Annotated in this window: 201 protein-coding genes, 3 tRNA genes and 1 other RNA gene (2 of these 205 running past the window's edge); 123 read left to right on the top strand and 82 right to left on the bottom strand. The window is 66.5% G+C overall.

Going from position 1 to position 227,462, the window contains the following annotated elements; all coding sequences use genetic code 11:
- The 3 genes in view from exbB to ACZK2G_RS17855 are tightly spaced (at most 9 nt apart) and all read left to right on the top strand, a layout consistent with a single transcriptional unit that may run on beyond the window.
- Positions 1–601, top strand: the 3' portion of a protein-coding gene (gene exbB / locus ACZK2G_RS17865; RefSeq protein WP_295376903.1) for a tonB-system energizer ExbB. It extends 128 nt beyond the left edge of the window; the window shows 601 of its 729 coding nt (coding positions 129–729); its start codon lies beyond the left edge, outside the window; its stop codon occupies positions 599–601.
- Positions 602–610: 9 nt separating this feature from the next.
- On the top strand, positions 611–1,036 hold the full coding sequence (exbD, locus tag ACZK2G_RS17860) for a TonB system transport protein ExbD (RefSeq protein ID WP_046983035.1): 426 nt from the start codon (positions 611–613) through the stop codon (positions 1,034–1,036).
- Complete coding sequence (locus ACZK2G_RS17855; protein WP_478474009.1) at positions 1,033–1,752, top strand: energy transducer TonB; 720 nt, start codon at positions 1,033–1,035, stop codon at positions 1,750–1,752. The genes exbD and ACZK2G_RS17855 overlap by 4 nt, the downstream gene beginning before the upstream one ends.
- An 85-nt stretch (positions 1,753–1,837) precedes the next feature.
- Here ACZK2G_RS17855 and ACZK2G_RS17850 read toward each other — a convergent pair whose 3' ends face one another.
- Complete coding sequence (locus ACZK2G_RS17850) at positions 1,838–3,865, bottom strand: sodium-translocating pyrophosphatase (protein WP_046983032.1); 2,028 nt, start codon at positions 3,863–3,865, stop codon at positions 1,838–1,840.
- Between the two features lie 342 nt (positions 3,866–4,207).
- Here ACZK2G_RS17850 and ACZK2G_RS17845 point away from each other — a divergent pair, with 342 nt between their 5' ends.
- Entirely contained in the window at positions 4,208–4,711 is a 504-nt protein-coding gene (locus ACZK2G_RS17845) for a hypothetical protein (protein WP_046983031.1), read from the top strand.
- A 72-nt stretch (positions 4,712–4,783) separates the two neighbouring features.
- Here ACZK2G_RS17845 and ACZK2G_RS17840 read toward each other — a convergent pair whose 3' ends face one another.
- Both ACZK2G_RS17840 and ACZK2G_RS17835 read right to left on the bottom strand, forming a co-directional pair.
- Positions 4,784–5,173: a DUF488 domain-containing protein gene (locus tag ACZK2G_RS17840; RefSeq protein WP_478474008.1), complete on the bottom strand. Its 390-nt coding sequence runs from the start codon at positions 5,171–5,173 to the stop codon at positions 4,784–4,786.
- A 118-nt stretch (positions 5,174–5,291) separates the two neighbouring features.
- Positions 5,292–6,548 (bottom strand): 6-phosphofructokinase, encoded by a 1,257-nt coding sequence (locus tag ACZK2G_RS17835; protein WP_046983029.1) that lies wholly within the window; start codon positions 6,546–6,548, stop codon positions 5,292–5,294.
- A gap of 136 nt (positions 6,549–6,684) precedes the next feature.
- Between ACZK2G_RS17835 and ACZK2G_RS17830 the strand changes: the two genes are divergently transcribed.
- The 3 genes from ACZK2G_RS17830 to ACZK2G_RS17820 all read left to right on the top strand — a co-directional run bounded on the left by ACZK2G_RS17830 (position 6,685) and on the right by ACZK2G_RS17820 (position 9,516).
- Positions 6,685–7,248, top strand: coding sequence for an adenylate kinase (locus ACZK2G_RS17830; RefSeq protein WP_012512023.1), 564 nt, complete (start codon positions 6,685–6,687; stop codon positions 7,246–7,248).
- 328 nt (positions 7,249–7,576) lie between these two features.
- Positions 7,577–8,941, top strand: a complete 1,365-nt coding sequence (gene mpl / locus ACZK2G_RS17825; RefSeq protein ID WP_478474007.1) for a UDP-N-acetylmuramate:L-alanyl-gamma-D-glutamyl-meso-diaminopimelate ligase — start codon at positions 7,577–7,579, stop codon at positions 8,939–8,941.
- Positions 8,938–9,516: an LON peptidase substrate-binding domain-containing protein gene (locus tag ACZK2G_RS17820; protein WP_006389956.1), complete on the top strand. Its 579-nt coding sequence runs from the start codon at positions 8,938–8,940 to the stop codon at positions 9,514–9,516. Before mpl ends, ACZK2G_RS17820 begins: the two co-directional genes overlap by 4 nt.
- 72 nt (positions 9,517–9,588) lie before the next feature.
- Here the strand turns inward: ACZK2G_RS17820 and ACZK2G_RS17815 are convergent, their stop codons facing one another.
- Entirely contained in the window at positions 9,589–11,583 is a 1,995-nt protein-coding gene (locus ACZK2G_RS17815; RefSeq protein ID WP_136639598.1) for a bifunctional DedA family/phosphatase PAP2 family protein, read from the bottom strand.
- 85 nt (positions 11,584–11,668) lie between these two features.
- On the opposite strand from ACZK2G_RS17815, the gene ACZK2G_RS17810 reads away from it, so the two are divergent.
- Positions 11,669–12,331 (top strand): serine/threonine-protein kinase, encoded by a 663-nt coding sequence (locus ACZK2G_RS17810; RefSeq protein ID WP_006389922.1) that lies wholly within the window; start codon positions 11,669–11,671, stop codon positions 12,329–12,331.
- The gene (locus ACZK2G_RS17805) at positions 12,328–12,834 is read left to right on the top strand and encodes a DUF2867 domain-containing protein (RefSeq protein WP_049444402.1); all 507 of its coding nucleotides are present in this window, start codon (positions 12,328–12,330) and stop codon (positions 12,832–12,834) included. The genes ACZK2G_RS17810 and ACZK2G_RS17805 overlap by 4 nt, the downstream gene beginning before the upstream one ends.
- 63 nt (positions 12,835–12,897) lie before the next feature.
- On the opposite strand, the gene ACZK2G_RS17800 is transcribed toward ACZK2G_RS17805, so the two are convergent.
- Positions 12,898–13,581: a hypothetical protein gene (locus ACZK2G_RS17800; RefSeq protein WP_478474005.1), complete on the bottom strand. Its 684-nt coding sequence runs from the start codon at positions 13,579–13,581 to the stop codon at positions 12,898–12,900.
- Between the two features lie 108 nt (positions 13,582–13,689).
- On the opposite strand from ACZK2G_RS17800, the gene ACZK2G_RS17795 reads away from it, so the two are divergent.
- From ACZK2G_RS17795 to ACZK2G_RS17785, 3 genes are all read left to right on the top strand, one after another.
- Complete coding sequence (locus ACZK2G_RS17795; protein WP_046983024.1) at positions 13,690–14,508, top strand: SDR family oxidoreductase; 819 nt, start codon at positions 13,690–13,692, stop codon at positions 14,506–14,508.
- Positions 14,509–14,587: 79 nt separating this feature from the next.
- Entirely contained in the window at positions 14,588–15,580 is a 993-nt protein-coding gene (locus ACZK2G_RS17790; RefSeq protein WP_478474004.1) for a YiiG family protein, read from the top strand.
- A gap of 178 nt (positions 15,581–15,758) precedes the next feature.
- A complete protein-coding gene (locus tag ACZK2G_RS17785) occupies positions 15,759–16,688 on the top strand; it encodes a YiiG family protein (RefSeq protein ID WP_211195217.1) in 930 nt (309 codons plus the stop codon).
- 65 nt (positions 16,689–16,753) lie between these two features.
- On the opposite strand, the gene ACZK2G_RS17780 is transcribed toward ACZK2G_RS17785, so the two are convergent.
- Positions 16,754–17,626: an ion transporter gene (locus ACZK2G_RS17780; protein WP_046983021.1), complete on the bottom strand. Its 873-nt coding sequence runs from the start codon at positions 17,624–17,626 to the stop codon at positions 16,754–16,756.
- A 63-nt stretch (positions 17,627–17,689) separates the two neighbouring features.
- Between ACZK2G_RS17780 and ACZK2G_RS17775 the strand changes: the two genes are divergently transcribed.
- The gene (locus tag ACZK2G_RS17775; RefSeq protein ID WP_006467246.1) at positions 17,690–18,916 is read left to right on the top strand and encodes an acetylornithine transaminase; all 1,227 of its coding nucleotides are present in this window, start codon (positions 17,690–17,692) and stop codon (positions 18,914–18,916) included.
- A 51-nt stretch (positions 18,917–18,967) separates the two neighbouring features.
- Here the strand turns inward: ACZK2G_RS17775 and ACZK2G_RS17770 are convergent, their stop codons facing one another.
- Positions 18,968–19,579, bottom strand: a complete 612-nt coding sequence (locus ACZK2G_RS17770) for an HAD-IA family hydrolase (RefSeq protein WP_478474002.1) — start codon at positions 19,577–19,579, stop codon at positions 18,968–18,970.
- Positions 19,580–19,702: 123 nt separating this feature from the next.
- On the opposite strand from ACZK2G_RS17770, the gene azu reads away from it, so the two are divergent.
- Positions 19,703–20,152, top strand: coding sequence for an azurin (gene azu, locus ACZK2G_RS17765; protein ID WP_478474000.1), 450 nt, complete (start codon positions 19,703–19,705; stop codon positions 20,150–20,152).
- Positions 20,153–20,293: 141 nt separating this feature from the next.
- On the opposite strand, the gene hemL is transcribed toward azu, so the two are convergent.
- Positions 20,294–21,583: a glutamate-1-semialdehyde 2,1-aminomutase gene (gene hemL / locus ACZK2G_RS17760; RefSeq protein WP_046983017.1), complete on the bottom strand. Its 1,290-nt coding sequence runs from the start codon at positions 21,581–21,583 to the stop codon at positions 20,294–20,296.
- Between the two features lie 16 nt (positions 21,584–21,599).
- A complete protein-coding gene (thiE, locus tag ACZK2G_RS17755) occupies positions 21,600–22,226 on the bottom strand; it encodes a thiamine phosphate synthase (RefSeq protein ID WP_046983016.1) in 627 nt (208 codons plus the stop codon).
- A gap of 34 nt (positions 22,227–22,260) precedes the next feature.
- Between thiE and ACZK2G_RS17750 the strand changes: the two genes are divergently transcribed.
- On the top strand, positions 22,261–22,485 hold the full coding sequence (locus ACZK2G_RS17750; RefSeq protein WP_014038358.1) for a rubredoxin: 225 nt from the start codon (positions 22,261–22,263) through the stop codon (positions 22,483–22,485).
- A 71-nt stretch (positions 22,486–22,556) separates the two neighbouring features.
- On the opposite strand, the gene ACZK2G_RS17745 is transcribed toward ACZK2G_RS17750, so the two are convergent.
- The 8 genes from ACZK2G_RS17745 to ACZK2G_RS17710 all read right to left on the bottom strand — a co-directional run bounded on the left by ACZK2G_RS17745 (position 22,557) and on the right by ACZK2G_RS17710 (position 26,785).
- Positions 22,557–23,402, bottom strand: coding sequence for a SirB1 family protein (locus ACZK2G_RS17745; protein WP_010484022.1), 846 nt, complete (start codon positions 23,400–23,402; stop codon positions 22,557–22,559).
- A gap of 298 nt (positions 23,403–23,700) precedes the next feature.
- Complete coding sequence (locus tag ACZK2G_RS17740) at positions 23,701–24,144, bottom strand: DUF192 domain-containing protein (RefSeq protein ID WP_046988280.1); 444 nt, start codon at positions 24,142–24,144, stop codon at positions 23,701–23,703.
- Between the two features lie 20 nt (positions 24,145–24,164).
- Positions 24,165–24,812, bottom strand: a complete 648-nt coding sequence (gene rpiA, locus ACZK2G_RS17735; RefSeq protein WP_046988281.1) for a ribose-5-phosphate isomerase RpiA — start codon at positions 24,810–24,812, stop codon at positions 24,165–24,167.
- Between the two features lie 22 nt (positions 24,813–24,834).
- On the bottom strand, positions 24,835–25,314 hold the full coding sequence (locus tag ACZK2G_RS17730; RefSeq protein WP_012512007.1) for an EVE domain-containing protein: 480 nt from the start codon (positions 25,312–25,314) through the stop codon (positions 24,835–24,837).
- Entirely contained in the window at positions 25,311–25,904 is a 594-nt protein-coding gene (locus tag ACZK2G_RS17725) for a 5-formyltetrahydrofolate cyclo-ligase (protein ID WP_046988282.1), read from the bottom strand. Before ACZK2G_RS17725 ends, ACZK2G_RS17730 begins: the two co-directional genes overlap by 4 nt.
- Positions 25,905–25,987: 83 nt before the next feature.
- Positions 25,988–26,173, bottom strand: a non-coding RNA gene (gene ssrS / locus ACZK2G_RS17720) — 6S RNA.
- 97 nt (positions 26,174–26,270) lie between these two features.
- Positions 26,271–26,567, bottom strand: a complete 297-nt coding sequence (locus ACZK2G_RS17715) for a cell division protein ZapA (protein ID WP_006467013.1) — start codon at positions 26,565–26,567, stop codon at positions 26,271–26,273.
- Positions 26,564–26,785: a TIGR02449 family protein gene (locus tag ACZK2G_RS17710; RefSeq protein ID WP_005410898.1), complete on the bottom strand. Its 222-nt coding sequence runs from the start codon at positions 26,783–26,785 to the stop codon at positions 26,564–26,566. The genes ACZK2G_RS17715 and ACZK2G_RS17710 overlap by 4 nt, the downstream gene beginning before the upstream one ends.
- A gap of 154 nt (positions 26,786–26,939) precedes the next feature.
- On the opposite strand from ACZK2G_RS17710, the gene ACZK2G_RS17705 reads away from it, so the two are divergent.
- Positions 26,940–27,488, top strand: a complete 549-nt coding sequence (locus ACZK2G_RS17705; RefSeq protein ID WP_478473998.1) for a UPF0149 family protein — start codon at positions 26,940–26,942, stop codon at positions 27,486–27,488.
- Positions 27,489–27,493: 5 nt separating this feature from the next.
- On the top strand, positions 27,494–28,816 hold the full coding sequence (locus ACZK2G_RS17700; protein ID WP_478475598.1) for an aminopeptidase P N-terminal domain-containing protein: 1,323 nt from the start codon (positions 27,494–27,496) through the stop codon (positions 28,814–28,816).
- A 496-nt stretch (positions 28,817–29,312) separates the two neighbouring features.
- Here the strand turns inward: ACZK2G_RS17700 and pepQ are convergent, their stop codons facing one another.
- The 7 genes from pepQ to rph form a co-directional block, all read right to left on the bottom strand.
- Positions 29,313–30,644, bottom strand: a complete 1,332-nt coding sequence (gene pepQ / locus ACZK2G_RS17695; RefSeq protein WP_478473996.1) for a Xaa-Pro dipeptidase — start codon at positions 30,642–30,644, stop codon at positions 29,313–29,315.
- Between the two features lie 75 nt (positions 30,645–30,719).
- Positions 30,720–31,094, bottom strand: coding sequence for a PilZ domain-containing protein (locus ACZK2G_RS17690; protein WP_046986667.1), 375 nt, complete (start codon positions 31,092–31,094; stop codon positions 30,720–30,722).
- Positions 31,091–33,373, bottom strand: a complete 2,283-nt coding sequence (locus ACZK2G_RS17685; protein ID WP_046986668.1) for a DUF1631 family protein — start codon at positions 33,371–33,373, stop codon at positions 31,091–31,093. The genes ACZK2G_RS17690 and ACZK2G_RS17685 overlap by 4 nt, the downstream gene beginning before the upstream one ends.
- A gap of 202 nt (positions 33,374–33,575) precedes the next feature.
- A complete protein-coding gene (gene hemW, locus ACZK2G_RS17680) occupies positions 33,576–34,802 on the bottom strand; it encodes a radical SAM family heme chaperone HemW (protein WP_046986669.1) in 1,227 nt (408 codons plus the stop codon).
- Positions 34,803–34,858: 56 nt separating this feature from the next.
- Positions 34,859–35,455 (bottom strand): RdgB/HAM1 family non-canonical purine NTP pyrophosphatase, encoded by a 597-nt coding sequence (gene rdgB / locus ACZK2G_RS17675; protein ID WP_136640010.1) that lies wholly within the window; start codon positions 35,453–35,455, stop codon positions 34,859–34,861.
- Complete coding sequence (locus ACZK2G_RS17670) at positions 35,452–35,841, bottom strand: VOC family protein (RefSeq protein WP_046986671.1); 390 nt, start codon at positions 35,839–35,841, stop codon at positions 35,452–35,454. Before ACZK2G_RS17670 ends, rdgB begins: the two co-directional genes overlap by 4 nt.
- Positions 35,838–36,563, bottom strand: a complete 726-nt coding sequence (gene rph / locus ACZK2G_RS17665; RefSeq protein ID WP_012512000.1) for a ribonuclease PH — start codon at positions 36,561–36,563, stop codon at positions 35,838–35,840. The genes ACZK2G_RS17670 and rph overlap by 4 nt, the downstream gene beginning before the upstream one ends.
- A gap of 124 nt (positions 36,564–36,687) precedes the next feature.
- On the opposite strand from rph, the gene ACZK2G_RS17660 reads away from it, so the two are divergent.
- A complete protein-coding gene (locus tag ACZK2G_RS17660) occupies positions 36,688–37,548 on the top strand; it encodes a YicC/YloC family endoribonuclease (protein WP_046986673.1) in 861 nt (286 codons plus the stop codon).
- A 57-nt stretch (positions 37,549–37,605) separates the two neighbouring features.
- Here ACZK2G_RS17660 and selD read toward each other — a convergent pair whose 3' ends face one another.
- From selD to fdnG, 8 genes are all read right to left on the bottom strand, one after another.
- Positions 37,606–38,685, bottom strand: coding sequence for a selenide, water dikinase SelD (gene selD, locus ACZK2G_RS17655; RefSeq protein WP_478473993.1), 1,080 nt, complete (start codon positions 38,683–38,685; stop codon positions 37,606–37,608).
- Positions 38,686–38,711: 26 nt separating this feature from the next.
- A tRNA-Sec gene (locus ACZK2G_RS17650) sits at positions 38,712–38,807 on the bottom strand.
- A gap of 24 nt (positions 38,808–38,831) precedes the next feature.
- On the bottom strand, positions 38,832–40,763 hold the full coding sequence (gene selB / locus ACZK2G_RS17645) for a selenocysteine-specific translation elongation factor (protein WP_478473991.1): 1,932 nt from the start codon (positions 40,761–40,763) through the stop codon (positions 38,832–38,834).
- Entirely contained in the window at positions 40,760–42,184 is a 1,425-nt protein-coding gene (gene selA / locus ACZK2G_RS17640) for an L-seryl-tRNA(Sec) selenium transferase (protein ID WP_478473989.1), read from the bottom strand. The genes selB and selA overlap by 4 nt, the downstream gene beginning before the upstream one ends.
- 3 nt (positions 42,185–42,187) lie before the next feature.
- The gene (fdhE, locus tag ACZK2G_RS17635; protein WP_478473988.1) at positions 42,188–43,171 is read right to left on the bottom strand and encodes a formate dehydrogenase accessory protein FdhE; all 984 of its coding nucleotides are present in this window, start codon (positions 43,169–43,171) and stop codon (positions 42,188–42,190) included.
- Positions 43,172–43,564: 393 nt separating this feature from the next.
- Positions 43,565–44,212, bottom strand: a complete 648-nt coding sequence (locus ACZK2G_RS17630) for a formate dehydrogenase subunit gamma (RefSeq protein ID WP_046987320.1) — start codon at positions 44,210–44,212, stop codon at positions 43,565–43,567.
- Positions 44,209–45,126 (bottom strand): formate dehydrogenase subunit beta, encoded by a 918-nt coding sequence (gene fdxH, locus ACZK2G_RS17625; RefSeq protein WP_006389637.1) that lies wholly within the window; start codon positions 45,124–45,126, stop codon positions 44,209–44,211. The genes ACZK2G_RS17630 and fdxH overlap by 4 nt, the downstream gene beginning before the upstream one ends.
- Before the next feature lie 10 nt (positions 45,127–45,136).
- Positions 45,137–48,205 (bottom strand): formate dehydrogenase-N subunit alpha, encoded by a 3,069-nt coding sequence (gene fdnG, locus ACZK2G_RS17620; protein ID WP_136639496.1) that lies wholly within the window; start codon positions 48,203–48,205, stop codon positions 45,137–45,139.
- Positions 48,206–48,496: 291 nt separating this feature from the next.
- Here fdnG and gmk point away from each other — a divergent pair, with 291 nt between their 5' ends.
- The 9 genes from gmk (at position 48,497) to ACZK2G_RS17575 (ending at position 59,294) form a co-directional block, all read left to right on the top strand.
- Positions 48,497–49,162, top strand: coding sequence for a guanylate kinase (gmk, locus tag ACZK2G_RS17615; protein WP_005410878.1), 666 nt, complete (start codon positions 48,497–48,499; stop codon positions 49,160–49,162).
- Positions 49,163–49,272: 110 nt separating this feature from the next.
- Positions 49,273–49,572, top strand: a complete 300-nt coding sequence (rpoZ, locus tag ACZK2G_RS17610; protein ID WP_005410877.1) for a DNA-directed RNA polymerase subunit omega — start codon at positions 49,273–49,275, stop codon at positions 49,570–49,572.
- A gap of 106 nt (positions 49,573–49,678) precedes the next feature.
- Positions 49,679–51,841, top strand: a complete 2,163-nt coding sequence (locus ACZK2G_RS17605; protein WP_046987317.1) for a RelA/SpoT family protein — start codon at positions 49,679–49,681, stop codon at positions 51,839–51,841.
- Positions 51,842–52,101: 260 nt separating this feature from the next.
- Positions 52,102–52,488 carry a RidA family protein gene (locus tag ACZK2G_RS17600; RefSeq protein WP_012511991.1) on the top strand — a complete coding sequence of 129 codons (387 nt, stop codon included), beginning with the start codon at positions 52,102–52,104 and terminating at the stop codon, positions 52,486–52,488.
- Between the two features lie 7 nt (positions 52,489–52,495).
- Positions 52,496–54,607, top strand: a complete 2,112-nt coding sequence (gene recG, locus ACZK2G_RS17595) for an ATP-dependent DNA helicase RecG (RefSeq protein ID WP_426355269.1) — start codon at positions 52,496–52,498, stop codon at positions 54,605–54,607.
- 453 nt (positions 54,608–55,060) lie between these two features.
- Entirely contained in the window at positions 55,061–55,999 is a 939-nt protein-coding gene (locus ACZK2G_RS17590; RefSeq protein ID WP_428709409.1) for a nucleoside hydrolase, read from the top strand.
- An 87-nt stretch (positions 56,000–56,086) separates the two neighbouring features.
- Positions 56,087–56,329: a type B 50S ribosomal protein L31 gene (locus ACZK2G_RS17585; protein ID WP_006389217.1), complete on the top strand. Its 243-nt coding sequence runs from the start codon at positions 56,087–56,089 to the stop codon at positions 56,327–56,329.
- Between the two features lie 296 nt (positions 56,330–56,625).
- Positions 56,626–57,903, top strand: coding sequence for a citrate synthase (locus ACZK2G_RS17580; RefSeq protein WP_478473985.1), 1,278 nt, complete (start codon positions 56,626–56,628; stop codon positions 57,901–57,903).
- A gap of 290 nt (positions 57,904–58,193) precedes the next feature.
- On the top strand, positions 58,194–59,294 hold the full coding sequence (locus tag ACZK2G_RS17575) for a hypothetical protein (RefSeq protein WP_208044041.1): 1,101 nt from the start codon (positions 58,194–58,196) through the stop codon (positions 59,292–59,294).
- Positions 59,295–59,531: 237 nt separating this feature from the next.
- Here ACZK2G_RS17575 and ACZK2G_RS17570 read toward each other — a convergent pair whose 3' ends face one another.
- On the bottom strand, positions 59,532–60,305 hold the full coding sequence (locus ACZK2G_RS17570; RefSeq protein ID WP_478473984.1) for an AraC family transcriptional regulator: 774 nt from the start codon (positions 60,303–60,305) through the stop codon (positions 59,532–59,534).
- 93 nt (positions 60,306–60,398) lie between these two features.
- On the opposite strand from ACZK2G_RS17570, the gene ACZK2G_RS17565 reads away from it, so the two are divergent.
- The 8 genes from ACZK2G_RS17565 (at position 60,399) to ACZK2G_RS17530 (ending at position 72,754) form a co-directional block, all read left to right on the top strand.
- The gene (locus ACZK2G_RS17565; RefSeq protein ID WP_046984296.1) at positions 60,399–61,166 is read left to right on the top strand and encodes an alpha/beta fold hydrolase; all 768 of its coding nucleotides are present in this window, start codon (positions 60,399–60,401) and stop codon (positions 61,164–61,166) included.
- A gap of 109 nt (positions 61,167–61,275) precedes the next feature.
- Positions 61,276–61,641: a NirD/YgiW/YdeI family stress tolerance protein gene (locus ACZK2G_RS17560; protein ID WP_223496396.1), complete on the top strand. Its 366-nt coding sequence runs from the start codon at positions 61,276–61,278 to the stop codon at positions 61,639–61,641.
- 276 nt (positions 61,642–61,917) lie between these two features.
- Positions 61,918–62,424: a CS1 type fimbrial major subunit gene (locus tag ACZK2G_RS17555; RefSeq protein ID WP_046984294.1), complete on the top strand. Its 507-nt coding sequence runs from the start codon at positions 61,918–61,920 to the stop codon at positions 62,422–62,424.
- 49 nt (positions 62,425–62,473) lie between these two features.
- Entirely contained in the window at positions 62,474–65,197 is a 2,724-nt protein-coding gene (locus ACZK2G_RS17550; RefSeq protein WP_478473982.1) for a TcfC E-set like domain-containing protein, read from the top strand.
- 20 nt (positions 65,198–65,217) lie between these two features.
- Positions 65,218–66,321 (top strand): CblD like pilus biogenesis initiator family protein, encoded by a 1,104-nt coding sequence (locus ACZK2G_RS17545; RefSeq protein ID WP_478475597.1) that lies wholly within the window; start codon positions 65,218–65,220, stop codon positions 66,319–66,321.
- Positions 66,322–66,340: 19 nt separating this feature from the next.
- Positions 66,341–67,039: a pilus assembly protein gene (locus ACZK2G_RS17540; RefSeq protein ID WP_478473980.1), complete on the top strand. Its 699-nt coding sequence runs from the start codon at positions 66,341–66,343 to the stop codon at positions 67,037–67,039.
- 66 nt (positions 67,040–67,105) lie between these two features.
- Positions 67,106–71,935, top strand: coding sequence for an ESPR-type extended signal peptide-containing protein (locus tag ACZK2G_RS17535; RefSeq protein WP_478473978.1), 4,830 nt, complete (start codon positions 67,106–67,108; stop codon positions 71,933–71,935).
- Positions 71,936–72,004: 69 nt separating this feature from the next.
- The gene (locus ACZK2G_RS17530; RefSeq protein ID WP_046984299.1) at positions 72,005–72,754 is read left to right on the top strand and encodes a hypothetical protein; all 750 of its coding nucleotides are present in this window, start codon (positions 72,005–72,007) and stop codon (positions 72,752–72,754) included.
- A 144-nt stretch (positions 72,755–72,898) separates the two neighbouring features.
- Here ACZK2G_RS17530 and ACZK2G_RS17525 read toward each other — a convergent pair whose 3' ends face one another.
- Together ACZK2G_RS17525 and ACZK2G_RS17520 are read right to left on the bottom strand one after the other, a co-directional pair.
- Positions 72,899–73,543, bottom strand: coding sequence for a hypothetical protein (locus ACZK2G_RS17525; protein WP_046984289.1), 645 nt, complete (start codon positions 73,541–73,543; stop codon positions 72,899–72,901).
- A gap of 245 nt (positions 73,544–73,788) precedes the next feature.
- Complete coding sequence (locus ACZK2G_RS17520) at positions 73,789–76,212, bottom strand: penicillin-binding protein 1A (protein ID WP_478473977.1); 2,424 nt, start codon at positions 76,210–76,212, stop codon at positions 73,789–73,791.
- Positions 76,213–76,431: 219 nt separating this feature from the next.
- Here ACZK2G_RS17520 and ACZK2G_RS17515 point away from each other — a divergent pair, with 219 nt between their 5' ends.
- The 14 genes from ACZK2G_RS17515 (at position 76,432) to ACZK2G_RS17450 (ending at position 92,861) form a co-directional block, all read left to right on the top strand.
- Entirely contained in the window at positions 76,432–77,490 is a 1,059-nt protein-coding gene (locus tag ACZK2G_RS17515; RefSeq protein ID WP_046984287.1) for a pilus assembly protein PilM, read from the top strand.
- Positions 77,490–78,362 carry a PilN domain-containing protein gene (locus tag ACZK2G_RS17510; RefSeq protein ID WP_337302861.1) on the top strand — a complete coding sequence of 291 codons (873 nt, stop codon included), beginning with the start codon at positions 77,490–77,492 and terminating at the stop codon, positions 78,360–78,362. Before ACZK2G_RS17515 ends, ACZK2G_RS17510 begins: the two co-directional genes overlap by 1 nt.
- Positions 78,359–79,015, top strand: a complete 657-nt coding sequence (locus ACZK2G_RS17505; RefSeq protein ID WP_046984285.1) for a type IV pilus inner membrane component PilO — start codon at positions 78,359–78,361, stop codon at positions 79,013–79,015. The genes ACZK2G_RS17510 and ACZK2G_RS17505 overlap by 4 nt, the downstream gene beginning before the upstream one ends.
- Positions 79,016–79,041: 26 nt before the next feature.
- On the top strand, positions 79,042–79,545 hold the full coding sequence (locus tag ACZK2G_RS17500) for a pilus assembly protein PilP (protein WP_046984284.1): 504 nt from the start codon (positions 79,042–79,044) through the stop codon (positions 79,543–79,545).
- A gap of 21 nt (positions 79,546–79,566) precedes the next feature.
- A complete protein-coding gene (locus tag ACZK2G_RS17495; RefSeq protein WP_478473975.1) occupies positions 79,567–81,528 on the top strand; it encodes a type IV pilus secretin PilQ in 1,962 nt (653 codons plus the stop codon).
- 189 nt (positions 81,529–81,717) lie between these two features.
- The gene (locus tag ACZK2G_RS17490) at positions 81,718–82,743 is read left to right on the top strand and encodes an AAA family ATPase (RefSeq protein ID WP_136639484.1); all 1,026 of its coding nucleotides are present in this window, start codon (positions 81,718–81,720) and stop codon (positions 82,741–82,743) included.
- An 8-nt stretch (positions 82,744–82,751) separates the two neighbouring features.
- On the top strand, positions 82,752–83,681 hold the full coding sequence (locus tag ACZK2G_RS17485; RefSeq protein WP_136639483.1) for a DUF58 domain-containing protein: 930 nt from the start codon (positions 82,752–82,754) through the stop codon (positions 83,679–83,681).
- Positions 83,678–84,127: a DUF4381 family protein gene (locus ACZK2G_RS17480; protein WP_136639482.1), complete on the top strand. Its 450-nt coding sequence runs from the start codon at positions 83,678–83,680 to the stop codon at positions 84,125–84,127. The genes ACZK2G_RS17485 and ACZK2G_RS17480 overlap by 4 nt, the downstream gene beginning before the upstream one ends.
- Positions 84,124–85,128 carry a vWA domain-containing protein gene (locus tag ACZK2G_RS17475; RefSeq protein WP_337302858.1) on the top strand — a complete coding sequence of 335 codons (1,005 nt, stop codon included), beginning with the start codon at positions 84,124–84,126 and terminating at the stop codon, positions 85,126–85,128. Before ACZK2G_RS17480 ends, ACZK2G_RS17475 begins: the two co-directional genes overlap by 4 nt.
- Complete coding sequence (locus tag ACZK2G_RS17470; protein ID WP_478473973.1) at positions 85,125–86,960, top strand: tetratricopeptide repeat protein; 1,836 nt, start codon at positions 85,125–85,127, stop codon at positions 86,958–86,960. The genes ACZK2G_RS17475 and ACZK2G_RS17470 overlap by 4 nt, the downstream gene beginning before the upstream one ends.
- Positions 86,957–88,672: a BatD family protein gene (locus ACZK2G_RS17465; RefSeq protein ID WP_478473971.1), complete on the top strand. Its 1,716-nt coding sequence runs from the start codon at positions 86,957–86,959 to the stop codon at positions 88,670–88,672. Before ACZK2G_RS17470 ends, ACZK2G_RS17465 begins: the two co-directional genes overlap by 4 nt.
- A 57-nt stretch (positions 88,673–88,729) precedes the next feature.
- Positions 88,730–90,049, top strand: coding sequence for a dicarboxylate/amino acid:cation symporter (locus ACZK2G_RS17460; RefSeq protein WP_046984276.1), 1,320 nt, complete (start codon positions 88,730–88,732; stop codon positions 90,047–90,049).
- Between the two features lie 214 nt (positions 90,050–90,263).
- Positions 90,264–92,261, top strand: a complete 1,998-nt coding sequence (tkt, locus tag ACZK2G_RS17455) for a transketolase (RefSeq protein WP_337302855.1) — start codon at positions 90,264–90,266, stop codon at positions 92,259–92,261.
- Between the two features lie 294 nt (positions 92,262–92,555).
- Positions 92,556–92,861: a HigA family addiction module antitoxin gene (locus tag ACZK2G_RS17450; protein WP_046984273.1), complete on the top strand. Its 306-nt coding sequence runs from the start codon at positions 92,556–92,558 to the stop codon at positions 92,859–92,861.
- An 84-nt stretch (positions 92,862–92,945) separates the two neighbouring features.
- Here the strand turns inward: ACZK2G_RS17450 and ACZK2G_RS17445 are convergent, their stop codons facing one another.
- Both ACZK2G_RS17445 and ACZK2G_RS17440 read right to left on the bottom strand, forming a co-directional pair.
- Positions 92,946–94,898, bottom strand: coding sequence for an acetyl-CoA hydrolase/transferase C-terminal domain-containing protein (locus ACZK2G_RS17445; protein WP_478473969.1), 1,953 nt, complete (start codon positions 94,896–94,898; stop codon positions 92,946–92,948).
- Between the two features lie 34 nt (positions 94,899–94,932).
- Positions 94,933–95,490 (bottom strand): flavin reductase family protein, encoded by a 558-nt coding sequence (locus tag ACZK2G_RS17440; RefSeq protein ID WP_478473968.1) that lies wholly within the window; start codon positions 95,488–95,490, stop codon positions 94,933–94,935.
- A 118-nt stretch (positions 95,491–95,608) separates the two neighbouring features.
- On the opposite strand from ACZK2G_RS17440, the gene ACZK2G_RS17435 reads away from it, so the two are divergent.
- Genes ACZK2G_RS17435 through ACZK2G_RS17425 form a run of 3 tightly spaced genes read left to right on the top strand, consistent with a single transcriptional unit; the run spans position 95,609 to position 97,768 of the window.
- A complete protein-coding gene (locus tag ACZK2G_RS17435; RefSeq protein WP_046984270.1) occupies positions 95,609–95,974 on the top strand; it encodes a BlaI/MecI/CopY family transcriptional regulator in 366 nt (121 codons plus the stop codon).
- Positions 95,967–97,208 carry a M56 family metallopeptidase gene (locus ACZK2G_RS17430; RefSeq protein WP_046984269.1) on the top strand — a complete coding sequence of 414 codons (1,242 nt, stop codon included), beginning with the start codon at positions 95,967–95,969 and terminating at the stop codon, positions 97,206–97,208. The genes ACZK2G_RS17435 and ACZK2G_RS17430 overlap by 8 nt, the downstream gene beginning before the upstream one ends.
- A complete protein-coding gene (locus ACZK2G_RS17425) occupies positions 97,205–97,768 on the top strand; it encodes a hypothetical protein (protein ID WP_046984268.1) in 564 nt (187 codons plus the stop codon). Before ACZK2G_RS17430 ends, ACZK2G_RS17425 begins: the two co-directional genes overlap by 4 nt.
- Before the next feature lie 65 nt (positions 97,769–97,833).
- On the opposite strand, the gene ACZK2G_RS17420 is transcribed toward ACZK2G_RS17425, so the two are convergent.
- The 3 genes from ACZK2G_RS17420 to ACZK2G_RS17410 form a co-directional block, all read right to left on the bottom strand.
- The gene (locus tag ACZK2G_RS17420; protein ID WP_478473965.1) at positions 97,834–98,634 is read right to left on the bottom strand and encodes an MBL fold metallo-hydrolase; all 801 of its coding nucleotides are present in this window, start codon (positions 98,632–98,634) and stop codon (positions 97,834–97,836) included.
- Between the two features lie 11 nt (positions 98,635–98,645).
- On the bottom strand, positions 98,646–99,464 hold the full coding sequence (locus tag ACZK2G_RS17415; protein WP_136639475.1) for a S1/P1 nuclease: 819 nt from the start codon (positions 99,462–99,464) through the stop codon (positions 98,646–98,648).
- 479 nt (positions 99,465–99,943) lie between these two features.
- Positions 99,944–100,573, bottom strand: coding sequence for an OmpW/AlkL family protein (locus tag ACZK2G_RS17410; protein ID WP_046984265.1), 630 nt, complete (start codon positions 100,571–100,573; stop codon positions 99,944–99,946).
- A 193-nt stretch (positions 100,574–100,766) separates the two neighbouring features.
- Between ACZK2G_RS17410 and gap the strand changes: the two genes are divergently transcribed.
- The 8 genes from gap to ACZK2G_RS17370 all read left to right on the top strand — a co-directional run bounded on the left by gap (position 100,767) and on the right by ACZK2G_RS17370 (position 112,613).
- Positions 100,767–101,771: a type I glyceraldehyde-3-phosphate dehydrogenase gene (gene gap / locus ACZK2G_RS17405; RefSeq protein ID WP_046984264.1), complete on the top strand. Its 1,005-nt coding sequence runs from the start codon at positions 100,767–100,769 to the stop codon at positions 101,769–101,771.
- A 125-nt stretch (positions 101,772–101,896) separates the two neighbouring features.
- Entirely contained in the window at positions 101,897–104,569 is a 2,673-nt protein-coding gene (locus ACZK2G_RS17400) for a DUF2339 domain-containing protein (protein WP_478473964.1), read from the top strand.
- On the top strand, positions 104,566–105,942 hold the full coding sequence (locus ACZK2G_RS17395) for a DUF3999 domain-containing protein (protein ID WP_478473963.1): 1,377 nt from the start codon (positions 104,566–104,568) through the stop codon (positions 105,940–105,942). The genes ACZK2G_RS17400 and ACZK2G_RS17395 overlap by 4 nt, the downstream gene beginning before the upstream one ends.
- A gap of 720 nt (positions 105,943–106,662) precedes the next feature.
- The gene (locus tag ACZK2G_RS17390) at positions 106,663–107,838 is read left to right on the top strand and encodes a phosphoglycerate kinase (RefSeq protein WP_136639347.1); all 1,176 of its coding nucleotides are present in this window, start codon (positions 106,663–106,665) and stop codon (positions 107,836–107,838) included.
- Positions 107,835–108,488: an HAD hydrolase-like protein gene (locus ACZK2G_RS17385; protein ID WP_478473962.1), complete on the top strand. Its 654-nt coding sequence runs from the start codon at positions 107,835–107,837 to the stop codon at positions 108,486–108,488. The genes ACZK2G_RS17390 and ACZK2G_RS17385 overlap by 4 nt, the downstream gene beginning before the upstream one ends.
- Before the next feature lie 214 nt (positions 108,489–108,702).
- Positions 108,703–110,169 (top strand): pyruvate kinase, encoded by a 1,467-nt coding sequence (gene pyk, locus ACZK2G_RS17380; protein ID WP_006388586.1) that lies wholly within the window; start codon positions 108,703–108,705, stop codon positions 110,167–110,169.
- A 164-nt stretch (positions 110,170–110,333) separates the two neighbouring features.
- Positions 110,334–111,338: a class I fructose-bisphosphate aldolase gene (locus ACZK2G_RS17375; protein ID WP_006388532.1), complete on the top strand. Its 1,005-nt coding sequence runs from the start codon at positions 110,334–110,336 to the stop codon at positions 111,336–111,338.
- A 129-nt stretch (positions 111,339–111,467) separates the two neighbouring features.
- Positions 111,468–112,613 carry an iron-sulfur cluster assembly protein gene (locus ACZK2G_RS17370; protein WP_136639345.1) on the top strand — a complete coding sequence of 382 codons (1,146 nt, stop codon included), beginning with the start codon at positions 111,468–111,470 and terminating at the stop codon, positions 112,611–112,613.
- A 117-nt stretch (positions 112,614–112,730) separates the two neighbouring features.
- Here the strand turns inward: ACZK2G_RS17370 and ACZK2G_RS17365 are convergent, their stop codons facing one another.
- Both ACZK2G_RS17365 and cysK read right to left on the bottom strand, forming a co-directional pair.
- Positions 112,731–113,330, bottom strand: coding sequence for an O-acetyl-ADP-ribose deacetylase (locus ACZK2G_RS17365; RefSeq protein WP_478473959.1), 600 nt, complete (start codon positions 113,328–113,330; stop codon positions 112,731–112,733).
- A gap of 275 nt (positions 113,331–113,605) precedes the next feature.
- A complete protein-coding gene (cysK, locus tag ACZK2G_RS17360) occupies positions 113,606–114,565 on the bottom strand; it encodes a cysteine synthase A (RefSeq protein ID WP_478473958.1) in 960 nt (319 codons plus the stop codon).
- A gap of 207 nt (positions 114,566–114,772) precedes the next feature.
- On the opposite strand from cysK, the gene ACZK2G_RS17355 reads away from it, so the two are divergent.
- From ACZK2G_RS17355 to ACZK2G_RS17320, 8 genes are all read left to right on the top strand, one after another.
- Positions 114,773–115,756, top strand: coding sequence for a LysR family transcriptional regulator (locus ACZK2G_RS17355; RefSeq protein WP_012511956.1), 984 nt, complete (start codon positions 114,773–114,775; stop codon positions 115,754–115,756).
- 608 nt (positions 115,757–116,364) lie between these two features.
- Positions 116,365–116,796: a DUF2946 domain-containing protein gene (locus tag ACZK2G_RS17350; protein ID WP_046985477.1), complete on the top strand. Its 432-nt coding sequence runs from the start codon at positions 116,365–116,367 to the stop codon at positions 116,794–116,796.
- Positions 116,797–116,868: 72 nt separating this feature from the next.
- Positions 116,869–118,932, top strand: coding sequence for a TonB-dependent copper receptor (locus ACZK2G_RS17345; protein ID WP_478473955.1), 2,064 nt, complete (start codon positions 116,869–116,871; stop codon positions 118,930–118,932).
- A 304-nt stretch (positions 118,933–119,236) separates the two neighbouring features.
- Positions 119,237–120,343: an efflux RND transporter periplasmic adaptor subunit gene (locus tag ACZK2G_RS17340; RefSeq protein ID WP_046985475.1), complete on the top strand. Its 1,107-nt coding sequence runs from the start codon at positions 119,237–119,239 to the stop codon at positions 120,341–120,343.
- Complete coding sequence (locus ACZK2G_RS17335) at positions 120,340–123,465, top strand: efflux RND transporter permease subunit (RefSeq protein WP_046985474.1); 3,126 nt, start codon at positions 120,340–120,342, stop codon at positions 123,463–123,465. Before ACZK2G_RS17340 ends, ACZK2G_RS17335 begins: the two co-directional genes overlap by 4 nt.
- Before the next feature lie 16 nt (positions 123,466–123,481).
- The gene (locus tag ACZK2G_RS17330; RefSeq protein WP_478475596.1) at positions 123,482–124,054 is read left to right on the top strand and encodes a GNAT family N-acetyltransferase; all 573 of its coding nucleotides are present in this window, start codon (positions 123,482–123,484) and stop codon (positions 124,052–124,054) included.
- Positions 124,055–124,243: 189 nt separating this feature from the next.
- The gene (locus ACZK2G_RS17325; RefSeq protein ID WP_478473952.1) at positions 124,244–125,761 is read left to right on the top strand and encodes an alanine/glycine:cation symporter family protein; all 1,518 of its coding nucleotides are present in this window, start codon (positions 124,244–124,246) and stop codon (positions 125,759–125,761) included.
- The gene (locus ACZK2G_RS17320) at positions 125,754–126,590 is read left to right on the top strand and encodes a TrmH family RNA methyltransferase (protein ID WP_136639341.1); all 837 of its coding nucleotides are present in this window, start codon (positions 125,754–125,756) and stop codon (positions 126,588–126,590) included. Before ACZK2G_RS17325 ends, ACZK2G_RS17320 begins: the two co-directional genes overlap by 8 nt.
- 146 nt (positions 126,591–126,736) lie before the next feature.
- On the opposite strand, the gene ACZK2G_RS17315 is transcribed toward ACZK2G_RS17320, so the two are convergent.
- From ACZK2G_RS17315 to ACZK2G_RS17300, 4 genes are all read right to left on the bottom strand, one after another.
- A complete protein-coding gene (locus tag ACZK2G_RS17315; protein ID WP_478473950.1) occupies positions 126,737–128,158 on the bottom strand; it encodes a M28 family peptidase in 1,422 nt (473 codons plus the stop codon).
- A 225-nt stretch (positions 128,159–128,383) separates the two neighbouring features.
- On the bottom strand, positions 128,384–128,788 hold the full coding sequence (mscL, locus tag ACZK2G_RS17310; RefSeq protein ID WP_046985469.1) for a large-conductance mechanosensitive channel protein MscL: 405 nt from the start codon (positions 128,786–128,788) through the stop codon (positions 128,384–128,386).
- A 55-nt stretch (positions 128,789–128,843) separates the two neighbouring features.
- Complete coding sequence (locus tag ACZK2G_RS17305) at positions 128,844–129,560, bottom strand: fumarylacetoacetate hydrolase family protein (protein WP_006387611.1); 717 nt, start codon at positions 129,558–129,560, stop codon at positions 128,844–128,846.
- A 75-nt stretch (positions 129,561–129,635) separates the two neighbouring features.
- Positions 129,636–129,917 carry a hypothetical protein gene (locus ACZK2G_RS17300; protein WP_046985468.1) on the bottom strand — a complete coding sequence of 94 codons (282 nt, stop codon included), beginning with the start codon at positions 129,915–129,917 and terminating at the stop codon, positions 129,636–129,638.
- 178 nt (positions 129,918–130,095) lie between these two features.
- Here ACZK2G_RS17300 and ACZK2G_RS17295 point away from each other — a divergent pair, with 178 nt between their 5' ends.
- Positions 130,096–130,431, top strand: coding sequence for a Rieske (2Fe-2S) protein (locus ACZK2G_RS17295; RefSeq protein ID WP_478473948.1), 336 nt, complete (start codon positions 130,096–130,098; stop codon positions 130,429–130,431).
- 376 nt (positions 130,432–130,807) lie between these two features.
- Here the strand turns inward: ACZK2G_RS17295 and ACZK2G_RS17290 are convergent, their stop codons facing one another.
- The 4 genes from ACZK2G_RS17290 to thiS all read right to left on the bottom strand — a co-directional run bounded on the left by ACZK2G_RS17290 (position 130,808) and on the right by thiS (position 134,557).
- Positions 130,808–132,655: an SLC13 family permease gene (locus ACZK2G_RS17290; RefSeq protein WP_046985466.1), complete on the bottom strand. Its 1,848-nt coding sequence runs from the start codon at positions 132,653–132,655 to the stop codon at positions 130,808–130,810.
- A 27-nt stretch (positions 132,656–132,682) separates the two neighbouring features.
- Positions 132,683–133,417 carry a tRNA (guanosine(46)-N7)-methyltransferase TrmB gene (gene trmB, locus ACZK2G_RS17285; RefSeq protein WP_046985465.1) on the bottom strand — a complete coding sequence of 245 codons (735 nt, stop codon included), beginning with the start codon at positions 133,415–133,417 and terminating at the stop codon, positions 132,683–132,685.
- On the bottom strand, positions 133,417–134,211 hold the full coding sequence (locus tag ACZK2G_RS17280) for a thiazole synthase (RefSeq protein ID WP_006387459.1): 795 nt from the start codon (positions 134,209–134,211) through the stop codon (positions 133,417–133,419). Before ACZK2G_RS17280 ends, trmB begins: the two co-directional genes overlap by 1 nt.
- A 145-nt stretch (positions 134,212–134,356) precedes the next feature.
- Complete coding sequence (gene thiS, locus ACZK2G_RS17275; RefSeq protein ID WP_046985464.1) at positions 134,357–134,557, bottom strand: sulfur carrier protein ThiS; 201 nt, start codon at positions 134,555–134,557, stop codon at positions 134,357–134,359.
- 207 nt (positions 134,558–134,764) lie between these two features.
- Here thiS and ACZK2G_RS17270 point away from each other — a divergent pair, with 207 nt between their 5' ends.
- Together ACZK2G_RS17270 and ACZK2G_RS17265 are read left to right on the top strand one after the other, a co-directional pair.
- Entirely contained in the window at positions 134,765–136,600 is a 1,836-nt protein-coding gene (locus ACZK2G_RS17270; protein WP_046985463.1) for an autotransporter domain-containing esterase, read from the top strand.
- Positions 136,601–136,721: 121 nt separating this feature from the next.
- A tRNA-Gly gene (locus tag ACZK2G_RS17265) sits at positions 136,722–136,795 on the top strand.
- A gap of 136 nt (positions 136,796–136,931) precedes the next feature.
- Here ACZK2G_RS17265 and ACZK2G_RS17260 read toward each other — a convergent pair.
- On the bottom strand, positions 136,932–137,669 hold the full coding sequence (locus ACZK2G_RS17260) for a hypothetical protein (RefSeq protein WP_046985478.1): 738 nt from the start codon (positions 137,667–137,669) through the stop codon (positions 136,932–136,934).
- A 287-nt stretch (positions 137,670–137,956) separates the two neighbouring features.
- Between ACZK2G_RS17260 and ACZK2G_RS17255 the strand changes: the two genes are divergently transcribed.
- The gene (locus ACZK2G_RS17255; protein ID WP_478473946.1) at positions 137,957–138,361 is read left to right on the top strand and encodes a DUF805 domain-containing protein; all 405 of its coding nucleotides are present in this window, start codon (positions 137,957–137,959) and stop codon (positions 138,359–138,361) included.
- A gap of 39 nt (positions 138,362–138,400) precedes the next feature.
- Positions 138,401–139,582 carry a hypothetical protein gene (locus ACZK2G_RS17250; protein WP_478473944.1) on the top strand — a complete coding sequence of 394 codons (1,182 nt, stop codon included), beginning with the start codon at positions 138,401–138,403 and terminating at the stop codon, positions 139,580–139,582.
- An 80-nt stretch (positions 139,583–139,662) separates the two neighbouring features.
- Here ACZK2G_RS17250 and ACZK2G_RS17245 read toward each other — a convergent pair whose 3' ends face one another.
- On the bottom strand, positions 139,663–140,085 hold the full coding sequence (locus ACZK2G_RS17245) for an acyl-CoA thioesterase (protein ID WP_046985460.1): 423 nt from the start codon (positions 140,083–140,085) through the stop codon (positions 139,663–139,665).
- Positions 140,086–140,164: 79 nt separating this feature from the next.
- Positions 140,165–140,530, bottom strand: a complete 366-nt coding sequence (locus ACZK2G_RS17240) for a hypothetical protein (protein ID WP_248298490.1) — start codon at positions 140,528–140,530, stop codon at positions 140,165–140,167.
- A gap of 166 nt (positions 140,531–140,696) precedes the next feature.
- Between ACZK2G_RS17240 and rimK the strand changes: the two genes are divergently transcribed.
- From rimK to ACZK2G_RS17210, 6 genes are all read left to right on the top strand, one after another.
- Positions 140,697–141,575, top strand: a complete 879-nt coding sequence (gene rimK, locus ACZK2G_RS17235) for a 30S ribosomal protein S6--L-glutamate ligase (protein WP_006387331.1) — start codon at positions 140,697–140,699, stop codon at positions 141,573–141,575.
- 246 nt (positions 141,576–141,821) lie between these two features.
- Positions 141,822–142,298, top strand: coding sequence for a hypothetical protein (locus tag ACZK2G_RS17230; protein WP_478473943.1), 477 nt, complete (start codon positions 141,822–141,824; stop codon positions 142,296–142,298).
- A gap of 94 nt (positions 142,299–142,392) precedes the next feature.
- Positions 142,393–142,863 carry a hypothetical protein gene (locus ACZK2G_RS17225; protein WP_295381758.1) on the top strand — a complete coding sequence of 157 codons (471 nt, stop codon included), beginning with the start codon at positions 142,393–142,395 and terminating at the stop codon, positions 142,861–142,863.
- 102 nt (positions 142,864–142,965) lie between these two features.
- Positions 142,966–143,427: a hypothetical protein gene (locus ACZK2G_RS17220; protein WP_478473941.1), complete on the top strand. Its 462-nt coding sequence runs from the start codon at positions 142,966–142,968 to the stop codon at positions 143,425–143,427.
- A gap of 166 nt (positions 143,428–143,593) precedes the next feature.
- A complete protein-coding gene (locus ACZK2G_RS17215) occupies positions 143,594–144,271 on the top strand; it encodes a response regulator transcription factor (RefSeq protein ID WP_005410804.1) in 678 nt (225 codons plus the stop codon).
- 4 nt (positions 144,272–144,275) lie between these two features.
- Positions 144,276–145,604 carry a sensor histidine kinase gene (locus ACZK2G_RS17210; protein ID WP_478473939.1) on the top strand — a complete coding sequence of 443 codons (1,329 nt, stop codon included), beginning with the start codon at positions 144,276–144,278 and terminating at the stop codon, positions 145,602–145,604.
- A gap of 200 nt (positions 145,605–145,804) precedes the next feature.
- Here ACZK2G_RS17210 and coaE read toward each other — a convergent pair whose 3' ends face one another.
- From coaE to ACZK2G_RS17195, 3 genes are read right to left on the bottom strand one after another with little or no spacing between them, the layout of a single operon-like run.
- Positions 145,805–146,416: a dephospho-CoA kinase gene (gene coaE, locus ACZK2G_RS17205; RefSeq protein ID WP_295381764.1), complete on the bottom strand. Its 612-nt coding sequence runs from the start codon at positions 146,414–146,416 to the stop codon at positions 145,805–145,807.
- A gap of 11 nt (positions 146,417–146,427) precedes the next feature.
- Entirely contained in the window at positions 146,428–147,291 is an 864-nt protein-coding gene (locus ACZK2G_RS17200; RefSeq protein ID WP_032128827.1) for a prepilin peptidase, read from the bottom strand.
- Between the two features lie 7 nt (positions 147,292–147,298).
- Complete coding sequence (locus tag ACZK2G_RS17195) at positions 147,299–148,558, bottom strand: type II secretion system F family protein (RefSeq protein ID WP_253078779.1); 1,260 nt, start codon at positions 148,556–148,558, stop codon at positions 147,299–147,301.
- 352 nt (positions 148,559–148,910) lie between these two features.
- Here ACZK2G_RS17195 and ACZK2G_RS17190 point away from each other — a divergent pair, with 352 nt between their 5' ends.
- The 3 genes from ACZK2G_RS17190 to pilB all read left to right on the top strand — a co-directional run bounded on the left by ACZK2G_RS17190 (position 148,911) and on the right by pilB (position 151,848).
- Entirely contained in the window at positions 148,911–149,333 is a 423-nt protein-coding gene (locus ACZK2G_RS17190) for a pilin (RefSeq protein ID WP_478473938.1), read from the top strand.
- Between the two features lie 152 nt (positions 149,334–149,485).
- Entirely contained in the window at positions 149,486–149,893 is a 408-nt protein-coding gene (locus ACZK2G_RS17185; protein ID WP_478473937.1) for a pilin, read from the top strand.
- A gap of 221 nt (positions 149,894–150,114) precedes the next feature.
- A complete protein-coding gene (gene pilB / locus ACZK2G_RS17180; RefSeq protein WP_478473936.1) occupies positions 150,115–151,848 on the top strand; it encodes a type IV-A pilus assembly ATPase PilB in 1,734 nt (577 codons plus the stop codon).
- An 83-nt stretch (positions 151,849–151,931) separates the two neighbouring features.
- Here the strand turns inward: pilB and ACZK2G_RS17175 are convergent, their stop codons facing one another.
- Positions 151,932–153,305 (bottom strand): sigma-54-dependent transcriptional regulator, encoded by a 1,374-nt coding sequence (locus ACZK2G_RS17175; protein ID WP_153676049.1) that lies wholly within the window; start codon positions 153,303–153,305, stop codon positions 151,932–151,934.
- A 60-nt stretch (positions 153,306–153,365) separates the two neighbouring features.
- Positions 153,366–154,979: a sensor histidine kinase gene (locus tag ACZK2G_RS17170; RefSeq protein WP_478473934.1), complete on the bottom strand. Its 1,614-nt coding sequence runs from the start codon at positions 154,977–154,979 to the stop codon at positions 153,366–153,368.
- A 376-nt stretch (positions 154,980–155,355) separates the two neighbouring features.
- On the opposite strand from ACZK2G_RS17170, the gene sucC reads away from it, so the two are divergent.
- The 3 genes from sucC (at position 155,356) to ACZK2G_RS17155 (ending at position 159,236) form a co-directional block, all read left to right on the top strand.
- Positions 155,356–156,525 (top strand): ADP-forming succinate--CoA ligase subunit beta, encoded by a 1,170-nt coding sequence (sucC, locus tag ACZK2G_RS17165; RefSeq protein ID WP_004154430.1) that lies wholly within the window; start codon positions 155,356–155,358, stop codon positions 156,523–156,525.
- A 20-nt stretch (positions 156,526–156,545) separates the two neighbouring features.
- Positions 156,546–157,421: a succinate--CoA ligase subunit alpha gene (gene sucD / locus ACZK2G_RS17160; protein WP_005410793.1), complete on the top strand. Its 876-nt coding sequence runs from the start codon at positions 156,546–156,548 to the stop codon at positions 157,419–157,421.
- Between the two features lie 180 nt (positions 157,422–157,601).
- Complete coding sequence (locus ACZK2G_RS17155; protein WP_046985446.1) at positions 157,602–159,236, top strand: NAD+ synthase; 1,635 nt, start codon at positions 157,602–157,604, stop codon at positions 159,234–159,236.
- A gap of 92 nt (positions 159,237–159,328) precedes the next feature.
- Here ACZK2G_RS17155 and ACZK2G_RS17150 read toward each other — a convergent pair whose 3' ends face one another.
- Positions 159,329–160,531, bottom strand: coding sequence for an alpha/beta hydrolase family protein (locus tag ACZK2G_RS17150; protein WP_046985445.1), 1,203 nt, complete (start codon positions 160,529–160,531; stop codon positions 159,329–159,331).
- Between the two features lie 210 nt (positions 160,532–160,741).
- Positions 160,742–161,629: an outer membrane protein assembly factor BamD gene (locus ACZK2G_RS17145; protein ID WP_046985444.1), complete on the bottom strand. Its 888-nt coding sequence runs from the start codon at positions 161,627–161,629 to the stop codon at positions 160,742–160,744.
- Positions 161,630–161,742: 113 nt separating this feature from the next.
- On the opposite strand from ACZK2G_RS17145, the gene rluD reads away from it, so the two are divergent.
- The 4 genes from rluD to ACZK2G_RS17125 are packed head-to-tail and all read left to right on the top strand — an operon-like array spanning position 161,743 to position 164,441.
- Positions 161,743–162,732 (top strand): 23S rRNA pseudouridine(1911/1915/1917) synthase RluD, encoded by a 990-nt coding sequence (gene rluD / locus ACZK2G_RS17140; RefSeq protein ID WP_080103094.1) that lies wholly within the window; start codon positions 161,743–161,745, stop codon positions 162,730–162,732.
- Positions 162,732–163,502 (top strand): peptidoglycan editing factor PgeF, encoded by a 771-nt coding sequence (gene pgeF / locus ACZK2G_RS17135; protein ID WP_136639329.1) that lies wholly within the window; start codon positions 162,732–162,734, stop codon positions 163,500–163,502. The genes rluD and pgeF overlap by 1 nt, the downstream gene beginning before the upstream one ends.
- A 2-nt stretch (positions 163,503–163,504) precedes the next feature.
- A complete protein-coding gene (locus tag ACZK2G_RS17130) occupies positions 163,505–164,029 on the top strand; it encodes a DUF4166 domain-containing protein (RefSeq protein ID WP_169050352.1) in 525 nt (174 codons plus the stop codon).
- Entirely contained in the window at positions 164,004–164,441 is a 438-nt protein-coding gene (locus ACZK2G_RS17125) for a thiol-disulfide oxidoreductase DCC family protein (protein WP_478473931.1), read from the top strand. Before ACZK2G_RS17130 ends, ACZK2G_RS17125 begins: the two co-directional genes overlap by 26 nt.
- Before the next feature lie 72 nt (positions 164,442–164,513).
- Here the strand turns inward: ACZK2G_RS17125 and otsA are convergent, their stop codons facing one another.
- The 4 genes from otsA to ACZK2G_RS17105 form a co-directional block, all read right to left on the bottom strand.
- Positions 164,514–165,878 (bottom strand): alpha,alpha-trehalose-phosphate synthase (UDP-forming), encoded by a 1,365-nt coding sequence (gene otsA / locus ACZK2G_RS17120; RefSeq protein ID WP_478473929.1) that lies wholly within the window; start codon positions 165,876–165,878, stop codon positions 164,514–164,516.
- Positions 165,875–167,656 (bottom strand): glycoside hydrolase family 15 protein, encoded by a 1,782-nt coding sequence (locus ACZK2G_RS17115; RefSeq protein WP_006386902.1) that lies wholly within the window; start codon positions 167,654–167,656, stop codon positions 165,875–165,877. The genes otsA and ACZK2G_RS17115 overlap by 4 nt, the downstream gene beginning before the upstream one ends.
- A 41-nt stretch (positions 167,657–167,697) precedes the next feature.
- Positions 167,698–168,456 (bottom strand): trehalose-phosphatase, encoded by a 759-nt coding sequence (gene otsB / locus ACZK2G_RS17110; protein WP_065723853.1) that lies wholly within the window; start codon positions 168,454–168,456, stop codon positions 167,698–167,700.
- A gap of 189 nt (positions 168,457–168,645) precedes the next feature.
- Positions 168,646–171,078 carry a TonB-dependent receptor plug domain-containing protein gene (locus ACZK2G_RS17105; protein WP_478473927.1) on the bottom strand — a complete coding sequence of 811 codons (2,433 nt, stop codon included), beginning with the start codon at positions 171,076–171,078 and terminating at the stop codon, positions 168,646–168,648.
- A 214-nt stretch (positions 171,079–171,292) separates the two neighbouring features.
- On the opposite strand from ACZK2G_RS17105, the gene ACZK2G_RS17100 reads away from it, so the two are divergent.
- From ACZK2G_RS17100 to ACZK2G_RS17085, 4 genes are all read left to right on the top strand, one after another.
- Positions 171,293–171,775 (top strand): DUF3574 domain-containing protein, encoded by a 483-nt coding sequence (locus ACZK2G_RS17100; RefSeq protein ID WP_253078786.1) that lies wholly within the window; start codon positions 171,293–171,295, stop codon positions 171,773–171,775.
- Positions 171,776–171,811: 36 nt separating this feature from the next.
- Positions 171,812–172,669: an XAC2610-related protein gene (locus tag ACZK2G_RS17095; protein ID WP_136639323.1), complete on the top strand. Its 858-nt coding sequence runs from the start codon at positions 171,812–171,814 to the stop codon at positions 172,667–172,669.
- A gap of 109 nt (positions 172,670–172,778) precedes the next feature.
- Positions 172,779–174,497: a thiamine pyrophosphate-dependent enzyme gene (locus ACZK2G_RS17090; protein ID WP_136639322.1), complete on the top strand. Its 1,719-nt coding sequence runs from the start codon at positions 172,779–172,781 to the stop codon at positions 174,495–174,497.
- A gap of 656 nt (positions 174,498–175,153) precedes the next feature.
- Positions 175,154–176,758, top strand: coding sequence for a SulP family inorganic anion transporter (locus tag ACZK2G_RS17085; RefSeq protein WP_136639810.1), 1,605 nt, complete (start codon positions 175,154–175,156; stop codon positions 176,756–176,758).
- Positions 176,759–176,837: 79 nt separating this feature from the next.
- On the opposite strand, the gene ACZK2G_RS17080 is transcribed toward ACZK2G_RS17085, so the two are convergent.
- Complete coding sequence (locus tag ACZK2G_RS17080; RefSeq protein WP_478473924.1) at positions 176,838–177,548, bottom strand: glutathione S-transferase; 711 nt, start codon at positions 177,546–177,548, stop codon at positions 176,838–176,840.
- Between the two features lie 170 nt (positions 177,549–177,718).
- Here ACZK2G_RS17080 and ACZK2G_RS17075 point away from each other — a divergent pair, with 170 nt between their 5' ends.
- Both ACZK2G_RS17075 and clpB read left to right on the top strand, forming a co-directional pair.
- Positions 177,719–178,543: a DUF3014 domain-containing protein gene (locus ACZK2G_RS17075; RefSeq protein ID WP_426355358.1), complete on the top strand. Its 825-nt coding sequence runs from the start codon at positions 177,719–177,721 to the stop codon at positions 178,541–178,543.
- Positions 178,544–178,724: 181 nt separating this feature from the next.
- Positions 178,725–181,310: an ATP-dependent chaperone ClpB gene (gene clpB / locus ACZK2G_RS17070; protein WP_478473923.1), complete on the top strand. Its 2,586-nt coding sequence runs from the start codon at positions 178,725–178,727 to the stop codon at positions 181,308–181,310.
- Between the two features lie 72 nt (positions 181,311–181,382).
- Here the strand turns inward: clpB and ACZK2G_RS17065 are convergent, their stop codons facing one another.
- The 3 genes from ACZK2G_RS17065 to ACZK2G_RS17055 form a co-directional block, all read right to left on the bottom strand.
- Positions 181,383–182,183, bottom strand: a complete 801-nt coding sequence (locus ACZK2G_RS17065) for a MipA/OmpV family protein (RefSeq protein WP_253078793.1) — start codon at positions 182,181–182,183, stop codon at positions 181,383–181,385.
- A 140-nt stretch (positions 182,184–182,323) separates the two neighbouring features.
- On the bottom strand, positions 182,324–183,613 hold the full coding sequence (locus ACZK2G_RS17060; RefSeq protein WP_478473922.1) for an ATP-binding protein: 1,290 nt from the start codon (positions 183,611–183,613) through the stop codon (positions 182,324–182,326).
- Positions 183,610–184,347 carry a winged helix-turn-helix domain-containing protein gene (locus ACZK2G_RS17055; RefSeq protein WP_046984072.1) on the bottom strand — a complete coding sequence of 246 codons (738 nt, stop codon included), beginning with the start codon at positions 184,345–184,347 and terminating at the stop codon, positions 183,610–183,612. Before ACZK2G_RS17055 ends, ACZK2G_RS17060 begins: the two co-directional genes overlap by 4 nt.
- A 181-nt stretch (positions 184,348–184,528) precedes the next feature.
- Between ACZK2G_RS17055 and ACZK2G_RS17050 the strand changes: the two genes are divergently transcribed.
- Positions 184,529–185,815, top strand: coding sequence for an O-acetylhomoserine aminocarboxypropyltransferase/cysteine synthase family protein (locus ACZK2G_RS17050; RefSeq protein ID WP_046984073.1), 1,287 nt, complete (start codon positions 184,529–184,531; stop codon positions 185,813–185,815).
- A gap of 307 nt (positions 185,816–186,122) precedes the next feature.
- Here ACZK2G_RS17050 and ybaL read toward each other — a convergent pair whose 3' ends face one another.
- Positions 186,123–187,823, bottom strand: a complete 1,701-nt coding sequence (gene ybaL, locus ACZK2G_RS17045; RefSeq protein ID WP_006386675.1) for a YbaL family putative K(+) efflux transporter — start codon at positions 187,821–187,823, stop codon at positions 186,123–186,125.
- Positions 187,824–187,975: 152 nt separating this feature from the next.
- On the bottom strand, positions 187,976–190,363 hold the full coding sequence (locus tag ACZK2G_RS17040; protein ID WP_337302826.1) for a TonB-dependent receptor plug domain-containing protein: 2,388 nt from the start codon (positions 190,361–190,363) through the stop codon (positions 187,976–187,978).
- 336 nt (positions 190,364–190,699) lie between these two features.
- On the opposite strand from ACZK2G_RS17040, the gene ACZK2G_RS17035 reads away from it, so the two are divergent.
- Positions 190,700–192,565, top strand: coding sequence for an ABC-F family ATP-binding cassette domain-containing protein (locus tag ACZK2G_RS17035; RefSeq protein ID WP_295380452.1), 1,866 nt, complete (start codon positions 190,700–190,702; stop codon positions 192,563–192,565).
- Between the two features lie 75 nt (positions 192,566–192,640).
- Here the strand turns inward: ACZK2G_RS17035 and ampR are convergent, their stop codons facing one another.
- Positions 192,641–193,507 carry a LysR family transcriptional regulator AmpR gene (gene ampR, locus ACZK2G_RS17030; RefSeq protein ID WP_478473920.1) on the bottom strand — a complete coding sequence of 289 codons (867 nt, stop codon included), beginning with the start codon at positions 193,505–193,507 and terminating at the stop codon, positions 192,641–192,643.
- Between the two features lie 177 nt (positions 193,508–193,684).
- Between ampR and blaL2 the strand changes: the two genes are divergently transcribed.
- From blaL2 to ACZK2G_RS17015, 3 genes are all read left to right on the top strand, one after another.
- Entirely contained in the window at positions 193,685–194,596 is a 912-nt protein-coding gene (gene blaL2, locus ACZK2G_RS17025) for a L2 family extended-spectrum class A beta-lactamase (protein ID WP_046987511.1), read from the top strand.
- An 85-nt stretch (positions 194,597–194,681) separates the two neighbouring features.
- On the top strand, positions 194,682–195,896 hold the full coding sequence (locus ACZK2G_RS17020; RefSeq protein ID WP_012511906.1) for a cation:proton antiporter: 1,215 nt from the start codon (positions 194,682–194,684) through the stop codon (positions 195,894–195,896).
- A 53-nt stretch (positions 195,897–195,949) separates the two neighbouring features.
- Entirely contained in the window at positions 195,950–196,591 is a 642-nt protein-coding gene (locus ACZK2G_RS17015; RefSeq protein WP_046987510.1) for a hypothetical protein, read from the top strand.
- A 95-nt stretch (positions 196,592–196,686) separates the two neighbouring features.
- Here the strand turns inward: ACZK2G_RS17015 and ACZK2G_RS17010 are convergent, their stop codons facing one another.
- Positions 196,687–197,433 carry a DUF3011 domain-containing protein gene (locus tag ACZK2G_RS17010; RefSeq protein ID WP_478473917.1) on the bottom strand — a complete coding sequence of 249 codons (747 nt, stop codon included), beginning with the start codon at positions 197,431–197,433 and terminating at the stop codon, positions 196,687–196,689.
- 159 nt (positions 197,434–197,592) lie between these two features.
- Between ACZK2G_RS17010 and aspS the strand changes: the two genes are divergently transcribed.
- The 18 genes from aspS (at position 197,593) to queC (ending at position 213,969) form a co-directional block, all read left to right on the top strand.
- On the top strand, positions 197,593–199,344 hold the full coding sequence (gene aspS / locus ACZK2G_RS17005; RefSeq protein ID WP_478473915.1) for an aspartate--tRNA ligase: 1,752 nt from the start codon (positions 197,593–197,595) through the stop codon (positions 199,342–199,344).
- 16 nt (positions 199,345–199,360) lie between these two features.
- A complete protein-coding gene (locus ACZK2G_RS17000; RefSeq protein ID WP_253078802.1) occupies positions 199,361–199,693 on the top strand; it encodes a DNA primase in 333 nt (110 codons plus the stop codon).
- A gap of 32 nt (positions 199,694–199,725) precedes the next feature.
- A complete protein-coding gene (locus tag ACZK2G_RS16995) occupies positions 199,726–200,247 on the top strand; it encodes a GNAT family N-acetyltransferase (RefSeq protein WP_136639860.1) in 522 nt (173 codons plus the stop codon).
- A 75-nt stretch (positions 200,248–200,322) separates the two neighbouring features.
- Positions 200,323–200,955 (top strand): esterase/lipase family protein, encoded by a 633-nt coding sequence (locus ACZK2G_RS16990; RefSeq protein WP_012511900.1) that lies wholly within the window; start codon positions 200,323–200,325, stop codon positions 200,953–200,955.
- A gap of 162 nt (positions 200,956–201,117) precedes the next feature.
- Positions 201,118–201,849: a YebC/PmpR family DNA-binding transcriptional regulator gene (locus tag ACZK2G_RS16985; protein WP_006386270.1), complete on the top strand. Its 732-nt coding sequence runs from the start codon at positions 201,118–201,120 to the stop codon at positions 201,847–201,849.
- 129 nt (positions 201,850–201,978) lie between these two features.
- Complete coding sequence (gene ruvC / locus ACZK2G_RS16980) at positions 201,979–202,500, top strand: crossover junction endodeoxyribonuclease RuvC (RefSeq protein ID WP_006386268.1); 522 nt, start codon at positions 201,979–201,981, stop codon at positions 202,498–202,500.
- 13 nt (positions 202,501–202,513) lie between these two features.
- Positions 202,514–203,107, top strand: coding sequence for a Holliday junction branch migration protein RuvA (ruvA, locus tag ACZK2G_RS16975; RefSeq protein WP_005410756.1), 594 nt, complete (start codon positions 202,514–202,516; stop codon positions 203,105–203,107).
- A 49-nt stretch (positions 203,108–203,156) separates the two neighbouring features.
- Positions 203,157–205,076, top strand: a complete 1,920-nt coding sequence (locus ACZK2G_RS16970) for a potassium transporter Kup (protein ID WP_012511897.1) — start codon at positions 203,157–203,159, stop codon at positions 205,074–205,076.
- Between the two features lie 473 nt (positions 205,077–205,549).
- Positions 205,550–206,590, top strand: coding sequence for a Holliday junction branch migration DNA helicase RuvB (gene ruvB / locus ACZK2G_RS16965; protein WP_046983214.1), 1,041 nt, complete (start codon positions 205,550–205,552; stop codon positions 206,588–206,590).
- Positions 206,580–207,011, top strand: coding sequence for a tol-pal system-associated acyl-CoA thioesterase (ybgC, locus tag ACZK2G_RS16960; RefSeq protein WP_006386170.1), 432 nt, complete (start codon positions 206,580–206,582; stop codon positions 207,009–207,011). Before ruvB ends, ybgC begins: the two co-directional genes overlap by 11 nt.
- A gap of 10 nt (positions 207,012–207,021) precedes the next feature.
- Complete coding sequence (gene tolQ, locus ACZK2G_RS16955; protein WP_046983215.1) at positions 207,022–207,801, top strand: protein TolQ; 780 nt, start codon at positions 207,022–207,024, stop codon at positions 207,799–207,801.
- 24 nt (positions 207,802–207,825) lie between these two features.
- The gene (tolR, locus tag ACZK2G_RS16950; protein WP_006386166.1) at positions 207,826–208,254 is read left to right on the top strand and encodes a protein TolR; all 429 of its coding nucleotides are present in this window, start codon (positions 207,826–207,828) and stop codon (positions 208,252–208,254) included.
- A complete protein-coding gene (tolA, locus tag ACZK2G_RS16945) occupies positions 208,244–209,299 on the top strand; it encodes a cell envelope integrity protein TolA (RefSeq protein ID WP_136639862.1) in 1,056 nt (351 codons plus the stop codon). Before tolR ends, tolA begins: the two co-directional genes overlap by 11 nt.
- A 295-nt stretch (positions 209,300–209,594) precedes the next feature.
- Entirely contained in the window at positions 209,595–210,914 is a 1,320-nt protein-coding gene (gene tolB / locus ACZK2G_RS16940) for a Tol-Pal system beta propeller repeat protein TolB (RefSeq protein ID WP_006386162.1), read from the top strand.
- A gap of 64 nt (positions 210,915–210,978) precedes the next feature.
- On the top strand, positions 210,979–211,497 hold the full coding sequence (pal, locus tag ACZK2G_RS16935) for a peptidoglycan-associated lipoprotein Pal (RefSeq protein ID WP_006386160.1): 519 nt from the start codon (positions 210,979–210,981) through the stop codon (positions 211,495–211,497).
- Positions 211,498–211,500: 3 nt separating this feature from the next.
- The gene (gene ybgF, locus ACZK2G_RS16930; RefSeq protein WP_046983217.1) at positions 211,501–212,319 is read left to right on the top strand and encodes a tol-pal system protein YbgF; all 819 of its coding nucleotides are present in this window, start codon (positions 211,501–211,503) and stop codon (positions 212,317–212,319) included.
- Between the two features lie 205 nt (positions 212,320–212,524).
- Positions 212,525–213,226: a 7-carboxy-7-deazaguanine synthase QueE gene (queE, locus tag ACZK2G_RS16925; protein WP_046983218.1), complete on the top strand. Its 702-nt coding sequence runs from the start codon at positions 212,525–212,527 to the stop codon at positions 213,224–213,226.
- A gap of 77 nt (positions 213,227–213,303) precedes the next feature.
- On the top strand, positions 213,304–213,969 hold the full coding sequence (queC, locus tag ACZK2G_RS16920; RefSeq protein ID WP_049422913.1) for a 7-cyano-7-deazaguanine synthase QueC: 666 nt from the start codon (positions 213,304–213,306) through the stop codon (positions 213,967–213,969).
- A 75-nt stretch (positions 213,970–214,044) separates the two neighbouring features.
- Here queC and ACZK2G_RS16915 read toward each other — a convergent pair whose 3' ends face one another.
- On the bottom strand, positions 214,045–215,001 hold the full coding sequence (locus tag ACZK2G_RS16915) for a DUF2268 domain-containing putative Zn-dependent protease (RefSeq protein WP_478473913.1): 957 nt from the start codon (positions 214,999–215,001) through the stop codon (positions 214,045–214,047).
- Positions 215,002–215,179: 178 nt separating this feature from the next.
- Here ACZK2G_RS16915 and ACZK2G_RS16910 point away from each other — a divergent pair.
- Positions 215,180–215,255: transfer RNA gene (locus ACZK2G_RS16910), tRNA-Lys, on the top strand.
- Positions 215,256–215,330: 75 nt separating this feature from the next.
- On the opposite strand, the gene ACZK2G_RS16905 is transcribed toward ACZK2G_RS16910, so the two are convergent.
- Complete coding sequence (locus tag ACZK2G_RS16905) at positions 215,331–215,648, bottom strand: hypothetical protein (RefSeq protein ID WP_046983221.1); 318 nt, start codon at positions 215,646–215,648, stop codon at positions 215,331–215,333.
- Positions 215,649–215,846: 198 nt separating this feature from the next.
- On the opposite strand from ACZK2G_RS16905, the gene ACZK2G_RS16900 reads away from it, so the two are divergent.
- Entirely contained in the window at positions 215,847–216,698 is an 852-nt protein-coding gene (locus ACZK2G_RS16900) for an alpha/beta hydrolase (RefSeq protein WP_337302822.1), read from the top strand.
- Between the two features lie 84 nt (positions 216,699–216,782).
- Positions 216,783–217,721: an alpha/beta hydrolase gene (locus ACZK2G_RS16895; RefSeq protein ID WP_136639866.1), complete on the top strand. Its 939-nt coding sequence runs from the start codon at positions 216,783–216,785 to the stop codon at positions 217,719–217,721.
- Positions 217,722–217,758: 37 nt separating this feature from the next.
- Here ACZK2G_RS16895 and ACZK2G_RS16890 read toward each other — a convergent pair whose 3' ends face one another.
- Together ACZK2G_RS16890 and ACZK2G_RS16885 are read right to left on the bottom strand one after the other, a co-directional pair.
- On the bottom strand, positions 217,759–218,184 hold the full coding sequence (locus tag ACZK2G_RS16890) for a response regulator (protein WP_046983224.1): 426 nt from the start codon (positions 218,182–218,184) through the stop codon (positions 217,759–217,761).
- 94 nt (positions 218,185–218,278) lie between these two features.
- Positions 218,279–219,046, bottom strand: coding sequence for a CPBP family glutamic-type intramembrane protease (locus tag ACZK2G_RS16885; protein ID WP_478473910.1), 768 nt, complete (start codon positions 219,044–219,046; stop codon positions 218,279–218,281).
- Between the two features lie 149 nt (positions 219,047–219,195).
- On the opposite strand from ACZK2G_RS16885, the gene ACZK2G_RS16880 reads away from it, so the two are divergent.
- Positions 219,196–219,513, top strand: a complete 318-nt coding sequence (locus ACZK2G_RS16880) for a TFIIB-type zinc ribbon-containing protein (RefSeq protein ID WP_136639868.1) — start codon at positions 219,196–219,198, stop codon at positions 219,511–219,513.
- A gap of 6 nt (positions 219,514–219,519) precedes the next feature.
- Here ACZK2G_RS16880 and ACZK2G_RS16875 read toward each other — a convergent pair whose 3' ends face one another.
- The 6 genes from ACZK2G_RS16875 to ACZK2G_RS16850 form a co-directional block, all read right to left on the bottom strand.
- Positions 219,520–220,032, bottom strand: a complete 513-nt coding sequence (locus tag ACZK2G_RS16875) for a GNAT family N-acetyltransferase (RefSeq protein ID WP_478473909.1) — start codon at positions 220,030–220,032, stop codon at positions 219,520–219,522.
- A gap of 81 nt (positions 220,033–220,113) precedes the next feature.
- Complete coding sequence (locus ACZK2G_RS16870; RefSeq protein WP_478473907.1) at positions 220,114–221,139, bottom strand: copper resistance protein B; 1,026 nt, start codon at positions 221,137–221,139, stop codon at positions 220,114–220,116.
- The gene (locus ACZK2G_RS16865; RefSeq protein ID WP_478473906.1) at positions 221,136–222,938 is read right to left on the bottom strand and encodes a copper resistance system multicopper oxidase; all 1,803 of its coding nucleotides are present in this window, start codon (positions 222,936–222,938) and stop codon (positions 221,136–221,138) included. Before ACZK2G_RS16865 ends, ACZK2G_RS16870 begins: the two co-directional genes overlap by 4 nt.
- A 75-nt stretch (positions 222,939–223,013) precedes the next feature.
- Positions 223,014–223,397 (bottom strand): CopL family metal-binding regulatory protein, encoded by a 384-nt coding sequence (locus ACZK2G_RS16860; RefSeq protein ID WP_046983229.1) that lies wholly within the window; start codon positions 223,395–223,397, stop codon positions 223,014–223,016.
- A gap of 224 nt (positions 223,398–223,621) precedes the next feature.
- Positions 223,622–225,427 (bottom strand): DNA helicase RecQ, encoded by a 1,806-nt coding sequence (gene recQ / locus ACZK2G_RS16855; RefSeq protein ID WP_136639872.1) that lies wholly within the window; start codon positions 225,425–225,427, stop codon positions 223,622–223,624.
- 558 nt (positions 225,428–225,985) lie between these two features.
- Positions 225,986–226,534, bottom strand: coding sequence for a Dps family protein (locus ACZK2G_RS16850; protein WP_025879374.1), 549 nt, complete (start codon positions 226,532–226,534; stop codon positions 225,986–225,988).
- A gap of 86 nt (positions 226,535–226,620) precedes the next feature.
- On the opposite strand from ACZK2G_RS16850, the gene hrpA reads away from it, so the two are divergent.
- A protein-coding gene (gene hrpA, locus ACZK2G_RS16845) for an ATP-dependent RNA helicase HrpA (RefSeq protein WP_478473905.1) crosses the window boundary here: on the top strand, positions 226,621–227,462 show its start. Its footprint extends 3,241 nt past the window's final position; the window shows 842 of its 4,083 coding nt (coding positions 1–842); its start codon is at positions 226,621–226,623; the stop codon falls past the right edge of the window.

The raw sequence follows: 227,462 nt of genomic DNA, 5'->3' as shown, positions 1-227,462 counted from the left end.
CGTCCTGTTGGCCAAGGGCTGGGAGCTGGCCCGTCAGGCACGGCAGCTGCGGGCGGCGCGCGCGCTGTTGCTGCAGGCGCCCAGCCTGCCCAGCGAAAGCGCAGATGCCAACGCGCAGCAGGGCATCGCGCTGGCGATGCTGGACGCCGCCCGCACCGAGCTGCACCTGTCGCAGGATCTGGAAGGCCGCGATGGCATCAAGGAACGCATTGCCTCGCGCCTGGATCGGATCGAGCTGGAGGCCGCGCGCATGCAGCGACGCGGTATCGGTGTACTGGCCAGCATCGGCGCGGTGGCGCCGTTCGTCGGCCTGTTCGGCACGGTGTGGGGCATCATGAACAGTTTCATCGGCATCGCGCACAGCAACACCACCAACCTGGCGGTGGTTGCACCCGGTATTGCCGAGGCCTTGCTGGCGACCGCGCTGGGCCTGGTCGCAGCGATTCCCGCAGTACTGGTCTACAACCATTTCAGCCGCGTGCTGGCCGGCCTGCGTGGCCTGCTCGGCGATCTGTCGGCGGCGGTGCAGCAGCTGGTGTCGCGTGACCTCGATCGTGCCGTTCCGCGTAACGCAGCGGCGCCGCTGCGTGCCGTGCACTGAGGCGCGACGATGGCGATCAGGACCGCGTCCGACCGTGACGACGCGCCGGAAGAAGCGCACGAGATCAACGTCACGCCCTTCATCGACGTGATGCTGGTGCTGCTGATCATTTTCATGGTGGCTGCACCGCTGGCCACCGTATCGGTTCCGGTGCAGCTGCCGGCCAGCAGCGCCAGTGCCACGCCGCTGGAACAGGCGCCGGTGTATGTGACCGTGCAGGCTGATCTGTCGCTGCGCGTTGGCGAACAGGCCGTCGCGCGCGACGGGCTGGCGGCCGCATTGCAGGTGGCCACTCACAGTGACACCGAGCAGCGCATCTTCCTGCGCGCCGATACCCGTGTGCCCTACGGCGAACTGATGGCGACGCTGGATGCATTGCGTGCGGCGGGTTACCTGAAGGTGGCGCTGGTCGGCCTGGAGCAGGGCACGCGATGAGTGGACTGCGGCGCTGGGCGACCAGCCTGGCGATCGTGCTGCTGGTGCATGCGCTGTTGATCGGCGCGGCCTGCTGGTGGGCGGCGCGCGCGCCAGCGCTGACGGCTGCGGCTCCGCCTGCGGCGCTGATGCTGGAGCTGGCGCCGATGGCGCAGGCACCGCCGGCGCCGCCGCGCGAGGTCGCCACCGGGCCACTGCAGCAGCAACAGCAGCGGCAGGCGCCGAAACCGGCCCTGCGTGAGCTGCCGAAGGCGCCGGTGCAGCCGCAGGGCGACCTGCCACCGGCGCGTACACCGGAGCCGACGCCGTCGCCGGACAGCGCTGACGCCAACGTCGCGCAGACCAGCGCACCGCCGCAGGTGGCGGCCGACGCGGCCGCACGCTACACCGCACCGCAGACCACGGCCGGCGAACGCAGTCGCGCCGAGGCAACCTGGGAAGGGCGCCTGCTAGGGCATCTGCAGAAGCACCGGCGCTATCCGCGCCAGGCCGAGCGGCTGCGCCAGCAGGGCGTGGTCTATGTGCGCTTCGCAGTGGGCCGCGATGGCACGGTTTCCAGCCTGAAGCTGGGCCGCAGCAGCGGCTTCGAACTGCTCGACCAGGAGACGCTGGACACCGTGCGGCGCGCCAGCCCGGTGCCGGTGCCGCCGGCCGAAGTGGCCGGCGACCCGGTGGAAGTGATGGTGCCGGTGTCGTTCTTCCTGCGCGGGCGGTGACCTTGTAGAGCCGATCCGATGCTCGGCTGTTCTCCGATCCCGCGAGCCCGTTGAGCCGAGCATGGGCTCGGCTCTACAGGGGGCCTTACAGCAGCGGCACCAGCAGCAGCGCCACGATGTTGATGATCTTGATCAGCGGGTTGATCGCCGGGCCGGCGGTGTCCTTGTACGGGTCACCCACGGTATCGCCGGTCACCGCGGCCTTGTGCGCTTCGCTGCCCTTGCCGCCGAAGTGGCCATCCTCGATGTACTTCTTGGCATTGTCCCAGGCACCACCGCCGGTGGTCATCGAAATGGCCACGAACAGGCCGGTCACGATCGTGCCGATCAGCAACCCGCCCAGCGCACGTGGCCCCAGCAGCAGGCCGATCACCACCGGTACCGCGACGGGCAACAGCGAGGGCACAATCATTTCGCGGATCGCCGAGCGGGTCAGCATGTCCACCGCACGGTCGTACTGCGGCTTGGCAGTACCCTGCATGATGCCGGGGATCTCGCGGAACTGGCGCCGCACTTCCTCCACCACCGCGCCGGCGGCGCGCCCAACGGCTTCCATCGCCATCGCACCGAACAGATAGGGAATCAGACCGCCGATCAGCAGGCCGATGATCACCGTGTGATCGCTGAGGTCGAAGCGGAACTCCTGGCCGGGATTGGCTGCCTGCAGGTTGTGGGTGTAGTCGGCGAACAGCACCAGCGCGGCCAGTGCCGCCGAGCCGATGGCATAGCCCTTGGTCACCGCCTTGGTGGTGTTGCCCACTGCATCCAGCGGATCGGTGATGTCGCGGATTTCCGAGGGCAGCTCGGCCATCTCGGCGATGCCACCGGCGTTGTCGGTGATTGGCCCGTAAGCATCGAGGGCGACGATCATGCCGGCCATCGACAGCATTGCAGTGGCAGCGATGGCGATGCCGTACAGGCCACCCAGCGCGAACGCACCCCAGATGGCCGCGCACACCGCGATTACCGGCAGCGCGGTGGACTTCATCGAGATGCCGAGGCCGGCGATGATGTTGGTGCCGTGGCCGGTGGTCGATGCCTGTGCCACGTGCTGCACCGGCTTGTACTGGGTGCCGGTGTAGTACTCGGTGATCCACACGATCAGCCCGGTCAGGACCAGGCCGATCAGCGCGCAGCCATACAGCGCGATGGGGCCGTGTACGTTGTCGGCCATCAGCCCGGTGGTGATCGGGTAGAACGCGATGGCCGCCAGCACGCCGGACACGATCACGCCCTTGTACAACGCGCCCATGATGGAACCGCCCGGCTTCACCTTGACGAACAGCGCACCGATGATCGAGGCGATGATCGATACGCCGCCCAGCACCAGCGGATACAGCACGGCATTGGCACCGGCTTCGGCCAGCATCAGGCTGCCCAGCAGCATGGTGGCGATGACGGTGACCGCATAGGTTTCGAACAGGTCCGCTGCCATGCCAGCGCAGTCGCCGACGTTGTCACCAACGTTGTCGGCGATCACCGCCGGGTTGCGCGGGTCATCCTCGGGAATCCCGGCTTCGACCTTGCCGACCAGGTCGGCGCCGACGTCCGCGCCCTTGGTGAAGATGCCGCCACCCAGGCGCGCGAAGATCGAGATCAGCGACGAGCCGAACGCCAGCCCGACCAGAGCATGCAGCGCTTGGTCCATCTGCAGGCCCATGCGCAGCAGCAGCGCGTAATAGCCGGCCACGCCCAGCAGGCCCAGCCCGACTACCAGCATGCCGGTGATCGCACCGCCGCGGAAGGCGACGTCCATCGCCGCGCTGATGCCGTGTCGTGCGGCCTCGGCAGTGCGCACGTTGGCACGCACCGAGACGTTCATGCCGATATAGCCGGCTGCACCGGACAGCACCGCACCGACCGCGAAGCCGATTGCGGTGTACCAGCTGAGGAAGATGCCGACCAGCACGAACAGCACCACGCCGGCGATGCCGATGGTCAGGTATTGGCGGTTGAGGTAAGCGCGTGCGCCTTCCTGGATCGCGTTGGCGATCGCGATCATGCGCTCATTGCCGGTGGGTTGGCGCAGGATCCAGCGCGCCGAGACGATTCCGTACAGGATCGCGAGAATGGCGCAGCCCAGCGCCAATGACAGCCCATGACGTTCCAGCATTAGACCCCTCCGCAGAATGGATGGACAAGCATCCAGTGGCGATGAACGGCACCACGAGGGGGACGACGGGCTGCAGCCTGGAACCAACCCGTACCGACCTTGGTGGTCGTCCGACGTATGGCGGTGTTCAGCATTCCCTGGTGCCCGCAGTATGCGTGCACCGGCCCCGGGATGGTAGCGCCGGGCCGCGCCTCATGGCCCGCGGCCGCCATCACGACGAACGCATCGCCATGCGCGGGGAACCCGCCGCCGGGACGTGGACTGATTCATGAACCCACGAGCCTTTGCACCCCGTTAAGCCTCCCTCTGCAAGCCTGCGCACAGTCCTGAAGGAGATCCCGCATGCGCCTGTCCCTGTTGATGCTTGCCGTCCTGGCCCCGGCGATGCCCGCGCTGGCTGCCGAAACCCCCGAACTGCAGCGTGCCGTCGGTGCGCCACAGGTGGTGGGCGCGGTGCACACGCTGCGGCAGATCCCCGAGGCCTGCGCGCGCCTGGAAGGTGCATTCACCGGCCAGGCTGCCGAGCCATATCGCTTCGCGCCGGTGCGGACCAGCGAGCAGTGCCAGCCGCGCGCACGCTTCGTCGACTACGCCAAGGCGCAGCCGAGCGCGGACAAGGGCTGGAAGCTCAATGATGTGATCCGCGTACCCAATGCCGCATGCCCGGCGCAGCAGGCGGTAGTGCGGGTGTGGCGCCTGCCGGTGAACAGCACCCAGGCATTGGATGGGCAGGGCCAGTCGCGCATCTATCTGGAAGAGGCGAAGAAGCAGGCCGCTGCCGGCAAGATCCCGCAGGTGACGATGTTCGCCGCGCAGCTGCAGATGGAGGGCAAGGCCTGCAATTGAAATTGCGTGGGCGGTGTACCCACGCGGTCATCCACGGGTAGTGCCGGCCGCTGGCCGGCAACCCTGCAATCATCACTCCGCCAGCGTCGCCCCGCGCGCCACCAGTAGCTCGCGCAGCGCCGTGCGGTGGCAATGCGCCTCGTCCTCGCAGTAGCACCCCACGCTGATGTCGCTGTGCTGCGACATCGCGGCCAGCAGGTCCAGCGCGCGCGCCGCATCGGGTGCCTTCATCTCGGCCTTGTAGTGGCGGAAGAACGCATTCCAGTCGGCCTCCGTCTTCGCCTCATGCGCCTGCTTCACCAGTTCCGCGCTGGGCGACAGGGTCGGGAACCACACGTCGTACCAGTCCTGCCGGGCGAACTCACTGCGCGGCACGCCACGTGGCGGCCGTCGCACCGTGCCGATGCGGAGCCCCTCACCGGGCGCACGCGGTGTACCCAGTCGAACAACACGCAATGCCATGGCAGGCCTCCATAAAAAGGGGACGGAGGGGATTAAGTCGTATCCGACCCACGGCTGACGCTGTTGGAGATGACGGAGAGGCAGATGCGACTTAATCCCCTCCGTCCCCTTTTTCGACTCAGCCCTCGAAGGCCGGCAGCTTCTGCTTCACCGCCACGTTTTTCAGCGCCACGTATTTCGGCAGGCCATCGGTGCCATACGGCAGCGGCGCTTCGCCCTTGATCAGCGGCGACAGGTAGGCGCGTGCCTTGGCGGTGATACCGAAGCCATCGCGGCGGATGAAGCCGGCGGGCATCTTCTTTTCATGGTTGGCGATCTTCGACAACGGCGCCGCTTCGATCTTCCAGCGATACGGCGCATCACTGCTGCGCACGATCACCGGCATCACACCGTTCTGGCCCTTCAGTGCCAGCTGCACCGCGGCCTTGCCCACTGCCTGCGCTTGCTCCCAGTCGGTCTTGCTGGCCAGGTGGCGGGCCGAGCGCTGCAGGTAATCGGGCAGCGCCCAATGTACCTTCAGGCCCAATTGGTCCTTGACCCGGCCAGCCAGATGCGCGGCCACGCCGCCCAGCTGCGAGTGCCCGAACGAATCCTTGCCGCCACCGGCGTCGGCGACGAAGCGGCCATCGGCGGTAGCGATGCCTTCCGAGGCCACCACCACGCAGTAGCCGACGCGGTCGACCACGGCCTTGACCTTGGCCAGGAACACCGCCTCGTCATAGGCGCGTTCGGGCAGCAGGATGATGTGCGGTGCTTCGTCATCGCCGTTGCCGGCCAGGCCAGCGGCCGCAGCCAGCCACCCAGCGTGGCGGCCCATTGCCTCGTAGATGAAGACGCGGGTGGAGGTCTCGGCCATCGCCGCCACGTCCAGCGCCGCTTCGCGCACCGACACGGCGGTGTACTTGGCCGCTGAGCCGAAGCCGGGGCAGGTGTCGGTCACCGCCAGGTCGTTGTCGATGGTCTTGGGCACACCGATGCAGGTCAGGTCGTAGCCAGAGGCCTTGGCCAGCTGCGAGACCTTCAGCGCGGTATCGGCCGAGTCGTTGCCACCGTTGTAGAGGAACCAGCGCACGTCGTGTGCGCGCAGCACCTCCAGCAGGCGGTCGTAGCGGGCGCGGTCGGCGTCCAGCGATTTCAGCTTGACCCGGCATGAGCCGAAGGCGCCGCCCGGGGTATGGGCCAGCGCGCGGATGGCCGCGGCGCTCTCCTTGCTGGTGTCGATCAGCTCCTCGCGCAGGGCGCCGAGGATGCCGTTGCGGGCGGCCAGGACCTTGATGCCCTTGGCCCGGGCCTGCTCGATCACCGCTGCGGCAGTGGCATTGATGACCGCGGTGACACCGCCGGACTGGGCATAAAGGAGAGTACCGTTGCGCATGCTTCTACCTGCTCGGGGGAGGGGACATTGCAGGGACATTACCCGTATGCGGTAAAGTGGCGCTATTGCGGTGCAGCGATACCGGACCGTCCGGGACGCGAACCTTCTTAATTTTCAACACGTTGGAGTCAGGTCAATGCGATTGGTTCTGTTGGGACCGCCCGGTTCGGGCAAGGGGACACAGGCGACGCGCCTGAAGGAAAAGCTGGGTATCGCCCACATTTCGACCGGTGACATGCTGCGCGCGGAAATCGCTGCCGGCTCCGAGCTGGGCAAGCAGGCCAAGGCGGTGATGGACGCCGGCAACCTGGTCTCGGACGACATCCTGCTGGGCATGCTGGAGTCGCGCCTGACCCAGGCCGATGTCGCCAAGGGCTTCATCCTGGATGGCTACCCGCGCAATGTGGCCCAGGCCAATGCGATGGACGGCCTGCTGGCCAAGATCGGCCAGCCGCTGGACGCGGTGGTGCAGCTGGACGTGGCCACCGAGCTGCTGGTCGACCGCATCGCCGGTCGTGCCAAGGAGCAGGGCCGCGCCGATGACAGTCCGGAAGCGGTGCGTCAGCGCCTGCAGGTCTACAACGACCAGACCGCCCCGGTGGTCGACTTCTACGCTGCCCGTGGCACCCTGGCCCGCGTCGACGGCGTCGGTGAGCTGGACGAGATCGAAGCCCGCATCCTGGCGGCGATCAAGGGTTGAACCGGCCGGGCCGGCACCTTGCCGGCCCCCGGGCGCAAAAAAACACAGGCCTGGTCCGCGAGGATCAGGCCTGTGTCGTTTCATAGGCGCCAGCAGAGGGCTTGCTCAGGGCCCCGCAGCATGAGCTCCCTTGGGGATGGCCTCTTGGGGAGTAGGACCGGTTCGGGTACTGCGGCTGGCAGTTCGAATTGTGTCCGGGTTCACAGAACATCGCTATCGGGATTTCCCTGACAGAAGATTGGAGTTTTCTCACATCCTGTGTAGGACTTGTCTTACCCCCGGTCGGACATTGGCCCTATACAGCCGTCATCAGTCACAATCCTCGGTCATGAGCAGCGTACATATCCTTGCAATCGCCGGCACCTTCATGGGCGGCGTGGCCGCCCTGGCGCGGGAACTGGGCCATACGGTCAGCGGCAGTGACCAGGCCATCTACCCGCCGATGTCGACCCAGCTCGAGCAGCTGGGCATCACCCTGGACCAGGGCTACCGCGCCGACAGCGTGCCGGCCGGCACCGGCCAGGTGGTGATCGGCAACGCGCTGTCGCGCGGCAACGCGGCCGTGGAGGCCGTGCTTGATGCCGGCCAGCGCTACATTTCCGGGGCGCAGTGGCTGTCCGAGCAGGTCCTGCCAGGGCGCGATACCCTGGCCGTCGCCGGCACCCACGGCAAGACCACCACCACCACCATCCTCACCTGGCTGCTGGAAAGCGCCGGCCGCTCGCCGGGTTTCCTGATCGGCGGCGTGGCCGAGGACTTCGGCGTTTCGGCCCGGCTGGGCCAGGGCCGCGAGTTCGTGGTCGAGGCCGATGAATACGACACCGCCTTCTTCGACAAGCGCAGCAAGTTCGTGCACTACCGGCCGCTGGTGGCCATTCTCAACAACCTCGAATACGACCACGCCGACATCTTTCCGGACGTGGCGGCGATCCAGCGCCAGTTCCACCACCTGGTGCGCACGGTGCCGGCTCGCGGCCGCTTGATCGTCAACGGCGAGGACCAGCACCTGGCCGAAGTACTGGCCATGGGCTGCTGGACCCCGGTGGAGCGTTTTGGTTTCGATCCCTCGCTGGAATGGCACGCCGAACTGCTGGCCGCCGATGGCAGCGCGTTCCGCGTGCACCATCGCGGGCAGGCACTGGGTGATGTGCAGTGGTCATTGCTGGGCCGCCACAACGTGCTCAACGGCCTGGCCGCACTGGCTGCCGCGCATGCGGTGGGCGTGGCCCCGGCCGAGGTGATTCCGGCGCTGGCGCACTTCCGCAGCGTCAAGCGCCGCATGGAAGTGATCGGCAGCCACGATGGCATCACCGTCTACGATGATTTCGCCCATCACCCGACTGCGATCGCCACCACGCTGGAAGGCCTGCGTGCCAAGGTCGGCGATGCGCGCATCGTGGTCGCGATGGAGCCGCGCAGCAACTCGATGCGGCTGGGCGCGCATGCGCAGGCGCTGGCCCCGTCGCTGGCGCTTGCCGATGAAGTGGTGTTCCTGCATCGTCCTGAGCTAGCGTGGGACGCGGCGGCAGTGATCGCCGCCGTGCGTGGTGAAGCGCATGCGGTGCCGGATACCGACGCACTGCTGGCGCAGCTGCAGTCCAGCGTGCGCAGCGATGACCACGTGGTGTTCATGTCCAACGGTGGCTTCGACGGCGCGCCGCGTCGCTTCCTCGCCGCCCTGCAGGCCCGATGAGCGCCGACGATTCGCTGCCGCTGTTTCCGCTGCACACCACGCTGGTGCCGGGTGCAGCGGTGGGCCTGCGTGTGTTCGAGCGCCGCTACTTGGATCTGGTCCGCGACAGCGGCCGAAGCGGCGAGGGCTTTGGTGTCTGCCTGATCCTCGATGGCCAGGAAGTGGGGGCACCGGCGACGCCTGCGGCGTATGGCGTGCAGGTACGCATCGAAGACTTCGATGTCGGCGCCGACGGCGTGCTGCAGCTGCGCCTGCGCGGCACCCGCCGCTTCCATGTCGAGCGCACCCGCGTGCGCGACAACGGCCTGGTGGTGGCCGATGTGCATTGGTGCGAGGAAGATCCCGACGACGAACTGAAGCCGCAGCATGCGCTGCTGGCCACGGTGCTGGGGCACATCATCGAGCAGGCGGGCGAGGCCTATGCGCCCGCCAGCCCGGCACTGCTGGACCAGGCCAGCTGGGTCGGCTGGCGGCTGGCCGAACTGCTGCCGCTGAGCGAGCAGCAGCGCCTGCAGCTGCTGCAGATGGATGACCCGCACCAGCGGTTGCAGCAGTTGCTGGGCTGGATGCCGTAACCGGAAACCGCCAACCAAGGTTGGCGACTACCAGGGCGCGGCGGTAGCGCCGGGCCATGCCCGGCGGCTCCATCACGGCGTGGTCTTCAACCGCAGCACCGGCAGCCCGGTTTCGCTGTGCACGTCTTCGCGCTGCGGCAGGTCCTGCACGGCGTCCTTCACCGCGTTCAACGCCGGGTCGACGCCGCGCAGCGGGTGCCACATGCCGATCCACTCGAAGTGGCGCTCGTAGCGCAGGGTCTGCGCGCTGCCCAGCCACAACGGCGTGTTGCCCGGCTGCAGCTGTGCCGGTGCAGGCCACAGGCGCAGCACATAGCGCTCATCCGGCTTCGCGCCCTGGCGCACCATCAGCAGTGCTTCCACGCGGGTGTCCAGCGTTGCCGGCAACACCGGCAGTTCATCTGCACCGGTGTTCTTGTCCAGCATCAGCAGCGCCTGCTGCCAGCCGGCCTGTTCCTGCCGCTTCCAGCCGCGCGCTTCCAGCTGTGCCTGCAGTGGTGCCAGCGGCCCGGCCACCTGCACGTCAAGCGGCCAGCGCTGGTCGTCGTCGAATTCGTTGCGGCGCGCCGGCAGCGTGGACCAGTCGTGCTGCCACCAGGCCTGCGCATCCATCGCCTGCGGGGCCGGCAGGGTCGGCTCGAAGCGTTCCAGCTTCACCGGAATGTGGCGCGGCGCGTACCACATCGCCGCTACCGCGAACACGCCATAGAACAACCAGGCCACCGGCTTTACCCAGAACGAGCGGTTGAAGCGGCGGCGGTAGGCGATGCCCAGCACCAGCAGCCAGAACGTGCCGAACAGCATGCCGCCGATCACATCGCTCAGCCAATGCGCGCCCAGGTACAGGCGCGAGAAGCCGATCAGGCTGACCACGATGCCGGACACCAGGTACGGCCAGACGCGGGTTCGGCCGGGCATCTCGCGGGCGATCAGCACCGCGAAGAAACCGAAGGTGATGGTGGCCATGGTCACCGACACCGACGGGAAGCCGAAACCGCTGCTGGCATCGACCGGGCGCACCACATCCACGGTGGCGCCCAGCAGCATGGTCAGCGCCAGGCCGAAGGCGAGTGCGGCCAGCCAGTGCGCGGCTGCCATCCAGCGCCGGCGCCAGATCAGGTAGCCCATCGCCGCCGCCGTGGCCGGCAGCAGTACCTGCCAGGCGCCCAGCGAAGCCAGTGCTGCCATCGGGTAGTCGGCCAGCGGGTTGCGCAGCGCCAGCATGGCCTGGTGCACCAGCAGGTCGATCGCCAGCGGTTCACCGTGCGCGACCACCACGGTGAGCAGCGCGAACCAGCCCCAGCCCAGCACCAGCAGCATCAACGCCAGCATCGCCAGCGGCACCGATTCACGGCGCTTGGGATCCAGCACGCCGACGGTGTAGCGGCCCAGCGTCGGGTGGCGGTTGGACCAGTCCAGCAGGCGCGCCAGCCAGTTGTCCATGCGCGCGGCCGACCAGCGGTAGCCGTACAGCACGATGGCCCAGACCAGGCTGAGGATCACCGCCAGCAGGCCGACCACCACCACCAGACGCCCGGCCACCGCCGCGACTGCGTCATAGGCTTCGCCAAGAATCCAGCCCGGCGCCAGGAACAGCACCGCCCACGAAATGCTGGCGATGCCGCTGGCCTGCACGTAACGGCTGGCTGGCATCTTCATCATGCCGGCAATGGCTGGCACGAACGGGCGGATCGCGCCGACGTAGCGTGCGATCAGGATGCTCTTGAACGCATTGCGGCGGAACAGGTTCTCGCCGCGGTCGAGTAGCTGCGGGTAGCGGCTGAACGGCCAGACGCCGCGCAGGCGGTCACCCCAGCGGCGGCCGATCCAGTAGCTGATGCCGTCGCCGGCAAAGGCGCCCAGGGCTGCAGCCGCAACCGCGTACGGCCCGGAGATCTGGCCCAGGCCGATGAACACGCCCACCGCGAACAGCAACGGCAGCGCCGGCACGATGGCGCCAAGAATGATGACCGCATCGCAGAAGGCGATGAGGAAGATAACGGCACCCGCCAGCACGGGGTGAGCGGCAATCCACGCGAGCGTGGCGTCGATCCATGAAGAGTCCATTGCCCGATTATAGGGGCGTGAAGGTGACTGGTTCCCAGCCGCTTCGTGACCGTTTGCAACCGGCGCCATCGCCTAGAATGGGCCCATGCCGCATACGCCAGACGCTCCACCGCATGCTTTGAAGGCCGACAGTTTCGGCCAGATCCTTCTTGTGAAAGGGCCCGATGGCCCCTTCGTGCGCCGTGATCTGGGCGCCACACCGCTGTGGCTGCGGCTGCCGGCCTGGTGGCTGGCCCGCCGCGAGGCACGCGCGCTGCAGCACATCCACGGCATGGCCGATGTGCCGCAGCTGCTGGCCTGGAATGGCCGCCACCTGGACCGCAGTTTCATGGCCGGCGATGCCATGTACCAGCGTCCGCCGCGCGGCGATCTGGCCTGGTTCCGCTCGGCGCGTCGGCTGCTGCAGCAGCTGCATCGCAACGGCGTTGCCCACAACGACCTGGCCAAGGAAGCCAACTGGCTGGTCACCGAGGATGGCCGGCCGGCGCTGATCGACTTCCAGCTGGCGGTGATCGGCAACCCGCGCTCGCGCTGGATGCGGCTGCTGGCCCGCGAGGATCTGCGCCACCTGCTCAAGCACAAGCGCATGTACTGCCGCGAGTCGCTCACCCCGGTGGAGAAGCGCGTGCTCAAGCGCACCTCGTGGGTGCGCGAGCTGTGGTTCGCCACCGGCAAGCCGGTCTACCGCTTCGTTACCCGCCGCATCCTGCATTGGGAAGACAATGAAGGGCAGGGGCCCAAGCCGTGAGCCGTGCGCAGGTGGTGACCGGCCCGCCGGGTGCGGGCAGCGTCCTGCGCCCACAGCTGGCTGGCGCCGACTTCGTGCACGCCTGCCAGGCGACGACCCGTCGGGATGGGCGCTCGGCCCTGCAGGCCTACCGCGATATGGCCACGACCATTCCCGGCTGGTTCGACGGGCTGATGGCGCTGCGCAACCACGGCATGCGCCTGCTCGGCATGAAGCATCTGGGGTCGTTGCGTGCGGTGCAGGTTGTTGAGGATCCTCAACCTGGCCAGCGGCTGGGCATCTTCACCCTGCAGTCGATGGATGACGATGCCATCGTGCTGGAAGACGACGACCGCCATCTGCGCGTGCAGCTGGCCCTGCAGTGGCAGGGTGACGTGCTGGAAGTGGCCACCGTGGTGCATACCCATAACGCGTTCGGCCGGGTCTACATGCTGCCGGTGGCGCCGGTACATCGATTGATCGTGCCGCACCTGCTGCAGAAGCAGGTACGCGCCTATCGGTAGCGCAGGGCCATGCCCGGCGGCATTGAGCGTTGTGTCCGCCGGGCATGGCCCGGTGCTACCTGCTTACGGCGTTGCCGGCACCACCTGCTGGCCGATGAAGTTACGCTTGGCGTCGAAGTCGTAGGCGATCTGCAACTGCCCCGCATCCGGGCAGGCGTGGCAGTCGCGCAGCGGCGTGCGGTACAGCAGGCGGATGCCGCCGTTCTCCAGCGGCGAAGCACCGGCCGACTGTGCTGGCGCGAACGGCGTGGCCTGCGGGTTGGTCTTCAGCAGTTCCTGTACGGCAGGATCGGCGCGCAGCGTGTCGTCCAATTGCACGGCATCCACGTCGATGCGCTTGCCACCGGCATCGACCAGTCGCGTGCCCTCATTGGTGTTGGCGCGGAACGGATACTCGACCGTGGCAATGCCCAGTCCTTCGTTCTCGTGCCAGGCGGTCACATAGGCCAGCTCACCGCCGCTGGACAACTGCTCGGCGGCGGTAATGGCATCGGCGCTGGCGCCACCGGCGCGCATCGCATCGCGCAGGCAATCCCGGGTGGCCGCATTCTCGCCCTGGCGGCAGGCGTTGAGATCGCCATCCCAGACCACCGCCTCGCTCCAGCGCATCTTGCCGTCGGCGGCGGCCTTCTCCGCACTGGGCGCGTCACCGGCGGGCGGCTCCTTGCCGGGTTCCGGCGAACGGCCCTGGCAGGCAGTCAGCAGGGCAAGCCCCAGGGCAGGCAGCAACAGGCGGGAACGGCGCATGGCGTGGACCTCGTGCGTTGTCTGGAGGCCCGAGTATCGTCAAGGCCGGGTGAACTCCGCGTCGGCGCGGCATACTAGCGACTCATTGCATACGCTGGAGTGTGGAACGTGGGCAGTCTGCAGGGCAAAACGCTTTTCATCACCGGTGCCTCGCGCGGCATCGGCTTGGCCATCGCACTGCGCGCTGCGCGCGACGGCGCCAATGTGGCCATTGCGGCCAAGTCGTCGGTGCCGAACCCGAAGCTGCCGGGCACCATCCATAGCGCGGCCGAAGCGGTAACGGCGGCTGGTGGCCAGGGTCTGGCCCTGAAGTGCGACATCCGCGAGGAAGAGCAGGTGCAGGCGGCGGTGGCGGCCACGGTCGATACCTTCGGTGGCATCGACATCCTGATCAACAACGCCAGTGCGATCTGGCTGCGTGGCACGCTGGATACGCCAATGAAGCGTTTCGACCTGATGCAGCAGGTCAACTCGCGCGGCAGCTTCCTGTGCGCGCAGGCCTGCCTGCCTTACCTGCTGGAGGCGCCGAACCCGCACATCCTCACCCTCGCACCGCCGCCGAGCCTGGACCCAAAGTGGTGGGCACCACATACCGGCTACACGTTGGCGAAGATGGGCATGAGCTTCGTCACCCTGGGTCTGGCCGCGGAATTCGGTCCGCAGGGCGTGGCGGTGAATGCGCTGTGGCCGCGCACCGTCATCGCCACCGATGCGATCAATATGATTCCGGGCGTGGATGCGGCCGGCTGCCGCACGCCGCAGATCATGGCCGATGCCGCGCATGCGGTGCTGGTGCGCGAAGCGACGGGCTTCCACGGCCAGTTCCTGATCGATGATGAAGTGCTGGCGCAGGCCGGTATCACCGATCTTTCGGGTTACGCGGTGGATCCGTCGCGTCCGTTGTTGCCGGATCTGTTCCTGGATTGACCGCGCGTCGCGGGAAGAGGCCGAGGGCTGCTGCGCTAGAATGCGCGGCTGTAATCGTTTTCAACAGGGATGTGAACACATGTCACGCACTCTTTCCGTTGCGGCGCTGGCCGCTTCGCTGTCGTTGATCCTGACCGCCTGTGGTGGCAAGGTCCCCGCAGCTGCGGGCGGCGCCGCTGCCTCCGGCACGGCGGACGCCAGCGCGGCCCCGTCCGACACACAGCAGCAGTTGACCGCCAAGCTCAACGCCTACATCGGCTGCTTCAACGCGCTGGATTCGAAGACCCACGGCAGCATCCAGTCCTACACGCGCTGGATCAAGGATGTCGACGCTGGCCCGACCGGGCGCGAGACGCACGTGTACGGACCGTTCGAGATCAGCGATTACGACATGAAGCAGTGCGACGCCCCTGTGACCGAGGCGATCGCTGCCAAGCCGGCGCTGGCCGATCTCGATGCGGCTGCAGGCCATTACCAGCGGGCGCTGAAGGCGCTGGTGCCGCTCAGCAAGGACGCGCACGATTACTACGATCGCCAGGACTACGAGGACGACCAGTTCGCCAAGGGCAAGCAGCTGCACGCGCCCTTGATGGTCGCCTTCAAGGATTTCGTGGCTGCCAGCGAAACGTTCAATGCCGAGCTGGAGCGTCAGAACGACGCTGCCCAGCGCGAGCAGCTCAAGGCGCTGGAGCAGGCCGAGGGGCGCACCCGCGAGTACTACCGTCTGGCGATGATGCTGGAAGCCAAGGCCATCATGGATCTGATGAGCGAGGATGATTTCGATCAGGCCAAGGCCCGTGAACGTCTGGATGCCTTCAACCGCATTTCCGATGAAGCGCACGCCAAGGTTGCCGACCAGGAACCGGGCAAGTCGGACTGGGAAGGCTTCGAACGTGGGGCCGAGAATTTCCGGCGCGAAGGCAAGGAGCGGCTGCAGCGCGTCAGCGAGAAGAAGCCTTACACCGATTTCGAACGACGCATGCTTGATTCGCCGTCGATGGCGCCGCGTGGCTCTGCCAACAAGCTGATGCAGGAATACAACACGCTCGTTTTCCAGAGCAACCGCCAGTAACCCGCGCTTCCGTCGTGTCGTTTATGTCGCAATCGAGCAGGTCGATTGCGACATGGCACACCTTGGGGTCCCGAATGGCAGGTGCTTCGGCAGTTGGCTGAGCGGCTGCCCGCGCCATGGCCGACGATGCACGCTGCTTCTGTTTCTGCAAGGAATCGATTTGAACACATCCACGCGCATGCTTCCTCTTCTTCTGCTGGGCACGCTGGCCAGCCTGACGGGCTGCAACAAGGTCGCGGGGCTGGCTGCGGCCGACCCCAGCCTGGCCAAGATCAACGCTTACATCGAGTGCTATAACGGTGTGGAGCAGCCCGTCCATGACGGCTTCCAGACTTACACCAGCTGGATCAAGGATCCCCAAGCCGGCCCTACCGGCAAGGAGGCGCAGCCGCGTTCGCCAGGCAAGGTGCTTTCGCATCGCGTCGAGTATTGCGGCCAGCCGCTGAGCGAAGCACTGGAGAAGGCACCAGCGACGCCCTTGGATGAGCCGGTGCGCCAGTATCAGAAGGCGTTCCAGTCGCTGTATGCGCGGATTGAGAGTGCCGATGGGTACTTCACCCGTGAAGACTATCGTCGCGACGGCGGCGATGGGATGCGTGCCCAGCACGCGCCGTTGATGCAGGCGTACGCGACGTTCTTCAAGGCCAGCGAGACGCTGGATGCAGCACTGGAAAAGAACGAGGAAGAACGCCGGGCTGAACAGCTCAAGCAGATCGAGGCGGACGAAGGCCGTTCGCTGACGTACTACCAGCTGCGCATCGTGGGGGACGGCAAGCGCCTGGCGACGTCGCTGCAGGGAGAGTCGCCGGATCTACAGGGGGCGCGCACGCAGCTGGCCAGCTATCAAGCCTTGGTCAAGGAAATGCAGGACGCAGGGGTGGGCAAGGACAACCCGCTGTGGGCACATGTGCAGCGATCGACCGACGTACTGATCCGCGATGCCGGGCGTCGTGTCGATCGCCTTGCGTCAGGCAAGGCATTCACCGACCGTGAGCGCGAGCAGGAACGCGCATCCAGCGGTCGCGTGGGCTCGGCGCCCGCGGGGACGGAGGCCGCAGTGATGGCCGCCTACAACGATCTGGTGACCACCAGCAACCGCATGCGGTGAGTAACGGCGCACGCATCCATGCGTAACCGCCAAGGGGGAGTGCCGGCCGCTGGCCGGCCTGCGCCTCAATGGTTGAACGCATCCGGCAGCTGGCCACCACACTTGCGGCAATGGCGCGCATCCGGTTCGTGCCCTTCCAGTCCGCAGTCCGGGCAGCCACGCGCATCACGGCGCGCGGCCAGCTCGGCCTCGCGCATGGTGCTGGCCAGTTCGGCGGTGTAGATGCCGGTGGGCACGGCGATGATGCTGTAACCGATCAGGATCAGCACTGACGTGACGAAGCGGCCGAGCACGGTCTGCGGAACGATGTCGCCGAAGCCGACCGTGGCCATCGTCACCACCGCCCAGTACATGCTGGTGGGGATGCTGGTGAAGCCATACTGCGGCCCCTCGATCACGTACATCAGCGCACCTGCGATGATGGTGATGGTGATCACCGTGAACAGGAACACCAGCACCTTGCGCCGGCTGCGCCACAGCGACGTCATCAGGACGCCGCTTTCCTCGATGTAGCGGGTCAGCTTGAGGATGCGGAACACGCGCAGGATGCGCAGCGCGCGCACCACCAGCAGGCTCTGCGCACCGGGAATGAACATCGACAGATAGGCGGGCAGGATCGACAGCAGGTCGATGATGCCCCAGATACTCGTCGCGTAGCGCAGCGGCCGTTTGACCACTGCCAGCCGCAGCAGGTACTCGGCAGTGAAGATGATCGTGAAGCCCCACTCAAGCACGTACAGCCACGTGGACCACTCGGCATGCAGGTGCTGCACGCTGTCGATCATCACCACCAGGATGCTGGCGATGATCGCCACCACCAGGATCAGGTCGAAATTACGCGAGGGACGGGTGTCGTGGCGGTAGATGATGTCGAACCACCGACGGCGCCAGCCGGTCTCGGTGGCAGGGTTCAGCTGGGGGGCGGAAAACGGTCGCATGGGCGCATTGTGCCGCAGGGTTTCCGGCGCGAGAATGGGGATTCCTGAACCCTGCCGACTGCCATGACCGCCGCTACCGATCCGCTGATCTCCCTTTCGCACTATTACCTGCCGGTCTACAAGCCCCGCCAGGTGGTACTGGAGCGGGGCCAGGGCGCCCGCGTGTGGGACAGCCAGGGCCGTGAGTTCATCGACCTGGCCGCCGGCATCGCCGTGTGCGGCCTGGGCCACAACGATCCGGACCTGGTCGCCGCACTGGTCGAGCAGGCCGGCAAGCTGTGGCACACCAGCAACGTGTTCTACAGCGCACCGCCGCTGCACCTGGCCGAGGAACTGGTGAAGGCCAGCCGCTTCGCCGAGCGCGTGTTCCTGTGCAACTCCGGCGCCGAAGCCAACGAAGTGGCGATCAAGATGGTCCGCAAATGGGCCTCCAGCCAGGGCCGCCCGGCCGACAAGCGGGTGATCATCACCTTCCGTGGCAGCTTCCACGGCCGCACCATGGGCGCGGTCACCGCGACTGCGCAGCCGAAGTACCAGGAAGGTTACGAGCCGCTGCCCGGTGGCTTCCGCTACATCGATTTCAACGATGAGGTGCAGCTGGAAACCGCGATGGCCGCCGGCGACGTGGCGGCGGTGATGCTGGAACCGATCCAGGGCGAGGGCGGCGTGATGCCGGCCAAGTCCGGTTTCCTCAAGCGCGTGCGCGAACTGTGCGACCAGCACAACGCACTGCTGGTGCTGGACGAGATCCAGGCCGGCATGGGCCGCACCGGCACGCTGTTCGCGCACTGGCAGGACGACGTGGTGCCGGACATGGTCACCCTGGCCAAGGCGCTGGGCGGTGGCTTCCCGATCGGCGCGATGCTGGCCGGCCCCAAGGTCGCTGAAACCATGCAGTTTGGCGCGCACGGCACCACCTTCGGTGGCAATCCGCTGGCTGCCGCCGTCGCGCGTGTGGCGCTGCGCAAGCTCGCCTCGGCGGAGATCGCCGCCAACGTCAGCCGCCAGTCGAAGGCGCTGCGCGATGGCTTCGCCCGCATCAACGACGAGTTCGGCGTGTTCAGCGACGTGCGTGGCCGGGGCCTGATGCTGGGCGCGGTGCTGAGCAAGGACTTTGCCGGCCAGGCTGGTGCGATCCTCGATCACGCTGCCGAGCAGGGCCTGCTGACCCTGCAGGCAGGCCCGGACGTGCTGCGCTTCGTACCGTCGCTGAACATCACCGACGAAGAAGTGGCCGAAGGCCTCAAGCGCCTGCGCGCAGCGATTGCTGCGTTCATCGCCGCGCGCTGAAGCCAGCGGCGATAACTATAGAGCCGAGCATGGGCTCGGCTCTACATTGGTTCACGCAATCTGGTAACGCTTCAACACCTTGCCCAACCCACGGCCATCGCGCACGGTTTCCGCGTGCAGGCCGGCGGCGCGTGCGCCGCGCACGTTGGCGAACAGATCATCGACGAACAGCGTGTGCGCAGGCGCCACGTCCAGTGCTTCCAGCGTGCGCAGGAACACCGCGGGCGCCGGTTTGCGCAGACCGAAATCCGCGCTGCAGAACACGCGGCCCTGCAGCGCAGGGAACAGTTCCGGTAGCAGGGTGGGCAAGGCCTGCTGCATCAGTGCGCCATTGTTGGTCAGCACCGCCATCGGTAGCTGCAGTGTCTGCAGCCTCTGCAGCCGCTGCAGCACGGCCGGCTGTGGATGGCTGGCGGCCTGTCGCGCAGCGATCCAAGTGTGCATATCGACGGTGCGGCCCAGCTGTCTGCTCAGCTGCGCCAGATAGGTGGGGCCATCCAGTACGCCGCAGTCGTGCTGCGCCTCCAGCCCGCAGTCGTACAGCGCGGCCTGCACGGTTTCCGGCGCGACATCCAGCGCCTCGGCCAAGTGCAGCACGCGCTGCGCGCGCTGGTACTGCACCAGCACGCCATCCACATCCAGCAGCAACAGGTCGATCCGCATTGGCCGAGCATGCCATTGCAGTGAACACGCGGGAAACCCTGGACCAGTCATGCGACAGACGGTCGCAGACGGGGCCGCAGGCGCCTGCCTAGAATGGCGCTTGAATCCGCAGGAGATGCAACGATGAAGGCTTGGATGGTGGCAGTGGGACTGGGCGCGCTGATGCTGGCGCCGTCGGCGATGGCGCGGGTATGTGCGGTCAGCATCGACAGCACTGACCAGATGAGCTTCAGCAGCCGCGAGATCAAGGTGGCGGCCGACTGCACCGCCGTCGACCTGACCCTGCGCCACACCGGCAAGCTGGCCGCTACCGCGATGGGCCACAACTGGGTGCTGACCCGCAGCGCCGACTACCAGCCGGTGGCAATGGCGGGCATGCGCATGGCCTTGGCCGACAGCTACCTGCCGAAGGCCGACAAGCGTGTGCTGGCACACACCAAGGTGATCGGCGGCGGCGAAACCACGCGCGTGCGCTTCTCTACCCAGGGGCTGCAGAAGGGGGGCGACTACACCTTCTTCTGCTCGTTCCCCGGCCACTTCGCGATGATGAAGGGCAAGTTCGTCTTCGGTTGATGCCTTATGTAGAGTCGAGCCATGCTCGACTGCTCCGTGCCAACCAAGGTTGGCACCTACCAGATGCGGCAGTGCCAACCAAGGTTGGCACCTACCAGATGCGGCAGTGCCAACCAAGGTTGGCACCTGCCAGAGCAGGGCTCAGCCCTTGGCGGCCTTGAACGCCACGCGCGCAGCGGCCAGCGTCGCTTCGATCACCGCATCATCGTGCGCGCTGGACAGGAAGCCGGCTTCGTACGCCGACGGTGCGAGGAACACGCCCTGGTCCAGCATCGCGTGGAAGAAGCGGTTGAACGCCGGGATGTCACAGGCGGTGGCCTGCGCATAGGTCTCCACCTTCTCGCTGGTGAAGAACAGGCCGAACATGGCGCCCACGCAGGTGGTGGTCACGGCCACGCCGGCTTCGGCGGCGGCCGCTTCCAGGCCGGCACACAGGCGCGCGGTGCGCTCGGCCAGGTCGGCGTGGAAACCTGGTTGCTGGATCAGCTCCAGCATCGCCAGGCCGGCGGCCATCGCCACCGGGTTGCCGCTCAGCGTACCGGCCTGGTAGATCGGGCCGGCTGGTGCGATCTGCTGCATCAGCTCGCGGCGGCCGCCGTAGGCGCCCACCGGCATGCCGCCGCCGATGATCTTGCCGAAGGTGGTCAGGTCCGGGGTGATGCCGTAATGCGCCTGTGCACCGCCGAGGGCGACGCGGAAGCCGGTCATCACTTCGTCGAAGATCAGCAGCGTGCCGTGCTTCGTGCACAGTTCGCGCAGGTGCTGCAGGTAGCCGTCGCGCGGCGGGATGCAGTTGGCATTGCCAACCACCGGTTCGATGATAAGGCCGGCGATGTCGTCGCCCTGCTGCTCGAACAGCGCGGTGGCCGCTTCGAAGTCGTTGTAGGGCAAGGTCAGGGTCAGTTCGCTCAGGCCGGCCGGCACGCCCGGTGAGGTTGGCACGCCCAGGGTCAGCATGCCGCTGCCGGCCTTGACCAGGAACGAATCGCCATGGCCGTGGTAGCAGCCCTCGAACTTGACGATGCGGTTGCGGCCGGTGGCGCCACGGGCCAGGCGGATGGCCGACAGCGTGGCCTCGGTGCCCGAGTTGACCATGCGCACCATCTCGCAGGACGGCACCAGGCGGGTGATGGTCTCAGCCATGGTCACTTCGGCCGCACAGGGCGCGCCGAAGGACAGGCCATTGTCGATCGCCTTCTTCACCGCTTGGCGCACCGCCGTGTGGTTGTGGCCGACGATCATCGGGCCCCAGGAGCCTACGTAGTCGATGTAGCGGTTGCCGTCGACGTCGTACAGGTAGGCACCGTCGGCGCGCTCGACGAAGAACGGCTCGCCGCCGACCGACTTGAACGCGCGCACCGGCGAATTGACGCCGCCCGGCAGCAGCTGCTGGGCGCGGGAGAACAAGGCGTGGGACTGGTCGTGGTTCATGCGGATTTCCTGGGCATTACGCGAACTGGGCGAGGTAGGCGCGCTGGGTCGCCACCGGGTCTTCGGCGGCGAACACGCTGCTGACCACGGCGACCAGATCGGCGCCGGCGTCGATGATGGGACCGACATTGTCCGGCGTCAGCCCGCCGATCGCCACCCGTGGCACGCCCAGTGCGGCGCTTTGCCGCAGCAGGTCGGTGTGGGCGCGGCTGCTGGTGACCTTGGTGGTGGTCGGGAAGAACGCGCCGAAGGCCACGTAACTGGCACCGGCGGCCACGGCCTTCTCGGCATTGGCCAGCTGGTCGTAGCAGGACGCGCCGATGATGGCGTCCGCGCCGAGCAGGGCGCGCGCGCTGGGGATGTCGCCATCGGTGCCGCCCAGATGCACGCCGGCGGCGCCGACCGCCTTGGCCAGCGCCGGGTCGTCGTTGACGATCAGCGGCACGCCGTGCTCCGCGCACAGCGCCTGCAGCGCGTTGGCCTGCTCCAGTCGCAGCGCGTCGCTGGCGGTCTTGTTGCGGTACTGCAGCCAGGTGGCGCCGGCGGCCAGCAGCGGCGCGGTGCGGGCCAGCAGGCGCGCGGTATCGGGCTCGTCCGGGGTGATCAGGTAGACGCCGCGGGGCGCCGGGGAAGCAGAAGTCATCGATGGCTACCGGTGAGTGGGCCGCGATGGGACAATGGCGGCCCGTGAATCCAGCCCTGATTATCCGATGAGCGACGCCACCCCCACCACCTTGCGTACCTGGATGTGCGTGGTCTGCGGCTTTCTTTACAGCGAAGCGGAAGGCTTGCCGGAAGAGGGCATCGCGCCGGGGACGCGCTGGGAAGACATTCCCGAGACCTGGACCTGCCCGGACTGCGGGGTGACCAAGGCCGATTTCGAGATGGTCGAGGTCGATTGATTGCAATGGCCGCCGGGCATGGCCCGGCGCTACCGGTGGGTGCGGACCGTTGGTCCGCACACCGGACAACCTCAATGCAGCCGCGGCACCGGCCCACCCAGGTCGATCAGCTTCTCGCGCAGCCACTGCGCATCGCTGGCTTCCGGGTTGCGCTTCAGGTACTGCCCCAGGTCATGGCGGGCACCGGCCAGGTATTCCAGCTGCAGGTAGGCCAGGCCGCGATCACGCAGCGCGTCGTCCTGCTCCGGGGCCAGTTTCAGCAGGCGGTCGGCACTGCGTGCGGCGCGATCCCATTCGCCCGCTTCGGCATACACGCCGTGCAGGTTGCGCAGCATCCGCATCAGGATCGCGCGCGCAGGGGCCGGGTCGAGGATCTGCGCCAGCACCTGGTCGTCGGGCATCTGCCCGCCCAGGTGTGACTTGGCCCGCTCGCGCAGTTCGTCCACGTCCAGCGGGCGGCCGCCATTGAACGGGTCCATCACCAGCACGCCGTCGTCCACCGGCAGGCGCACCAGGAAGTGCCCGGGGAAGGACACGCCATCCAGCGGGATTCCCAGCCGGCGCGCGACTTCCATCTGCACCAGCGCCAGCGAGATCGGGTTGCCCAGGCGGCGCTCGAATACCTGGTTGAGGTAGCTGTTGCGCGGGTCGTAGTACTCGTCGTGGTCGCCGCTGTAGCCCAGCTCGTCGAACAGGTGGCGGTTGATCGCCGCCATCTTCAGCGGGCTGTTGTCGATGCTGTCCACTTCCGAGCGGAGGTGATCGACGTGGCTCTGGATCAGCGCGTCGTACGTGGACGGCTGCAGATCGGGGTATTCGTCGCGCGCGATCAGCAGCGCGGTCGGCAACAGTGGCAGCGCCTCGTCTTCGAGGTCGGCCAGTGCATCCCAGTCGGGGAGTGAGATCCGGTCCTGCATGACCACAGACTGGCGTCATTCGCAGGCGGTTTCAAGCGGTGCCGCGTGAAAAGAACATCGTCTTGGAACTGTCGTGTCGATCAAGGTCGACACCTGCCAACAGCCGCCGGCCAACTGTCAGAGGCGGGGCGGTGTGGGCTTGCAGGGCCGCAGGCGCCATGGATGGTGCCTACGAGCCCCCAGGGATGGGTTTACGGCGTGTCCTGCAGGCCCACACCGCCCCGCCATCCCTCGGTAGCCCAGCTTTTGCCTTTGATGTTGATTCGGCGGGTGCCGGGCGCAGCCCGGCAGAACCCTGTTACTCGATGCCCGGGCCGAAGGTCAGCTCAGTGCCGTCCTTCAGCTTGAGTTTCTCCGCCTGGCCGGCATTGAGCTCCAGCACATAGCGCGCCGGGCCTCCGCTGGGGTAGGGCGGGCACATGTCCCCGGCCGAGCACGGCGGCACATCGCGCTGCTGGCTGACCAGCTTGCGCTCGCTGTCGAAGTACAGGATGTCCAGCGCAAGCTTGGTGTTCTTCATCCAGTACGCCTGCATTTCTTCGCGGTCGTGGATGAACAACATGCCGTGGTCAGCGGCCATCTGGTCGCGGAACATCAGTCCGCGCGCGCGGGTTTCATCGTTGGTGGCCAGCTCTACCTGGTAGCGCGCACCATCCAGCTCGACCCAGTGGCGGGCCGCATCGGTGGCGCAGCCGGCCAGGGCCAGCAGCGGAAGCATCAGCAGCGAACGCAACAGTGACATCGTCAGGATCCTTGCAAAGGTCAGAGCACGACCGGCGGCTCGCCGCCGACGATCACCACATCGGCGCGACGGCGCGCGAACAGGCCGACGCAGACCACGCCCGGCAGCTGGTTGAGCTCGCGCTCCAGCTTTTCCGGATCGGTGATCTGCAGGTTGTGGATGTCCAGGATCTGGTTGCCGTTGTCGGTCACCACGCCTTCGCGCCAGGTCGGCTGGCCGCCGGTCATGTCGCGGATCTGGCGGGCGATCAGGCTGCGCGCCATCGGAATCACCTCCACCGGCAGCGGGAATCTGCCCAGCACCGGCACCTGCTTGCTCGGGTCGACGATGCAGATGAAGCGCTCGCTGGCCTCGGCGATGATCTTCTCGCGGGTCAGCGCGGCACCGCCGCCCTTGATCAGGCACTTGTTGGCATCGCACTCATCGGCGCCGTCCACGTACAGCGACAGGTTGCCGCTGTGGTTCAGCTCGATCACCTCGATGCCGTGCTGCTTCAGGCGCGCGGTGCTCTGTTCGGAGCTGGACACGGCGCCCTTGATGCGGTGCTGGATGCGGGCCAGGGCATCGATGAAATAGGCCACGGTGGAACCGGTGCCGACACCGACGATCATGCCGTCTTCAACGTACTCGATGGCTTTCTCGGCGGCCAGGCGCTTGGCTTCGGACATGGGAGAACTCTCAGGCAGGGAATCAGGATTTCTTTTCCAGCGACAGCAGCAGCTTCCACTGCGCAGCGGTCACCGGAAACACCGACAGGCGGTTGCCCTTGGCAACCAGCGGGAAGCCTTCGCCCAGCGCTTCGGCGTGCAGCTTGATCTCGTCCAGCGCGATCACCTGCTTGAGCTTGCGGTCGAAGGCCACGTCCACCAGCATCCAGCGCGGGTTCTCGCGCGTGCTCTTGGGGTCGTGGTAGTCGGATTTCGGGTCGAACTGGGTGTCGTCCGGGTAGGCCGTGCTGGCCACCGTGGCCAGGCCGACGATGCCCGGCACCTTGGTATTGGAGTGGTAGAACAGGATGCCGTCGCCCACCTGCATGCCATCGCGCATGAAGTTGCGCGCCTGGTAGTTGCGCACCCCGTTCCAGGGTTCGACCTTGACCTTGGCCAGGTCATCGATGGAGAAGGCGTCCGGTTCGGACTTCATCAGCCAGTAGCGCTTGCGGGCGGTCATGCGTTCACGGGGGCAGCGGAGGGGAACAGGGTGCCGTCTTCGGTGCAGATCGCATCCACCGGCACGTCCCACGACGCCACCGGCAAGGACTCGACCTGCTGCACCGCGAACGCCGCGCCGACCAGCCAGGGCGGCGCCGGCCGGTCGTGGCGGAAGGCGAAGCTGCGATCATACCAGCCGCCCCCCATGCCCAGCCGTCGGCACTGTGTGTCGAATCCCACCAGCGGGGTGACCACCAGCGCCATCTGCGCCGGTTCCAGGGTGTCTTCCACGGCTACATCCGGCTCGGGGATGCCGTAACGGTTGCTGGTCAGCGGTTGTCCGGGCCGCCACGGCGCGAAGCGCAGCGTGTCGCCTGCCAGAATCGGCAGGCAGTAGGTCAGTGTGTCGGGTAGCTGCAACTGCCACCGGTGCAGGGCGATTTCGCCATCCAGCGCCCAGTAGCCGGCCACCGTACCTTTGCGCGGGGCGAAGGGCAGGGCCAGCAGGGCATCGGCGAGGGATTCGGCGGCGGCGATGCGCTCACCGGCGGAAAGGTCGCGGCGGCGTTGCCGCAGGTCGTGGCGCAGGGCCTGGCGCGGGTCGGTCATGGCAGCGTGCGGCAAGGATCAGCCGTCATTGTGCCGGAAAGAACAAGGGCGACGCCCGAAGACGCCGCCCTTGCTGGAATATTGCATTCTCCGCAATGTCGATGCATGCGAAACGACCTTGAACCCGGGGGCTCAAGTGGGAACGCTGGAGAACCATCGGGCTTCCCGCTACAAGGCGGACCTGCACTCCCGGCGCTGTCGCGCTCCCGGTGTCGTTCTTAAGGGACAAGGCGAATGTTTGCACATGCCGTCGAGTACCGCAGAGAACGCGTGGCCATTATAGCCAGCACACAGGATCTGGATAGGCCGTTCGTCGGCAACAGTCCGTGCCAATTCAGATATGAGAAGACGCGTTATGCGCGTTTCTCACGCACCGCCGTCAATCGCACGGTCCAGGCGCCGGTTCAGGTCGGCCAGCGTCTGCTGCAGCGCCACCGCCTGGCGGGCGTTCTCGTCGCGCAGCAGCTGCAGTTCGTGGGCCAGGTTCAGCGCGGCCAGCACGGCCACGCGGTCCACCGCAGCCATGCGGTTGCTGCCGCGGATCTCGCGCATGCGCGCATCGAGCAGGCGCGCGGCCGCCATCAGGCTGTCGCGTTCATCACCGCCGACACCCACGGTGTATTCACGATCGAGGATGCGGACACTGACCGGTTCGGCGCTCATGTGTGCTGCTCCAGGGATTTGAGCCGGCTGATCATTGCTTCCACCCGCGAGCGCGCCTGTTCGTTCTTGGCCAGCAGCGTGGAGCGCTCGGCCACCAGTTGTTCCTGCTGGTGGCGCAGGCTGCGGTTCTCCTCGGCCAGCCGCTGGTTGCGTTCAAGCAACGCTTCCACGCGGGCGGCGAAGTCCTGCAGCTGGGCAAGGGGATCGGCGGGTTCCATGCGGGCACGATAGGCAAGCGGGGCAAGGGCGGTCAAGCGCTGTCGCAGCAAGGCCCGGCGGCCACGGGGAGGAGACCGTCAGGTTGCTACACTAGGCGGTCTCACGGGCGCGCGCGTGCGCGCTCCTGGTTTCCTTATCCGAACGAGCCGCACGATGACCGAACTTCCCTCCGTCGACGACGTTTCCCGCGCCAGCCAGGCGCTGGGCCTGGGTGCCACCGCTGCCGAGCTCCACGGTGCGCTGTGTGGCTGGCTGGCCGCTGGCGGCGCCCCCGGCAATGACTGGCCGGCGCGCGTGCTGGCCGACGACAATCTGGCCCCGGTGGCCGCCGACAGCGTGCTGGCTCAGCTGCTGCAGGCCACCATCAAGCAGCTGGAAGACCGCGACTTCGCCTTCGAGCTGCTGCTGACCGACGACGACGACGTGGCCGCGCAGGCCGATGCCATGTTCGCCTGGACCCGCAGCTTCCTCGGCGGCTTCGGCCTGGGCAGTGGCGGCCATCGCCCGGCGCTGTCCGAAGAGGGCGAAGAAGCGTTGAACGACATGGCCAGCCTGGCCCGCGCCTCCAGCGAGGATTTCGAGGCCGGTGGTGACGATGACGACGAAGCATTGTCGGAGATCGAGGAGTTCATCCGCGTGGCGGTGTTGCTGCTGCACGGTGACGTGGTGCTGGCCTCGCGCCATCGGCAGCGGCTGAATTGATGGATATCAAGCAGCGCACCGGCATCGCGGCCGGCGAGTACAAGCGTCGCCGCCGCCAGCTGATGGACATGGCCGGCGAGGACGCGATCCTGGTGCTGCCCGCCGCGGCCGAGAAGGTGCGCAGCCTGGATACCCATTACCCGTTCCGGCAGGATTCGGACTTCCAGTACCTGAGTGGCTTCCCGGAACCGGAAGCGGTGCTGGTGCTGATTCCCGGTCGCCGCCATGGCGAGGCGATCCTGTTCTGCCGCGAGCGCGACGCCGAGCGCGAAGCCTGGGACGGTGGCCGTGCCGGCCAGGAAGGCGCGGTGGCGCAGTACGGCATGGACGATGCCTATCCGATCGATGATCTGGACGAGATCCTGCCGGGCCTGCTGGAAGGGCGTTCGCGCGTCTATTACCACTTCGGCCGCGATGCCGACTTCGACCTGAAGCTGATCGGCTGGGTCAACCGTGTTCGTTCGCAGGTGCGCCACGGCGCGCAACCGCCGCATGAGTTCCTGGAGCTGGGCCATCTGCTGCACGAGCAGCGCCTGTTCAAGTCCGGTTCGGAAGTGGCGCTGATGCACCATGCCGCGCAGATCAGCGTGCGCGCGCACCTGGCGGCGATGAAGGCAGCGAAGGCGGGCATCCACGAGTACGAACTGCAGGCCGAACTGGAACGGGTGTTCCGTGCCAACGATGCGGTGCCGGCGTACTGCAGCATTGTCGGTGCCGGCCGCAACGGTTGCATCCTGCATTACCGCGACAACAACGCGCGTTCGCGTGACGGCGAACTGGTGCTGATCGATGCCGGTGCCGAGTACCGTGGCTATGCCAGCGACATCACCCGCACGTTCCCGGTGAATGGCCGCTTCAGTGCCGAACAGCGCGCGCTGCACGACCTGGTCGGTGATGCACAGGCCGCGGCACTGGCCCAGGCCAAGCCGGGCGTGGCCTATGAGATGGGCCACCTGGCGGCGGTGCAGACCCTGACCGAAGGCCTGCTGCGGCTGGGCCTGCTGAAGGGCACGCTGGAAAAGAACCTGTCCGAGGGCCTGTACCAGCGCTTCTACCGGCACAAGACCGGGCACTGGATCGGCATGGACGTGCACGACGTGGGCGACTACCGCCTGGCCGGCGATTCGCGCCTGCTGGAGCCGGGCATGGCGTTCACCATCGAGCCGGGGCTGTACATCGGCGTGGACGACTCGACGGTGGAACCGCGCTGGCGCGGTATCGGCATCCGCACCGAGGACGATGTGCTGATCACCGATGACGGCCATCGCGTGCTGACCGAGGGCCTGGCGCGCAGCGCCGACGAGATCGAAGCGGTGATGGCGGGGTAAGGGGTTTCGGCAGGGCTTGCAGCCCTGCACCCGCAGAGGCAACAGCCAAGGCCAAAGCCAATGCCAAGACCAAAGCGGGCTATCCGTGGGATGGCGGGGCACTGTGGGATTGCGGGGACGCCGTGAATCCATCCCTGGAGGCTTGGTCGCGGCATCCATGCCGCTCACACCCCGCAAGCCCACAGTGCCCCGCCTTCGACAGGTTCACGCGGCTGTCGGTAACGGCGGTTGTTGGAACGAACGACGATTGGTAGGTGTCGACCTTGGTCGACACAGAGCGAGCGCAGCGAGCGACCCGCTTTTGCTTTTCTTTTTTCTTTTCCGTGGTTGAACGCGCGCAGGAAACTGTCAGAGGTGGGGCGGGGTGGGTTCGCGGGGGTGTCCGCGGCATGGATGCCGCGGCCAAGCCTCCAGGGATGGATTCACGGCGTCCCCCGCGACCCCACCCCGCCCCGCCAAGCGCGGCTTTTGATTTCAGCGACCAACCACGAGGGGCTCAGCCGTTGGCCGCCGCAAACTCCGGCCGCGTCAGATTGTCCGCTTCGCCCTCGGTGCACAGCACTTCGTCTTCGATGCGGATGCCGCCGTACGGACGGAAGAAGTCCACCCGCTCCCAGTTGATCGCATCGCCATGGCCGGCGTCCTTTACTTCATTCAACAGCATGTCGATGAAGTACAGGCCGGGTTCGATGGTCACCACCATGCCCGGTTCCAGCACGCGGGTCAGGCGCAGGTACGGGTGGCCGGCCGGGCGCTCGATGCGGCCGCCTTCATCGCTGGCCGCGAAACCGGCCACGTCGTGTACCTGCAGGCCGATCAGGTGGCCGATGCCGTGCGGGAAGAACGCGGCGCTGACGCCGGTTTCCAGTGCGGTCTGCGGCGAGACCTTGATCACGCCGAAGTCCTTCAGCACGCCCATCAGCGAAAGATGCGCGTCCACGTGCAGCTGCTTGTAGTCGAAGCCCGGGCGCACCGCCGCGCACATCTGCTGCTGCGCGGCATCGACGGCAGCGATCATCGCCGCGAACTCGTCGTGGCCGTGTGCGGCGTAGGTACGGGTGATGTCGCTGGCGTAGCCGTGCGCGCTGGCGCCGGCATCGATCAGGAAGCTGCGCAGCGGCTGCGGCGCCTTGCGGCCCAGCTCGGTGTAATGCAGCACGGCGGCGTGTTCGTTCAGCGCCACGATGTTGCCGTACGGCAGCTCGGTGGCATCCTGGCCCACGGCCTGGCAGTACGCCATGTGGATGCTGAACTCGTCGGCGCCGTTGCGGAACGCGGCTTCGGCGGCGCGGTGGCCACGCACGCCCAGCACCTGCGCCTGGCGCATCAACGCGATTTCATACGGCGTCTTGCTGCCGCGGTGCCATTCCAGGTAGTTCACCACCGGTGCCGGGTTGTTCGGCACGTAACTGCCCAGCGCGCTCTGCGGCTCGCCGAGGATCGCGCAGCGCGACGGGTCGGCCGGCAGCAGCGCCAGCGCCTCTTCGGGCTTGCGGATGATGTGGATGTCGAAGTGCTCCACCCACCAGCCGCTGGGTGCGTCCGGTACCACGTGCCAGTAATCGAACGGCTGGTGGAAAATCACCGCCGGGCGCTTGCCGGGGGTGAACACGATCCAGCTGTTGGGCACGCGGGTCAGCGGCAGCCAGGCCTTGAACTGCGGGTTCACCGCGTACGGGTAGTCGCGGTCGTCGAACACCTGGTAGTGCAGGGTGCCGCTGGGCACCACCAGATGGTCGAGGCTGCCGCGGGCCAGCGCCTGTTCGGCGCGTCGGCACAGCACGGCCAGGTGGTCGGAATACAGGGCGCCGGGGTCTTGCTGGATCATTGCGGTGGCTCGACACGGAAAACGGCCCTAGATTCTGCCGCATACCGCGAAAAACCGCTGTGCCGGAACCGGCACTCAGGCCGTCGAAACCGGTCCCTCGTCGCTGTCCTCGCCTACCCATTGGCGCAGCAGCTGCCGATGTTCGCGTGACAGGGTCAGGAAGCGGAAGCCGGTCCAGCTCTGCCCGGGCGCGTGCGCCGGCTCGCTCCACAGCAGATGCACGCCGACGTCGATCGCTTCCTGGCGACCATCACCCATCGGCAGCGGGAAGCGCAGCTGGTACAGCGCATCTTCGCGCAGCGGGGCGCTGGCCAGCATCAGCATGCCGGTCTCGGAGACATTACCGAGCCGGCCGACCACGCATTCGCGCATCTGGTCGGTGACCGGCACCAGGTCCGAGACTTGGCGGCGCGGTGCGCGGCGCGTGTCCTGCGGTGGGACGGGTTTCATGCGTGGGTCTCCTGCGTGCGATCAGCGGCCAGTGCGCGCAATGCACCAAGGCTGGCCTGCCAGGCGCGGTCGACCAGCCGGCCCTTGTCCTCGGTGACCAGTTGCGCATGGCCAGCGCTGATCTGCCGGGCCAGCGTATCCAGGTCGGTGTCGGCGATCTTCTGCCCGCGTGCGTTGACCAGCAGCGCGTGGCCAGTCAGCAGGCTGTACCAGGACAGTCGCTGGCGGCGCAGCGTGCCGTCGTCGTTGCCGATATCGAACCAGCTGCCGAACGGCAGCGTCGACAGCTGCTGGTATGCCGCTTCTTCTGCACTGTTGCGCGGTGCGGTCGCCGCGGTACCGGCAGTCGTGCCGGCATGTTCACCCAGGCGTGCGCGCGCCTTCAGGCGAGCGCTCAGTTCGGTACGCGAGGTGCTGTCATCCTCACCACCGGGCGTGGCCAGGCGACGGGCGACGGCAGCAGCTTCCTCGGCGTGGTAACCAACCTGCAGCAAGGCCGCTTCGACCTCGGCGGCCAGTACCGTATCGGTGCCGGCAGCGGCACCCACCGGCTGTGCGGTCACCGCGGCGATGCGTTGGGTCTGCTGCAGGCGCTCCTGCCACTGCGGCGAGTCGTCGCCATGGCGCAGCCGGGTCAGGGTCAGGGCATCGGCCCAGGCCTGGCGCAACAGGGTCTGCACGAATCGCGGTGGCTCCTGCGCATCGCAGCACTGATCGATGCGGGCGCTGGCCTGGCGCCGGGCCAGTTCCAGCCGTTCCTTGCCGCGTGCGGCTTCCACGTGGCGGCGCTCGGCCAGTTCGGCACGATGCGCGGCGGCACGCTGGTGCTGCTGCACATCTTCATTGGCAGCGGCGAAGGCTTCCGGCGCGCGTGCATCCTGTCCAAGCAGGCCCTGCACGCTCTGCGCCATGCGCTGCAGCAGCTGCGGGTCGACATCATCGTCGCCCAGCCAGTTGGCACCGACTTCGGCGATCTGGTTGAGCAGCTCGCGCGCGGGATGTTCGTCGCGTACGAAGAAGCCCGGGTCGGCCATCGCAGCCCGCGCCAGCGGTACCTGCAGGCGCGCCAGCAGGGCGGCGGGTACCGGGTCGGGGCGCTGTTGCTGCTGCACCTGCTGCATCAGCATGCGCAGCAGGTCGAGGTTGTCGCGGTCATGGCTGCCCAACTGGGCCTGCGCGCCGTGTTCGCTGCGCAGTTGGGCGACAACGGCGGCCTGCAGGTCGGCCACGCCGGTGGCGGAACTGGACTGGGCCTGCAGGCGCGCGAGTACGGCGTCCACCGCAGCGCTGGGTACGGCATTGCTGTCCGCGGGTGCGGCGCTGGCATGGCGTGCCTGCTGCAACAGCTCATGCAGTGCGCTGCCGGTGGACGTGGTCAGTCCCGGCGTGGCGGCGGGGCCGGCAGCGCCGCCCTCGTTGAAGGCGTCCTGTACCAGGCTCGACCAGGAGCCCGAAGGGGCCGAACCGTTCCAGCCGGTCAGGGGCGCAGCGGCACGTTTGGCAGGCTGCGTGGTGCGGCCGCCACCTACCGACTGGGTGATGATCCGCCGCGTGCTCGAGGAACGCGCCAGATAGGGGGTGTAGACCAGCCCCGGCAGCACGCCGTGCTGGGCCAGCAGTGCATTGGCGCGGTCGAGTACATCGCCCAGCCGCTCCAGCACCTGCCGTTCAAAGCTGCGGTAAAGCGCCAGCTGCACCTCGGCGCCAAGCGCATCCTGTTCGGCCAGTCTGCGCACCATCGCGCACAGCGCCTGCGGCGCCAGTGGCAGGGTGTCGGCTTCGAAAGCCGGCGCTGCGGCCAGCACGCCCAGGCGTTGGCCCAGCAGGTTCAGCGTGTTGGTCGAACGCAGGGTTTCCCGCCGCACCATCTCGGTCAGCAGCAGGTCGCGGTCGACGTCATGCTCGGCTACCAGTGACAGCCCCAGCATGCCCGGCAGCGGCGGCGGAGCCGCGCTGGTCGTGGCGCCGGTGGGCGGCTCGCGCAGGCGTGCCAGTGCGTCGGCAACGGCATCGAGCATGCGGTCGGCGAAGTGACCGGAGAAGGTGTGCAGCTGGCCGCGCTGGGCCATCAGTTCAGATTGCTGCTGCGGATTGCGCGCACGGTCGGCGTCGTGCAGCAGGGTCTGCTCCAGTGCTTCGACGGTCAGGATCAGCGGCGCGGCCAGCGTTTGCCGGCACAGGCCGATCAACGCGCCCAGCAGTTCGCGCACCCGCGGTGGCAGGTCGCTTGCGGCCAGGCGGGCTTTGTCGGCAGGGGTGATGGAAAAGACAGCTGACATCGGCAGGCGGTACCCGGATTCCCGCGGATCGATCTGGTGAATCTACCGTGTCGGCCGCTGTCGGCGCTACTTTAGGGTGAATGTGCATCCCGTTCGCCAGGCACCACCCGGCGGATGAACGGTAGTGCCGGTCACTGGCCGGCAACTCTGTCTTTACCGGATTGCCGGCCAGCGGCCGGCACTACCCATTACTCCAGGAAGCTCATTCCTCCAGGAACAGGCTCACCACATCGTTGGTGAAGCGCCGGCCCAGTTCGGTCGGCTGCACATGGCCATTGGTCACGTCCAGCCAGCCGCGCTGCACGGCCTCGGCCAGCGGTGCATCGAGCACGCTGCGTGGCAGCCCGGTGCGCGACTCGAAATCGCGCAGTCCAAAGCCTTCATGCAGGCGCAGCAGGTTCAGCATGTATTCGAAGGGCAGCCGCTCGGGTGCGATCACCTCGTCACCGCCGAACGAGGCTGGCGTGCCCGCGCTGTCCAGGTAGGCCTGCGGATGCTTGAGTTTCCAGCGCCGCAGCACGTGTTCCTCTGCACCGGAGCTGATCTTGCCGTGCGCGCCGGCACCGATGCCGAGATAGTCGCCGAAGCGCCAGTAGTTCAGGTTGTGCGCACTCTGCCGGCCGGGTCGGGCGTAGGCGCTCACCTCGTACTGGCCGAAGCCGGCCTGCGCCAGCAGCGCCTGGCAGTGCTCCTGCATGTCCCAGGCGTTGTCTTCGTCGGGAATGCCCTGCGGCGGTCGTGCGAAGAACACCGTGTTCGGTTCCAGCGTCAGCTGGTAATGCGAGATGTGCGCCGGCTGCAGCGCGAACGCACGTTCCAGGTCGGCCTCGGCACCGGCCAGGGTCTGTTCCGGCAGCGCGTACATCAGGTCGATGTTGAAGTTGTCATAGCCCGCGTCCTGCGCCATTTTCACGGCGCGTTCGGCCTCGCCGCTGTCATGGATGCGGCCCAGGCGCTTGAGCATCGCATCGTCGAAACTCTGGATGCCGAAGCTGAGGCGGTTCACGCCGGCCGCGCGGTAACGGTCGAAGCGGCCATGCTCGGCGGTGCCCGGGTTGGTTTCCAGGGTGATTTCGGCATTGGGCGCGAAGCGCAGGCGCGCGCTGGCCTGCTGCAGGAAGCGGTCGATCGCTTCCGGCGGGAACAGGCTGGGCGTGCCGCCGCCGAAGAACACGCTGTGCACCACCCGGCCCCAGACCAGCGGCAGATCCTGGTCGAGATCGCGCAGCAGTGCGTCGATGTAGGCGTCGAACGGCAGTTCGCCCTTGGCCTGGTGCGAATTGAAATCGCAGTACGGGCATTTGCGCACGCACCACGGCAGGTGCACGTACAGCGACAGCGGCGGCGGCACCAGTCGCGGCGGGCTGTCGTGGTCAGCGGAGCAGGCTTCGCCGGGCAGGTGGTTGCAGTGATCGTGGGCGTGCGGCATAGGTTTCTTCGGTAGTGCCGGCCGCTGGCCGGCTTCCCTGGGGAATCAGTAAGGCGTCAAAGCCAGGTCGCCAGCTGCTGCTTGAGCTGCTGCAGGGCGAGCGCACGGTGGCTGATGGCGTTTTTCAGGGCCGGCTCCATCTCCGCGGCAGTCAGGCCGTGGGTGGTATCCAGGAACACCGGGTTGTAGCCGAAACCATTCGTGCCACGCAGTTCGCGGATGATCTGCCCCTCCCAACGGCCTTCACAGATCAACGGCTGCGGGTCGGTGGCGTGACGCAGCAGCACGATCACCGCATAGAAGCGGGCGTCGCGCTGGCCATCGGGAATGTCCGCCATTGCCTCCAGCAGCTTGGCATTGTTGGCTGCGGCGTCGGTCGGGTGGCCGGCATAGCGCGCGCTGTACAGGCCCGGTGCACCGCCGAGGGCATCGACGATCAGGCCCGAATCATCGGCCAGCGCCGGCAGGCCGGTGGCTTCGCAGGCTGCGCGCGCCTTCAGCAGCGCGTTCTCGACGAAGGTCAGGCCGGTCTCTTCCACGTCGCCCAGGCCCAGCTCGGCGGCCGAGGTGATCTGCAGCGGCAGGTCGGCGAGGATCTCCCGCATCTCCACCAGTTTGCCGGCGTTGTGGCTGGCCAGTACCAGTTTCTTCATTGACGTGGCTCCAGCAGGTCCCAGGTGTTGCCATACAGGTCGCGGAACACCGCCACCGTTGCATAGGGTTCTTCGCGCGGCGCTTCCAGGAACTCGACACCAGCGGCCAGCATTGCCGCGTGGTCGCGGTGGAAGTCGTCGGTGTTGAGGAAGAAGGCGACGCGGCCACCGGTCTGGTTGCCGATGCGGCTGCGCTGTTCCTCATCGCTGGCGCGTGCCAGCAGCAGGGCGGCGGCGTTGCCGTCGGACGGACCGACCACCACCCAGCGCTTGTGGCCCTGGTCGATGTCTTCCAGCAGCGCGAAGCCGAGCTTGCCGGTGTACCAGGCAATGGCTTCGTCGTAGTCGGCCACCACCAGCGTGGTCAGGGCAAGACGCCGCTTCATGCCGACAGTGCCGCCTGCTGCGCGTCCAGCAGCTCGCGCACGCCCTTTTCGGCCAGGCCCAGCAGCGCATCCAGTTCATCGCGACGGAAGGCATGGCCTTCGGCGGTGCCCTGCAGTTCGATGAAGCCACCGCCGTCGTTCATCACCACGTTCATGTCGGTGTCGCAGTCGCTGTCTTCAGCGTAGTCCAGGTCCAGCACCGGGGTGCCGCGGTAGACGCCCACCGACACGGCGGCCACCGCGCCCAGGATCGGGTTGCGCTTGATGTCGCCGCGCTTCATCAGCACGTTCACCGCATCGACCAGGGCCACGTAGGCGCCGGTGATGGCGGCGGTGCGGGTGCCGCCATCGGCCTGCAGCACATCGCAATCCAGGGTGATGGTGCGTTCGCCCAGCGCGTTGCGGTCCACGCAGGCGCGCAGGCTGCGGCCGATCAGGCGCTGGATCTCCAGCGTGCGGCCGCCCTGCTTGCCACGGGCCGCTTCACGGTCACTGCGGGTGTGGGTGGCGCGCGGCAGCATGCCGTATTCGGCGGTGACCCAGCCTTCGCCCTTGCCACGCAGGAAGCCCGGCACGCGGTTCTCGACGCTGGCGGTGCACAGCACGCGGGTTTCACCGAAGCACACCAGCACCGAACCTTCGGCGTGGCGGGTGAAGCCGCGTTGGATGACGACCGGGCGGAGCTGGTCGGGCTGGCGGCCGCTGGGGCGGGAATCGGACATGGTGCGGGTTCCGTAATGGCGAGGGAGTACGCCGCCACGCCCGCGGCCTTCACGGGGCGGGCAAGGGGGCTCTGGTGAGGGCGCTAGGGTACCATTCCCCCTTTGCACGCACCGGACACAATCCATGATTCGAAGCATGACCGCCTACGCCGGCGGCGAGCGGGTCACCCCGTGGGGCACGCTGGGCTGCGAGCTGCGCTCGGTCAACCACCGCTTCCTGGAGGTTGGTACGCGCCTGCCCGATGAACTGCGGGCGCTGGAACCGCAGCTGCGCGAGCGCATTGCCGCACGCCTGAGCCGCGGCAAGCTGGATCTGGTGATGCGCCTGCGCGCGCCGGAAGCCGCCGCCAACCTGCAGGTGGACGAGGCCCTGCTGGGCCAGCTGGGTCGCCTGGCGCACCGCCTGACCTCCGATTTCCCCAACCTGCAGGTCAGCTTTACCGATCTGCTGCAGCTGCCGGGCGTCACCCGTGGCGAGGCCACCGATGCCGCTGCCCTGCAGGCAGAGGCACTGGCCCTGCTGGACCAGGTGCTGGACGGCTTCGTCGAGGCCCGCGAGCGTGAAGGCAGCAAGTTGTCCGCGGCCATCAGCGAGCGCGTGGACGGCATCGAGCGCATTGCAACGGAAGTGCGCACCCTGATTCCGGCCATTCGCGACGGCCAGCGCGCCAAGCTGGCCGCCCGACTGGCCGACCTGCCGCACCCGGTCGACCCGGGTCGTGCCGAGCAGGAACTGGTGCTGTGGCTGCAGAAGCTGGACGTGGATGAAGAACTGGACCGGCTGGGCAGCCACATTGTCGAGATCCGCCGCGTGCTCAAGCAGCGCGAGCCGGTCGGCCGCCGCCTGGACTTCCTGCTGCAGGAGTTCAATCGCGAAGCCAATACGCTGGGGTCCAAGTCGGTGGACAGCCGTACGTCCAATGCGGCGGTGGAGCTGAAGGTGCTGATCGACCAGATCCGCGAACAGGTGCAGAACATCGAGTGATGTTGCATCCAGTGATACAGCAGGGGCGCCTTCGGGCGCCCTTGTCGTTTCAGCGCATCAGCGCACGCTGACACCCCGTGTTCCCGCACTCAACCGCCCCACCACGGCCGCCTGGCCGAACCCCGCATCGCGGAAGCAGGCCAGCACCGCATCCACCGCTTCTGGGGCACAGGACACCAGCAGGCCGCCGCTGGTCTGCGGGTCGGTCAGCAGTGGCTGCCAGTGGGCGGCCAAGCCCTCGGCGAAGCGCACCTCGGCGCCATACGAGGCCCAGTTGCGGTTGGAGGCGCCGGTCACGCAGCCACGTTGCAGCAGGTCCAGGGTCTGCGGCAGCAGCGGCACCCGTGCACTGTCCACCTCGGCAGCGACACCACTGGCGCGGCACACTTCCAGCAGGTGGCCGAGCAGGCCGAAGCCGGTGACGTCGGTCATGGCATGCACGCCGTCCAGCGCGGCCATCGGCACGCCCACGGCGTTCAGGCGGGTGGTCGACTCGATCATCTGCCGGTAGCCCTCGGCATCCAGCACTTCCTTCTTCAGTGCCGACGAATACACGCCCACGCCCAACGGCTTGCCCAGCACCAGCACATCGCCGGGGCGGGCATCGGCATTGCGCTTGAGTCGTTGCGGGTCGAGCACGCCGATCGCGGCCAGGCCATAGATGGGTTCAACCGAATCGATGCTGTGGCCACCAGCGACCACGATGCCGGCGTCGGCGCAGGCGCGTTCGCCGCCCTGCAGGATGCCGCGGATGGTGTCCTGCGGCAGGGTATTGATCGGCATGCCGACGATGGCCAGCGCGAACAGCGGCCGCGCGCCCATTGCGTACAGATCCGACAATGCGTTGGTGGCAGCGATGCGACCGAAGTCGAACGGGTCGTCGACGATCGGCATGAAGAAGTCGGTGGTGGCGACGATCGCCTGATGGTCATCCAGGCGGTACACCGCGGCATCATCGCTGGTCTCGCGGCCGACCAACAGTTCGGCCGGTGCGGGAAGTGCGGGAACCCCGCGCAACAGTTCGGTCAGCACGCCTGGCGCGATCTTGCAGCCGCAGCCACCGCCATGCGCGAGAGACGTCAGTCGTTGCGGGGCATCGGCCGTTGAAGGAGCGGGGGACTGCACGTGCGTGGCCATGCCGACATCTCCTGCGGAAACACGAATGGCGGAAGGCAGCAGGAGTCGAACCTACCAGGGAACGATCGACGCCCCCTACTGGGTTTGAAGCCCAGCCGCATGCCCGGATGCGCATGCCTTCCGAAAGTACGGCAATGCCGGTGGGCTCAGTCGCGGGCTGCATTCCACTGCAGGTCGCCGCGCGGCCGATGCTGGTCACCGACGCGTCGAGTGTAGCCAACGCGATTGAAGAACTCCAAGATCTGGATGCTGCGCTTGCGGCCGAGGCCGATGGCATCGCGGAACGCCGCCGCATCCACCGTGCCGCTGGCCTGTGACAGCTGCGCGACGATCGCGGCCAGCTCGGCGATGCGGGCCGGTGCATAGAACAGGTCGGGCACCACCTGGAACAGTTCACCACGCGCGGCAGCGCGGCGCAGGACCGCGCGGACCTCATCCTCGGGCAGGCCGATGTCGGCCGCCAGGGTACGTACCCACGGCGGATCGAAACCGCCCGCGTGCAGTTGCGGCAGCACGCGTTCGAGCAGCAGGCGTTCGCGTTCCGGCGGTGCGTGATCGTGGCCGGGCAAGCGCCACCATGCACCCGCGCGCTGCACGCTGCCATCGTCGAGCAGGTCCTGCAGCAGGGCGTTCCACAGGCTGGTTGCCAGCGCAGGCAGGGTGCTGCGCTGCAGGCGTCCACTGTCGACGCCGGGTTCGTCGGGGCGGCGCTCATGCCAGCCGCGCAGCGAGGTGAGCACCTGTTCGCGCAGCGCCTGCCAGTGCGGGGCAAGAATGATCACCGTGTCTTCGCGGGTAGTGATGCGGCGCGCGTCGTCGGGCAGGTCGATCCGGTCGGCGGCACGCCGGCAGTAGCGCTGCAGGGCGCCGAGGGGAATGCCGGCGGGTGCCTGCTGCAGCAGCGGGCCAACTCCAGCGGCGGCCGCCAGTTGCTCCAGCGCCCCCAGCCACGCGAGCCGCGCCGGGCTGCGCCGACGCCGCTGCGGGGGATCTGGATCGAGCACGACACCACCGCCCAGGGTACGGGTCGCGGCCGAATCGCGGGCAATGAAGCGGTCGCCGCACATCGCGCAGACTGGTGCGTCGAACACCAGCTGTACCAACTGACCATTGCCGTGGTCATGGTCCTCCAGCAGCACCACGTGGGCCTGCCGGTGCATCGTGCCCCAGTGGATATGCAGTGGCGTCCAGTCGCGCAGAGGCGCTTCCCGCGCGGAAAGCCGCAGGCGCACATCGACACGGGTGGTGGCCAGCAGCGCGCGCGGGTCGGCGATCCAGTCCCCGCGCGTGATGTCGTCGCGGGCGATGGCGGCCAGGTTCAGCGCGCAGCGCTGCCCAGCCACCGCCTGTTCGCTGGCCTGGTTCTGCGCGTGGATGCTGCGCACGCGAACTTCAGTGGCGGCCGGCATCAGCTGCAGATGTTCGCCAACAGTAGCCACGCCGCCATGCACTGCGCCGGTCACCAGCGTGCCGTGGCCGGCCAGTGAGAACACGCGATCCACCGGCATGCGGAACAGTTCGCTGCGCAGCCCGGCCTGGCGCATGCTGGCACCATCCGCGGCCCATGCGTGCAGTTGGGTACGCAGCGCGCTGACGCCTGCGTCTTCAGGTGACGTGCTGTTGCAGGCGAACATGGGAGCGTCCTGCAGCGGCGTGCCGGCCAGCAATGCAGCGATCTCGATTTCGACCCGAGCGAGGCGTGCGGCATCCACGCGGTCGATCTTGGTCAACGCCACCGCGCCACGGTCTACGCCCAACAGCTGCAGGATCGCCAGATGTTCGCGGGTCTGCGGCATCACACCGTCGTCGGCGGCAATTACCAGCAACGCGACGTCGATGCCGGTGGCGCCGGCCACCATGGTGTGTACGAAGCGCTCGTGGCCGGGCACATCGACGAAGCCAAGCGTGGCTGCTGGTCCTTCTCCGGCGGCGGCTTCAACGGGCACATAGGCGTAGCCCAGCTCAATCGATATGCCGCGCGTGCGCTCTTCCTGCAGGCGGTCGGTCTCGATGCCGGTCAGCGCCCGCACCAGGCTGGTCTTGCCATGGTCGATATGCCCGGCGGTGCCGACGATCATGCCTGCAGCGTGCTCCATTGCGCGAGGAAGGCGGCTTCGTCAGCAGGCTCGAGACAGCGCAGGTCCAGCCACAATGCGTCATCTGCGATGCGGCCCAGTACCGGCTGTGGCAGCTGGCGCAGGCGCTTGGTCAGGCGATCCAGTCCGCCACGGCGTGTACTGGTGACGCGCAGTCCGGCACTGGCCAGCTGTGCCTGCGGTTGCGCACCGCTGCCGATCTGGCTGTGCATCGCCGCGCGTTCAAGGCTGTGCTCCGAGGCCAGCCCGTCGCGCATCGGTTGCAACAGACGCTGTGCCTGCGCATCGATGTCGTCCTGCGTGCGCGACAGGGTGCGCAGGGTCGGCAGCCTGTGCGCCAGCAGCTCCGGCTCGCGGTACAGGGCCAGTACCGCTTCCAGCGCGGCCAGCCCCATCTTGTCCATGCGCAGCGCGCGCTTCAGCGGGTTGCGGTTGATCCGTGCGATCAGATCGGCGCGGCCGGCGATGATGCCGGCCTGCGGTCCGCCCAGCAGCTTGTCGCCGCTGAACGAAACCAGGTCGGCGCCGGCCGCCAGCGTTTCCTGCACGGTCGGCTCGTGCGGCAGGCCGAACAGGGCCAGATCACACAGGCTGCCGCTGCCCAGGTCCACCACCAGCGGCAGGCCATGCTCGTGCGCGATCGCCGCCATCTTCGCGGTCTCGACCTTGGCGGTGAAGCCGGTGATCGCGTAGTTGCTGGCGTGAACCTCCATCAGCAGCGCAGTGCGCGCGCCGATGGCGTTGGCGAAGTCGGCCGGATGAGTGCGGTTGGTGGTACCCACTTCCAGCAACCGCGCGCCGGCGCTGCGCATCACATCGGGAATGCGGAAGGCACCGCCGATCTCCACCAGTTCGCCGCGCGACACCACCACGTCGCGCCGGTTGGCCAGGCTGTTGAGCAGCAGCAGGACCGCTGCCGCATTGTTGTTGACCACGGTTGCGGCTTCGGCGCCGGTCAATTCGCAGACAAGCGCCTGCACCCGTGCATCGCGGTCGCCGCGGCGGCCCCGGCTGATGTCGAATTCCAGATCGACCGGTGCGGTCATCGCACGCGCCACCGCCTGTACCGCAGTCTCGGGCAGCAGGGCGCGGCCCAGATTGGTGTGCAGCACGGTGCCGGTCAGGTTGTACATCGGCTGCAGGTCCAAGCGTGCATCGCCGGCGAGCGCTGCGTTGAGTGCGGCGACCAGCGCCGGGCCGTCAATGGCCTGCTGAAGGGCCTCGACCGAGAGCTGTGCGGCACCGATGCGCTCACGCAGCGCCTGCAGATGCACGCGCAGCAGCTGGGTGATGCGACTGCGCCCGTGGCCTTCAATCAGATCGGACAACGCCGGCAGTCGCAGCAGCCGATCCAGCGAGGGCAGGGCAGCGGCTGATGCTGGAGCAGGAGGCGTGCGTGGCATCGGTCAGTCGCCGTCGGCCTGCCACAGCAGCGGGTTCTGGCTGGCACGCGCGTAGCCTTCCTCGGCCAGCAGCAGGTCCAGTGCGAGGGTGCCCAGATCGTCGGCCACCGGCTCCAGCATCGGGTCTTTTTCCAGGTACAGGATCTTGCGGTAGCTGTGGCAGTGGTCGCAGGTCTCGGCACGCACCGCACTCTCGCGCACGGCGTGGCCGGCATCGCCATCCACATCGGCCAAGGCACGGTAGGCGATGTCCTTGCCGGCGGTGCCGCATTGACTGCACTGCACGCGCACGTAATGCCACTGGCAGGCGCACAACGCGCACGACAGGTAGCGATAGGACGCATAGGGTGGGCGTGCCTGCACCACGCTCACCACCGGCAGGGTGCCGCACAACGGGCACAGCCCGGGTGCATCGGCCAGCGGCTTCAGATCGGCCGGGCGGAAGCTCTCGGCCAATACCGCCCAGTACACCTGCAGCGCCGTCATCACCAGCAGCGCAGCCACCGCATCCAGCGACGGTGCATCGTCCCGCTCCAGCACTGCGTGAGCCTGCGCATCCAGCCACGCGTCATCCGCAGCGGCAACGCGTTGCAGTTCCTGGCGGGTTTCCGCCGGCAGGCCGGCTTCATCGGCACAGTGTTGGCATAGCGTGCGCAACCAACCGTGCCAGCGGTCGTCGAGATGGAGAGTGTTGGCGGGACGCAGCGGCATGCCGGCGCCGGCCGCAGCGCTCGACTGTTGCGCGCGGGCCTGCACCTGCAGCGCTTCACGTTGCTGCGGCGTCAATTCATCCAGCAGCGCCTGCTGCGCATCGGCCAACGCCGCCAGCAACTGCAGGTAACCGCCGATGGCACTGTGCGTGGCCAGGCTGCGGAGGCGGGCCGCGCGATCGGCGAACAGGGACGCAGCATCGGGCAGGATGATGCGCGGAACATCGCGCGAGGCCAGCGTCTCGATTTCACCGGGTTCAAGGATGCGTTGCGCCATGCAGGGCCAGCCGGAAGAACCAGCCTCCATCCTCGCCGTTGTCGGCGCTGGCGTCCAGCGTGCTGCCGGCCATTTGAAAGGATGGGGTCAGATCCGTTCTCCAGAGGAAAACGGATCTGACCCCATCGGTCGTTGCCGTGTTCATCGTGTCGACCAAGGTCGACACCCACCAAGAGCAACGCAGAACGCCGTCCCGACAGATCGCAGGAAACTGTCGAAGGCGGGGTGGGTCCGGTTGCGGGGGCGTGAGCCGCATGGATGCGGCGACCGAGCTTACATGGACGTACTTGCAGCGGCCCCCGCAACCGGACCCACCCCGCCATCCCCAGGAAACCCGCTTTTGCCGTTGACGTTGGCGTTGATTTTGCGGGTGCAGGGCCGCAGGCCCTGTCGTCAACCCTCTCCCCGCCGCCCGCGCAGGATGTCCCGGAACCACTGCCGGTGGTGCTTGTACGCCCACCCATAGGTCACCTTGCCCTGGGTCATCGCCCGCACCGAGCCCTTGATCCAGATCGCCGCGTAGATGTGCACCACGATCGCGCATACCAGCACCCAGCCGAACAGCGCATGGGCAAGTACCGAGAAGCGGATCACCCCGATCGGGAAGAAGTGGCTGAAGTACTGCCGCCAGATCACGAAGCCGGTCAGCAGCAGCGCCGACAGGCAACCGATGATGGCCCAGAACAGCAGCTTCTGGCCGGCATTGAAGCGCCCCACCGGCGGCAGCTTCTCGTCCTCGTTGCGCAGCACATCGCGCATGCCACGCATCCACTTGCCGTCGTCGGCGGTCGGCAGGTTGTCGCGCCACATGCGGAACGCCAGCAAGGCGAAGCCCACCACCATCGCCAGGCCGATGAACGGGTGCAGGATGCGCGTCCACGGCCCGCCGCCGAACAGCTGGGTCAGCGGGAACAGGGCAGGGTGGAACAAGGCCAGCCCGGACAGCGCGGTCAGCACGAAGCAGATCGCCACGATCCAGTGGTTGATGCGGGTCGGTGCGCGGTAACGCACGATCTGCCGCGGGTGCGGGGCGTACTTCATGGCCGCTGCTCCTCTTCGATCTTCTTCGCCTCGTGCTCGGCCTCTTCTTCTTCCTCATCGTTCACCGTGTTGCGGCCGATGCCGATGTAATGCAGGAAGCCGGCGAAGGCGGTGGCGGCGATCGCCAGAACGCCCAGCGGCTTGGCCACGCCCTTCCACACCTCCACCATCGGGCTGATGCGCGGGTCCTTGGGCAGGTCGGCGTACAGCTCGGGCTTGTCCACGTGCTGCAGCACATACATCACGTGGGTTCCGCCGACGCCCTGCGGGTCGTACAAGCCAGCGTTTTCGTAGCCACGCGATTTCAGGTCTTCCACGCGCCCCGCGGCATGCTCGGTCATCGCCTGCTTGCTGCCGAAGGTGATCGCACCGGTCGGGCAGGTCTTCACGCAGGCCGGTTCCTGGCCCACCGCCACCCTGTCCGAACACAGCGTGCACTTGTAGGCCTTGTGGTCCTTCTTGGAAATGCGCGGCACGTCGAACGGGCAGCCGGTCACGCAGTAGCCGCAGCCGATGCAGTTCTCTTCCTGGAAGTCGACGATACCGTTGGCGTACTGGATGATCGCACCCGGTGACGGGCAGGCCTTCAGGCATCCCGGGTCGGCGCAGTGCATGCAGCCTTCCTTGCGGATCAGCCACTCCAGCTTGCCTTTCTCGTCCTCGTACTCGCGGAACTTCATCACCGTCCACGACTGGTCGCTCAGGTCGGGCGGGTTGTCATAGCTGCCAACGCAGCTGCCGACCTCGTCGCGCAGGTCGTTCCACTCCATGCAGGCGACCTGGCAGGCCTTGCAGCCGATGCACTTGCTCACATCGATCAGCTTGGCGACCTGGCCGGTGTGCGCACCACGTGCCTCCGGCGAGGGCGTGGTGGTGGCCGAGCGGCGGATGATATCCAGCGATTGCAGTGACATGGCGTGTCTCCTACACCTTCTCGACCTTGACCAGGATGCACTTCGATTCGGGCGTCTGCGAGTTGCCGTCACCGATGGCGTTGGTCAGTGTATTGGCGATGTATCCGGGCTTGGCCGCACCGAGGAAGCCCCAGTGGATCGGCACGCCCACCTGGTGCACGGTTTTGCCATCAATCTGCAGGGCCTTGATGCGCTTGGTCACCATCGCCACCGCTTCGATGTGGCCACGCTTGGAACTGACCCGCACGCGGCTGCCGTTGTTGATGCCCAGCTCGTCGGCCAATGCCGCGCCGATCTCGACGAACTGCTCGGGCTGGATGATGGCGTTGAGCTTGCCGTGCTTGGTCCAGAAGTGGAAATGCTCGGTCAACCGGTAAGTGGTGGCCACATGCGGGAACTCATCCGGCGAACCGATCTGTGCACGATCGCTGTCGAACACACGGGCCGCCGGGTTGTTCAGCGTCAGTGCCTGGCCAGGGCTGAGCGGGTTGCTGCGCAGCGGTGTATCGAAAGGTTCGTAGTGCTCCGGGAACGGGCCCTCGGCCATGCCTGCCTTGGCGAAGAAGCGGGCAATGCCTTCCGGGTTCATGATGAACGGACCCATGCCGCCGGCGGGATCTTCGTCGGCCTTGAAGTCCGGCACGTCCACGCTGCCCCAGTTCCTGCCGTTCCAGGCGAGCAGTGTGCGCCGGGGATCGAACGGCTGGCCGGCCACGTCGCACGAGGCGCGGTTGTACATCACGCGGCGGTTGGCAGGCCACGCCCAGGCCCAGCCCAGCGTGTTGCCGATGCCGGTGGGGTCGCTGTTGTCACGCCGCGCCATCATGTTGCCGGTCGGGCCCCAGGCTCCGATGTAGATCCAGCAGCCGGAGGCGGTGCTGCCGTCGTCGCGCAGGTCGCCAAATGCGGCCAGCTGCTCGCCGGCCTTGCGCACCAGCTTGGTCGGGTCCTTCGGATCGAACACGTCCACCAGCGCCTTGCCGTTGTACTCCATCGCCAGTTCTTCCGGCGTCGGCAGTTCCGGGTTGGAATACTTCCAGGCCAGGTCGCGCACCGGCTCCCACCACGCACCACCGTCCTTTTCGTACATCGCTTTGATGCGATGGAACAGTTCGGACATGATCTCGATGTCGCTGCGCGCTTCGCCCGGCGGATTGGCCCCCTTCCAGTGCCACTGCAGCCAGCGCGAGGAATTCACCACCGCGCCGTTTTCCTCGGCGAACGAGGTGGTCGGCAGGCGGAACACTTCGGTCTGGATCGTGCCCGGGTCGACGTCGTTCAACGCGCCGTGGTTCTGCCAGAACGCGATGGTCTCGGTTTCCAGCGGGTCCATGCTGACCATGAACTTGAGCTTGGAGAACGCGCTGATCAGTTTGCCCTTGTTCGGCGCCGAGGCCAGCGGATTGAAGCCCTGGCAGATGTAGCCGTGGATCTTGCCTTCGTTCATCAGCTCGTACGCCTGCAGCATGTCGTACGGTTTGTCGAGCTTGGGCAGATGGTCGAAGCACCAGTTGTTGTCGGCGGTGGCGGCGTCGCCCCACCACGACTTCATCAGGCTGACGTGGAACTTCGGGTAGTTCTGCCAGAACGACATCTGGTTGGCGCGCAGGGGCTTCTGCGTGCGCTTGGCGATGTAGGCGTCGTAGTCCTGCTCGTCCTGCTTCGGCAGGGTCAGGTAGCCGGGCAGCAGGTCGGACATCAGGCCGATGTCGGTCAGGCCCTGGATGTTGGAATGCCCGCGCAGCGCGTTCATCCCACCGCCGGCCACGCCGATGTTGCCCAGCAGCAGCTGCACCATGGTGCCGGCACGCACGTTCTGTGCGCCCACCGAGTGCTGCGTCCAGCCCAGCGCGTACAGGATGGTCATCGCCTTGTCCTTGCCGGCGGTGGACGCGATCATGTCCCAGACCTGGCGGATGCTGTCGGCCGGCGTGCCGCAGATACGTTCGACCATCTCCACGGTGTAGCGCGCGTAGTGCTGCTTGAGCAGGGTGTAGACGCAGCGCGGGTCCTTCAGCGTCGGGTCGCTGCGCACGAAACCGTCATCGCCGTACACGTAGTCCCAGCTGGAACGGTCGTAGCTGCGCTTCTCCTCGTTGTAGCCCGAATACAGGCCGTCCTTGAAGGCGAACTCGTCCTTCACCAGGAACGACATGTCGGTGTAGTTCAGCACGTACTCGTGCTGGATGCGGTCTTCTGTCAACAGATAGTTGATCAGGCCGCCCAGGAACACGATGTCGGTGCCGGTGCGGATCGGCGCGTATACGTCGGCCACCGCGGCCGAGCGGTTGAAACGCGGATCGACCACGATCAGGCGTGCCTTGTTGTGGGCCTTGGCCTCGGTCACCCATTTGAAACCGCACGGGTGTGCCTCGGCGGCATTGCCACCCATGATCAGCACCAGGTCGGCATTCTTGATGTCGACCCAGTGATTCGTCATCGCACCACGGCCTAGCGTCGGGGCAAGACCTGCCACCGTCGGGCCGTGTCAGACACGTGCCTGGTTGTCGAATGCCAACATGCCAAGCGAGCGCACGACCTTGTGGGTCAGCACCGCGGTTTCATTGCTGGTGGCCGAGGCGGCCAGCATGCCGGTGGTCAGCCAGCGGTTGACCGTCTGCCCGGCCTCGTTCTTCTGCACGAAGTTGGCATCGCGGTCTTCCTTCATCAGCCGGGCGATGCGGTCCAGCGCATCGTCCCAGCTCAGCCGCTTCCACTCGTTCGAGCCCGGCGCGCGGTACTCGGGGTAGAGCAGGCGCGACTTGCTGTGGATGATGTCGGCCAGGCCGGCACCCTTCGGGCACAGCGTGCCGCGGTTGACCGGATGGTCCGGGTCGCCCTCGATATGGAAGATGCTCGGCTCGGCGTTCTTGGCGCCATCGCCGAGGCTGTACATCAGGATGCCGCAGGCCACCGAACAGTACGTACAGGTGTTGCGGGTCTCGGTCGCGCGGGTCAGCTTGTACTGCCTGACCTCCGCGAGCGCGATGCCGGGCGCGAAGCCCATCAATGCCAGACTGGAGCCGACCAGGGTTGTCCCGGTCACTTTCAGGAACTGGCGGCGGCTCATCGAGGGCATGCCGTTCTCCTGGGATGGCGAGGAGGCGCAGGCCTCCGGGCTGTCGGTGGGTACGGCCCGGTTATAGCACAGGCCCCCGCACGCCCATGTGGCACAAGGCCCTGCACCCTGCTGGCCGGGCGCGGAAAGGGGCGCCTCTGCTAAAGTTGCGTGCCCGCACCCCGGGGAGCCGTCTGCCGGGCCTGGTTCCAGGATGTTCCGCGCAGCCCCCGCCGTCCTGGCGCGATCCTCCGCGCCGGATCTGGAACACTGAGGAAAAATTTTGCGAAATCAACCAGTTGGGTTCCGCGCATGAGCGCCCCGTCGAAGCCGTCGGACGCCGTTGCGCGCGGCACGCTGTACATCGTTGCCGCCCCCTCCGGTGCCGGCAAGAGCAGCATCGTCAATGCCACCCTGGCGCGTGATCCGCAGATCGCCCTGTCGATCTCCTTCACTTCGCGCGCGATGCGCCCGGGTGAAGTGAACGGCCAGCACTACCACTTCGTCAGTGCCGAGAAGTTCGAGCAGATGATCGCTGCCGGCGACTTCTTCGAGCATGCCTGGGTGCACGGCGACTGGAAGGGCACCGCCCGCCAGTCGGTGGAACCGCAGCTGGCTGCCGGCCAGGACGTGCTGCTGGAAATCGACTGGCAGGGCGCGCAGCAGGTACGCCAGCTGGTGCCGGGCACGGTCACCGTGTTCATCCTGCCGCCGTCCAAGCAGGCCCTGCAGGACCGCATGCGCAAGCGCGGCCAGGACAGCGAGGCGGTCATCGCCCAGCGCCTGGGTGCCGCCCGTGACGAGATGCTGCACTTCAACGAGTTCGACTACGTCATCGTCAACGAGGTGTTCGACACCGCCGTGGACGAGCTGTGTGCCATCTTCACCGCCAGCCGCCTGCGCCGGGAGGCCCAGAAGGTCCGCCACGCCGGCCTGATCCAGGCGCTGCTGACCCCTGATCCGGGCGCAACTGACTGATTCCAAAAGAATCGGGTGGGGGTTGGCTTGATTTTGTCCAGCCCCTGCCAGTACACTCCGTCCCCTTTCCCTCATTCGACTGAGCGGCCGACCGGTCGCCGGGAGCCCGTATGGCCCGCATCACCGTAGAAGATTGCCTGGAAGTCGTTAACAACCGTTTCGAACTGGTCATGATGGCTTCCAAGCGTGCCCGCCAGCTCGCCAACGGCGTGCAGGCCACGCTGGACAACAGCGAGACCGAGGACAAGCCGACCGTGCTGGCACTGCGCGAAATCGCCGCCCGCAAGATCGACAACGCGCTGATCGACGAAGTCGAGAAGGCCGAGCGTGAGCGCGCCGAGCGCGAAGCGCTGGAGTGGGCCGCCGCCGAAGTGGTCGCCGACGAAGACATGTCCAAGAACGACGATTGATCGCATCGATCAAGGTCATTGCTGGATACGCCGAACAGCCCGCCCCGTGCGGGCTGTTTCGCATTCAGGATTTGCCGTAAACGGCGCACTGGCATAGGCTTCGGGCATGAACCCAGGCCCCACTGCCAAGGTCGCCGCAGTCCCCGCTGCCGCCGTACCCGACTACGTCCTCCAGCTTGAACGCGCCGCCCACTACCTGCCGCCCGAGCAGCTGCCGCTGCTGCGCCGCGCCTGGGAAGTTGGAGCCGCCGCGCATGCTGGGCAGACGCGCAAGTCGGGCGAGCCCTATATCACCCATCCGGTGGCCGTGGCCCAGGTGCTGGCCGAGCTGGGCCTGGACGTGGAAGCGCTGATCGCTGCGATCCTGCACGACACCATCGAAGACACCCCCCTGACCCGTGAGGCGCTGGCGGCCGAGTTCGGTGAGGCCGTGGCCGAGCTGGTCGACGGCGTGACCAAGCTGGACAAGCTGAAGTTCCGCGACCGCCAGGAGGCTGCCGCCGAGAGCTTCCGCAAGATGCTGCTGGCGATGTCGCGCGACCTGCGCGTGATCATGATCAAGCTGGCCGACCGCCTGCACAACATGCGCACGCTGGGCGCGCAGAGCCGCGAGGCACGTGGCCGCATCGCCCGCGAGACGCTGGAGATCTACGCGCCTATCGCCCAGCGCCTGGGCATGAGCCTGGTCAAGAGCGAACTGCAGAACCTCGGGTTCAAGGCGCTGTATCCGTGGCGCCATGCCATCCTGGAAAAGCACATCCGCAGTCAGCCGGTGGTGCGCCGCGAGGCGCTGGCGCAGGTGGAAGTGCAGTTGTCGCAGCGCCTGGCCAAGGAGGGCATCGAGCACCGCCTGGTCAGCCGCATCAAGACGCCGTGGAGCATCTACAACAAGATGCACGAAGAGAACAAATCCTTCGATCAGGTGATGGATGTGTTCGGTTTCCGCCTGGTCGTGCGCAGCGTGCCCAGCTGCTACCACGCGCTGGGTTCGGTGCACGCTACCTTCAAGCCGCTGGATGGGCGCTTCCGCGACTTCATCGCCATTCCCAAGGCCAACGGCTACCAGTCGCTGCACACGGTGCTGTTCGGGCCGTATGGCTCGCCGATCGAAGTGCAGATCCGTACCGAGGAAATGGACCTGATCGCCGAACGCGGTGTGGCCGCGCACTGGACCTACAAGTTCGGTGGTGATTCACCCAACAGCGCACAGAGCCGCGCACATGCCTGGATCGTCGAACTGATCGACTCGCAGCGCGCTGCCGGTTCCTCGCTGGAGTTCCTCGACAACGTCAAGGTCGACCTGTTCCCGGACGAGGTCTACCTTTTCACCCCGAAGGGCAAGATCCTCGCGCTGCCGCGCAACTCCACCGCGCTCGACTTCGCCTACGCCGTGCATACCGACGTCGGCAACATGGCCGTGGCCTCGCGCGTGGACAAGAAACTGGTGCCGTTGCGGACCAAGCTGGTGTCGGGCCAGTCGGTAGAGATCATCACCGCGCGCTCGGCCACGCCGAAACCGCAGTGGCTGGAATTCGTGGTCACCAGCAAGGCACGCACCGCCATCCGCCACCAGCTCAAGCAGCTGGAGCACGAAGACGCCGTGCAGCTGGGGCACCGCATGCTCGACCGCGCGCTGGAAGCGATGGACAGCTCGCTGGAGCGGCTGCCGAAGGGACGCCTGGATGCGTTCCTGGCCGAGCACCGGTTCCCGCGCCTGGAGGCGCTGCTGGCCGAAGTTGCGCTGGGCAACTGGATGCCGACCCAGGCCGCACAGGCGCTGATGGCCTACGCCGAACTGCGGGGCGGCCCGCATTCGCGCCACCACTCGCAGGAGAAGATCCTGATCAACGGCAGCGAACGCGGCGTGGTCACCTTCGCCGGCTGCTGCCAGCCGATTCCCGGCGACGAGATCATGGGCTACCACACAGCCGGCAAGGGCATCGTGGTGCACCGCATGGACTGCCCGAACCTGGCCGAACTGCGCAAGTCACCCGAGCGCTGGGTGCCGATCGGCTGGGATACCACCGTTTCCGGGGACTACGACACCTCGCTGGTGGTGGAAGTGGAGAACGGCACCGGCGTGCTGGCGCAACTGGCCGCGGCCATCGCGCAGAGCCACTCCAACATCGAGCGCGTGGACTACCTGGACCGCGACTTCAACGCCGCCGTGCTGGCGTTCAACATCCAGGTACGCGACCGCAACCACCTGGCCGAAGTGATGCGCCGCCTGCGCCGCCTGTCGGTCGTGCAGGCCGTGCGCCGGCAGTAACGCGAACCCGGGGTCGGATCCCTCTCCAACGGAGAGGGATCCGACCCCATTGAATCCCGCTGCAGGTCCACGCCATTCGTGGATGCTTCCGGTAGTGCCGGCCGCTGGCCGGCAACTTCGCGGTGCTTCCGACGTTCATGAGGTTGCCGGCCAGCGGCCGGCACTACCGAAGCGGCGCGGTAGATCCACGCCATGCGTGGATGCGCGCCCACCCGGTACAATCACCGCTCTGTTTTCCCCCAAAAGCACCGGAGCGACCCATGTCCCGCCAGATCATCAACACCGAAAAGGCCCCGGCCGCCATCGGCCCGTACTCGCAGGCCGTGCGCGCCGGCAACACCGTGTATTTCTCCGGCCAGATTCCGCTCGACCCGGCCACCGGCGACATCGTCGGCGCCGGTGACGTCGAAGCGCAGGCCCGCCGCGCCTTCGACAACCTCAAGGCTGTGGCCGAAGCCGCTGGCGGCTCGCTGGACAAGGTCGTGCGTCTGGGCCTGTACCTGACCGATCTGGGCGAGTTCGCCAAGGTCAACGCGGTCATGCAGGACTACTTCCAGGCCCCGTTCCCGGCCCGTTCCACCATCGAAGTCTCCGGCCTGCCGAAGGGTGCCAACTTCGAGGTTGACGCGGTGATGGTCATCGACTGACCACCACGTGGCACGCAAGGCGGCGGTCACCCCGGTCCTGTCACCGTCCGGCGAAGCATCGCTTGCGATGCTCGCCGGCGTCGGTCCGGCCGTGGCCGCCAAACTGCAGACACGTGGCCTGGCCACCCTGCAGGATCTCTGGCTTCATCTGCCGCTGCGCTATGAAGACCGCACCCGGCTGACCCGCATCGAAGACCTGCGCAACGGCGTGCCGGCGCAGGTGGAAGGGCGGGTGGTCGCGGTCGAGCGCGGCATGCGCTACCGGCCGATGCTGAAAGTGGCGGTGGAAGACGAAGGGCAGGGCACCCTGGTGCTGCGCTTCTTCCACTTCCGCCAGCAGCAGGTCGGACAGTTCGCGGTCGGCAACCGGCTGCGCTGCTTCGGCACGCCCAAACCCGGCCATCTCGGCCTGGAAATCGTCCATCCCAGCTACCAGGTGCTGGGCCGCAACGACGATCCCGAACTCGGCGACCGCCTCGACCCGGTGTATCCCACCGTCGAAGGCGTTGGCCCGATGACCATGCGCAAGCTGATCGGCCAGGCGCTGGACCGCCTGCCCGAGGAAAGCACGTTGGAACTGCTGCCCAATGGCTGGCTGGATGGCCTGGGCCTGCCGTCACTGCGCAGCGCGCTGCTGACCGTGCACCGGCCGCCGCCGGATGCCGACCTGGCTGCACTGGCCGCCGGGACGCATCCGGCGCAGCGCCGGCTGGCGATGGAAGAACTATTGGCCCATCACCTCAGCCTGCGTCGCCAGCGCATTGCCTTGCAGGCGCATCATGCGCCGCCGCTGGCCGGCCCCGGCAAACTGGCCAAGGCGTTGTTGAAGCAGCTACCGTTCGCGCTGACCGGCGCGCAGACACGTGTGTTCAAGCAGATCCGCGAAGATCTCGCGCGGCCCAGCCCGATGCTGCGGCTGGTGCAGGGCGACGTCGGCTCCGGCAAGACCGTGGTCGCCGCGCTGGCTGCCATGCTGGCGGTGGAGCAGGGCAAGCAGGTGGCACTGGCTGCCCCCACCGAACTGCTGGCTGAGCAGCATCTCAACAACCTGCGCGGCTGGCTGGAACCGCTCGGCGTGCACATCGCGTGGCTGGCCGGCAAGGTCACCGGCAAGGCGCGCGCCAAGGTGATGGAACAGGTCGCCACCGGCGAAGCACAGGTGGTGGTGGGCACCCATGCGCTGATGCAGGAGGCGGTGGTGTTCCAGGATCTGGCCCTGGCCATCGTCGACGAGCAGCACCGCTTCGGCGTGCACCAGCGGTTGGCGCTGCGCGACAAGGGCGCGGGCGGCAACAGCGTGCCGCACCAGCTGGTGATGACCGCCACGCCGATTCCGCGGACGCTGGCGATGTCCGAATACGCCGATCTGGATGTCTCGGCCATCGACGAACTGCCGCCGGGCCGCACCCCGGTGCAGACCGTCGCATTGAACAACGATCGCCGCCCGGAACTGATCGAGCGCATCGCCCTGGCCTGCCAGGAAGGGCGGCAGGTGTACTGGGTGTGCACGCTCATCGAGGAAAGCGAAGAGCTCGACGCCACGCCGGCGCAGGCCACCTACGAATCGCTGCAGGCGCTGCTGCCGGGCGTGCGCGTCGGCCTGGTGCATGGCCGGCTGAAGGCGGCGGAAAAGCTGGCCACGATGGTCGCGTTCAAGGCCGGCGAGATCGATCTGCTGGTGGCGACCACCGTGATTGAAGTGGGCGTGGATGTGCCCAATGCTTCGCTGATGGTGATCGAGAATGCCGAGCGCCTGGGCCTGGCGCAGCTGCATCAGCTGCGCGGCCGCGTCGGTCGTGGCTCGGCGGTCTCGCGCTGCGTGCTGCTGTACCAGGCCCCGCTTTCGCAGATGGCGCGCGAGCGTTTGCAGACCATGCGCGAAACGAACGATGGTTTCGTCATCGCCGAAAAGGATCTGGAGCTGCGTGGCCCGGGCGAACTGCTGGGTACCCGGCAGACCGGCCTGGCCGGCTTCCGCATTGCTGATCTCGCGCGCGATGCCGGTCTGCTGCCGGGCGTGCATGAGCTGGCTGAGCGCCTGCTGGCGCAGCAGCCCGCGCTGGCCGATCGTGTGGTGCAGCGCTGGATCGGCACCGCCGTGCGTTACGCCTCGGCCTAATACCGCCTTGGTGGGTGTGGACCTTGGTCCACACATCCACGCATGGCGTAGATCTACATCGCGCTGCGCGCGGGAGTCGAGCAAGGCTCGACTCTACAGACAGCGCTTTCGATCATTTCCATGTTCATCCACGCATTGCGTGGATGTGTCGACCAAGGTCGACACCTACCAACATCCGCCGTTCCGACAGACCGCGGAAATCTGTCGAAGGCGGGGTGGGTCCGGTTGCGGGGGTGTCCGCGGCATGGATGCCGCGGCCAAGCCCCCAAGGACGGGTTTACGGCGTCCCCCGCAACCGGACCCACCCCGCCATCCCCCAGAAAACCAGCTTTTGACGTTGCCGTTGCCGTTGCTCCTGCCTCTGCGGGTGCAGGGCGCAGCCCTGCCGACCCCCGTACTTGCAACGGTCATCATCCCGGTCCACACTTCGTTGCCGATCTGAAGACGGCAACGATGACCCACAAGATCCCCCTGTTGATCGACACCGACCCTGGTGTGGACGACGCCCTGGCCCTGCTGATGGCCTTTGCCGATGAACGGCATGACGTGGTCGCCCTGACCATCGCCGCCGGCAATGTCGGCCTGCAGTACACGGTCCGCAACGCCCTCAAGCTCTGCGACATCGTCGGCCGCGCCGACGTGCCGGTGTTTGCCGGCAGCCCGGATCCGCTGCTGCATCCGTCCGTCGACGCCGCCCACGTGCATGGCCGTGATGGTTATGGCGATGTGGACCTGCCACCGCCGAGCCGCGAGGCTGAAGCCGAACACGCCGCGCTGGCGATCCTGCGCCTGTCGCACGAACACGCCGGCGAACTGATGCTGGTGATGCTCGGCCCGCTGACCAACCTGGCGCTGGCGCTGAAGCTGGATCCGACCCTGCCTGAGCGTATCAAGCGCATCGTGGTGATGGGCGGCGCGGTCACCTGCCACGGCAACATCACCCCGGCGGCCGAATTCAATATCGCCTTCGATCCGGAAGCGGCGCACGTGGTGTTCACCACCTTCAAGCACCTGCTGGTGTCCGACTGGGAGGCCACTGTCGCCCACGGCCTGCCGCTGCAGGAGGCTGAGAAGTGGCTGCAGGCCGATTCCGATCGCGCCCGCTTCTACGAGCTGATCTCGCGCAAGACCCGCGGCCTGTCCGAAGACAGCAAGGGCGGCCGCTGGTACACCGCCGACGCACTGGCCATGGCCTGGGCGCTGAACCCGGAAGGGCAGCTGCAGGTGGAGTCGCGGCCGCTGAACGTGGAGCTGAACGGTACGTTCAGCCGCGGTGCCACCATCGTCGACTGGAACCGCCAGACCGGCCAGCCGGACAACTGCGATCTGCTGATGGCCTACGACCAGGCGCGCTTCGAGGCCCTGGTGCGCCAGGCGTTGGGCGCCGCCTGAGCCGGATGCCGGCAACCGGTTGCCCCGAGGGGCAACCGGTGCTTATAATGCCGCTCTTGACCACCAGCCCATTTACGGTGTGAGCCCATGAAGGCCGATATCCATCCGAACTACCGCGACGTCGTCTTCCATGACGTCACCTCCGATTTCAAGATCCTGACCCGCTCGACCATGAGCACGAAGGAAACCATCAAGTGGGAAGACGGCAACGACTACCCGCTGGTGAAGGTTGAAATTTCCTCTGCTTCGCACCCGTTCTACACGGGCAAGCACAAGGTCATCGATACCTCGGGCCGCATCGACAAGTTCCAGAAGCGCTACGCGCGCTGATCTGTCGATCCAGCTTCGAACCGACGGCCGCGCTCTGCGCGGCCGTTTGTTTTTCCCCGGCGCCTGCCCAACGGGCGTTTGGATGGACGGAACACTGCGTTCGGGTGACAACGCTTTTGCCGATCCGGGCCGCTCAACGGCCGGCGTCTGGCCGCCTGTCGTCTACGACTTCTGTCTAGCGCCGGGCAAATGCTGCTGTGCGATAATGGCGTGATCCCCGGCACAGGCCGAGGACGTCATTCACGTGCCTGACCAATGCGCTTGGGCAGGCGCCTTCCCATGAAGGAGCGCACACAGTGTCCGATCTTGATCAGGTCACGCTCAACGCCGGCGATAAGTCGGTCGTTCTGCCCGTCATCAAACCCACCCTTGGCAACGACTGCGTCGACATCGCGAAGCTGACCAAGGAAACGGGGTACTTCACCTACGATTCCGGTTTCACCGCGACGGCCAGCTGCAAGTCCGCCATCACCTACATCGACGGCGACAAGGGCGTGCTGCTGTACCGCGGCTACCCGATCGAACAGTTGTCGGAAAAGTCGAGCTACGTCGAAGTGGCCTACCTGCTGATCAACGGCGAGCGCCCGAGCGCCGAGCAGCTGAAGGCCTTCACCGACGAGCTGGCTGCCGAAGCCAACGTCGATGAGTCGATCAACACCCTGATCGGCAGCTTCGCCAAGGATGCCCATCCGATGGCGATCCTGACCGCCGCCATCGCGCAGCTGTCGGGCATCTACCACGCCTCGCTGGACCTGGCCGACGCCGAGCAGCGCCGCCAGGCCGCCGTGCGCCTGATCGCCAAGGTGCCGACCCTGTCGGCGCTGATCTACCGCCACGGCAAGGGCCTGCCGGCCAACAAGCCGGACACCTCGCTGGACTACGTCAGCCGCTTCCTGAAGCAGACCTTCGAGTCGGCTGACGGCAAGTACGAACTGAACCAGGACGTGGTCAAGGCACTGGACCTGCTGTTCATCCTGCACGCCGACCACGAGCAGAACGCGTCGACCTCGACCGTGCGTCTGGTCGGTTCGACCGGTGCCAACCCGTATGCGTCGGTCGCCGCTGGCGTCACCGCGCTGTGGGGTCCGGCCCACGGCGGTGCCAACGAAGCCGTGCTGAAGATGCTGGAAGAGATCGGTTCGGCCGACAACGTCGAATCGGCCGTGCTGAAGGCCAAGGACAAGACCTCCGGCTTCCGCCTGATGGGCTTCGGCCACCGCGTGTACAAGAACTTCGATCCGCGCGCGAAGGTCATCGGTGAGATGACCGGCAAGGTGCTCAAGCAGCTGGGCGTGCAGGATCCGCTGCTGGACGTGGCCGTCAAGCTGGAACAGGCCGCGCTGCAGGACGAGTACTTCGTCGCCCGCAAGCTGTACCCGAACGTCGATTTCTACAGCGGCATCATCTACAAGGCGCTGCAGATCCCGACCGAGATGTTCACCGTCATGTTCGCCCTCGGCCGCACCTCCGGCTGGGTGTCGCATTGGCTGGAACAGCAGGTCGACCCGGAAATGAAGATCGGCCGTCCGCGCCAGGTCTACACTGGCAGCGACGTGCGCGACTACCAGGGCTGATCGCCCGCGTAGGTTGTGCCAAGAACGCCCCGCATCCGCGGGGCGTTTTTTTTTGCTTCGGCTCTGGTGGATGCCAACCTTGGTTGGCACGCTTTCGACACTCGGGAAAAATCATCCACGCGTGGCATGGATCTACCGCGTTCCCGCTTTTTGGTAGGTGCCAACCTTGGTTGGCACGCTCTTCACCGCGCCAAGACCGCGTGATTCAAGGGTCTCGCCAGCTTCACAAGCGCTCGCGCAGCCTCAGGACGCCAGCTGCACCCGCAGCACTGATACGGAGCATCCACCCCATGAGTACCCGATTCGATCCACCCGAGCGCGGCCCGCTCGGTCCCGACGTCGCCGCTGTCGTTACCGCACCCATCGTGCCGCCCACCAGCGAAAGCGCAGTGTCCTGGGGCGCGATCCTGGCCGGCGCCGTTGCCGCCGCTGCACTGTCCCTCATCCTGCTCATCCTGGGTGTAGGCCTTGGTCTGTCCTCGGTGTCACCGTGGTCGTTCGAAGGCGTCAGCAAGGAAACCTTCGGCTGGTCCAGCATCATCTGGCTGACCTTCACCGCGCTGGCCGCTTCCGGCCTGGGTGGTTATCTGGCCGGTCGCCTGCGCACCAAGTGGACGCAGCTGCACGGTGATGAAACCTACTTCCGCGACACCGCGCACGGCTTCGTGTCCTGGGCTGTGGCGACCCTGCTCACTGCTGGCCTGTTGACCTCGGCCATCGGTGGCGTGCTGGGCGCCGGCGCAAAGGTTGCCGGCGCGACCGCAGGCGCCGCTGCCACCACTGCCGGTGCTGCCGTGGCCGGCGCTGGCAGCGCTGCTGCAGGCGCACCGGAGAGCGACCTCAACTACTGGGTGGATTCGCTGTTCCGCAGTGCCACCACGGCGGGCCCGGACGCTGCCGGTGCACCTCCGGTTGCGCCGGCAGCGGGCGCAGCGCCGGGTACCAGCCCGATGGACCCGGCCGCACCGCCGCCGCCCCCGGCCGCCGCCAGCGTTGGCCCACGTGACGCCCGCACGGCCCCGCCGCCGCCGCGACCGATGCCGGGCAATGGCCCGATGGGCGACCGCCGCGAAGTCCGTGCCGAAGTGAACCGCATCATCGTCAACAGTCTGCAGGGGGATGGCCTGGACCCGGCCGATACCCAGTACCTGTCGCAGCTGATCGCACGCGAGACAGGCATGAGCCCGGCTGAAGCGCAGGCCCGTGTGACCGACGTGCAGACCCGCATGCGTGCCGCGCTGGAGAAGGCCAAGACCACCGCCAAGCAGGCTGCCGACGATGCCCGCAAGGCAACGGCCTATGCCGCGCTGTGGCTGTTCATCACCCTGCTGATCGGCGCGTTCTTCGCCAGCCTCAGCGCCACCTGGGGCGGCCGTCGCCGCGACCTGTAACCCGCATCTGATGCAAGGAGACCTGCCATGAAAACGCTTCTGCTCTGGTTCTTGGGCGTGCCGATTCCGCTGTTGATCCTGTACGCGATCTTCTTCTGAGATCGTGTCGTTGAGTGAGATCCATCAGGCCGCCGCGAGGCGGCCTGATGCCATCCAGTTGCGCATGGACATTTACAGCGTCGAGCCACGCTCGACCCACGCGCGCAGCGCACACAACAGCCAATCACCGGCCCAGTACTACGCCTCTGCGTACCGGCTCGGCGAACATCCCAGCACACGCCGGAAGGCAGCGGAAAACGCGCTCGGGCTTGCATAGCCCAGGTCCAATGCCACACGCGTCACCGCCTGGCCCTGTCCCAGCCGCTCGATGGCCACCAGCAGGCACACCTGCTGCCGCCACTCGGCAAAACCCACCCCGGTATTGGCGCGGAACAGGCGCGTGAACGTGCGCCGGCTCATGCCTGCTTCGGCAGCAACGTCATCGAGGCGGGCTCTCAGCGAAGGAACGTCGAGCAATGCGCGGCAGACACGTGCGAGACGTGCATCGGCGGGCAGCGGTGCATGCAGGGAAAGTGTCGGCATCGATGCGATTTCCGCCACCAGCAGCTGCATCAGTTTGCCTGCGCGCCCGTCCTCGTCGTACAGCGGGGGCAGGTCCACCGCCGCCTCCAGCAGCTGCTCCAACAGCGCAGAGACCGCGTACACCCGGCAGTGCGCTGGCAGCGCCACTGCGTCGGCCGCCTCGGCGGAGAGAAAGGCGTTGAGCATCGTCACTGGCCCGCGCATGGTCATCTCATGCGTCAGGCCTGCAGGCACCCAGCAGGCGCGCCGTGGGGGAACCAGCCACCGCCCCTGCGGCGTGGCCACACTGATGGTGCCGCGCGCAGCGAACGCGAACTGCCCGCGCCGATGGGCATGGCGGGGAAACGTGAACTCGGCTGCGTAGTCGTTCGAGGTGACCACGACATCGCGTGGCAGGTCTTCGTAGGGTTCAAGCAGCGAATTGCGCATGGCCCGGATTCTATAGCGATTGACCCGTCATCGACGGTGGGCCGGATCCGCGCCGTCTAGCATCAACGCTCCCCTCAGCTGTAATGGAGCCACATGACCAATACTTTCCATCGCGTGGGACACGGACCCCATGCTGTCCTGGTGCTGCACGGCTGGTTCGGCGACGCGCATGCGTTCGAGCCCATCGAGCCATGGCTGTCGCGCGACGACTTCAGCTACATCTTCATGGACTGTCGTGGCTACGGCGGCATGCGCGATGCACGGGGGGCCTATACCATCGGCGAGATTGCGTCCGATGCATTGGATCTGATGACCGCCCTGGGCCACGAGCGCTTCAGCGTGGCAGGTCATTCGATGGGCGGCGTGGCCATTGAACGCATGGCCGTGCTTGCGCCGGAAAGGGTACGCGGCATGGTGGCCATTGCGCCGGTGCCATGCGGCGGCATTGCCTACGACGCCGCGACGCGAAGCCTGCTTGAAACGGCAGCCGGGGACGTAGGCGTGCGTCGGACCATCATCGATCGCAGTACCGGCGGACGGCTGCCGGCGCAATGGCTCGACTGGAAGGCCGCGTATTCGGCGGCACATGCTTCACCTGCAGCATTTGCCGCCTATCTTCCAGCATGGGCGGATACCGATTTCAGCAATGAGATCGTCGGCAATCATTGGTTGAAGGTGCTGGTGGGTGGGCACGATCCCACCTTCAACCGCGCACTGATGCAGCGCACCTATCTGCGCCGCTACCGGCAGGCCACGATGGCGGTCCTGCAGGATGCCGGGCATTACCCGATGAACGAGACGCCGCTGGCCCTGGTGGCGGCCATGGAATCGTTCCTGAAAGAGCTGTCGGTTCCGGGATGAATGGTTTCTGGCAGGGGATGTCGTTTTCACATCTTTTCGGATCTATTGCATGGGCACCACATTCGAGGCGATAGAAGCTGAGGGCACATATCCCTGCATGGAGACCCCCATGAACCGACGACTCACCCTTGTGCTCATCGCCACCTCCTTGAGCCTGCCCAGCGCTGGCGCCTTCGCCCAGTACACCGGCCCGGGCGCCACCAGTGCTGTCACCACGGTTGCCGAGGCGCGCGACCAGCGTGACGATCAGCCGGTGGTGCTGCAGGGCACGCTGGTGGCCAAGATCGGCCACGAACGCTACCGCTTCAAGGACGCAACCGGCGAGATCGATGTGGAAATCGACGACAAGGATCTGCCCAGCCACCAGGCCGTCAGCGCGACCACCGTGGTGGAACTGCACGGTGAAGTGGATACGCACCGCTTCAAGCCCACCGACATCGACGTGGATCATGTGCGGATCGTCGGCACGCGTTGAGGCGGCGGTAGTGCACGCGTGCGTCGAGTATTGTGCGTTTCTACAAAGGGCATATCCCGCAATGAGGGTTGTTGCAAACGCGGTATGAGGAAGATTGCATAACCCCTAAACATTGAGTGACTTCAAGGATTCTTCTTAACGTTCAGTTATTTAGGAATCCTTGAATGGTCAGCGTGCGGTAGGCCTACCTACCATTCTCTCCGTCGCCCGCCCCCACGCAGGCGGGTGATGCCTCCGTACTGGAGGCCTCATATCCCACCGTCCGAGAGAGACACCATGAACTCCATCCTGAAGAAGGCCGCGCTCGCTGCAGCGCTGGCCACCGTTTCGCTGTCCGCCAATGCATTCGACGCCGACATCAAGGTCTGGGCCAACGTCGATCCGACCCTGGCCCTGCTCAAGGCCGATGGCACGGCGCTGGATTCGGTGGTCAACATGGTCCACAACCCGGTCAGCGGCCTGGTGCCCTGGTCGCAGCAGGTGCGCATCTACTCCAACGATGAAAGCAAGGACATCGAAGTGCGTGTTGGCAGCACCCCGCAGCTGCTCAACACCGATGGTGGCGGCACGCCGGTGCCGCTGACCGTCAGCCTCAATGGCAGGGCGCTGACCGTGGCGGCGCAGGATTTCACCGCATCCGACCTGTTCGATGGCGCCATGCCCGGTGCGTCGATCCCGATGGCGCTGCGTATCGCGCAGACCAGCCCAGCGCCGATCACCCGCGGTGGCCGCTACGAAGGCATCGTCACCATCGCCATGCAGCAGAAGACCACCAGCCCGTAAGGCACCCGCGCCGGCCCGCTTGCCGGGCCGGCTGCTTCCGGTAATCCCCATGAATGCTCCCGCACCCGCCGTCACCCGGCTGGCGGTCGCGCTCGCCCTGTCGCTGGCCACACCCCTGGTCGCGGCGCGCGGCGTTCCCGCCGGTTTCGAGGATCTGGTCGAAGGCCAGACCGAACAACTGGAGATCCGTTTGTTCGGTCGTTCGACCGGGCTGGTGCCGGTGCGCGTGACCCTGGAACACGTGCAGCTGGAAACCCCGGTCGAGGCGCTGCAGGCATTGCAGCTGTCCGCCGAAGCGCAGGCTGCGCTGCTGCCGGCGTTGTCGCAGCCGCTGCCGCGCAACAGCCACCTGGCATGCCGTTACGGCGGTGCCAGTGCCGGTTGCGGGTACATCGATCCTCCCCAGGAGCCCACTGCCGTGCGCGCGCTGTATGACGAAGGCGAGGGCGCTGTGCGCCTGTTTGTCGCCCGCCAATGGATCCCCGGCGAGCCGGCCGCCGAGCGCTACCACCAGGTCAGTGTCAATGCCGAGAACGCCTTCCTGCACCAGCACACCTTCAATGTCAGCGGTGGCCGGGGCTACCAGGCGCTGGCCGCGCAGGGCATGGGCGCACTGGGCGTGTTCCAGCGCGGGCACCTGTCCGCCGACTGGACCTTCAGCCAGCAGCACTACCGCGGCGGTCTTGCCAGCCGCCGTTTCCAGCTCGACAACGCCTACTACCGCCATGACCTTGGCCAGCAGCACTACCTGCAGGCCGGGCGCATGGACCGCCGCAACCTGAGCAGCCCGCAGGGCGGCACCTTCAGTTTCAGCATGCTGCCGATGGATCGCTTCCAGGGTCTGCGGCTGGGCACCACGCAGGCCTACGTGGACTCCGCCGCCGCCGTGCAGGCCACGCCGCTCACCGTGCTGCTGGCGCGCGATGCGCGTGTGGATGCGTTCGATGGCGAGCGCCTGTTGCAGACCTTCTACCTGCAGGCAGGCATCAACCAGCTCGATACGCGCCGGTTCCCCATGGGCAACTACACCGTCAGCCTGCGCATCTACGAAGACGGCGTGCTGGTACGCAACGAGGACGCGCCGTTCGACAAGGGCGGTGACTGGACCGACAGCAGCGTGCAGTGGTTCCTGCAGGGCGGCCGCCGCAACGAGCGCCGCAGCGACCGCTTCGACGACGAACTGGCGGCCATGGGCGGCCTGCGCGTGCCGATGGGGCGCAACGTGGCCATGACCGCCGGCATCGCCGACCTGGGCGGTTTCAGCTACGGCGAGCTGCGGGTGGACCTGCGCCATGTGTTTGCCACCCAGGAAGTCCGCGCTACCTTCAGTGGCATGCACGGCAGCGATGGCAGCCGTGGCCAGCAGCATCAGGTTTCCTACCGTCGCCGTGCTTCGTGGAATGTGTACCACCAGCGCATGCGCGGCCGTGCCTGCCAGTTCGAGGATGACGCGCGCGACCGGCTCGGCTGCGCCGATTCGCTCAGCGCCTCGATGGCGCTGCCGGTGGCCGGCGGCAACGCCTACGTGGCCTATACGCGCCGCCAGACCTGGCGTGCAAGCACCGTGCGGCCGGGGCTGGAAGATGATCCGCTGGCCGGACTTGACCCGCTGCTGCCGCCGTGGCTTCCACAGCCCACGCGCATACCGCAGCTCAGCCGCACCTGGCAGGCCAGCTACAGCCGCAGCCAGCGCTGGGGCGAGTTCAGTGTCTCCAGCCGCATCGGCGTGTGGCAGCAGACCAGCGGCGGTGGACTGCGCGACGGCCGTGACCGCGGCATCTACCTCAATTTCAGCCTCAACCGCCTGCAGCACGATGACCGCGGCAGTTCGCAGCGACGCTATGGCGTGGACGTGCGGCAACCACAGCATGCGCGGCCGGACATCAACTACAGCGCCGGGCAGACGCTGCGCCAGGAATACGAGGATCAGTACCGCGAGGTATCGGGCGAACTGCGCGGCAACAACAACGAGCGCTACAGCGCCACGCTGAGTACCCAGCTGCAGAACCGCATCGGCCAGACCGGTGCCACGGTGTCGCGCTACCAGCACCAGGGTGGCAACGAAGTGGCGTACAGCGCCACGCACAGTTCCGGCCTGGCCATCGGCAAGCGCGGCGTGTACTGGGGCGCTGGCATTGGCGCCGACGCGGGGTTGGCAGTGCAGGTGGATCACACCGACGACCTGGACCTGAGCGGCGTTGCCGCCGAGCTGCAGGTGGGCGGGCTGCGTCGACAGCGACTGAAGCTGGGCGAGCGCCGGCTGCTGCCGATTTCCGCCTACCAGTCGCACCGCGCTGAAGTGCAGGACGCCAGCGCCCTGGACAGCATCGCCGCCGTGCGCGTGAGCGGTGTGGGCGGCGCGCGTCCGTTGTTTCTGTCACCGGGCCGGCTGGTGCGCATGCCGGTGCCGATTGAAGTGACCTACACCTTCATCGGCAACGCCCAGGACATCGCCGGCGCACCGCTGCGCGGTGCCCGCATTCTCAACGCGCCGGTGCCCGGCACCGGCAGCAATGGAGGTTTCGTGGCCGACTTCCCACGACGCGAGAAGACCCTGTACCTGCTGCAGGACGACCGGTTGCTGCACTGCCCGCTGCAGGTGCGCGAGCGCCGCAGCGTGGTGATGCTGGTAGGCGCCGTGCAGTGCGAGCCGCTGGCCGTGGCCCAGCTGCCCGCCGACATCCGCCACCAGGCACGTGTGACGCGGTTGCTGCAGGAGCAGGCGCTGATTGCCGCCACGCCACAGACCGCAGCAGCGGGAGGTGCGAAGTGAGTCGGCGTGTGTGGTGGGTGATGGCGGTGTTGTGTGGGCTGGTGCTGTTGGTGCCGAGGGCGAAGGCGCAGAGACCGCCGGAGACGCATCCGTCGAGTGAACACCGCGACATCGTGATGAGCTGGGATCGCTCTGCGCTGCCGGGAGATATCGAGTTGTGGGCGCGGAGGACTGTGCTGGGCTATGAGGCAAGTTCGACGCGATACGGAACGCTGCATCTAACTTGTCGATCATCAACTGATGCAGCACATGGCCGGTGCCCTACTGTCGGCAATGAGCTTGAAACTGGACGGGGAGCGGTGACGATCCGCGCCACCGAAAGACGCTCTGGTTTGGTTGAGGAGATACAGCTGCAGGGCTATATCGAGAGAGCGATGCCGGGGCGAGCCTGCTCAATCGACTTCTGGGGCAAGACGCCGCTTCCGCCATGGTCTTCCTCTGCAGCTGAGTGCGGGGGGGAATGGCCGGTAGGCACAGGCATGCATTTGGAGCTTCCGAGTTCCGAACTTGAAAGACTTGTGGCCGGAACATGGGAGGCGGTTGCTTTCCTCGATCTTCATGAGGTTGCTAATGGCCCAGTACTCGCGACCTACTCGTTCTCCTTCGACTTCACCATCACCGACCACAACGCGGTCTCCATCTACTTCCCGCTTTTCGATCAGGTCACCCCGCACGTCGGTCTGAACCTGCAGTACGACCCGATCGCGCAGACCATCGGTGGCCGTACCCAGCTCGACATGTGCCTGTACGACGGGCTTGGCTCGCAGAGCAGTTACCTCGGCGTCACCGTGCGTGACAGCGGCGCGCAACCTCCCGGGCCCTCGGGCTACTCGGTATGGCACGTCGATGGCAGCAGTGATGCCAGCCAGCGCGTGGACTACACCGTCACCCTGGATCACAACGGTAGCGCGCTGCCCATGCGCAACGGCGTGGAGCAGCTGCTGCACGGCATCGATACCGCGCGACTGCGGCTGGTGTTGCTGCCCGGCATGACGCAGCCGGTGTTCTGCGTGCCTACGCCATTGACGCTGGAAACACCGCGCGTGCCGGTCAGCACCAAGCGCCCCGGCTACTACAGCGGCGATCTCAAGGTGGAACTGCGTGTTCCCACCGTCACGCCCTGAACCCCACATGGAGTCCCCGATGAAACCTCTAGTCCGCTGCCTGCTGCCGCTGTCGCTGCTGATGGCGTTGCCTGCCCATGCCAATCTCACCGTGCACCCCATGCGTACGTCGGTAGACGCGAAGAAAGGTGCACAGATACGCATCTACTCGCAGTCCACCCAACCGCAGTACGTGCAGGCATCGATCAAGCGCATCGTCGACCCGGCGGGGGCAGGTGAACAGGAGGTTGAGGTGGAGCCGAATGAGGCCGCCATCGCCATCACGCCGGGAAAGTTCGCACTCGCCGGTGGCGGCAACCGGCTGATCCGTGTGATTTCGCTGCAGCCGGTCGAAAAGGAAACGGCATACCGCGTGTACTTCGAGGGCGTGCGCGGCCCCGAACGTGTGGACCCGGCAGGCGAGGGTGAGAAGGCTCAGGCCAATGTCGGCGTCAGCCTGGTCTGGGGCGCGCTGGTCAACGTACTGCCCGCGCAATCGACGATGGACGTCCAGGTGGAGGGAAACCAGCTGCGCAACACCGGCACGGTACGCGTGGGCATCACCAGCATCGCTGACTGCGATGGCGCGCGCTGCACCGCGCATGACGTCTCGCGCAGCCTGTACCCCGGCAGCGCGCTGGAACTGCCATTTGCCCTGCAGCCGGGCCACACGCTGCAGCTGCGCTACCGGCTGACCCGCGATGGCTATCGCGAGCACGTGCACAACGTCGCGCTCTGAGTGCATCACGCCGCTGTGGCTTGGTGCCACAGCGGTTCCTTCTGTTTCGTCTGTTAAGGAGAATCCATGAACAAGATCCATCGTCGTATCTGGTCTACTGCACGGCAGTGCTGGGTGGTGGCAAGTGAGCTGACCCGAAGGAAGGGACGCAGCGCGGGAGGTGTCCAAGGCGGCTTGCTGGCATCCATTCTGATTGGCTCACTTTCCACCACTGCGAGCGCAGCGGTTTTCTATGGCTGTGACAGCGGTGCGTCCGGAATTGTCCGCTGCGCTCCGTTCATTGGGCATGAGGATGTGGGAAATGCGAACGCTTCGCTGCGTAGCTCCTACTATCTTTCCATGGGAGGGGGCGCATGGACCGACGGTCTCTACTCCACCAGTTTTGGAAACCGAACGTCTGCCGAGGGCGACAAGAACGCAGTCTTTGGCTACGGAGCAGTAGCGAAAAAGGGATATGCCTCGGTATTTGGTGCGCATGCGGTGGGCGATGGTATTGGTGCAACCGCGTTCGGCCACAACGCGAAGGCTTACACCGAGAATTCCATCGCAGTCGGCAGCGGCTCAAGGACAAATGAGGGCGCAGGCGTGTCGAAGATTGCCATCGGCGGCGATGCCTATGCAGGAACCGGTGGTTGGACCGGCGCCATAGCGCTTGGCGGCAAGGCACGTGCCGAGTTCGACGGCCTGGCCATGGGCTACGAGGCCAGGGCTACCGCGAATGGTACGGTGGCACTCGGGCGTGGCTCGGTCGCCAACGAAGGCAATACGATATCGGTTGGCAACAGCAGCACCAAGCGCCGTATCGTCAATGTAGGCGATGCACGCTTGAATGCCACCAGCACAGATGCAGTAACGGGAAAGCAGCTGTATCAGCTGTCGACTGCGACCAGTGGCCTGATCAGCCAGGCGAGCACGGGCGGGGCGGTTCGCATTGGTGCGGAGAACACCGGCACGACACTGACGGTCAGCAATAAAAGTGGTGCTGCCCGCTATCTCAACGGTGTCCGCAACGGCACGCTGAGCGCAACCAGTACCGACGCGGTTACCGGGCAGCAGCTGTTTTCCACCAATCAGAACGTGACGACGGCGACCAATCGCATCAATGCGAGAGCACTGTCACTGGGTGAAGGTGCAGGCGCCGAATCGGTTGCGTACGGGGTGAGTACAGCGCTTGGGTACAATGCCAAAAGCTACAACGGCCAGAGTGTGGCCGTCGGTTTCGACGCCCGTGCTGGTGTGGATGCCGCTGGCAACAAGGTGGCTAACCTGAACGCAGGTGTCTCGCTGGGTTCGCGCAGCCGCAGTGGCAATGGTGCCGTGGCGGCGGGGCTGCAGGCGAGCGCGGTGGGTGATCGTGCCATTGCCATTGGCCATGAGGCGTCGGCGGATGTGATTCACGCCACCGCGATCGGATATCAGAGCAAGGCCAGCGCCGGGCACTCCACCGCACTCGGGCGCGGTACCCACGCAAGCGGCCTCTACGCGACGGCCATGGGCAATCTGGCCAGGGCCTCGGCCGAAAGTGCTGTGGCCATTGGTGATCGTTCCCTGGCTCAGCACAATGGGTCGGTGGCGTTGGGCAATGGTTCGCAGACCAGCGCCGCCAATCAGATTTCCGTCGGCAGCAGCGCCATCAAGCGCAAGCTGGTCAATCTGGCCGACGGTACGCTCAGTACATCCAGCACCGAGGCCGTGACCGGCAAGCAGCTCAACGCTACCAATGCCAACGTGGCCACTGCACAGAATACGGCCAGTGCCGCGCAGGTGGCCGCTACCGGGGCGAAGACCGCAGCCGACAGCGCGCTTGCCAAAGCCACCACCCTGGCCGGGCTGGTGAGCCAGGTGTCCACCACGGGCAATGTGCGCCTGGGTAGTGAAAATACCGGTACTGAGTTGGACGTGCGCAACAAGGCCAATGCCAACCGCAGTATCAGCGGGGTTGCCGACGCGACGCTGAGCAACAGCAGCACCGAGGCTGTCACTGGCCGACAGCTTGCAGCTACCAACAGCAACGTAACCACTGCACAGAATGCAGCCAACGCCGCACAGACGGCGGCAACTGCGGCCAAGACCACTGCTGACAACGCGCTGGGCAGGGCCACAGCGTTGAGTGGTCTGGTCAGCCAGGTATCGGCCACGGGCAATGTGCGCCTGGGCGCAGACAATGCGGGCACCGTGGTGGATGTGGCCAACAAGGACGGCGCGAAGCGGCGCGTCAACAACGTCGCCAATGGCGTGCTGAGCAGCACCAGTACCGATGTCGTGACTGGACAGCAGCTGCATGCCACCAACCAGTCTGTTTCCACTCAGGCCCAGTCGCTGGTGCTGCACGGCCAGCAACTGACAACGCATGCCCAGGCTCTTGCGGCACAGGACCAGCGCGTCGCGATCAACCGCGCCGACATCGACCAGCTTCGTACGGACGTGGACAACTTCGATCCGGATCTGGATGGGCTGGTGAAGTTCAGTCCCGATCGCCTGCTTGTGGACATGGATGGTGCACGAGTATCGGGAGTCGCGGCGGGAGATGTCAGCTCGGCGGCCAGTACCGATGCGGTGAATGGTGGGCAGTTGTTCTTGACCAATGCTCGTGTCGGAGAGCTCGAGCGCGAGGGGCGATTCCTGAGCGTTGGCTTTGACAATGAGAGCGTTGATGCCAATGCGGGACTGCTTGGGATCGCCTTGGGGGACTCCGCAAGAGCTTCGGTGGGTTCTGAGGGCGGGGTAGCTATAGGAAGTTTTGCGCTTGCAGATGCTGTGAACTCAGTCGCGCTAGGAAGGGGGGCCGTTGTTGCAGAGTCTGCAGAAGGCGCATTTGCGTTGGGTGTCGGTTCCAACGTATATGCAAGACAAGGCGTAGCGTTTGGTGCATCGAGCCGTGTCGTGGCAGGCGCTGACGGTGCTGTGGCGCTGGGTTCATATTCAATTGCAACGGAAGCAAATACTGTTTCAGTGGGGAACGGTTCTATAAAGCGCCGGATGGTGAACCTTGATCGTGGTGTTTCCGATCATGATGCAACCACCGTCTCACAGCTGAAGGACTCACTGACTGCTTTTGGGGGTGGGGCAGGGTTGGATGGAGATGGCCTCGTTGTAGCCCCAAGCTACAACGTCCAAGGGAGTACGCAGAGCAATGTAGGTGACGCATTGGCCGTGCTCGATGGCGCAGTGATCAAGGCAGGCAGTCGCGTAGATGGCGTTGAAAGCCAGTTGCGCGCGACGTTCCAACAGTCGCCATCAATCAGCGCAGATGGAATCGGCCGGGTGAGCCTGGCAGGCGCGCAAGGCATGGTTCTGTCGAACCTTGCTGATGGACGTATTGCGGCGGGTAGTCGTGATGCGGTGACCGGGAGTCAGCTGTATGCGGCGAAGCAGGACATTGCTCGCAACAGGAGTGATTTGGAAACTCTGCTCGATGCAAACGTATCCAGAGTTGCTCCTGCTGCGAAAGCAAACAGCGTGATCGACTTTGGCGGTGCAAAGCTTACAGGTGTGTCCGATGGAAAGCTGTCTTCCGAGAGCCGGGAAGTGGTAAACGGATCGCAGCTGCATGCAACAAATTCAAAGATCGAGAAAATGGAGGGCCACGCAGAGATGTTCGCGGTCGGTTCGGAAGTCAATAGGGAGCGTGCCGAGGCGGGAATCTACGGCGTTGCTGTGGGTAATGGGGCGCAGGCTTCGATGGGATCTGAGGGTGGGACGGCTGTTGGCAGCTACACGAGCGCACTCGGTAAGAACTCTGTTGCCTTGGGGCGTGGGGCGTATGTCAGTTCTTTCGCAGAAAATGGCTACGCACTCGGCGCAGGCTCGAGCGTGGATCAGCGCAATGGAGTTGCATTGGGAAGTTATGCACTTGTCACGGAGGGCGCCATGGAGTCCGTCGCTCTCGGCGCATATTCTTTTGCTGGAGAAAGCCGAGTGGTTTCCTTTGGCAATGCGTCGCTCAAGCGAAGATTGACTAACGTCGCTAACGGCCGCAACACCAGCGACGCCGCCACCATCGGCCAGCTCCGTGGCGCACTGTCCACCCTCGGCGGCAACATAGACGCCAACGGCAACGTCACCATCCCCGGCTTCAACGTCCAGAGCCAGCAGCAGAACACCATCAACGAAGCCCTCGCCACGCTCGACTCGGCCGTAGTCACCACCGGCTTCCGTGTCGACCGTGTGGAAACCCAGCTCCGCTCGGTGTTCCAGGAATCTCCGTCCATCCGCAGCGACGGCACCGCCCAGCTCACCCTGGCGGGTGCCAACGGCATGGTCATCTCCAACGTCGCCAACGGCTTGATCGCCGCCGGCAGCCGCGAGGCGGTCAACGGTGGCCAGTTGCATGCCGCGCAGCAGCAGCTCAACGGTCGCATCGATGGCCTGGAGCAACGCGTGGACGGCCAGCCGCAGGCGCGTGCAATGGCTACGGCATCGGCGGCGCCGACCGAAGAGATCATGCCAAGCCCGGAAGCCAGCGGTTCGCCGCAGGTCGCTTCGGCAGGCGAGGGCGCTTCGCCTGCATCGCAGCCGAAGGCGAAAAAGGATGACTCGCCCGCGCCCACGCCGCAGGTCGACACCGCCGAGTTGGAAAAGATGCTGGCCCGCGCCAACGAGTACACAGATGGTGCGATCAGCAACTTCGAGCGCCGCCTGGACAAGATGGACAAGCGCTTCAACCGCATGGCGGCGATGAGCAGTGCGCAGACGGCCATGGCCATGAACACCGCTGGCCTGGCCACCTATAACCGCCTTGGCGCGGGTGTGGGCTACGCCGAGGGCGAGTCGGCCATGGCGGTGGGTTACCAGCGCGTGCTCAACGACAAGGGCTCAGCCACCTTCAGCCTCAATGGAGCCTTCACCAACAGCGGTGAACGCAGCATGGGCGTGGGTGTGGGCATCGGCTGGTAAGCCATGGCGCCCCGGCGTGGTGCGCGTAACGAGCCCCGCCGCGCCGGGGTCCTTGCCGAGGAGATGGCAATGTACCGATGGGTGAGTCGATTCATCAGCTACCGCACGTTCTACGTTTGGCGGGCACGGTTTTACTACCACACCCGGCATCTGGACGTCTGGATGCTGGCCAGCGTGCTGTGCTTCCTGGGGGTAGTGGCGTTGCTCTGGTACTACTGGCGGTTCACCAATGTGCCGCTTCCGCGCATGCATCCGCAGGTAGCTGCGCTACGGGTGGAGGGCATCACCAACGAGGCGATCCACAGGATTGTTCTGGTGCGCCATGGTGGTACTCCTCCCGGCAAGCCGTTCTCCACGCCGGAGGAGATCCGGGCCAGCACGGTGCGTACGATGCGGGTGCGGCAAGTGCTGGATGGCGAGGTGGCATGGCGGCTGAAGGCGAACCTGCTGGCGGATATCGCCGATTACATCGAGGCGACCGCGGGCTGCGTGCCGTATCAATGCACACGGGTGCAGGCGCACATCAGCCAGCTGCGTGAGGCCGCGACGGAGAACGCGGGCATCAACAGGGCGTTGCAACCCATTCTGGAGGGCCCGCGTGATCTGGTGCCCGGTCTCACGAGCGTCGATCGCCAACGGGTGAAGAGCGGCTGGTCGGATTCGTTCAGTGACATCTTTCACCAGGTATGGCTGTTGAACGATCTGCAGACCATGCACGCGCGGATGATGGCGGAGTACCCCAAACGCGCACCCGCACCGTGGTTGCCGGAGTGGTTGATTGGCCCGGAGCCGACGACCGGTAATGGCATGCCACTGTAGAGCACTGCCATGCTAGGTGGCGCCCGCGGATGCCCCGCTCCCTGTAGAGCCGAGCCCACGCTCGGCTGCTCTTCGGTCAGGTATCCGGAAGTCTGAAATGCAGTGCGGACCAACAGTCCGCACCCACCAAGACTGGCGCTACCGTCACCCGCCGATATACGCGGTGATCTCCGCCTCAGCCAGCACCTGCCGCAGCTGCGCCACGGACGCGCGCCGCATCGGCTTCTCATCCACCGGCGACAGCGGCGCTTGGCGCAGGGCGTCGTAGGGCAGCACGGCCAGGTCGAAGGTCAGCTCTTCGGCACTGAACACCCACACCGGCACGTCCAGGCAGCGTTCGCGGTCCATGCGCAGACGACGTGTCCGTGATTCGGCGGGGATGCCATGTTCGTCCAGGAAGCGATGCACGGCTTCCGGGTCGTCACTGTGCAGGTGCAGCTGCACGGGGCTGTTGGCGTCGGCGGTGCCATCCAGTACCGGGCCGACCAGGCGTGGGGCGAAGCCGTGCAGGAACTCCAGGGCGCGCATTGCGGCTTCGCGACGGCGCTGCAGTTCGTTGCCATGCTGGGGCCCGGAGAACAACCGCTGGTACTCGCGCAGGGCGTCTTCGATCTCGGTGTTCCGGGGCAGGGAGGCATCGTCGTGGATGCCGAGCCGGGTGGCGGCCTTCAACTTGGCCTGGTGGTAGTCGCGGATGCCGCCTTCGGCCATCAGGCGCGCGGCTTCGTGGGCGAGACGGTGGCGCCGCTCGCGGGTCTGGCTGGCAGCATGCTGACGGGCGCGATGCATGCGATGACTCCCTGTTGCGACCTGGCTACAGACTAGCGCACGGATGTGACATCTGCGTGGGTATTTCGCGGAGGCGCCGCTGCGCTCGCCGGGCATGGCCCGGCGCTACCCGGCAAGACCGTGCCGTTGATCCACCAACGCTCTGGTAGGTGCCGACCTTGGTCGGCACGGGGTGCCAACCAAGGTTGGCAGCTACCAGGGCAGCATCGGTGCCAACCCACGGTTGGCACCCATCGCCCCCTTCCTCAGAAGATATCGAAAGCGGCGGCGTCGGCCTGCGGCGTATTGAGGTTCAGGTCGTAGTCGGTCAGGCGGTCCATGTCTTCCACCTTCACCCACTCGGTGGCGCCATTGAGGGTGGCCTGCACCATGCCGCTGGGCGGGTCGTTCTGCGCGATCGGGGTGTCCTTCAGCGCGGTGCGCATGTAGTCGATCCAGATCGGCAGGGCGGCCTTGCCACCGTATTCGCGGTAGCCCAGCGAGCGGAAGTCGTCGCGGCCCACCCACACGGTGGTCACGTACGGGCCGCCGAAGCCGGAGAACCAGGCATCGCGGTGGTCGTTGGTGGAGCCGGTCTTGCCGCCTACGTCCTCGCGGCCGAGTACCTTGGCCTGAGCACCGGTACCGCGCTGGACCACGTCGCGCATCATCGACACCAGCTGGTAGGCGGTGCGGGCGTCGATCGCGCGCGGGGCGGTGCGTGCATCCGGGTTGACCGGTGCGGCCGGGGTTTCGGGCTTGGCTTCGGCCTTTGCCGCAGCGGCCGGGTCCACCTTCGGGGCCGGGGCGCCGAAGTTGAAGCCGTCCACCACCTGGTTGACCGGCTGGCCGCTGCTGCCGGCGCAGTCGCGGCATGCCATTGCCGGGTTTTCCTTGAACACCAGATTGCCGTCGCGGTCGTTCACCTGGTCGATCAGCCAGGTGTCCACGCGCGAGCCGCCGTTGGCGAACACGGCATAGCCACGGGCTACCGACAGCGGAGTCAGCGAGGCGGTACCCAGCGACATCGACAGGTTCGGCGGCAGCTCCGACTCGGCAAAACCAAATTCACTGATGTACTTGCGCGCGTAATCCACGCCCATGCCATCGAGCAGTCGCACCGAAACCAGGTTGCGTGACTGCACCAGCGCTTCGCGCAGGCGCATCGGGCCGCGGAAGCCGCCGCCGTCGTTCTGCGGGGCCCAGGTCTTGCCGCGGCGGTCGCGGAACACAACCGGGGCGTCGAGCACGATCGAGGCCGGGTTGTAGCCCTTGTCGAAGGCGGCCGCATAGACGAACGGCTTGAAGCTCGAACCCGGTTGGCGACGGGCCTGGGTGGCGCGGTTGAACTTGTTGCCGGAGAAGCTGAAGCCACCGACCAGCGCTTTCAGCGCGCCGCTGTGGGCATCCAGCGAAACCAGTGCGGACTGGCCGCGCGGCAGCTGGTCCAGCAGCCATTCGCCCTCCTTGGCACCGGCGCGCACGCGCACGATGTCGCCGCGCTGCACCAGCTTGGCCGGGCTCTTGTTGGCCCACTTGGCGGCGCCGGCCGGCAGCACGATCTCGCTGCGATTGGCCAGCACCACGGTGGCGCTGCCGTCGGCGCCGGTGCTGGCAACGATGGCCGGCAGCAGGCCGGCCTGGCCGAACATGCCGCGCAGGTGCTCAGCCAGGGCCGCGGCATCATCGCCGGCGCCCAACTGAACCTGCTTCTCCACGCCGTGCCAGCCGTGGCGATGGTCGTACAGCAGCAGGCCGTCGCGCACCGACTGGTTGGCGGCGGTCTGCAGGGTCGCATCGATGGTGGTGGTGACGTGGTAACCCTTGTTGACCACATCGCCGCCGAAGCGGGCGATCATTTCCTGGCGCACCAGCTCGGCCACGTACGGGGCATCGACCTGGACCGGCGGCTCATGCGCGGTGGCGTGCATCGGCACGGCCTTCGCCGCATCGGCCTCGGCCTGGCTGACGAACTTCAGGTCGGCCATGCGCTGCAGCACGTAGTTGTCGCGGCGCTGGCGGGCACGTTCCGGGTTGGAGATCGGGTTGCCCGAAGACGGGAACTTGGGGATGCCGGCCAGCGAGGCCATTTCATCCAGGTCCAGCTCGCCCAGCTTCTTGCCGTAGTAGAACTCGGCGGCGGCGGCCACACCGTAGGCGCGGTTGCCGAAGAAGCTCTTGTTCAGGTACAGCTCGAAGATCTCGTCCTTGCTCAGCTCCGACTCGATCTTCCGTGCCAGCAGGATCTCGGCCAGCTTGCGGGTGTAGCTGTACTCGGAGCTGAGGAAGAACTGGCGGGCGACCTGCTGGGTGATGGTGGAGCCACCGGGTACGCGCTTGTCGCTGGTGGTGGCCAGCAGCCATACGGCACGGCCGATGCCCATGTAGTCGACGCCGCCATGCTCGTAGAAGCGGGCATCCTCGGTGGCCAGGAACGCCTGCTTCAGGCGCTCGGGCACATCCTTCATGGTGATCGGGGTGCGCCGGGTCTCGCCGAACACCGCCATCAGCTTGCCGTCGGCAGCGTAGACGTACATCGGCTCCTGCATTTCCACGTCGCGCAGTGTCTGCACGTCGGGAAGCTTGGAGGAAACGGCATAGTACAGACCGCCTACGGCGGCCGCGCCGATCAGCGCCAGGACCAGGACAATCAGGAAGATCCAGCGCAGCCAGCGGCGGAGTCGAGTCATCGGGTTCAGATTCCGATTGCGAATTTCGTGGTCGCAGAGTATAGATTACGCAAGGTGGCGGCTGGGGTCGTCGCCGGGGAGCGCAAAGGGAACAGTCAGGGGCTGCATGGTGAATCCGTGAGGGACTTCACAGCAGGGCCGTTGCCATTTGCTAAGAATACGTTATTAATGCTCGGGCGCAGGTCTTGCGTCCAAGTGCCCGTCGGCAGGGGAGAAACCGTGGGGCTCATCCCAAAAAGTCAGTCGCCGCTTGTAGGCGTCGACATCAGTTCGACTGCGGTAAAGCTTTTGCAGCTGTCCCGCAGTGGCAACCGTTTTCGTGTGGAACATTACGCTGTGGAACCTCTGCCGCCGAATGCGGTGGTGGAGAAGAACATCGTGGAAGTGGAGGCCGTGGGTGAGGCCATCCGCCGCGCGATGAGCCGCTCGGGGAGCAAGGCCAAGCTGGCCGCTGCTGCCGTCGCCGGGTCGGCGGTGATCACCAAGGTGATCCCGATGCCGGCCGAGCTCGACGAAAACGACATGGAAGCCCAGATCGAGCTGGAAGCGGTCAACTACATTCCATATCCGATCGAGGAAGTGAACCTGGACTTCGAGGTGATCGGGGCGATCCCGAACAACCCGGAGATGGTCCAGGTGCTGCTGGCCGCGTCGCGTTCGGAAAACGTTGAACTGCGCCAGTCGGCGCTGGAGCTGGGTGGCCTGCAGGCCAAAGTGATGGACGTGGAGGCCTTTGCGGTCGAGAACGCGTATGCCCTGGTCGCCAGCGAGCTGCCCGTGTCCATCGAGGGCGTGGTCGCGCTGGTCGACATCGGTGCCACCATGACCACCCTCAATGTCCTGCGTGGTGGCCGCAGCCTGTACAGCCGCGAACAGGTGTTCGGTGGCAAGCAGCTGACCGACGAGATCATGCGCCGCTATGGCCTGAGCTACGAGGAAGCGGGCCTGGCCAAGCGCCAGGGCGGGCTGCCGGAAAGCTACGAGATGGAAGTGCTGGAGCCGTTCAAGGAAGCCACGGTCCAGCAGATCAGTCGCCTGCTGCAGTTCTTCTATGCGGGCAGCGAATTCAACCGCGTCGATCACATCGTGCTGGCCGGAGGCTGCGCCGTGCTCGGTGGCCTGCCGGAAATGGTCGAAGAGCAGCTGGGCGTGCCGACCGTGATCGCCAACCCGCTGGCACAGATGACCCTGGGCCCGAAGGTGAACGCACATGCGCTGGCCCAGGATGCCCCCGCGCTGATGATCGCCACCGGTCTGGCGCTGAGGAGCTTCGACTGATGGCGCGCATCAATCTATTGCCCTGGCGCGCCGAGCGGCGCAAGCAACGCCAGCGCGAGTTCTACGCAATGCTGGGCATGGCCGCGATTGGTGGCCTGCTGCTGTCGCTGGTGATCTGGTTCTACTACGACCGCCAGGTGAGCGGCCAGATGGACCGCAACGCCTATCTGGAAGCCGAGATCGAGAAGGTCAAGGAACAGAACAAGGAGATCGACCGCCTCGACGCCCAGAAGGATCGCCTGCTGGCGCGCAAGAAGGTGATCGAGGAACTGCAGGCCAAGCGCTCGCAGATGGTCCACCTGTTCGACGCGCTGGTGCGCACCATTCCTGACGGCGTGGTACTGACCGCGCTGCAGCAGGAGGGCGACATGCTCACCCTTGAAGGCCGGACCCAGTCCAATGCACGCGTGTCGGCGTACATGCGCAACCTGGAAACCTCCGGCTGGATGACCAATCCGGAACTGTCGATCATCCAGGCCAGTGCTGCGGACAAGAACGCGACCGGCCCGGTGTCTGACATCAAGGCGCTGCCGTACATGTTCAAGGTCACGGTGAAGCTGCCTGCGCAGAGCGAAGAGACCGGCACGCCCGGCTTGAATGCCGATGGCAGCGTGGCGGCCGCACCAGCGGCAGTGCCTGCCGTGGCACCGCTTGCTGCAGGCCCGGACGCGGCAGCTTCGGCCGCAGCACCGGCAGCATCCCAGCCGGCCCCGGCCCCGGCCCCGGCCCAACCGGCCCCGGCGGCTGCACCGGCCGCCGCGCCGGCCAAGCCGAACCAGCCGGCCGCACCGGCACCGGCCAAGCCTGAGGGCAGCCGCCTTGCGCAGCCGCCGCAGGCCTCCAACGCCCCGTTGCAGGGGGACCGCGCATGAGCCAGAAAATCGATCTGAAGAACCTGGATTTCAACGACATCGGCAACTGGCCGCAGAAGGCCAAGATCGTCTTCTGCTCGTTGCTGGCGCTGGTCATCATGTTCGTTGCCTGGATGCTGCTGATCAGCGGCAAGCGCGACGAACTGTCCAGCCTTGAGTCGAGGGAAGGCGACCTGCGCACCGAGTTCACCAAGCAGCAGGAACGCGCGGTGAACCTGGGCCCGCTCAAGCAGCAGCTGGCACAGATGGAGCAGGTGCTGCAGCAGATGTTGCGGCAGCTGCCCAGCAAGACCGAAATGCCGGACCTGATCATCGACATCTCGCAGACGGCGCTGTCCAGCGGCCTGACCAGCCAGCTGTTCGAGCCGGAGCAGGAGCAGGTCAAGGAGTTCTACGCCGAGAAGCCGATCAAGCTGAAGATGGTGGGCAGTTACCACCAGTTCGGCGCCTTCGTCAGTGGCGTGGCCTCGTTGCCGCGGGTGGTGATCCTGACCATGCACGACATCAATCTGAAACCGGCGGACAAGACCGGTGGCGGTGCCCGTGCGGGCGCGCTGGAACTGTCCGGCACGGTCAAGACCTATCGCTACCTGGACGAGACCGAGGTCCAGGAACAGCAGAAGGCTGAAGCTGGCAAGGAGGACAAGAAGTGACGCGTTCCTTCTTTGCACGCTGTGGGATGGTTGCCGCGGTGCTGCTGCTGGCAGCCTGTGGCCGTGGCGTGACCAGCACGCCGGGCGATGCGCCGAACCTGGAAAAGTGGGTGGAGGGCGAGCGTGCCCGGCCGGCACAGCCGCTGGAGCCGCTGCCGGTGATGCAGCAGTTCGAGACCTTCGAGTACTCCGCGCAGGGCCTGCGCGATCCGTTTACCGATGCCTGGACCAATCCGCAGGGGAGCGGTGGGTTGCGGCCGGATCCGAACCGGCGCAAGGAGCCGCTGGAAGGCTTCCCGCTGGACGCACTGGACATGGTCGGTACCATCGGCACCGGCAGCGGTACCGTTGCGCTGGTGATGGGGCCGGACAAGGTGACCTACCGGGTACGCCCGGGTGGCTACCTGGGGCAGAGCGACGGACGGGCCACGGCGGTCTTCGAGGACCGCGTGGAGCTGATCGAACTGGTGCCGGATGGCGCGGGTGGCTGGCTGGAACGGCCGGCAACGCTCTCGCTTGAAGATCAATGATCGTTTACTGGGGATAGCACGATGACCTTTCACCAAGCCAAGGGGCTGCGTCCCATCCGGCGCTCTACCTTGAACCGTGTCAGCGCGTTGGGAGTCGCGCTGATGCTGGCCTGCGCTCCGGCGCTGGCCGCCGCACCGGCAGAGAAGCCGGTGGGCACCACCGTGGCACCGGCCGCGGCGCCGGCCGGCCTGTCGGTCGCCAAGATCGATTTCAAGCGGGGCGATGATGGCGCGGGGCGCCTGATCGTCCAGTTCGATGGCCAGGGCGCGATCCCAGACCTGCGTACGCAGGGCAACAGCGTGGTGGTTGATGTCGGCAATGCCCGCCTGCCGGCCAACCTGCAGAAGCCGATGAACGTCATCGACTTTGCTACGCCGGTGCAACGCATCGACGCCAAGCCGTCCGGGGCCGGTACCCAGCTGGTGCTGAGCACCGGCGGTGCGGTCGAATCGCTGGCCTACCAGAGCGGCAACGAGTACGTGGTCGAGATCAGCCCGCGGCAGGCCCCGGCCGCCGTCGGTGCGGTTACTGCCGGCAGCGTGACCCAGGCCGCCAAGGCCGTCGGCCAGCGCGGCTTCACCGGCAAGCCGGTGACCTTCAACTTCCAGGACGTGCCGGTGCGCACCGTGCTGCAGTTGATCGCCGAAGAGTCCAACCTCAACGTGGTGGCGTCCGATTCGGTGCAGGGCAATGTGACCCTGCGCCTGGTGAATGTGCCGTGGGACCAGGCGCTGGACATCGTGCTGCGCGCCAAGGGCCTGGACAAGCGTCGCGACGGCAGCGTGATCTGGGTGGCGCCGCAGGCCGAACTGGCCAAGTTCGAGCAGGAGAAGGAAGACGCGCGCATCGCCATCGAGAACCGCGAGGACCTGGTCACCGACTACGTCCAGATCAACTACCACAGCGCCACCCAGATCTTCAAAGCACTGACCGAAGCCAAGGGCATCGGCGGCGGTGGCGGTGGTGGCGCAGGTGGCGGTGGGTCGTCGCAGGAGGAAAGTGGCTTCCTGTCCGGCCGTGGCCGCATCGTCGCCGACGAGCGCACCAACACGCTGATGATCAGCGACATTCCGAAGAAGATCGCGCGGATGCGTGAGCTGATCAGCGTGATCGACCGCCCGGTCGACCAGGTGCTGATCGAAAGCCGCATCGTCATCGCCACCGATACGTTCGCACGTGAGCTGGGTGCGCGGTTCGGCATCAGCGGCAGCCGCGACAATGCCTACTTCAGTGGCAATCTGGAAGCCAACCGCGATACCCGCAAGTCGCAGGTCGAAGCCGATGCGGCCAATGCCAAGGCGTACCGCGACTGGCTGGCCGGCGGCAGCACCGGTCCGGCGCCGGTGCCGGTGGGTTCGGCGATCACCCGTGGCCTGAACTGGGCCATGCCGGCGGCATCGACCAACCCGGCAGGCTCGCTGGCACTGTCGATCCTCAATGCCGGCTACCTGCTGGACGTGGAGTTGTCGGCCATGCAGGAAGAGTCGCGTGGCGAAGTGATCTCCAACCCACGCGTGGTCACCACCAACCAGCGCGAGGCCCTGATCAAGCAGGGTAAGGAAATCGGCTACGTGACCATCAGTGCCGGTGCGGGTGGTGTCGCCACGCCGAATGTGCAGTTCAAGGAAGTGGTGCTGGAGCTGAAGGTCACCCCGACCATCACCAACGACAACCGCGTGTTCCTCAACATGCAGGTGAAGAAGGATGAAGTGGATCGGCTGATCCAGCTGGAAGGCTACGGTACCGTGCCGTCGATCAACCGCCGCGAGGTCAATACCGCCGTGCTGGTCGAGGATGGGCAGACCGTGGTCATTGGTGGCGTGTACGAGTTCACCGATCGCAACAGCATCAGCAAGGTCCCGTTCCTGGGTGACGTCCCGTTCCTCGGCAACCTGTTCAAGAAGCGTGGCCGCAGCAAGGACAAGGCCGAGCTGCTGGTGTTCGTGACCCCGAAGGTGCTGCGCGTGGCCAAGCAGAACTGAGCCATCGCAACCGGCAACACGAAGAGGGCCGCCCTGTGCGGCCCTTCTTCGTTTGGCCCCCCGTTCACGCATATGGCCGGTAGATCCACGCCATGCGTGGATGCTGTTCAGCCGTTCTTGATGCCATTCGCAGGGCACCCTGCGATGATGTCGGGAACCCGTGCCGTCCTGCGCCGGTCAAAGGCCCCCATGAACCTGCCACCGCCGATGCCCGAAACCGTCTCGCCGCCGCCCGCGCCGGCCATCTCCCGCCTGCATGCCGCTTTCAGCCAGCTGCGCGACGCATTGTCGGCCGAGATCGTCGGCCAGGCCGCGCTGGTCGAACGCCTGTTGATCGCGCTGCTGGCCGACGGTCACCTGCTGGTGGAAGGCGCCCCCGGTCTGGCCAAGACCACTGCCATCCGCGCGCTGGCCGCGCGCCTGGAAGCCGACTTCGCCCGCGTACAGTTCACCCCGGACCTGTTGCCGGCCGACCTGACCGGTACCGAGATCTGGCGCCCGCAGGAAGGCCGCTTCGAATTCGTGCCCGGCCCGATCTTCCACCCGATCCTGCTGGCCGATGAAATCAACCGCGCACCGGCCAAGGTGCAGTCGGCATTGCTGGAAGCGATGGGTGAGCGTCAGGTCACCGTGGGCCGCCACACCTACGCGTTGCCGTCTCTGTTCCTGGTGATGGCCACGCAGAACCCGATCGAGCAGGAAGGCACCTTCCCGCTGCCAGAAGCACAGCTGGATCGCTTCCTGATGCACGTGCGCATCGGCTACCCGGACCAGGCAGCCGAGTCGCAGATCCTGCGCCTGGCCCGCGAGCGCGCCCGTGGCGCGCTGGGCGAGTCGGCACCGGTACCGGAAAAGCTGCCGATGCAGGATGTGTTCGATGCCCGCCGTGAAGTGCTGGACCTGCACATGGCGCCGGCGCTGGAACGCTACCTGATCGAACTGGTGCTGGCCTCGCGTGATCCTTCGCGCTATGACGCCGGCCTCGGCCGCCGCATCGCCTGGGGTGCGAGCCCGCGTGGCTCCATCGCACTGGAGCGCTGCGCGCGTGCGCGCGCCTGGTTGGCGGGCCGCGACTTCGTCACCCCCGATGATGTGCGCGCGGTGGCCGCCGACGTGCTGCGCCATCGCGTGCTGCCCAGCTACGAAGCCACCGCAGAAGGCTGGGACGGCGAGCGCCTGGTGCAGGAACTGCTGGCACGGGTGCCGGCACCCTGAGCCTGCGCATGATCGATCCATCCCTGGAACCCACATCCAACGTCAGCGATGGCGACGGGCTGCGGCCGCAGCTGTCCGAGCTGGTGGCGCTGCGCCGCCTTGCACAGCGGCCCCCGCCGCCGCGACGCGGCCGCGCCGGCAATGCCGGGCAGGCGCCGTCACCGCTGCGCGGACGTGGCATGGAATATGCCGAGTCACGCGAGTACGTGGCCGGTGACGACGCGCGGCATATCGACTGGCGGGTGACCGCGCGCACCGGGCGCGCCCACACCAAGCTGTTCCAGGCCGAGCGCGAACGCGTCAGCCTGATCGTGGCCGATACTTCACCGGCGCTGTATTTTGGCACCCGTGTACGCTTCAAGTCGGTGCAGGCCGCACGCGCCGGGGCTGTCGCCGCGTGGTCAGCGCAGCGTCGCGGCGACCGCGTGGGCGCCCTGCGTGGCAGTGATCGTGAGTCGCCCATCGCACCCGCAGGCGGGCCGCGCGGCGTGCTGCGCGTGCTCGATGCGCTTACCCGCTGGTATGCGCAACCACCCGCGGACGATCTCGGTTTGGAGCGCGCGCTGGATCATGCGGCGCGCGTGCTGCGCCCGGGTGCGCGCATGCTGGTGCTGGCCGATCCGCAGCAGGCCATCCGTATTCCGCCGGCGCGCTGGAGCGCGCTGGCCCAGCATCACGACCTCAGCCTGGTGCTGCTGGTCGATCCGCTGGAGCTGCAGCCGCCATCGGCCGCGCTGCAGTTCCAGACGCTGCAGCAGCGCATTGGCCTCGACCTGCGCCGCAGCGAGGTTCAGGCGCATTGGCAGGCGCATTTCGTTGAACCGCTGCAGGAGCTGCGGCGTCAGCTCGGTGCGCGCCGTGTCGACGTGCAGGTGCTGTCCACCGATGCGCCCAGCGATGCCTGGCTGGCACCGTCGCCGACCGAGGTGCCGGCATGAGCGCCAACCTGCCGCTGCGCGATGTGCAGCTGCCACCGCCACCATCATGGTGGCCACCGGCACCGGGCTACCTGATGATCGGCAGCGCGTTGCTGCTGGTGCTGTTGGTGGTGGCTGTGCTGGGGTGGCGCCGCCGCCGTCGTCACCAGCGCTGGTTGCAGCTGTTCGACCAGGAGTTGGCTGCCAGCCACGACGCCGCTGCGGAACTGGCGGCCATTGCGGGACTGCTGCGGCGTGCCGCCCGCCATGCGCGTCCGGGCAGCGAGTCGCTGCGTGATGAGGCCTGGTGGCAGCGCGTGGATCCGCAGGGCACATTGCCGGAAGCACGCCGAAGCCTGTTGGCCGAAGGTGCCTATCGCCCACGCGTGGACGTCAACGAGGTGGCCGCAGTGCGCCGCTGGGCGCGCGAACGCTACCTGGCGCTGCTGCTGGAGCGCCGCCGATGAATGTGCTGGCGAGTTACTGGCCGTGGCCGGACCTGCAGCTGGCGTGGCCGCTGGCGTTGCTGGCGCTGCCGCTGCCATTGCTGATGCATTGGTGGAAACGCCGTGCCGATTCGGGCGCGGCGCTGCGCGTGCCGTATGCGGCCACTGAACTGGAAGCGCTGGCCGGTGGCGGCCGCGTAGATGTGTCATGGCTGCGCACGCTGCTGCTGTGGCTGGGCTGGTGCGCGTTGTGCGTGGCGCTGGCGCGTCCGCAGCAGTTGGGTGAGGCGATCACGCCGCCGCAGGAAGGCCGGCAGATGATGCTGGCGATGGACGTGTCCGGCAGCATGGGCGAAGGCGATATGGTGCTGGGCGGACAGGCGGTTGATCGCCTCACCGCAGCCAAGGCCGTGCTGGCCGACTTCCTTGACCGTCGAGCTGGCGACCGCATCGGCCTGCTGGTGTTCGGTGACCGCGCTTACACGCTGACGCCACTGACCGCCGACCTGGCCAGCGTGCGCGACCAGCTGCGCGACAGCGTGGTCGGCCTGGCCGGCCGCGAGACGGCCATTGGCGACGCCATCGGCCTGGCGGTGAAGCGGCTGCGCAGCCAACCCGAAGGCCAGCGCGTGCTTATCCTGCTGACCGATGGCGTGAGCAATGCCGGCGTGCTGGAACCGCTGCGCGCGGCCGAGGTGGCGCGCGCGGAAGGCGTGCGCATCCACACCGTGGCCTTTGGCGGTGACGGCAGCATGCGCCTGTTTGGTATTCCGATTTCCGCCGACCAGGATCCGGTCGACGAAGCGACGTTGAAGAAGATCGCCAACATGACCGGCGGCCAGTTCTTCCGCGCACGTGACACTGCACAGCTGGCCGGCATCTATGCCGAGCTGGACCGGTTGGAGCCGATCGCGGCGAAGGGTCCGAGCCTGCGCCCGCGCGAGGAACGCTATGCGTGGCCGCTGGGCCTGGCCTTGCTGCTGGGCGCATTGGCCTGGTTGTGGCCGGAGCGTCGCCGATGATCGCGTTTGCTTCGAATTTTCCTGACTGGAACGCGCTGCACTTCCTGCGTCCGGAATGGCTGTGGGCGTTGCTGGCGCTGCCGCTGATCCTCGCGGTGGCGTTGTACCGGCAGCGGCGCAGCGACGTGTGGCGGCACGCGGTGGATGCGCACCTGCTGCCGCATCTGCTGGCGGCGGGCACCCGTCGTCGTGCGCGCCTGCCGTGGGCGCTGCTGCTGGGCTGGACGCTGGCTGTGTTGGCGATGGCCGGGCCAAGCTGGCGCCAGCAGGCGCAACCGATGTTCCAGGCCAGCGCACCGTTGCTGGTGGTGCTGGACCTGTCCAGCCGAATCACTGCCACCGACCTGCCACCCTCGCGCCTGCTGCAGGCGCGGGCCAAGGTGGGTGAGCTCCTGCGCGCGCGCCAGGGCGGGCAGGTCGGCCTGGTGGTGTACGCCGACGACGCTTACACCGTGGCGCCGCTGACCGATGACGGAAGCAATGTCGCGCTGTACCTGGATGCCTTGTCGCCCGATGTGATGCCACGTGATGGCCAGCGCGCCGACCGTGGCATCGACTGGGCGACCCGGCTGATGCGGCAGATCGGTGCATTGCGCGGGCAGATCCTGCTGGTGACCGACCAGGCCGACGGCGAAGCCGGATTGGCCGCAGCACAGGCCCGCGGTCTGGGCATGCAGGTGTCGGTGCTGGGCCTGGGTACGCCAGCCGGTGCGGCCTATCGCGACGGCAGTGGTCAGATCCGCCAGGCCGCACTGGACGAAGCCAGCCTGCGCGCGGTGGCCACGGCCGGCGGCGGACGCTATGCGCGCATTGCCGCCGATGACAACGATCTGCGTGCGTTGGGCGTGCTCGATGTGCGTGAGGGCACGACGGCGGAACGACCGGGCGAGGGCAGGCAATGGCGTGATGAAGGTTTCTGGCTGCTGCCGCCCCTGATGCTGCTGGCGCTGTTGGCGTTCCGTCGCCGTGCATTGCTGGCTGCCGTACTGGCAGTGGGCCTGCTGCCATGGATGGGCGAGGTGCAGGCGCAGGCGCCGTCGGCCGCCACGCCGCAGCCGATACAGGGCACGCTGTGGAAGCGCAGCGACCAGCTGCAGCATCAGCGCCTGGCCGACGGCGTGCAGGCGTACCGCAATGGCGACTTCGCCAGTGCGCGCAAGCAGTTCGAGGGCATCGACAACGATGCCGGTTGGTACAACCTGGCCAACGCACTGGCACGCCAGGGCAACTACGACGAAGCCATTGCCGCCTACGATCGCGCATTGGCGCTGCATCCGGGCATGGCCGATGCGGTGGCCAACCGTGCGGTGGTCGATGCCGCGCGCAAGCGCAAGTCATCCGGTGGCCAAGGCCAGGATCAGCAGAAGCCACAGCAGAGCGGCCAGCAGAAGCAGAACGATTCGCAGGGCAAGCAGAATCCGCAGGGCCAGCAGCCGCAGCAGGGCCAGCAGAATCCCGGCCAGGGCCAGCCGCAGTCGGGCCAGCAGGGCCAGCCCAAGCCGGATGACGCCAAAGCGCAGCCGAACCCGCAGCCCGGCGAGCGTGGCCGCGATGGCCAGCAGCCACCGCCGCAGGTAGAAGATGCCAAGGCGCAGGCACAGGCCGATGAACAGCAGCGCCAACGCATGCAGCAGGCGATGCAGCAGGCACGCGAGGGCAAGGCCGACAAGGACGGCAAACCGGTACCGGGCAGCGATGGCGCCACGCCACGCCAGCGCGAGGAGCAACAGGCGGTGGAGGCGTGGATGCGGCGTGTGCCGGATGATCCGGGCGCGTTGCTGCGGGCCAAGTTCCAGCTGGAAAACGAACGCAGGAAGAAGGAAGGGCGATGACGCGGGCGATGAACATGCATGGGCGCTGGCCGCTGCGGGTACTGGCGGCACTGCTGCTGTGGCTGCCGCTGCTGGCGTGGGCGCAGCCGCGCGCCTGGCTCGACCGCGACCGTGTTGCTATGGGCGATACGGTCACCCTCAACGTCGAGAGTGACCAGGGCGCACCCGACTTCAACCCGCTGCGTACCGACTTCGACCTCAGCGGACAGACCAGCAGCCGCCAGGTGGAGTGGAGCAACGGCGCCATGCAGCAGCGCAATCTGTACGGCGTGGCGCTGACGCCGCGTCGCAGTGGTGCGCTGGTCATTCCCGGCCTGCAGGTAGGCAGCACGCGGACCGCGCCGCTGACCCTGCAGGTGGACGCCGCCACCGTTGCCGGTCCCGACAGCAACGCGATGGCCTTCATCGAAACCGTTGTCGATGATCAGACGCCCTACGTGCAGCAGAGCGTAGGCGTGGTGGTGCGGCTGTACTTCGCCTCGCAGCTGGCGTCCGGCGAACTGGTGCTGGATACACCGGCCGGCGCGTCGTTGCAGCGGGTGGGCGACGACCGTACCGACGTGCGCCAGGTCAACGGCCGCCGTTACAACGTGGTCGAGCGCCGCTTCCTGCTGATCCCCGAACGCAGCGGGGCACTGCGGCTGGCCGGTGCGCGCTTCAACGGGCGTAGTGCCGGTGGGTTCTTCGATGATTTCTTCGGCGGCGGCGATGGCCGCATGAATGCCACCGGCGCCGACCGCACCCTGCAGGTGCAGGCCCAGCCGGCACAGGCGCCGCAGCCGTGGCTGCCGCTGCAGAGCCTGCAGCTGCGCTACACCAGTGCGCCGACCAGTGCGCGCAGCGGGGAAGCCGCCAACATCGTGGTCGAAGCGATTGCCGAAGGCGCGACCCGCGCGCAGTTCACCGATCTGCCGGTGCCCGAGGTCGGCAGCAACGCGCAGGTCTTCGCCGAGCCTGCGCAGTATGAGGAGACCTTCAACGGCAGTACGCCGCGGCTGAAGATCACCCGCCGCTATTCGATCGTGCCGCGCCAGCCGGGTTCGCTGGTGGTGCCGGGGCCGCGCCTGCCGTGGTGGGACGTGCGCAATGGCAAGGCACAGGAAGCGCGCCTGCCGGACCTGACGCTTGCCGTCGCAGCGGGCAACGGCGGAAGCAATGCGTCGCCTGCGCCCTTGCCACCGATCGACACCGATGCGGCGTTGCCCGGTGCCGATGGACAGGACAGCCGCATCGCGGCGACCGATCCGCGCGCCAGTGGCCTGTCCGAACGGCCCTGGCCGTGGGTGGGGGCTGTCATCGGCCTGGCGTTGCTGTGGCTGCTGACCCTGCTGTGGGGGTGGCAGCGTGGCCGTCGCCCGCGCGTGGCGGCGCCGCTGGCGGGCCGCTCGGCTGTGCCGGTTGTGGCGAGCGGACGTGCTGGTCTGGCCGAACTGCGCCGCGCGCTGGATGGCGAAGGTTTCGAGCAGGTTGAAGCGCAACTGTGTGCGATGGCCGGTGTCGAACGTATCGAGCAGGTCATCGACCGCCTGGCCGAGCCGGCCCAGCGTCAGGTGCTGCAGGACCTGCAGCAGGCACGCTGGGGCGGGCAGGGCGACCTGGCGTCGCTGCGTACCCGCCTGCGCGAGGCCTTCCGTGACGGACCGCACTGGTCGGCGGCTGCGGGCACCGCTGACACTGGCCTTGCGCCGCTGTATCCGCCACGGCGAACCTGAACCAGCGCCGCTTGCGCGCTTTGTTAGAGTGCATTCATTTTTCGAGGAAACCCCCGTATGACAGCAGCTGCTGCCGACAAGAAGAAGTTGCCCCTGCATTGGAAGATGGGCATCGGCTTCGCGATCGGCCTGGTCCTGGGACTGATCGTGCACGCCCTGGGTGGCAGCGTCGATGGTCTGCAGGCCGGTGCCAAATGGGTAATGGACTACATCACCACCCCGGCTTCGGGCCTGTTCCTCAACCTGATCTTCATGCTGATCGTGCCGCTGATCTTCTCGGCGCTGATCATGGGTGTGTCGGAGATGGGCGACATCCGCGCCCTTGGCCGCATCGGCTGGAAGACGCTGGCCTACACCGTGCTGCTGTCTGGCATTGCAGTGGGTATCGGCCTGGTTCTGGTCAACCTGCTCAAGCCCGGTGCCGGCGTCGACCCGCAGGTCGCGGCGATGATGCTGTCGGAGAACGCCGAGCGCAGCAAGGAGATCGTTGCTGGCATCCATGGCACGCCGAAGGGCATGGACATGCTGCTGTCTATCGTGCCGAGCAACGTGCTGCAGGCCGCGTCCGACAATGGCGCGATCCTGTCGCTGATGTTCTTTGCGCTGATGTTCGGCATCGGCATGGTGCTGACCGACAACGAGAAGGTCGCTCCGTTGCGCCGCGCCATCGAAGGCGTGTTCGAAATCTCGATGACCCTGATCAACCTGGTCATCCGCCTGGCGCCGTACGCGGTGGCCTGCTTCATGTTCAACCTGGCCGCACTGTTCGGCTTCGAGCTGATCATCCGCCTGGGCGCCTACGTGGGCGTGGTGGTGCTGGCACTCGGCCTGCACATGGTGGTGACCTACGGTACGGCCGTTTGGCTGTCCGGCCGTTCGCCGCTGTCGTTCTTCCGTGATACCCAGGAAGCCACGGTGATGGCGTTCTCCACCGCCTCCAGCAATGCCACCCTGCCGACCGCGCTGCGCGTGGCCGACCAGATGGGCCTGCCGCAGCGGGTGTCGCGCTTCGTGCTGACCGTGGGTGCCACCGCCAACCAGAACGGCACCGCGCTGTTCGAGGGCGTGACAGTGATCTTCCTGGCCCAGTTCTTTGGCGTGGACCTGAGCATCGGCCAGCAGATCATGGTGATGGCCGTCTGCATCCTCGGTGGCATCGGCACCGCCGGCGTACCGTCCGGCTCGCTGCCGGTGGTGGCGATGATCTGCGCGATGGTCGGCGTGAACCCGCTGGGCATCGGCCTGATCCTGGGCGTGAACCACTTCCTGGACATGTGCCGTACCGCGCTGAACGTCACCGGTGACCTGGCCCTGACCACGCTGGTGGCCAAGGGTGAAGGCCACGACGGCCCGGCGCTGACACCGCACAAGGACTGATTCGGGAGCCACTGCTGGCGACCTGATCGGGGTCGGATCCCTTTCCGCAAGGAAAGGGATCCGACCCCTTTTCACATGCGGAATCCGGCGGAGATCATGAAGTGCCGGCCAGCGGCCGGCACCTACCAGGCACGTTGGACTGACCCCCGCCCGACGACTATGGGACAATAGGCCGCCCGCACGTCCGCGGCCGCCTCCCGATTCCGACAGAACCATGACGCAGCCTACCCGTCGCCAGTTGGCCAACGCCATCCGCTTCCTTGCCGCCGATGCGGTTGAAACCGCAAAGTCCGGCCACCCCGGCATGCCCATGGGCATGGCCGACATTGCCGAAGTCCTCTGGAACGACTATCTCCGCCATAACCCGAGCAACCCGCACTGGTTCAACCGCGACCGTTTCGTGCTGTCCAACGGCCACGGTTCGATGCTGCAGTACGCGCTGCTGCACCTGAGCGGTTACGACCTGCCGATCGAGCAGCTGAAGCTGTTCCGCCAGCTGGGCAGCCACACCGCCGGTCACCCGGAACGCCACGAGACCCCGGGCGTGGAAACCACCACCGGTCCGCTGGGCCAGGGTTTTGCCAATGCCGTGGGCTTCGCCCTGGCCGAGAAGCTGCTGGCACAGCGCTTCAACCGCCCGGAGCTGGAAGTGGTCGACCACCGCACCTGGGTGTTCATGGGCGATGGCTGCCTGATGGAAGGCGTGTCGCATGAAGCGGCGTCGCTGGCTGGCACCTGGGGCCTGCACAAGCTGGTCTGCTTCTGGGACAACAACCACATCTCCATCGACGGCAACGTCGAGGGCTGGTTCACCGACAACACCCCGGAGCGTTTCGAGGCCTATGGCTGGAACGTGGTGCGTGATGTCGACGGCCACGACCCGGAAAGCATCAAGGCCGGCATCGAGGCCGCGCTGTCGCAGAGCGACAAGCCGACCCTGATCTGCTGCCGCACCACCATTGGTTTTGGTTCGCCGAACAAGGCGGGCAAGGAATCCAGCCACGGCGCACCGCTGGGCAAGGACGAGCTGGAAGCCACCCGCAAGCAGCTGGGCTGGGAATACGGCCCGTTCGAGATCCCGCAGGCGATCTACGACGGCTGGCGCGCCAATGGCGCCGGCACCCTGCGCCAGGCCGAGTGGGAACAGCTGTTCGACAAGTACGCCAGCCAGTACCCGGGCGAAGCCGCCGAACTGACCCGCCGTTCGCACGGCGACCTGCCGGCCGACTTCGTTGCCAAGGCCGATGCGTACATCGCCCAGGTGGCGGCTGAAGGTCCGACGATCGCCTCGCGCAAGGCCTCGCAGCTGGCCATTGAAGCCTACGCGCCGCTGCTGCCGGAAATCGTCGGTGGCTCGGCTGATCTGGCGCACTCCAACCTGACCCTGTGGAAGGGCAGCAAGTCGGTCGCCAGCGACGACGCCAACGCCAACTACGTGTACTACGGCGTGCGCGAGTTCGGCATGACCGCCATCGCCAACGGCCTGGCCCTGCACGGTGGTTTCATTCCGTTCGACGCCACCTTCCTGGTGTTCAGCGACTACGCCCGCAACGGCGTGCGCATGAGCGCGCTGATCCCGGCCCACGCCATCCACGTCTACACCCACGACTCGATCGGCCTGGGCGAAGACGGCCCGACCCACCAGCCGGTGGAGCACCTGGCCGCTCTGCGCTACATCCCGAACAACGACGTGTGGCGCCCGTGCGATGCGGTCGAGTCGGCCGTGAGCTGGAAGGCTGCGATCACCCGTCAGGATGGTCCGAGCTGCCTGGTGTTCAGCCGCCAGAACCTGCCGCACCAGCCGCGCAACGCCGAGCAGATCGCCCAGATCGAGCGCGGTGGTTACGTGCTGGCCGATGCCGCCGGTACCCCGGACGTGATCCTGATCGCCACCGGTTCGGAAGTCTCGCTGGCCACCGAAGCCAAGGCCCAGCTGGACGCGGCCGGCCTCAAGACCCGCGTGGTCTCGATGCCGTCCACCGACGTGTTCCTGCGCCAGGATGCGGCCTACCGTGAATCGGTGCTGCCGAACGCCGTGCGCAAGCGCGTGGCCGTGGAAGCCGGCGTCACCGGTTTCTGGCGCCAGTTCGTCGGCCTGGACGGTGCGGTGATCGGTATCGACACCTTCGGTGCCTCGGCCCCGGCCGACCAGCTGTACAAGCACTTCGGCATCACCACCGCCCACGTGGTGGAAGCTGCCAAGGCGCTGTAAGCAGCCCGGCAGTGAGATGAAGGAAAGGCCGGCGCACGCCGGCCTTTTCTTTGGTCGAGAGAAAAGGGGACGGAGGGGATTAAGTCGTTTGTGCACAAGCGACTTAATCCCCTCCGTCCCTTTTTTCTTCGTCCGGCATGTTCCGCCCGACGGCGCCGGTGTCGCGTTGGCCTCTTCATCTGACCTGCGTTCTCTGCGAAAAGGAGGGCCTGCCAGACTGCGATTGGTGTTCCGCTTTCGTGGGCTCGACGTCGAACTGGTCGATTACCTTGATTATCACTAGGAGTCTGCTCGATGCCGTTGCATGATCCGCCGCATCCCGGAGAATCGCTGCGCGAAGACATCCTGCCGGCGATCAGCATGTCGATCAGTGCGCTGGCGCAGCATCTTGGCTATTCCCGCGGACAGTTGTCGACCATCATCAACGGGCACGCCGGCATTTCCGCGGAACTCGCATTCCGCCTTGAGCTTGCGGGTCTGGGCAATGCCCGCATGTGGCTGGCGATGCAGGCGGCATACGACCTGTGGCAGGTCGAGCATCGAGCGCATCCACCCATTGCCCGCCTGTACCTTGAGGATGCAGTGAGGATAGGGCAGTAGATGCACGTCATGCATGGATAAGAAGGGGACGGAGGGATTAAGTCGTTTGTGCACAAACGACTTAATCCCCTCCGTCCCTTTTTCTCAGGCGGTGCGCGCCAGCGCCAGGCGCAGCAGTCGCGCGTCCAGGCGTTCGGCGAAATCCTTCGGCGCCTGCAGGCCCATGCGCTGCAGGTACACGGCATCGCCGTCGCCGGCCGGTTGTCGCAGCGCTGCCCAGACCGTGCGCAGCTTGTCGCCGCGGGTCTGCGTGTTGGCCTTCAGCCAGCCCAGCGCCTTCACCAGCACCTGCTCGATCTCGTTGAAGTCGCTGCCCAGCGGATAGTCCGGCAGCGTGCCATCGGCGCGGAACGCTGCCAGCGCCGCGGCCAATGCCTGCGGTGTGTTGCGTTGCTGTCGCTCGGGATCCGGTTGCGTGGCCGCCAGCACTTTGCGCGCGGCATGCGCCTGCTGCAGCAGCCCGCTCTGAAACGGTGCTTCGGTGATCGCAGCCATCGCATGCACGCAGTCCTCGTCGGTCAAGCCGCGCAGATCGGCGATGCCGTATTCGTTGAGGTAGATGTCGCGTAGATGGCGCGGGATGGTGGTGTGTCCGTAGTTCCAGCGCACGTTGGATTCACGCTGGCCCTTGTCATCGCGCGCCGCGCGGAACATCAGCACGCTTCGGGCTTCGGGCAGGGCACGTGCCATCGCCACGAAGTTGTATTGGCCACCAACACCGGATACCACGCGTCCATCGTCCAGCGCATCCGACACCGCCGCGCCCAGCGCGGTGGCCATCATGCAGGAGTTGAAGAAACGCGCGTGCCGGCGCTGCAGGCGTTCCAGCGTCTCGTTGCCGCCGTACAGCTGGTTGATCTCGCTGATGCGGCGCATGCCGATCGCGCGGCACTCGTCTTCCGGCAGCGTGCGCAGCCATTCGTAGAACTCGGGTGAGCCCAGGTAGAACGCGCCGTGCAGGTACTCGCCTTCGGCGGCGAGGGTGGCGTGATCGATGGACAGGGTGCTGCCGTTCTCGATGCGTTGCATCAGCGCCAGGTCGTCGTGCACCTTGCGCTTGATCACGCCTGTCTGCACCAGCCGGCGGAAGCCCTCGTTGAGCATCTCGCTGCAGCCGTACAGGCCGACTTCGAACGGTTCCAGTCCGCCGACTTCCTGCACCAGCGGGTGGCTGGCCAGCTGCGGATCCAGCGCATGCAGCACACGCCGGTAGCGCGCGTTGTCGGTATGGCGCAGCACCAGCGCATGGCTGAGCGCGTCGGCCAGCGTGCCGATGCCGATCTGCAGCGTGCCGCCATCGCGCACCAGCGTGCTGGCATACAGGCCGATGGCGTAGTCGGCATCGCCGACCGGCTGCCGCGGCAGGCCGAACAGCGCCGGATACGGCGGCGGCGGGGTGATCACCAGATCGAAGAACGACACATCGACCGTGGCCGAGCCGCCCAGGTAGGGCAACTGCGGATCGATCTCGGCGACCAGCAGCGGGCGCGGCAGGCCGCGCGCGGCAATCGCATCCAGCGTGTCCTGGGTGATGTCGTTGTTGCACGACAGCGAGAGCCGCCGGTCGTCCGGCCGCATCGCCACCTTTTGCACGATCACCTGCGGCGCGCGTTGGGCCACGGCATCGGCGGCGTGGGTGTAGTTCAGGCTGGTATAGCTGGATTGCGCCTGCCGCGAGCCGAGCAGGGCGCCGGACTGCATGTAGAACTCTTCCACCTGCACATGTGCCGGCAGCGCATCGCGGGCGATCGCATCGGCATAGGCCAGGCGCGGGAAATCGTCGCCGAAATGGCGCTGCGCGAACGGTGCCATGAAGCGCGCTTCCAGGCCATTGCCGCGTGCCTTCGGCGGGTTCAGCGAGAGCGCGGTATACAACTGCACCGGTCGCGATGGGTCATGTTCGACGCGTGCGTACAGCGCATTGAGCAGCCGATGCGGCTTGCCCAGTGCCAGCGGTGCCCCGATCCGCAGCGGCCCGTCCACGCGCGAAAACAACCAGTCGACGGCGGCGTCCAGGTCGGTGAGGTGTTCGGTCATGCGCGGCGGTCCTGCGAGTGGGGGAGTGCTGGCATTACAGCATGTCGGGCTTGAACCGCCGTCGACGCGAGACTTCGGCGCCAGACACCATGAACTGCCCATCGCCCCGGTAATGCACCGTGCGCGGCAGCTTTGGGCGTGGTGCAACATGGGCCCGCACGATTTCCCAGATGAACAGGTTGCTCGATTCCACTTGGCTATCGTCGTAGAGGCGGCATTCGAAGCACGAATGACATTGCCCGACCAGAGGTGCACCGACCTCGCGCGCGGGCTGTGCATCGAGCCCGAAGTGGGCGAACTTGTCGACCTCGCGGCCACTGCAGTTGCCGATGTCCACCACGGTATCGAGCAGTTCCACCCCCGGCACATTGATCACGCATTCGCCGCTGCTGCGCGCCAGTGAATGGCTGTGGTTCTCGTTCCACAGGTAGGTGGCGACCAGCGAAGGCGAGAAGCCCATCACCATGTGCCAGCCCACCGTCATCAGGTTGCGCTGGCCGCGCCACGCCGTGCTGACCAGCACGATCGGGCCGGGTTCGAGGAATCGGCGCGCCTGCTCGACCGGGAAATCCTTCTTGGGCAGCGCTTTCATCCGGGGCCTGGGGCGGGAGGTATCGATGCTGGCGCAGGTGCGATGAACCTGGAGTCGAGGGACTTGACAGGCGATTCGATTACGCGCGTAATCGGTTTGTCGATTACGGATGTAAACCATGAGCCCGATCAGCGAAGCCGAAGCCGTTGTGATGGAGGTGCTGTGGCAGCAGGCGCCGCGTAGCGCCGACGAGGTGGTGGCCGCGCTGGCCCACCGTGACTGGGCCGAGCCGACCATCAAGACCCTGCTCAACCGCCTGCTGACCAAGGGCGCGATCGCCGCCGAGCGCGATGGCCGGCGCTACCTGTACCGGCCGCTGCTGCAGCGCCAGGCGTGGGTGGAGGCGCAGAGCCAGGACTTCATCGGCCGCGTCTTCGAAGGGCGGGTGGCACCGCTGGTCGCGCACTTCAGCGAACGCGGCCAGTTGAGTGCGCAGGACATCGCCGAACTGAAGAAGCTGATCCAGGAGCTGGACCATGACTGAGCTGCTCGATGGGCTGTGGCAGGCCAGCCTGTGGCTGGCGGTGGGCGTGGTCGTGCTGGCGGTGCTGCGGCCCTTGCTGGTGCGCCTGGGGGGCGTGGCGTTGGCCTACCGCAGCTGGTGGCTGCTGCCGTTGCTGGGGGCATCGTTGCTGCTGCCGTTACCGCAGGTGGCACTGCTGGAGCATGTGCCAACGCTGCCGTTGAAAGTGCTGCCCGGCACCGTCGAAGGCATGACAGGGCAGTCGTTGCCGTGGGCCGGGCTGTTGCTGCTGGCATGGACGCTGGGGGCGGTCCTCTGTCTGCTACGCGATCTACGTGCGCAGCGGCGTTTTGAACGTGGCATGGGCCAACTGTGTGCACGCGCCGATGGCAGCTGGCAGGCCAGCGCCGACCCGGGCCTGCCAGCGTTGGTTGGCCTGTGGCGGCCGCGCATCGTGGTAGGCCCGGACTTCGACCAGCAGTTCACCGCACAGGAACAGGGCCTGATCCTGCAGCACGAGCGCAGCCACCGTCGCAATGGCGATCACTGGGCCAATGGGGCGCTGCTGATGGCACGCGCGGTGTTCTGGTTCCATCCGCTTCTGCCGTGGGCCGCCCGCCGATTCCTGCGTGACCAGGAGCTGGCCTGCGATGCCCGCACCATTGCCCCGCAGCCTGCGCTGCGCGGTCTCTACGCCAGCACGCTGCTGAAGGCGCAGCTGGTCCATCCGGTTGCGCCAGCGGTCTGCCATTGGCGCAGCCAACCCGTGTTGAAGGAGCGTATCGCCATGTTGAAGCAGTCCAAGCGGAAGGCATTGCCGTGGGTGTCGGGGCAGGTGCTGGTGGTCGGGTTGTGTCTGGGAATGGGGGCGGTGGCATGGGCCAGCCAGGGGGGCGTGGCCGGGAACCCGAGAATCGGTGTCGAGCCGTTTGAACACGCGGAAGAAGATGCCGCCAAGGCGGGTCTGGACAGGCCCATCCAAGTCGACAAGATGCCGCCACCGTCCTACCCGAAGTCCGCCATCGAGCAGCGTCAGGTGGGCGTGGTGAACCTGCGCGTGGAAGTGGATGCCAAAGGCCATCCGACTGACGTCCAGGTACTCAGCGCAACCAATCCGGGTGTGTTCGATGCGGTGTCGATCGCCGCTGCGCGGAGCTGGACCTATCGTCCGGCGATGAAGAACGGAAAGCCCGTTGCAGGGGCTGTGAAGATTCCGATCACCTATGCCATGGACAACACCGAGGACTCCCAGTGAAGTCCGCGCCGCTGTTGATGACGGCGGCGCTGTTGGCAGGGTGCGCGACCCAGGATCGCCTGACCACCGTTGATACCCGCAGCGAGAATGTCGGCCATCAGCGCCTGCAGCCGCAGACCGGTGGCGGTAGCGGGCAGCTGCAGACCTATTCGCTGGGCGCGAGCGAGGGCTACCGCATGCCGCAGTTGTACGCGGCACCGGATCCGCAGGTTGGTGACCGTGACCCACGCGTGGAACTGGCGCCTACCACCATCTGCCTGCAGGTGGTGGTCGATGCGCAGGGCAGCGTCGAACGCAGCATGCCGTTGACCGATCGCCCTGAGTGCGCGGCAGGTGCTTCGGGCGAGAATGCGCCCCTTCTGCAAGCCGCACAGGAAGCGGTGGCGATGTGGAAGTACTCGTCCGCAGCGGTATGTCACTTTGCCGCTGGCAAGGCGCCTGCAGACCGCGGCGACTGCCGCGGCGCCGAGCGCGTCGAACCGGTGGCGGTTACCCTGCAGTACGCCTTCACCTTCGAGATCGTGAAGGGCCAGCATGTGGTGCGCACGCAGGGGAAATGAACGCCCGCGATGCGTGACCGAAAACGGTAGCGCCGGGCCATGCCCGGCGAGCGCAGCGGTGTGTGTCAGGCACCGCCCTGGATGTTGGCCTTCACCGCTGGCTGCATCAGCGTCGGTTCGGCCAGTGTGGCATCGCGGGCCTGGCGCACGCTGACGAACTCCGCCTCGGCCACGCCGTCATGCACGTGGATGTTGTGTGCGCGCTGCTCGCCGATGGTGGTTTCGTTGGCGAACTCGCGGCCGCCCGGGCCGTAGTCGTGGCAGACGAACACGCGCGTCGCATCGGGCAGCGCCAGCAGACGCTGGATTGAACGATACAACTGCGCGGCGTCACCGCCCGGGAAATCGCAGCGGGCGGTACCGCCGTCGGGCATGAACAGCGAGTCGCCGGTGAACAGCGCATCGCCGATCAGGTAGGCGATGCTGTCGCTGGTATGGCCGGGCACGGCAATCACCTGGCCGCGCAGTCCGCCAAGAGCGAAGGTCTCGCCATCGCCGAACAGGTGATCGAAGATTTCATCCGCCGCAGGAAGCTGCAGGCCGTAGCGCGGCGCGAAGGTGGCCTGCACCGCGCGGATGCCTTCGCCGATGGCCAGCGTAGCCCGCGGGAAGCGTTGCTTGAGACGGCGCCCACCCGATACGTGATCAGCGTGAGCGTGTGTCTCCAGCAGCCAGCGCAGCTGCAGGCCCTGTTGTTCGATGGCCTGCAACGCGGCATGCAGCGGCGCTTCACTGCTGGCGTCGGTATCCGGGTCGTAGTCCAGGACCGGGTCGATCAGCGCCGCTTCGCCGGTGGCCGGATCACTGACCAGATAGCTGAAGGTATTGCTGTCACGGTGGAAGTACGACTGCACCTGGACTGACATTGGAACGCTCCTCAGCGCGTGCCCAGCACGCGGTTCAGCAACTGCGCCAGGTTCTCACCGGCCAGTCGCAGCTGCGCTTCGGCCAGCGGCCGGTAGCGCTCGGTGTATTCATCACCGATTTTACGCGTGGCCGGATAAACGCCAGCTTGCATGGAAATGCGGCAGCTGGCCTCGGCCCACGTCTGCGGGTCGCGCTGCGGGTTGGACTGGCGCGCCAGCTTCGGCGCGCGCTGGCTCTGCAGCAGCGGCAGATAGCCTGCGTCGTCAAGCTTGCGGGTGTTGAGCATGCCGCTGTCCCACAGCGAGTGCAGGTTGGTACCGCGGTTGCCGAACTGCAGCTGGAAATCGTTGCCGCCCTTGTCGTGTGCGTAGCCGGCATGCATCGGCTGATGGATGTCGCCGACCAGGTGCACGACGAACTTCAGCGCCTGCAGGCGCTCGCCATCGGTCAGGCTGCGGTCGCCGAGGATGGTGCTCTGCGCCTTCAGGGCTTCGACGATGCAGTTGCCGTTCTTGCAGTGCTTCGGTGCTTCGTAATGGCAGTTGTCTTCGGCAATGTTGACGTAGTGCCAGCCGGCCGAGCGACGGCCCAGGCCCGGATCCTTGGCACGCAGCTGGTCGGCCCAGGGCGCGATGCTGGCCAGCGTGGCGTCCGGTTCGGTGGCCAGTAGACGGTCCACTTCGGCGCGGGCGGTGGGGTTGAGGCGGGCGTCGGCGACTTCGGCGACAAGGCGGTGGCCTTGCGCGCCCCAGGCATGGACGGGGGCGGAGACGGACAGCAGGGCCGGCGCCAGGGCGGCGGCGAGGAGGAAGGAGTGCAGGGCTTTCATGCGCACATTCTAGCGGGGGGAGGCGGATTGAAGAGCGGCGCGTTCCTGTCTGCTGGGGGCTGGCTGCAGCGCCTGCCCCTGCAGCCCCATCCAACATGGCCGCGGAGGCGGATGCAAAGGTCAAAGGCAACATCGAAGACAAATGCAGGATCAAAATCGGCCTCCCGCAATTGCAGGCAACCACTACGCCTCGGATGTACAGGTTCTGCTCTTGCCTTTGCTTGAGCTGGCACGCGCGCGCAGATGGGAAGGGTGGAAAGGGTTGGATGATCGGGACCGTTCGCCGCATGGATGCGGCGATCGAGCCTACAGGGACGTATTTACGGCGTGTCCCGATCATCCAACCCTCTCCACCCAGTTCCAGATGCCGGTGCTTTTCGCGCAAAAAAAAAGCCCCGGCAATCACCGGGGCAACATGCTGCGAGGGTTTTGCATGTAGCGGGGGAGCGGGGGCGAAGCCCCCGCGCTCAACACACCGCTTAGAACTTGAAGACGTACGACGCGCCGTAGACCAGCGGATCGATGTTGACCGTGCCGATCTTCTCGCCATCCAGCTTCACCTTGCTGTCGATGTCGATCCAGCGCATGTCCACGCGCAGCGCGCCCTTCTCGCCGATCGCGAAGTCCACGCCCGCATGCGCGGCCAGACCCCACGAATCCTGCAGCTTCAGGCGGCTGTCCTTCAGCGCACCGGTGGTGTCTTCGCTGAAGAAGGTCGTGTAGTTCACGCCCGCACCGATGAACGGCGACACCTTGCCCTTGCTGTTGAAGTGATACTGCAGGGTGACCACCGGCGGCAGCTGCTTGGTGCTGCCCACGCGGCCGAGGCCGTTGATGTTGATGTCGTGCTTGAACGGCAGCGCGGCCAGCACTTCGATGCCCAGGTTGTCGGCGATGAAGTACTCACCGGTGATGGTCGGCTTGACGTCGTTGTCGACATCGACCTTCAGGGTGCCGTTGGCCAGCCAGCCGTTGTTCGACTTCGGCGCCACCTGGTGCACGCCGGCGGAGACGGTCCAGTCGCCCTTGGACTGGGCCATGGCCGGGGCGGCGGCAAGGGACAGGGCGGCGGCCAGGCTGGCCACGATCAGGGGGGAGGTCTTGCGCATGGGGGTAGTCTCGTTGCTGGGTGGATGGCGACAGTCTCGGCCTCACGCCGCGCTAACGCTTTGATCCGGATCAAATCCTGTCCGCCAGCCCGTTGCCGGCAGGGGCTGGCCCACGGTGGCCATGCCCGGTTTGCTAGACTTGTGGGCCCTATCCATCCCGCCGCACCCGACGCGGCCGCAGGAGCTTGAGAACATGGCAATCAAGGTTGGTATCAACGGTTTCGGTCGCATCGGGCGTAACGTCCTGCGCTCGGCGGTGCTGAACTTCGGCGACGACATCGAAATCGTGGCCATCAACGATCTGCTGGAGCCGGATTACCTGGCCTACATGCTCAAGTACGACTCCGTGCACGGCCGCTTCAAGGCCGACGTGGCGGTGCAGGGCAACGACCTGCTGGTCAACGGCAAGAAGATCCGCCTGACCCAGGAACGCGACCCGGCCAACCTGAAGTGGAACGACGTGGACGTGGACGTGGTGATCGAGTCCACCGGCCTGTTCCTGACCAAGGAAACCGCGCAGAAGCACATCGACGCGGGCGCGAAGAAGGTGATCATGTCGGCGCCGTCGAAGGACGACACCCCGATGTTCGTCTACGGTGTGAACGACAAGACCTACGCCGGCCAGGCGATCGTCTCCAACGCCTCGTGCACCACCAACTGCCTGGCCCCGCTGGCCAAGGTCATCAATGACAAGTGGGGCATCAAGCGCGGCCTGATGACCACCGTGCATGCGGCCACCGCCACCCAGAAGACCGTCGATGGCCCGTCCAACAAGGACTGGCGCGGCGGCCGCGGCATCCTGGAAAACATCATTCCGTCGTCCACCGGTGCGGCCAAGGCTGTCGGCGTGGTCATCCCGGAACTGAACAAGAAGCTGACCGGCATGAGCTTCCGCGTCCCGACCTCGGACGTGTCGGTGGTCGACCTGACCGTCGAGCTGGAAAAGGAAGCCACCTACGCCGAGATCTGCGCTGAAGTGAAGGCACAGAGCGAAGGCCCGCTGAAGGGCATCCTGGGCTACACCGAAGACAAGGTCGTGGCCACCGATTTCCGCGGCGAAACCTGCACCTCGGTGTTCGACGCCGAGGCCGGTATCGCCCTGGACGGCACCTTCGTCAAGCTGGTGACCTGGTACGACAACGAGTGGGGCTACTCGAACAAGTGCCTGGAAATGGCCAAGGTCGTCGCCGCCAAGTAAGGTCGGCAAAGATCGCACGCGGACCCCGGCCTGGCCGGGGTTCGTCGTTTATGGGGCCGGCACTGTCGTAGCATGGGCCGGTCGACCGCTGCCGCTGGGGCGCGGGATCGCAATGGAAGCACGCAATGGAAGCACTGATAGCCCTGGTCGTACTGGTCCTGCTGGCCATCCCGCTGCTGCTGGTGGTGGCACTGGTGATGATTGCCGGCCTGCGTCGCCGCGTCGCCGCGCTGGAAAGCGCACTGGCCGCCGAACCTGTCGCCAGGCCGGTCGCCGCCGCGCCCGCGCCTGAACGGCTGGTCACGCCCGCCGCCAGTGCCGATCCCCCCTTCCTGCGGCCGGTCGCTGCGGCTGTGCCGCCCTCACCTCAGCCTCCGCAGCCGCCGTTGCGCGAGGCCGCGCCCACCGAGGCGCCTGTTCCCCGTCCTGCCGCGCCACCGCCGGTGCCGGTGCAGCCACCGTTGCCGCCGTTGCCGCCAGAACCGGCGCTGCCTAATTTCATCGAGCGTGGCGTCGGTGCGGTCAAACGCTGGTTCACCGAAGGCAACGTGCCGGTCAAGATCGGCATGCTGGTGCTGCTGGCCGGTGTCGCCGCACTGCTGAAGTACGTCAGCGACCAGGGCTGGCTGGTGCTGCCGATCGAACTGCGCCTGGCCGGCGTCACCGTGGGTGCGCTGGGCCTGCTGGCCTTCGGCTGGCACCAGCGCGAACGTCGGCGCCTGTTTGCGCTGGCCCTGCAGGGCGGTGCCATCGGCGTGCTGCTGCTGACCATCTTCGCCGCGTTCAAACGCTTTGAACTGCTCAACCCAGGCTTTGCCTTTGCCAGTTCGATCGCACTGGTGGCCGGGCTGTGCGTGCTGGCAGTGGTACAGAACTCGCGCACGCTGGCGGTGCTGGGCATCCTGGCCGGCTTCATGGCGCCGTTGTGGCTGTCCACCGGCAGCGGCAACCACGTGGGGTTGTTCAGCTATTACGCGGTGCTCAACGCAGGCATCTTCGCCATCGCCTGGTTCCGTCCGTGGCGTGCGCTGAACCTGCTCGGCTTCGCTTTCACCTTTGGCATCGGTACCTTCTGGGGCGTGCTGCAGTACGCGCCTGACAAGTTCAGCAGCACCGAGCCGTTCCTGTTGCTGTTCTTTGCCTTCTACCTGTTGATTCCGCTGCTGTATGCACGCCGTCAGCCGGCAGGTCGGCGCGATCTGGTCGACGGCAGCCTGGTGTTCGGCACGCCGCTTGTCGCGTTCTCGCTGCAGGCCGGCATGCTGCATGAGCAGCCGATGACGCTGGCACTGTGTGCACTGGGCCTGGCTGCGATCTACGCGGTGCTGGCGCGGGCGCTGATCGCGCGTGCGTCGTACACCGTGCTGGCGCAGTCGCATGCGGTGCTGGCGGTGGGCTTCGCCACGCTGGCGGTGCCGTTGGCGCTGTCAGCACGTGCAACCGGTGCGGTGTTCGCACTGGAAGGTGCCGGCCTGGCCTGGCTGGGCCTGCGCCAGAAGCGCTGGCTGCCGCAGGTGTCCGGTGCATTGCTGCAGATGGGTGCCGCGTTCGCCTTCGTTGCCGGTGGCGATCACTGGCATGAAGACGTGCGTTTCCTGCTCAACCCAACAGCGATTGGTGCGCTGCTGCTGGCCGTGGCCGGCTTCGCGTCGGCGTGGAGTTACCAGCGCAGGGAGCGTCACGAGATCGCGCTGGTCTACTACCTGTGGGGACTGCTGTGGTGGTTGGGCGGCCTGGTGCACGAGATCATCCGGTTCTTCCCCTACCGCATCGAAGTGGATGCACTGTTGGTGCTGGCCGCGGTTACCGCATGGCTGGCCGCGGAAATGCAGCGTCGCCAGCCGGCGCGCGCGCTGGGCGTGACCGCACTGGCGATGCTGGCGCTGGGCTTCCCGCTGGCGCTGGTGCAGAGCGATGCGCACCAGCAACCGTTCGCCGGCTACGGTGTGCTGGCCTGGGCGGTGTTCGCGGTACTGGGTGTGCGCACGCTGTTGTGCCTGCGCCAGGGCGGCGACACCGTGGCACGTATCGCGCAGTTCCTGTGGTGGCTGCTGTGGCCCTCGCTGCTTTCGCTGCTGGCGCTGTGGGGCGGTGGCGAGGCCAACTTGGCGCAGGGCTGGACGACCCTGCTGGTCACGCTGCCGTGGCTGCTGATGGCGGCGCTGTCGCTGTGGCGCTGGAACGTCCTGCGCTGGCCGCTGGGCGTGGCCTTCGACAGCGTGCGCCTGCCGCTGCAGTGCGTGCTGTTCGGCCTGTTGTCGATCGGCTGGTTGTTCGGCCAGCTGCTGCCGGGTGATGCCGCGCCGCTGCTGTGGCTGCCGGTATTGAATCCGGCCGAGATCGGGCAGTGGCTGAGCCTGCTGCTGCTGGCGCGCTGGCTGTACAGCGACCAGGCGCCGCAGGCACTGCTGAAGATCCGCCTGCCCGTGCTGGCGCTGGCCGCCTTCATCGCGCTGACCAGCCTGGTGCTGCATGGCGTGCACCAGTGGGGCGGCCTGTCCTGGAGCGCCTCGATGATGCGCTTCAGCCTGGCCCAGACCAGCCTGACCGTGCTGTGGAGCGTGCTTGGCGTGATCGCCTGGGTATGGGGCTCGCGTCGCGGCCAACGCGTGTTGTGGATGGTGGGCGCCGTGCTGATGGGCGTGGTGCTGGCCAAGCTGGTACTCATCGATCGCCAGCACCTGGGCAACCTGCTCGGCATCGCATCGTTCATCGCCTACGGCCTGCTGTGCACGGTCGTGGGTTATCTGGCACCGGCACCGCCCAGCGCGGCGCCGTCCGTGGAGGAAAAACAATGAGGAATTGGAGCAGGGCGCTGCTGCCGGCGATGTTCGGCATGCTGGCCGCCGTCGCGGTGCAGGCCGCCGAGTACCGCACCCAGTACGCCGAGCAATGGCCGTTGACGTTGTCCAGTGCGCAGTCCGGTGCGTATCGCGTCGTGCTGGAACCGGCGATCTACCGCCGTGCCGGTGCCGCCGACCTGGGTGATCTGCAGGTATTCAACGCGGCGGGCCAATCGCTGCCATCGGCGCTGCTGGCACCGGACCAGCCGTTGGCACAGCCGCCGGTGCAGCGCGAACTGCCATGGTTCGTGCTGCCGCCGCTGGCCGAATCGCAGCGCAATGACCTGCAGCTGCTGACCGAACGCGATACCGACGGCCGCGTGCGCCGGGTTGAAGCGCGCGTGGGCGGCGGCGCGGTGACGAACGGGCAGGGCGGTTGGCTGATCGACGCCAGCGTGCTTGGCCAGCAGCCGTTGGCAGCGCTGGTGCTGGACTGGGCTGACAGCGGCCAGCCGCTGCAGGCGCAGGTGCAGCTGGACGCCAGCGATGATCTGCAGAACTGGCGCCCGATCGCGCGGGATGTGCCGCTGGTGGATCTGCAGCGCGCCGGCAAGCGCCTGTTGCAGCGCCGGCTGCAGGTGGACAGCAACGCCCGCTACGTGCGCGTGCTGGCACAGGGCGAGGCACGCCTGCCGACCCTGCGCAGTGTGCTGGCCGAGCTGCCGCCGGCACCGGCCACGCTGCCGTGGGAATGGCTGTCGCTGGAGCCGACGTCGAAGGGCAAGGGCGAGTACACCTTCGAGTTGGACGGCCGCTTCCCGGTGGCGCGCGCTGACGTGGCCAGCACCGACAACAGCCTGGTGCAGTGGACGCTGTTCAGCCGCGATGACGAGAGCGCGGAATGGCAGCGACGCAGCGCACCGTGGATTGCCTACCAGCTGCAGCAGGGCACCCAGGGCCAGCGCCAGCAGTCCGCCGCGCAACCGCTCGGCGGCATCCACCGCGACCGATACTGGAAACTGGTGGCGAACCCGGCGGAAACGGCGACAGCGCCGACCCTGCGCCTGGGCTATCAGCCGGAAGTGCTGGTGTTCCTGAGCCAGGGCGCGGCACCGTATGCGCTGGCGGTAGGCAGTTCGACCGCACGCCGGGCGGAGGCACCGGTGGGCGTGCTGATCGAGGAGCTGCGGCAGCGCAATGATCCTTCCTGGCAGCCGACGCTGGCGCGCCTGGAAGGCAGCCCGGAACCGCTGGCCGGCGACGCGGCGCTGAAGCCGCAGCGCGATTGGAAGGCGTGGTTGCTGTGGGCGTTGTTGGGGTTGGGCGTGCTGGTGGTGGGTGGTCTGGCGCTCAGTCTGCTGAAGCAGAAGTCTGCGCCTTCGGCGTAGTTTCCGGCGAACGGCGTAGCCCCTCGTGGGTGGCTGGTTGGTCGCGTAGAGCGAAAAGCCGCGCTTGGCCGGGCGGGTGGGCTGGGCAGGGGACGCCGCAAGTACGTCCCTGTAGGCTTAGCCGCGCCATCCATGGCGCGGATACCCCTGCCCAGCCCACCCGCCCGACCTCTGACAGTTTCCGTGTGCGTCCACCCACGGAAGAGAAAGAAGAAGAGCAAGAGCGGAAGCGGGTCGCTTCGCTCGACGGCCATTTGGGTCAGATCCGTTTTCCGCAGGAAAACGGATCTGACCCCTTCTTTTTCCAACCGACATCAGAAACCGCTTCTGCTTTTGCCATCCGCTCCGCCTCATGAACCTTTCGAGGCCAGGGTGGTGTGGGCTGGCAGGGGTGTGAGCGGCATGGGCCCGAGGCATGCCTCGGGCGGGTTGGGCAGGACGCCCAACCCCGGTCTTGCCGTGTGCACAGGACAGCGCACAGGAGCAAGCGGCGACCAAGCCCCCATGGATGGGTTTACGGCGTCCCCTGCCAGCCCACACCACCCCGGCCCATCCACAGCACCACGAAGCGCCAGCGCTTTGGCTTCGGCCGCTGCTGTTGCTGTTGCTGTCGCTCTGCGCTTCTGCCTGCCGCAGGCATCGGCCCTCCCACCACCCGCACCCGATACAATGGCCGTCTGCCGTAGCCCGGCATCCCGTCCCTGAGCCAAAGAGTTGCCCATGTCCATCGTCCGCATGACCGACCTCGACCTCTCCGGCAAGCGCGTGCTGATCCGCCAGGATCTGAACGTGCCGATCGAGAATGGCCGCATCACCTCCGAACAGCGCATCACCGCTTCGCTGCCGACGCTCAAGCGCGCGCTGGAGCAGGGCGCGGCGGTGATGGTCACCTCGCACCTGGGGCGCCCGAAGGAAGGCGTGTGGAGCGAAGCAGATTCGCTGGCGCCGGTGGCCCAGCGCCTGTCCGAGCTGCTCGGTCGCGAGGTTCCACTGGTGCGCGACTGGGTCGACGGCGTCGAGGTGCAGCCGGGTCAGCTGGTGCTGCTGGAAAACTGCCGCATGAATGTCGGCGAGGCCAAGGACGATGAAGCCCTGTCGAAGAAGTATGCCGCGCTGTGCGACGTGTTCGTGATGGATGCCTTCGGTACCGCGCACCGCGCCCAGGCCTCCACCCATGGCGTCATCCGCTTCGCACCGGTCGCGGCCGGTGGCCCGCTGCTGATGGCCGAGCTGGATGCGCTGGCGCAGGCGCTGGATGCCCCGGCCAAGCCGCTGCTGGCGATCGTCGCTGGCAGCAAGGTCAGCACCAAGCTGGAACTGCTGGCCAGCCTGGTTGGCAAGGTCGATCAGCTGATCGTCGGTGGCGGCATCGCCAATACCTTCATCGCCGCCGCTGGCTACAACGTCGGCAAGTCGCTGTATGAGCCGGACCTGCTGGACACCGCGAAGAAGATCGTCGCCGATGCCAAGGCCCGTGGTGCGGACATCCCGCTGCCGGTCGACGTGGTCACCGCCAAGCAGTTCCTGCCGGATGCCGTGGCTGAAGTGAAGGCGGTCGACGCCGTCGCCGAAGACGACCTGATCCTGGACATCGGCCCGCAGACCGCTGCGCAGTATGCGCAGCTGATCGAAAACGCCGGCACCGTGGTCTGGAACGGTCCGGTTGGCGTGTTCGAGTTCGAGGCCTTCAGCAAGGGCACCGAAGCGCTGGCTCGCGCCATCGCCAGCTCCAACGCGTTCTCCATCGCCGGCGGTGGCGACACCCTGGCTGCGGTCGACAAGTTCGATATCGCCGCGCAGGTCAGCTACATCTCCACCGGCGGTGGTGCGTTCCTGGAGTTCCTGGAAGGCAAGACCCTGCCGGCCGTGGCCGCACTCGACGCGCGCGGCGCATGAATGCCGACCACGGCAGGAATGTGCTGTTCTTCGACCTCGACGGCACGCTGATCGATTCGCAGGTGGGCATCACCGCCTGCATCGCCTACGCGCTGCAGAAGATGGACCATCCGGTGCCGCCGCAGGACACCCTGCTGGGCTGGATCGGTCCGTCGTTGCGGACCACCTTCGCGCCGCTGTTCGTCGAACCGGCGCGGGTGGAACAAGCCGTGGGCTACTACCGTGAACGTTTCGATGCCGAAGGCTGGCGCGAGCACACGGTGTATCCGCAGGTGGAAGACACGCTGCGCACGCTGCACGGTCGTGGCCACCGCCTTGCGGTGGTCACCGCCAAGAACGAGCCGCACGCGCGCCGCATCCTTGCCCACCTGCCGTTCGGCGGGTTGTTCGAGGAGATTGTCGGCTCGACCCTGGACGGCTCGCGCAGCCACAAGCCGGAACTGGTCGGCGAAGCGCTGCGCCGGTTGCAGGTGCAGCCGGCGCAATGCTGGATGATCGGCGACCGCCGCATGGACATCGAAGGTGCGCGTCACCACGGCCTGCGCAGTATCGGTGTGCTGTGGGGCTTCGGTGGCGAGCAGGAGCTGACCGAAGCCGGCGCCGGGCAACTGGCACGCGAACCGGCGCAGTTGGAAACGCTGCTGGCGTGATGCGCCTTTGATCGGTAGCGCCGGGCCATGCCCGGCGGTTTTGCCCAGCACCCGCCGGGCAGGGCCCGGCGCTACCACGACCCTGCGCCAGCGTATGTCCGGCCGATGTCCGTTCGATGACCCGCGAAGTCAGGCAGCGCAAGGCTGTAACCGTATACATGCGGCGTGAAGGATGTGCTAATTTCCGTTCTTTATCGGGAGAGGCCCATTCACCATGTTCGAGCGTCAGCGTCGCACCAAGATCCTTGCCACCCTCGGCCCGGCCACTGATCCGCCGGGCGTGCTGGAGGATCTGTTCCGCGCCGGCGTCAACGTGGTGCGGCTGAACTTCAGCCACGGTGATCCGTCCGGCCAGGCCAAGCGTGCCGCCGAAGTGCGTGCGGCTGCGGCCCGCGTCGGCGTGGAAGTGGGCATCCTGGCCGACCTGCCGGGCCCGAAGATCCGCATCGAGCGTTTCGCCGAAGGCAAGGTGCAGCTGAAGGCGGGCGACCGTTTCGACCTGATCGCCAGCACCAATGCCGGCCCCGGTGATGCGACCCAGGTCGGCGTCAGCTACCTCGGCCTGCCGCAGGATGTCGGCCCGGGTGATGTCCTGCTGCTCGACGATGGCCTGATGCAGCTTCAGGTAGTCGAAGTGGAAGGCGAGCGCATCATCAACACCGTGCTCAACGACGGCGCGCTGTCTGATCGCAAGGGGTTGAACAAGCAGGGCGGCGGCCTGTCGCTGGGTGCGCTGACCGAGCGCGACAAGGAACTGATCGGCATCGTCGCCAAGATCGGCGTCGACTTCATCGCCGTGTCGTTCTGCCGCAATGCGCAGGACATGAATGACGCGCGCGAGATCGCTGAATCGCACGGCTGCTACGCCGCACTGGTGTCGAAGATCGAGCGCACCGAGGCCATCGAAAACCTCGAAGAGATCGTCGAGGCCAGTGACGTGGTGATGGTTGCGCGCGGTGACCTCGGTGTGGAAATCGGCGATGCCGAACTGCCGGGCCTGCAGAAGAAGATCATCAAGGCCTCGCTGGCGCAGAACAAGGTGGTCATCACCGCTACGCAGATGCTGCAGTCGATGGTCGAAAGCCCGATCCCGACCCGCGCCGAAGTGCTGGACGTGGCCAACTCGGTCATCGACGGCACCGACGCGGTCATGCTGTCGGCCGAAACCGCTGCCGGTGCCTACCCGGTCAAGGCCGTGGAAGCGATGGCGCGGATCTGCCTGGGTGCTGAGCGCCAGTTCCAGACCGAGACCGACTTCAATGCCTCGCCGCGCAACCTGGAACGTGCCGACCAGGCCATTGCCATGGCCACCATGTTCCTGTCCCAGCACGTGGGCGTGCGCGCGATCGTGGCGATGACCGAATCCGGTGGCACCGCCCGCTACCTGTCGCGTTTCCGTGCCAAGGCGCCGGTGTTCGCGGTCACCCGCCATGACGGCGCCCGCCGGCAGATGGCGCTGATGCGCGATGTGTATCCGATCAACTTCGACAGCCGTGGCCTGACCCCGCGCGAAGCCGCGCGCGGCAGCATCCGCCTGCTGGTTGAAGCCGATCTGCTGCAGGCCGGTGACCGCGTGGTGTTCACCAGCGGCGAGCACATGGAAACCCTGGGGGCGACCAACACCCTGCGCCTGCTGGAAGTGGGCGAAGACGGCCGTGCCAGCGGTCTGGGCGACCTGTAAACCCTGGAGCCCGGGTCAGTTCCCCGAAGGGGCTCTGACCCGGCGCAACAGGACATCGCCTGTCCTGTGCGGACATTGGAATCGTTTCCAGCCTGGCCTCCACGGCGAGGCAACGGGTAGCGGGGCTATACTTACGTTTTTCCCGCACCCGCCACAGGAAGTACATGAGCATCGAACAGCTGGCTGAAACCGCCCAGGCCATGGTTGCCCCGGGCAAGGGCATCATCGCGATCGACGAATCCACCGCTACCATCGCCAAGCGTTTCGCCGGCGTCGGTATCGAGAACACCGAGGAGAACCGTCGTGCCTATCGCGAACTGCTGCTGACCACGCCCAAGCTCAACGAGCATATTTCCGGCGCCATCCTGTATGACGAAACCATCCGTCAGTCGACCAAGGACGGCGTGCCGTTCGCCAAGTACATGGCCGACCACGGCATGATTCCGGGCATCAAGGTGGACAAGGGTGCGCACCCGCTGGCCGGCTGCCCGGGCGAGCTGGTGACCGAAGGCCTGGACGGCCTGCGCGAGCGCCTGCAGGAGTACTACAAGCTGGGCGCGCGCTTCGCCAAGTGGCGTGCGGTGATCAACATCGGCGAGAGCATTCCGTCGGGTACCTGCATCGAGTCCAACGCCCACGCGCTGGCCCGCTACGCAGCGCTGTGCCAGGAATGCGGCCTGGTGCCGATGGTCGAGCCGGAAGTGATCATGGACGGCGACCACGACATCGAGACCTGCTACGAAGTCACCGAAGCGACCCTGCGTTCGCTGTTCGATGCGCTGTACCAGCAGAACGTGCTGCTGGAAGGCACCATCCTGAAGGCCTCGATGGTCATCTCCGGCAAGAACTGCGATGAGCAGGCCGACGTCGAGGAAGTGGCCGAGTCGACCGTGATGTGCCTGAAGAGCACCGTGCCGGCGATCCTGCCGGGCGTGGTGTTCCTGTCCGGTGGCCAGAGCGACGAGCAGTCCACCGCTCACCTCAACGCCATGAACCAGATGGGCAACCTGCCGTGGCCGCTGAGCTTCTCCTACGGCCGCGCGATGCAGCAGGCTGCGCTGAAGCTGTGGGCCAAGGACATGAAGGGCAACTACGCTGCTGCCCAGAAGACCGTGTACGAGCGCGCCAAGGACAATGGCCTGGCCGCGCTGGGCAAGTGGAACGGTTGATCCGTCCCATCGCAGGATGAACAGGGCAACGCCGGCATCACGCCGGCGTTTGCTTTTGCGGGTATCTTTTCCGCCCCCACGCACCGGGCCGGTGTGCGGGACATACATGGAAGGCCAAGGAGAAAAAACATGCGTTTGGCAGCAATCACAGTGGCCGTTGCCACGGTCCTGATCGCCGGCGGTTGCAACCGCATCGGTGGCGGTGGTGACGCAGGCAAGGCCGCGTCTCTCGATTTCGACAAGCCGGTGTCCGGCGAAATCACCTCGCGCAGCGGCATCAACTTCAACGACGGCAGCCACCACCAGCTGTACCAGATCAAGCTGGAAGACAAGGATCTGGTCGGTCTGAAGTTGACCGGTGCACTGACCGGTTCGATCGCCGTGTTCAACAACGGCAGCCTGGTATCCACCAGCAATACCGGCTACGAACGCGAAGGCGACGTCTCGCTGGCCTTCCGTGCAAACGGTGGCGGGACCTACCAGGTGGCGGTCAACGCCGATGGCCCGAGCGCCTTCGGTCCGTATCGCCTGCGCGCCGAGAAGCTGAAGCCGTATGACGGCAAGCCGCTGGTGGGTAGCGGCGAGATCGCCGACATGCTGGCCGGCAGCTCGCAGGACTACACCCTGCAGGTGGAGAAGGCAGGCCTGTACGAGATCCGCCTGGTGTCGGATGTGTTCGACCCGGTGCTGAAGCTGTCGGGCCAGGGCGTTGAGGCCGAGAATGATGATGGCAACGACAGCACCAACTCGCGCCTGACCCTGTCGCTGAAGCCGGGCAAGTACACCTTGACCGCGCGCGGTCTGGGCGACGGTGTCAATGGCATGTTTACCCTGTCTGCCAACCGCATCGAACTGCCGGGCAATCTGGTTGAACGCGATGGCACCGCCCTGCCGAAGTCGGGCAGTGTGTACACCATGCTCGACAACGATGGCCGCCGTCGTTTCCTGCTGACCCTGGACCGCCCGGCCGACGTGCGCCTGGATGCGATCTCCAGCCAGGTCGATACCGTGCTGCGCGTGGTCGGCGGTGATGTCGAGCTGACCGACGACGACGGTGGCAACGGTACCAATTCGCGCCTGGAGGAGACCTTGCCGGCCGGTCACTACACCATTGACGTGTCCAGCCTGAACAATGGCGCGGGCATGGTGGAAGTGCGCGTGCAGGTGGAGGGTGCCAGCGCCGACGGTGCTGCTGCCTCGGCCGCGCGTGCCGCTGCGGACGCTGCTGCCGCAGTGGCCGATGATGCCGCCGCAGTGGATGCCGCCAGCCGCTGACATCGCTCCATGCGGCGCATGGATGGGTAGATCCAAGCGACGCGTGGATGGAAGCAGTCGCACAACAGAAAAGGCCGGGCATCGCCCGGCCTTTTCTGTTCCAACCACGTCAGCCGTTCAATGCGCGGCTGCAAATCCGGTATCGCCCAATGGCGGCAGCATCGAGCTGCGCGGCTCGTTTTCCGCGTTCTGTCCGGCAGCGGTCAGCGCCTGCTGGTAAGCCTTGGCGGTAGCGGTATTGAACGCCACCAGCACGATGCGCATCGGCTGTGCATGGCTGCGCTGCCATGCCAGCGTTTCGGTCACTGCGATCTGCGCGGCCTGGTACAGCGGGTAGCCGTACACGCCGCAGCTGATCGCCGGGAAAGCGATCGATGTCACTCCCAGCGATTCGGCCAGCTGCAGGGATTTCCAGTAGCAGTTGGCCAGCAGCGCCGGTTCGTCGCGTTGACCGTCGTGCCAGACCGGGCCGACCGTATGCAGCACATGCCGCGCAGGTAACGCATGGGCGTCGGTGGCACGCACTTCGCCGGTCGGGCAGCGCACACCGGGCCGCAGTTCCGGCAGCTGTTCGCATTCGGCCAGCAGCGCTGGGCCTGCGGCGCGATGGATCGCACCGTCGACACCGCCACCGCCGAGCAGTGTTTCATTGGCCGCGTTGACGATCGCATCCACCGCCAGGGTCGTGATGTCGCCCTGCCAAACTTCGATCTTCATGCGCCCGTCTCCTGCCTGTGAGGTGTTCCGCGCAGCATCTGCGCCGGCTGTTCCCAAGGTAGGGCACAGGGCATTGATACTGCGTCATGACCGTCTCACGCGCTGCGATCCGGCGGCCTTCACGCACGATGGCGGGTGGCGCCTTCACGCAGGCTGAAGCAGAAAGGGGTCAGAGCCTTTTTCCGCACGGAAAATGCTCTGAGCCCTGCGATCCATAGTTCTGGCAAACCGGGTCAGAGCCCTTTCCCTGCAGGAAAGGGATCCGACCCGATGCATCACGGCAGGCCGGCCAACCAGTCGTCGTCGGAACCTTCGTTCACATCGGCAAATAGCGGCGTGGAGAAGTAGCGTTCGCCGGTGTCCGGCAGCATCGCGAGGATCACCGAGCCCGGTTCGGCGCGCGCGGCGACATCCAGCGCGCTGGCGACAGTGGCGCCAGCGGAGATGCCAACGAAGATGCCTTCCTCCGCCGCCAGGCGGCGGGCGGTGGCGATCGCGCGGTCATCTTCCACCGTCACCAGTTCATCCACCACATCACGGTTGAGTACATCGGGCACGAAGTCCGGGGTCCAGCCCTGGATCTTGTGCGGCTTCCAGTCATCGCCCTTCAGCAGCGCGGCACCGGCCGGTTCGGTGGCGATGATGCGCGTCTGCGGGCGCGCGACCTTCAGTACTTCGCCCACGCCGGTGAGCGTGCCGCCGGTGCCCCAGCCACTGACGAAGTAGTCCAGTCGCTTGCCGGCGAAATCGCGCAGGATCTCGGCGGCGGTGGTGTTGCGGTGGTAGGCCGGGTTGGCCGGGTTGGCGAACTGGCTGGCCAGGAACCAGCCGTGCTGCTCGGCCAGTTCGACCGCCTTGCGTACCATGCCGCTGCCGCGCTCGGCGGCCGGGGTCAGGATCACCTTGGCGCCATACGCGCGCATCAGCTTGCGCCGTTCCACCGAGAACGTTTCGACCATGGTCGCCACGAACTTATAGCCGCGCGCGGCGGCGACCATCGCCAGTGCCACGCCGGTGTTGCCCGAGGTGGCCTCGACGATGGTGTCGCCCGGCTTGAGCAGGCCACGCGCTTCGGCGTCGAGAATGATCGCCAGTGCCAGGCGGTCCTTCACTGAGCCGCCCGGGTTGAACGACTCGACCTTGGCGTAGAGGCTGACCTGCGGCGGAGCCAGGCGCTGCAGCTTGACGATGGGGGTGTTGCCGACGGTGTCGAGGATGGAGTCGTACAGGGCCATGGAAGCGCTCCGGAGAGGGGCCGCGCCGGGCTTCGGCGGGCGAAGGGGGAGGGCTGGCTGTTGAGGCCAGCGGCTGCCGGCTGACCGTAGCGCCGGCATATGACGCCCGGAAATGACCAGATACCTTTCTTAAACAACCTTTGGTTATAAGCTGGTGACGGCAATTGACCCTAGAGTGGACCTCCGCCCCCACATCGCCCGCCTGCCATGACGCTGACCCAGCTGCGCTATCTGGTTGCCATCGCCGACGCCGAGCTGAACATCACGCTGGCCGCCTCGCGCGTGCATGCCACCCAGCCCGGCCTGTCCAAGCAGCTCAAGCAGCTGGAAGACGAGCTGGGTTTCCTGCTGTTCGTGCGCAAGGGCCGCAGCCTGGAGTCGGTCACCCCGGCCGGCACCGAGGTCATCGCCCGCGCCCGCTCGGTGCTGGCCGAGGCCAACAACATCCGCACTTACGCGGCCAACCAGCGCCGCGAGAGTCAGGGCCAGCTGATCCTGACCACCACCCACACCCAGGCGCGCTTCGTGCTGCCGCCGGCGGTGGCGGCGATCAAGCAGGCGTATCCGCAGGTGAGCGTGCATCTGCAACAGGCCGGTGAAGCCGATGCACTTGATCGCTTGAACCAGGGCGATGCCGACATTGCGATCATCAGCACCGCCGGCAGCGAGCCCACCGATGGCATTGCGGTGCCGCTGTTCCGCTGGCGGCGCCTGGTGGTGGTGCCCAAGGGCCACCCGCTGGACCGCGCAGGCCGCACCCCGGACCTGGCCGCGCTGGCCCGGCAGCCGCTGATCAGCTACGAATCATCGACTCGGCCGAATTCCTCGCTGCAGCGTGCCTTCGCCGCCAACGGCCTGGTGCCGGATCTGGCGTTGACCGCGCTCGATGCTGATCTGATCAAGACCTACGTGCGCACCGGACTGGGCGTGGGGTTGCTGGCGGAGATGGCGGTCAGTTCCAACGACGAAGACCTGAAGGCGTGGCCGGCGCCGGCACCGATTGCCGAGTGCATCGCCTGGGCGGTGCTGCCGCGCGACCGGGTGCTGCGCGATTACGCGTTGGAGCTGGTGCATGTGCTGGCACCGCAGATCGATCCGCGCGACCTGCGCAGGGTGCTGGATGGCAACCAGGCGGCGGCGTGGCCGGTACCACCGACGTGGGAGTCGCTGACCCAGACCATCACGGTCTGAGGCTGGTCGAGCAGGGCTGCGCCCTGCACCTGCTGCAAACCGGAGCAACAGCAACAGCAACGTCAAAAGCTCGCTATCCGTGGGATGGCGGGGCGGTGTCGGACTGCGGGGACGCCGTGACCCCGTCCCTGGGGGCTTGGCCGCGGCATCCATGCCGCGGACACCCCGCACTCCGACACCGCCCCACCTCTGACAGATTCCGATGGCTGTTGGTAGGTGTCGACCTTGGTCGACACGGTAGATCCACGCCATGCGTGGATGGAAACTGTCAGATATCGAAATACATGTGGGGTCAGATCCGTTTTCCTTCGGAAAACGGATCTGACCCCAAGAGCCGTTCCAACAGACCGCAGGAATCTGTCGAAGGCGGGGTGGGTCCGGTTGCGGGGGCGTGAGCCGCATGGATGCGGCGACCGAGCCTCCATGGACGGATTTACGGCGTCCCCCGCAACCGGACCCACCCCGCCATCCCTCAGGAAACCAGCTTCTGCTGTTGCTTCGGCACCTGCCGTGGCCTCTGCGGGTGCAGGGCGCAGCCCTGCCGACAAACCCCCTCCTGCGACGGTTCGTCGCACGGGCAACCCTGGACCCCGCTCTACACTAGCGGGGTGACCCGCCTGTCCCGCCCGCAGCGCCTTCTGCTCCAGCTCGCCATCCTGGCGACGCTGCTGATGGTGCTTGCGCCACTGGTCAGCCGCGCGCTGCAGGCACAGCCGATGGAGCACGCCGCGATGGCAGGCATGGACCACGCCGCCATGGGCCATGACATGCACGCCATGGCCATGGCCGGACACGATCGGCACGGCGCTGCGCCTGCAGCGCCCAGCCGTCCGGCCGACCCCCACGCCATGCATGGCGAAGCCTGCGAATACTGCGTGCTGGCGATGCGCCTGCTGCCGTGGCTGGCCGTGCTGGTGCTGCTGTTGCCGCTGTTGTGGCGGCCGCAGCTGGCGTTCCCATGGTCGCAGCAGGTGCTGCCGGCACTGCGGTGGCCGGCACATGCCGCGCGTGGGCCGCCGCGCTTCTCCATCGTTCGCTGATGTCCCTATCGAATCCGCCGCACGACGCCTGACCGGGCGCCGTGCGCGCGTGCGTACTTTGGAGCTGTTCCGATGAAAATGACTTCCCGCCCCGCGGGCGCCTGCGCGCGCCTGCCGGTTGCCCTTGGCCTGGCCGTGGCCGCATCACTGGCACACGCCGCGCCTGCCGACGAGGCGCGCACTCTCGACACCCTGGTGGTGACCGCCGCTGCACCGTCCTCGCCGCTGCACTGGGTGACCGATCCGCGCCTGCCTCGGCAGCCGGTGCCCGCCAGCGACGGTGCTGATTACCTGAAAACCGTCCCCGGCTTCGCCGCCATCCGCAACGGTGGCACCAATGGCGACCCGGTGCTGCGCGGCATGTTCGGTTCGCGGCTGAACATCCTCAGCAACGATGGCAACCTGATCGGTGCCTGCCCGTCGCGCATGGACAATCCGCTGTCCTACATCGCGCCGGAGAGCTTCGACCGGTTGACCATCATCAAGGGCCCGCAGAGCGTGCGCTGGGGCGCGGGCGCCTCGGCCGGCACCGTGCGTTTCGAGCGCGATACGCCGCGCTTCGATGAGCCGGGCCTGCGTGCCGATGCCAGTGCGCTGGTCGGTTCGCGCAACCGCAACGACCAGGTGCTGGACCTGACCCTGGGCAATCCGACCGGTTACGTGCGTGCGAGCGGCAACCGTTCCGAAGTCGATGACTACAAGGATGGCAATGGCGACGTGGTGCCGTCGAAGTGGCGCAAGTGGAACGGCGACGTGGCCATCGGCTGGACGCCGGATGCCGACACGCTGCTGGAAATCTCCGCCGGTGCCGGTGATGCGATCGCGCGCTACGCGGGCCGTGGCATGGACGGTGCCGCGTTCGAGCGCACCAGCTACGCGGCGCGCTTCGAGAAGCGCAACCTGCCGGGTGCGTGGGACACGCTGCAGGCCAACGTGTACTACAACAATGCCGACCACGTGATGGACAACTACACGCTGCGCACGCCGAACCCGCACAGCATGATGCCGATGCCGATGGCCTCGAACGTGGACCGCCGTACCCAGGGCGGGCGGGTCAGTTCCGAATGGCGCTGGCAGGATGTGCAGCTGGTGGCCGGTGTGGATGGCGAGGACAGTCGTCACCGCGGCCGCATGGGCATGGGCCGCGACACCTACCGCCAGGCGGCGTGGGAGACCGATGCCAACTTCCGCCGCTACGGTGCCTTCACCGAACTCACCCTCGGCGCCGGCACCGACCAGCGCTGGATCAGCGGGCTTCGCATCGATCGCGCCAGCGTCCGCGATGAGCGGCAATCGGTGCGCGGGATGATGGGCAACCGGCCGAATCCGACCGCTGGCCTGCAGCGCAAGGAATGGCTGGGCAGTGGTTTCCTGCGCTACGAGCAGGATCTGGCCGACGGCTTGACCTGGTACGCAGGCCTCGGCCACAGCGAGCGCATGCCTGACTACTGGGAGCTGTTCTCGCCCAACCAGGGACCGGCCGGCACGGTGAATGCATTCAGCGGCGTGCAGCCCGAGCGCACCACCCAGCTTGATGTGGGCATGCAGTACAAGGGCCCGCGCGTGCAGGCCTGGCTCTCGGCGTACGCCGGTCAGATCCAGGACTACATCCTGTTCACCTACCACGGCAGCGGGATGATGGGCATGAGCCAGGCCCGCAACGTCGATGCCCGCATTGCCGGGGCCGAGGCGGGCGTGGAAGTGGCGCTGGCCGAACAGTGGAAGCTGGGCGGCACGCTGGCCTATGCCTGGGGCGAGAACCGCGACCAGCAGCGACCGCTGCCGCAGATGCCGCCGCTGGAGGCGCGCCTGAGTGCGAACTGGGAAGGCCAGCGCTGGAGTGCTGGTGCGCTGCTGCGTGCGGTGACCCACCAGCACCGTGTCGCCGATGGCCAGGGCAACGTGGTCGCCCAGGACCTGGGACCGAGCGCCGGCTTCGCCACCTTCGCGCTCAATGCGGCTTACCGCTTCAGCTCGCAGCTGCAGCTCAGCGCGGGTGTCGACAACCTGTTTGATCGCACCTACAGCGAGCACCTGAACCTGGCCGGCAGCGCCGACTTCGGCTTCCCGGCCGACCCGGTACGCATCAACGAGCCGGGCCGCAGCGTGTGGATGAAGGTGAACTACCGGTATTGATCCGCCGGGCATGGCCCGGCGCTACCGTCACGCGCCGGGCAAAAAAAAAACGGGGCCGGATCCCCGCCAGGATCCGTCCCCGCCCGACGCCCTCTGTCGGGCAGCTTCGACTCTACGATGGCAACGTCGGTAATGGGTCGCTGGATACACCCCGACACAAGCCGACACCGCCAACACCAGCCTTGCACGGAACCGGTTGAAGGCGCTAGCGCGGTGCCGGTTCCACGCCGGTAAACGCTTGGCACATACCGCTTTTGCGGGCCCTTGCCTACACTCGGCGGCCGTGGATCAATCAGGACCGTTCATGTTGGCTCGTATCGCTTCGACCCTGGCCTTCGGCCTCAGCCTGGCCGTGCTGGCCGGGTGCGCAGGCAAACAGGAGGCTGCCGCACGTCGGCAGGGCGAAGCAGTGCCGGTCACCGCGCAGGTCGTGCAGCCCACGCAGTGGAACGACACCCTGCAGGCGCTGGGCACGGCCAAGGCGCGCGAATCGATCAGCGTCACCGCCAAGGTCAGCGAAATCGTCGAGAAGGTGCACTTCGAGAGCGGCCAGCACATCGCCGCCGGTGCGCCGATCGTGACCCTGCGCGGGCAGGCCCAGGAAGCGGCACTGGTGCAGGCCCAGGCCACCTTCCACGAGGCCGACCAGCTGTACAGGCGCCAGCGCGAGCTGGCCACGCAGCGGCTGGTATCCAGTGCCACGCTGGATACGCAGAAGTCGATCCGCGATGCCGCCGAAGCGCGCGTGGCGCAGATGCAGTCGGACATCGGTGACCGCCGTGTGCGTGCGCCGTTTGCCGGCGTGCTCGGCATCCGCCAGGTCAGCCCGGGCACGCTGCTGACGCCGACCACGGTGATCGCCACGCTCGACGACATCGAACACATGCACATCGATTTCCAGGTGCCGGAAGTGGAACTGGCCGCACTCGGCGTCGGCGACAAGGTCAGCGCATCCAGCGTGGCCTGGCCGGGCCGCACCTTCGAAGGCGTGGTCAGTACCATCGATGCACGCATCGATCCGGCGACCCGAGCAGTGACCGTGCGCGCCGACTTCGCCAACAGCGACCACGCGCTGCGTCCGGGCATGCTGCTGGACGTACGCCTGTTCCATCCCGAACGGCCGGCGCTGGTGGTTCCGGAAATCGCGGTGGTGCAGGTCGGCCGCGATACCTTCGTGTATCGCATCAAAAGCGACGACAGCGTCGAGCGCGTGGATGTGGTCACCGGTGCGCGCCGTGCCGGCGTGGTCGAGATCAAGCAGGGCCTGGAAGCGGGCCAGCGAATCGTGGTCGATGGCACCGGCAAGCTGCGCCCGGGACTGAAGGTAGCCGCCAAGGACGCAGCACCGGCGAGCGGCGCCAAGCCGGCTGACGCGCCGGCGGCGGTGGTCGCCGAGGGCCACGGCGGATGAAGCTGTCCGACACCTCCATCCAGCGGCCGGTGTTCGCCGTGGTGATGAGCCTGCTGCTGCTGGTGCTGGGCGTGATGTCCTTCACCCGCCTGACCCTGCGTGAGCTGCCTGCCATCGATCCGCCGATCGTTTCGGTGTCGGTGGATTACACCGGTGCCTCGGCGGCGGTCATCGAAAGCCGCATCACCCAGGTGCTGGAAGACGCGCTGGCCGGTATCGAAGGCATCGATACGATCAACGCGCGCAGCACCAATGGCCGCTCGCAGGTCAGCATCGAATTCACCTCCAACCGCGATATCGAGGCCGCAGCCAACGACGTGCGTGATGCGGTCAGCCGCGTTGCCGACCGCATGCCGGAAGAAGCGCGTCCGCCGGAAATCGCCAAGGTCGAAAGCGATGCCGACCCGATCATCTGGTTCAACATGGTCTCCTCGACCATGGACACGCTGGAACTGAGCGACTACGCCGACCGCTACGTGGTCGACCGTTTCTCCAGCCTCGACGGCGTGGCCCAGGTCCGCATCGGTGGCCGCCAGCGCTATGCGATGCGCATCTGGCTGGACCGTGACCAGCTGGCCGCGCGCGGGCTGACCACCGGCGACGTGGAAACCGCGCTGCGCAACGAGAACGTGGAACTGCCGGCCGGCCGCATCGAATCGACCGACCGCGACTTCACCCTGCGCGTGGAGCGCAACTACATCAAGCCCGAAGACTTCGCGACCATCCCGCTGGGCAAGGGCCGCGACGGCTACGTGGTGCGCATGGGCGACGTGGCGAAGATCGAGCTGGCTTCGGCCGAGCGTCGCGCCTACTACCGCAGCAACGGTGAACCGGGCATCGGCCTGGGCATTGTCAAGACCTCCACCGCCAACTCGCTGGATGTGGCACGCACCGCGCGCGCTGAGGCGGAGCGGGTCGCGCTGACGCTGCCCAAGGGCACGCAGATTTTCGTTGCCTTCGACAACACCACCTTCATCGAAGCCGCAGTGGACCGTGTTTACGCCACGCTGGTGGAAGCGATGATCCTGGTGCTGGCGGTGATCTGGCTGTTCCTCGGCAGCTTCCGTGCTGCACTGATTCCGGCAGTGACGGTGCCGGTGTGCCTGGTCGCCGCCTTCATCGCGCTGTATGCGTTCGACTTCTCGATCAACCTGCTGACCCTGCTGGCGCTGGTGCTGTGCATCGGCCTGGTGGTGGACGACGCGATCGTGGTGGTGGAGAACGTGCAGCGCCGCATCGATCTGGGTGAACCGCCGTTGGTGGCGTCCAAACGCGGTACCGCGCAGGTGGCGTTCGCGGTGATCGCCACCACGGCCGTGCTGGTGGCGGTGTTCCTGCCGGTCGGTTTCCTTGAGGGCAACACGGGACGGCTGTTCCGTGAACTGGCGGTGGCGCTGGCTGCGGCAGTGGCATTGTCCGCGTTCGTGGCGCTGACGCTGACGCCGATGATGGCCTCCAAGCTGCTCAAGCCCCATACCGGGCAGGCGCCGCGTGGCCTGCATGGCTTCATCAACCGCAACCTGGAGCGCCTGGCCGGGGCCTATGGGCGGGTGCTCGACCACCACGTCGATCGCACCTGGATCTACCTGCTGGTGATGGTGGCTGCACTGGCCGCCAGCTGGGGCCTGCTCAAGCTGCTGCCATCGGAACTGGCACCGGCCGAAGACCGCGGTTCGTTCCAGATCATGATCGACGGCCCGGAAGGTGCCGGCTACGACTACACCGTGCAGCAGGTGCAGCAGGTGGAAGCGATGCTGGCACCGCATGTCGGCCCTGACAAACCGATCGTGCGCGCCAACCCGCGCGTGCCGGGTGGCTGGGGCGCCAGCGAGGAAATGCACACCGGCCGCGTCAGCATCTTCCTGCAGCCGTGGCGCCAGCGTAGCGAGGGCACGCCGGAAGTGGCCAATGAGCTGCAGAAGGAACTGGACACCATCCGCGGCGTGCGCGTACGTACGCAGGTGGGCGGTGGCCTGGTGCGCAGCGGCGGCCAGCCGTTCCAGATCGTGCTGGGCGGCCCGGAATACGCCGAGATCGCGCAGTGGCGCGACCGCATCCTGCTGCGCATGGCCGACAACCCCGGCCTGGTCGGCCCAGACTCGGACTACAAGGAAACCCGCCCGCAGATGCGGGTCAACATCGACCGCCAGCGTGCGGCCGATCTGGGCGTGCCGGTCACCGCGATTGGTTCGGCACTGGAAACCATGATGGGATCGCGCCGCGTCACCACCTTCGTCGACAACGGCGAAGAGTACGACGTGCTGGTCCAGGCCGGCCGCGATGGTCGCGCCAGCCCGGCCGACCTCGCCGCGATCCGTGTGCGCGCCACCTCCGGCGAACTGGTGCCGCTGTCCAACCTGGTCACGCTGAGCGAAGTGGCCGAGGCCGGCACCCTGAACCGCTTCAACCGCCTGCGCTCGATCACCATCAATGCCGGCCTGGCGCCGGGCTATCCGCTGGGCGAGGCGATTGCCTGGGCGCAGCAGGTCACGCGCGAGGAGCTGCCGCAGTATGCGCAGGTGAATTGGAAGGGCGAATCGCGCGAGTACCAGAGTGCTGGTGGTGCAGTGCTGCTGACCTTCGCGATGGCGCTGCTGGTGGTGTACCTGGTGCTGGCCGCGCAGTTCGAGAGCTTCATCCACCCGCTGACCATCATGCTGACCGTGCCGCTGGGCGTGCTCGGTGCGCTGGTTGGCCTGTGGGTCAGCGGTGGCACGGTGAACCTGTTCAGCCAGATCGGCATCGTCATGCTGGTCGGCCTGGCGGCGAAGAACGGCATCCTGATCGTCGAATTCGCCAACCAGCTGCGCGACGACGGGAGAACCGTACGCGAGGCGATCATCGAATCGGCGATGGTGCGCCTGCGCCCGATCCTGATGACCTCGATCGCCACCGTGGTCGGTGCGGTCCCGCTGGTGGTGGCCGGTGGCCCCGGTTCGGCCAGCCGTGGCACCATCGGCATCGTGATCATCTTCGGCGTGACCCTCTCGACGTTCCTGTCGCTGTTCGTGGTGCCGGCGTTCTACGCGCGGCTGGCGCCGTACACGCGCTCGCCGGAAGCGGTGAAGCGCGAGCTGGAGAAGCAGGAAGCGGAGTCGCCGTCGGTGGGTGGACATGCCTGACCTGACCACCAACGGGATGGCTGGCGGGGTCGGATCCCTTTCCCAAAGGGAAAGGGCTCTGACCCCACACCTGCAGGGCGACGGCTTCCTCCTGCGCCCCTGGCGCAATGAAGACCTCGAATCGCTGCTGCGCCATGCCAACGATGCCGAGGTATCGCGGGGCCTGCGTGATCGTTTCCCGTACCCGTACACGCGCGAAGATGGCGAGGCTTTCCTGGCTGGCCGCGTGCTGGCACCGGGCACGCTCAACCTGGCCATCGAGATCGACGGCCAGGCCTGCGGGAGCGTCGGTGCCCAGCAGGGCATCGCCGAGCGTGGTCACATGGCGGAACTGGGCTACTGGCTGGGCCAGTCCTACTGGGGCCAGGGCCTGATGACCCGGGTGGTCGGCCTGTTCGCACCGTGGGTGATGGACGAACTGCGCCTGTTCAGGCTGCAGGCCGGGGTGGTCGACTTCAACCTCGGTTCGGCCCGGGTGCTGGAAAAGAACGGCTTCCAGGAAGAGGGCGTGGACCGCTGCGCGGTCTACAAGCGCGGCGTGCTGCACGACCTGCGCCGCTTCGCCCGGGTGCGCACGCAGCTTCCGTAACCGGCCGCCGGGCACGGCCCGGCGCTAACGTGGGGGGGCACGGTCATTGCCGGTAGCGCCGGGCCATGCCCGGCGGAGAACACGCCCCCACATCCGGCGCTATCGCAGCGACCTTCGATCAGGGAGAATCGACCGGTCCCTTCCAGCCGACGGGACGTCCTCACAACCCGCCGACTGGAGAGAGCGCGCGTGGAAGCTACCGTACATTTCATCAACAGCATCATCTGGAGCAAGGCGCTGATCTTCATGTGCCTGGCCGCCGGCCTGTTCTTCAGCCTGCGCACCCGCTTCATGCAGATCCGTGGTTTCGTCGAGATGTGCCGCCTGACCGTGTCCGGCGAGAAGTCCGAGGCCGGCGTGTCTTCCTTCCAGGCGCTGGCCATGTCGATGGCCGGGCGCATGGGCATCGGCAACATCGCCGGCGTGGCCACCGCCATCGCCTTTGGCGGACCCGGCGCCATCTTCTGGATGTGGGTCATGGGCTTCCTCGGCGCCTCCACCTCGTACGTGGAATGCACGCTGGCGCAGATCTACAAGACCAAGGACGCCGAAGGCCGCTACCGCGGCGGCCCGGCCTACTACATTGAAAAGGCCATGGGCCTGAAGTGGTATGCCATGGCCTTCGCCATCGCCACGATCATCGCCGCCGGTTTCCTGATGCCGGGCGTGCAGGCCAATGCCATCGCCGACAGCGTCATCAATGCCTGCCGTGGTACCGCGCTGTGCGGCCCGCTCGATGGCCAGGCCTTCGGCATGGAATCGGCGCAGGCGCTGAAGCTGGGCATCGGCATCGTGGTCGCCCTGTTGCTGGGCGTGGTGATCTTCGGCGGCGTCAAGCGCATCGCCAACTTCGCCGAAGTGGTGGTGCCGTTCATGGCCGCCGGCTTCATCCTGATGGCCATCGTCATCATGATCATCAACTACGACCGCGTGCCGGAAATGTTCGGCATCATCTTCAAGAGTGCTTTCGGTACCCATGCTGCATTCGGCGCGATGATGGGCCTGGCGGTGGAGTGGGGCATCAAGCGTGGTATCTACGCCAACGAGGCCGGCCAGGGCTCGGGCCCGCATGCGGCCGCTGCGTCCGAGGTCTCGCACCCGGCCAAGCAGGGCTACGTGCAGGCGTTCGCCATCTACTTCGACACCATGATGGTGTGCACCGCCACCGCATTCCTGATCCTGGCCAGCGGCACCTACAACGTGTACTCGCCGGTGCCGGGTGGCGCGCCGATCTTCCAGGGCCTGGCCGGCATTCCGGAAGGCGCGGGCTATGCGCAGGCCGGCGTGGAAGCGGTGCTGCCGGGCTGGGGCTCGGCCTTCGTGTCGGTGGCGATCTTCTTCTTCGCCTTCACCACCATCATGGCCTATTACTACATGGCCGAAACCAACCTGACCTACGTCAACCACAACAAGAAGCGCCCGCTGACCGTGCTGCTGCTGCGCCTGGGCATCATCGGCATGGTGGTGTTCGGTGCCTTCCACAACGCCACCCTGGCCTGGGCGCTGGGTGACATCGGCGTGGGCCTGATGGCCTGGCTGAACATCATCGCCATCCTCATCATCCAGAAGCCGGCCATGCTGGCCCTGCGCGATTACGAGCGGCAGAAGAAGCTGGGCCTGGATCCGATTTTCGACCCCGATGCCCTGGGCATCAAGAACGCCGATTTCTGGCGTCAACGCAAGCTGGAGTTGTCCCGTAGTGAATGATCCCTGGAAGAATGCCCGCCGCCCGTCGTCGCGACCGCCGCGGGCCACCCCGCTGCCACCGCGTGAGGGCGGCACCCCGCCACCGCCGGGGCGTGGCAATGACGAACTGCGCCTGTATGGCTGGAACGCCGTGCAGGCCCTGTTCGACAAGCGCCCGCAGGCGCTGCGCAAGCTGTACCTGGTGGAATCGCTGATTCCGCGCATGCAGCCGGTGCTGAAGTGGTGCGTGGCCAACCGCGTGGGCTATCGCGTGGTGGAGGAGGGCGACCTCAACAAGCTGGCTGCCACCACCCATCACGAAGGCCTGGTGGCCGACGTGCTGCGTGCGCCGGTGCTGGCGCTGGACGCATGGCTGGCGACGCTGCCGGCTGATGCACCGGCGCTGGCGTTGTGGCTGGACGGTGTCGGCAATCCCCACAACTTCGGCGCGATCCTGCGCTCGGCCGCGCACTTCGGCGTCAAGGCGCTGCTGCTGCCGGCCGGCAGCACGCTGGCGCTGTCCGGCGCCGCGGCACGCGTTGCCGAAGGTGGCGCCGAATCGGTGCCGCTGGTGCAGTTGCCGGACAACGCACAGGCGATGGCGCAGCTGCGAGCGGCCGGTTTCGGGCTGGCAGCAACCCTGGTCAAGGGCGGTGAGGACGTGTTCCGCGCATCGCTGCCGGCACGACTGGTCTACGTGATGGGTGCCGAAGGCGAAGGCATGGACCGCAGCCTTGCCAGCGAATGCGACCTGCAGGTCTCGATTCCCGGCAGCGGCGCGGTGGAGAGCCTGAACGTGGCCTCGGCCACGGCCGTGCTGTTGGCTCAGTGGGTCAGTCGCCGCGATTGAACCTCTGCGCGGGGTCAGATCCCTCGCCACGGCGAGGGCTCTGACCCCGTCCGGTTCCCAATGCAGGATCTGCCGTGGTGGGTGCGAACCTTGGTTCGCACCGCTCCCGCCGCTGCGCTCGCCGGGCATGGCCCGGCGCTACTGCGTCATTCGTTCGGCGGCGTGGTCGCCTTGGCTTCGCTGCCGAAGCTGCCATCGGCTTCCGCCGCCAGATACGCGAACACGGTGTAGGCGGCCACGTTCTGTGCCAGCGCCTTCGGGTCGATCTTGTCCAGCGTGTCGTCGGCGGTGTGGTGCAGGTGGAAATAGTCCGAGCCGTCCTGCGCCAGCCACGCCCATGCACCGCCCTTGGCCGCCAGCGGGCCGACGTCCGGGCCCGGACCACCCTTGTCGGCCTGGTACTCGATGCCCAGCGGCTTCATCACTTCGGCAATCTGCTTCGTCGCTTCGCGCGAGCCTTCCGGGTTCGGCGAACCGGTGTTGAAGGCGTAGATGCGGCCAGCACCGAAGTCGCTCTCGGCGGCCAGCTGGTGCAGGGCCACATCCTTGGCGTGCGCTTCGGCGTAGGCCTTGCCGCCATACAGGCCCTGTTCTTCGTTGGCGAACGCGATCACGCGGATGGTGCGCTTCGGCGCCTGCTTCAGCTGGCCGATCAGATGACCAGCGGCCATGGTGATGCCCACGCCTGCACCGTCATCCACCGCGCCGGTGCCCAGGTCCCAGGAATCCAGGTGACCACCGATCACCACCACTTCCTTGGGCAGGCTGCGGCCGGTGATCTCGCCGATCACGTTGTACGAGGTGGCGGTGCCATCCCAGCCGCAGTCCAGCGCCACCTTCACCGTGGTGCTGCCACGGGCCAGCAGGCGGGCCAGCTGATCGGCGTCGGGCACCGACAGTGCCGCCGACGGCACCGGGGTCAGGCCGTCGTCGAAGCGGGTGATGCCGGTATGCGGCACGCGGTGGGAATCGGTACCGGCCGAACGCATCAGGAAACCGACCGCGCCCTTGCGAATCGCCTCGGACGGGCCCTTGCTGCGGATCGCGCCGCCACGGCCGTAGTCGCGTCCATCGCGGAAGGGCAGCATCTGGTAATCGACGAAGGCGATCTTGCCCTTCAACGAACCGGCCGTTGCTGCCTGCAGCGCAGCCAGGTCGGCGAAGCGCACGACTTCGGCTTCCACCGTGCCGCCCGGGCTGCCGCCCAGCGCGGTGATCTGCAGCGGCTGCGGGTTCCTGCCGGTTACGGCGGCGTGTTCACTGCGGCGCTCCCATTTCGGGAAGGTCACCGGCTCTTTCCAGACCTTGTCGAAACCGAGTGCCTTGAACTTGGCTTCGGCCCAGGCCACGGCGCGAGCGTCAGCTTCGCTGCCGGCGATGCGCGGGCCGATCTCGGTGGTCAGCGATTCGACCACCTTCCAGCCGGTGTCGTCAGCCAGTGCCTGGTCGCGCAGCTGCGCAGCGGTGGCCAGCGAAGCCGGGGGCAGGGTGGTGGTGTGCGGCGCCGCGAAGGCCGGGGCGGCCAGCAGGGCGAGGGAGGATGCGATGGCAAGGATGCGGCGACGCATGGACAGCTCCGGGAAGGGACCAAGCCTTGGAGCTTAACAGTCGTTCAGGCCCGCGCATGGGCGGGAGGTCATGGCTGGCGCGAACGCTGTTTTCCGCCACGTCCGGCAAAGCGAAAGCCCCGCCGGAGCGGGGCTTTCGTGCAGTCGCGGTAGTGCCGGCCGCTGGCCGGCACCACGGTTGTTCCGACGTTGCCGGCCAGCGGCCGGCACTACCGGTAGGCCGCCTTATTTCTTCAGGCTGTCGCGGATCTCGCGCAGCAGCACCACTTCCTCGGCCGGTGCGGCCGGAGCGGCTTCCTTCTTGCGCGACAGGCGGTTGATCACCTTGATCACCAGGAAGATGGCGAAGGCCACGATCACGAACTGGATCAGCGTGTTGATGAAGTCGCCGTAGCCGATCACCACGGCGGGGATTTCCTTGCCGTCGGCACCGATGCTGGCCGGTGACAGCGTCCACGCCAGCTGCGAGAAATCCACCTTGCCGATCAGCATGCCCAGCGGCGGCATGATGATCTTCTCGACCAGCGCGGTCACGATCTTGCCGAAGGCCGCGCCGATCACCACGCCGACGGCGAGGTCGATGACGTTGCCGCGCATCGCGAATTCCTTGAACTCGGTGAGCATTCCCATTGTTGTTTTTCTCCGGTGGGGGAAGTGGACAGCGCGCAGGGTAGCGCAGGTGATGTCAGCCGGCGATCACGCCGTGGCGCTCGGCCACGTTTTCCAATCGGGCACTGAAACGGTCGCCGGGCTTCAGCGCCGCCACCCCGGACGGGGTACCCATGAACACAAGGTCGCCGGCACGCAGCTGCCACAGCTTGGACAGCTCATGCAGGATCTCCGGCACGTTCCAGATCATCTGGTCGAGCAGGGCCTGCTGGCGGACCTCGCCGTTGACCTCCAGCGACAGGTTCAGCGCGGCCAGGTCGCCCACTTCAGCGGCATGCACGATCTCGCTGATCGGTGCCGAAGCATCGAAGCCCTTGGCTGCATCCCACGGATGGCCCTTGTCCTTGGCGGCGGCCTGCAGGTCGCGACGGGTCAGATCCAGTCCGACTGCATAGCCGTAGACCAGCGCATCGGCATCGGCCACGGCCAGTTCACCGGCCGGCGCATCACGGCCGATCGCCACCACCAGTTCCACTTCGTGGTGCAGGTTGGCGGTTGCCGGGGGATAGGGGATGGCATCGTCGTGGCCGACCACGATCGCATCGGCCGGCTTGCTGAAGAACATCGGACGGCCGCGGTCGTCGGCCGCCGGCACCGCTGCGCCCATTTCGCGGGCATGGTCGGCGAAATTGCGGCCGACGCAGTAGATACGGTGCACGGGGAAGCTGCCACCACCCACCACCGGCACACGCGGCAGGGCTACGGCAGGAATCACATCGGAGACATCGGACATGCGGGCATCCAGGAAGGGCGTGCCCGCAGTCTAGAACGCATGGCGCCCGCCGTCAGCGGGCGCGGAGGGCGTGGATCAACGCGAGGCCGGCAGCACCGGCTTGCGCACCACGCGGAACTCGCCCTCGACCACGTTCGGGTCGAGAGGACGGGCAGTGCCCGGCTTGCGCGAAGCCAGCAGCTTCCATGCCAGGCCGACCAGGATCATCGCCGCACCGACGAACACGCCAATGAACACCATCGCGGCCAGGATCGCCAGGCCGAGCAGGCCCACGGCAACGCGCACCAGCGGGTGACGCGGCTTGCGCGGCGCGAACAGGGTGCGGAACTGGTTGAAGGCGGATGCGCGATTGAACATGGCGGCTCGATAGGCTGGAATCAGCGAAACCAGAGTATCGGGAGGTGCCACTGTCTTTGAGTGAAAAACTCGTTAAATATAGCCTGTGCTTATTACGAATCAATGACTTGTGTTCATGTTGCAGCCAGTCACCTGAGTGGGCGTGCGACAATGCGCGTTTACTGTCCGAGCCTTCGCCATGACTGCCGCTGCTGCCCTGATCGCCCTTGATGCCATTGCCGATGGCGCGTTCGCCGAGGTCGAGGCGGTGGTCGATGGGGATGCCGAGTCGCTGGTGTTGTATCGCGACGGGTCTCAGGTGCGGGCGTTCCTGAACATCTGCCCGCATGCCGGTCGCCGCCTGGACTGGGCACCGGGCCAGTTCCTGAAGAGCCGCGAAGGCCACCTGGTATGTGCAGCGCACGGCGCCTCGTTCGCGCTGGACAGCGGCGACTGCATCGCCGGCCCCTGCAAGGGCGACCGCCTGCGCGCGGTGCCGGTGGACGTGCGCGACGGGCAGATCTACCTGGCCTGAGGCCGGAAGCAGTCGAGCACGGCTCGACTCTACAAAAGTCGTGTCGACCAAGGGCGACACCTACCAACAGCGGTCCATGCCGTTCCGACAGATCGCGGAAATCTGTCGAAGGCGGGGTGAGTCCGGTGGCGGGGGTGTCCGCGGCATGGATGCCGTGGCCAAGCCCCCATGGGTGAGGGCGCTTTGCTTGCGAAGCACTGCTTCGCAAGCGCCCGAACGCACAGCCGCCAGCGGCTGGGCCGGTCTGGGGGTTTACGGCGTCCCCCGCAACCGGACCCACCCGCCATCCCAAGGAATGCAGGCCGTTGCCGTTGCCGTTGCCGTTGTCGTTGCCTCGGCGGGTGCAGGGCGCAGCCCTGCCAACAAACCCCAACCCTCAGAACATCAGGTTGATCATCAACACCACCACGCACGTATAGATCAGCGACAGTGGTCCGCCGACCCGCCACATTTCGCGTGGGGTGTAGTTGGCCGGGCCGGTGATCATCGAGATCACCGGATTGGAGGCCGTCATCAGGTTGTTGGACGCCGACAGCGCCACGATCAGCGCGAACGCCGTCGGGTTGCCGCCCGCGGCCAGCGCCAGGTTCACCGCAATGGGCACCATCACGATGGTCGCGCCCACATGGCTGATCACCAGCGAGAACGCCGTGGTCAGCAGCGCCAGTGCGACTTCCAGCACCCATACCGGGATGCCGGTAGGCAGCTTGTCGATGGTGTGGCCGGCCACCCATGCCGCCGCGCCGCTGGAGTCCATCGCCCAGCCGAGCGGGATCAGCCCGGCCATCATGAACACTGTTTTCCAGTTGATCGAGGCGTAGGCCTCGTCCATGCGCAGCACGCCGGTCAGCAGCATGCCGGCCACGCCGGTCATCAGGGTCAGCGCCACCGGCAGCTTGCTGGTCAGCGCGATCAGGATGGTCAACGCGAAGATCGCCATCGCGATCTTGAACTTGTGCGGGCGCTGCTCGCCGGTGGGGTAGTCGGTTACCACCACGAAGTCACGACTCCTGGCGGCCTGTGCCAGGTCGGTCCAGATGCTGTGGAAGACCAGCATGTCGCCGGCACGCAGCTGCACATCGCGCACGTCCTCGCGGATCACCTGCTTGTCGCGGTTGATCGCCAGCAGGCTGATGCCGCGCTCCTTGCGCAGGCGCAGGTCGGCCGCGCTCTTGCCGATCACGTTCGAGGTCGGTGGCACCACTGCCTCGGAGATGCCGGCGCGGCTGGGGTTGAACAGGTCACCGAGGTGCTTCAGGCGCGAGGACATGCGCAGGAACTGGTTCTGCGCGAAATCGTGGATCTGCTCGCGCGGGCCCATCGCCCCCAGCACGCTGCCGACCCAGATGCGCATTTCCGCCGGTGGCGCCAGGCGGGTGTCATTGCCGGTTTTCAGGGCCAGCAGCAGCGGCGCATCATGCAGGTTCTCGGCTTCGCCCAGGGTCATGCCGACCAGCGGGCTTTCAGCGCTGACCACCAGTTCGAACACGTCGCCTTCGATGCCATAGGTCTTTGCGAAGTAGCTCTCGGTGCGTGCCGGGGTGACCCCGTCGTTGACCAGGCTTTCCTCTTCCACCAGCTTGCGGTCGCCGTAGTAGCGGAAGTACAGCAGCGAAGCGATCAGCAGCGCCACGCCGATCGGCAGCGGCGCGAACATGCGCAGCGGTTCGATGGTGGCCAGGCCCGAGGGCAGGTTGTTGTTGGCCGAGGCCAGCAGATCGTTCAGCAGGATCAGCGGCGAGTTGCCGACCATGGTCAGCGCGCCACCCATCACGATCGCCGCCGAGATCGGCAGCAGCAGCCGCTGCATGGTCAGGCCCGTGCGCGCCGCCAGCCGCGAGGCCACCGGCAGGTACAGCGCCATCACCGACGGATTCTGCATGAAGGACGAGTTCAGGCCGGCGATGGCCGTGGTCATCATCAGCAGCCGCTGCTCCACGCCATGGCCGCGCCGCAGCAACCATGCGGCCAGCCGGTTCAGCGCCCCGGTGCGGTCCAGGCCGGCACCGAGGATGGTGGTGGCGATGATGCTCATCACCGCGTTACCGGAGAAACCACCGAAGATTTCCTCCGGCGCGATCAGGCCGGTGACGCCGAGCACCACCAGCACCACCAGCGCGACCACGTCGGCGCGGATGCGCTCGAACAGGAACATCGCCATCGTGAAGCCGACCAGCCCGAGCACGAGCTTCATGTCGTTGGTCAGCGTCAGCGCGGTATCCATGTGGGGAGCGGCGTCCTCAGGCGATCGTCAGGTGCGGTCGTACAACAGGTCCCAGACGCCATGGCCGAGCTTCTGGCCGCGGGTCTCGAAGTGGGTCTGCGGCCGCCAGTCCGGGCGCGGCACGCTGCCACGCGGACCGGCGCGGTTGACCAGGCCAGCGGTGGCGTCCAGCACGTCCCACATCTGCTCGGCGTAGTCCTCCCAGTCGGTGGCGCAGTGCAGGCGGCCGCCCGGGCGCAGCTTGCGCACGATCAGTTCGGCGAACGCCGGCTGCAGCAGGCGGCGCTTGTTGTGGCGCTTCTTGTGCCACGGATCCGGGAAGTAGATGCGCACTTCATCCAGCGCGCCATCGGCGATCTCGTTCTGCAGCACCTCCACCGCATCGTGGTGGTACAGGCGCACGTGATCGGCGTTGTCATCGGCCAGCGCGTTCAGCAGGCGGCCCACACCCGGGGCGTGCACCTCGATGCCGATGTAGTCGCGCGACGGGTCGTGCTGGGCGGCGAAGCGCATGGCCGCGCCATTGCCGAAGCCGATTTCCAGCACCTTGTGCGCGGGACGGCCGAAGGTCGCATCCAGGTCACGCGGCTGGCCGCTGTAGTCCAGGCCGAAGCGTGGCCAGCGTTCGTCGAACGCGCGCTGCTGGGCCGGAGTGAAGCGGCCCTGACGCAGCACGAAACTGCGCACTTCGCGGCGACCTTCACTGACCGTGAAGGGCTTGGGCGGGGCCTTGGAACCCGCGCTGTCGAAAGGATTGGTCATCAGCCGATCAACCCGTCAATCGGCGACGACGCACTGGCATAGCGCTTGCGCGGGATTCGCCCGGCCAGGAAGGCCTCGCGTCCGGCTTCGACCGCCTTGCGCATGGCGCTGGCCATCAGCACCGGGTGGCGCGCGCCGGCAATGGCGGTGTTCATCAGCACGCCATCGCAGCCGAGCTCCATCGCGATCGCCGCATCCGAAGCGGTGCCGACGCCGGCGTCGACGATGATCGGCACCTTGGCGTCTTCGATGATCTGCAGCAGGTTGTACTTGTTCTGGATGCCCAGGCCCGAACCGATCGGCGCGGCCAGCGGCATCACCGCAGCGCAGCCGATCTCTTCCAGGCGCTTGGCCAGGATCGGGTCGTCGGAGGTGTAGACCATCACCTCGAAACCGTCCTTGACCAGCTGCTCGGCGGCCTTGAGGGTCTGCACCACGTCCGGGTACAGCGACTTCTGGTCGCCCAGCACTTCCAGCTTGGTCAGGTTGTGGCCGTCCAGCAGCTCACGGGCCAGGCGGCAGGTGCGCACGGCATCCTCGGCGGTGTAGCAGCCGGCGGTGTTGGGCAGGATGGTGAAACGCTCCGGCGGCAGCACGTCGAGCAGGTTCGGCTCGCCCGGGTTCTGCCCGATGTTGGTGCGGCGGATGGCCACGGTGACGATCTGGGCGCCTGCAGCCTCGGTGGCCAGGCGGGTTTCTTCCAGATCCTTGAACTTGCCGGTGCCGGTCAGCAGCCGCGAGCCATAGGTCTTGCCGGCGATCACCAGCGAATCGGGGGAGACTTGAACGTTCATGGCGCGATTATCGCTTATCCGCCTGAAGATGGGGTCACGTAGAGGGCTGGGTCGGATCCCTTTGCCAGGGCAAAGGGCTCTGACCCGCTGCGAAGTGGTTCTGGGGCAGAGCCCATCGCAATTCGATGGGATCCGACCCCGGCCATCAGCCCCCGCCCAGCGCGTGCACGATCTCCACTACGTCGCCTTCGGCCAGCGCATGTTCGCCATGGCGGCTGCGGCTGACGATCTCGCCGTTGACCTCCACCGCCACCCGGCGCTGCAGCAGCTGCTCGGCCTCGAGCAGGTCGTGGAGGGTCGCCGAAGCGGGCAGGGTACGCGGTTCGCCATTGAGCTGGATGTTCATCCGCTCATTGTCGCTGATGGCACGTCAGGATCGGAATGCTTGCAACTTCCTCCGGGCGCCAACGCTGGCACAGCGCACTGTCAGGCGATCAGGCGACAATCCATGCGGCGGCGCAGCGTGAGCAAAAGGCGGCGCGGTGAAACCATTCACCGTGCGCCGGCGTACGTGCGCCGGATTCCTACCTATCTTCCCCACAGGAGTTTCTACATGCAGCTCAGCAAACACCCGATCCGCTCCCTGATGGCGGCCGCGATCGCGCTGGCCGCGCTTCCGGCCATGGCAGGCGAAAACCCGTACTCGAAGGCCGTGTTCTTCGGTGACAGCCTGACCGACGCCGGTTACTTCCGTCCGCTGCTGCCGGCGGCCACCCAGGGGGCCACCGGTCAGTTCACCACCAACCCGGGCTGGGTGTGGTCACAACAGGTGGCCAACTACTACGGCCTCAACAACGGCGCCAACGGCAATGGCCAGAACGGTGACAATTACGCCGCAGGCGGTGCCCGTGTCAGCGTGGACGTACCGAGCGCGCTGGGCGTCATCCCGTCGCTGAAGACGCAGGCTAACCGTTACCTGGCTGCGAACGGCGGCAAGGCAGATCGCAATGCCCTGTACACCGTATGGGGTGGCGCCAACGACCTGTTCGCTGCAGCTGGCGCTCCGACGCAGGCCCAGGCCATCATCGGCGCAGCCGTTACCGATCAGATTGCCCTGGTTGGCGCGCTGAAGCAGGCGGGGGCACAGTACGTGCTGGTGCCGAACCTGCCGAACGTCGGCCTGACTCCTGCATTCCGTGGCCCGAATGCGGCCACCGCCACTGCGCTGTCCGCGGGTTACAACAAGGCCCTGTACGGTGGCCTGAAGCAGGCCGGCATCGAGTTCATTCCGCTGGATACCTTCACCGTGCTGAGTGAAGTGGCTGCCAACCCGGCCATGTACGGTTTCACCAACGTCACCAGCACCGCCTGCAAGATCGATCCGAACAACTCGACGGTCAGCATCCTGACCTGCAATCCGACCAGCTATGTCAGCCCGGATGCGTACCAGACCTATCTGTTCGCCGATGGCGTGCATCCGACCGTCGCTGGCCACCAGTTGCTGGGTCAGTACGCCGTTTCGGTGCTGGAAGCACCGCGCCTGCAGCAGGTGCTGAGCCACTCGGCACAGACCATCGGCCGCTCGCGTGCCGATCAGGTCAGCAATCACCTGGGCGCCCGTCCGGCCGATGGCCTGTCGTGGTGGGGTGGCGTGCGTGGCGACCTGCAGCGCTACGACCACGCGGACCTGTATGACGGCCTCGCTCCGGCCGGCCTGTTCGGCATCGACTGGGCGCGCGACGGCGTGGTGCTCGGCGGCTTCGCCGGCTTCGGCCGCCTGAATGCCGACTTCGGCAACAGCCGTGGCGACTTCACCCAGAAGGACACCACCGCCGGCCTGTTTGCGGCATGGTACGGCGACCGCGTCTGGGTCAACGGCCAGGTCAGCTACACCTGGCTGTCGTATGACGTGAACCGCAAGGTCCAGCTGGGCCCGGCCACCCGCGAGCACGGTGGTTCGCCGGATGGCAGCAACCTCACTGCTGCACTGAACGCCGGTTATGAGTTCGGCACCGAAGGTGGCTTCCGCCATGGTCCGGTCGCTGCGGTGATCTGGCAGAAGGTCAAGATCGACGGTTACAGCGAAAGCGCCGCCGCCGGCACGCTGGCCACCGCCCTGGGCTACGACCGCCAGAACGTCGACTCCACCGTCGGCCGTATCGGCTGGCAGGCCCGCTTCGATGGCGGCACCGTCAAGCCGTACGTGCAGGTGACCTACGACCACGAGTTCGAGGACACCAAGCAGGCCAGCGCCTGGCTGCAGACGCTGCCGGAACTGGGCAGCTACCGCGTGCCGGGCCTGGACTTCGACAAGAACTACGCCACCGCCGTCCTGGGTGCGCGCATGGACCTGTTCGGCCTGCAGGGCAACGTTGGCCTGAGCACCACGGCCGCGCAGAAGCGCGCCCGCGATGCCTCGGTCTTCGCCACCGTCAGCGGCAGCTTCTGATCCAGAGCGGGGTCTGGGTCCTTTCCGCAGGGAAAGGGCTCCGACCCCGTCGCTGCATGGCAGGATGGACCGGCCACCATTGCGCAACACCGGCCGCTCCGCATAGACTTTCCACCGCAACGCGGGCGTAGCTCAATGGTAGAGCTGTAGCTTCCCAAGCTACTGACGTGGGTTCGATTCCCATCGCCCGCTCCATGTCTCCAGGGTATTCACCCCAGGCAGACGCGGCGCAATGGTTGAACCACACCGAAGCCAGGATGTGGTGGCAGCGCCCTGACTTCTCTCTTCAATGCGTTGGGCTGTGGCTCCTCCGAACCACAGCCCGAGTGGCTTATGCGCCCGCTTGCGCGGCCGCGTCCTTGGCGGCGGCAGTGATGGAGCTTCCGAATCCGGTATACGTTGACCCGTTGCAATGCAGATAGGCACGGAATACGACGCCATTCAGTTCGGCATTGTCGAAGTAGCAGTGCGTGCCTGTTTCGGACGATTTCTTCACAAGGCGCATTGCAATCGCGTTTGAATCATCGACGCTGGAGCCAATGCCGGCAATGCTCCAGGACTGACCTGCTCGGCTACAGGTGTAGGGATACCTGTAGCCGTGTGCCGACCCGTAGTAGTAGTCAACATTGCAGCTTGCCTGCGTCGCAGCAAGATTGATGGCCAGTTCGAGCAGGTTCCTCCCCGCGGTCGTTGTCGACAGGCCGTAGGCGGAAAGGGAGGTGGAATCGCACTGCCCTTTGATTCCGACGCCGGGTGCTGGGATGCTGACATATGGATCGTGTGCGAGGACGCTGCATACGGGGCCTTCCTCGGCGACGGCGAGGAGCCCATTCGCATTGGCTGTCGCATCATCGATATTGCTGCCAACGCCCGAGACCGTACCATTCTTGCCGCATCGCCGGACCGCCACGCCACCGTGGTTCGGCAACATGTCCATGCCAGGATCACAGATGCCCGGCCCGATCGAGGATGCCCCTGAGTGCCCGCTGTGCTCACGTTCCACATTCGGTGCCACCGACGCCTGGGCCGAAAGCAGTGCAAGCATCAGGGGAAAGGAAATCGCAGCCATGTAAAACCTCAAATCCATGAGTGAGCGATGAAGCTAGCAGAAGCGTCTTTTGGGAAAACCGGAATTGAACCAATCCGTCGCTTCAGGAAGCCAGTGCTTCGATTCAAGATGCTCACGGCCATGAAAGTGCGAGGCAATTGGTTTGTTGTTCTCGGCTGCGCGGCCTCCTCGGCAACGCCCGCTGTCTCCCAGGCTGTGTCGCGCCGGAAGATTCAGTCGGTGCTCGGCTTGGGGATGCTAAAAGATCGTTAACTTTTGGTTCCCAGCGCCCGCTGCCCGGAGCGAGAATGATCGCTGCACTCATGCCCATCAGGCGATGCCTTGATTTTTCAGGGCGATCCAACCGGACAGAATTCTGGTCGTATTCCCTGCTTGCCGGGTTCGTGGCGGGGTTGGGCTACATTCTGATGAATGCCAGCTCCTGGCTGATCGGTACCGATCTCTATGATGGGGAAATGTCCCAGCGTCTGCAGGGAGCAGGAGTGGCAGTGGCGATGTTTGCCGTCATCGTCCTCCTCCCGCCGATGCTGGCCCTGGCCGTTCGGCGATTGCACGATATCGACGAGTCCGGCTGGTACGTGGTGATCGCATTCATTCCGTTGGGTGTGTTCGTTCTCTTTCCTCTCATGCTCCTTCCGGGGAGCGAGGAAGAGAATCGATTCGGCGGAATGCCTGGAGTGCCGGGCGCTTGAATCAGCGTTCTGGTGCGAAGTGGCAGCCACCACACTCGCATGATTGTTGATCGCATCACCCTCCGCCGATACACCCAATGGCTGCCGTTCCTGGCTTGGGTCGCCATCTGCGTGGCCTGGTGGTCGCCCTTGGGCGTGGTCGTTGGCCTGGCCGCATGCCTTGCCCTGGGAGGCGTGCTGCAGCGCTTCGATCTGGTTGGCGATGCCGTAGGCGGCGCACAGCTGCGCTCGCGGGCGACGCTGCCCTTTGCCACTCGGCCGCCCACGCACGATGTGCTGCTGGACTGGGGCGAGCTGGGTATGGGCGGGCCTGCCTACAGCACCCAGATGCTGCGCGATGGCGCCATCGTTGAAGGCGTATCGACCAGCGGCAGCCACGATGCCAGTGGTGAGTGGCAGCAGCTGGCAGGAAGCGCGCTGCGCGTGGCCAGTGGCTACATTGATCGCAGCGAAGCGGTGATCGTCTACGACGAAGCGGACAAGAGGGTGATGCACCTGCTGACGATTGTTCCCAGCCTGTTCTGGCAGGAACTGCACGAGCGTCGGCAGCTTGGCGGGGATGCCGAAGCTGCGGCGTGGCTGCGCGATCTTCCCAGTCGATTGACCACGCTGCGCCCCTGTCGGGGTCTATGGCTGGAACAGGAACATCCGGCAGTGGCCGCCGGGTTGCCGCAGGCATTGCGGCATGTCCTGCCTGACGGTCGGGTTCTGCAGGCCATCCCGCTGCTTCCCGACGACCTGCGCCTGACCGCACATCCGTCCCTGTTCACCCGCGTCTGCCCGTACGCCCTCTGCCTTGATGGCGAGGCCAGTGACCGTCATGCCTGCGATCTGGACACGGTCATCGCCAGCCCGTCAGGGCGATGCGTGGCGGTGGCGGGCAGCGTACTTGATGGGGATCTGCGTCCCATCGAGGGTGTGTGGCTCGTCCACTGGCAGGGGCATTGGCAGGCCATCGGCCGCCGTGCGATGGGCGGCAGTGGCAAGACCCGGAGTGGGGCCTGGATCGATGTGATCGCGGTCGGCGATGACGGAACGCTTCGCTGCGAAGCCTATGAGGAACACTGGACGTTCGAGGCGATCACACGCATCCCCACGCCACACACGGCATTGGCGCTGCCTGTGGAATGGCGGGAAACCGCATTGGCCGTGCGTGTCCGCGATGGGTGCTTCTCGTTGCGCCTGCCCCGTGCTGATCAGCGGCACGCATCCCCTGGATGAGCCATGAGGATGTCCCCGGCGATGGCCCTTCCACCGCCAGAGACGGCAAATGGGTGCGGATGACCGGATTTCCGGATGACTCATGTGCCTGCCGATTGCATCAGCTGCGCATACTCCTCGGTAAACAGCCCCGACAACGCCCGGCGCTGCTCTGCATCGATCACGCGCGAGGCGTTGGCTGTGTAGTCGAAATGCACCATCACGCAGCGCCCGCTGGCCACCAGGGCCTCGAACTGGAACGCCTGCTGCACGATCGACAGCGAGGAGCGGCCGATGTTCTCGATGCGGGTCTCGATGCGCACTTCGTGTCCGGCCTGTATCTGCTGCAGGAAGTCGATCTCGTAGCGGCGCAGGATCAGCGTCAGGTCGCGCATGCTGGCCTCGCGGCTGAAATGCCGGAAGATCTCCTGGCGGCCTTCCTCGAACCAGACGGGCAGGGCGGTGTTGGTGACGTGGCCGAGTACATCCACTTCGGAGAAGCGCGGAAGGATCGTCAGCGGCATGATGCCTCCGGGGCGTAGTGGGTGGGGTCTCCGGCGACGGTGCTGCCTTCGCCGGAGACAGTGCGGCGACTACTGGGCGTCAGTCTGAGTAGAAACCGTTGCCGAGGGTGCCGGGCAGGCCGGGTTCGGGCCACGGCATCAGTGACGTGCAGGCGTCATACAGCGTGCAGAAATCCTGCCGCAGCTGGGCAGGTACCCAGCTGCCGTAGGAAACGTCGGTCGAGTCGCCCTGGCAGGCGTAGGAAACATCGATCCAGCGCGTATTGGCGTGTGAGGCAACGCCCTGGTGCTGTGTCTTGCCTGTGCAGTAGCGCAGGCCCTGGCCGATCAGGGTGTTGTTGGCATCGAAGTAGAGCCGGGAGACTGCATGGGTCGGCGCAGCCTGTACGTCTGTGGCGCCTCCCACCAGGCCAAACAGCAACAACAGCGGAATTCCCATTCGCATCTGTGGTTCTCCTTGGTTTGTGTAAGCCGGCCGTGTCCTGTCCATTGGCCGGCAGGGGCATCTTCGCACAGCACTGCCAGGCGAGCAGATGCCGCCGTTCGCAGAGCATCATCCACCCGCCACACGCCCGCGCTATGCTGCGCGCCTGCCGTCCGATCCCGCCGCGATGAAGCTCGCCATCCTGTCCCGCAACAGCACCCTGTACTCCACCCGCCGGCTGGTCGAAGCGGCGCGCGCGCGCGGCCACACCGTACGCATCCTCGACCCGCTGCGCTGCTACATGCGCATCGCTGCCGATGGCTTCTCGATGCACTACAAGGGCCGGCCGATGACCGGTGTGGACATGGTCATTCCGCGCATCGGCGCCTCGATCACCCGCTATGGCACCGCCGTGCTGCGCCAGTTCGAGCTGATGGGCGCACGCACCCCCAATCCGTCCGATGCGATCCTGCGTTCGCGCGACAAGCTGCGCGCGCACCAGCTGCTGGCGGCCAAGGGCATCGACATGCCGGTCACCGTGTTCGGCGACAACCCCGATGACACCGTCGACCTGCTATCCATGCTCGGCCCGCCGCCGCACGTGGTGAAGCTCAACGAGGGCACCCAGGGGCGGGGCGTGATCCTCACCGAGAAGGCCAGTGCCTCGCGCGGCATCGTCGAGGCCCTGCGTGGTCTGTACGCCAACTTCCTGATGCAGGAGTTCATTGGCGAGGCCAAGGGCGCCGACCTGCGCTGCTTCGTGGTGGGTGACCAGGTGGTGGCGTCGATGCAGCGCCAGGCGCCGGAAGGTGATTTCCGCTCCAACCTGCATGCCGGGGGGACCGCGGTAGCGGCCAAGGCCAGCCGCGCCGAGCAACAGGTGGCAGTACGTTCGGCCAAGGCACTGGGACTGTCCGTGTGCGGGGTGGACCTGATCCGCTCCGCGCGCGGGCCGCTGGTGCTGGAAATCAATTCCACGCCTGGGCTGGAAGGGATCGAAGCCGCCTGCGGAGTGGATGTCGCCACGCGTATCATCGAGCACGTCGAGAAGCTTAAAAAACCCTGATATTTCAACCAATTATGATTCTCATGGGCAAATGACGCCGGCTTTAACGAGCCTTTAATCGGTGCCGGCGTAGGCTTCAGCGAACCGCAGCTCTGCCTCTCAGCAGGATCGGTATCGGGATACAACTTCAGACCCAGGCGGGGGCACCGCCTGGGTCTTTTTTATGCCTGCCGAAGGCCCCTTGTGGAGGCCGCGTGACGGCCGTAGAGTGACGCGCATCGTTCCTGGATGGATCGGAGGCTGGCGATGTACCGCATCACGATGATCGCGTTGTTGCTGGGGCTGTCCGGCGCGGCTGCCGCCAAGCCGGAAAAGACCGCCCTACAGATGGACCGGCAGGCGCCGGTGGCCGGACAGATCCGCCAGGTGGAGGCAGCCCTGGCCACTCCTGAATACGCCGAGTTGTCCAATGAGGACCGCAGCCGCGTGCAGCAGTCACTGGAACGGATCCGCTCGCGGATGGGCGAACGCCAGACCGTGCAGGAGCTGACACCGCAGGAGCAGGCCGACGTGTTCAACGAGCAGGAGCGGGTCAACACCCTGCTGACCCGTGGCCATGACGACAGCCGCCAGATCTGCACCTACCAGCGCACCACCGGCAGCAACATGCCCAAGGGGCGCTGCCTGACCGTGGCCGAGCGGCGCCGTATCGAGGAAAAGGGCAAGGCCCTGATCAACGACCAGCGCAGCTACAGCAACCTCGTTCCGCCTTCCGGGCGCTGATCCCCGTGTCCCACACCTGCCTTGCGCTGCGCATGGCCGCATCGACAGATTCCCGTTTCTAGCCGTTCAATCATGGACGAACATGGAGGTAGTGATGCAACGCATGACCCCGATTGCCCTGATGGTGTGCCTGGGCTTGGCCGCAACGGCGCAGGCGAAGCCAGAAAAGAGTGAAGTGAAGTTCGACGCCAAGGCACCGGTGGCCGAGCAGATCCAGGCCGTCGAAAAGGCGATCAGCTCCGAGAACTACAGCGAGATCGGCCTGGAGGACAAGAGCCGGGTGCAGCAGGCGCTGGGCCGGATCAAGCTGGCGGTGGGTAACCACCAGCACGTGGAGCAGCTCAGCCCGCACGACCAGACCCAGGTCTTCAACGACCAGGAAGTGATCAATACGATCATGACCCGCGCCCACGCCGACAGCCGCATGGTCTGCCGTCGCGAGCGCAGCACCGGCAGCAACATGCCGCAGAGTGTCTGCCTGACCGTGGCGCAACGCCGCAGGGCGCAGGAAGAAAGCCGCAAGGCGCTCAACGACACCCAGCGCTTCAACAACTACAAGCCCTGATCGCAAGGCATCGCCAACGGTCACCCTGCCGAGCGTCCCTTGTGGGCGCATCGGCGGAGTCGTAAAGTTGGTCCCCATTCATGGAAGAACCTGGAGTGCGTTATGTACCGCAAGACCACGCTGGCCCTGATGCTGTCGCTGGGCCTGGTTGCCACTGTGCACGCCAAGGCCGAGAAGCAGGCCGTCCGGATGGACGGCGGCGCACCGGTGGCCGAGCAGATCCGCCGCGTTGAAGCGGCCATCGGCAGCGAGGACTACAGCGAGATCGGGCTGGAGGACAAGAGCCGGGTGCAGCAGGCACTGAACCGCATCAAGATCAAGATGAATGGCCGCGAGAAGGTTGATGAGCTTGCGCCGCAGGAGCGTAACGACGTCTTCAACGAGCAGGAGATCGTCAACACGATCATGACCCGTGCCCATGCCGACAGCCGCATGATCTGCCGCCGCGAGCGCCTGACCGGCAGCAACATGCCGGAGAGCGTCTGCCTGACCGTGGCCCAGCGCCGCAAGGCCCAGGAAGAAAGCCGCCGCGCGATGACCGACCAGCAGCGGATGAGCCGCTGACCGACGGCCCCGGCCCAGGCCATTCGCGACGGTCGCGGCGCCGGTACGAAATGTTAAGAATGGAACCTGTATCGTTCAGCAGGTAGACGTCGCGTCCACTCCGGCAGGTCCATCCTGCAGGGGTGGGCCTGGCCCCCCGACGACCCTTCAAGAACCAGAGGTTCCAGTGCGCATTCTCGTAATCGAAGACAACAGCGACATCGCCGCCAACCTGGGCGACTACCTTGAGGATCGTGGCCACACCGTGGACTTCGCGGCCGATGGTGTCACTGGCCTGCACCTCGCCGTCGTGCACGAGTTCGACGCGATCGTGCTGGACCTCAACCTGCCTGGCATGGACGGCATCGAAGTGTGCCGCAAGCTGCGCAATGAAGCGCGCAAGCAGACGCCGGTACTGATGCTGACTGCCCGGGATTCGCTGGACAACAAGCTGGCGGGTTTCGATTCCGGTGCCGACGACTACCTGATCAAGCCGTTCGCGCTGCAGGAAGTGGAAGTGCGCCTGAATGCCCTGTCGCGCCGCGGCAAAGGCGTGCAGACCCGCGTGCTGGAAACCGGTGACCTGGAATACAACCTGGATACGCTGGAAGTCCGTCGCCAGGGCAAGCTGCTGCAGCTCAACCCGACCGCGCTGAAGATCCTGCAGGCGCTGATGGAAGCGGCCCCGGCCGTGGTGACCCGCCAGGAGCTGGAAACCCGCGTGTGGGGCGAGGAACTGCCCGATTCGGATTCGCTGCGGGTGCACATCCATGGCCTGCGTGCGGTGGTCGACAAGCCGTTTGAAGTGCCGCTGATCCAGACCCGCCATGGCATCGGATACCGCATCGCCACCCCGGAAGCCTGATTCCGTGGCAGCCAAGGGGGAGCGCCGACGCACGCCGTATCGGCGACGCCTGCGCAGCCGCATCATCGTGTCGTTCGTGTTGTTGGGCTTCTGCCTGACAACACTGTTCGCGTTCGCCACCAACTGGGCCCGCATGCGCGTGGAAAACCAGCTGGTGGAGGACGTGATCAACCACAACATCGAAGAGTACGCCCGCCGCTTCTATGAGCACCCGGGGCGTAATCCGGCCGTGCCTGTGCAGCAGATCCGTGCATACGCCTACTCGGCCGACAAATTCGACAAAGCGCGTGAATCCTGGCCGCAATGGGCCGATCTGCAGAACGGCAACTACAACCTGAGCGGCACCGACGAGCAAGGACAGCCCTACGCTTACAAGCTCGCCGTGCGCAAGGCGAATGACGCCTGGTTCTTCCTCGCTTATGACATGACCGACAGCGTGCGCGGCGGCAAGCAGCTCAACCGCGCGCTGGTGCTGTCGGTGCTGGTGTTCAGCGTGCTGTCGCTGGTGCTGGGCTGGTGGTCGGCGTCGAAGGTGATGAAACCGGTGTCGGATCTGGCCGCGCGGCTGCGCGCCTACCGCGGCGGTACCAGTGACCCAGAACCCCTGGCGCCACGTTTCCCCGACGATGAAGTGGGGCAGTTGGCCCAGGCGCTGGACGACTATTCGTCGCGGCTGACCGAGGTGGTGCAGCGCGACCGGGAGTTCAACGCCGACGTCAGCCATGAGCTGCGCACGCCGCTGGCGGTGATCCGTGGCGCTACCGAACTGCTGCTGACCCGGCCCGGCCTGGACGAGAAGGTGCTGCAGCGCCTGCAGCGCATCCAGCGCGCCGAACAGCAGTGCAGCGACCTGATCGGCGCGCTGCTGCTGCTGTCGCGCAACGAGCGCGGGCAGGGCACCAGCAACGTCGCCCGCGTGGCCGAGCAGCTGCTCGATGCACATCGCGCACAGCTGGGCGGCAAGCCGCTGGAGCTGCTGCTGGAAGGCGAGCGCAACCTGGTGATCGATGCGCCCGAAGCGGCCCTGTCGGTGGCGCTGGGCAACCTGATCGGCAATGCCGTGAAGTATTCGCAGGACGGCGAGGTACGCGTGTTCGTCGGCACCAACTCGGTGTCGGTAACCGACAGCGGCCCGGGCCTGAGCGAGGAAGACGCGGCCAAGCTGTTCCAGCGTGGTTACCGCGGCACCCATGCCGGCCATTCGCAGGGCGGCGGTATCGGCCTGTCGATTGTCAGCCGGCTGTGCGATCTGTACGGCTGGCAGGTGAGCGTGCGCCCCGGCGGCGAACGCGGCGTGATCGCCACCCTGACGTTCTCCCCGAAGCCACTGTAAACGGTAGATGCCGACCTTGGTCGGCGCTGGCCCTGACGACCATGTAGAGCCGAGCCCACGCTCGGCTGCGTTGGGCTCCCGGAGCCGAGCATGGGCTCGGCTCTACAGTAGCCTGCGCCATGCATGGACGCCCGATCAGTAGATCCGCGCCATGCGTGGATGCGCTTCGGTAGTGCCGGCGGCTGGCCGGCAACCCGGCCTCAGCCCCCGGCCAACCCCAGATACCGTGCATGCAGCCGTTCCACCTGCACCTGCAGGTCCTCCGGCTGCCCATCATTGACCACCACGTCATCGGCCAGCGCCAAGCGCTGCGCGCGGCTGGCCTGGGCGGCAATCATCCGGTCGGCCAGCGCGGCGTCGATGCCGTCGCGCAGCATCAGCCGGGCATGCTGCACGGCTTCCGGCGCATCCACCAGCAGCACCCGGTCCAGCCACGGATAGGCCTGCCGTCCACCGACCTCGGTAAGCAGCGGAATGGCGGCAATTGCATAGGGGCTGGCGGCCTGCTCGCACTGCTGTTGCATCAGCAGGCGGATGGCCGGGTGGGTGATGGCTTCCAGTGCCGCCCGCTCGGCCGGGTCGGCAAACACATGGGCGCGCAGCCGGGCCCGGTCCAGGCCGCCATCGGCCAGCAGCATGTCGGCGCCGAAGCGCTCGGCGATGCGGGCCAGCGCCGGGCTGCCAGCGGCAACCACGGCGCGGGCGGCCAGGTCGGCGTCGGCCACCACGATCCCCAGCGCCTCGAAGCGCCGGGTCACTTCACTCTTGCCCGAGGCGATGCCGCCGGTCAGGCCAACCACATAGCGGCTCATGGGGGCTCCCCTCAGCGCAGCCCGCTCATCACCAGATACTGCTCCACCAATGGCGCACCCCACATGAAGTACAGCCAGCCGGCGATGGCCAGGTAGGGGCCGAACGGGATGGGGGTGGCGCGGTCACGGCCCCGGCTGTACAGCCAGATCGAGCCGATGATGGCGCCCAGCACCGAGGACAGCAGGATGATCGGCAGGATGCCCTTCAGCCCGCACCAGGCGCCCAATGCGGCCAGCAGCTTGAAATCGCCATGGCCCATGCCTTCCTTGCCGGTCAGCTGCTTGAACAGCCACCAGACCGTCCACAGCGACAGGTAACCCACCGCCGCGCCCACCAGGGCAGGCTTGGCCGGCATGTACAGGTTGTCGATGCTGCCTATCAGCCCCAGCCACATCAGCGGCAGGGTCAACTGGTCGGGCAGCAGCTGGGTGCGCAGGTCGATGCCGGACAGGGCGATCAGGAAACAGGTCAGCACGATGGCGCCGAAGCCCTGCCAGCCGAAGCCGAACTGCCAGACGCAGGCCAGCACCAGCACCGAGGTCAGCGCCTCCACCAGCGGGTACTGCAGCGAGATCGGCGCCTTGCAGTGCCGGCATTTGCCGCCCTGGATGATCCAGCTGAACAGGGGGATGTTCTCGTACCAGCTCAGCTTGTGCTTGCAGTGCGGGCAGTGCGACGGCTCCACCACGATCCCCGGTGGGGGTGGTTCATAGAAGTCCGGTTCCTCCAGGACTTCGCGCGCATCGCGCTTCCACTGCCACTCCAGCCGCTTGGGCAGGCGCAGGATGACGACGTTGAGGAAACTGCCCAGCAGCAGTCCCAGGGCGGCCGCGGCGGGGTAGCCGAGGCCGGGATGCTGGTCGAGAAAAGCCATGTATGTGTTATCCGACGACGGCGCCGAGTTTGAAGATGGGAAGGTACATGGCAATCACCATGCCGCCAACAATGGTACCAATGAACACCATGATCATCGGTTCCAGCAGGCTGCTCAGGGCATCCACCGAATTGTTGACCTCCTGCTCGTAGTACTCCGCCACCTTGAACAGCATGGCGTCCAGCGCACCGGCCTCTTCGCCGATGCCGGTCATCTGGATGACCATGTGCGGGAACAGGTTGGTCTGCTTCATCGACATGTTCACCGGGTAACCCACCGAGACGTCGTCGCGCATGCGCAGCACCGCCTCTTCGTACACGGTATTGCCGGTGGCGCCGGCCACGATGCCCAGCGCCTCCACCAGCGGCACGCCGGCCTTGAAGGTCACCGCCGTGGTGCGCGAGAAGCGGGCGATGGCGCTGTTGTGCATGATCTGCCCGATCACCGGCACCTTCAGCACGAACCGGTCCATCGCATGCTGCATCTTCGGCGAGCGTTTGTAGGCCATGACCAGGCCGACCGCCGTACCGATCGCAACCAGCAGCATCAGCCACCACCACGACACCATGAATCTCGAGAGGTTCACCACCATCTGGGTGAAGGCGGGCAGCTCGGCGCCGAAACTCTTGAACACGTCCTCGAACTGCGGCACCACGAACACCAGCATGATGCCGCTGACCAGCATCGCCACCACCACCACCATGATCGGGTAGAACAACGCCTTCTTGATCTTGCCCTTCAGCGCTTCGATGTTCTCTTTGTAAGTAGCCACCGTGTCCAGCACGGTTTCCAGCACGCCGGCGCCTTCGCCGGCCCGCACCAGGTTGCGGTACAGCTCGTCGAACTGCACCGGGTGTTTGCTGACCGCCTCGTACATCGAGGAACCGCCCTCGATGTCGGTGCGGATGGTGTCCACCAGCTTCTTCATCCGCGGGTTCTTGTGCCCGCTGGCAATGATGTCCAGCGCCGACACGATCGGCACGCCGGACTTCATCATCGTGGCCATCTGCCGGCTGAAGAAGGCGATGTCCTTGGGCTTGACCGGACTGCCGGCGGCGCCGAACAACGGCTTCGACTTCGGCTTGACCTGGCCCGGATTGATGCCCTGGCGGCGCAGCTCGGCACGCAGCAGGTTGGCGTTCTTGGCCAGCTGCTCGCCCTTCATTTTCACGCCCCGCTTGTCGGTCCCCACCCAGACAAACGGCTGCAGCTCCATGGTGGCGCGTGCCACCGGCTCTTTCTTGATCGCACTGCGACTGACAGACATGTTGGCTCCCCAAGACCCGCCATCCCCAGGCGGGTAACTAGCCATCGATGGTAGCGGGTTCAAGGCCGTATGGGCAGTTGCCAGGGGGCCCAGCGTGCGAATTCGTGCCGGGTGCCGGCCAAAGGTGACGCACTGCGTCACATTGCCGCGTCCATCGCAGATTCGGATGCGGGGGGTTCCCATCCACGAAATTGCTGCCATCATGGGCGCGGGGAAATCCAGGGGGAGGCGTGCCGGGGTTGGCACGCAACCTGCGTTGATCCACCCGCAGGGTATGGGGCCCGCTCAACCGGCGCTGTCCGGTCCGATCCCATGCACTGAACTCAACCACCACTATCTTGGGGATGTACCAATGAAGAACCAGAAGGGCTTCACCCTTATCGAACTGATGATCGTCGTCGCGATCATCGCCATCCTGGCCGCCATCGCGCTGCCGGCTTACCAGGACTACACCTCGAAGTCGAAGGTCACCGCTGCGCTGGCCGACCTGGCTTCGCACAAGACCCAGTTCGAGATGGTCGTCAGCGACGGTGGCGCCCCGACCGTGACCAACGCTGGCTTCCAGGCCGACAACACTGGCGCATGCTCGAAGATCGCTGTTGCCGCGACTGGTATGACCTGCACGATCCGCGAGCCCGGCCGTATCGGTGATGCGTCCACCATTGCGCTGAACTACGCAGAAGCCTCTGGCTCGGGCGCAACCGCTACTGCAGGTGGCTTTACTTGCGTCACCACCGACGTCAAGGAGAAGTTCAAGCCGAAGGGCTGCAGCTGATCCATACCATTGACGAGAGGCATGTGGGCTATTTGTCCTGAGTCTTTCGTACGATGAACACAAGGCCCGCCTCGGCGGGCCTTGTGCTGACTGGGGTACGAGGTCCAGTCAATACGCAGCAATGGGGATTGCTGGATCACACAGGGGGAGTCATGAACATACAGAAGGGCTTCACGCTCATCGAGCTGATGATCGTGGTGGCCATCATTGGCATACTTGCCGCGATCGCTATGGTGGCATTTCAGCCTTATATCGTTCGCACGCAGTTGACGGCCGCGCTGGCGGACATCAGCCCTGGTAAGACGCTGGTGGAGATCGTTGTCTATCAGGGACGTCCTGTCAGTGAGGTCACGCCTCAACTTATCGGCGGCGCACAGAACGCCCACTGCTCGAACGTCGAAGCCGAACTCAGCGACTCCGGCGTCGGCCACATCAGCTGCACCTTGAAGGGCCACAGCGCGCTGGAAGGCAAGGACCTGATCCTGCGCCGCTCGGCCGACGGCATCTGGAGCTGCGACGGCAGCGCCTTCGAAGCGCGCTATCGCCCGACCGGCTGTTGATCACACTTCTGCGCTCTGATGGGATGCTGGCCGACCCTTGACGGGGCTATCATCACCGGGGGAGTCAGGATCGTGCCTGCCGGGTAGGGAGTGCCAGGCGAGGCAGTATTGCTCATGGATTGGCGATGCCGTTGGCCGTTGGCTGCGGCAGGTTCTGCTGCCCCGTGCGGTGCCCGTACAAGGCGCACGGCAGTGCATGACCCCATGAGCCAAGGATTCATATGAACGCTGTAACCACCGCCAATCTTGTCGGCATCACCGGCCTGGCCCGACGCCTGGTACAGGACGGCGCCCTGGACGAGACCACGGCCCGCGACGCCATGGCCAAAGCCGCGGCCGCGCGCCAGCCGCTGCCCACGTGGTTCGCGCAGAACAAGCTGGTCAATGCCTCGCAGCTGGCCGCCGCCAACGCGGTCGAGTTCGGCATGCCGCTGTTCGACGTGTCCACCTTCGATGCCAGCCAGAACGCGATGAGCCTGGTCAGCGAGGAGCTGCTGCGCAAGCACAACGTGCTGCCGCTGTTCAAGCGTGGCGGCAAGCTGTTTGTCGGTACCAGCAACCCGACCCACTCGCTGGACGAGATCAAGTTCCACACCAATCTGGTGGTGGAGCCGATCCTGGTCGACGAGGACCAGATCCGCCGCACGCTCGAGCAGTGGCACGCCAGCCATGACACCATCGGCGACGCCCTGGGCGGTGACGACGACGGCATGGGCAACCTGGACGTCGCGGCCGGTGACGAAGATCTCGGCACCAGCAGCGGCGACTCCGGCATCGATGCCAAGGGCGACGACACCCCGGTGGTGAAGTTCGTCAACAAGGTGCTGGTCGATGCGATCCGCAAGGGCGCGTCGGACATCCATTTCGAGCCCTACGAAGACGATTACCGTGTGCGCCTGCGCATCGACGGCCTGTTGAAGATGGTGGCGCGCGCGCCGGTGAAGTTGAACCAGCGCATCGCCGCGCGCCTGAAGGTGATGGCGCAGCTGGACATCGCCGAGAAGCGCGTGCCGCAGGACGGACGCATCAAGCTCAACCTGTCCAAGACCAAGCAGATCGACTTCCGCGTCAGCACCCTGCCGACCCTGTTCGGCGAGAAGGTGGTGCTGCGTATCCTGGATGGCAGCGCGGCCAAGCTGGGCATCGACAAGCTGGGCTACGAGCCGGACCAGCAGAAGCTGTTCCAGGACGCCATCCACAAGCCGTACGGCATGGTGCTGGTGACCGGCCCGACCGGCTCGGGCAAGACCGTGTCGCTGTATACCGCGCTGGGCATCCTCAACGACGAGACGCGCAACATCTCCACCGCCGAAGACCCGGTGGAAATCCGCCTGCCCGGCGTCAACCAGGTGCAGCAGAACAACAAGCGCGGCATGACCTTTGCTGCGGCGCTGCGCTCGTTCCTACGCCAGGATCCGGACATCATCATGGTCGGCGAAATCCGCGACCTGGAAACGGCGGAAATCGCGATCAAGGCGGCGCAGACAGGTCACATGGTGCTGTCCACGCTGCACACCAACGACGCGCCGCAGACCATCGCGCGCCTGATGAACATGGGCATCGCCCCCTACAACATCACCAGCTCGGTGACGCTGGTGATCGCCCAGCGCCTGGCACGCCGCCTGTGCGGCAACTGCAAGCGGCGCTCGACCCTGCCGGAGCATGCGCTGCTGGCCGAGGGCTTCACCCAGGCGCAGCTGGACGCGGGCATCGAGCTGTATGAAGCGGTGGGCTGCGATGAGTGCACCGAGGGCTACAAGGGCCGTACCGGTATCTACCAGGTGATGCCGATGACCGATGAGATCGCCACCATCGTGCTGGCTGGCGGCAATGCACTGCAGATTGCCGAGGCGGCGCAGCAGATCGGGGTGAATGACCTGAGGCAGTCGGCGTTGAAGAAGGCGGCGGCAGGCGTGACCAGCCTGGCCGAGATCAACCGCGTGACCAAGGATTGACGTCGATCCACGCCATGCGTGGATGACGTCGGTCGGCATCGGGTCAGAGCCCTTTCCTGCGGAAAGGGATCCGACCCGGCTGATTACTCCATTCCCAGCTTCTTCAGTTTGTAGCGCAGCGCACGGAAGGTGATGCCCAGCTGTGCGGCGGTGCGGGTCTTGTTCCAGCGGTTCTCTTCCAGCGCGCGCTGGATGGCACTGCGCTCCAGCTGCTCGATGTACGAGGGCAGGGCAGCGCTGCCAGGCTGCAGGTCGGCCACGGCTTCGACAGGAGCGGCACCGCCGGGGACGCGCGGGGCATGCTGCGGCAGGCGCAGGTCGTCTGCACCGATGCAGTCTTCCTCGGCCAGCGCCAGCGCCCGTTCCAGGATGTTCTCCAGTTCGCGCACGTTGCCGGGGAAGGCGTACTGCGCCAGTGCCTCCAGCGCCGACGGCGCCAGCAGCGGGGTGGCGCGGCCGTGGCTGCGGGCCAGTCGTGCCAGCACTGCCGCGGCCAGCTCCGGCAGGTCCTGGCGACGCTCGCGCAGCGGCGGTACCCTCAGTTCGATCACGTTGATGCGGTAGTACAGGTCGTGGCGGAAACGCCCGTCCTCGACCAGCTCGGCCAGATCGCGGTGGGTGGCGGAGAGGATGCGCACGTCCACCGGCTCTTCGTTGGCCGCACCGACCGGTCGCACCGACTTCTCCTGGATCGCGCGCAGCAGTTTCACCTGCATCTGCAGCGGCAGCTCGGCCACTTCGTCCAGGAACAGGGTGCCGCCGTGCGCGGCCTGGAACAGGCCGGGCTTGTCGGCGTGGGCGCCGCTGAAGCTGCCCTTGCGATGGCCGAAGAACTCGCTTTCCATCAGCTCGCCGGGAATGGCGCCGCAGTTGACCGGAATGAACGGTCCGGCCGCGCGCGCGCCCTGGGCGTGGATGGTGCGTGCGACCAGTTCCTTGCCAACGCCGGACTCTCCCAGGATGTAGACCGGCGCCTGGCTGCGCGCGACCTTGCCGATGGTGGTGCGCAGCACGTCCATGGCCGGCGAAGCGCCCAGCAGGCGTGCGCCCTGTTCGGCATTGGGGCCGGGCAGCGGGCGTTCGGCGTTGTTGAGTTCCAGTGCGTGCTTGACCAGTCCACGCAGCACGGCGATGTCCACCGGCTTGCTGACGAAGTCGAAGGCACCGGCCTTCAGTGCTTCCACGGCCAGGTCCATGCTGCCGAAGGCGGTGATCATCGCCACCGGCGTGCGCGGGTAGTGCTGGGCAATCTCGCTGACCAGTTCGATGCCGTTGCCATCGGGCAGCCGCATGTCGGTGATGCACAGGTCGTACGGATTGCTGGCCAGCAGCTCGCGCGCTTCGGCCAGGTTGGCGGCGGTACTGATACGCAGCCCCATGCGGCCGAGGGTCAGTACCAGCAGTTCGCGGATGTCGCGTTCATCGTCGACGACGAGGGCGCTGCGGGTTTCGTTCATGGGCGTGAAAGATAAACGAGGGGGCTGGAAGCGACAAATGTTTGACGCACAGAATCGGAATCAGGTGGGCAACAGCGTGTGCGGGCCGGGCAGCACCAGGCGGAAGCAGGAGCCGCCGGCCGGCACCGGAATGTAGTCCAGCCGTGCCTGGTTGGCCCGGCACAGTTCGCGGGCGATATACAGGCCCAGGCCGGTGCCATGCTCGGAGGTGGTGAAGAACGGCCGGAACAGCTGCGCGGCAACGCTCTCTGGAATACCCGGACCACGGTCCATCACGTCGATCACCGCGCTGCGCTCGTGCTGCGCCACGCGCAGCCGTACGCGTGCGGGTTGCTGGCCGATGCGGCCGTACTTCAGTGCGTTGTGCACCAGCACGGTCAGCACCTGGTAGAGATGCTTCGCATCGACCTGGGCCATCACCGAACTGTCGTTGATGATCGGCTCGATGCTGTCGGTCTCCAGCGTCTGCCCCTGTTTGTACTCCAGCACGAAGCGGCGCACGAACGCGGCCAGGTCTACGTTCTCGGGGGTGGCGCGCTCGCGCCGGGCCAGGCCCAGCACGCTCTCGACAATGCCGTTGGTGCGCTGGCACTGCTGGCGGATGATCTGCAGCAGGCGGCGGTCGCTTTCGTTGAAGCCGGTGCCTTCCTCCAGCAACTGCACGGCGTAGTTGATCGCCGCCAGCGGATTGCGGATCTCGTGCGCCAGGCTGGCCGAGAATCGCCCCATCGCCGACAGGGTGAGTGATTCGGCGCGGCGCGAGACCACGCTGGAGTCGTCCAGGAACACCAGCGCCAGTTCGCTGCCGGCCAGCAGGCGGGCAAAGCGCGGCTGTACCTCGGGCTGGTCGGGGTTGAGCTGCAGCGGCAGCTCGTCCTGCGCCCAGCCGTTGCGCCAGCGCTGCAGGCGGCGGGCCAGTTCCGGCGCGGCGCTGGTCAGGTCCAGGCGCCCACTTTCGCCGTTGCCATCGCTGTCGCCCAGCAGCATCGAGGCGGCTTCGTTGGCCAGGGTGATGCGGCTGTCGGCATCCACCACCAGCACGCCGGTACGCATGCGGCGGATGATCAGTTCGTTGATCTGGAACAGGTTGGCCACTTCATCGCCGCGCTGGTTGGCCAGTTGCTGGTTGCGGCGCGCGCGGTTGCCCACCTGGAAGCTGATGAAGGCCAGCGCCAGGTAGCTGGTAGCGAACATCGCCAGCTCGGCGAGGGTGCGTGTGGGGTCGCCCCCTTCCAGTAGTTTCCAGCTGTATTCCGCGCCCGTGGTCAGGCTGGCGGCGATCGCCAGGCCCAGGCCCCAGCTCAGTGGCAGCAGGGTGGCAGCAGCGGCGATGTTGAACAGCAGCGACATCGAGATGCCGGCGCTGGCACCGGGCAGTGCATGTGAGAGCAAGGTGGCGGCGATGATGTCGACCAGCACGCTGCTGACCACGATCGGGCGCAGCCAGCGCTCGTTGCGGCCGATCACCAGGGCCAGCAGCGACAGCAGCAGATAGATCGCCGCGACGGTATCGGCCAGGCGCGGGTGATGCGCTTCGCCGACCATGGCCGACAACGGGCTGTACAGCAGGCCGGCGATGACCGCGGCGATGAGCACCCGGTACAGCGCGAAGAAATACAGCTCACGCCGCGGAATCGATTCGATGCGGTCGATCAATGAAGCACTGGGTGACACGCCGGAACTCCCCTTCTGGCTGCCTGGGTCTGGAATCTGCGGCGGGCCTGCCTGGCATCCCCTGAAGCCGGCCGGTACGTCGCGTCGATGTGGCGTCGAGTCTGCTCGATTCGACCAGTATAGGGCCCCCGGGCGGGCGCCGTCGGCGCGGCCCGGATCGCGCATTTGGCCCGCTGTGGATACCGGGGGCCAGCGTCGGCCGGGGCGCAACTGCCTGAATGATGGTGGAAATCTGGCCGGGTCTGGCGTTTTGTACAGACTTCTTTGCGCCCCGGCGCTGGCTCGGCCACAATAGTGGGCCCGCCGCGGTCCATGCCGGCGCCCCGCCGGGGCCCTGAGGAATTGCGTGCGGTCGTTCCTATTCCCACGGTGACGCATGAATTTCCACGAATACCAGTCAAAACAACTGCTTGCCGAGTACGGCATCCCGGTCCCGGCCGGCAAGGTCGCTGCGACCCCGGACGAAGCTGTTGCCGCTGCCAACTCCCTGGGCCAGGGCCCCTGGATGGTCAAGGCGCAGATCCACGCTGGCGGCCGCGGCAAGGCTGGCGGCGTCAAGTTCTGCAAGACCACCGACGACGTGAAGGCCGCTGCGGCCAAGATGCTCGGCACCAAGATGGCCACCTACCAGACCGCTGGCGTTGAACTGCCGGTCAACCTGGTGCTGGTGACCACCGCCGGCGAAATCGTCAAGGAACTGTACCTGTCGGTGCTGGTTGACCGTGGCACCAAGACCATCACCTACATCGCTTCTTCGGAAGGCGGCGTGGAGATCGAGCAGGTCGCTGCTGAAACCCCGGAGCTGATCCACTCGCTGAACGTCGATTTCGTCGAAGGCGTGCAGGGTTACCACGGCCGTGATTTCGGCTTCAAGCTGGGCCTGACCGCCAAGCAGGCCGGCCAGTTCGCCAGCATCATGGTGAACCTGTACCGCCTGTTCAACGAAAAGGACCTGGCGCTGGTTGAAATCAACCCGCTGGCCATCCTGGACGACGGCAACCTGTACGCGCTGGACGGCAAGTTCGACAGCGACGACAACGCCGCGTTCCGCCAGAAGGCCCTGGTCGCCATGCGCGACAAGACCCAGGAAGATCCGACCGAAGTGATCGCTTCGGAGCTGGACATCAACTACGTCACCATGGACGGCAACATCGGCTGCATGGTCAACGGCGCAGGCCTGGCCATGGCCACCATGGACGTCATCAAGCTCAACGGCGGCGAGCCGGCGAACTTCCTGGACGTGGGCGGCGGTGCCAACAAGCAGCGCGTCATCGAAGCCTTCAAGCTGATCCTGTCCTCGGACAAGGTCGAAGGCATTTTCGTCAACATCTTCGGCGGCATCGTCCGCTGCGACATGATTGCCGAAGGCATCATCGCCGCCGTGAAGGAAGTGGGCGTCAAGGTTCCGGTCGTGGTGCGCCTGGAAGGCACCAACGTGGAAGAAGGCAAGCAGCTGCTGCGTGACAGCGGCATGGCCATCATCCCGGCTGACAACATCAACGATGGCGCCAAGAAGATCGTTGAAGCTGTCAAGAACGCTGCCTGATCCGACACCAAGGAATTCCCATGTCTGTTTTGATTAACAAGAACACCAAGGTGATCGTGCAGGGCTTCACCGGCCAGCAGGGCACCTTCCACGCCACTCAGATGATCGAGTACGGCACCCAGGTTGTTGGCGGCGTGACCCCGGGCAAGGGTGGCACCACCCATATCGACCTGCCGGTCTTCAACACCGTTGCCGACGCCGTGCAGAGCACCGGCGCCAACGCTTCGGTCATCTACGTGCCGCCGCCGTACGCGGCCGACGCGATCCTGGAAGCCGCTGCTGCCGGCATCAAGGTCATCGTCTGCATCACCGAAGGCATCCCGGTGCTGGACATGCTGCGCGTCAAGAACGTGCTGACCCGTTCGCATCCGGACACCGTGCTGATCGGGCCGAACTGCCCGGGCGTCATCACCCCGGGTGAGTGCAAGATCGGCATCATGCCGGGCCACATCCACCAGCCGGGCAAGATCGGCATCGTGTCGCGTTCGGGCACCCTGACCTATGAAGCGGTCAAGCAGACCACCGAAGTCGGCCTGGGCCAGTCCACCTGCATCGGCATCGGTGGTGACCCGATCAACGGCCTGAACTTCGTCGACTGCCTGAAGCTGTTCAACGAAGACCCGCAGACCGAAGGCATCATCATGGTCGGCGAAATCGGCGGCGACGCTGAAGAAGCCGGCGCCGAGTACATCAAGAACCACGTGAAGAAGCCGGTCGTCGGTTTCATCGCCGGTGCGTCGGCTCCGGCCGGCAAGCGCATGGGCCACGCCGGTGCGATCGCCTCGGGCGGCAAGGGCACTGCAGAAGGCAAGTTCGCTGCAATGGAAGCTGCTGGCGTCGTCACCGTGCGTTCGCCGGGCGACCTGGGCGCTGCCATCGCCAAGCTGGTGAAATAAGATCGACTGCCTCCGGCAGACGATTCTGTAGAGCCGGCCGCTGGCCGGCTGCTTGAAACAGAAAGGCCGCCTCCGGGCGGCCTTTCTGCGTCTGGTGTGGGGTCAGATCCATTTTGCTGCGCAAAAGGGATCTGACCCCGGCGTTACAATGGCGGCATTGCAACCACAGGCTGGATTCCCATGGCTTCGATCCGCATCGCGATGGCGCAGTTCGACTTCCCGGTCGGCGATGTCGCCGGCAACACCGAGCGCATCATCGAGATGATCGGCCAGGCGCGCGACGAGTACGGCGCCGAGCTGGTGATGTTCCCCGAGCTGGCCGTGAGCGGTTATCCGCCGGAGGACCTGCTGCTGCGCCCCGGTTTCCTGTACGAATGCGAGCAGGCGATGACCCGCATCGCAACCGCCTGCCGTGGCATCACCGCCGTGGTCGGCTGGCCGCAGGCAGCAGGTGCGGTGGTCTACAACGCCGCCAGCGTGCTGCGCGATGGCCTGGTCGAGCAGACCTACCGCAAGCGCGAACTGCCCAACTACGCGGTGTTCGACGAGCGTCGCTACTTCGATGTCGATCCGGATGGCGGCAGCTGCGTGTTCGAGGTCAACGGCATTCCGGTGGGCCTGCTGATCTGCGAAGACCTGTGGTTCGCCGAGCCGCTGGCCGACACCGTGCGCGAAGGTGCGCAGCTGGTGGTGGTGCCCAATGCTTCACCGTACGAGCGCGGCAAGCACGCCCAGCGCGATGCCGTGCTGGCGGCGCGTACCCGCGAGAGCGGGGCGGCGATCGCCTATCTCAATGTGGTCGGTGGCCAGGACGCGCTGGTATTCGATGGTGCTTCGGTGGTGGCCGACGGCGACGGTACCGTGCATCCGGCCGCGGCGGCCTTCGTCGATCAGTGGCTGGTGGTGGAGTACGACGGTGAAACCCGTCGCTTCATGCCGCACGTGTGGATGGACGATGGCGATGAGAGCATGGACGCGCTGGCCTGGCGTGCTGTGACCCGTGGCATCCAGGACTACTGCCGCAAGAACGGCTTCAGGAAAGTGTGGCTGGGCCTGTCCGGTGGCATTGACTCGGCGCTGGTGCTGGCGATGGCCGTGGATGCAATGGGTGCCGAAAACGTCACCGCAGTGCGACTGCCGTCGCGCTACACCGCTGGCCTGTCCAATGATCTGGCCGCCGAACAGTGCCAGGCGCTGGGCGTGAAGCTGGAAGCGGTGTCGATCGAGCCAGCATTCAAGGGCCTGATGGAATCGCTGGCGCCGATGTTCGAAGGCACCACCCCGGACGTGACCGAGGAGAACCTGCAGTCGCGCAGCCGTGGCGTGATCCTGATGGCGCTGGCCAACAAGTTCGGCGGCCTGCTGCTGACCACCGGCAACAAGAGCGAGTACGCGGTGGGTTACGCCACGATCTACGGCGACATGTGTGGTGGCTACGCGCCGCTGAAGGACCTGTACAAGACCGAAGTGTTCGGTCTGTCGAAGTGGCGCAACACCGTGGGCGGTGCGCCGGTGATCCCGCCGGCGGTGATCAGCCGCCCGCCTTCGGCCGAACTGCGCGAGAACCAGCTGGACCAGGATTCGCTGCCGGCCTATGACGTGCTGGACGGCATCCTGTACCGCTACATCGACCAGGAGCAGTCGCGCACGGAGATCGTTGCGGCCGGTTACGACGCGGCCGTGGTCGACCGCGTGCTGCGCCTGGTGCGCATCAGTGAGTGGAAGCGGCACCAGGCCGCGCCGGGGCCGAAGGTCTCGCGGCGTGCGTTCGGCCGTGAGCGCCGCTACCCGATCAGCAACGGCTACAAGGGCTGAGCGCAGGTCGCAGGGCAGGGCCAGGCGCTACCAGGTAGTGCCGGCCGCTGGCCGGCAATCCCGTAGACCACGTATCCACGCATGGCGTGAATCTACCGGGCCTGGTAGAGCAGCTGTTCGAAGCCGGCGGTTTCGGTGGCTTCGTCGAACGGGCTGTCCCCCAGCCGCGCACGCACGAACGCCAGGCCATCCGCAGCCGCCGCATCCAGCGTGCCGCGGTGGTCGACCGGATAGCGCCGGAATGCCACGGGCTCTCCACGCAGGACCAGCCCCGCGGCATACAGCAGGGTGGTCATGTACGGCACGTCGCGGTCCTCGCTGCCATGGCCCAGCATCAGCGGCTGGCTGAAACCGCGGCGCGGCACGCCCAGGTAGTCGTGCAGCAAGGTCCAGATGCCCGCCACGTCGGTCAGCGGTGAGATGAACATCGCGCCGGTATCGGCGCCTTCCAGCGTGGCGGCCAGTTCGCCCAGGCATTGCCCGCGCGCCAGCGCGACCCGTGCACGCCCCTCATCGCTGAGCACGCGGTCGATCTGCGGGGCGACCTGCAGCAGGCCATCCAGCAGATAGGCGTGATAGGCGTTGAGCGCGCCGGGATTGGCGGTGCGGTTGTCCGGTTTCATCACCAGCGCGGTCAGTTCGACGGCGGTGGGCGTGCCGGTGGTGAAGCTGCCGCGGTACCGCAGTGATGGTCCGCCGTAAGCATCCGCGATGTGGCCGGCAGCAAGCGCGGCGGCACCGCCCTGCGAATGGCCAACCGAGACCCAGCGCGGCGACAGTGTGGTGCGGCCGAGGTACTGATGGCTGGCCTTGACCAGATCGATGGCGTTGCGTGCGGCGGTGCGCACGTGCAGGTAGGCGTGGTCACCGGGGCTGCCGAGGCCCTGGTAGTCGGCGGCGACGACGGCATAGCCCTGTGCCAGGAACAGGTCGAGGAAACGCCCGTCGCGTTCAGGCTGGTAGGGGCCGGACACGGAGGGGGCGCAGCGATCGGCGATGCCCTGGGTGCCGTGTGCCCACGACACCACCGGCCAGCCACCGACCGGAGCCGCGCCGGCCGGCAGGTACAGCAGGCCGGTGCCTTCGGCCAACTGGCCACGGTGGTCTGGGGTGCGGTAGTGCAGCTTGTAGGCCTGGGCGGCCGCAGACGGCACCCAGCTGGCGCGATAGGGCGCGGCGGAGAGCAGGTCGCCGGGGGCGGCCGGGGTGGCGCCCAGCGGGCCGGAGGCCAGCGCCAGCACGGCCGAAGCGATCAGGGTGGTCAGGTGCCGCAAACGGCGGGGCGGTGGTGTCATGGGGCGCTCCTTGCCGGCCAGGATGGCCGTTGCGCCGCAGTGTGGAGGGCCTTGCCCGCGCCGATTGGGACCGGCGTCGCATCCACCGGGGATTCGGAGAATTCCTAGGCGGCACCCGGGAAGCCGTCGCGCGTGGAGCGTCCTGCTGAGAGCAGTCGAGCACGGCTCGACTCTACAGAAAGAAGAAAGGCCCCTCGCGGGGCCTTTTTCTTACTTCTTTTCCAGTCGCGCGTTGCGCTGGCCGGTGCTGGCGGACTTCTCGCCGGCGAACGGGTTCAGCTTGCGGACCATCCACGGGTACTTCGGCCACTTGCCTTCCAGCCACGGGTGGTCCGGCTGGTTCAGCTGCAGGACGCGGCGGGCGTCGTCGGCCAGGGTCTTGTTGCCCAGGTGGGTGTAGGAATCGGCCAGGACGGCGACGGCGTCGTACTGGAAGGCGCTCTGCGGGTAGGTTTCCAGCAGGTAGTTGGCGCGGCCCGCGGCCGAGACCCATGCGCCGCGGCGCATGTAGTACAGGGCGTTGTCCAGCTCGTGCTGGGCGAACACGTCACGCAGCTCCAGCATGCGCTGGCGCGCATCAGCGGCGTAGCGGCTGTTCGGGTAGCGGTCTACCACGATGTTGAAGTCCGAGTACGCCTGGTGCGGCGTGGACAGGTCGCGGCGGCTTGCATCCAGAGACCATACGCGGCGAAGGAAAACCGTACTGCGGTTGGAGTTGGCCAGGCCGCGCAGGTAGTACAGGTAGGCGATGTTGCGGTGGGTCGGGTAGGTACGGATGAAGCGGTCGATGCTGGACACCGCGTCATCGTGCTTGCCGGCCTTGTACTGGGCATAGGCGGTTTCGATCATCGCCTGTTCGGTGTACGGGCCGTACGGATACTGGGCCACCAGGCGGCGGAAGCTGCCTTCGGCGCCGCTCCAGTTGCCACCCTGCATCAGCTTGTGGCTCTTCTCGTACAACTGTTCGACCGGCGTCCCTTCATCGGGGCGATCACCCTTCTTGGCACCACGATGGCAACCGGTGGCGGCGATGACCAGCACCAGCAACAGGGCGGTGAGGCGGACGGGCGCAGAGAGCATGACGGAGCGTCGGATCATGAGGTCGAGGCGGGACGCGGCTGGAATACGAAGGGTCGATGATAGCCTAGTGTCCTGTCCAGCGACTGAAACCGGCCGCCGGGACCCCAAAATTTCAAAGAATGCCCCCTGCCATGTCTGAACAACCCTCTGAATCGGCCCGCCAGGCCATCGTCCCCGACACCTCTGCCGGCCGCCGTTTCGACGCGGTCGTGGCCGAATTGTTCCCCGAATACTCGCGTTCGCGCCTGACCGAGTGGATCAAGACCGGCGATGTCCTGCTGGACGGCGCCCAGGCCCGCCCGCGCGATCCGCTGCGCGGCGGCGAGGTGGTCACCCTCACCGTGGTGCTTGAAACCCAGACCGACGCCCAGCCGGAGGACATCCCGCTGGACGTGCTGTTCGAGGACGAGTACCTGCTGGTGATCAACAAGCCGGTCGGCCTGGTGGTGCACCCCGGCGCTGGCAACCACAGCGGCACCCTGGTCAACGCCCTGCTGTTCCGCGACCCGTCGGTGGCGGTGCTGCCGCGCGCGGGCATCGTGCATCGCCTGGACAAGGACACCAGCGGCGTGATGGTGGTGGCCAAGACTCTGGAGGCACAGACCGCGCTGGTCGAGCAGCTGGCCGCACGCGACGTGCACCGCCAGTACCTGGCCATCGTGATGGGCGCGCTGGTGGCCGGCGGCACTGCCGATGCGCCGATCGACCGCCACCCGCGCGACCGCCTGAAGATGGGCGTGCGCGAGGATGGCAAGGAAGCGGTGACCCATTACCGCCTGCGCGAGCGTTTCCGTGCACATACCGCCCTGGAATGCCGCCTGGAAACCGGCCGTACCCACCAGATCCGCGTGCACATGGCACATATCCGCCATCCGATCGTGGGCGATCCGCTGTACGGCGGCGCGCTGAAGCTGCCCAAGGGCGCCAGCGACGAGCTGGTGGCCGCGCTGCGCGGCTTCAAGCGCCAGGCGCTGCATGCCGAGACGCTGGAGTTCGTGCACCCGATCACCGGTGAGACGGTGCGCAACACTGCGCCGGTGCCGGCCGACATGCTGCACCTGCTGAAGGTGCTGCGCGAAGACAGCGACGCCTTCGCCGCACGCGAGCGGGACCGCTGGTGATGGCTGCCGCGCTGCCATTGCTGCAGGCGGACTGGCCGGCGCCTGCGGGCGTCCACGCGCTGACCACGCGGCGGCATGGTGCCGGCATCTCGCCGGCGCCGTTCGCGCAGTTCAACCTGGGCAACCGGCACGCGGCCGATGGTGACACCCCGGCCAACGTCGAGCACAACCGCCAGCTGCTGCAGCAGGGGTTGGCGCTGCCGTCGGCGCCGCATTGGCTGCGCCAGGTGCACAGCAGCACCGTACTGCGCTTCAACGCGCCGCCAGTGGCCGGTGCCAGCGAACCGGTCGCCGACGCCGCGGTGACCTCGGTGCCGGGCGTGGTGCTGGCGATCCTGACTGCTGACTGCCTGCCGGTGGTGTTCGCCGCCGTCGATGGCAGCGAGGTGGGCGCCGCCCATGCCGGTTGGCGTGGCCTGGCCGACGGCATGCTGGAGGCCACCGTGGCCGCCATGCAGACGCCACCGGCGCAGCTGCGCGCCTGGCTGGGCCCGGCGGCCGGACCGGCCGATTACGAGATCGGCGAGGAGGTCTATCACGCTTTCGTCGGCCACGATCCGGCCGCCGAGGCTGCATTCATGGCAACCCGTGCTGGCCACTGGAAGGTGGACCTGTTCGCCCTGGCCCGGCAGCGCCTGCAGGCGGCGGGGATGGACCCGGCGCAGATTCACGGCGGTACGGTGTCGACCATGGCCGATCCGGACCTGTATTCGCACCGGCGCGATCGTCGTACCGGACGCATGGCAACCCTGGCCTGGATCGCGCCCTGAGCGTGCCGCTGTTCGCGCGCGTGCTGGGGCCGGCCTTCGCCACCCTGGTCGCACCGGTGCAGGCACTGCATGCCGCGCCGCTGCCCTGCCGCTACGTGGGCCAGGCGCGGATCGAGCGCGGCCGGCACTGGCTGGTGCCGCTGCTGGCCGCGCTGGCGCGGTTGCCAAGGGATGGCGAGGCGCTGCCGACCGAGGTGGCGTTCAGTGCACACGGGCAGGGTGAACGCTGGGCACGACGCTTCGGCCGCTGGCCGATGGTATCGAGGCTGTGGGCGCACGAAGGGTATCTGCACGAGCAGTTGGGTGCGGTGCGTTTTGAGTTCGACCTGCAGGCCCGCGACGGTGGCATCGACTGGTCGGTGCGGCGGGTCTGGGCATTTGGCCTGCTGCCGCTGCCGACGCGCTGGTTTGGTGGCGTACGTTGCCGCGAGGCCTGGGACGACCAGCGCTACACTTTCCTGGTCGATGTGACCTTGCCCTGGGCAGGAGCCCTGATCCGCTATGAAGGCTGGCTCGAACCGCAGTGAAGCCGCCACCGACGCGGGCGGCGCGGTGATGGTGTTCGATGGTGTCTGCGCACTGTGCAACCGCTGGGTGCGCTTCCTGCTGCGCTTTGATCGCAAGGGACGCTATCGCTTCGCGGCAATGCAGGGTGCGCAGGGCAGCGCCCTGCTGCGCGCGCACGGGCTGGATCCGCAGGACCCGATGTCGTTCCTGTTGCTGGACGAACAGGGCGCCTGGACCGATACCGATGCGATCCTGCGCGTGCTGGCAGGACTCGGTGGTGGCTGGCGCCTCACTGGTGCGTTGCGCGTGCTGCCGCGCAGCTGGCGCGACGCGGCGTACCGCGCGCTGGCCCGCAACCGCTATCGCTGGTTCGGGCGGCATGACGCCTGCTATCTGCAGACACCGGAGCAGGCCGCACGGTTCCTGGATTGAAGAAAAAAGGGGACGGAGGGGATTAAGTCGTTTGTGCACAAACGACTTAATCCCCTCCGTCCCCTTTTTCCCTCAGCCCTCCAGCGCGTCGAGGTAGCTGCGTCGCCAGTGGTTGATGTCGTAGGTGCGCAGGTGCTCCATCATCGCGTGCCAGCGCTCCTTGCGCCGGTGCAGTGACATCGTCGCCGCGGTGGCGATGGCATCGGCGACGCCGTCCAGGTCATGCGGGTTCACCAGCAACGCCTGCTTGAGTTCGTCGGCGGCGCCGGCCAGCAACGACAGCACCAGTACGCCGGGATCTTCCGGATCCTGCGAGGCCACGTACTCCTTGGCCACCAGGTTCATGCCATCGCGCAGCGGGGTGACCAGGCCCACTGCGGCAGCGCGGTAGAAGCCGGTCAGGGTGGCATGGGTGAAGTTCTGGTTGACGTAGCGCAGCGGGGTCCAGTCGGGTGCGGCGTGGCCGCCATTGATGTGCCCGGCGATCTGTTCCAGCTGGCTGCGCAGCTGGCGGTACTCGGTGACATCGCCGCGCGAGACCGGGGCGATCTGCAGGTAGGTCAGCGAGCCGTGCTGGTCCGGATGCCGTTCCAGGTAACGCTCGAAGCCGAGGAAGCGTTCGGGCAGGCCCTTGGAATAGTCCAGGCGGTCCACGCCGATCGCCAGCTGGCGGTCGCGCAGGCTGGCGCGCAGGTTCTTCACCGCGGCCTTGGTGGCAGCGGTACCGGCCTGGCGGGCGATCAGTTCGGTATCGATGCCGATCGGGAAGGCGGCCGCACGGAAGCGGCGGCCGCCCGGCGCTTCCAGTTTACCGTTCTCGAGCACCTTGCCACCGCCGAACAGGCGCAGGTAGGTCTGGAAACGGTCGGCGTCTCGCTGGGTCTGGAAGCCGACCAGGTCGTAGGCATACAGCGCCGAGAACAACCGCAGATGGTCGGGCATCGCCTGCAGCAGGTCGGCCGAGGGCATCGGGATGTGCAGGAAGAAACCGATGCGGCAGCCGATGCCCCGTTCGCGCAGCATCGCGCCCAGCGGGATCAGGTGGTAGTCGTGGATCCAGACGATGTCGTCCTCGCGCAGCAACGGCGCGAGCTTGTCGGCGAACAGCGCGTTGACCTTGTGGTAGGTCTCGCGGGTGCCGCGATCGTAATCGACCAGGTCCAGGCGGAAATGCAGCAGTGGCCACAACGTGCGGTTGGCGAAGCCGTTGTAGTAGCCATCGACCTCGCGCTTGCTCAGGTCCAGGGTGACGAACTCGATGTCGCCATCCTTCTGCGTGTGCAGCGTGCCACTGCCATCGCGCACGCTCTTGCCGCTCCAGCCGAACCACAGGCCGCCGCGTTCCTTCAGTGCGGCCAGCAGGCCGACCGCGAGGCCGCCGGCGCGGTTTTCACCCGGCACGGCCACACGGTTTGAAACCACGACAAGACGACTCACGATGCCTCCTGCCAGGACCGCGACAGACGCATCGCGGCGGTGATCAGGCCGACGTGCGAATAGGTCTGCGGGAAATTGCCCCAGGCCTCGCCGCTGTCGAAGGCCAGATCCTCCGACAGCAGGCCCAGGTGGTTGCGCTGCTTCAACAACAGCTCGAACATCTCGCGCGCCTCTTCCATGCGACCAATCGCGGCCAGCGCATCGATGTACCAGAACGTGCAGATGGTGAAGCTGGTTTCCGGTTCGCCGAAGTCATCCGGGGCGACATAGCGGTACAGCGAGTTGCCATGCTTGAGGTCACGGCCGATGGCCTCGACGGTGGCGACGAAGCGGGCGTCCATTGCGTCGATGAAGCCGATGTCGGCCAGCAACAGCAACGACGCATCCAGGCGATGGCCGCCGAAAGTATCGGTGAAGTGGCCTCGTTCCTCGCTCCAGGCTTCGGCCATGATGCGGGCGTGGATGGTGTCGGCGCGCTCGCGCCAGTAGCGTGCGCGGTCATCACGCTTCAGGCGCACGGCGATCTTGCACAGGCGGTCGCAGGCTGCCCAGCACATTGCGCTGGTATAGGTGTGCACTTCGGTGCGGCCGCGGAACTCCCACAGGCCGGCATCGGGCACGTCATGCAGGGCGAAGGCCTGTTCGCCGAGGGGTTCCAGCCGCGCGAAGGTGTGCGCATCGCCAGGATCCTGCAGGCGACGATCGAAGAACAGCTGCGTGGAGGCGAGTACCACGCTGCCATAGACATCATGCTGGCGCTGCACCCAGGCCAGGTTGCCGCGGCGCACCGGGCCCATGCCGCGGTAACCGGACAGGCTGGGTACTTCGTCCTCGTCCAGCTTGGCTTCGAAGCCGATGCCATACAGCGGCTGCAGCGTGCCATCGTTGCTGGCCAGGTTGAAGATGTAGCCGAGGAACTGTTCCATCGTGCGCGTCGCGCCGAGGCGGTTCAGCGCACGCACCACGAACGCGGCATCGCGCAGCCAGCAGTAACGGTAATCCCAGTTGCGCACGCTGCCGGGCGCTTCGGGAATGGAGGTGGTCATCGCCGCGATGATCGCGCCGCTGTCCTCGTACTGGCACAGCTTGAGGGTGATCGCACTGCGGATCACTGCGTCCTGCCATTCCAGCGGAATGGACAGGTAGCGCACCCATTCGCGCCAGTAGTCGCGGGTGCGCTGGAAGGCGTCCTGCACGTAGCCGCTGATCGAGCGGTCGAGCGATTCGTCCACGCCCAGAATCAGGTGGACCGGATGGTTGAGCACGAAGGGGAGGCCATCGCGCACCAGCCGCACCGGCACATCGGTGGTCAGCCGCAGTACGTGCTCAGGCAGGATCCAGCGCACGTGGTTGCTGCCCCAGGTGGACTCGGGTACGCGTGCGCCCCAGTCAGCCAGCGGCCGCGCGCGTACGGTGATGCGCGGGCTGCCCGCCAGTGGACGCACCTGGCGGATCAGGCTCACCGGGCGGTAGAAGCGATCGTTCTGGCGCCAGCGCGGAGCGAAATCGAGGATTTCCAGCGAGCCGCCGTGGCTGTCGTGCAGCACGGTGCGGAGTATCGCGGTGTTGGTCAGATACTCTTGCTCGCTGCTGCTGAAATCCTCCAGCTCGATGGCGAAGTCGCCGCCGGTCTGCTGGTTGGGGCCGAGCAGGGCACAGAAGGTGGGGTCGCCGTCGAAGGTGGGCAGGCAGCTCCAGACTACGCGGGCATGTTTGTCGACCAGGGCGCCGAAGCTGCCGTTGCCGACCACGCCCAGATCAAGATCGGGTTGGGTCATCACGTGCTACATCTCGGTTGCGGCCGTGGGGGTTGGCCGGGTCAATAGGCATTCTCACGCAGCCAGGCGTGCACGCTGCGTATGTCGGGCAGTGCGAACACCGCCGCGCTGGGTTCGCGTTCACCCACCAGCACACTCCAGCCGTGCTGGCCGTTGGCGGCGTCAAAGCCGAACTCATCGGTGAGGTCGTCACCCATGAACACGGGCAGGCGGCCACGGAACGGCAGGTACTGCATCATCCGCCGCACCGCGCGACCCTTGTCGGAGCCGACCGGCACGAATTCCACCACATGATCGCCGGGCTGCAGGCGATGGCTGCTGCGACCGCGCAGGTGGCGGTCGGCAAAGGCGCGCACATCGGCTGCTGCGTTCGGTGCGCCGCGCCAGTGCAGGGCCAGGCCGACGCCCTTGTCTTCCACCAGCACGCCAGGATGTCCATGCGCGAAACGCATCGCCTGCTGGTGCAGCGCGTGCAGCCAGTCGGCGGTGTCGTCATCATGTGCGTCGCGCAGCACGCGACCATCCTCGCCACGCAGTTCGTGGCCATGCAGGCCGGCGGCCGGAAGCTGCAGGGGAGCGAACAACTGGTCCAGTTGCTCGAGCGGGCGACCACTGACCAGTGCCACGGCACCTTCCAGGCGGTCGCTGATGCGGCCGATGGCTTCGCGCACGTCGGGCAGCAACTGCACGGCATCCGGGCGTGCAGCGAATTCGATCAGGGTGCCATCAACATCGAGGAACAACGCGCAGGCATCGTCCAGCAATGGAGGTGGCGGACGCAGGGGGAGCGGTTCAGCCATGACGCCCAGCTTGCCAGCGCGGGCGTGTACGTGGGGTCGAGGGCAGGCTACGGATTTGGTAGTGCCGGCCGCTGGCCGGCAACTTCATGGTCCATGGATGCACCCTGCGGTTGCCGGCCAGCGGCCGGCACTACCGTGTAGTGCGGACCAACGGTCCGCACCCACCGAAGGCAATCACACCCAATGCGATCAGAACGTATAGCGGACGCGGCCGTAGTAGTACGCGCCGTTGCTGCCGATCGGTGACAGCACGTCATACGGCAGGTTGCCGAAGTAGTGGATATCGCTGTTGGATCGATCCGGGTAGTTGTCGGTCAGGTTCTGGCCGCCGATGGCCACGCTCCACTGCGGAGTGATGCGGTACTCGACTTCGGCATCCAGCTGCCATTCGGCCTGGTAGGTCTGGCGCGGGATGTAGCCGTCACCGAAGTTGAACACGCGGGTGGCGCTGCCATAGCGGTTCACGCGGGTGCTCAGCGACCAGTGGTCGTTGCTCCAGGCGGCCGAGAAGCTGCCACGGGTGCGCGGCGTGGCATCGGTGAGGGTGTTGGTCTCTTCGATACCGAACAGCACGTAGTCCGGGTTCAGTGCACGGAGCTGTGCCGGCGTGGCCAGCACGTTCTTCAGCGTGGTCTTGGTGTACGCATAGGTGCCGGTCAGCAGCAGCTGGCCGTTGCCCAGCGATTGCCGCCAGTTGCTCACCAGCTCGGCACCGCGGGTGCGGGTATCGGCGGCGTTGACGAAGAAACTGGCGCTCTGCAGGCCGGTGACGCCGTAGTTGGCCGCCACGTAGTCGGTCAGTGCATCGCCGGTGATGCTTTCCGACAGCGCGATGCGGTCGTCGATGTCGATCTGGAAGAAGTCCAGCGACAGGTCGAAGTGCTCGCCGATGCGGCTGGTGAAGCCCAGCGAGGTGTTGATCGACTTCTCCGGCTTCAGATTCTGCGCACCCAGGCCACGTGCGATCGGATTGTTGACCGACAGCAGTCGACCCTGCACCAGCTGGCCGCCGGCGTTGTAGCCGGTGGAGGTGGATTCGTAACCGATCTGCGCCAGCGACGGTGCGCGGAAGTTGTTGGAGATGGCGCCGCGCAGCGCGAACGCCGGGGTGAATTCGTAGCGCAGGCCGAGCTTGCCGGTCAGTTCGCCGCCGAAGTCGTCATTGTGCTCGTAGCGCGCGGCCAGATCGGTGGAGAACTTCTCGCCGAACTGGCTGGACAGGCTGGCGTAGGCGCTGGCCACGTCGCGCGACAGGCGCGCCGCGTCCTGCGGGGTCAGGCCGCCACCGGCCTGCGAGCCGGTCGGGCGGTCGGTGTACGGGCCGGCCGCATAGCTGGCCGGGTCGCCGGGACGGGTCTGGTAGCGCTCATGGCGCGCTTCCACGCCCAGGCCCAGGGTGTGGCTGATGCTGTCGCTCTGGGTGAACACGCGGCTCAGGTCGAGGTTGCCCACGGTCTGTGCGTATTCGTAGTCGGCGGTCTTGAAGCGGGTCGGGCTGGTCGGGCCCAGCGATGCGTTGAGCGAATCACGCAGGCGGTAGGTGAAATCGTTCTGCCCGTAATCCAGGCTGCCGTCGTAGCTCCACTCACCCCACTGGCCGCGCACGCCGGCCACGGCCTGCACGTCGCGGTTCTCGCCTTCGGAGATCGGCCGGTAACCATTCGGATAGATCTGCTTCCAGTTCGCATCGCCATCGGGATAGCGGAAGTAGTTCGCGCCTTCGGTATCCCGCTGGTTGAAGGTGCCGAACGCATAGAACGTGGAGGTCTGGCCCACCGGAATCTCGGTGTTCAGCCACAGGTTGATGTCCTTGCTCTTGCCATCGCCCAGCACGTAGTTGCGCTTGCCCTGCAGCGCCAGGTTGTCCGGCGTCTGGTCCCACGGCGGAATCTGGTCGAAGCCGGCGCGGTTGGTGCCGTTGCGGTGCTTGTACTCCAGGCCGACGCGCAGGAAGCCGCCGTCCTCGCCCAGCGAGGTGCCGACCTTGGCGCTGATGTTGCCGGTCTGGCCGTCGGTGAGAGTGCGGCCGATCGGCTTGAGGTCGGTGTGGTTGGCACCGTAGCTGGCCTCGATCTCGCCACCGTCGCCGCCGTTGTCGAGGATCACGTTGATCACGCCGGCCACCGCATCGGAGCCGTACAGCGCACCGGCGCCGTCGCGAAGCACTTCGATGCGCTTGATCGCGCTGACGGGGATCGAATTGAAGTCGACCGGGGTGGTGCCCTTGCCGATCTTGCTGTCGGTGTTGACCAGCGCAGTGTGGTGGCGGCGCTTGCCATTGATCAGCACCAGCACCTGGTCCGGCGACAGGCCGCGCAGCTGCGCGGCGCGCACGTGGTCAGCGCCGCCGGAGTTGGACTGGCGCGGGAAGTTGAACGACGGCAGCAGCGCCTGCAGCGCACTGCCCAGCTCACCGTTGACCACGCCGGCCTTGCGGATGTCCTCGGCGGTGAGCACATCCACCGGCGAGGTGGATTCGAGCACGGTGCGGTCGGCCGCGCGGGTGCCGGTGACGATCACCGTGTCCAGGTTGGTGGCGTCCTGGGCCAGGGCCGGGGCGGCGGCGGAAAGCGCGAGGGCGATGGCGAGGCCGAGTGGCGACGCAGGAAGGCGGACGGACATGGGGGCTCCAGCAACAACGACGACGGGAAGGGGGGAGATAGTTTCACTTACATCCATCCGGATGAAGCGATATATTATCTTCGCGTGATGGCCGGTGCCGATGCAAGCCCTGCCGGTCCGGCATGAGCTGATGCCCCGCTGGCATCAGCACGCCGGGCCGGTGGCGCTGTACGCTGCCGCCTCGCCTTGTCCCCCTTCCCCCGGAGTTGTACCGATGAAACACCTTGGCCTCGTCTTCGCCGTGCTGCTGGCCACCAGCGGCTGCGCCAGCCTCTCTTCGCAGGCGCCCAGCGCCTATGCCACGGCCACCACCGCCGAACTGAAGGGCGATGCCGCCCGCCCGTCCGCCGGCCACGGCTGGGTGCGCAGCGAGCTGTACTTCGGCGTGGGCGAGGAGCAGGGCGCCGGCAACCGCCCGCAGGCCGACACCATCAGCGATGCGCAGTGGCGCACTTTCCTGGACAAGGAAGTGACCCCGCGCTTCCCGGATGGCCTGACCGTGTTCGATGCCTACGGCCAGTGGCTGTTCCGCGGCGATGCCAGCCCCAACCGCCTGCGCACCAAGGTGCTGGTGGTGCTGCACGAGGACACCCCGCAGCGCCGCGCCGATATCGAAGCGATCCGCCTGGCGTGGAAGCAGCAGACCAAGCATCAGTCGGTGCTGTGGTCGCGGCAGCCGGTCGAGGTATCGTTCTGACCTGAAGGGGCCATCGTGGCGCCACAGGGATGGACGATGAAACACAGGGACTACGTGCTGGGCCTGCTGCTGGCAGGCCTGTGGCTGCCGACGGCGGAGGCGAATGAGGGCGACGGCGAAACACTACGGTTCCAGGTCGCCGCTCACGTGCAGGCACACGCCGATCCCCAGCAGGACGGCAGCATCGCGGTTCAGTTGTCGCCGTCGGGCAAGCGCCAGAATCTGGCGGGCGCGGCGGATGCGGACGGCAATTCGCGATGGGGTCTGGAGGACGTCGATTTCGATGGCTACCCGGAATTGATTGCACGTGCATCGGTGGGCATGGTCAACGAAGCGGTGGCGGTGTACCGCTTCGATCCGGCCAGTGCTGGGTTCCGCGCGCTGCAGGCCGACACCCGCGGCAAGGACAGTTGCGGTGACTTGATGGGGCTGACTGTCGATCGTTCGAGCCGCACCCTGACCAGCAGCTGCCGCAGCGGCCCGATGTGGTACACCGATCAGTACCGGTTTGCAGGTACGAAGCTCTATCTGTACCGCTCCGAAAGCGTGTTGATGCTGGGCGATACGCTTAACGCCGCGCTGCATTGGGTGCAGACCGACGAGCAGGGGCCGTTGGCAGTCTGGCGCACCTATGATGCCGCCGGAAACGTGCTTGAGACGGCCATTGCCGATGGCCTGGGCGCACCGCCCGACGGACCGCTGCGTGGCCAGCAGGCCTCCGTGCTGGCGGCGCGCCTGTTCCTGTTCGACCGGCCCGGTGCATCCAGCACCAAGCGTTACCTGGTGCAGGGCGACCGTGTGGAAATGCTGGATGAACAGGATGGCTGGATGAAGCTGCGCTACCGCAACCCGAAGCAGGGCGCGGTGGTGGGCTGGATCAACGTCAACGATTGACGAGACATCCGTCTGAAGTTTGCGCATCGAGGCGATGCGCGCCTTGCCCACGGGGGCATCACTTCACCGGGTCTAGCCTCGGAGGTTCCCCCGTTCGAGGATGTATCCGATGAGCAAGCGCGTGGCCGAAATCGTGGTGGACGCCCTGCAGCAGGCCGGTGTCCGCCGTTGCTACGGCATCGTGGGCGATACGCTCAATCATGTTACCGATGCGATGCATGGCAGCGAGATCGCTTGGGTGCACGTACGCCATGAAGAAGTGGCAGCGTTCGCTGCCGGCGCCGATTCGCTGGTCAGCGGCCAGTTGACGGCGTGTGCTGGCTCCTGCGGGCCCGGTGGCCTGCATTTCATCAATGGCATCTTCGAGAGCAACCGCAACCGGGCGCCGATGGTGCTGATCGCCAGCCAGATCGTCACCAGCGAGCTGGGCATGGAGTTCCCGCAGGAAGTGGACTTCAAGGCGGTGTATGGCAGCTGCACGGTGTTCTGCGAACAGGTGCACAGCGCCGAACAGGCGCGACGCGTGGTGGCGCTGGCCTGCCAGGCCGCGATCAGCCGTCGCGGCGTCGCCGTAGTGATCCTGCCGGCTGACATCAGCGAGGCCGAGGTGAAGCACGATGTGCCGTTCTCGGTGCACTACACCCAGCCGGTGCTGCGTCCATCCGACACCGAGCTTCAGCACATCGCCGAGCTGCTGGGGCAGGGCAAGCGCATCGGCATCTATGCCGGCGCCGGTTGCCAGGGCGCGCACGCCCAGTTGTTGGAACTTGCGCGCAGGTTGCAGGCGCCGGTGGCGCACACCTCGCGCGCCAAGGATTTCGTCGAACCGGACAACCCGTACAACATGGGCATGACCGGCATCTTCGGCATCGAATCCGGCTTCCACACACTGATGGAGTGCGACACGCTGCTGCTGCTCGGCGCTGATTTCGCTTGGGGCCAGTTCTATCCGGACAAGGCGACGATCATCCAGGTCGACCGCGATGGCAGCCACCTCGGCCGCCGCCATCCGGTGAACCTTGGCGTGGTCGGTGATATCGCGCCGACGCTGGACGCCTTGCTGCCGATGCTGCCGCCGCGCGAGGACAGCAGTTTCCTGGACGAGTGCATCGAGCGCCGTGACAAGGCACTGAAAAAGCGCGAGAAGGAAGAGCAGCCCGGTGAGGGCGAGCTGATCCATCCGCAGCACCTGACCGCGCTGCTGTCGAAATATGCCACCGATGATGCACTGTTCACCGCCGACGGTGGCTCGCCGATGGTGTGGGTGTTGCGCCACATCCGCGTCAACGGCCGCCGCCGCACGCTGACCAGCCTGCTGCACGGCACGATGGCCAATGCGATGCCACAGGCACTGGGCCTGCAGAAGGCGTTCCCGGGCCGGCAGGTGATCTCGCTGTCCGGCGATGGTGGCCTGGCGATGCTGCTGGGCGATCTGTTGACGGCCGTGCAGGAAAACCTGCCGATCAAGGTGGTGGTGTTCAACAACGGCTCGTTGAATTTCGTCGAGCTGGAGCAGAAGGTGGAGGGGCTGTTGGACAACTACACCGACCTGAAGAACCCGGACTTCGGCCGCCTGGCCGAAGTGATCGGCTTCCACGGCCGCACCGTGACCCGCAGCGAGGACCTGGAGGAAGCGGTGCAGGACTTCCTGTCCCAGCGTGGCCCGGCGCTGCTGGACGTGCACACCAGCCGCGCCGAGCTGGTGATGCCGCCGCAGATCGAAGCCAAGCAGGTGGCCGGCACGGCGTTGTACGCGGCCAAGGCGGTGTTGAACGGCCGTTTCGACGACGTGAAGCATCTGCTGGTGGACAACTTCCTGAAGAAGTGAGGGTTGGGGTCTGATGCAGGGCTGCGCCCTGCACCCGCCGAATCAACGTCAACGTCAACGTCAAAAGCGGGGTATCGGTGGGATGGCGGGGTGGGTCCGGTTGCGGGGGACGCCGTAAACCCATCCTTGGGGGCTTGGCCGCGGCATCCATGCCGCGGACACCCCCGCAGCCGGACCCACCCCGCCTTCGACAGATTTCCGCGATCTGTTGGAATGGCATGGCCTGTTGCTCGTGGGGGTCGACCTTGGTCGGCACAGTAGATCCACGCCATGCGTGGATGCTTCCCGGTAGTGCCGGCCGCTGGCCGGCAACCAGGCAGATGCCTGCGATCCGGCGCTTGAGAGCGCAGCGACCGGCTTCTGCTTTTGATCTTTTGATTCTCTTCCGTGGCTGGCGCCCGCAGGAAACTGTCAGGGGCCGGGCGGGTAGGCTGCGCGGGGGTGTCCGCGGCATGGATGCCGCGGCCAAGCCCCCAAGGATGGGTTCACGGCGTCCCTCGCGTAGCCTACCCACCCGGCCCAACACGGGAAATCGTAGTTCGCGACCAACCACGAGGGGCTCCGCCGTTGGCTGGAACCCATCATTCCACGACGGAATTGGCGCGCTGGCCTCGCTGGGCCTACCATCGGCGGTCCCCACCCCCACCGCCCCTTCCATGTCCGCTCCCGCTCCCGCCGCACCGCGTCGCTGGTTCGTCGCCGGCGACTTCAACGGCTTCTTCGGCCTGGTCGTCGACAACCTCTCCATCCTCGGCTTCATCGCCATGGCCCTGGTCGGGATCTTCCAGTTCCCCGCCGACGTAGTGTTCGGCCGCATGTTCCCCGGCACTGCCTTCGGCGTGCTGGTTGGCAACCTGCTGTACACCCTGATGGCGCGCCGCCTGGCCACGCGCACCGGCCGCGACGATGTCACCGCCATGCCGCTCGGCCTGGATGCACCGACCAGCATCGGCATGGCCCTGCTGGTGCTCGGTCCTGCTTTCATTGCGTTCAAGCAGCAGGGCATGGACCCGCATGCCGCGGGTATTGCGACCTGGCAGCTGGGCATGGCCGCGCTGGTCATCATGGGCGTGCTCAAGTTCGTGCTGTCATTCTTCGGTGAAGCGGTCACCCGCGCGCTGCCGCGTGCTGCGCTGCTGGGTTCCATCGCCGGCATCGCGCTGGTGCTGATGGGCCTGCTGCCGCTGCTGGAAACGCTGCGCTCGCCGCTGGTTGGTTTCACGACGCTGGGCCTGCTGCTGTACGTGCTGATCGCCAAGGGCAAGCTGCCGGTGCGTGGCCCGGGCGTGCTGTTGGCCTTCGTGTTCGGCACCGTGCTGTATTACGGCCTTGGCCTGGCCGGGCTCGGCGCACCGGGCTTCCACGTACCGGAGTGGGTGCCGCCGCAGGTGGTGCTGCCGCTGCCGACGCTGGGTTTCCTTGATGGCCTGCCCACCGCGATGACCTACCTGCCGCTGCTGCTGCCGTTCGGCCTGCTGATGGTGGTCGGTGGCATCAACGTCTCCGAAAGCGCACGCGCGGCCGGCGATGATTACCGCACCCGCGACATCCTGCTGGTGGAGGCGGTGGCCACGCTGGTGGCTGGCGTCTGCGGCGGCGTCGCGCAGACCACGCCGTACATCGGCCAGCCGGCCTACAAGCACATGGGTGCGCGCAGCGGCTACACGCTGCTGACCGGCCTGTTCGTCGGCATCGGCGGCATGCTCGGCATCATCTCCGGGCTCGTGCAGTGGCTGCCGTTGGCGGTGCTGGCACCGATCATCGTGTACGTGGCCATCGACATCACCACCCAGGCCTTCCAGGCCACGCCGCGTCACCATACCGGCGCGATGGTGTTCGGTTTCCTGCCGTCGGTGGCCTACCTGCTGGCGATCAAGGCGCCGGGCTGGATCGCGCCGGACCAGTTGCCGCAGCTGCTGACCAAGCTCGACGGCCACGGCCTGCCGGAGCTGGCGGTGATCTTCACCCTCGGCAATGGCTTCATCATCACCTCGATGCTGTGGATCTCGGCGGTGGCGGCAATGGTCGATGGCCGTCTGCGCCGCGCCTGCGGTTTCCTGCTGGTGGCCGCCGTGCTGACCCTGTTCGGCCTGATCCACTCGGTGGACCCGCGCGGCGGCATCTACCTGCCGTGGGATCTGGACGGCCTGGCGCGGATCATCAGCTGGCAGTTCGCCGGCGCCTACGTGGCACTGGCAGTGCTGCTGGGCCTGCTGTCGCTGCAGAAGCAGGCGGTGAAGCCGCTGGGTGAAAACAGCTGACCCCAAGGTAGTGCCGGTCGCTGGCCGGCATCCTCATGGATCTCGGACGCAGTGTGCAGCTGCCGGCCAGCGGCCGGCACTACCGCTCCCCATCCAGCTCCGGGTAGTGGCGGAAGATGCCATTGGTGTTGAACGGCAAGCGCCGTTCCGAGGCCAGGTAGGCGGCAATGGCCGGCCGCTTCGCCACCCGCTCCTGCAGCGCACGCAGCAGGGGCAGGGTTGGGTCCAATGCCTGCATGCGGCGTGGGAACATGTAATCCAGCCCGCTCAGCAGCTGGAAAAGCGACAGATCCACGTAGGAATGCTCGCGTAGCGCATGGCGGCCGCCATTGGCGGCCAGCACCTGCTCGAAATAGCCGAGGAACTTCGGCAGCCGCTCGCTGCGCAGTGACGCGGCACGTGCCTTGGCCTCGGTCTTCTGCTCTTCGTAGTACTTCGATGCAGCGATCGGATGGTGGGTGTCATGCACCTCGGCCACCAGATCGGCGATGGTGAGCTGCAACTGCAGCGCCTGCATCCGCCGCGAGGCCGCCTGTGGCACCAGGTCCAATGTCGGGCCAAGGAAATCCAGGATCGCCGCGACCTGTGCGATGACCTGGCGGCCGGCCTTGAGAAACGGCGGTGCAAATGGCTGCGTTCCCTCACTTTTCCCATCAAGGAAAGGTTGCATCACTGCGTCGCCGTGTAACCGCGCCATGTCGACGTAGTCGGCGCCGGCATCTTCCAGGGCCAGCCGCACGAATTCACCGCGGCCCTGGATGCCGGTCCAGTAGTACAGCGCGTATTGCATGGCAACGTCTCCACACGACAAGAGCAACAGCCTCGCGCGCGGCGTGCAAAGCAGGCGTGAGAATGGCTGCAGGTCCTGCCCAACCCAAACCGCAGCCGAACGAAGGGGGAACCCCCGCCGACAAGGGGGGTCACACCTTCTCCATGCGTGTGAAAACGAGGTGCTGCATCATGCAGAGTGGAAAGGCGGTATGGCCCTGGGTGCTGGGCGTGGTGGTGATCGGCGGTGCGGGCGGGTGGTTGTTCCGCGATCAGCTGAAGAGCCTGGCGGACGGCGTTTCGGTGCCGGTGCAATCCACTCCCGCCAGCAGCGCTGCACCTCCACAGCCAATGCCTGTGGAGCAACCGGTCCCGGGACCTCCACCGATCAGGCACCCGCTGGAGACAGAAGCGGCCGCTGATCCAGCACTGCCGAAACTGGCCGACAGCGATGCCGCTGCATGGGGCGCGCTGAGCCAGCTGTTCCAGGGCGAGGGCCCGCTGACCCCGCTGTTGCGCGATCATCTGATCCAGCGCCTGGTCACCCAGGTCGACAACCTGGACAAGCCGAGCGTGCCGCCGACCGCACTGGCCGCGCGGCCGCTGCCGGGCAACCTGCAGGTCGAGGCGGGTGAGGGCGGCGAACGCATCGCCGCAGCCAATGCGGCGCGCTATGCGCCCTATGTGCAGGCGTTCACCGCGCTGGATCCGGCGGCGACGGCCACCGCCTACAAGCGTTTTTATCCGTTGATCCAGCAGGCCTATGTCGATCTTGGCCGGCCCGACGGCTACTTCAACGACCGCCTGGTGGCGGTGATCGACCACCTGCTGGACACCCCGGAGCCGGCCCAGCCGCCGTTGGTGGAACGCGACGAGCGTGGCCGCTACCGCTTCGTCGACGCCACCCTGCAGTCGCGCTCGATCGGGCAGAAGGCCCTGCTGCGCATGGATGTGGCGCAGGCAAGGGCCATCAAGCAGCAGCTGCGGGCGATCCGTACTGCGATCACCCGCGGCTGAGCCCGTCCACCGCGCGAAACTGATCGGGATCAACGCGCCGACCACACCCGCTCCGGCATGCTGGCCGCAGGCTGACTGGCCTCGGGGTGCAGTCGCAGCCACCCTTGAAACGGGGTGGGGCAACCGCATCTTTCCAGCATCGCCGGCGCGGGCCGGCCCTGATGACCGATGAGGATTCGCAATGCGGATGGACAAGCTCACCTCGCGTTTCCAGCAGGCGCTGGCAGACGCACAGTCGCTGGCCGTGGGCCGCGACAACAGCATCATCGAACCGGTTCACCTGTTCAGCGCGCTGCTGGACCAGCAGGGCGGCAGCACGCGCCCGCTGCTGGCCCAGGCCGGGGTGAACGTGCCGGTACTGCGCGAGCGCCTGACCGAGGCGCTGGATGCGCTGCCCAAGGTGTCCGGCCAGGCCGGCAACGTTTCGATGGGCAATGACCTGGGGCGCCTGCTCAACCAGACCGACAAGCTGGCCCAGCAGAACGGCGATGCCTTCATTGCCAGCGAGTGGTTCGTGCTGGCCGCGCTGGACGACAGCGGCACGCTGGGCATGGCGCTGCGCGCCGCCGGTGCCGACAAGACCCGCCTGCAGGCCGCCATCGACAAGCTGCGCGGCGGCGAGAACGTGCAGTCGGAAAATGCTGAAGAACAGCGGCAGGCGCTGGAGAAGTACACCATTGACCTGACCGCACGTGCCGAGAGCGGCAAGCTCGATCCGGTGATCGGCCGCGATGAAGAAATCCGTCGCACCATCCAGGTGCTGCAGCGCCGGACCAAGAACAACCCGGTGCTGATCGGCGAACCCGGCGTGGGCAAGACCGCCATCGTGGAAGGCCTGGCCCAGCGCATCATCAACGACGAAGTGCCCGAAGGCCTGCGCGGCAAGCGCGTGCTGTCGCTGGACATGGGCGCGCTGATTGCCGGTGCCAAGTTCCGCGGTGAGTTCGAGGAACGCCTGAAGGGCGTGCTCAACGACCTGGCCAAGAGCGAAGGGCAGATCATCCTGTTCATCGACGAGCTGCACACCATGGTCGGCGCCGGCAAGGCCGACGGTGCGATGGATGCCGGGAACATGCTGAAGCCTGCGCTCGCACGCGGCGAGCTGCACTGCGTAGGTGCCACCACGCTGGACGAGTATCGCAAGTACATCGAAAAGGATGCCGCGCTGGAGCGTCGTTTCCAGAAGGTGTTCGTGGGCGAGCCGTCGGTGGAGGACACCATCGCGATCCTGCGCGGGCTGAAGGAAAAGTACGCGGTGCACCACGGCGTGGAAATCACCGATCCGGCCATCGTGGCGGCGGCGACCCTGTCCAACCGCTACATCACCGACCGCCAGCTGCCGGACAAGGCCATCGACCTGATGGACGAGGCTGCTTCGCGCCTGCGCATGGAGATCGACTCCAAGCCGGAGGAACTGGACCGCCTGGAACGCCGGGTGATCCAGCTGAAGATCCAGCGCGAGATGCTGAAGAAGGAAAAGGACGAGGCCTCGCGGCAGCGCCTGGCCGATCTGGAAAACGACATCGATGGATTGGAGCGCGAGTTCTCCGACCTCAATGAAATCTGGAAATCGGAGAAGGCCGCGCTGCAGGGTGCAACCAAGATCAAGGAGCAGGTCGAGCAGGCCAAGCTGGAGCTGGAATCCGCGCAGCGCCGCCAGGATTTCGCACGCATGAGCGAGATCCAGTACGGCCTGCTGCCGCAGCTGGAAAAGCAGTTGGCCGCCGCGCAGGAAGCCGAGCACAAGGACTTCAAGCTGGTGCAGGACCGGGTCACCGATGAGGAGATCGCCGAGGTTGTCTCGCGCTGGACCGGCATTCCGGTCAACAAGATGCTCGAAGGTGAGCGCGACAAGCTGCTGCGGATGGAAGAGGTGCTGCACAACCGCGTGGTCGGCCAGGAGGAAGCGATCAAGGTCGTCTCCGACGCCGTGCGCCGCTCGCGTGCGGGCCTGTCCGATCCGAATCGTCCGGCCGGTTCGTTCCTGTTCCTCGGCCCGACCGGCGTTGGCAAGACCGAGCTGTGCAAGTCGCTGGCCGAGTTCCTGTTCGACAGTGCCGACGCGATGATCCGCATCGACATGAGCGAGTTCATGGAGAAGCACAGCGTCGCCCGCCTGATCGGTGCGCCCCCGGGCTACGTCGGTTACGAAGAGGGTGGCTACCTGACCGAGGCGGTGCGTCGCCGTCCGTACTCGCTGATCCTGCTGGACGAAGTGGAGAAGGCGCATCCGGATGTGTTCAACATCCTGCTGCAGGTGCTGGACGATGGCCGCCTGACCGATGGCCAGGGCCGCACTGTGGACTTCCGCAACACCGTCATCGTGATGACCTCCAACCTGGGCTCGCACCAGATCCAGGACATGAGCAGTGATGACAGCCCGGAGGCCTACATGCAGATGAAGGCGGCGGTGATGGGCGTGGTGCAGGCGCACTTCCGTCCGGAGTTCATCAACCGCCTGGACGACATCGTGGTGTTCCACCCGCTGGACAAGCAGCAGATCAAGCAGATCGCGCGCATCCAGATGCGTGGCCTGGAGAAGCGGCTGGCCGAGCGTGGGCTGAAGCTGGTGGTGTCCGATGCGGCGTTCGATCTGCTCGGCAACGTCGGCTTCGATCCGGTGTACGGCGCACGTCCGTTGAAGCGTGCGATCCAGGCGCAGCTGGAGAACCCGCTGGCGCAGAAGATCCTGTCCGGCGCCTTCGTCAACGGCGATACCATCGAAGTCGGCAACGACGGCGGCCACCTGGTGTTCGCCAAGGCGTGATTCACACGGGGCGCTGCCTGGTCGCAGCGCCCCGTTTCCTGCGTGTAGCACCGGGTCACACCCGGCGTCACCTCAGAAGCGGTGCGTGTATCCGCTCATCAAGCCGAACTGATTCGGTTTCTGCACGATCGGGCTGTCGGCCGCATCGCCGAGCAGGCGCGTGCCTTCCGCCGAGATGTACCAGTTGCCATTGCGGCCCACGCGGTGGCTCCACTTCAGGCCAAGCCCGGCACTGACCAGGCCTGCTTTCGGCTTGTGCTGGGCAAATCCGGTGCGCGCTGCCTGTTCCGGACTCACGCCGTACCAGGTCTGCATGTAGCCGCGATTGCCGTACTCGGTGGCGACACTGCCACTGACCACACCACCGGCAAAATCGAACAGCGGCATCGACAGGCTCAGCTGCATCTGCTGGGTGGCCAGGCCGTTGTCACCCTTGTCTTCATCCTTGCGGGTGAACTGCCAGCTGCCGCTCAGCACGGCTTCGCCCAGCGTATAACCAGCCGAGAGGCCGACCAGGGGACGGGTACGGATATCACCCATGCCGCGCAGGAAGTCCGAACCGCCGAGCGCGGAGTCCTTGTCGCGGCGGCTGCCGCTGGCACCGATGTAGGCACGCAGGTGGGTGTGTTCGCCGATGGCCGTACCCCAGCCGAGGCCACTGGTGCCCAGAAACCAGCCACCGGGTGACATGGCATCGAAGGACAGCATGGGCGACGCCTGGTACTCCTTGCTGCCGCTGTAGCGCGGTGTCGCACCGGCACCGGCGGCGACTTCGAAGGTCCAGTGGTCATCCTTGGCGTGGGCGATCGGCGCGGCGAACAACGGCAGCAGGGCGAGGCAGAGCAGGGTGGGGGTACGGTGACGCAGGGACATGGGCACTCTCGACGAAGGGAGGAATGCAGCACGCGCATCCGGCGAGTGCTGCAGGGTCGCTAGCGTGGCGATACGCCAGCGGCCGTTCCCTCCGCAGTTGTGCGGGAGTTGTAATCAATTGTAATCGCGCCCGTGGGCGTTCAGCTGGCAGCCAGCGGCCAGTGCATTTCGAAGCGTGCGCCGCCCAGCGTGGCGCGGCTGATGTGCAGTTCCCCGCCATGGCGTGCCGCGATGCGGCTGACGATGGCCAGGCCCAGTCCGAAGCCACCGGTATCGCGACTGCGGCTGTCGTCCAGGCGGGTGAACGGGCGGATTGCTTTCTCGCGGTCGGCTTCGGCGATGCCTGGGCCGTCGTCATCCACGCGCAGGCAGGCGCGACCGCCGACGCCGACAAGAGAGACCTCCACCTGCGAGCGCGCATGGCGCAGCGCGTTGCCGACCAGGTTGCTCAGTGCCAGCTGCAGCAGGCGTGGTTCTGCGTCCACCCGCGGCAGTGCGCTGGGTTGCACGCGCAGTACCAGGCCGGCGCGTTCGGCATCGCGGCGCGCATCGGCCAGGCAGGCCTGCAACCAGTCATTGGCTTCGATGCGCTGCAGGGGCTCGGCTTCGTTGGGATGTTCCAGGCGCTCGTAGGCCAGCAGTTCGCTGACCAGTCCGTTGAGCTCGGCCAGGTCGCCGTGAAGCCCCTGCGCCAAGCGCGCGCGTCGTGCCGGGTCGTTGCTGTCCCGCATCAGGTCCAGGCCGAAGGCCACGCGTGCGATCGGCGTGCGCAGTTCATGCGAGATGGCATGCGTGAGGTCACGCTGGCGCTGCACAAGCTCAGCCACGCGCGCAGCCATGCGGTTGGAATGATCGACAATGACCCGGATCTGCGAGCGTGGCGACACCTGCGCGCGCGCCTGCAGGTCGCCGGCACCGATGCGATCGGCATGCATGCGCAGTGCCTCCAGGTCGCGCCAGAGCAGGCGTACCCAGGCATACAGGCTGGCGCCGACCAGCAGCAGGATGCCGAGGTAGGCAGCGATGGTCATATACGTTGTCATCGACACCGCACCGGGCAGGCGCAGGTGCAGCCAGCGGCCGTCCACGCCGTCGATGGGCAGCAGTACCTGCTGGTAGAGGTCGCGCACGATGAAGCCGTCGGCCCGCGCCGCCGCCTGTTCCTGCGGGTTGAGCGCGGGAGGCCTGTCGAGCAGGGTCAGGGCGATGCCGTAGTGCGGCTGCCACTGCTGCAGGCGCTCACGCTGCTGTTCTGCATCCAGGCCGTTCAGGCCACTGCGCAGAGCGTACACCTGCCCGCGCACCTGCTGAACGAACACGCGGTCCTGGACGGGCGTGTAGATGCCATCCAGGATGTGGTTGAGGAAGAACACCGAGACCAGGAAACAGGCACCGGTGACGAACCACAGCCACAGGAACAGGCGCTTCACGCCGACCAGGCCGAGGGGTTGAACTGGTAGCCCCGGCCCCACACGGTCTTGATCCGGCGCGGTTCGCGCGCGTCATCGCCCAGCTTGCGGCGCAGCTTGCCGATGCTGACGTCGACGCTGCGGTCCAGCCCATCGAAGCCGATGCCGCGCACCGCCTGCAGAATCTGGTCGCGCGAGAGGATCTGCCCCGGCTGGCTGGCCAGCAGCCACAGGATCTCGAATTCGGTGGTACCCAGCTCCACTGCCAGGCCGTGCAGGTGAACGTCGCGCTGCATGCGATCGATCAGCAGTCCGCCATGCATCAGCCGGCAAGGCGAACCGGTGCTGCCGCTGCCGTGCCGGCGGCGCAGCAGGGCGCGCAGGCGGGCCAGCAGCAGGCGCGGTTCGACCGGCTTGTGCACATAGTCGTCGGCGCCGGACTCCAGGCCGAGCACCTGCTCGATGTCGTCCTCGCAGGCGGTCAGCATCAGGATCGGCACGTCGGAGAAGCTGCGGATCTGCCGGCACACGTCGATGCCGCCGAGGCCCGGCAGCATCAGGTCCAGCACCACCAGCTCCGGGGCGTGCTGGCGGCAAGCGGAGCCGGCCAGGTCGCCGCGGGCGACGTGCTGCACGGCGAAGCCATGTTCGTGCAGGTAGTCGCTGACCAGTTCGGCCAGGCGGCGGTCATCCTCCACCAGCAGCACTGGGGTCGGCGAGCCGTTGGCGGCGGGTGTCCAGGGGGATGACTGCATGCGCTTGGGCCTCCGTGCCCGGGCAGGAGCGCCCGGCGGCGAAGCCTAGCAACGGCCCATGACGGCTGCCTGAATCGCGGCCAACCTGATAACCACCGGTACGGGCGTTATCGCCAGTGGCTCTCAGCGGTCTCTGCCGGCTGGCCTATCGTGGCCGTTTCCCCGGATGGAGCCTGGCGCAATGAGCGACCCGCAGTGGCAACTGGAAACCCTGGCCGTGCATGGCGGCTATCGTCCCGATCCGACCACCCGCGCGGTGGCGGTGCCGATCTACCAGACCGTGGCATACGCCTTCGATGACACCCAGCATGGTGCCGACCTGTTCGACCTGAAAGTGGCCGGCAACATCTACACGCGCATCATGAATCCCACCACCGATGTGCTGGAGCAGCGCGTGGCGGCGCTGGAAGGCGGCATCGGTGCGCTGGCGCTGGCATCGGGGCAGGCCGCGATCACCTACGCCATCCAGACCATCGCCGAGGCCGGCGACAACATCGTCGCCTCCAGCGCGCTGTATGGCGGTAGCCTTAATCTGCTGGCGCATACGTTGCCGCAGTACGGCATCCAGACCCGCTTCGCCGATCCGGCCGATCCATCCGCGTTCGCCGCGCTGATCGATGAACGCACCAAGGCGGTGTTCGTCGAGTCGATCGGCAATCCTCGCGGCAACGTCACCGACATCGCCGCCATCGCCGAGGTCGCCCATGCCGCCGGCGTGCCGCTGATCGTCGACAACACCGTGGCCACGCCATTCCTGCTGCGCCCGTTCGAGCATGGCGCCGACATCGTGGTGCATTCGCTGACCAAGTACCTGGGCGGCCACGGCACCAGCCTGGGGGGGGCGATCATCGACTCGGGGCGTTTTGACTGGGCCGCTCAGCCCAAGCGCTTCGCCCGCCTCAACCAGCCCGACCCGAGTTACCACGGCGTGGTCTATACCGAAGCACTCGGACCGGCCGCCTACATCGGCCGCGCGCGGGTGGTGCCGCTGCGCAATACCGGCGCGGCGCTGTCGCCGTTCAATGCGTTCCTGATCCTGCAGGGCATCGAAACCCTGGCCCTGCGCATGGAGCGCATCAACGCCAACGCGCTGGCGGTCGCACAGTTCCTGCAGGCGCACGCAAAGGTGGCCTGGGTGCGCTACGCCGGGCTGGCCGACGACCCCGAGCATGCCGCCGCACAGCGCTATCTGGGTGGGCACGGCTCGGGCGTACTGACCTTCGGCCTGCCTGGCGGGCGCGAGGCAGGTGCACGTTTCCTCGATGCCCTGAAACTGTTCACCCGGCTGGTCAATCTGGGTGATGCGAAGTCGTTGGCTACCCACCCGGCCTCGACCACCCACCGCCAGCTGGACGCCGTCGAGTTGGCCAAGGCCGGTGTCAGCGAAGACACCGTGCGGCTGTCGATCGGCATCGAGCACATCGGCGACCTGCGTGCCGACCTGGAGCAGGCTTTGGCTGGCGCCTGATAGCCACGCGCTTGGTCGTCATCGCCACAGGCGATCACCATCGGCCGTGCAATGCGCTACGGTTGAACTGCCTCTCCAAGGCAATGGCAACGTGGCGATCCAGATCCCCGGTCGATGCGGGTCGACCGGGGATTTTTTGTTTCCGGGGTCAGATCCGTTTTCCTGTGGGAAACGGATCTGACCCCATGCGACGCCGTGTCGACCAAGGTCGACACCTACCAACAGCCGCAGGGAGCCCGCTTTTGTTGTTGCTCTGGCTTTTGCTGTCGCCTCTGCGGGTGCAGGGCGCCGCCCTGCCGCAGAACCCTCACACCACCGGAATGCTGTGCTGGCCCAGGTTGCGATACGGCGGCGTGGCCATCACCATCTCGGCCAGCGAATAGGCCAGCTCGCGCTCGGCCATCACCGTCCCGTCGGCACCATGCTCCAGCAGGTGCTTCACCTCGGCATCGCTGTGTGCTCGCGCCAGCAGGGTCAGATTCGGGTTCAGGGCACGCAGTTTGGCCAGGGTCTCGCCGGCTTCCAACGGCTGTGGGATTGCCAGCACGGCGATCTTGGCGCGCTCGGGATGGGCTTCGGCCAGCACCTTGTCCGAGGCCGCACTGCCGCGGATGCCGGGCAGTCCCGCCGCATGCGCTTCGGCGACATGCTCCTTGTTGTCGTCGATGATCATCACCGGCACGCCACGGTCGCGCAGAACCTGCGCCAGCGCACTGCCGACCCGACCGTAGCCGATGACGATGGCGTGGTCGTGCAGGTCCAGCGACGGCCCAGGTGGCAACTCGGTTTCCACCGCGGCCGGCGTGGTTTCCTGGTGCTTCAGCAGCCAGCGGTCGAGCAGGCCGAACACCAGCGGGTTGAGCATGATCGAGATCAGCGCGCCGGCCAGCACCAGAGCCTGCCCGGTGGGCGGCAGGATCTTCAGGGTCACGCCGAGGCCGGCGATGATGAAGGCGAACTCACCGATCTGCGCCAGGCTGGCGGAGATGGTCAGTGCGGTACCGGTGGGATGGCCGAACGCTCGCACGATGAAGAACGCGGCGGCGGACTTGCCGAACATGATGATCGCGGCGGTGGCCAGCACCTGCCACGGGTGCTCGATCAGGATGCTGGGATTGAACAGCATGCCCACCGAGACGAAGAACAGCACCGCGAACGCATCGCGCAGCGGCAGCGAATCGCTGGCCGCCTTGTGGCTCAGTTCGGATTCGTTGAGCAGCATGCCGGCAAAGAATGCGCCCAGCGCAAAGGACACGCCGAACAGCATCGCCGACCCGAACGCCACGCCCAGCGCGATCGCCAGCACCGACAGTGTGAACAGCTCGCGCGAACCGGTACCGGCAATGCGTTCGAGGATCCATGGAATGACCCGGCGGCCGACCACCAGCATCACCGCCACGAACAGGCCCAGCTGCACGAAGGTCCAGCCGATGCTTGCGAGCACGCTGCCGAGGGTGTGCTGCTCGTTGGCCGCATCGGGACCGAACACGCCGGCCATCACCGGCATCATCACCAGCGCCAGCACACAGGCCAGGTCTTCCACGATCAGCCAGCCGACCGCGATCTTGCCGCGCTGGGTTTCCAGCAGGCGCCGCTCTTCCATCGCCCGCAGCAGCACCACGGTACTGGCGGTGGCCAGCGCGAAACCGAACACGATGCCGTGGATGACCGGCCAACCCATCAAGGCTGCCAGGCCCCAGCCGAGCAGGGTGGCGACCAGGATCTGGCCGATCGCACCGGGAATGGCGATGGCCTTGACCGCCATCAGGTCCTTCAGCGAGAAGTGCAGGCCGACGCCGAACATCAGCAGCATCACCCCCAGTTCGGCCAGCTGGTTGGCCAGCGCCTGGTCGGCGACGAAGCCGGGGGTGAACGGACCTACACAGATGCCAGCAACCAGGTAACCGACCAGCGGAGACAAACGCAGCTTGTTGGCCAGCGCGCCAAAGATGAAGGCGAGCCCCAGGCCAACGGCAACGATGTTGATCAGGTCGGTGTCATGGTGCATCGGCTCTCGCAGAAAAACGGGGGTATCCCGATTTTCACCGATGACGCCAGATACGGCAAACCTTAAATGCGAATGGGGTCAGATCCCTTTTCCCGCAGGAAAAGGGATCTGACCCCGCCACGGAGTTGCCGGCCAGGGGCCGGCACTACCACTTACCAGGTGTACTTGACCCGGCCGTACACGTACGCGCCGTTGAAGCCGAACGGCGAGTAGTTGCTGTACGGCAGCATGCCGAAGGTCGAGTTCTGCAGGTCTTCGGTGCGGTCCGGGTACTTGTCCAGCAGGTTGTCGGCGCCCACGGTCAGGGTCCAGTTGCTGCTCGGCTTGTAGCTGGCCGAGGCATCCACCACCCAGGCGTCGCCGTAGGTCTGGTCTCGCAGCGCGGTGGCCGAGTTGCGCACGGTGAACTTGCCGTAACGGGTCGCCGCCAGGCCCAGTTCCCAGTGATCCGAACGCCAGGTGCCGCTCAGGATCGCCTTGTCGCGCGGGAAGCTGTCCTCGATGCGGCCGATTTCATCGCGGCCGATCAGCGACTGGTTCAGGCCCAGCGTGCCGAACACCGCCGGGGTGCCTCCAACGCGGCGCACTTCGGTGTCGTTGTAGCTGTAGGCGGCGGTCAGTTCCAGGCTGCTGGCGCTGAACGGCACGGTGTAGCTGGAGACGAAGTCGACGCCACGGGTACGCGTATCCAGGCCATTGGTGAAGTACGAGAACGCGGTCACCTGCGGCAGGCCCAGGGTGCCCAGCAGCGCGCTGGTTGCCGCATTGGTGGTGATGCTGGAGGACAGTGCGATACGGTCATCGATGTCGATCTGGTAGGCATCGACGGTGATGTACAGGCGGTCGACCGGCTGCAGCACCAGGCCCACGCTGTAGGAGGTGGAGGTCTCGGCCTTCAGCGGCGAAGCGCCCAGCGCCTGCGCGGCCTGGCTGGTGGTGGGGAAGGTGCCGCGTTCGACGAACACGCCGTTGGTGAACTGGCTGGTCACCGCCTGGTAGCCCTGCTGGGCCAGCGACGGTGCACGGAAGCCACTGGAGGCGGTGGCACGCAGCGCGACCTTGTCGGTGAACGCATAACGCGCCGACAGCTTGCCGGAGAAGCGGTCGCCGAAGTCCGAGTAGTCCTCGTAGCGGCCGGTGACGCCGGCCGAGAATTTCTCGGTCAGGTCCGCTTCCAGACCTGCATAGACCGCGTAGTTGTGGCGGTCGGCATGCACTTCATTGGTCGGGGTGAAGCCGCCGAAGCCCTGCGCGCCGCTGCCGGTGTACGAGTTCAGCTCGCCCGGCTTCTGGTCCCACTTTTCCTTGCGGTACTCACCGCCGAAGGACAGCGTGACCGGGTAGGCCAGGCCCCAGTCCAGCGACTTGGTCAGGTCGGCATTGAAGATGTCCTGCTGGTACTTCAGCGTGCCGTCGTAGAACGAGCGCGGGCTGGTCGCACCCAGGCTGTAGTTGATGCTGTTGCGGGTGTGGAAGTCGAGGGTGTTCTCGCCGTGGTTCAGGCTCAGGTCCCAGGTCCAGCCGCTGTCGGTGTTGCCCTTGACCCCGGCCACCAGCGAGCGGTCCTTGGAATACTGGTTGATCTCCGGCACGAAGCCGTCCGGGTAGGTCTGCGCCAGCAGTGCGCCCTGGCTGTTGTGGTTGCGCGAGCGGTAGAACGCGAACGAGGTGATGTCGCGGTTGCTGAGCAGCGCGCTGGCGTAGCCGGTCACGTGGTCGCTGAAATCGAAGCTGGCGTTGACCGAGGCGGCGGTGGCGTCCACGCGCGGGTCGCCGACGATGAAGGTGGTCTGGCCGATGCTGGGGAAGTTGCCGGTGTTCGGCGTGGTGCCACGGTACGGGCCGGCGCGGTTGCTCTCGTCCTGCTGGCTGATCTGGCCGGCGACGTGCACGCGGCCACGGCCGTTGCCGAACTCGACGCCGGTATCGCCGGAGAGCTGGTACTTGTTGCCGTCGCCGGCCGAGTACTGGCCGTAGTCCACCGCCAGGCTGCCACCACTGCCGCTGCCCTTGAGCACGATGTTGATGACGCCGGCGATGGCGTCAGAGCCGTACTGCGCCGACGCACCGTCGCGCAGCACTTCCACGCGCTCGATCGCAGCGATCGGGATCGCATTGATGTCCACGGCCGACGAGCCACGGCCGATGCTGCCGTTGACGTTGATCATCGCCGAGGTGTGGCGGCGCTTGCCGTCGACCAGCACCAGTACCTGGTCCGGCGACAGGCCGCGCAGCTGCGCCGGGCGCACGCCGCTGGTGCCATCGGTCAGGGCAGGGCGGGGGAAGTTCAGCGAGGGCAGGGCGCGCGACAGTGCGGTGGCCAGCTCGCTGGTGCCGGTGGACTGCAGGGCTTCGGGGGTGATGATGTCGATCGGTGACTGTGACTCGGCCACCGTGCGGTCGGCCACGCGGGTACCGGTGACGATCACCGTGTCCAGGGTGTTGGCGGCGGTGCCGGCCTGCTGGGCAGCGGCAACGAACGGAGAACCACCGAGTGCGACAGCGACGGCGGCGGCGATCAGGCTGGTCTTGCGGGTCATCGGGATGGGGCTCCGGTTGGCGGGGGCGGCACCGGAATCGACATCACGGGGGTGAGGCGGACGGCGGTTGTTGCGGTGCGCAATACAGGAATTAACGGGATATTCAGCGCCTGTCAAATGCCGGTCATCAGAAAAAACGTTGCAGCAGCAACCATTTAGCCCGGATCGGCACTGACGGGGGAGGGGACCCGGGAGGCGCGCGGCGAGAACGTGGGAGAGAGGAACGTCGGCCGCTGCGCATCCCGGGGCCCGTCAAGTATTCGTTAACGTTAGAATTGCGTCGCAGGAACAGTGCTCACCAGCACATTCCATTCGGTTATATGGACCCCTCCCCCGATGATCTCCCTTCGTAATTTCGCCTTGCGCCGCGGCGAGCGGCTGCTGTTGTCCAATGTCGACCTGACCCTGCATGCCGGTTACCGGGTGGGTGTGGTCGGCCGCAACGGTGCCGGCAAGTCCAGCCTGTTCGCGGCAGTGAAGGGTGAGCTGGAGGCGGACAAGGGCGACGTCGATCTGCCCGGCAAGGTGCGCATCGCCAGCGTTGCCCAGGAAACCCCATCGCTGCCGGACCCGGCGCTGAGCTTCGTGCTGGGCGGTGATACCGAAGTGGCTGCCGTGCTGGCCGCCGAGGCCGATGCCACCGCCCGCGAGGACTGGGAGGCCGTGGCCGAGGCACACACCAGAATGGCCGAGCTCAATGCCTACGACGCCGAAGCGCGCGCCGGCAAGCTGCTGCACGGCCTCGGTTTCCCGGCCGAGACCCATCACCGCGCGGTGTCCTCGTTCTCCGGCGGCTGGCGCGTGCGCCTGAACCTGGCCCGCGCGCTGATGATGCCCAGCGACCTGCTGCTGCTGGACGAACCGACCAACCACCTGGATCTGGACGCGGTGTACTGGCTGGAACAGTGGCTGCTGAAGTACCCGGGCACGCTGCTGCTGATCTCGCATGACCGCGAGTTCCTCGACAACGTGGCCACCCACACCCTGCACCTGCACGGTGGTGGCGCCAAGCTCTACCCGGGCGGCTACACCGACTTCGAGCGCCAGCGCGCCGAACAGCTGCGCCAGCAGCAGATCGCGCACGACAAGGAACAGGCCGAGCGCGCCCATCTGCAAAGCTTCATTGACCGCTTCAAGGCGCAGGCCAGCAAGGCCGCGCAGGCGCAGAGCCGCATGAAGCGCCTGGCCAAGCTGGCTGGCACCGAGGCGGTACGCGCCGAACGCGAGTTCCGCATCGAGTTCGCGCCGCCGGCCAAGCTGCCGTTCTCGCTGATCCGCCTGAACCACGTCGAGGCTGGCTACGGCAAGGACGCGGTGATCCTGCACAACGTCGGCTTCGGCCTGGAAGCGGGCCAGCGCATCGGCCTGCTCGGCCCGAACGGCGCCGGTAAGACCACCCTGGTGAAGACCCTAGTGGGCGAGCTGGCACCAATCGTCGGCGAGCGCATGGCGCACCCTGACCTGAAAATCGGCTACTTCGCCCAGCACACGGTGGAGTCGCTGCACGAAGGCCAGTCGCCGATGGAGCATTTCCGCGAGATCGCCCCGGACGCACCGAACCAGTCGTTCCGCGATTTCCTCGGCAAGTGGAACTTCCCGGGCGACCGTGCGTTCGAGCCGGTCGATGGTTTCTCCGGCGGCGAGCGCGCGCGCCTGGCGCTGGCGCTGATCGCCTGGCAGCAGCCGAACGTGCTGCTGCTGGACGAACCGACCAACCATCTTGACCTGGAAATGCGCGAGGCGCTGGCTGAGGCACTGGCCACCTTCGAAGGCGCGATCGTGATGGTCTCGCATGACCGCCATCTGATCGGCCTGGTCTGCGATACCTACTGGCGCGTGGCCGATGGCGTGGTCGAGCCGTTCGACGGCGACCTTGACGCCTACGCCGCATGGCTGCGCACTCGTCCGCAGGCGCAGGGCACCAAGGCGCGCATGGAGCAGGTGGAAGAGCCGGTGGTGGTCAAGACCGCGCCGGTGGCGCAGGTGGTGCAGAAGAAGCCGGTGAATCCGCACAAGCTGGCCGCGGCCGAATCCAAGGTGGCCGAGCTGGAAGGCGTCCTGGCCGAGCTGGACCGCCAGCTGGCTGACCCGGCCAACTACGCCGATGCCACCCGCATGGCGGTGATCGGCCGCGACCGCGAAACCACCGCCGCGCAGCTGGAGAAGGCCGAAGCGGCGTGGATGGAGCTGCTGGAGTCCTGATCACGCAGAAAAGGGGACGGAGGGGATTAAGTCGTTTGTGTCACAAACGACTTAATCCCCTCCGTCCCCTTTTTGTTATGTGCCTTGCGCCTGCAGCCATTCGCGGAACCGCTTCGCTGGCTCGCGTTCGGTACGTGAGCGCAGCCGGGTCAGCCAGTAGCGGCCAAGATCCAGCGTGGTGCCGAATGGCTGCAGCAACCGGCCTGCAGCCAGTTCCTGCTCGAACATGCGCAAGGGCAGCAGTGCCACGCCAGCGCCACCGACTGCGGCCATCGCCACGGTCAACGACGAATCGAATACCGGCCCGCGTGCTTCCAGGCCACTGATCCCGGCGGCCTGCAGCCAACGCGGCCATTCGTCGCTGCGGTAGGAGCGCAGCAGCGGCAGCGTGCCCAGGTCGCGTGGCTGCTTCAGCCGCCGCGCCAATGCCGGCGCGCACAGGGGTGCGAACGGCGCATCGAGGATCGCCGTGCAGGCCTGGCCCTGCCAGTCGCCGTTGCCGAAACGGATCGCCAGATCCAGGCCTTCGCCGGCCAGGTCGATGCGGTTGTTGTGGGTCTGCAGGCGCAGCTCGATATCCGGATGCGCGGCCTCGAATGCGGCCAACCGTGGCAGCAGCCAGCCGGTAGCGAAGGTACCGACCACGCCCAGGGTCAGCACCTCGCGCGCCGGGCCGCCGGTGTAGCGCGCGATGCTGGCCGAGATGCGCTCGAACGATTCATTGAGCACCGGATACAGCGCCGCGCCCTCGTCGGTGAGCGCCACGCCACGCGGCAGGCGATGGAACAGGCGGATGCCGAGGCGGTCTTCCAGCCCGCGGATCTGGTGGCTGAGTGCGGCCTGGCTGACGCACAGTTCCAGCGCGGCGCGGGTGAAGTTCTGGTGGCGTGCGGCCGCCTCGAAGGCACGCAGGGCGTTCAGCGGCAGGGTTGGGTGCAGCATCAAGGGAGTCGTGAGTCAGGGTGATGGCTGATCCTACCTGCTCGACAAAGATTTCAGGGAAATTAATGGGTTGATTGCGACAGTCATGAACTGCGCTAATGTCTCCCGCTGATTTTTCGCGCTGGTCGCCTGCGTGCGAGGCTTGAATAATCGAACGGTCCCCCAGGAGAACCCCGCATGCTCGCCCGTCGCCGATTCCTCCAGTTCAGTGGTGCCGTCGTGGCTTCCTCGCTTGCTCTTCCGTTGCTGGCACGCGCGACGGGCAAGACCACCGCCAACGCGCCGGCCGAAGCTGCGATCACCGCGGCCACCGACTTCGCGACGCTGGAAAAGGCCTGTGCGGGACGCCTTGGCGTAACCTTGCTCGATACCACCAGCGGCCGCCGCATCGGCCATCGCCAGGACGAGCGTTTCCCGATGTGCAGCACGTTCAAAAGCGTGCTGGCCGCCACCGTGCTCAGCCAGGCTGAGCGCACTCCCGCGCTGCTGGACACGCGCGTCCCGGTGCGCGGTGCCGACCTGCTCTCGCATGCGCCGGTCACCCGTCGCCACGCCGGCAAGGACATGACCGTGCGTGACCTGTGCCGGGCGACGCTGATCACCAGCGACAACACCGCCGCCAATCTGCTGTTCGGCGTGGTCGGTGGCCCGCCCGCGGTGACCGCCTTCCTGCGCGCCAGTGGCGATGGGGTCAGCCGCAGCGACCGGCTCGAGCCTGAGCTGAACAGCTTTGCCAAGGGTGACCCGCGCGATACCACCACGCCCGCGGCGATGGCCGCGACCCTGCAACGGGTGGTGCTGGGCGAAGTGCTGCAACCGGGCTCGCGGCAGCAGCTGGCCGACTGGCTGATCGACAACGAAACCGGCGATGCCTGCCTGCGCGCGGGCCTGGGCAAGCGCTGGCGGGTCGGCGACAAGACCGGCAGCAATGGCGAAGACGCGCGCAACGATATCGCCGTGCTGTGGCCGGTAGCCGGCGGCGCACCGTGGGTGCTGACCGCCTATCTGCAGGCGGGTGCGATCAGTTATGAACAACGTGCCACGGTGCTGGCGCAGGTGGGGCGGATCGCCGATCGCCTGATCGGTTGAGGTAACCGGGGTCATTCAAAAGTCGCTTGCCGGATCGGTCGGGCGCGCGCATCCTGCGCGCCTTCGAACTACATGGATGTCCCCCATGAGCCATGAGCTGATCTACCTGCTGCTGATCTTCGCGTTGCTGGTGATCCCGCGCGCGCTGCAGCGTTTCAGCCTGCCGGCGCCGCTGACCTGCCTGCTGTTCGGCATCATCGGCATGCTCTGGCTGGGCGACCAGGCGCACGACGCAGTGATCGGCCTGCTGGCCACGCTGGGCATTTCCTCGTTGTTCCTGTTTGCTGGCCTGGAAGTGGACCTGCAGGCACTGCGCCGCGGCATGTGGCCGTTGCTGGCGCACCTGGTGATCCGCAGTGCGACCCTGTTCGGGGTGGGCTGGCTGGCCTGGCGCTACGCGGGGCTGCCGTGGCAGGCCGCCGGCCTGCTGGCGCTGGCGCTGCTGACCCCCTCCACCGGTTTCATCATGGATTCGCTGTCGCGGCTGGGCCTGAGCGAGGACGAGCGGTTCTGGGTCACCAGCAAGGCCATTGCCGGTGAACTGCTGGCACTGGCGGCGTTGTTCATCGTGCTGCAGGCCGGCGATCCGGGTCATATGGCGCTGTCCAGCCTGGCCCTGCTGGCGATGATGATCGGCCTGCCGCTGCTGTTCATTGCGTTGGGGCGCTGGGTGGCACCGCACGCGCCGGGCTCGGAGTTCTCGCTGCTGGTGATGGTGGGCATGGTCGCGGCCTATATCACCTACCTGCTGGGCGTGTACTACCTGGTCGGCGCGTTCATCGCCGGCCTGGTCGCGCGCCTGCTGCACCAGCGCATGCCGCTGCTGGCCTCGCACGAGAACCTGCACGCGCTGCGCCTGTTCGCCTCGTTCTTCGTGCCGTTCTACTTTTTCAATGCCGGCACCAAGGTGCCCAGCGAAGCGCTGAGCTTCGAGGCACTGGGGCTGGGTATCGTGATCACCCTGGTGGTGCTGCCGTTGCGCATCGGCGTGGTCTGGCTGCAGCGCCGGGTGATGTTCGGCGAAAGCTTCCGCAGCAGCCTGCGGGTTTCGCTGGCGCTGGCCCCGACGTTGATCTTCACCCTGGTGCTGGCGGCGATCATGCGCGAGCGTTTCCAGATTCCGGCGGTGTTGTTCGGTGCGCTGCTGCTGTATGCGGCACTGACCACGCTGCTGCCGTCGCTGGTGTTCCGCACTCCGTTCGATGTCGATCCGGTTGAACAGGAGCCGGCGGGCGAGGGCGAGGCGGCACCGGTGGCCGCCACTGAAACGCTGCCGGTGGCGCAGACGGCTGAACGTTGATCGGGGAGCGTGCGCGGTTTGCGCCCACCGGCCATGGCCGTTAGGGTTGGGGCATGAAACTGCCCGCCGCCGTCACCGCATCCGCCCTCCTGCTCAGCCTCGCTGCGTGTACGCAGCGCTCCGACACGGTCGCCCATGATCTGGCGACCGCACCGGCCGACGCCTTCATGGCCGCCGTGGCCGCACATTGCGGCCAGGCCTACGCGGGCAAGGTGGTGGAGGACACCCCGGCACCCACTGGCAAGGACCCGTTCGCTGGCCAGCGCCTGGTCATGCACGTTCGTGGTTGTGCCGACCCGGCGCATGAGCTGCGTATCCCGTTCCATGTCGGCGATGACCACTCGCGTACCTGGGTGCTGACCCGTACCGCGACCGGCCTGCGCCTGAAGCACGATCATCGCCATGCAGACGGCAGCCCCGATGCGATCACGCTGTATGGCGGCGACAGCACGCCGCCGGGGACCGCCGAGCGCCAGCAGTTCCCGGCCGATACGGATTCGGTGGCGATGTTCCGCCGCGCCGACATGCTGGCGTCGACCCACAACACCTGGGCGATGGAGATCGATCCCGACCAGACCTTCGTCTACGAACTGACCCGACCCGACGGCCGTCGCTTCCGCGTTCAGTTCGATCTGAGCAAGCCAGTGGACCTGCCGCCAGCGCCGTGGGGCGACCAGAAGGCACCCGCGCCGTGACCCAGGGGTCGGATCCCTCCTGCGGAGGGCCCCGACCCCGATGCTGAATCCAAGGGTCAGCGCCCTGGCCGTCGGCCAGGGATCCGACCCTGCACTCAACGCGTGCCGAATCGGGCCCGGCAACCGTTGCTTACCCACACCTGGCCACGCGAGTAACCCCAGCTGCGGCCTTCCTGGCAGGCGCTGCCGGACAGTTGCTGCTGCAGCACCGGCCGGCCCTGGCGCTCATCCCAGTCGCAGGTCTGCGAGCGGTTGTTGTTGCTGCTGCAGGTGACCGAGTAGTTGCGATCACCGCCGCCACCCCAGCCGCCGCCACCGCCGCCCCAGCCGCGGGCCTCGGCGAACTCCGCACGGCAGCCGCCGCTGACCCAGATCGCGCCATTGCGCACGCCCCAGGTGCGGCCTTCATCGCAGGGGCTGCCGGACAATTGGCGGACCATGCGGGCATTGCGCCAGCCGACCTGGCAGCTGCGCTCGCGGTTGTTCTGGCTTTCGCAGCGGATCGTTTCGCCCGGGCGGCCGTTGTTGCCGCCCCAGCCACCGCCGTTGCCGCCGCCCCAGCCACCGCGGGCCTCGACGAATTCGGCGCGGCAGCCGTTGGTGACCCAGATGCTGCCGTTACGGCTGCCCCAGGTTCGTCCTTCATCACAGTCCGAGCCGGACAGCTGGCGGACCAGCTGCGCTCCGCGCCAACCGGTGTTGCAGACCCGTTCGCGGTTGTTTTGGCTTTCGCAGCGGACCACGCCGCTCTGCGCATGCGCGGGAGGGGCGGGCAGGGCAAGGGTGCCCAGTGCACCCAGGGTGAGGCTCACGGCCAGGCTGGCCAGGGACAGCGGTTTCATGGCGGCATCCCATACGGTGGCAGGTGCCCGACTATAGGGAGAGGGGCGATCAAGCCGGTGTGACTGGCAGGATTTGCCCCGGCCGGGGCCTCGGCCGCAGAATAAGAGGCTTTCCGGCCTCCATCAGGCGCCGGCGTTCTCCAGCGGAGCTTTCCCCCCATGCGTACCCACTTCTGCGGCCTGGTCGATGAGACCCTGATTGGCCAGACTGTCACCCTCGCCGGCTGGACCGACGTGGCCCGTAACCAGGGCGGCGTCTGCTTCATCGATCTTCGAGATCATGAAGGCATCGTGCAGGTGACGGTGGAGCTCGACAACGCCGAAGTGTTCGCCGTGGCTGCTTCGCTGGGCTATGAGGACGTGCTGCAGGTGGAAGGCGTGGTACGTGCCCGCCACGCGGTCAACGACAAGCTGCGCACGGGCAAGGTGGAAGTGATCGCCACCGCCATCACCGTGCTGAACAAGGCCGCGCCGCTGCCGTTCCACGCCCACGAGAACCCGGGCGAAGAAACCCGCCTGAAGTACCGCTACCTGGACCTGCGCCGTCCGGAGATGCAGCGCATGCAGCGCACCCGCATCAAGCTGGTGCAGGCCCTGCGCCGCCACCTGGACGAAAAGGGCTTCCAGGACATCGAGACCCCGATCCTGACCAAGGCCACCCCGGAAGGCGCGCGTGACTTCCTGGTGCCGGCGCGCATGCACCCGGGCGAGTTCTATGCCCTGCCGCAGAGCCCGCAGCTGTTCAAGCAGATCCTGATGGTGGCCGGCTTCGACCGCTACTACCAGATCGCGCGCTGCTTCCGCGACGAAGCGCTGCGTGCCGACCGCCAGCTGGAGTTCACCCAGCTGGACATGGAGTTCGCCTTCGTCCGCGAGCGTGACGTGCAGGATTTCGTCGAGGACATGATCCGCGCCATCTTCAAGGAAGTGGTCAACGTCGAACTGGATGCAAGCTTCCCGCGCATGACCTGGGCCGAGGCGATGCGTCGCTACGGTTCGGACAAGCCGGACCTGCGCATCGCGCTGGAGCTGGTGGACGTGGCCGAGCTGGTCAGGAACAGTGAGTTCCCGGTGTTCACCGGCCCGGCCAACGATGCCGACGGCCGCGTGGCCGCGCTGCGCATTCCGGGCGGTGCGTCGCTCAGCCGCAAGCAGATCGACGAGTATGCCGCGCATGCCGCCAAGTACGGCGCCAAGGGCCTGGCCTACATCAAGATCGCCGACAACGGCGAAGTCAGCTCGCCGATCCAGAAGTTCTTCAGCGAGGAATCCTTCGCCGCCCTGGTCGCGCACGTCGGTGCCGGCAACGGCGACATCGTGTTCTTCGGTGCCGGCGGCTACAACAAGGTCTCCGACTTCATGGGCGCGCTGCGCCTGAAGGCCGGCAAGGACTTCGGCCTGGTCGCCGATGGCTGGGCCCCGCTGTGGGTCACCGACTTCCCGATGTTCGAATGGGACGACGAAGCGCAGCGCTACGTCGCCCTGCATCACCCCTTCACCGCACCGGCGGTGGACGACATCGCCGACCTGCGTGCCAATGCCCGTACCGCCGTTTCGCGCGGCTACGATATGGTGCTCAACGGCAATGAAATCGGCGGCGGCTCGATCCGTATCCACCGTCCGGACATGCAGAGCGCGGTGTTTGAACTGCTGGGCATCGGCGCCGAAGAGGCCCGCGCCAAGTTCGGCTTCCTGCTCGACGCGCTGAACTTTGGCGCGCCGCCACACGGTGGCATCGCCTTCGGCATCGATCGCATCGCCGCGCTGATGGCTGGCACCGAGTCGATCCGCGACGTCATCCCGTTCCCGAAGACCACCGGTGCACAGGATCTGATGACCGACGCGCCGTCGCCGATCGTCGACGTGCAGCTGGCCGAAGTACACATCCAGGTTCGCCCCAAGACCAACTGATCAGGAGATCCAGGCAATGACCGAGTTTGCGTTTTCGCTGGAGTGGGAAAAGCTGGGCAATGAAGGCTCCGAGGCCACCCTGGTCACCGAGCGTGCACGTGTGTTCGGTGGTTGGCTGGTCCGTGTCGGTACCAACCCGGCGGCGATGGCCCTGACCTTCGTCGCCGACGGCGAAGGCCGTTGGGATGGTGAGGACTTCGGCGTCGAGGATTACGAGGACGACGAAGAGGAAGAGTACGACGAGGACGAGGAAGGCGAAGAAGAGGAAGACGGCGAGGAAGAAGAGGACGACGAGGAATACGAAGAGGAAGAGGAAGAAGACGAGAAGGCACCGGCGGAACGGGCTTGACCCGAACCGTTGTCCTGACGTCAACTCGACCCATGTATTCGATCCGCCGCGCTACCGTGGACGACGCGCCGACCCTGTCGGCGCTGGCCGCCCGCACGTTCACCGAAACCTTCGGACATCTTTATCCGCCACAGGACCTGCAGGCGTTCCTGGAGGAGTCCTATACGGTCGAGCGCCAGCGCACGATCCTGGCCCACCCCGATTACGCGGTGTGGCTGCTGGAACTGGATGGGGAGGCGGTCGGCCATGCCGCCGCCGGCCCCTGTGGCCTGCCGCATCCCGAGGTGAAACCTGGTGACGGCGAACTCAAGCGCCTGTACCTGATCAAGACGCAGCAGAGCTGCGGCTGGGGCAGCCGGCTGCTGGAAACCGCACTGGCCTGGCTGGAACAGGAGGGCCCGCGTACGTTGTGGCTGGGCGTGTGGTCGGAAAACTTCGGTGCACAGCGCTTCTACGCCCGTTATGGTTTCGAGAAGGTCGGCGAGTACCTGTTCCCGGTTGGCGACACGAACGATCTTGAATTCATCCTGCGCCGCGCACCGCGCGAGGCCTGACGTTCACCGCCGCTTGCTGCGCGCGCGTGTCCAATCACCGTACGTTCCTGCCCCGCTGACCGCCAGGCTGTTTGCATGACTCCCCCCGTATTACTGCTGCATGGCATCTGGAATGCCCGCGCCTGGGTCGGGCCGCTGGCCTGGCGCCTGCGTGCGCGTGGCTTCCAGGTGCATGCGTTTGGTTACTCCTCGGTGTTCGGCGGCCCGGATGTGGCCGTGCCGCAGTTGCTGGAGCGGCTGGCCGATGCCGGCCCGCTGTCGCTGGTGGGCCATAGCCTGGGCGGACTGCTGGCGCTGGAGGCATTGCGTCGCAATCCGCAGTTGCCGGTGCAGCGCGTGGTCTGCCTGGGGTCGCCGCTGCGCGGCAGCGGCACGGCGCGCTCGTTGTCCGAACATGGCTGGGGCTTGGCCCTGGGCCGCAGCAGCGATCTGCTGCTGGACGGCCTGCCGGACTGGCAGGGTAAAGCCGAGGTCGGCCTGATCGCCGGTTCGGTCCCGCACGGGCTGGGCAGCCTGCTCGGCGCCATTGACGATGCCTCCGACGGTACCGTGGCGCTGGCCGAGACCCGGCTGCCGGGGCTGGCCGACCATTGCGTGGTGCGTACCAGCCACAGCGGCCTGGTGGTGTCGCCGGATGCGGCCCGGCAGACCGCGCATTTCCTCCGTCACGGTCAGTTCCAGCACGGTCGCGACGCCGCCGCCGCGTAAGTCGGTGGGTGCGAACGACCTCCATCGGTGGGGGCGAACCGTTGGTTCGCACGCTCTTCGCCGGGCCATGCCCGGCGGCATCTGGCCGGCCTCGACACGGTCAACGGGCCCGATCAGGTAGAATCCGCGGCCTTATCCATCAACGCACGTACGGAAAGACCCATGGGTAGAGGCCCCTCCATCGAAAACCGCAAAAACGCGTCTGACGCGAAGCGCGGCAAGATTTTCACCAAGATCATCCGTGAGATCGGCGTTGCCGCGCGCGGCGGTGGAGGCGACCCCAACAACAACCCGCGGCTGCGCGTGGCGATGGACAAGGGCCTGACCGCGAACATGTCCAAGGATGTGATCGAGCGGGCCATCAAGAAGGCCACCGGCGAGCTGGAAGGCGTCGAGTACGAGGAAATCCGCTACGAGGGCTATGCCCCGGGTGGCGTGGCGGTCATCGTCGACTGCCTGACCGACAACCGCGTGCGCACCGTGGCCGATGTCCGCCATGCGTTCAGCAAGTGCGGCGGCAACATGGGCACCGAAGGCTCGGTGAGCTTCATGTTCAAGCGCGTGGGCGTGCTGCATTTCGCCGCAGGTGCCGATGAGGACGCCATTTCCGAAGCGGCCATCGAGGCCGGTGCGGACGATATCGTGGTCTATCCCGAAGATGGCGCGATCGACGTGCTCACCGCCGCAGACAGCTACCACGCGGTCAAGGAAGCGATGGAAGCGGCCGGGCGCACGCCGGATCATGCGGAACTGACCTTCCGTGCCGACAACGACATCAAGGTCGAAGGCGACACCGTCCTGCAGGTCAAGAAGCTGCTGGACATGCTGGAAGACCTCGACGACGTGCAGGATGTGTACTCCAACGCCGATCTCGGCGCGGACGCGTACGCCTGAACGGACGCATCACCGGTCGCCTTTGGCGGCCGGTGAGCGGACAATGCGCACCATGATGACCCCAGCCGTTTCCTGCCATTGCCGCTGCCAGCGTCCGTTCCGGACCTTCGGCAGCCGCGTGTGTGCCGCATGACCCGCATTCTTGGCATCGACCCGGGTTCGCAGCGGACCGGGGTCGGCATCATCGATGTCGATGCCACCGGCCGGGTGAGCCATGTGCATCACCAACCGCTGGTGCTGCTGGGCGCCGATGACTTCCCGCAGCGGATGAAGCTGCTGGTACTGGGCCTGGCCGACCTCTGCCGTGAGTACGAACCACAGGAAGTGGCCATCGAACGCGTGTTCATGGCACGCAACCCCGATTCGGCGCTGAAGCTGGGCCAGGCCCGTGGCGCGGCGATTTCGGCCGTGGTGCTGCGCGACCTGCCGGTGCACGAATATGCCGCCAGCGAGATCAAGCTGGCAGTGGTTGGCCGTGGCGGCGCCGAAAAGCAACAGGTTCAACACATGGTCGGGCTCATGCTCAACCTGAAAACCAAGCTGCAGGCCGACGCGGCCGACGCGTTGGCGGTGGCCATCACCCATGCCCACGTAAGGGCAACGGCCAACCGCCTGGGGCTCAGTGCCCGCCAGGCGTGGGGCCGCAAATGAGGAGCTGCACGCAATGATCGGTCGACTGCGCGGCATCGTCGCCTACAAGGCGCCGCCGTGGCTGGTGGTGGACGTGAACGGAGTGGGCTACGAGCTGGAGGCGCCGATGAGCACCTTCTACGACCTGCCCGAACTCGGCCGCGAGGTCACCCTGTACACCCATTACTCGCAGAAGGAAGACAGCGTCTCGCTGTACGGCTTCCTGCGCGAGGGCGAGCGCAGGCTGTTCCGCGACGTGCAGAAGGTCAGCGGCATCGGCGCGAAGATCGCGCTGGCCGTACTGTCCGGCGTCACCGTCGAAGAATTCGCCCGCATGGTCCAGGCCGGCGACATCACGGCGCTGACCCGCATCCCCGGCATCGGCAAGAAGACCGCCGAGCGCATGGTGCTGGAACTGCGCGACCGCGCGGCGCAGTTCGGTGCCGGTGGCGCGCTGCCGACCGGCAGTGGTCCGGCCCCGGCCGATCCGCTGTCCGATGCCACCGTGGCCCTGCAGCAGCTGGGCTACAAGCCGGCTGAAGCGGCGCGGATGGCCCGCGATGCCTTCAATGAAGGTGACGAAGTGGCCACCGTGATCCGCAAGGCGCTGCAGTCGGCGTTGCGCTGACCCGCTTTCCTTCCCCTCAACGAACCGCCTGAGCTTCGCCAGGAGTCCCATGTCCAGCAGTCAAACCCCGCACGCAGCCGCCCCCGGCGGCCACGGTCACGCCCCTCCAGCAGGAGGCCTGGCGCTGATCATCGGTGCGATCGGCGTGGTCTTCGGCGATATCGGCACCAGCCCGCTGTACACCCTGAAGGAGGCGTTCTCGCCGCACTACGGGCTCAACAGCGACCATGACACCGTGCTGGGCGTGCTGTCGCTGGCGTTCTGGGCGCTGAACATCGTGGTCACCCTGAAGTACGTGACCATCATCATGCGCGCCGACAATGACGGCGAAGGCGGCATCATGGCGCTGATGGCGCTGACCCAGCGCACGCTGCGCAACGGGTCGCGTTCGGCCTATGTGGTCGGCATCCTTGGCATTTTCGGTGCCTCGCTGTTCTTCGGCGATGGCGTGATCACCCCGGCGATATCGGTGCTGGGTGCGGTCGAAGGCCTGGAGGTCGCTGCCCCCGGGCTGCACGCCTTCATCGTGCCGATCACCGTGGTGGTGCTGCTGGCCGTGTTCGCGGTGCAGCGCTTCGGTACCGCGAAGATCGGCAAGCTGTTCGGCCCGATCACCTCGATCTGGTTCATTTCGCTGGCCGCGATCGGCATCTACAACATCGTCGACGCGCCGGAAGTGCTGAAGGCGTTCAACCCGTGGTGGGCGATCCGCTTCTTCATGGAGCACGGCTGGCACAGCATCTTCATCCTCGGCGCGGTGGTGCTGGCGGTGACCGGTGGCGAGGCGCTGTACGCCGACATGGGCCACTTCGGTGCCAAGCCGATCCGCCACGCCTGGTACTTCTTCGTGCTGCCCTGCCTGGTGCTGAACTACCTGGGGCAGGGCGCGCTGGTGCTCAACCATCCCGAGGCAGTGAAGAACCCGTTCTTCGAAGCGGTGCCGTCGTGGGCGCTGTACCCGATGATCATCCTGGCCACGATGGCAGCGGTGATCGCCTCGCAGTCGGTCATCACCGGCGCGTTCTCGGTCTCGCGCCAGGCCATGCAGCTGGGCTACATCCCGCGCATGCGCATCAAGCACACCTCGCACGACACCATCGGCCAGATCTACATCCCGGGCATCAACTGGGGTATCGCAGTGATGGTGATCGGCCTGGTGCTGGCCTTCCGCAGCTCGTCCAACCTGGCCGTGGCCTACGGCATCTCGGTGTCGGCCACCATGCTGATCGATACCCTGCTGCTGGCCCTGGTCGCGCGCTCGCTGTGGCCCAAGGCCCGCAACTGGATCCTGCCGCTGTGCGTGGTGTTCTTCGTCATCGATCTGGGCTTTGTCATCGCCAACGGCGCCAAGCTGCTGCAGGGCGCCTGGTTCCCGGTGGTGCTGGGTATCTTCCTGTTCACCATGATGCGTACCTGGCGTCGTGGCCGCGAACTGCTGCGTGACGAGATCCGCAAGGACGGCATCCGCATCGATACCTTCCTGCCGGGCCTGATGCTGGCACCGCCGGTACGCGTGCCGGGCACCGCGGTGTTCCTGACCGCCGATCCGACCGTGGCCCCGCATGCGTTGATGCACAACCTCAAGCACAACAAGGTACTGCACGAGCGCAACGTGTTCCTGCACGTGGTGACCCTGCCGGTACCGTATGCGCCGGAGGGGCAGCGCCTCAAGATTGAATCGGTGGGCGACGAGTTCTACCGGGTCTACGTGCGCTTCGGCTTCATGGAGACTCCGGACGTACCATTGGCGCTGATGCGTTCGTGCGACCACGGCGGCATCTACTTCGACCCGATGGACACCACCTTCTTCGCCAGCCGCGAAACCATCGTCGCCACCGCCAACCGCGGCATGCCGATCTGGCGCGACAAGCTGTTCGCGCTGATGCATCGCAACGCCGCCCCGGCGACTGGGTTCTTCCGGATTCCGGGCAACCGCCTGGTGGAGCTCGGAGCGCAGGTGGAGATTTAATCTCCACCTGCGCTACGTCCCACGATTTGCTGCGCAAATCGTGGGCCCCGCCCGCATTCCACCTTATCCCCCCGCCTGTCGGCGCGCCCCCTTGAACAACAAGGGGGCTCCGCTTGCGGAGACGGTGCGCTCTGGAAGCAGAGTCCACTCGGCTCCTCAGGTCCATCCGCGCATGGCGTGGATCTACCGTGTCGACCAAGGTCGACACCTACCAGGAGTGGCCATGCCATTCCGTCAGATCGCGGAGATCTGTCGAAGGCGGGGTGGGTCCGGTTGCGGGGGTGTCCGCGGCATGGATGCCGCGGCCAAGCCCCCATGGATGGGTTTACGGCGTCCCCCGCAACCGGACCCACCCCGCCATCCATCAGGAAACCTGCTTCTGCTGTCGCTTCGGCAGTTGAAGTTGCAGTTGCTTCTGCGGGTGCCGGGCGCAGCCCGGCCGAATCTCCCCGCTTTTACCGCATAATCAGCACATGACCGACGACCGCATCATCGCCGCCGGCGCCACCCGCGAGGATGACGCCGCCGACGCCAGCATCCGCCCCAAGCGCCTTGCCGACTACCTCGGCCAGGTGCCGGTGCGCGAGCAGATGGAGATCTACATCCAGGCGGCCAAGGGGCGTGGCGACGCGCTGGACCACGTGCTGATCTTCGGGCCGCCCGGCCTGGGCAAGACCACGCTCAGCCATGTCATCGCCAACGAACTGGGCGTGGCCCTGCGGGTCACCTCTGGCCCGGTGATCGAAAAGGCCGGCGATCTGGCCGCACTGCTGACCAACCTGCAGCCGCACGATGTGCTGTTCATCGACGAAATCCATCGCCTGTCGCCAGTGGTCGAGGAAGTGCTGTACCCGGCGATGGAAGACTTCCAGATCGACATCATGATCGGCGAGGGTCCCGCCGCCCGCTCGATCAAGATCGACCTGCCGCCGTTCACCCTGATCGGTGCCACCACCCGTGCCGGTCTGCTGACCGCGCCGCTGCGCGACCGCTTCGGCATCGTCCAGCGCCTGGAGTTCTACAGCGTTGAAGAGCTGACCCGCATCGTGCGCCGCTCGGCAGCGATCCTGGCCATCGACTGCACCGCCGATGGCGCTGGCGAGATCGCGCGCCGCGCGCGCGGCACCCCGCGTATCGCCAACCGCCTCCTGCGCCGCGTGCGCGACTATGCGCAGGTGAAGGCCGGCGGCCACATCGACGAAGCCGTGGCTCAGGCTGCGATGAAGATGCTCAAGGTCGACCCGGAAGGCTTCGACGAGCTCGATCGGCGACTGCTCAAGACCATGGTTGATTACTTCGACGGCGGCCCGGTCGGCATCGAATCGCTTGCTGCGGCGCTGTCTGAAGAGCGCGGCACGCTGGAAGACGTGGTCGAGCCGTACCTGATCCAGCAGGGTTTCCTGGTGCGCACCGCGCGTGGCCGCATGGCCACCCACAAGGCCTACCGGCACATGGGCCTGAAGCCGAAGAACCCGCCGCAGGACCTGTTCGCCGAGGTTCCCGATGTCGGTTGAGCCCCGATTCAGTTGGCCGACACGCATTTACTGGGAAGATACCGACGCAGGTGGCGTGGTCTACCACGCCCGCTACGTGGCCTTCATGGAACGGGCCCGGACCGAATGGATGCGTGCGCTGGGCTATGGCCAGGAGCGCATGCGTGCCGAGCACGGGATGGTCTTCGCGGTGCGTTCGATGCAGATGGATTTCATCAAGCCGGCACGGCTGGATGACACCCTGCAGGTGAGCGCAACGCTGGTCCAGCTGAAGAAGGCCAGCATGGCCTTCGACCAGCAGATCCTGCGCGACGGCGAGCTGCTGCTGTCGGCCCAGGTCCGCATCGCCGCACTGGAAGCGGCCAGTTTTCGCCCGCGTGGCATGGACGAAGCCGTCCTTGCCGTGCTGAAACCCCACCTCCACCCCGAATCCGAACATTGAGGAACAACGGATGATCGCAACGCTCCTGGCCCTGCAGGCCACGGTCACCGAGGCATTGCCGGCCGACGTCAGCAACGCCGCGACACAGACCCTTGCCCAGGCCACCACCGGCGGCGGCATCAACTACCTCGAACTGATGGCCAAGGCCAGCCTGCCGGTGAAGATCATCGTGCTGGCGCTGCTGGTCGGCTCGTTCGTCAGCTGGGTGATCATTTTCCGCAAGGCCCGCATCTTCAAGCAGGCCACGCGCGAAGCCGACGAGTTCGAGAACCGCTTCTGGTCCGGCGCCGACCTGGGCAAGCTGTACAGCTCGGCCACCGACCGCAGCCGCAATGTCGGAGGCCTGGAGGCGATTTTCGAAGCCGGCTTCCGCGAATACAGCCGCCTGCGCGACAAGCGCCGGCTGGACGGCCGTGCGCAGCTGGAAGGCGCGCAGCGTGCCATGCGCACCACCTACACGCGCGAAGTCGACCAGCTCGAACGCAACCTGGAACTGCTGGCCAACATCGGCTCGACCGCCCCCTACGTGGGCCTGGTCGGCACCGTGTTCGGCATCATGGTGACCATGCACGACATGATCAGCAGCGGTGCGCAGGCCGGTATTGCCGCCGTCGCGCCGGGCATCTCCGAAGCACTGTTCGCCACCGCCATCGGCCTGTTCGTGGCGATTCCGGCGGTGTGGGCCTACAACCGCTTCACCACCCGCGTGGAGCGCATGTCGGTGCGTTTCGAGACCTTCGCCGACGAGTTCAGCTCGATCCTGCAGCGCCAGAGCGCTGGCGACGAGTAAGCGCCTGACCCGGGAGTCCATGCCATGTCCGCTGCCATCGGTCGCCGCAAGCGCCGCAAGCTGAAATCGGAAATCAACGTCGTTCCCTACATCGACGTCATGCTGGTGCTGCTGATCATCTTCATGGTCACCGCGCCGCTGCTCACCCTGAGTTTTGATGTCGACCTGCCCAACTCCAACGCCAAGGCGCTGGAGAGCAAGCAGGACCCGGTGATCGTCTCGGTGCGCCAGGACGGCCAGCTCAGCCTGAAGCTGCCTGACGCCAAGGAGCCGACCGCCGTGTCGGCCGAGGAACTGGAAGGCCGCCTGGCCGGCATCGCTGCCCAGGACAAGGGCGTGCGCGTGATCGTCGCCGCCGACCGTGCCGTGGCCTATGAAAAAGTCATTGCCGCGATGGATGTGATCAAGCGCGCCAAGGTAGACAAGGTAGGCCTGGCCACCGATGCACGCTGACGCCCTGCCACCCCCGCATCAGCGCGAACCCGGCTGGGGCCTGCCCCTGGCCCTGGCCGTGCTGGTGCACCTGCTGGTCGCGCTGATCTTCATCGGCGCCTGGCTGTGGTCGCCCCAGCGCAACACCGATGCCGCCGCCGGCGATCCGTCGGTCGAGGCCAGCCTGGCGCTGTCCTCGTCCGAGGCCGCTGCCGCGCGCCAGGCCCTGCGCCAGTCGGAGAAGCTGGAAGACCTGCCACCGCCGGTCGCCGAGCCGATCCCGGTGCCGGAAGACACCATCCCGCCGCCGCAGCCGATTCCCGAGCCGCGCCCGCAGGACGCCCCCACGCCTCAGCAGCAGCAGGCGCAGGAGCGTGTCGCGCAGCCGGACACCAAGGATCAGGAAGCGGTGAGCGCACTGGCCATCTCGCAGGAGAAGGCCAAGCAGGAACAGGAAGCCAAGCGCCGCCAGGAGCAGATCGACCTGACCGAACGCAAGCGTCAGGAAGAAGCGGAGCAGAAGCTGCGCCTGGCCAAGCAGCAGGAAGCGGACGAGAAGAAGAAGCAGGCCGAGCAGGAACGCGTGGCGGCTGACAAGGCCGAGGCCGAAAAGCAGAAGAAGATCGCCGAGATCCGCGCCCGCCGCGAGCAGGCCGAGAAGGAAGCCAAGCTGGCCGAGCAGAAGCTGCGCCAGGTCGCCGCCGCGCGCAACGCCGCCGGCAGCGCCGCCGCCGGTGCCAGTGGTGCGGCACAGCCGGCTGGCGGTGGTGGTGGCACCAGCGATGACCTTTCTGCCAAGTACGCCGCCGCGATCCAGGCCAAGGTGCTGTCGCAGTGGGTACGTCCGGATACGGTGCCACTGGGCCAGCGCTGCACCATTACCATCACCCAGATTCCGGGTGGCACGGTGATGCAGGCCAAGGTCAGCCCGAACTGCCCATACGACGAGGCCGGCAGGCGTTCGATCGAGGCCGCGGTGCTCAACGCCCAGCCGCTGCCGTACCGCGGGTTCGAGTCTGTGTTCGCGCGCACGCTCAACTTCACCTTTACCGCCCAGGATCGCTGAGGCGGGCAGGGCAGGGTGGCCATCGGGCCACCTGCGCCCACGGATGTCGCGCTTGCCTCTGGCGGGCCCGGTTTCAGCCGGGCAGGCTGGGTGTCGCCCGGGAACGCCGCCTTTCGAGGGGGCCGTGATCGGGGCCGACGAGGCCGGTGGGTGCGATGTTAGCCACGACGTTAACGGTGCGTGAGAGAACGAGCTGGAACTGACCCGGAATTCACGTACCCTTGGTTCATGATTGCGAAGCGGTTCACTTCCGCTTTGCTATCCCTCGTTCCGGTTTCCCCCTATTGAGCGCTCCATGAAAAAGATGCCTCGCTGGCTTGCCGTGTTTGCGGCCCTGTTGCTGCCCTTTGCTGCCGTTGCGCAGCAGAAGGGGCTGGATATCGACATCATCGGCGGCAATGCCTCCGCGCTGCCGATCACCGTTGTGCCGATGCCCTACCAGGGGTCTTCGGCCGCACCGCAGACCGACGTCGCCGGCGTGGTCCGTGCCGACCTTGAGCGTTCGGGCCAGTTCCGCACGCTGCCGGAAGCGCAGATCGTCGAGAAGCCGGTGCGCGGCGGCGACATCCAGTTCGCCACCTGGCGCGCGCTGAAGCAGAACTACATCGTGGTCGGCCGCGTGCTCGACGCCGGTGCCGGCGCCTACCGCGTCGAGTACGAGCTGTTCGACGTGCCCAAGGGCGAGCGCCTGCTGGGCCTGGCGATGACCGCCCGTGGCAATGCCATGCGTGACGTCGCCCACCAGATGGCCGATGCCATCTACGAGAAGATCACCGGTGTGCGCGGCGCCTTCTGGACCCGCATCGCCTATGTGACCGCCAGCGGCAAGGGCGATGCCATGCGCTATGCGTTGATGGTGGCCGACTCCGACGGCTTCAATCCGCAGACCATCGTGCGTTCGGCCGAGCCGCTGCTGTCGCCGTCGTGGAGCCCGGATGGCAGCAAGCTGGCCTATGTCAGCTTCGAACGTGGCAACTCGGCCATCTACATCCAGAACATCGGCACCGGCGCGCGTGAGCTGGTCACCAGCTTCCGTGGCATCAACAGCGCCCCGGCGTTCTCGCCGGATGGCCGCAAGCTGGCCCTGACCCTGTCGCGTTCGGGCAACCCGGAAATCTACGTGATGGACCTGGGCAGCAAGCAGCTGGCCCAGCTGACCAACCACTTCGCCATCGACACCGAGCCGACCTGGGCGCCGGACGGCAGCGCGGTGTACTTCACTTCCGACCGCGGTGGCCGTCCGCAGGTCTACAAGGTGGGTGCGGGCGGCGGCAGCGCCGAGCGCGTGACCTTCCAGGGCAACTACAACGCCAAGCCTTCGGTGTCCTACGATGGAAAGAAGATCGCCGTCGCCCAGGGCTCGGGCAACAGCTACAAGATCGCGATGATGGACAGCTCGCTGGGTTCGCCCCGCTGGAGCACGCTGTCCCCCGGTTCGCTGGATGAGTCTCCGAGCTTTGCGCCCAACGCAAGCATGGTGTTGTACGCCGCCCGCGAGGGTGGCCGTGGTGTGCTGTACGCCGTTTCGGCCGATGCGCGCGTGCGCCAGCGGTTGGTTCTGGCTGACGGAGATGTGCGCGAACCGGCATGGTCCCCATACCGTACCCAGCGCTAAAAGAGTGTTAATATTTTCGCTGTCTTGATCCCCTCATCGGCCTAGGAGCCACAAAGGTATCGCCATGAACAAGTCCACCCGCGTTCTGCTTGTTTCCCTGCTGTCTGTGGCCGTCCTGGCCGGTTGCTCGAAGAAGGTCAAGGAAGAGCCGCAGGCTCCGGTTGACACCGGCACCTCGACCACCACCCCGACCGGTCCGTCCACCTCCGGCCTGTACGGCCCGGGCGACCTGGACACCGATGCCTGCCTGCGTCAGCGCGTTGTCTACTTCGACCTGGACAAGGAAGACGTGAAGCCGGAATTCCAGGCCATCATGGCTTGCCACGCCAAGTACCTGCGTGACCGTCCGTCCTCGCGCATCACCCTGCAGGGCCACACCGACGAGCGCGGTTCGCGCGCGTACAACCAGGCCCTGGGCGAGCGTCGTGGCAACGGCGTCAACTCGGCGCTGCAGGCCAACGGTGGCTCGGCTTCGCAGCTGACCGTCGTGTCCTACGGTGAAGAGCGTCCGGTCTGCACCGAGTCGAACGAGTCCTGCTGGTCGCAGAACCGTCGCGTCGAAATCGTCTACACCGCGCAGTAATCCATGCGCATTGGCATCAAATTGATGCTGGTCGTTGCGGCAGCCCTCGTGGCTGCCGCACCGGCGCATGCACAGCGACAGAGTCTGGCCGACCGTGTCGGCGCGATCGAGCAGCAGATGTACAACAACAGTGCCAACCAGGACCTGTTGAACCAGATCAACCAGCTGCGGCAGCAGGTGACCAGCCTGCAGGCCTCGATCGAGCAGTTGCAGCACGACAACGCCCAGCTCAAGCAGTCCGCCCAGGACCAGTACCTGGATCTGGACAGCCGCCTGAACCGGTTGGAAGGGGGCAATGCCGCCCCGGCCCTGCCGCCCGTTCCGGCGAGCGCGCCGAAGGCCGCCCCGGCCCCGGCAAAACCCGCAGCGGCGGCCACTTCCGAGCGGCCGCCTTCCGTCCATGGTGATGCCGGCAGCCTTGCCGCCACTGGCGACGAGCGCACCACCTACAACGTCGCCTTCGATTCGTTGAAGGCCGGCAAGTACGATGATTCGGCGCAGCTGTTCCTGAGCTTCCTGCAGCTGTACCCGAACGGTGTCTACGCGCCGAACGCGCTGTACTGGCTGGGCGAGAGCTATTACGCCACCCGCAATTTCCCGATGGCCGAGACCCAGTTCCGTGAACTGCTCTCGCGCTATCCGACCCACGACAAGGCCGCTGGCGGCCTGCTCAAGGTCGGCCTCTCGCAGTACGGCGAGGGCAAGGTCGACCAGGCCCAGCAGACGCTGGAGACCGTCGTGGCGCAGTACCCCGGCTCGGACGCCGCGCGCACCGCGCAGGACCGCCTGCAGTCGATCCGCCTCGGCAAGCAGATCCGCTGATCCGCTGACCGGGCGTACAATACGTGTCCTGTAGAGCCGAGCCCATGCTCGGCTGCTTTCGTTTCCGGACCGGCAAACCCGTCCGGATCCGGTAGCGCCGGGCCATGCCCGACCGGCCGCTGTTGTAGAGCCGAGCCATGCTCGGCTGCTTTCGTTACCGGCCACGGTAGCCCATCCGCCACGTGTCCCACCAAGAAGTCCCGCCATGACCGCCGTTACCCCGTCCAGCGCCGCCGCCACACCCAGCGAGATCGTGCAGTCGCCGCTGCCACGCCTGAAGATCACCGAGATCTTCACCTCGCTGCAGGGCGAAGCCGATACCGCCGGCTGGCCGACCGTGTTCGTGCGCCTGACCGGCTGCCCGCTGCGCTGCCAGTACTGCGACACCGCCTACGCCTTCCATGGTGGCACCTGGTGGGACATCGACGACATCGTGGCCGAGGTGCTCGCCCAGGGCGTGCGCCATGTCTGCGTGACCGGTGGCGAGCCGCTGGCGCAGAAGCGCTGCCTGGTGCTGCTGCAGAAGCTGTGCGATGCCGGCATGGACGTCTCGCTGGAAACCTCCGGCGCGCTGGACGTCAGCGCGGTGGACCCGCGCGTGTCGCGCGTGGTCGACATCAAAACGCCCGGTTCGGCCGAAGCCGCCCGCAACCGCCTTGAAAACCTGCCGCTGCTGACCGCGCGCGACCAGATCAAGTTCGTCATCTGCAGCCGCGAGGACTACGACTGGGCCAAGACCATGCTGGCCGAGCACGACCTGGTGAAGCGTTGCACCGTGTTCTTCTCGCCCAGCAAAGGCGAGATCACCGCGCGCCAGCTGGCGGACTGGATCGTCGAAGACCGGCTGCCGGTGCGGTTCCAGATGCAGTTGCATAAAATCCTGTGGAACGACGAACCGGGCCGATGAGCCCACGCAGCGTTCCCTGATGTAGCTCCGGCGCGGGACAGCGTGCTGGCTTTTCCCCCAAACCGGAAGATTGACCCATGAAGAAGGCAGTCGTGCTTCTCTCCGGCGGCATGGATTCAGCCGCCGTCATTGCCATGGCCCAGGAACAGGGCTTTGCCGTGCATGCCCTGAGTGTGCGTTACGGCCAGCGCCACACCTCTGAACTGGACGCCGCCGCCCGCGTGGCCAAGGCCCAGGGCGTAATCGCGCACAAGACCGTGGACGTGGACCTGCGCAGCATCGGTGGCTCGGCGCTGACCGACGATATCGACGTGCCCGAAGCCGGCGGTGCCGGCATCCCGGTCACCTACGTACCGGCGCGCAACACCATCATGCTGTCGCTGGCCTTGGGCTGGGCCGAAGTGCTCGGTGCCAACGACATCTTCTGTGGCGTCAACGCCGTGGACTACTCCGGCTACCCGGACTGCCGCCCCGAGTTCGTGGCCGCGTTCCAGGCGCTGGCCAACCTGGCCACCAAGTCCGGCGTGGAAGGCGCGGGCATCAAAGTGCACGCACCGCTGCAGTTCCTCAGCAAGGGCCAGATCGTCAGCGAAGGCGTACGCCTGGGCGTGGACTTCGGCCTCACCGTGTCCTGCTACAACGCCGACGCCAACGGCGCCGCCTGCGGCCACTGCGACGCCTGCCGCCTGCGCGCGCAGGGCTTCACCGAGGCCGGTGTAGCCGACCCGACGCTGTACGCCTGACCGCGGATACGCCGGCAGGTTTGATTCTGGTAGTTGCCAACCTTGGTTGGCACTTCCACCGGGCACGGCCCGGCGCTACCGCTGCCGCAACCACCCCGATGCCGCGATGAAGGCACGCACCGCCTCGGGATCGTTGTAGTCCAGCTCGATCATCCGCGCGATGCCCGCCTTCTCATCGGCCTGCTGCCGCATGTATTCCTGCGCGATGCGGTAGCCGGCGTAGTAGCCCACATCACTCACCCCGAACGGATTGCGGGCGCTGTTGTACAGCCAGTTGTCGAGATTTTCCCCATCCATCTCAGCAATGAAGCGCGTGCGGATGTCCGCTTCGTGTGTTGCGCCGTAGTCGTAGAAGGGTAGTGCCGGCCGGCGTCCGCTGATGCGCTCCGCCACATACTCGGCCACGCCCTCGCGCACCGCGTACTGGGCCAGCCTACCCGTGGTCTCACGCTGCTGCGTGTGCACGTACTCGTGCAGGTTGTTCTGCGCGTTGTTCGCGCCCGGCCGGCTGTCGTAGAAGATCCGCAGGCGGTCGCGCATCTTCGCCGGGAGTTCGCTAACGTCCACGTGCTCATCGCCCAGCGCCATCTCCGCGCCGATCAGCACCTTGTCACCCAGCGTGGTACCACCGGTACGCAGCACGCCCACCGCGTAGGTGATGGTGGCCGGGCGCAGAGCAGGGTAGAGCGCACGGAACGCGGCCAGATCGCGCTCCAGCGAGGCACTGGCTTGCTGCGCGTTGGCGGTGAGCGGGCGTACCGAGGTCCAGAAGCGCGGCCACGCGTTCATGGCGTCGGCGTATTCGCGGGCGGTGTAGTTGCGCACCTGCATCAGCGCATGCAGTCCAGGGCTGCCCGGATCGATGTAGCGCTGCTGGACCAGCGCCACCTGACGCTCAGCATCAGGCTCGGCGCGCACCGCGTCATAGGTGGCCCAGAAGCGGCCGATATCATCGGTGACGACCTGGGACGGGGCGGCCAGTACCGAACACGGCAGCAGCAAGGCAGCAATCAGGCTGAAGGGCAGGCGCATCCGTGGCTCCGAGCGGGGATCATACCTGGGATGCGCAGGAGGCCCGGAAGGTTTAAGCGGGCTCGCCTGGCCGGGTAGTGCCGGCCGCTGGCCGGCACCCGCAACACATCGGGGTTTCACCCGGCCCGGCAAAGTAGGGTAGAATGCCCACCCCGCCGAAAGGCCGGGGAAGTGCAATGGGCCGTTAGCTCAGTCGGTAGAGCAGAAGACTTTTAATCTTTTGGTCGAAGGTTCGAATCCTTCACGGCCCACCATTGCATCCAGTGACCCAGGTCATTCAGGAAGGCACCGCCAAGCGGTGCCTTTTTTGTTGCCCTGGTCCGGTGCCTCTACTTCGTCCGCATTCCCTTGGCTTTTGCGGCTGCTGCGTCGGCAGCCTCCTGTGCGGCCGTTGCTGCCGCATTCGCGGAACGCGCCGCTTCCGCTTGAGCCGCCTCGAAGTCTGCCCGGCGCTGCGCGCTGATCCGGCGTTCCAGTTCTGCAGATGCGACGAAGCTTTCCGGATACTTCGAGGCACAGGCCTGTTGCACCAGTTGTACCGCACGGTCGGACAGGCCGGGTTGGATGTTGCCGAGCAAGCAGTCAGCATACGGTGCAGATGCAGCGGGGCCTGAAGCCAGCGCTGCGATGACCAGGGCATTCAACATGCGTACCTCCTTGTAGGTTTCGATTGGACTACGGTGCGGTCTGGCCCGAGTATGGGCCCGTTCGTGGTGCAGGTGTTCCTCTCATCCACGCAGGGCTTGGATCTACTGAGCATCTGGCAGCGGTAGCGAGCATGCCGAAACCGCCAACGCGCCGGCCCTGACGCTATGCTCGGCATCTTTCCCAGGATGGCTTACCCCATGCGCTTGATCGTGCTGTCGCTTCTGCTGTCCGCTGTCTCCGTCGCGCCCCTGATGGCCGCCGAAACTGCACCGCCCGCGCTGGCCGATGCCGCAGCCCCACTGGTGATCGGCGAGACCTTCAGCATTGAATCGAAGGCGCTGGGCGAAACCCGCCGCATCAACGTCTATCGCCCGCAGCCGTGGGGCCTGGATCCGAAAGCGCCGTTGCCGGTGCTGTACATGGCCGATGGCGGCATCGGCGAGGACTTCCTGCATGTGGCCGGGCTGGTGCAGGTGTTGACCGGCAACGGCAGCATGCGCCCGTTCCTGCTGGTCGGCATCGAAAACACCGAGCGTCGCCGCGACATGACCGGCCCCAGCAACGACCCGCAGGACCAGAAGATCGCGCCGCGCATCGGTGGATCGGCGGCCTACCGCCGCTTCCTGCGCGATGAGCTGATGCCGCAGGTGCGTCTGCGCTACCCGACCACCGACGAGCGTGCGCTGATTGGTGAATCGCTGGCCGGCCTGTTCGTGATCGAGACGCTGCTGCAGGAACCGACACTGTTCAACAGCTACATCGCGCTGGACCCCAGCCTGTGGTGGAACCGGGGCACGATGCTGGCCGCTGCGGCCAAGCAGCTGCCGGCTGTGACGCGCGCGCAGCCCCGTGTGTTCCTGGCCAGCAGCGGACAGCCGGAACTGGCCGCATCCACTGCGCGACTGGCCGAGTTGCTGCAGCAGGCTTCGCCGTCGCCGCTGATGAAGTACCTGCCGCTGCCTGAGGAAACCCACGCCACGATCTATCACCCGGCCGCCCTGCAGGCGCTGCGCACGCTGTTCCCGGCGCCGCCGCCGGCCTCGCCCTGACCCGGCGTGGCACTGCATCGCACGACGTGTGAGGATGCGGTAGCGGCGCCACCCGGGTGCGCCGCCCGCAACGGGAGAGCGTGGATGCAGCGTGTGCGTGGATGGAGTGTGGCGGCCTGCCTGGCCGTGAGTGGCTGCGCGATGTCGGTGGCGCCACCGGCAACGCAAAGTGACGCGAAGGAAAGCGCGGCAGCCGCCGTGCCGGGCGTGGTGCTGCCAGATACCGAAGCATTGCGCGTGCACGATCCTGTGGGCCGCGATTACCCGATCTGGGTGGCGCTGCCGGCCGACTATGCCGCACACCCTGAGAAGCACTATCCGGTGCTGTACGTGACCGATGCGCTTTACAGCTTCCCGCTGGTGCGCAGCGTGCGCAATCTGGTGGGGCAGCAGGGTATCAACATCGAGAATTTCATCCTGGTTGGGCTGCCACCGCAGGAAGGCCTGACCTCGAAGCAGAGTCGCTCGCGCGACTACACGCCCAGTAATCCGGCGCGTACTGCTGAGGGCTATTACAGCGATGACGTCACCTACGGCGGTGCCGCGCACTATCGTGATTTCCTGGCGGCACAGGTGCTGCCGATGGTCGATGCGCGTTATCGCACCGACCCCGCCCGGCGCCTGTTCGCCGGCCATTCCTATGGTGCGCTGTTCGGCGCCTACGTGCTGACCACGCAACCCGACATGTTCAGCACCTACATCCTGTCGAGTCCTTCGTTGTGGTTCGACCAGCTTCTGCTGCCGCGCATGCAGGATGCTGCCGTGATTCCGGTGCAGCCCACGCGCGTGCTGCTGTCGGTGGGCAGCTACGAGACGGACAAGCCAGGGCCGCGCTATTCAACAGGCAACGACATGCTGCGGCAGACCGCGGACTTCACCACCCAGCTGCAGCGCAGTGGCCGCAAGCTGCAGGTGGACAACGTGGTGATCGACGGCGAGGACCATCTCACGGTCTACCCACGGGTGATCACTCGTGCACTGCTGGAGGTGATGCCGGGCGAAGGGCCGTACACCGGCGGTTGATGGCCGGTCGCATCCACGCCATGCGTGGATGATTGCCTCAGGCCGCGCTGGCCTGCGGCGGCGGCATCAACGTGGCATCCGCCGCATGGCGGAAACACAGGCGGATGGCATCGAGCAGCTCGCTCATGCTGTACGGCTTGGGCAGGAAGTGGATGCCCTCCCGCAACTGCGGCAGCACGCGGTGCTGGTCCATGCCGGAGGTTACCAGGATCGGCAGCTGCGGCAGGTGCTCGCGCACGCGGTTGGCGGTTTCGATGCCGCTGATGCCGCCCAGGCAGACGTCGGTGAACAGCAGGTCGAACGGTTCGCCGGCGTTGAGCAGGCCCAGTGCGGCCTCGGCGCTGCTGACAGCGGTGACCTGGCAGGCCTGGCTTTCCAGGGCGAGACGACTGAGTTCCTGGGTTTCCTCGGCGTCCTCGATCAGCAGGACGCGCGGTTCCACAAAGCGCTTGGACAGCAACATGACGCGGCAACTCCGGACAACAGGGGGAGCGAAAGGCGCGCAAGTATGCGCAAGCCGGTAGTGATCCCGGCGTGCACGGCAAGCTAAGTGGGCGTTACAACCGCGACTGGCGCCGGCGACGCACGTGCCAGGCCAGGATCGTGACCGCGAGCAGGGCCGTGCCGATGCGCAGGCCGGTAGCCTGCCAGCCCAGTGCAACGGCATCATCGAGGCTGAACACATTCCAGGCCAGGTTCATCGAAACGTGCAGGACCAGGCCGCACCACAGGGTGTCGCCGTCCAGGTGATCAAGCCAAGCGAAGATGAAGCCGCCGAACGCGATGACCGCGCCAATGAACAGCGCGATGCCGCCACCGTCGAACCCACCGAAGCCGAGCCAGTGCACCATGCCGAACAGCACCGCCTGCGGCAGCGCGAGCAGCGGCCACGGGCCGCGCACGATCTTCACCAGCAACACGAAGCCGAGGCCGCGGAACAGCACTTCCTCGGCCAGCGGGAACAGCACGGCCAGCATCATGGCGTCCAGCGCGGTCAGCGCCGTGTTCGCGGTGCCGAGCAGCGCCAGTCCCAGCCAGCAGGGGAGGCTGGCCAGCAGCACCCACGTCGGACCGCGCCAGCCGTTTCCACGTAGGCCGAGGCTGGCCAGCAGGCCAATGCCGCGGGGTCGCAGCAGCGTAGCCAGCAGCAGCGCAACCAGTACTGCCAGTGCGTTGTCCAGCAGGCTGCCGCCATAGGGCATGGGCAGGGCGGGAATGGGAGTTCCTGCGGCTGCGGCGATATCGCGCAGGTTCAGGCCCAGGCCAACGCCCAGCAGGACCAGCAACAGACGTGTGGCGGTGGGCAAGCGGGACAACACTGTCATGTACGCACTCCCTGCGGGACAAGTCCGCAGTGTCGGGCCCTTCGGCATGACCGGCACGCGCCGGAAGTCCCTGTGCCTTCGGTCATGCGTTGCCGCACAGTCATCACCGCGCAGGTACAGTCGATGCCAGACCGACAGGAGCAATGCCGATGCTGTGCCCCGTGTGCAAGACCCAGACCCTGCAGATGGCCGAACGCCATGGCATCGAGATCGACTACTGCCCGAGCTGCCGTGGTGTATGGCTGGATCGTGGCGAACTCGACAAGATCATCGAGCGCGCCACTGACGGTGCAGGTGCCGCCATGCCGCCGCCAGCGCCTGTGCAACCGCAGGCCGCTCCGCCGCCGGTGATGCATCGCGATACCCGTCATCTCGGCCAGCGCCATGATGACAACCGTGGCCAGTACAGCCAGGGCTACAAGAAAAAGAAGAAGGAGAGCTTCCTCTCCGAACTGTTCGATTTCTGACGCTGCTCAGGGCCGGCGCAGGATGAATTCGCGGTCGCGGCTGTCGCCGACGATGAAATCGTACTCGCCGGCCTTGCTGCAGCCATAGCGCGCATAGAAGCGCTGCGCGCCGAAGTTCTCTTCCCACACGCCCACCCACAGGGTGCGGCGGTGTGGCTGGTCCAGCCAGGCCATGAACGCATCCATCATGCGCGCGCCATGGCCGCCGTTCTGGTGTGCGGCCAGGATGTAGAAACGCTTCAGCTCAATGTCGCCCTCGCGCGCATCCGCATGCGGCAGGGTGTTGGCGCCGGCGGCGAGATAGCCGACCACCGAGTCACCGTCCATCAGCAACCAGACCGCACTGCGCGGGTCGGACAGTTCGGCCCGCTGCGGTGCGATGCCGTAGTGCGCCTGCAGGAAATCGTGCAGATCCTGCGGTGGGTACGAGTCGCCCCAGGTCTCGGTGTAGGTGGCGATGGCGATCACCGACAGCGCGTCGGCGTCGGCGAGGGTGGCGCGGCGGATCTGCAACGACATGGCGGTGCCTGCATTGGAACGTGGCGCAGTGTAGCCGGCCCCGGCGGCTGCCGGGGCTGGCCACTGCTCACGTAACGCTGCTCAGAACCACATGCGCACGCCCGCCACCCAGCGCGTGTCGCGCGCGTGGTCACCGGCGTAGCCGGCGGTGTCCCCAAACGTGCGTTCGTGGCTGATGCCGATATAGGGCGCGAAGCGGCGGCTGAACTCATAGCGCAGTCGCAGCCCGGCTTCGACCTTGTTCAGGCCACGGCCGATGCCATACTCCTTCTCGTCCTTGGCCGCGACTGTAGCTTCCAGCAGGGGTTGCAGGACCAGGCGGTTGGTCAGCAGCACGTCGTACTCGACCTCGGCCTTGGCCAGCACCTGGCCACCGGAGCCCATGTACAGCGTGGCTGAGCTCTCGAACTTGTACGGCGCCAGGCCCTGGATGCCGATCGCCGCCCAGGTGCGTGAATCGGCGGGGCGGAAATCCTGGCGCACACCGACCAGTACGTCCCACCACGGCGATACGCTGCGGCCATACAGCGCTTCCAGCGATGACGACTCGGTGCGGCCACGACTACGCTCGCCATCGGTGCGCAGCCACAGGCGGTTGATGTTGCCGCCGATCCAGCCGGTGGCCTCCCAGGCTTGGCCGTTGCTGCTCTTGCCATCCCAGTGTTCGAGACGGTCGATCAGCAGCAGGCTGTTGATCTCCGGCGCGTGTTCCATCGCACCGTGCGCGATGGGCGGGAACGCGGCGGCGCGGTCGGCATCGGTGGGCACCGGGATCGGTTCGCGCGGTTCGGTCGGTGCGGGTGTGCCGTGCCCCATCGCCGCGTGATCCATCTTGGAATGGTCCATCGCCGCTGGCTGCATCGCGCCATGGTCCATCTTCGAGTGGTCCATGGCCGAGTGGTCCATGCCGGCGTGATCTGCCGCACCCATGTCCATCTTCGAATGATCCATCTTCGAATGATCGACCTGTTCGGCCGGCGTCTTCACGGCCTTCGCGGGCGCGTCCATCGTGTCCATGTCATGGCCGGCATGGGACTGCGCGAACACCGGCAGCGTAGCAGCCAGGCCCAAGGCCAGCAGGCTGGGGGAAAGGAGGGAGCGGCTCATTCTTCGATCCTCACTTCGCGCATCATGCCCGCTTCCATGTGGTACAGCAGATGGCAGTGGTAGGCCCAGCGGCCGAGTGCGTCGGCGCGTACGCGATAGGTGCGGCGTGTACCGGGCGGCATGTCGATGGTGTGCTTGCGCAGCTGGAATTCACCCTGTGCGTTTTCCAGGTCGCTCCACACGCCATGCAGGTGGATCGGGTGCTGCATCATGGTGTCGTTGACCAGCACAATGCGCATGCGCTCGCCGTAGTTCAGCCGCAGCGGTTCGGCCCCGGCGAAGGGAATGCCGTCGAACGACCAGGAGAACTTTTCCATGTGGCCGGTCAGGTGCAGCTCGATCTCGCGGCCGGGCTCGCGGCCGTCGGGGTCTTCGAACAGGCTGCGCATCGCACCATAGGTCAGCACCTGGCGACCGTTGTCGCGCAGGCCGATGCCGGGGTCGTCCAGTTTCGGCTCGGTGGCCGAACTCTGCATGTCCACCAGTGGATTGTTGCGCTCGCTGGCCGGATGCTTTGGCGCTTTGCTGGCGGTCTCGCCGCCGCCATGTGCGCCGTGGCCCATGCTGGCACCGCAGCCGCCTTCCATGCCCTTCATCGCCGCCATGTCGTGGCCACCGCTGCCCATGTCGTGTCCCATGTCGCTCATCGTCAGCAACGGGCGCGGGTCGCGCGCGGGAATCGGTGCCTGCAGCCCATGGCGCACGGCGAGGGTACCGGCGGCATAGCCGGTGCGGCCCATGTCCTGGCAGAAGATGGTGAAGGCATCCTGGCCGCTGGGTTCCACCAGTACGTCGTAGGTTTCGGCCGGGGCGATGCGGAACTCGTCGATGCTGACCGGATGGATGTACTGGCCGTCGGCGGCGACCACGGTCATCTTCAGGCCGGGGATGCGCACGTCGAAGTAGGTCATCGACGCACCGTTGATGAAACGCAGCAGCACCTTTTCGCCACTGCGGAACAGCCCGGTCCAGTTGCCGGCCGGCGCGGTCCCGTTCATCAGGTAGGTGTAGGTGTGCGCGTTGATGTCGGAGATGTCGCTGGGCGTCATCCGCATCCGGCCCCACATGCCGCGGTCGGACAGGGCGGCGGACCAGCCATCGCGACGCGCGTCGCGCAGGAAGTCGGGCAGGGTGCGCTTGTAGTAGTTGTCGTGCTCGGCGAGCTTCTTCATTCGCCGGAACAGCGCGCCGGGATCCATGTCGGTCCAGTCGGACAGCATGATCACGTGCTCGCGGTCATGCCGGTACGGCGCCGGTTCGGCCGGGTCGATGATCAGCGGGCCGTACAGCCCCGCCTGTTCCTGGAACAGCGAATGGCTGTGGTACCAGTAGGTGCCGGACTGCTTGAGGTCGAAGTGGTAGTGGTAGGTCTCACCGGGGCCGATGCCGTTGAAGCTCAGGCCGGGTACGCCATCCATGTTGGCCGGCAGCAGGATGCCGTGCCAGTGGATCGAGGTCGGGTGGCGTTCCAGCGTATTGCGCACGAACAGGTCCACGGACTGGCCTTCGCGCCAGCGCAGGATCGGTGCCGGCAGCGAGCCGTTGACGGTGATCGCCGGGCGGGTGCGGCCGGTGAAGTTGGCCAGCGATTCGCCGATGGCCAGTTCAAGGCGGGTATCGCTGAGCACGGCCGGGGCACCGGCCAGGCGCGGGGCGGCGCTGGCGGCGGCAAGCGCGCGTTGCGGCACGCCGACAGCGGCGATGCCGGCAACCACGCCACCGGCGGCGAGGCCCTGTACGAACAGGCGGCGCGACGGCATGGGCACAGCGCCCGGGCCGGGGGGAATGCGGGTATTCATGAGGGTGACTCCAGACACGGAAAGACGCCGGCGGGTAGCCGGCTCCAGTGCGCAGGGCGCACGGTGCGTGTGGAATCAGCCGATGGGAGGGCGCGAGATCGGCGGCAGCGGCGGCGCCGGGCGGCCATTGGCCGGCATCGGCTGCGGTGCCAGCGACAACGCCGGGCCAGCCATGACCGGCAACGGCAGCACCACCAGCAGCGGGTGCTGGGCGCAGCTGCGCACGCAGTCCTTGATCTGGCAATGAGCGTCGTGGGCGGGGGCCTTGGCCTGCGGGGCCTCGTCGGCCTGCATGCCGGCGTGGTGGTGGCAATCAGGGGTGCCACCTTCAACAGCAGCGGCTACGGCGTGGGCCATCCGGCCCATTTCCTCGTGACCACTGGCCATGGCCGCGTTCAGCCCGTTGAGCAACAGGCTGAGCATGAGCACGACACGGAGCAGGGTCGAGGCCAGGGACATGACACTAATCTAGCTGCAAGTGGGCGCGGATGCACTTCCGGCTGAATGGCCGGTTCAAGGTTGGAGCAGCACCAATGTATGTAGAGCCGAGCCCATGCTCGGCTGCTTGTGCGGCAACAGCAGCCGAGCGTGGGTTCGGCTCTACGAGGACACCTGCGCGCTGTCAGCGAAGGGGTAGCGCCGGGCCATGCCCGGCGAGCGCCCAACGCGGCAACGCGTGGCGGTCAACCTTCCTCCCGCACGATCTCCACCAGGCGCGGGCCGTAGCGGCTCAGCTTGGTGCCGCCGATGCCGCCGACCCGGGCCAGTTCGTCCAGGCTGGTCGGGCGCTGCTCGGCGATGTTACGCAGGGTGCTGTCGTGGAAGATCACGAAGGCGGGCACGTTCTGTTCGCGTGCCAGTTCGGCACGCAGGCCGCGCAGGGCATTGAACAACGCCAGGTCCTGCGGCAGCACCGACAGGCCGGTGCGCTGGGCACTGCGCTCGCGGCCGGTGCTGGTGCTGACGGCGTCGCGACGCATGCTGATCTGCCGACGTCCGGTCAGTACATCGCGGCTGGCATCGGTCAGGCGCAGTCCGCCGTGGCCCTCGCTGTCCACTTCCAGCAGGCTGGCGGCCACCAGTTGGCGGAATACGCTGCGCCAGGTGCGCGCGTCGAGGTCGCGGCCGATCGCGTAGGTGCTCAGTTTGTCGTGGCCCTGCTGCCTCACTTTCTCGTTCTCGCTGCCGCGCAGAACGTCGATCAGGTGGCCGACGCCGAAACGCTGGCCACTGCGGTACACGCAGCTGAGCGCCTTCTGGGCAGGAATGGTCGCGTCCCACGACGCTGGCGGGGTCAGGCAGTTGTCACAGTTGCCGCAGGGCTCGGGGTAGGTTTCGCCGAATCCGGCCAGCAGCACCTGGCGGCGGCATTGCATGGATTCGCAGTAGCCCAGCAGGTGGTCGAGCTTGCCCCGTTCGAGCTGCTTGCGTTCTTCGCCGGCCTCGGACTGCTCGATCATCTGCTTGAGCAGCACCACATCGCCCAGGCCGTAGCAGAGCCAGGCCTCGGCGGCTTCGCCATCGCGACCGGCGCGGCCGGTTTCCTGGTAGTAGCCTTCCATCGACTTGGGCAGGTCGGTATGCGCCACGAAGCGCACGTCCGGCTTGTCGATGCCCATGCCGAAGGCGATGGTGGCGCACATCACGATGCCGTCCTCGCGCAGGAAGCGGCGCTGGTTGTTGGCGCGTACCTCCGACGGCAGGCCGGCATGGTAGGGCAGGGCGTTGAAGCCCTGTGTGCAGAGGAACTCGGCGGTTTCCTCTACCTTGCGCCGTGACATGCAGTAGACGATGCCGGCCTCGCTGCGATGGCTGCGCAGGAAATCGCTCAGCTGCTTGCGGGCGTTGTCCTTCTGCACCACGGTGTAGCGGATGTTGGGGCGGTCGAACGAGCTGACGAAGTGGCGTGCTTCCTGCAGGTCCAGCCGCTCGGCGATCTCACGCTGGGTTGGCGGGTCTGCGGTGGCAGTCAGCGCGATCCGCGGAATCTCCGGCCAGCGCTCATGCAGTACGGTCAGCTGGCGGTATTCCGGGCGGAAGTCGTGGCCCCACTGCGATACGCAATGCGCTTCGTCGATGGCGAACAGGGCGATGTGGCTGCGCGACAGCAGTGACAGGAAACGGCCGGTCAGCAGGCGCTCGGGAGCGACATAGAGCATGTCCAGCTCGCCGGCGAGCAGCTCGCGTTCGACGCGCCCGGCGGTCTCTGCGTCCAGAGTCGAGTTCAGGTACTCGGCGCGCACGCCGAGCTGGCGCAGGGCTTCGACCTGGTCCTGCATCAAGGCGATCAACGGCGAGATGACGATGCCACATCCGTCACGCAGCAGGGCCGGCACCTGGTAGCACAGCGACTTGCCGCCGCCGGTGGGCATGAGGACCAGGGCATCGTGACCGGCAGCCACATGCTCCACGATGTCCTGCTGCGGACCACGGAAATCGTCGTAACCAAAGACGCGGCGGAGCAGGTCGTGCGCGGGACGGGAAGCCATCCGGCTAGTTTACCCCGGCGGGGGTTCGGCAGGGCTGCGCCCTGCACCCGCTACAAGCCGGTGCAACGTCAAAGGCAACAGCCGGCTCTGGCTTGTCTGCTGGCTGGGTGGGGCGGTGTGGGCTTGCAGGACACGCCGTAAACCCGTCCATGGGGGCTCGATGGCGCCATCCATGGCGCCAACGGTCCTGCAAGCCCACACCGCCCCACCCCCGACAGATTCCCGTTGACGGTGGGGCCATCCACTCGATGCCTGGATGGAATCTGTCAGATATCGACAAACAAAATGGGGTCAGATCCGTTTTCCGCAGGAAAACGGATCTGACCCCAGGCTTTGCTGGCAGATCGCGGGAAACTGTCGAAGGCGGGGTGGGTCCGGTTGAGGGGGTGTGAGCGGCATGGATGCCGCGACCAAGCCCCCATGGACGGGTTTACGGCGTCCCCCTCAACCGGACCCACCCCGCCAACCCTCAGGAAACCCGCTTTTGACGTTGACGTTGAACTTGACGTTGCCTCGGCAGGTGCAGGGCTGCAAGCCCTGCCGAAGCCCCCTCAACCCTTACTGCAGCAGCGAGCGCAGCATCCAGGCGTACTTCTCGTGGGTCTGCAGGCGCTGGGTCATCAGATCCTCGGTCGGGGCGTCGTCAGCGTCGTCGGCCACATCCAGCACTTCACGTGCCGTACGGCATACCGCTTCGTTGGCGACCACCAACTGGCGTACCATTTCACGCCAGTCCGCACTGTCGGTCAGGCCCGGCTCCTCGACGATCGAGGTCAGCGCAGCAAATTCCCGGTAGGAGCCCGGGGCATTGAAGCCCAGTGCGCGGATGCGCTCGGCCACATCGTCCAGTGCCGCCCACTGCTCGGTGTACTGCGTTTCGAACATGGTGTGCAGCGAGTTGAACATCGACCCGGTCACATTCCAGTGGAAGTTGTGGGTCTTCAGGTAGAGCGTGAACGCATCGGCCTGGAACCGTGCCAGACCGTCGGCAATCTTCTTGCGATCGCCCTGGGTGATCCCGATATCGATGTTGGGGGCCGACGGTGCCGATGCCGCAAGCTTCTGCTTGCCGGTCTTGGGCTTGGTCGTGCTCTTGGTCTTCGCCATGGGGTTCCTCCTTGTGGAATCGTTGGCCTTCACAATAAATCAGTCGTGATGACTGGTCGCATTCAAAGTTTTAAACGAACCGATTGATGAACGCTATCGACAAAATGCCGCAGTCCCGCCAGCGCCAACAGCGTGCCGCCATTGACGGTGCCATGAGCCGCGACCGTGGACGATTGCTGGGAATGCTCTCGCGTTGCCAGGCCAAGCCGCAGGATGCGGCGTTGGCCGCCACCTTCGAGCAGGCCTTGCAGGTATCGGTGCAGCGCCGGCAGGCGCGGGCGCAACAGCAGCCGTCCATTACTCTGGACCCGCAGCTGCCGATTGCGCGTGAAGCCGAGACGATCACCCAGCTGATCCGCGACCATCAGGTGGTGGTGATCGCTGGCGAAACCGGTTCGGGCAAGACCACCCAGCTGCCCAAGCTGTGCCTGGCCGCCGGCCGTGGCCAGGCCGGCATGATCGGCTGCACCCAGCCGCGCCGGATCGCCGCACGCGCGGTGGCCAGCCGCGTGGCGCAGGAGCTGCAGAGCGAGCTGGGGCAGCTGGTGGGCTACCAGGTGCGCTTCAACGACAAGGTCGGCGAAGACACCCGCATCAAGTTCATGACCGACGGCATCCTGCTGGCGGAGATCGCCAGCGACCGCTGGCTGTCGAACTACGACACGATCATCGTCGACGAGGCGCACGAACGCAGCCTCAACATCGACTTCCTGCTGGGCTACCTGAAGCAGCTGCTGCGCAAGCGCCCGGACCTGAAACTGATCGTGACCTCGGCCACCATCGACACCGAGCGCTTCGCCCAGCATTTCGACAATGCGCCGGTGATCAGCGTCGAAGGCCGTACCTACCCGGTGGAAGTGCGCTACCGCGCGCTGGAAGGCGAAGGCGAAGACCAGGGCGAGCGCACGGTCAACGATGCCATCGTGTC

Source organism: Stenotrophomonas sp. 107298_Sma (genome assembly GCF_056480345.1).
The sequence above is the reverse complement of the archived record's forward strand: the minus strand, read 5'-3'. Positions and strand labels throughout refer to the sequence as shown.

Coding starts and splice junctions, on each gene's coding strand:
- ACZK2G_RS17810 (WP_006389922.1), top strand. CDS start 11,669: ATGCCGCATACGCCAGACGCTCCACCGCATGCTTTGAAGGCCGACAGT.
- ruvB (WP_046983214.1), top strand. CDS start 205,550: ATGACCGACGACCGCATCATCGCCGCCGGCGCCACCCGCGAGGATGAC.
- ACZK2G_RS17220 (WP_478473941.1), top strand. CDS start 142,966: ATGTACCGCAAGACCACGCTGGCCCTGATGCTGTCGCTGGGCCTGGTT.
- ACZK2G_RS17785 (WP_211195217.1), top strand. CDS start 15,759: ATGCTTCCTCTTCTTCTGCTGGGCACGCTGGCCAGCCTGACGGGCTGC.
- ACZK2G_RS17800 (WP_478474005.1), bottom strand. CDS start 13,581: ATGCGCCGTTCCCGCCTGTTGCTGCCTGCCCTGGGGCTTGCCCTGCTG.
- ACZK2G_RS16880 (WP_136639868.1), top strand. CDS start 219,196: ATGCTGTGCCCCGTGTGCAAGACCCAGACCCTGCAGATGGCCGAACGC.
- ACZK2G_RS17385 (WP_478473962.1), top strand. CDS start 107,835: ATGAATGCCGACCACGGCAGGAATGTGCTGTTCTTCGACCTCGACGGC.
- ybgF (WP_046983217.1), top strand. CDS start 211,501: ATGCGCATTGGCATCAAATTGATGCTGGTCGTTGCGGCAGCCCTCGTG.
- pepQ (WP_478473996.1), bottom strand. CDS start 30,644: ATGATCCAGCAAGACCCCGGCGCCCTGTATTCCGACCACCTGGCCGTG.
- rpoZ (WP_005410877.1), top strand. CDS start 49,273: ATGGCCCGCATCACCGTAGAAGATTGCCTGGAAGTCGTTAACAACCGT.
- ACZK2G_RS17745 (WP_010484022.1), bottom strand. CDS start 23,402: ATGCAGGACCGGATCTCACTCCCCGACTGGGATGCACTGGCCGACCTC.
- ACZK2G_RS17345 (WP_478473955.1), top strand. CDS start 116,869: ATGAAAATGACTTCCCGCCCCGCGGGCGCCTGCGCGCGCCTGCCGGTT.
- ACZK2G_RS17255 (WP_478473946.1), top strand. CDS start 137,957: ATGATCGCTGCACTCATGCCCATCAGGCGATGCCTTGATTTTTCAGGG.
- ACZK2G_RS17750 (WP_014038358.1), top strand. CDS start 22,261: ATGGCGGCCCGTGAATCCAGCCCTGATTATCCGATGAGCGACGCCACC.
- ACZK2G_RS17575 (WP_208044041.1), top strand. CDS start 58,194: ATGAGTACCCGATTCGATCCACCCGAGCGCGGCCCGCTCGGTCCCGAC.
- ACZK2G_RS17420 (WP_478473965.1), bottom strand. CDS start 98,634: ATGTCAGTCCAGGTGCAGTCGTACTTCCACCGTGACAGCAATACCTTC.
- ruvC (WP_006386268.1), top strand. CDS start 201,979: ATGACCCGCATTCTTGGCATCGACCCGGGTTCGCAGCGGACCGGGGTC.
- ACZK2G_RS17145 (WP_046985444.1), bottom strand. CDS start 161,629: ATGATCCGACGCTCCGTCATGCTCTCTGCGCCCGTCCGCCTCACCGCC.
- blaL2 (WP_046987511.1), top strand. CDS start 193,685: ATGCTCGCCCGTCGCCGATTCCTCCAGTTCAGTGGTGCCGTCGTGGCT.
- ACZK2G_RS16885 (WP_478473910.1), bottom strand. CDS start 219,046: ATGACAGTGTTGTCCCGCTTGCCCACCGCCACACGTCTGTTGCTGGTC.
- fdhE (WP_478473988.1), bottom strand. CDS start 43,171: ATGGCGCAACGCATCCTTGAACCCGGTGAAATCGAGACGCTGGCCTCG.
- ACZK2G_RS17490 (WP_136639484.1), top strand. CDS start 81,718: ATGAACCTGCCACCGCCGATGCCCGAAACCGTCTCGCCGCCGCCCGCG.
- ACZK2G_RS16985 (WP_006386270.1), top strand. CDS start 201,118: ATGGGTAGAGGCCCCTCCATCGAAAACCGCAAAAACGCGTCTGACGCG.
- ACZK2G_RS17085 (WP_136639810.1), top strand. CDS start 175,154: ATGTCCGCTCCCGCTCCCGCCGCACCGCGTCGCTGGTTCGTCGCCGGC.
- ACZK2G_RS17830 (WP_012512023.1), top strand. CDS start 6,685: ATGCGATTGGTTCTGTTGGGACCGCCCGGTTCGGGCAAGGGGACACAG.
- rimK (WP_006387331.1), top strand. CDS start 140,697: ATGAAGCTCGCCATCCTGTCCCGCAACAGCACCCTGTACTCCACCCGC.
- ACZK2G_RS17855 (WP_478474009.1), top strand. CDS start 1,033: ATGAGTGGACTGCGGCGCTGGGCGACCAGCCTGGCGATCGTGCTGCTG.
- ACZK2G_RS17600 (WP_012511991.1), top strand. CDS start 52,102: ATGTCCCGCCAGATCATCAACACCGAAAAGGCCCCGGCCGCCATCGGC.
- ACZK2G_RS17035 (WP_295380452.1), top strand. CDS start 190,700: ATGATCTCCCTTCGTAATTTCGCCTTGCGCCGCGGCGAGCGGCTGCTG.
- ACZK2G_RS17365 (WP_478473959.1), bottom strand. CDS start 113,330: ATGAAGATCGAAGTTTGGCAGGGCGACATCACGACCCTGGCGGTGGAT.
- hemW (WP_046986669.1), bottom strand. CDS start 34,802: ATGCCGCACGCCCACGATCACTGCAACCACCTGCCCGGCGAAGCCTGC.
- azu (WP_478474000.1), top strand. CDS start 19,703: ATGAAGGCTTGGATGGTGGCAGTGGGACTGGGCGCGCTGATGCTGGCG.
- ACZK2G_RS17430 (WP_046984269.1), top strand. CDS start 95,967: ATGACTGAGCTGCTCGATGGGCTGTGGCAGGCCAGCCTGTGGCTGGCG.
- ACZK2G_RS17570 (WP_478473984.1), bottom strand. CDS start 60,305: ATGCGCAATTCGCTGCTTGAACCCTACGAAGACCTGCCACGCGATGTC.
- ACZK2G_RS17305 (WP_006387611.1), bottom strand. CDS start 129,560: ATGTCCGATGTCTCCGATGTGATTCCTGCCGTAGCCCTGCCGCGTGTG.
- ACZK2G_RS16905 (WP_046983221.1), bottom strand. CDS start 215,648: ATGTTGAATGCCCTGGTCATCGCAGCGCTGGCTTCAGGCCCCGCTGCA.
- ACZK2G_RS17155 (WP_046985446.1), top strand. CDS start 157,602: ATGGCTTCGATCCGCATCGCGATGGCGCAGTTCGACTTCCCGGTCGGC.
- ACZK2G_RS17185 (WP_478473937.1), top strand. CDS start 149,486: ATGAACATACAGAAGGGCTTCACGCTCATCGAGCTGATGATCGTGGTG.
- ruvA (WP_005410756.1), top strand. CDS start 202,514: ATGATCGGTCGACTGCGCGGCATCGTCGCCTACAAGGCGCCGCCGTGG.
- ACZK2G_RS17535 (WP_478473978.1), top strand. CDS start 67,106: ATGAACAAGATCCATCGTCGTATCTGGTCTACTGCACGGCAGTGCTGG.
- ACZK2G_RS17705 (WP_478473998.1), top strand. CDS start 26,940: ATGACCGAACTTCCCTCCGTCGACGACGTTTCCCGCGCCAGCCAGGCG.
- ACZK2G_RS17240 (WP_248298490.1), bottom strand. CDS start 140,530: ATGCGAATGGGAATTCCGCTGTTGTTGCTGTTTGGCCTGGTGGGAGGC.
- ACZK2G_RS17730 (WP_012512007.1), bottom strand. CDS start 25,314: ATGACCGCCCGCAAGCGCTACTGGCTGATGAAGTCCGAACCGGACGCC.
- mpl (WP_478474007.1), top strand. CDS start 7,577: ATGAGCAGCGTACATATCCTTGCAATCGCCGGCACCTTCATGGGCGGC.
- ACZK2G_RS17460 (WP_046984276.1), top strand. CDS start 88,730: ATGACAGCAGCTGCTGCCGACAAGAAGAAGTTGCCCCTGCATTGGAAG.
- ACZK2G_RS17435 (WP_046984270.1), top strand. CDS start 95,609: ATGAGCCCGATCAGCGAAGCCGAAGCCGTTGTGATGGAGGTGCTGTGG.
- ACZK2G_RS17195 (WP_253078779.1), bottom strand. CDS start 148,558: ATGTCTGTCAGTCGCAGTGCGATCAAGAAAGAGCCGGTGGCACGCGCC.
- ACZK2G_RS16970 (WP_012511897.1), top strand. CDS start 203,157: ATGTCCAGCAGTCAAACCCCGCACGCAGCCGCCCCCGGCGGCCACGGT.
- ACZK2G_RS17300 (WP_046985468.1), bottom strand. CDS start 129,917: ATGTTCAATCGCGCATCCGCCTTCAACCAGTTCCGCACCCTGTTCGCG.
- pilB (WP_478473936.1), top strand. CDS start 150,115: ATGAACGCTGTAACCACCGCCAATCTTGTCGGCATCACCGGCCTGGCC.
- ACZK2G_RS17670 (WP_046986671.1), bottom strand. CDS start 35,841: ATGAAGCGGCGTCTTGCCCTGACCACGCTGGTGGTGGCCGACTACGAC.
- selA (WP_478473989.1), bottom strand. CDS start 42,184: ATGCCACGCACGCCTCCTGCTCCAGCATCAGCCGCTGCCCTGCCCTCG.
- pgeF (WP_136639329.1), top strand. CDS start 162,732: ATGGCTGCCGCGCTGCCATTGCTGCAGGCGGACTGGCCGGCGCCTGCG.
- ACZK2G_RS17105 (WP_478473927.1), bottom strand. CDS start 171,078: ATGTCCGTCCGCCTTCCTGCGTCGCCACTCGGCCTCGCCATCGCCCTC.
- ACZK2G_RS17100 (WP_253078786.1), top strand. CDS start 171,293: ATGAAACACCTTGGCCTCGTCTTCGCCGTGCTGCTGGCCACCAGCGGC.
- ACZK2G_RS17055 (WP_046984072.1), bottom strand. CDS start 184,347: ATGCAGTCATCCCCCTGGACACCCGCCGCCAACGGCTCGCCGACCCCA.
- queC (WP_049422913.1), top strand. CDS start 213,304: ATGAAGAAGGCAGTCGTGCTTCTCTCCGGCGGCATGGATTCAGCCGCC.
- ACZK2G_RS16865 (WP_478473906.1), bottom strand. CDS start 222,938: ATGAATACCCGCATTCCCCCCGGCCCGGGCGCTGTGCCCATGCCGTCG.
- ACZK2G_RS17445 (WP_478473969.1), bottom strand. CDS start 94,898: ATGACCGAACACCTCACCGACCTGGACGCCGCCGTCGACTGGTTGTTT.
- ACZK2G_RS17660 (WP_046986673.1), top strand. CDS start 36,688: ATGATTCGAAGCATGACCGCCTACGCCGGCGGCGAGCGGGTCACCCCG.
- ACZK2G_RS17850 (WP_046983032.1), bottom strand. CDS start 3,865: ATGCTGGAACGTCATGGGCTGTCATTGGCGCTGGGCTGCGCCATTCTC.
- ACZK2G_RS17000 (WP_253078802.1), top strand. CDS start 199,361: ATGACCGAGTTTGCGTTTTCGCTGGAGTGGGAAAAGCTGGGCAATGAA.
- ACZK2G_RS17495 (WP_478473975.1), top strand. CDS start 79,567: ATGACCTTTCACCAAGCCAAGGGGCTGCGTCCCATCCGGCGCTCTACC.
- ACZK2G_RS17075 (WP_426355358.1), top strand. CDS start 177,719: ATGCAGAGTGGAAAGGCGGTATGGCCCTGGGTGCTGGGCGTGGTGGTG.
- ACZK2G_RS17500 (WP_046984284.1), top strand. CDS start 79,042: ATGGTTGCCGCGGTGCTGCTGCTGGCAGCCTGTGGCCGTGGCGTGACC.
- ACZK2G_RS16850 (WP_025879374.1), bottom strand. CDS start 226,534: ATGGCGAAGACCAAGAGCACGACCAAGCCCAAGACCGGCAAGCAGAAG.
- otsB (WP_065723853.1), bottom strand. CDS start 168,456: ATGGCTGAACCGCTCCCCCTGCGTCCGCCACCTCCATTGCTGGACGAT.
- sucC (WP_004154430.1), top strand. CDS start 155,356: ATGAATTTCCACGAATACCAGTCAAAACAACTGCTTGCCGAGTACGGC.
- ACZK2G_RS17020 (WP_012511906.1), top strand. CDS start 194,682: ATGAGCCATGAGCTGATCTACCTGCTGCTGATCTTCGCGTTGCTGGTG.
- ACZK2G_RS17190 (WP_478473938.1), top strand. CDS start 148,911: ATGAAGAACCAGAAGGGCTTCACCCTTATCGAACTGATGATCGTCGTC.
- ACZK2G_RS17780 (WP_046983021.1), bottom strand. CDS start 17,626: ATGCGACCGTTTTCCGCCCCCCAGCTGAACCCTGCCACCGAGACCGGC.
- ACZK2G_RS17715 (WP_006467013.1), bottom strand. CDS start 26,567: ATGAGCGCCGAACCGGTCAGTGTCCGCATCCTCGATCGTGAATACACC.
- ACZK2G_RS17565 (WP_046984296.1), top strand. CDS start 60,399: ATGACCAATACTTTCCATCGCGTGGGACACGGACCCCATGCTGTCCTG.
- selB (WP_478473991.1), bottom strand. CDS start 40,763: ATGATCGTCGGCACCGCCGGGCATATCGACCATGGCAAGACCAGCCTG.
- ACZK2G_RS17080 (WP_478473924.1), bottom strand. CDS start 177,548: ATGCAATACGCGCTGTACTACTGGACCGGCATCCAGGGCCGCGGTGAA.
- ACZK2G_RS17050 (WP_046984073.1), top strand. CDS start 184,529: ATGAGCGACCCGCAGTGGCAACTGGAAACCCTGGCCGTGCATGGCGGC.
- ACZK2G_RS17270 (WP_046985463.1), top strand. CDS start 134,765: ATGCAGCTCAGCAAACACCCGATCCGCTCCCTGATGGCGGCCGCGATC.
- ACZK2G_RS17040 (WP_337302826.1), bottom strand. CDS start 190,363: ATGACCCGCAAGACCAGCCTGATCGCCGCCGCCGTCGCTGTCGCACTC.
- ACZK2G_RS17465 (WP_478473971.1), top strand. CDS start 86,957: ATGACGCGGGCGATGAACATGCATGGGCGCTGGCCGCTGCGGGTACTG.
- ACZK2G_RS17095 (WP_136639323.1), top strand. CDS start 171,812: ATGAAACACAGGGACTACGTGCTGGGCCTGCTGCTGGCAGGCCTGTGG.
- ACZK2G_RS17150 (WP_046985445.1), bottom strand. CDS start 160,531: ATGACACCACCGCCCCGCCGTTTGCGGCACCTGACCACCCTGATCGCT.
- ACZK2G_RS17355 (WP_012511956.1), top strand. CDS start 114,773: ATGACGCTGACCCAGCTGCGCTATCTGGTTGCCATCGCCGACGCCGAG.
- rpiA (WP_046988281.1), bottom strand. CDS start 24,812: ATGTCCGAAGCCAAGCGCCTGGCCGCCGAGAAAGCCATCGAGTACGTT.
- ACZK2G_RS17605 (WP_046987317.1), top strand. CDS start 49,679: ATGAACCCAGGCCCCACTGCCAAGGTCGCCGCAGTCCCCGCTGCCGCC.
- ACZK2G_RS17775 (WP_006467246.1), top strand. CDS start 17,690: ATGACCGCCGCTACCGATCCGCTGATCTCCCTTTCGCACTATTACCTG.
- ACZK2G_RS17125 (WP_478473931.1), top strand. CDS start 164,004: ATGAAGGCTGGCTCGAACCGCAGTGAAGCCGCCACCGACGCGGGCGGC.
- ACZK2G_RS17330 (WP_478475596.1), top strand. CDS start 123,482: ATGGCTGGCGGGGTCGGATCCCTTTCCCAAAGGGAAAGGGCTCTGACC.
- ACZK2G_RS17400 (WP_478473964.1), top strand. CDS start 101,897: ATGGAAGCACTGATAGCCCTGGTCGTACTGGTCCTGCTGGCCATCCCG.
- clpB (WP_478473923.1), top strand. CDS start 178,725: ATGCGGATGGACAAGCTCACCTCGCGTTTCCAGCAGGCGCTGGCAGAC.
- ACZK2G_RS17710 (WP_005410898.1), bottom strand. CDS start 26,785: ATGGAACCCGCCGATCCCCTTGCCCAGCTGCAGGACTTCGCCGCCCGC.
- selD (WP_478473993.1), bottom strand. CDS start 38,685: ATGGCCACGCACGTGCAGTCCCCCGCTCCTTCAACGGCCGATGCCCCG.
- recQ (WP_136639872.1), bottom strand. CDS start 225,427: ATGGCTTCCCGTCCCGCGCACGACCTGCTCCGCCGCGTCTTTGGTTAC.
- ACZK2G_RS17845 (WP_046983031.1), top strand. CDS start 4,208: ATGCGCCTGTCCCTGTTGATGCTTGCCGTCCTGGCCCCGGCGATGCCC.
- tolR (WP_006386166.1), top strand. CDS start 207,826: ATGTCCGCTGCCATCGGTCGCCGCAAGCGCCGCAAGCTGAAATCGGAA.
- ybgC (WP_006386170.1), top strand. CDS start 206,580: ATGTCGGTTGAGCCCCGATTCAGTTGGCCGACACGCATTTACTGGGAA.
- ACZK2G_RS17065 (WP_253078793.1), bottom strand. CDS start 182,183: ATGTCCCTGCGTCACCGTACCCCCACCCTGCTCTGCCTCGCCCTGCTG.
- ACZK2G_RS17525 (WP_046984289.1), bottom strand. CDS start 73,543: ATGCATCGCGCCCGTCAGCATGCTGCCAGCCAGACCCGCGAGCGGCGC.
- ACZK2G_RS17485 (WP_136639483.1), top strand. CDS start 82,752: ATGATCGATCCATCCCTGGAACCCACATCCAACGTCAGCGATGGCGAC.
- tkt (WP_337302855.1), top strand. CDS start 90,264: ATGACGCAGCCTACCCGTCGCCAGTTGGCCAACGCCATCCGCTTCCTT.
- tolB (WP_006386162.1), top strand. CDS start 209,595: ATGAAAAAGATGCCTCGCTGGCTTGCCGTGTTTGCGGCCCTGTTGCTG.
- rluD (WP_080103094.1), top strand. CDS start 161,743: ATGTCTGAACAACCCTCTGAATCGGCCCGCCAGGCCATCGTCCCCGAC.
- aspS (WP_478473915.1), top strand. CDS start 197,593: ATGCGTACCCACTTCTGCGGCCTGGTCGATGAGACCCTGATTGGCCAG.
- ACZK2G_RS17395 (WP_478473963.1), top strand. CDS start 104,566: ATGAGGAATTGGAGCAGGGCGCTGCTGCCGGCGATGTTCGGCATGCTG.
- ACZK2G_RS16990 (WP_012511900.1), top strand. CDS start 200,323: ATGACTCCCCCCGTATTACTGCTGCATGGCATCTGGAATGCCCGCGCC.
- ACZK2G_RS17840 (WP_478474008.1), bottom strand. CDS start 5,173: ATGGCATTGCGTGTTGTTCGACTGGGTACACCGCGTGCGCCCGGTGAG.
- ACZK2G_RS17200 (WP_032128827.1), bottom strand. CDS start 147,291: ATGGCTTTTCTCGACCAGCATCCCGGCCTCGGCTACCCCGCCGCGGCC.
- ACZK2G_RS17010 (WP_478473917.1), bottom strand. CDS start 197,433: ATGAAACCGCTGTCCCTGGCCAGCCTGGCCGTGAGCCTCACCCTGGGT.
- sucD (WP_005410793.1), top strand. CDS start 156,546: ATGTCTGTTTTGATTAACAAGAACACCAAGGTGATCGTGCAGGGCTTC.
- trmB (WP_046985465.1), bottom strand. CDS start 133,417: ATGACCAATCCTTTCGACAGCGCGGGTTCCAAGGCCCCGCCCAAGCCC.
- ACZK2G_RS17315 (WP_478473950.1), bottom strand. CDS start 128,158: ATGCGTCGCCGCATCCTTGCCATCGCATCCTCCCTCGCCCTGCTGGCC.
- hemL (WP_046983017.1), bottom strand. CDS start 21,583: ATGAACCACGACCAGTCCCACGCCTTGTTCTCCCGCGCCCAGCAGCTG.
- ACZK2G_RS16915 (WP_478473913.1), bottom strand. CDS start 215,001: ATGCGCCTGCCCTTCAGCCTGATTGCTGCCTTGCTGCTGCCGTGTTCG.
- ACZK2G_RS16870 (WP_478473907.1), bottom strand. CDS start 221,139: ATGAGCCGCTCCCTCCTTTCCCCCAGCCTGCTGGCCTTGGGCCTGGCT.
- ACZK2G_RS17820 (WP_006389956.1), top strand. CDS start 8,938: ATGAGCGCCGACGATTCGCTGCCGCTGTTTCCGCTGCACACCACGCTG.
- tolA (WP_136639862.1), top strand. CDS start 208,244: ATGCACGCTGACGCCCTGCCACCCCCGCATCAGCGCGAACCCGGCTGG.
- ACZK2G_RS17520 (WP_478473977.1), bottom strand. CDS start 76,212: ATGACTCGACTCCGCCGCTGGCTGCGCTGGATCTTCCTGATTGTCCTG.
- ACZK2G_RS17725 (WP_046988282.1), bottom strand. CDS start 25,904: ATGACCGACCCGCGCCAGGCCCTGCGCCACGACCTGCGGCAACGCCGC.
- ACZK2G_RS17260 (WP_046985478.1), bottom strand. CDS start 137,669: ATGGCTGCGATTTCCTTTCCCCTGATGCTTGCACTGCTTTCGGCCCAG.
- ACZK2G_RS17370 (WP_136639345.1), top strand. CDS start 111,468: ATGCGTTTGGCAGCAATCACAGTGGCCGTTGCCACGGTCCTGATCGCC.
- ACZK2G_RS17115 (WP_006386902.1), bottom strand. CDS start 167,656: ATGACCCAACCCGATCTTGATCTGGGCGTGGTCGGCAACGGCAGCTTC.
- gmk (WP_005410878.1), top strand. CDS start 48,497: ATGAGCGCCCCGTCGAAGCCGTCGGACGCCGTTGCGCGCGGCACGCTG.
- pyk (WP_006388586.1), top strand. CDS start 108,703: ATGTTCGAGCGTCAGCGTCGCACCAAGATCCTTGCCACCCTCGGCCCG.
- ACZK2G_RS17230 (WP_478473943.1), top strand. CDS start 141,822: ATGTACCGCATCACGATGATCGCGTTGTTGCTGGGGCTGTCCGGCGCG.
- rdgB (WP_136640010.1), bottom strand. CDS start 35,455: ATGAAGAAACTGGTACTGGCCAGCCACAACGCCGGCAAACTGGTGGAG.
- ampR (WP_478473920.1), bottom strand. CDS start 193,507: ATGCTGCACCCAACCCTGCCGCTGAACGCCCTGCGTGCCTTCGAGGCG.
- ACZK2G_RS17685 (WP_046986668.1), bottom strand. CDS start 33,373: ATGTCAGCTGTCTTTTCCATCACCCCTGCCGACAAAGCCCGCCTGGCC.
- thiS (WP_046985464.1), bottom strand. CDS start 134,557: ATGAACATCCAGCTCAATGGCGAACCGCGTACCCTGCCCGCTTCGGCG.
- mscL (WP_046985469.1), bottom strand. CDS start 128,788: ATGGGAATGCTCACCGAGTTCAAGGAATTCGCGATGCGCGGCAACGTC.
- ACZK2G_RS17175 (WP_153676049.1), bottom strand. CDS start 153,305: ATGAACGAAACCCGCAGCGCCCTCGTCGTCGACGATGAACGCGACATC.
- ACZK2G_RS17450 (WP_046984273.1), top strand. CDS start 92,556: ATGCCGTTGCATGATCCGCCGCATCCCGGAGAATCGCTGCGCGAAGAC.
- ACZK2G_RS17335 (WP_046985474.1), top strand. CDS start 120,340: ATGAAGCTGTCCGACACCTCCATCCAGCGGCCGGTGTTCGCCGTGGTG.
- ACZK2G_RS17530 (WP_046984299.1), top strand. CDS start 72,005: ATGTACCGATGGGTGAGTCGATTCATCAGCTACCGCACGTTCTACGTT.
- gap (WP_046984264.1), top strand. CDS start 100,767: ATGGCAATCAAGGTTGGTATCAACGGTTTCGGTCGCATCGGGCGTAAC.
- ACZK2G_RS17510 (WP_337302861.1), top strand. CDS start 77,490: ATGGCGCGCATCAATCTATTGCCCTGGCGCGCCGAGCGGCGCAAGCAA.
- ACZK2G_RS16890 (WP_046983224.1), bottom strand. CDS start 218,184: ATGTTGCTGTCCAAGCGCTTTGTGGAACCGCGCGTCCTGCTGATCGAG.
- ACZK2G_RS17585 (WP_006389217.1), top strand. CDS start 56,087: ATGAAGGCCGATATCCATCCGAACTACCGCGACGTCGTCTTCCATGAC.
- ACZK2G_RS17280 (WP_006387459.1), bottom strand. CDS start 134,211: ATGAACGTTCAAGTCTCCCCCGATTCGCTGGTGATCGCCGGCAAGACC.
- ACZK2G_RS17245 (WP_046985460.1), bottom strand. CDS start 140,085: ATGCCGCTGACGATCCTTCCGCGCTTCTCCGAAGTGGATGTACTCGGC.
- ACZK2G_RS17440 (WP_478473968.1), bottom strand. CDS start 95,490: ATGAAAGCGCTGCCCAAGAAGGATTTCCCGGTCGAGCAGGCGCGCCGA.
- ACZK2G_RS17550 (WP_478473982.1), top strand. CDS start 62,474: ATGAATGCTCCCGCACCCGCCGTCACCCGGCTGGCGGTCGCGCTCGCC.
- ACZK2G_RS17740 (WP_046988280.1), bottom strand. CDS start 24,144: ATGTCACTGTTGCGTTCGCTGCTGATGCTTCCGCTGCTGGCCCTGGCC.
- ACZK2G_RS17470 (WP_478473973.1), top strand. CDS start 85,125: ATGATCGCGTTTGCTTCGAATTTTCCTGACTGGAACGCGCTGCACTTC.
- tolQ (WP_046983215.1), top strand. CDS start 207,022: ATGATCGCAACGCTCCTGGCCCTGCAGGCCACGGTCACCGAGGCATTG.
- ACZK2G_RS17225 (WP_295381758.1), top strand. CDS start 142,393: ATGCAACGCATGACCCCGATTGCCCTGATGGTGTGCCTGGGCTTGGCC.
- ACZK2G_RS16860 (WP_046983229.1), bottom strand. CDS start 223,397: ATGTCCCTGGCCTCGACCCTGCTCCGTGTCGTGCTCATGCTCAGCCTG.
- rph (WP_012512000.1), bottom strand. CDS start 36,563: ATGTCCGATTCCCGCCCCAGCGGCCGCCAGCCCGACCAGCTCCGCCCG.
- thiE (WP_046983016.1), bottom strand. CDS start 22,226: ATGACTTCTGCTTCCCCGGCGCCCCGCGGCGTCTACCTGATCACCCCG.
- ACZK2G_RS17290 (WP_046985466.1), bottom strand. CDS start 132,655: ATGGATACCGCGCTGACGCTGACCAACGACATGAAGCTCGTGCTCGGG.
- ACZK2G_RS17410 (WP_046984265.1), bottom strand. CDS start 100,573: ATGCGCAAGACCTCCCCCCTGATCGTGGCCAGCCTGGCCGCCGCCCTG.
- ACZK2G_RS17815 (WP_136639598.1), bottom strand. CDS start 11,583: ATGGACTCTTCATGGATCGACGCCACGCTCGCGTGGATTGCCGCTCAC.
- ACZK2G_RS17415 (WP_136639475.1), bottom strand. CDS start 99,464: ATGAAAGCCCTGCACTCCTTCCTCCTCGCCGCCGCCCTGGCGCCGGCC.
- ACZK2G_RS17790 (WP_478474004.1), top strand. CDS start 14,588: ATGTCACGCACTCTTTCCGTTGCGGCGCTGGCCGCTTCGCTGTCGTTG.
- ACZK2G_RS17250 (WP_478473944.1), top strand. CDS start 138,401: ATGATTGTTGATCGCATCACCCTCCGCCGATACACCCAATGGCTGCCG.
- ACZK2G_RS16900 (WP_337302822.1), top strand. CDS start 215,847: ATGCGCTTGATCGTGCTGTCGCTTCTGCTGTCCGCTGTCTCCGTCGCG.
- ACZK2G_RS17690 (WP_046986667.1), bottom strand. CDS start 31,094: ATGAAACCCGTCCCACCGCAGGACACGCGCCGCGCACCGCGCCGCCAA.
- ACZK2G_RS17015 (WP_046987510.1), top strand. CDS start 195,950: ATGAAACTGCCCGCCGCCGTCACCGCATCCGCCCTCCTGCTCAGCCTC.
- pal (WP_006386160.1), top strand. CDS start 210,979: ATGAACAAGTCCACCCGCGTTCTGCTTGTTTCCCTGCTGTCTGTGGCC.
- coaE (WP_295381764.1), bottom strand. CDS start 146,416: ATGAGCCGCTATGTGGTTGGCCTGACCGGCGGCATCGCCTCGGGCAAG.
- cysK (WP_478473958.1), bottom strand. CDS start 114,565: ATGGCCCTGTACGACTCCATCCTCGACACCGTCGGCAACACCCCCATC.
- exbD (WP_046983035.1), top strand. CDS start 611: ATGGCGATCAGGACCGCGTCCGACCGTGACGACGCGCCGGAAGAAGCG.
- ACZK2G_RS17630 (WP_046987320.1), bottom strand. CDS start 44,212: ATGAAGTACGCCCCGCACCCGCGGCAGATCGTGCGTTACCGCGCACCG.
- ACZK2G_RS17545 (WP_478475597.1), top strand. CDS start 65,218: ATGGCGGTGTTGTGTGGGCTGGTGCTGTTGGTGCCGAGGGCGAAGGCG.
- ACZK2G_RS17390 (WP_136639347.1), top strand. CDS start 106,663: ATGTCCATCGTCCGCATGACCGACCTCGACCTCTCCGGCAAGCGCGTG.
- ACZK2G_RS17590 (WP_428709409.1), top strand. CDS start 55,061: ATGACCCACAAGATCCCCCTGTTGATCGACACCGACCCTGGTGTGGAC.
- ACZK2G_RS17555 (WP_046984294.1), top strand. CDS start 61,918: ATGAACTCCATCCTGAAGAAGGCCGCGCTCGCTGCAGCGCTGGCCACC.
- ACZK2G_RS17340 (WP_046985475.1), top strand. CDS start 119,237: ATGTTGGCTCGTATCGCTTCGACCCTGGCCTTCGGCCTCAGCCTGGCC.
- queE (WP_046983218.1), top strand. CDS start 212,525: ATGACCGCCGTTACCCCGTCCAGCGCCGCCGCCACACCCAGCGAGATC.
- ACZK2G_RS16895 (WP_136639866.1), top strand. CDS start 216,783: ATGCAGCGTGTGCGTGGATGGAGTGTGGCGGCCTGCCTGGCCGTGAGT.
- ACZK2G_RS17090 (WP_136639322.1), top strand. CDS start 172,779: ATGAGCAAGCGCGTGGCCGAAATCGTGGTGGACGCCCTGCAGCAGGCC.
- ACZK2G_RS17295 (WP_478473948.1), top strand. CDS start 130,096: ATGACTGCCGCTGCTGCCCTGATCGCCCTTGATGCCATTGCCGATGGC.
- ACZK2G_RS17475 (WP_337302858.1), top strand. CDS start 84,124: ATGAATGTGCTGGCGAGTTACTGGCCGTGGCCGGACCTGCAGCTGGCG.
- ACZK2G_RS17770 (WP_478474002.1), bottom strand. CDS start 19,579: ATGCGGATCGACCTGTTGCTGCTGGATGTGGATGGCGTGCTGGTGCAG.
- fdxH (WP_006389637.1), bottom strand. CDS start 45,126: ATGTCACTGCAATCGCTGGATATCATCCGCCGCTCGGCCACCACCACG.
- ACZK2G_RS17505 (WP_046984285.1), top strand. CDS start 78,359: ATGAGCCAGAAAATCGATCTGAAGAACCTGGATTTCAACGACATCGGC.
- ACZK2G_RS17480 (WP_136639482.1), top strand. CDS start 83,678: ATGAGCGCCAACCTGCCGCTGCGCGATGTGCAGCTGCCACCGCCACCA.
- ybaL (WP_006386675.1), bottom strand. CDS start 187,823: ATGCACCATGACACCGACCTGATCAACATCGTTGCCGTTGGCCTGGGG.
- ACZK2G_RS17375 (WP_006388532.1), top strand. CDS start 110,334: ATGAGCATCGAACAGCTGGCTGAAACCGCCCAGGCCATGGTTGCCCCG.
- ACZK2G_RS17540 (WP_478473980.1), top strand. CDS start 66,341: ATGAAACCTCTAGTCCGCTGCCTGCTGCCGCTGTCGCTGCTGATGGCG.
- ACZK2G_RS17835 (WP_046983029.1), bottom strand. CDS start 6,548: ATGCGCAACGGTACTCTCCTTTATGCCCAGTCCGGCGGTGTCACCGCG.
- ACZK2G_RS16875 (WP_478473909.1), bottom strand. CDS start 220,032: ATGTCGTTGCAGATCCGCCGCGCCACCCTCGCCGACGCCGACGCGCTG.
- ACZK2G_RS17560 (WP_223496396.1), top strand. CDS start 61,276: ATGAACCGACGACTCACCCTTGTGCTCATCGCCACCTCCTTGAGCCTG.
- ACZK2G_RS16995 (WP_136639860.1), top strand. CDS start 199,726: ATGTATTCGATCCGCCGCGCTACCGTGGACGACGCGCCGACCCTGTCG.